At 28.6% G+C, this 200145-nt stretch carries 185 protein-coding genes, 1 tRNA gene and 1 pseudogene; 31 read left to right on the forward strand and 156 right to left on the reverse strand.

All coding sequences use genetic code 11. The annotated features are described in order from the left end of the window. Positions 1-412: 412 nt before the first annotated feature. Complete coding sequence (locus tag M4I33_RS04715) at positions 413-766, reverse strand: hypothetical protein (protein ID WP_257915731.1); 354 nt, start codon at positions 764-766, stop codon at positions 413-415. Positions 767-872: 106 nt separating this feature from the next. Here M4I33_RS04715 and M4I33_RS04720 point away from each other — a divergent pair, with 106 nt between their 5' ends. After that, positions 873-1520, forward strand: a complete 648-nt coding sequence (locus M4I33_RS04720) for an MFS transporter (protein WP_257915733.1) — start codon at positions 873-875, stop codon at positions 1518-1520. Positions 1521-1574: 54 nt separating this feature from the next. Next, a complete protein-coding gene (locus M4I33_RS04725; RefSeq protein ID WP_374707693.1) occupies positions 1575-2285 on the forward strand; it encodes an MFS transporter in 711 nt (236 codons plus the stop codon). 2 nt (positions 2286-2287) lie between these two features. Here the strand turns inward: M4I33_RS04725 and murJ are convergent, their stop codons facing one another. The 28 genes from murJ to M4I33_RS04865 form a co-directional block, all read right to left on the reverse strand. Further along, complete coding sequence (gene murJ, locus M4I33_RS04730) at positions 2288-3865, reverse strand: murein biosynthesis integral membrane protein MurJ (protein WP_257915734.1); 1578 nt, start codon at positions 3863-3865, stop codon at positions 2288-2290. A gap of 92 nt (positions 3866-3957) precedes the next feature. After that, the gene (locus tag M4I33_RS04735) at positions 3958-4956 is read right to left on the reverse strand and encodes a hypothetical protein (protein WP_257915735.1); all 999 of its coding nucleotides are present in this window, start codon (positions 4954-4956) and stop codon (positions 3958-3960) included. 82 nt (positions 4957-5038) lie between these two features. Continuing rightward, the gene (locus tag M4I33_RS04740; protein WP_257915736.1) at positions 5039-5953 is read right to left on the reverse strand and encodes an RluA family pseudouridine synthase; all 915 of its coding nucleotides are present in this window, start codon (positions 5951-5953) and stop codon (positions 5039-5041) included. A gap of 31 nt (positions 5954-5984) precedes the next feature. Next, positions 5985-7526, reverse strand: a complete 1542-nt coding sequence (locus M4I33_RS04745) for an LCP family protein (RefSeq protein ID WP_257915737.1) — start codon at positions 7524-7526, stop codon at positions 5985-5987. Between the two features lie 33 nt (positions 7527-7559). Then, a complete protein-coding gene (gene yqeK / locus M4I33_RS04750) occupies positions 7560-8126 on the reverse strand; it encodes a bis(5'-nucleosyl)-tetraphosphatase (symmetrical) YqeK (RefSeq protein WP_257915897.1) in 567 nt (188 codons plus the stop codon). Continuing rightward, complete coding sequence (gene nadD, locus M4I33_RS04755) at positions 8127-8738, reverse strand: nicotinate-nucleotide adenylyltransferase (protein ID WP_257915739.1); 612 nt, start codon at positions 8736-8738, stop codon at positions 8127-8129. A gap of 4 nt (positions 8739-8742) precedes the next feature. Continuing rightward, a complete protein-coding gene (yhbY, locus tag M4I33_RS04760) occupies positions 8743-9039 on the reverse strand; it encodes a ribosome assembly RNA-binding protein YhbY (RefSeq protein ID WP_257915740.1) in 297 nt (98 codons plus the stop codon). Between the two features lie 45 nt (positions 9040-9084). Continuing rightward, the gene (obgE, locus tag M4I33_RS04765) at positions 9085-10371 is read right to left on the reverse strand and encodes a GTPase ObgE (protein ID WP_257915741.1); all 1287 of its coding nucleotides are present in this window, start codon (positions 10369-10371) and stop codon (positions 9085-9087) included. A 199-nt stretch (positions 10372-10570) separates the two neighbouring features. After that, positions 10571-10870 carry a 50S ribosomal protein L27 gene (gene rpmA / locus M4I33_RS04770; protein WP_194190949.1) on the reverse strand — a complete coding sequence of 100 codons (300 nt, stop codon included), beginning with the start codon at positions 10868-10870 and terminating at the stop codon, positions 10571-10573. A gap of 5 nt (positions 10871-10875) precedes the next feature. After that, positions 10876-11262 (reverse strand): ribosomal-processing cysteine protease Prp, encoded by a 387-nt coding sequence (locus M4I33_RS04775; RefSeq protein ID WP_257915742.1) that lies wholly within the window; start codon positions 11260-11262, stop codon positions 10876-10878. Positions 11263-11265: 3 nt separating this feature from the next. Then, positions 11266-11577 (reverse strand): 50S ribosomal protein L21, encoded by a 312-nt coding sequence (rplU, locus tag M4I33_RS04780; RefSeq protein ID WP_257915743.1) that lies wholly within the window; start codon positions 11575-11577, stop codon positions 11266-11268. A gap of 135 nt (positions 11578-11712) precedes the next feature. Beyond that, the gene (locus M4I33_RS04785; RefSeq protein ID WP_257915744.1) at positions 11713-13161 is read right to left on the reverse strand and encodes a ribonuclease E/G; all 1449 of its coding nucleotides are present in this window, start codon (positions 13159-13161) and stop codon (positions 11713-11715) included. A gap of 12 nt (positions 13162-13173) precedes the next feature. Next, a complete protein-coding gene (locus tag M4I33_RS04790) occupies positions 13174-13878 on the reverse strand; it encodes a TIGR03936 family radical SAM-associated protein (protein WP_257915898.1) in 705 nt (234 codons plus the stop codon). Next, positions 13862-15718, reverse strand: a complete 1857-nt coding sequence (locus M4I33_RS04795; RefSeq protein WP_257915745.1) for a TIGR03960 family B12-binding radical SAM protein — start codon at positions 15716-15718, stop codon at positions 13862-13864. The genes M4I33_RS04790 and M4I33_RS04795 overlap by 17 nt, the downstream gene beginning before the upstream one ends. Positions 15719-15838: 120 nt before the next feature. Next, positions 15839-16690, reverse strand: a complete 852-nt coding sequence (locus tag M4I33_RS04800; RefSeq protein ID WP_257915746.1) for a site-2 protease family protein — start codon at positions 16688-16690, stop codon at positions 15839-15841. Positions 16691-16717: 27 nt separating this feature from the next. Then, entirely contained in the window at positions 16718-17107 is a 390-nt protein-coding gene (locus M4I33_RS04805) for a hypothetical protein (RefSeq protein ID WP_257915747.1), read from the reverse strand. Positions 17108-17229: 122 nt separating this feature from the next. Continuing rightward, on the reverse strand, positions 17230-18399 hold the full coding sequence (gene rodA, locus M4I33_RS04810; RefSeq protein ID WP_257915748.1) for a rod shape-determining protein RodA: 1170 nt from the start codon (positions 18397-18399) through the stop codon (positions 17230-17232). 205 nt (positions 18400-18604) lie between these two features. Then, positions 18605-18877, reverse strand: coding sequence for a cell division topological specificity factor MinE (gene minE / locus M4I33_RS04815; protein WP_257915749.1), 273 nt, complete (start codon positions 18875-18877; stop codon positions 18605-18607). Positions 18878-18889: 12 nt separating this feature from the next. Next, the gene (gene minD, locus M4I33_RS04820; RefSeq protein WP_257915750.1) at positions 18890-19687 is read right to left on the reverse strand and encodes a septum site-determining protein MinD; all 798 of its coding nucleotides are present in this window, start codon (positions 19685-19687) and stop codon (positions 18890-18892) included. 17 nt (positions 19688-19704) lie between these two features. Beyond that, positions 19705-20343, reverse strand: coding sequence for a septum site-determining protein MinC (minC, locus tag M4I33_RS04825; protein ID WP_257915751.1), 639 nt, complete (start codon positions 20341-20343; stop codon positions 19705-19707). Between the two features lie 300 nt (positions 20344-20643). Continuing rightward, positions 20644-23697, reverse strand: coding sequence for a penicillin-binding protein 2 (locus M4I33_RS04830; RefSeq protein ID WP_257915752.1), 3054 nt, complete (start codon positions 23695-23697; stop codon positions 20644-20646). Next, a complete protein-coding gene (gene mreD / locus M4I33_RS04835) occupies positions 23694-24185 on the reverse strand; it encodes a rod shape-determining protein MreD (protein ID WP_257915753.1) in 492 nt (163 codons plus the stop codon). The genes M4I33_RS04830 and mreD overlap by 4 nt, the downstream gene beginning before the upstream one ends. 13 nt (positions 24186-24198) lie before the next feature. Beyond that, positions 24199-25047 carry a rod shape-determining protein MreC gene (gene mreC, locus M4I33_RS04840; protein ID WP_257915754.1) on the reverse strand — a complete coding sequence of 283 codons (849 nt, stop codon included), beginning with the start codon at positions 25045-25047 and terminating at the stop codon, positions 24199-24201. 1 nt (position 25048) lies between these two features. Next, a complete protein-coding gene (locus tag M4I33_RS04845) occupies positions 25049-26065 on the reverse strand; it encodes a rod shape-determining protein (protein WP_194189596.1) in 1017 nt (338 codons plus the stop codon). An 18-nt stretch (positions 26066-26083) separates the two neighbouring features. Beyond that, on the reverse strand, positions 26084-26770 hold the full coding sequence (gene radC / locus M4I33_RS04850) for a DNA repair protein RadC (RefSeq protein WP_257915755.1): 687 nt from the start codon (positions 26768-26770) through the stop codon (positions 26084-26086). 34 nt (positions 26771-26804) lie between these two features. Then, positions 26805-27374, reverse strand: a complete 570-nt coding sequence (locus M4I33_RS04855) for a Maf-like protein (RefSeq protein WP_257915756.1) — start codon at positions 27372-27374, stop codon at positions 26805-26807. Between the two features lie 217 nt (positions 27375-27591). After that, positions 27592-28341, reverse strand: coding sequence for an SPOR domain-containing protein (locus M4I33_RS04860; RefSeq protein ID WP_257915757.1), 750 nt, complete (start codon positions 28339-28341; stop codon positions 27592-27594). A 198-nt stretch (positions 28342-28539) separates the two neighbouring features. Further along, positions 28540-29991 (reverse strand): aminoacyl-histidine dipeptidase, encoded by a 1452-nt coding sequence (locus M4I33_RS04865; RefSeq protein WP_257915758.1) that lies wholly within the window; start codon positions 29989-29991, stop codon positions 28540-28542. A gap of 172 nt (positions 29992-30163) precedes the next feature. On the opposite strand from M4I33_RS04865, the gene pyk reads away from it, so the two are divergent. After that, positions 30164-31582, forward strand: coding sequence for a pyruvate kinase (pyk, locus tag M4I33_RS04870; protein WP_257915759.1), 1419 nt, complete (start codon positions 30164-30166; stop codon positions 31580-31582). Positions 31583-31629: 47 nt separating this feature from the next. On the opposite strand, the gene M4I33_RS04875 is transcribed toward pyk, so the two are convergent. The 3 genes from M4I33_RS04875 to rpsA form a co-directional block, all read right to left on the reverse strand. Next, positions 31630-31989, reverse strand: a complete 360-nt coding sequence (locus M4I33_RS04875) for a hypothetical protein (RefSeq protein ID WP_257915760.1) — start codon at positions 31987-31989, stop codon at positions 31630-31632. 93 nt (positions 31990-32082) lie between these two features. After that, a complete protein-coding gene (locus tag M4I33_RS04880) occupies positions 32083-32691 on the reverse strand; it encodes a class I SAM-dependent methyltransferase (protein ID WP_257915761.1) in 609 nt (202 codons plus the stop codon). Between the two features lie 69 nt (positions 32692-32760). Beyond that, positions 32761-33939 (reverse strand): 30S ribosomal protein S1, encoded by a 1179-nt coding sequence (rpsA, locus tag M4I33_RS04885; protein ID WP_257915762.1) that lies wholly within the window; start codon positions 33937-33939, stop codon positions 32761-32763. Between the two features lie 170 nt (positions 33940-34109). Here rpsA and M4I33_RS04890 point away from each other — a divergent pair, with 170 nt between their 5' ends. Further along, positions 34110-34661 (forward strand): hypothetical protein, encoded by a 552-nt coding sequence (locus M4I33_RS04890; RefSeq protein ID WP_257915765.1) that lies wholly within the window; start codon positions 34110-34112, stop codon positions 34659-34661. 222 nt (positions 34662-34883) lie between these two features. Here the strand turns inward: M4I33_RS04890 and M4I33_RS04895 are convergent, their stop codons facing one another. The 9 genes from M4I33_RS04895 to M4I33_RS04935 all read right to left on the reverse strand — a co-directional run bounded on the left by M4I33_RS04895 (position 34884) and on the right by M4I33_RS04935 (position 46581). After that, positions 34884-35090: a heavy-metal-associated domain-containing protein gene (locus M4I33_RS04895; protein WP_257915766.1), complete on the reverse strand. Its 207-nt coding sequence runs from the start codon at positions 35088-35090 to the stop codon at positions 34884-34886. 32 nt (positions 35091-35122) lie between these two features. After that, on the reverse strand, positions 35123-37810 hold the full coding sequence (locus tag M4I33_RS04900; RefSeq protein ID WP_257915767.1) for a heavy metal translocating P-type ATPase: 2688 nt from the start codon (positions 37808-37810) through the stop codon (positions 35123-35125). A 29-nt stretch (positions 37811-37839) separates the two neighbouring features. Continuing rightward, a complete protein-coding gene (locus M4I33_RS04905) occupies positions 37840-38106 on the reverse strand; it encodes a metal-sensing transcriptional repressor (protein ID WP_257915768.1) in 267 nt (88 codons plus the stop codon). 240 nt (positions 38107-38346) lie between these two features. Further along, entirely contained in the window at positions 38347-38763 is a 417-nt protein-coding gene (locus M4I33_RS04910; protein WP_194189583.1) for a CBS domain-containing protein, read from the reverse strand. A 29-nt stretch (positions 38764-38792) separates the two neighbouring features. Continuing rightward, a complete protein-coding gene (locus tag M4I33_RS04915; RefSeq protein ID WP_257915769.1) occupies positions 38793-39704 on the reverse strand; it encodes a 3'-5' exonuclease in 912 nt (303 codons plus the stop codon). A gap of 24 nt (positions 39705-39728) precedes the next feature. Next, a complete protein-coding gene (locus tag M4I33_RS04920) occupies positions 39729-41540 on the reverse strand; it encodes a DNA mismatch repair protein MutS (protein ID WP_308367239.1) in 1812 nt (603 codons plus the stop codon). Between the two features lie 200 nt (positions 41541-41740). Next, a complete protein-coding gene (locus M4I33_RS04925) occupies positions 41741-42640 on the reverse strand; it encodes a metal ABC transporter solute-binding protein, Zn/Mn family (RefSeq protein WP_257915770.1) in 900 nt (299 codons plus the stop codon). A 76-nt stretch (positions 42641-42716) separates the two neighbouring features. Beyond that, entirely contained in the window at positions 42717-45461 is a 2745-nt protein-coding gene (locus M4I33_RS04930) for an AAA family ATPase (protein WP_257915771.1), read from the reverse strand. Further along, positions 45451-46581 carry a DNA repair exonuclease gene (locus M4I33_RS04935; protein ID WP_257915772.1) on the reverse strand — a complete coding sequence of 377 codons (1131 nt, stop codon included), beginning with the start codon at positions 46579-46581 and terminating at the stop codon, positions 45451-45453. The genes M4I33_RS04930 and M4I33_RS04935 overlap by 11 nt, the downstream gene beginning before the upstream one ends. Positions 46582-46913: 332 nt before the next feature. Between M4I33_RS04935 and M4I33_RS04940 the strand changes: the two genes are divergently transcribed. After that, the gene (locus M4I33_RS04940) at positions 46914-47690 is read left to right on the forward strand and encodes a hypothetical protein (protein WP_257915773.1); all 777 of its coding nucleotides are present in this window, start codon (positions 46914-46916) and stop codon (positions 47688-47690) included. Between the two features lie 399 nt (positions 47691-48089). On the opposite strand, the gene M4I33_RS04945 is transcribed toward M4I33_RS04940, so the two are convergent. From M4I33_RS04945 to M4I33_RS04955, 3 genes are all read right to left on the reverse strand, one after another. Beyond that, positions 48090-48254, reverse strand: coding sequence for an alpha/beta-type small acid-soluble spore protein (locus tag M4I33_RS04945; protein WP_194189577.1), 165 nt, complete (start codon positions 48252-48254; stop codon positions 48090-48092). Positions 48255-48380: 126 nt separating this feature from the next. Further along, positions 48381-48956 carry a hypothetical protein gene (locus M4I33_RS04950; RefSeq protein WP_257915774.1) on the reverse strand — a complete coding sequence of 192 codons (576 nt, stop codon included), beginning with the start codon at positions 48954-48956 and terminating at the stop codon, positions 48381-48383. Positions 48957-49239: 283 nt separating this feature from the next. Continuing rightward, a tRNA-Trp gene (locus M4I33_RS04955) sits at positions 49240-49315 on the reverse strand. Between the two features lie 141 nt (positions 49316-49456). Here M4I33_RS04955 and M4I33_RS04960 point away from each other — a divergent pair. Beyond that, complete coding sequence (locus M4I33_RS04960) at positions 49457-50524, forward strand: nitronate monooxygenase family protein (protein ID WP_257915775.1); 1068 nt, start codon at positions 49457-49459, stop codon at positions 50522-50524. A 33-nt stretch (positions 50525-50557) separates the two neighbouring features. Here the strand turns inward: M4I33_RS04960 and M4I33_RS04965 are convergent, their stop codons facing one another. Continuing rightward, positions 50558-51811, reverse strand: coding sequence for an alkaline phosphatase family protein (locus M4I33_RS04965; protein ID WP_257915776.1), 1254 nt, complete (start codon positions 51809-51811; stop codon positions 50558-50560). A gap of 96 nt (positions 51812-51907) precedes the next feature. Here M4I33_RS04965 and M4I33_RS04970 point away from each other — a divergent pair, with 96 nt between their 5' ends. After that, positions 51908-52462, forward strand: a complete 555-nt coding sequence (locus M4I33_RS04970) for a restriction endonuclease (RefSeq protein ID WP_194189573.1) — start codon at positions 51908-51910, stop codon at positions 52460-52462. A 51-nt stretch (positions 52463-52513) separates the two neighbouring features. Here the strand turns inward: M4I33_RS04970 and M4I33_RS04975 are convergent, their stop codons facing one another. The 5 genes from M4I33_RS04975 to M4I33_RS04995 form a co-directional block, all read right to left on the reverse strand. Continuing rightward, complete coding sequence (locus M4I33_RS04975) at positions 52514-52681, reverse strand: hypothetical protein (protein ID WP_194189572.1); 168 nt, start codon at positions 52679-52681, stop codon at positions 52514-52516. Between the two features lie 105 nt (positions 52682-52786). Next, a complete protein-coding gene (locus M4I33_RS04980) occupies positions 52787-53326 on the reverse strand; it encodes a 2'-5' RNA ligase family protein (protein ID WP_194189571.1) in 540 nt (179 codons plus the stop codon). 62 nt (positions 53327-53388) lie between these two features. Further along, positions 53389-53928, reverse strand: coding sequence for a lysozyme inhibitor LprI family protein (locus tag M4I33_RS04985; protein WP_257915777.1), 540 nt, complete (start codon positions 53926-53928; stop codon positions 53389-53391). Positions 53929-53950: 22 nt separating this feature from the next. Beyond that, positions 53951-54634, reverse strand: coding sequence for a hypothetical protein (locus M4I33_RS04990; protein ID WP_257915778.1), 684 nt, complete (start codon positions 54632-54634; stop codon positions 53951-53953). Between the two features lie 163 nt (positions 54635-54797). Next, positions 54798-55856, reverse strand: a complete 1059-nt coding sequence (locus tag M4I33_RS04995) for an endonuclease/exonuclease/phosphatase family protein (RefSeq protein WP_257915779.1) — start codon at positions 55854-55856, stop codon at positions 54798-54800. Positions 55857-56010: 154 nt separating this feature from the next. Between M4I33_RS04995 and M4I33_RS05000 the strand changes: the two genes are divergently transcribed. Further along, positions 56011-56463, forward strand: coding sequence for a C-GCAxxG-C-C family protein (locus M4I33_RS05000; RefSeq protein ID WP_257915780.1), 453 nt, complete (start codon positions 56011-56013; stop codon positions 56461-56463). A gap of 70 nt (positions 56464-56533) precedes the next feature. Here the strand turns inward: M4I33_RS05000 and gltA are convergent, their stop codons facing one another. The 3 genes from gltA to M4I33_RS05015 all read right to left on the reverse strand — a co-directional run bounded on the left by gltA (position 56534) and on the right by M4I33_RS05015 (position 60096). Beyond that, entirely contained in the window at positions 56534-57928 is a 1395-nt protein-coding gene (gltA, locus tag M4I33_RS05005; protein WP_257915782.1) for an NADPH-dependent glutamate synthase, read from the reverse strand. Next, positions 57928-58818, reverse strand: a complete 891-nt coding sequence (locus M4I33_RS05010) for a sulfide/dihydroorotate dehydrogenase-like FAD/NAD-binding protein (protein WP_257915783.1) — start codon at positions 58816-58818, stop codon at positions 57928-57930. The genes gltA and M4I33_RS05010 overlap by 1 nt, the downstream gene beginning before the upstream one ends. Positions 58819-58929: 111 nt before the next feature. Then, on the reverse strand, positions 58930-60096 hold the full coding sequence (locus M4I33_RS05015) for an iron-containing alcohol dehydrogenase (protein ID WP_257915784.1): 1167 nt from the start codon (positions 60094-60096) through the stop codon (positions 58930-58932). A gap of 329 nt (positions 60097-60425) precedes the next feature. On the opposite strand from M4I33_RS05015, the gene M4I33_RS05020 reads away from it, so the two are divergent. Then, positions 60426-60779, forward strand: coding sequence for a hypothetical protein (locus tag M4I33_RS05020; RefSeq protein ID WP_257915785.1), 354 nt, complete (start codon positions 60426-60428; stop codon positions 60777-60779). Positions 60780-60821: 42 nt separating this feature from the next. Here the strand turns inward: M4I33_RS05020 and M4I33_RS05025 are convergent, their stop codons facing one another. The 6 genes from M4I33_RS05025 to M4I33_RS05050 form a co-directional block, all read right to left on the reverse strand. Beyond that, positions 60822-63371, reverse strand: a complete 2550-nt coding sequence (locus M4I33_RS05025; protein WP_257915786.1) for an SH3 domain-containing protein — start codon at positions 63369-63371, stop codon at positions 60822-60824. 510 nt (positions 63372-63881) lie between these two features. Further along, positions 63882-65771 carry a sigma-54-dependent Fis family transcriptional regulator gene (locus M4I33_RS05030; RefSeq protein WP_257915787.1) on the reverse strand — a complete coding sequence of 630 codons (1890 nt, stop codon included), beginning with the start codon at positions 65769-65771 and terminating at the stop codon, positions 63882-63884. A 213-nt stretch (positions 65772-65984) separates the two neighbouring features. Then, the gene (locus M4I33_RS05035; protein ID WP_257915788.1) at positions 65985-66284 is read right to left on the reverse strand and encodes a hypothetical protein; all 300 of its coding nucleotides are present in this window, start codon (positions 66282-66284) and stop codon (positions 65985-65987) included. 292 nt (positions 66285-66576) lie between these two features. After that, the gene (locus M4I33_RS05040; protein WP_257915789.1) at positions 66577-69492 is read right to left on the reverse strand and encodes a cellulose binding domain-containing protein; all 2916 of its coding nucleotides are present in this window, start codon (positions 69490-69492) and stop codon (positions 66577-66579) included. A 97-nt stretch (positions 69493-69589) separates the two neighbouring features. Beyond that, positions 69590-69742 carry a hypothetical protein gene (locus tag M4I33_RS05045; protein WP_257915790.1) on the reverse strand — a complete coding sequence of 51 codons (153 nt, stop codon included), beginning with the start codon at positions 69740-69742 and terminating at the stop codon, positions 69590-69592. A 601-nt stretch (positions 69743-70343) separates the two neighbouring features. Then, positions 70344-72644: a T9SS type A sorting domain-containing protein gene (locus M4I33_RS05050; protein WP_257915791.1), complete on the reverse strand. Its 2301-nt coding sequence runs from the start codon at positions 72642-72644 to the stop codon at positions 70344-70346. A 155-nt stretch (positions 72645-72799) separates the two neighbouring features. On the opposite strand from M4I33_RS05050, the gene M4I33_RS05055 reads away from it, so the two are divergent. From M4I33_RS05055 to M4I33_RS05065, 3 genes are all read left to right on the forward strand, one after another. Continuing rightward, complete coding sequence (locus M4I33_RS05055) at positions 72800-73360, forward strand: hypothetical protein (protein WP_257915792.1); 561 nt, start codon at positions 72800-72802, stop codon at positions 73358-73360. A gap of 242 nt (positions 73361-73602) precedes the next feature. Then, positions 73603-75132 carry a glutamate/gamma-aminobutyrate family transporter YjeM gene (yjeM, locus tag M4I33_RS05060; protein ID WP_257915793.1) on the forward strand — a complete coding sequence of 510 codons (1530 nt, stop codon included), beginning with the start codon at positions 73603-73605 and terminating at the stop codon, positions 75130-75132. Between the two features lie 195 nt (positions 75133-75327). Then, positions 75328-76143, forward strand: a complete 816-nt coding sequence (locus tag M4I33_RS05065; protein ID WP_257915794.1) for a hypothetical protein — start codon at positions 75328-75330, stop codon at positions 76141-76143. A gap of 398 nt (positions 76144-76541) precedes the next feature. On the opposite strand, the gene M4I33_RS05070 is transcribed toward M4I33_RS05065, so the two are convergent. The 10 genes from M4I33_RS05070 to M4I33_RS05115 form a co-directional block, all read right to left on the reverse strand. Beyond that, positions 76542-77366: a Cof-type HAD-IIB family hydrolase gene (locus tag M4I33_RS05070; protein WP_257915795.1), complete on the reverse strand. Its 825-nt coding sequence runs from the start codon at positions 77364-77366 to the stop codon at positions 76542-76544. Between the two features lie 116 nt (positions 77367-77482). Beyond that, positions 77483-77818, reverse strand: a complete 336-nt coding sequence (locus M4I33_RS05075) for a hypothetical protein (protein WP_257915796.1) — start codon at positions 77816-77818, stop codon at positions 77483-77485. A 12-nt stretch (positions 77819-77830) separates the two neighbouring features. Further along, entirely contained in the window at positions 77831-78385 is a 555-nt protein-coding gene (locus tag M4I33_RS05080) for an EndoU domain-containing protein (RefSeq protein WP_257915797.1), read from the reverse strand. A gap of 91 nt (positions 78386-78476) precedes the next feature. Next, positions 78477-79760: a M48 family metallopeptidase gene (locus tag M4I33_RS05085; protein WP_257915798.1), complete on the reverse strand. Its 1284-nt coding sequence runs from the start codon at positions 79758-79760 to the stop codon at positions 78477-78479. 58 nt (positions 79761-79818) lie between these two features. Further along, positions 79819-80586 carry an EFR1 family ferrodoxin gene (locus tag M4I33_RS05090; protein WP_257915799.1) on the reverse strand — a complete coding sequence of 256 codons (768 nt, stop codon included), beginning with the start codon at positions 80584-80586 and terminating at the stop codon, positions 79819-79821. 165 nt (positions 80587-80751) lie between these two features. Continuing rightward, positions 80752-81963: an ABC transporter permease gene (locus M4I33_RS05095; protein WP_257915800.1), complete on the reverse strand. Its 1212-nt coding sequence runs from the start codon at positions 81961-81963 to the stop codon at positions 80752-80754. A 2-nt stretch (positions 81964-81965) separates the two neighbouring features. Further along, positions 81966-82853 carry an ABC transporter ATP-binding protein gene (locus M4I33_RS05100; protein ID WP_257915801.1) on the reverse strand — a complete coding sequence of 296 codons (888 nt, stop codon included), beginning with the start codon at positions 82851-82853 and terminating at the stop codon, positions 81966-81968. Between the two features lie 191 nt (positions 82854-83044). Beyond that, a complete protein-coding gene (locus M4I33_RS05105; protein ID WP_257915802.1) occupies positions 83045-83965 on the reverse strand; it encodes a S8 family peptidase in 921 nt (306 codons plus the stop codon). 210 nt (positions 83966-84175) lie between these two features. Then, positions 84176-85564: a glycoside hydrolase family 1 protein gene (locus tag M4I33_RS05110; protein WP_257915803.1), complete on the reverse strand. Its 1389-nt coding sequence runs from the start codon at positions 85562-85564 to the stop codon at positions 84176-84178. Positions 85565-85795: 231 nt separating this feature from the next. Beyond that, positions 85796-86506, reverse strand: a complete 711-nt coding sequence (locus M4I33_RS05115; protein WP_257915804.1) for a GntR family transcriptional regulator — start codon at positions 86504-86506, stop codon at positions 85796-85798. Between the two features lie 165 nt (positions 86507-86671). On the opposite strand from M4I33_RS05115, the gene M4I33_RS05120 reads away from it, so the two are divergent. From M4I33_RS05120 to M4I33_RS05130, 3 genes are all read left to right on the forward strand, one after another. After that, positions 86672-88036 carry a rhodanese-like domain-containing protein gene (locus M4I33_RS05120; RefSeq protein ID WP_257915805.1) on the forward strand — a complete coding sequence of 455 codons (1365 nt, stop codon included), beginning with the start codon at positions 86672-86674 and terminating at the stop codon, positions 88034-88036. A gap of 21 nt (positions 88037-88057) precedes the next feature. Next, positions 88058-88486, forward strand: coding sequence for a hypothetical protein (locus M4I33_RS05125; RefSeq protein ID WP_257915806.1), 429 nt, complete (start codon positions 88058-88060; stop codon positions 88484-88486). 127 nt (positions 88487-88613) lie between these two features. Beyond that, entirely contained in the window at positions 88614-89168 is a 555-nt protein-coding gene (locus M4I33_RS05130) for a hypothetical protein (RefSeq protein WP_257915807.1), read from the forward strand. Positions 89169-89184: 16 nt separating this feature from the next. Here M4I33_RS05130 and M4I33_RS05135 read toward each other — a convergent pair whose 3' ends face one another. The 5 genes from M4I33_RS05135 to M4I33_RS05155 form a co-directional block, all read right to left on the reverse strand. Continuing rightward, complete coding sequence (locus M4I33_RS05135) at positions 89185-89634, reverse strand: hypothetical protein (RefSeq protein WP_257915808.1); 450 nt, start codon at positions 89632-89634, stop codon at positions 89185-89187. A 223-nt stretch (positions 89635-89857) separates the two neighbouring features. Then, positions 89858-90109: a hypothetical protein gene (locus tag M4I33_RS05140; protein WP_257915809.1), complete on the reverse strand. Its 252-nt coding sequence runs from the start codon at positions 90107-90109 to the stop codon at positions 89858-89860. A gap of 88 nt (positions 90110-90197) precedes the next feature. After that, positions 90198-92069 (reverse strand): molecular chaperone HtpG, encoded by a 1872-nt coding sequence (htpG, locus tag M4I33_RS05145; RefSeq protein ID WP_257915810.1) that lies wholly within the window; start codon positions 92067-92069, stop codon positions 90198-90200. Positions 92070-92212: 143 nt separating this feature from the next. After that, positions 92213-94498, reverse strand: coding sequence for an EAL domain-containing protein (locus M4I33_RS05150; RefSeq protein ID WP_257915811.1), 2286 nt, complete (start codon positions 94496-94498; stop codon positions 92213-92215). 261 nt (positions 94499-94759) lie between these two features. Further along, positions 94760-95431: an Ltp family lipoprotein gene (locus M4I33_RS05155; protein ID WP_257915812.1), complete on the reverse strand. Its 672-nt coding sequence runs from the start codon at positions 95429-95431 to the stop codon at positions 94760-94762. A gap of 671 nt (positions 95432-96102) precedes the next feature. On the opposite strand from M4I33_RS05155, the gene dndB reads away from it, so the two are divergent. Genes dndB through M4I33_RS05180 form a run of 5 tightly spaced genes read left to right on the forward strand, consistent with a single transcriptional unit; the run spans position 96103 to position 102551 of the window. Beyond that, complete coding sequence (gene dndB / locus M4I33_RS05160) at positions 96103-97194, forward strand: DNA sulfur modification protein DndB (protein ID WP_257915813.1); 1092 nt, start codon at positions 96103-96105, stop codon at positions 97192-97194. Continuing rightward, the gene (dndC, locus tag M4I33_RS05165) at positions 97195-98823 is read left to right on the forward strand and encodes a DNA phosphorothioation system sulfurtransferase DndC (protein ID WP_257915814.1); all 1629 of its coding nucleotides are present in this window, start codon (positions 97195-97197) and stop codon (positions 98821-98823) included. Then, positions 98813-100969, forward strand: a complete 2157-nt coding sequence (gene dndD, locus M4I33_RS05170) for a DNA sulfur modification protein DndD (RefSeq protein ID WP_257915815.1) — start codon at positions 98813-98815, stop codon at positions 100967-100969. Before dndC ends, dndD begins: the two co-directional genes overlap by 11 nt. Before the next feature lie 2 nt (positions 100970-100971). Further along, complete coding sequence (locus tag M4I33_RS05175) at positions 100972-101361, forward strand: DndE family protein (protein ID WP_257915816.1); 390 nt, start codon at positions 100972-100974, stop codon at positions 101359-101361. Next, the gene (locus M4I33_RS05180; RefSeq protein ID WP_257915817.1) at positions 101358-102551 is read left to right on the forward strand and encodes a cysteine desulfurase family protein; all 1194 of its coding nucleotides are present in this window, start codon (positions 101358-101360) and stop codon (positions 102549-102551) included. Before M4I33_RS05175 ends, M4I33_RS05180 begins: the two co-directional genes overlap by 4 nt. A 31-nt stretch (positions 102552-102582) precedes the next feature. Here the strand turns inward: M4I33_RS05180 and M4I33_RS05185 are convergent, their stop codons facing one another. The 7 genes from M4I33_RS05185 to dptF form a co-directional block, all read right to left on the reverse strand. Next, positions 102583-105231, reverse strand: coding sequence for a hypothetical protein (locus M4I33_RS05185; protein ID WP_257915818.1), 2649 nt, complete (start codon positions 105229-105231; stop codon positions 102583-102585). A gap of 32 nt (positions 105232-105263) precedes the next feature. Beyond that, a complete protein-coding gene (locus tag M4I33_RS05190; protein ID WP_257915819.1) occupies positions 105264-107891 on the reverse strand; it encodes a hypothetical protein in 2628 nt (875 codons plus the stop codon). Between the two features lie 167 nt (positions 107892-108058). Continuing rightward, positions 108059-109684 (reverse strand): DUF262 domain-containing protein, encoded by a 1626-nt coding sequence (locus tag M4I33_RS05195; RefSeq protein WP_257915820.1) that lies wholly within the window; start codon positions 109682-109684, stop codon positions 108059-108061. Then, on the reverse strand, positions 109665-111464 hold the full coding sequence (locus M4I33_RS05200) for a KAP family NTPase (RefSeq protein ID WP_257915821.1): 1800 nt from the start codon (positions 111462-111464) through the stop codon (positions 109665-109667). The genes M4I33_RS05195 and M4I33_RS05200 overlap by 20 nt, the downstream gene beginning before the upstream one ends. A 140-nt stretch (positions 111465-111604) precedes the next feature. Further along, positions 111605-116860 carry a DNA phosphorothioation-dependent restriction protein DptH gene (gene dptH, locus M4I33_RS05205; protein WP_257915822.1) on the reverse strand — a complete coding sequence of 1752 codons (5256 nt, stop codon included), beginning with the start codon at positions 116858-116860 and terminating at the stop codon, positions 111605-111607. After that, positions 116841-118223, reverse strand: a complete 1383-nt coding sequence (gene dptG, locus M4I33_RS05210; RefSeq protein WP_257915823.1) for a DNA phosphorothioation-dependent restriction protein DptG — start codon at positions 118221-118223, stop codon at positions 116841-116843. The genes dptH and dptG overlap by 20 nt, the downstream gene beginning before the upstream one ends. Positions 118224-118225: 2 nt before the next feature. Further along, entirely contained in the window at positions 118226-120604 is a 2379-nt protein-coding gene (dptF, locus tag M4I33_RS05215) for a DNA phosphorothioation-dependent restriction protein DptF (RefSeq protein WP_257915824.1), read from the reverse strand. Between the two features lie 474 nt (positions 120605-121078). On the opposite strand from dptF, the gene M4I33_RS05220 reads away from it, so the two are divergent. From M4I33_RS05220 to M4I33_RS05235, 4 genes are all read left to right on the forward strand, one after another. Then, positions 121079-121453: a hypothetical protein gene (locus tag M4I33_RS05220; protein ID WP_257915825.1), complete on the forward strand. Its 375-nt coding sequence runs from the start codon at positions 121079-121081 to the stop codon at positions 121451-121453. A 478-nt stretch (positions 121454-121931) separates the two neighbouring features. Next, positions 121932-122648: an ABC transporter ATP-binding protein gene (locus tag M4I33_RS05225; RefSeq protein ID WP_257915826.1), complete on the forward strand. Its 717-nt coding sequence runs from the start codon at positions 121932-121934 to the stop codon at positions 122646-122648. Next, positions 122648-123784, forward strand: coding sequence for an ABC transporter permease (locus M4I33_RS05230; protein WP_257915827.1), 1137 nt, complete (start codon positions 122648-122650; stop codon positions 123782-123784). The genes M4I33_RS05225 and M4I33_RS05230 overlap by 1 nt, the downstream gene beginning before the upstream one ends. A gap of 20 nt (positions 123785-123804) precedes the next feature. Then, entirely contained in the window at positions 123805-124455 is a 651-nt protein-coding gene (locus M4I33_RS05235) for a helix-turn-helix domain-containing protein (protein ID WP_257915828.1), read from the forward strand. Positions 124456-124830: 375 nt separating this feature from the next. On the opposite strand, the gene M4I33_RS05240 is transcribed toward M4I33_RS05235, so the two are convergent. From M4I33_RS05240 to ulaG, 11 genes are all read right to left on the reverse strand, one after another. Further along, entirely contained in the window at positions 124831-125616 is a 786-nt protein-coding gene (locus M4I33_RS05240; RefSeq protein WP_257915829.1) for a YwqG family protein, read from the reverse strand. 41 nt (positions 125617-125657) lie between these two features. Further along, positions 125658-125876, reverse strand: a complete 219-nt coding sequence (locus M4I33_RS05245) for a hypothetical protein (protein WP_257915830.1) — start codon at positions 125874-125876, stop codon at positions 125658-125660. Positions 125877-125987: 111 nt separating this feature from the next. After that, positions 125988-126290, reverse strand: coding sequence for a hypothetical protein (locus M4I33_RS05250; protein ID WP_257915831.1), 303 nt, complete (start codon positions 126288-126290; stop codon positions 125988-125990). A 104-nt stretch (positions 126291-126394) separates the two neighbouring features. Then, a complete protein-coding gene (hydG, locus tag M4I33_RS05255) occupies positions 126395-127777 on the reverse strand; it encodes a [FeFe] hydrogenase H-cluster radical SAM maturase HydG (RefSeq protein ID WP_257915832.1) in 1383 nt (460 codons plus the stop codon). Between the two features lie 457 nt (positions 127778-128234). Next, positions 128235-129086, reverse strand: coding sequence for an L-ribulose-5-phosphate 3-epimerase (locus tag M4I33_RS05260; protein WP_257915833.1), 852 nt, complete (start codon positions 129084-129086; stop codon positions 128235-128237). Positions 129087-129113: 27 nt separating this feature from the next. Then, positions 129114-129812, reverse strand: coding sequence for an L-ribulose-5-phosphate 4-epimerase (gene araD / locus M4I33_RS05265; RefSeq protein ID WP_257915834.1), 699 nt, complete (start codon positions 129810-129812; stop codon positions 129114-129116). 15 nt (positions 129813-129827) lie between these two features. Beyond that, entirely contained in the window at positions 129828-130862 is a 1035-nt protein-coding gene (locus M4I33_RS05270) for a hypothetical protein (RefSeq protein WP_257915835.1), read from the reverse strand. Positions 130863-130941: 79 nt separating this feature from the next. Further along, positions 130942-131232 carry a PTS sugar transporter subunit IIB gene (locus tag M4I33_RS05275; protein WP_257915836.1) on the reverse strand — a complete coding sequence of 97 codons (291 nt, stop codon included), beginning with the start codon at positions 131230-131232 and terminating at the stop codon, positions 130942-130944. Positions 131233-131312: 80 nt separating this feature from the next. Beyond that, a complete protein-coding gene (locus tag M4I33_RS05280; RefSeq protein ID WP_194189515.1) occupies positions 131313-132782 on the reverse strand; it encodes a PTS ascorbate transporter subunit IIC in 1470 nt (489 codons plus the stop codon). Positions 132783-132845: 63 nt separating this feature from the next. Next, positions 132846-133280 (reverse strand): PTS sugar transporter subunit IIA, encoded by a 435-nt coding sequence (locus M4I33_RS05285; protein WP_194189514.1) that lies wholly within the window; start codon positions 133278-133280, stop codon positions 132846-132848. A gap of 25 nt (positions 133281-133305) precedes the next feature. Next, complete coding sequence (gene ulaG / locus M4I33_RS05290) at positions 133306-134370, reverse strand: L-ascorbate 6-phosphate lactonase (RefSeq protein WP_257915837.1); 1065 nt, start codon at positions 134368-134370, stop codon at positions 133306-133308. 391 nt (positions 134371-134761) lie between these two features. Here ulaG and M4I33_RS05295 point away from each other — a divergent pair, with 391 nt between their 5' ends. Then, on the forward strand, positions 134762-135541 hold the full coding sequence (locus tag M4I33_RS05295) for a DeoR/GlpR family DNA-binding transcription regulator (protein WP_257915838.1): 780 nt from the start codon (positions 134762-134764) through the stop codon (positions 135539-135541). 24 nt (positions 135542-135565) lie between these two features. Here M4I33_RS05295 and M4I33_RS05300 read toward each other — a convergent pair whose 3' ends face one another. The 5 genes from M4I33_RS05300 to M4I33_RS05320 form a co-directional block, all read right to left on the reverse strand. Then, a complete protein-coding gene (locus M4I33_RS05300) occupies positions 135566-135964 on the reverse strand; it encodes a DUF956 family protein (RefSeq protein WP_257915839.1) in 399 nt (132 codons plus the stop codon). A 105-nt stretch (positions 135965-136069) separates the two neighbouring features. Beyond that, positions 136070-136987 (reverse strand): PTS system mannose/fructose/sorbose family transporter subunit IID, encoded by a 918-nt coding sequence (locus M4I33_RS05305; RefSeq protein ID WP_194189510.1) that lies wholly within the window; start codon positions 136985-136987, stop codon positions 136070-136072. Between the two features lie 17 nt (positions 136988-137004). Next, positions 137005-137805 (reverse strand): PTS mannose/fructose/sorbose transporter subunit IIC, encoded by an 801-nt coding sequence (locus M4I33_RS05310; protein ID WP_257915840.1) that lies wholly within the window; start codon positions 137803-137805, stop codon positions 137005-137007. Between the two features lie 32 nt (positions 137806-137837). Beyond that, positions 137838-138809, reverse strand: coding sequence for a mannose/fructose/sorbose PTS transporter subunit IIA (locus M4I33_RS05315; RefSeq protein ID WP_257915900.1), 972 nt, complete (start codon positions 138807-138809; stop codon positions 137838-137840). Positions 138810-139279: 470 nt separating this feature from the next. Further along, on the reverse strand, positions 139280-139831 hold the full coding sequence (locus M4I33_RS05320) for a DUF5105 domain-containing protein (RefSeq protein WP_257915841.1): 552 nt from the start codon (positions 139829-139831) through the stop codon (positions 139280-139282). A 201-nt stretch (positions 139832-140032) separates the two neighbouring features. On the opposite strand from M4I33_RS05320, the gene M4I33_RS05325 reads away from it, so the two are divergent. Both M4I33_RS05325 and M4I33_RS05330 read left to right on the forward strand, forming a co-directional pair. Further along, on the forward strand, positions 140033-140206 hold the full coding sequence (locus tag M4I33_RS05325) for a hypothetical protein (protein ID WP_257915842.1): 174 nt from the start codon (positions 140033-140035) through the stop codon (positions 140204-140206). 155 nt (positions 140207-140361) lie between these two features. Beyond that, a complete protein-coding gene (locus M4I33_RS05330; protein WP_257915843.1) occupies positions 140362-140880 on the forward strand; it encodes an NAD(P)H-dependent oxidoreductase in 519 nt (172 codons plus the stop codon). A gap of 104 nt (positions 140881-140984) precedes the next feature. Here M4I33_RS05330 and M4I33_RS05335 read toward each other — a convergent pair whose 3' ends face one another. The 5 genes from M4I33_RS05335 to M4I33_RS05355 form a co-directional block, all read right to left on the reverse strand. Then, positions 140985-141407 carry a MarR family winged helix-turn-helix transcriptional regulator gene (locus tag M4I33_RS05335; RefSeq protein ID WP_257915844.1) on the reverse strand — a complete coding sequence of 141 codons (423 nt, stop codon included), beginning with the start codon at positions 141405-141407 and terminating at the stop codon, positions 140985-140987. 93 nt (positions 141408-141500) lie between these two features. Further along, positions 141501-141659 carry a hypothetical protein gene (locus M4I33_RS05340; protein ID WP_257915845.1) on the reverse strand — a complete coding sequence of 53 codons (159 nt, stop codon included), beginning with the start codon at positions 141657-141659 and terminating at the stop codon, positions 141501-141503. A gap of 177 nt (positions 141660-141836) precedes the next feature. After that, positions 141837-142058, reverse strand: coding sequence for a DUF2922 domain-containing protein (locus M4I33_RS05345; RefSeq protein ID WP_194189503.1), 222 nt, complete (start codon positions 142056-142058; stop codon positions 141837-141839). Positions 142059-142106: 48 nt separating this feature from the next. Then, on the reverse strand, positions 142107-142334 hold the full coding sequence (locus tag M4I33_RS05350) for a DUF1659 domain-containing protein (RefSeq protein ID WP_257915846.1): 228 nt from the start codon (positions 142332-142334) through the stop codon (positions 142107-142109). 256 nt (positions 142335-142590) lie between these two features. Next, positions 142591-143163, reverse strand: coding sequence for a hypothetical protein (locus M4I33_RS05355; RefSeq protein ID WP_257915847.1), 573 nt, complete (start codon positions 143161-143163; stop codon positions 142591-142593). Positions 143164-143467: 304 nt separating this feature from the next. Between M4I33_RS05355 and M4I33_RS05360 the strand changes: the two genes are divergently transcribed. Further along, positions 143468-144586: an HRDC domain-containing protein gene (locus M4I33_RS05360; protein ID WP_257915848.1), complete on the forward strand. Its 1119-nt coding sequence runs from the start codon at positions 143468-143470 to the stop codon at positions 144584-144586. A 47-nt stretch (positions 144587-144633) separates the two neighbouring features. On the opposite strand, the gene M4I33_RS05365 is transcribed toward M4I33_RS05360, so the two are convergent. Then, positions 144634-144996 carry a hypothetical protein gene (locus M4I33_RS05365; RefSeq protein ID WP_257915849.1) on the reverse strand — a complete coding sequence of 121 codons (363 nt, stop codon included), beginning with the start codon at positions 144994-144996 and terminating at the stop codon, positions 144634-144636. Between the two features lie 133 nt (positions 144997-145129). Between M4I33_RS05365 and M4I33_RS05370 the strand changes: the two genes are divergently transcribed. Then, positions 145130-145696: a hypothetical protein gene (locus M4I33_RS05370; protein ID WP_257915850.1), complete on the forward strand. Its 567-nt coding sequence runs from the start codon at positions 145130-145132 to the stop codon at positions 145694-145696. A gap of 70 nt (positions 145697-145766) precedes the next feature. Here M4I33_RS05370 and tdc read toward each other — a convergent pair whose 3' ends face one another. From tdc to brnQ, 5 genes are all read right to left on the reverse strand, one after another. Further along, positions 145767-147629, reverse strand: coding sequence for a tyrosine decarboxylase (gene tdc, locus M4I33_RS05375; protein WP_257915851.1), 1863 nt, complete (start codon positions 147627-147629; stop codon positions 145767-145769). Between the two features lie 13 nt (positions 147630-147642). Beyond that, on the reverse strand, positions 147643-149046 hold the full coding sequence (gene tyrP / locus M4I33_RS05380; protein WP_257915852.1) for a tyrosine-tyramine antiporter: 1404 nt from the start codon (positions 149044-149046) through the stop codon (positions 147643-147645). Positions 149047-149535: 489 nt separating this feature from the next. Then, positions 149536-150498, reverse strand: coding sequence for a YafY family protein (locus M4I33_RS05385; RefSeq protein WP_257915853.1), 963 nt, complete (start codon positions 150496-150498; stop codon positions 149536-149538). Positions 150499-150601: 103 nt separating this feature from the next. After that, positions 150602-151018 carry a hypothetical protein gene (locus tag M4I33_RS05390; protein WP_257915854.1) on the reverse strand — a complete coding sequence of 139 codons (417 nt, stop codon included), beginning with the start codon at positions 151016-151018 and terminating at the stop codon, positions 150602-150604. A 124-nt stretch (positions 151019-151142) separates the two neighbouring features. Continuing rightward, positions 151143-152429, reverse strand: a complete 1287-nt coding sequence (gene brnQ / locus M4I33_RS05395) for a branched-chain amino acid transport system II carrier protein (RefSeq protein ID WP_257915855.1) — start codon at positions 152427-152429, stop codon at positions 151143-151145. 433 nt (positions 152430-152862) lie between these two features. On the opposite strand from brnQ, the gene M4I33_RS05400 reads away from it, so the two are divergent. Then, a complete protein-coding gene (locus tag M4I33_RS05400; protein ID WP_257915856.1) occupies positions 152863-153678 on the forward strand; it encodes a hypothetical protein in 816 nt (271 codons plus the stop codon). A gap of 283 nt (positions 153679-153961) precedes the next feature. Here M4I33_RS05400 and M4I33_RS05405 read toward each other — a convergent pair whose 3' ends face one another. From M4I33_RS05405 to M4I33_RS05430, 6 genes are all read right to left on the reverse strand, one after another. Further along, a complete protein-coding gene (locus tag M4I33_RS05405; protein ID WP_257915857.1) occupies positions 153962-155965 on the reverse strand; it encodes an FtsX-like permease family protein in 2004 nt (667 codons plus the stop codon). Continuing rightward, entirely contained in the window at positions 155965-156723 is a 759-nt protein-coding gene (locus M4I33_RS05410; protein WP_257915858.1) for an ABC transporter ATP-binding protein, read from the reverse strand. Before M4I33_RS05410 ends, M4I33_RS05405 begins: the two co-directional genes overlap by 1 nt. 167 nt (positions 156724-156890) lie before the next feature. After that, positions 156891-158918 carry an FtsX-like permease family protein gene (locus M4I33_RS05415; protein WP_257915859.1) on the reverse strand — a complete coding sequence of 676 codons (2028 nt, stop codon included), beginning with the start codon at positions 158916-158918 and terminating at the stop codon, positions 156891-156893. Between the two features lie 2 nt (positions 158919-158920). Then, positions 158921-159676: an ABC transporter ATP-binding protein gene (locus M4I33_RS05420; protein ID WP_257915860.1), complete on the reverse strand. Its 756-nt coding sequence runs from the start codon at positions 159674-159676 to the stop codon at positions 158921-158923. 334 nt (positions 159677-160010) lie between these two features. Beyond that, positions 160011-161246, reverse strand: coding sequence for a hypothetical protein (locus tag M4I33_RS05425; RefSeq protein WP_257915861.1), 1236 nt, complete (start codon positions 161244-161246; stop codon positions 160011-160013). Between the two features lie 144 nt (positions 161247-161390). Further along, complete coding sequence (locus tag M4I33_RS05430; RefSeq protein ID WP_257915862.1) at positions 161391-162038, reverse strand: GerMN domain-containing protein; 648 nt, start codon at positions 162036-162038, stop codon at positions 161391-161393. 334 nt (positions 162039-162372) lie between these two features. Here M4I33_RS05430 and M4I33_RS05435 point away from each other — a divergent pair, with 334 nt between their 5' ends. After that, positions 162373-164433 carry a methyl-accepting chemotaxis protein gene (locus M4I33_RS05435; protein WP_257915863.1) on the forward strand — a complete coding sequence of 687 codons (2061 nt, stop codon included), beginning with the start codon at positions 162373-162375 and terminating at the stop codon, positions 164431-164433. A gap of 101 nt (positions 164434-164534) precedes the next feature. On the opposite strand, the gene eutM is transcribed toward M4I33_RS05435, so the two are convergent. From eutM to M4I33_RS05645, 42 genes and pseudogenes are all read right to left on the reverse strand, one after another. Next, positions 164535-164822 (reverse strand): ethanolamine utilization microcompartment protein EutM, encoded by a 288-nt coding sequence (gene eutM / locus M4I33_RS05440; protein ID WP_194189475.1) that lies wholly within the window; start codon positions 164820-164822, stop codon positions 164535-164537. 85 nt (positions 164823-164907) lie between these two features. Beyond that, entirely contained in the window at positions 164908-165561 is a 654-nt protein-coding gene (locus M4I33_RS05445; RefSeq protein WP_257915864.1) for a phosphate propanoyltransferase, read from the reverse strand. A 25-nt stretch (positions 165562-165586) separates the two neighbouring features. Further along, on the reverse strand, positions 165587-167182 hold the full coding sequence (locus M4I33_RS05450; protein WP_257915865.1) for an acetaldehyde dehydrogenase (acetylating): 1596 nt from the start codon (positions 167180-167182) through the stop codon (positions 165587-165589). Between the two features lie 25 nt (positions 167183-167207). After that, entirely contained in the window at positions 167208-167861 is a 654-nt protein-coding gene (locus M4I33_RS16865) for a BMC domain-containing protein (RefSeq protein ID WP_308367272.1), read from the reverse strand. 23 nt (positions 167862-167884) lie between these two features. After that, positions 167885-168559, reverse strand: a complete 675-nt coding sequence (locus M4I33_RS05460) for a cupin domain-containing protein (RefSeq protein WP_257915866.1) — start codon at positions 168557-168559, stop codon at positions 167885-167887. A gap of 33 nt (positions 168560-168592) precedes the next feature. Further along, positions 168593-168859 (reverse strand): EutN/CcmL family microcompartment protein, encoded by a 267-nt coding sequence (locus M4I33_RS05465; protein WP_194189470.1) that lies wholly within the window; start codon positions 168857-168859, stop codon positions 168593-168595. Further along, a complete protein-coding gene (locus M4I33_RS05470) occupies positions 168856-169158 on the reverse strand; it encodes a BMC domain-containing protein (RefSeq protein ID WP_257915867.1) in 303 nt (100 codons plus the stop codon). The genes M4I33_RS05465 and M4I33_RS05470 overlap by 4 nt, the downstream gene beginning before the upstream one ends. A 15-nt stretch (positions 169159-169173) precedes the next feature. After that, positions 169174-170019: an ethanolamine utilization protein EutJ gene (eutJ, locus tag M4I33_RS05475; RefSeq protein WP_194189468.1), complete on the reverse strand. Its 846-nt coding sequence runs from the start codon at positions 170017-170019 to the stop codon at positions 169174-169176. Positions 170020-170023: 4 nt separating this feature from the next. Then, the gene (locus M4I33_RS05480) at positions 170024-170638 is read right to left on the reverse strand and encodes a hypothetical protein (RefSeq protein ID WP_257915868.1); all 615 of its coding nucleotides are present in this window, start codon (positions 170636-170638) and stop codon (positions 170024-170026) included. Between the two features lie 16 nt (positions 170639-170654). After that, complete coding sequence (locus M4I33_RS05485) at positions 170655-171089, reverse strand: EutP/PduV family microcompartment system protein (RefSeq protein ID WP_374707692.1); 435 nt, start codon at positions 171087-171089, stop codon at positions 170655-170657. Beyond that, positions 171086-171442, reverse strand: coding sequence for a BMC domain-containing protein (locus M4I33_RS05490; protein WP_257915870.1), 357 nt, complete (start codon positions 171440-171442; stop codon positions 171086-171088). The genes M4I33_RS05485 and M4I33_RS05490 overlap by 4 nt, the downstream gene beginning before the upstream one ends. A gap of 1 nt (position 171443) precedes the next feature. Further along, entirely contained in the window at positions 171444-172397 is a 954-nt protein-coding gene (gene cutD, locus M4I33_RS05495; protein WP_257915871.1) for a choline TMA-lyase-activating enzyme, read from the reverse strand. 86 nt (positions 172398-172483) lie between these two features. Next, a complete protein-coding gene (gene cutC, locus M4I33_RS05500; RefSeq protein ID WP_257915872.1) occupies positions 172484-175030 on the reverse strand; it encodes a choline trimethylamine-lyase in 2547 nt (848 codons plus the stop codon). A 20-nt stretch (positions 175031-175050) separates the two neighbouring features. After that, positions 175051-176538 carry an aldehyde dehydrogenase family protein gene (locus tag M4I33_RS05505; RefSeq protein ID WP_257915873.1) on the reverse strand — a complete coding sequence of 496 codons (1488 nt, stop codon included), beginning with the start codon at positions 176536-176538 and terminating at the stop codon, positions 175051-175053. Between the two features lie 24 nt (positions 176539-176562). Then, on the reverse strand, positions 176563-176862 hold the full coding sequence (locus M4I33_RS05510; RefSeq protein WP_194190944.1) for a BMC domain-containing protein: 300 nt from the start codon (positions 176860-176862) through the stop codon (positions 176563-176565). Positions 176863-176878: 16 nt separating this feature from the next. Then, complete coding sequence (locus tag M4I33_RS05515; RefSeq protein ID WP_194189461.1) at positions 176879-177175, reverse strand: BMC domain-containing protein; 297 nt, start codon at positions 177173-177175, stop codon at positions 176879-176881. A gap of 22 nt (positions 177176-177197) precedes the next feature. Continuing rightward, entirely contained in the window at positions 177198-177464 is a 267-nt protein-coding gene (locus M4I33_RS05520; RefSeq protein WP_257915874.1) for a hypothetical protein, read from the reverse strand. Between the two features lie 4 nt (positions 177465-177468). Further along, the gene (locus M4I33_RS05525; protein WP_374707694.1) at positions 177469-178521 is read right to left on the reverse strand and encodes a hypothetical protein; all 1053 of its coding nucleotides are present in this window, start codon (positions 178519-178521) and stop codon (positions 177469-177471) included. 472 nt (positions 178522-178993) lie between these two features. After that, positions 178994-179818, reverse strand: a complete 825-nt coding sequence (locus tag M4I33_RS05530; protein ID WP_257915876.1) for a MerR family transcriptional regulator — start codon at positions 179816-179818, stop codon at positions 178994-178996. 172 nt (positions 179819-179990) lie between these two features. Then, a complete protein-coding gene (locus tag M4I33_RS05535; RefSeq protein WP_257915877.1) occupies positions 179991-181136 on the reverse strand; it encodes a 1-propanol dehydrogenase PduQ in 1146 nt (381 codons plus the stop codon). A 158-nt stretch (positions 181137-181294) separates the two neighbouring features. Next, positions 181295-182128 (reverse strand): hypothetical protein, encoded by an 834-nt coding sequence (locus M4I33_RS05540; protein WP_257915878.1) that lies wholly within the window; start codon positions 182126-182128, stop codon positions 181295-181297. Positions 182129-182313: 185 nt separating this feature from the next. After that, positions 182314-182754, reverse strand: coding sequence for a hypothetical protein (locus M4I33_RS05545; RefSeq protein ID WP_257915879.1), 441 nt, complete (start codon positions 182752-182754; stop codon positions 182314-182316). A 183-nt stretch (positions 182755-182937) separates the two neighbouring features. Further along, positions 182938-183321: a hypothetical protein gene (locus M4I33_RS05550; protein ID WP_257915880.1), complete on the reverse strand. Its 384-nt coding sequence runs from the start codon at positions 183319-183321 to the stop codon at positions 182938-182940. A gap of 146 nt (positions 183322-183467) precedes the next feature. Then, entirely contained in the window at positions 183468-184232 is a 765-nt protein-coding gene (locus M4I33_RS05555) for a DUF2807 domain-containing protein (RefSeq protein ID WP_257915881.1), read from the reverse strand. A gap of 99 nt (positions 184233-184331) precedes the next feature. Then, positions 184332-184763: a hypothetical protein gene (locus M4I33_RS05560; RefSeq protein ID WP_257915882.1), complete on the reverse strand. Its 432-nt coding sequence runs from the start codon at positions 184761-184763 to the stop codon at positions 184332-184334. Further along, the gene (locus M4I33_RS05565; RefSeq protein ID WP_257915883.1) at positions 184747-185433 is read right to left on the reverse strand and encodes an ABC transporter ATP-binding protein; all 687 of its coding nucleotides are present in this window, start codon (positions 185431-185433) and stop codon (positions 184747-184749) included. The genes M4I33_RS05560 and M4I33_RS05565 overlap by 17 nt, the downstream gene beginning before the upstream one ends. Then, complete coding sequence (locus M4I33_RS05570) at positions 185433-186383, reverse strand: ABC transporter permease (RefSeq protein ID WP_257915884.1); 951 nt, start codon at positions 186381-186383, stop codon at positions 185433-185435. The genes M4I33_RS05565 and M4I33_RS05570 overlap by 1 nt, the downstream gene beginning before the upstream one ends. A gap of 3 nt (positions 186384-186386) precedes the next feature. Continuing rightward, positions 186387-186704 carry a hypothetical protein gene (locus tag M4I33_RS05575; protein WP_257915885.1) on the reverse strand — a complete coding sequence of 106 codons (318 nt, stop codon included), beginning with the start codon at positions 186702-186704 and terminating at the stop codon, positions 186387-186389. Next, on the reverse strand, positions 186705-187733 hold the full coding sequence (locus M4I33_RS05580) for an ABC transporter permease (protein ID WP_257915886.1): 1029 nt from the start codon (positions 187731-187733) through the stop codon (positions 186705-186707). A gap of 138 nt (positions 187734-187871) precedes the next feature. Beyond that, positions 187872-188906, reverse strand: a complete 1035-nt coding sequence (locus tag M4I33_RS05585) for a M42 family metallopeptidase (RefSeq protein ID WP_257915887.1) — start codon at positions 188904-188906, stop codon at positions 187872-187874. Between the two features lie 45 nt (positions 188907-188951). Beyond that, complete coding sequence (locus M4I33_RS05590) at positions 188952-189953, reverse strand: LacI family DNA-binding transcriptional regulator (protein WP_257915888.1); 1002 nt, start codon at positions 189951-189953, stop codon at positions 188952-188954. 138 nt (positions 189954-190091) lie between these two features. Beyond that, a complete protein-coding gene (gene rbsB, locus M4I33_RS05595; RefSeq protein ID WP_257915889.1) occupies positions 190092-191000 on the reverse strand; it encodes a ribose ABC transporter substrate-binding protein RbsB in 909 nt (302 codons plus the stop codon). Positions 191001-191019: 19 nt separating this feature from the next. Beyond that, positions 191020-191955 (reverse strand): ABC transporter permease, encoded by a 936-nt coding sequence (locus tag M4I33_RS05600; protein ID WP_194189449.1) that lies wholly within the window; start codon positions 191953-191955, stop codon positions 191020-191022. Between the two features lie 36 nt (positions 191956-191991). Continuing rightward, positions 191992-193472 (reverse strand): annotated as a pseudogene (locus M4I33_RS05605) (sugar ABC transporter ATP-binding protein). Positions 193473-193487: 15 nt separating this feature from the next. Continuing rightward, complete coding sequence (gene rbsD / locus M4I33_RS05610; RefSeq protein WP_257915890.1) at positions 193488-193883, reverse strand: D-ribose pyranase; 396 nt, start codon at positions 193881-193883, stop codon at positions 193488-193490. Positions 193884-193885: 2 nt separating this feature from the next. Beyond that, on the reverse strand, positions 193886-194815 hold the full coding sequence (gene rbsK, locus M4I33_RS05615) for a ribokinase (protein ID WP_194189446.1): 930 nt from the start codon (positions 194813-194815) through the stop codon (positions 193886-193888). A 154-nt stretch (positions 194816-194969) separates the two neighbouring features. Then, positions 194970-195401 (reverse strand): hypothetical protein, encoded by a 432-nt coding sequence (locus M4I33_RS05620; RefSeq protein WP_194189445.1) that lies wholly within the window; start codon positions 195399-195401, stop codon positions 194970-194972. Between the two features lie 178 nt (positions 195402-195579). Further along, the gene (locus tag M4I33_RS05625; RefSeq protein ID WP_257915891.1) at positions 195580-196440 is read right to left on the reverse strand and encodes a sugar ABC transporter permease; all 861 of its coding nucleotides are present in this window, start codon (positions 196438-196440) and stop codon (positions 195580-195582) included. Continuing rightward, complete coding sequence (locus M4I33_RS05630; RefSeq protein WP_257915892.1) at positions 196441-197373, reverse strand: carbohydrate ABC transporter permease; 933 nt, start codon at positions 197371-197373, stop codon at positions 196441-196443. A gap of 72 nt (positions 197374-197445) precedes the next feature. Continuing rightward, positions 197446-198660, reverse strand: coding sequence for a maltose ABC transporter substrate-binding protein (locus M4I33_RS05635; RefSeq protein WP_257915893.1), 1215 nt, complete (start codon positions 198658-198660; stop codon positions 197446-197448). Between the two features lie 17 nt (positions 198661-198677). Further along, on the reverse strand, positions 198678-199760 hold the full coding sequence (locus tag M4I33_RS05640; RefSeq protein WP_257915894.1) for an ABC transporter ATP-binding protein: 1083 nt from the start codon (positions 199758-199760) through the stop codon (positions 198678-198680). A 125-nt stretch (positions 199761-199885) separates the two neighbouring features. Then, positions 199886-200145 (reverse strand): universal stress protein (locus M4I33_RS05645; RefSeq protein ID WP_257915895.1); only part of this gene is annotated, 260 nt, incomplete at its 5' end.

Consider the following 200145-nt stretch of genomic DNA (forward strand, 5'->3'; position numbering starts at 1 on the left):
ACAAACTGTACATACAAATTTTTTCATAATAATCTCTCCTCTTCTTATAACACATTTATATTTAATATTTATTAATTACTTTATTATCTTGTAGAAGTTTTGTTCCTCTCTACATTTGTTATTATATAATAATTATTATTAGTTGTAAATACTTTTTTATAAAAAAAATTTCATTCATCTAAAAAATGTAATATATTGAAAGCTCCTTAAAGTAATACAATTTAAAACGAGGTAATTATAATTTATAATAGCGTACCACTAAAAAGAGTTTTCAATATATCTAGTCTAATTAAAGACTTACAAATTACAGAAAATGAAATTAAAAAGATAAAAATCTATTCCTATTTTAATAGGTTTTTCCCTTAATGGTTCTTTATTGATATTTTTATGCATATTTTTGTAATATCTTGTCCTACTGTATACTTTTTAAAAGATCCGCTCTCTTTTTCTTTTCTATGTAGTTTGTAACTCTCATCTTAAACCTAGCCCATTCCCCTAAATTATAAAAATTAATTAAATCTAAAGTAAAAAACAGTCCATCTACTATCAAGTATCTTAAATCTCTAATATTTTCTTCATTTTCTGGATTTTCTGATAAATCATCTGATTTTATTTTTACTAAACCGAATCTTTCATTAAAGAATAATAGTTTATTTTTTATATCATCATTAAAATCATTTAAATCACTATTTAGTATTTCTTCACCATATTTTATAAGTTCATTATTTATGTTGTTATACTCAGTATAAACTTTAATTAAATCCATTTTAACAGCTCCTATTTTTTATTCTTAATTAACAATATATACATTTAGACTCTATATTTCAATACTATACTTATCATAAAACTAAATAAAAGGAAGGTGATTCCATATGGAAACAACCACAAAAAAATATAATGTCTTTTTAATAGCTAGTGTATTTTTACTTGGGTCTATAGTTTGCTATCTAAATAGCACATTATTAACTACAGCCCTGCCTACTATTATGAGAGACCTTAAAATAACTCCAACAACAGGTCAGTGGCTTACTACAGCTTATATGCTTGTAAACGGAATTATGATTCCAGCATGTGCTATGCTTATAGAAAAATTTTCAACAAGAAAGCTTTTCTTTATAGCTATGGGACTTTTTACAATCGGAACTTTGCTAGGTTCAATCTCTAATTCATTTGATACATTATTAATTGCAAGAATACTTCAAGCTTCCGGTGCAGGTATAATGCTTCCTTTATCACAAACAGTATTTTTAATTATATTCCCTAAAGACAAACGTGGTGTTGCTATGGGAGTAATTGGAATTATAATTGCATTTGCACCTGCTATAGGCCCTACTTTAGCTGGTCTAATAGTAGATAAATTGCCTTGGAGATATTTATTCCACCTTGTAATACCAATAGCAGTGCTTGATTTAATTTTAGCTTACTTTCTATTAAAAAATGTAACAGAAACTAAAGAAGTAAAAATAGATATAACTTCAATTATAACTTCAAGCCTTGGATTTGGTGGCTTATTATACTGATTTAGTGAAGCTGGTAATAGGGGATTTTTATCTCCATTTGTTTATATTCCAATAATTATAGGTATAATTTCTTTAGTATTATTTACAAGAAAACAGCTTAGAGCAAAAGAACCTATGCTTAATTTAAAAGTATTTAAAAGTAAAACTTTCACTTACTCTACTTTAGTTGTAATGATAGTATTTACCGGGTTTGTTTCAGCTGAACTTATTTTACCTATGTACCTTCAAATGGCTAGAGGTTTTTCAGCCCTTGATTCAGGCCTTACTCTTATGCCTGGTGCAATAATTATGGGTGTTATGAGCCCTATAACAGGTAAAATATACGATAAGATAGGTGCAAGAGGTTTATCCCTTCTTGGTATATCTCTTTTAACTATAGGTAGCTTTATGTTATCAAGGCTAACAGCTACTACACCTGTTCATGAAATAACTGCTATATATTCACTTAGACTATTTGGACTATCTATGTTTATGATGCCAATTACAACAGATGGCCTTAATTCATTAGATAACTCATTAATACCTCACGGTACAGCAATTAATAATACTTTAAGACAAGTTGCAGGTTCTATAGGAAGTGCAATTTTAGTTACTATAATGACAACAGTGTCATCAAATTCAGGAATTAAAAATCCTATTCTTAGTGAAATTCACGGAATGAATGAATCATTTTTAGTAGCTTCTATATTCTGCTTTATAGCATTGATAATTGCATTTTTCGTAATTAAAAAAAGACCTAAAAATGAATTAAAAGGTAATAGCTAAATTTAGCTATTACCTCTTTCTTTTAATAAAATAATAATTTCTCTAATTTCTTTAACTTTTAAAATATAACATAAAGCTATATAAACTATAACGCAACACATAAAAAGCATTCCCATATACAAGAAATTAAAAGTAAATCCTAAATTCATGCCCCTTAAAGATGCACTTTTAAATCCTAGTATATTGCTAAATAAAAGTTTTAAACCTATAGCAAATATTCCCATAACTAATGATATTATTAAAAGTTTACTCATATTTTTAGCTATATCTATTATTTTAAAGTTATTAAATATATTTTTTAAGTTATATATAAGTATAAGCGTTGTAATAATTAAAGATATAGATGAAGCTAATGCTAGTCCATTATGCCCCATAAACCTAACTAATATTAAGTTTAATACTATATTAATAACTGTCGCAATTATGCTATTATACATAGGCGTTTTAGTATTCCCTGTAGAATAAAATATTTTATTTAAAACATCCCTATATCCCATAAAAATCATACCTACAGAATAACAAAGAAGGGCTGATGTAGTCATATTTATAGCAGAGTCACCAAAATTTTTATATCCAAATAAACAAACTACTATATCTTCTGCAAAAAACATAACAAAAACTAAAATAGGTATAGTTATAACACCAATTAAATTAAAAGAATTAAATGACAATTCTTCAAACTTTTTAGTCTCGTTACTTGCAGATAACTTTGATAGCTTTGGAAATATAACAGTTGTTATAGCTACAGATACCACGCTAAAAACAAAAAGATTTAATTTATTTGAATAATTTAAAGCAGATACACTTCCAACCTTTAATCCAGATGCTAAGGTTCTATCTATTAAAGTATTAATTTGAACTACAGCAGTTCCTATAAGGACTGGTAATACGAGCCTCATCATATACCTAAACCTTTTATCTTTTAAATTAAATATAAATTTATATCTATATTTTAATTTTTTCATAGAAGGATATTGAATTAAAGCTTGAGTTGAAGCACCAACAGTTGCAACTATCGCTACACCTTTTATTCCAATTACATTACTAAACATAAATCCGCCCATAACTAAAAGGTTTGAAATTATATTATTTGCTGCTGTAATTGCATACTTCTCATTTGATTGAAGATATGATGCATATATTAAAGATAATGATATAAACACAGTCATAAATGACATTATCCTAACTAAGTCTATAGAAAGTTCTAACACTTCTCCTGTAAACCCACTTGCAATTATTCTTACAAGAGGTTTTGTAAATACAAGAATAAATATAGTACTTAAAATAGAGAATATAGTAAGAACTGTTATTACGTTATTTGTAAACTTTAAAGCTTCCTCTTCCCCTTCTTCAAGCTTCACCTTATTATAAACAGGGATAAAGCAAGTAGTAACAGCTATTATCAAACACGTAAATATTACAAGTGGTATAGTCGTTGCAACAACATACGCATCAGCCTTATAACTTGTCCCAAACTTTAGTGCTAAAAGTTGTTCTCTAAAAAATCCAGTTGCTTTACTTAAAAGGGTAAAAAACATCAGAAAAAATCCGACTCTAAAAAATCCTTTATTATTATTCATTAGTTTTCCTCCAAAAATTTATCACAAAACCATTATACCTTAATATGTAAAATAAGAAAAAGACTACGTATATTTTACGTAATCTTTTATTTTTATTTAAATTTTTCAAATTTTAATTTTATTAAATTAAGATCCTTATCATTTTCTTCTAAAACTAAACCTTTATCAATTACATTTCTCACCCTATATTTTGAATCTAGTTTAGTTACTTTTAAATCATCTAAATTTATATAAATATCATTTGTTTCTTCTCCCTTTTCAGAACTAAGTGAGTAAATTACTAAGAAATTATCTTTTAAAGTTATTCCTAAACTATCACTTAAATTATACTCTTTTAAATTAAGTACTATTTTTATCTCACTATTTTCTATATTATACCTAACTAAAGCATTATCTTTTATTCCATATATATTACCTTTATAAATCTTTGGCTCTTTTAAGTTATGTTTAACTTCTATTTTATTCTTATCTTTAATATCTTTTAAAATAAATGTTTTAAATTTTTCATCCTTTTTAAGATCATTTTCAAAAACTAAAGTGCTACCTTCTAAACTTAAATTTGTAATACTATTATCTAAATTTAATATTTCTTTTAAATCCTTATCTTTGTAATAATAAATCTTAGACTTTTCCTCTTCACTAATACCAAATACTAAATCATTTTTAAAGTATGTAAGATAGACATAAGAATCATTATCTTTTGAAGTTACTTTAGGTTTTGAATCCTTTATTTCCCCTATAGTATCTATATATACTGCATTTCTATCTTCATCTTCGTTATTTTCTTTTCTATCCCATTTTAAAGATTCAACTACTGCAATATTATCTCCAAAGATATCAGCATTTCCTATAATATAATCATCATTTTTGACTTCTTTTAAAAGAGAAATTTGCTTTTTTGATTCTTCATATAAGTATAAATTATTATCCTTATAATCTACATATGCATATTTATCACCTTCACTATCAAATAAAAAATACTTATCTTTTTCTAATAACGAATCTATCCCCTTAATTTCTTTAGAATTTACACACCCTACAAAAATTATGCTACTTAAAATTAAAACTCCTAAAATTCCCTTTCTTTTCATAAATCCACCCCCATCTTTATTTTACCATATTTTACTATATTAGATAAATAAAAACACCTAAGATTTCTCTTAGGTGCTTTTATTATCTATTTATTAACTTTTCTTTTAAATCTAACATATCCTTTGGAATTTCTGCATTTAACTCTATAAATTCCTTAGTTTTTGGGTTTTTGAATTTTAAAGAATAAGCATGAAGAGCTTGCCTTTCTATAAGATCTACTTCATTATCTCCTTCTCCATATAAGAAGTCACCGTATATAGGGTGCCCGATACTACTTAAATGAACTCTTATTTGATGAGTTCTTCCAGTTTCTAAAATACATTCTACTATATCAAAACCTTCATAGCTCTCTAAGACCTTGTAATGAGTTACACTTCTTTGACCTCTTTCATCTACTACTCTTCTTAGCTTTGGAATTCCAAGTTCATCAAAAGGTCTATATATAGGTCTATCGATAGTTCCTGATTTTTCTTTAAGATTTCCGTGAACTATAGCTATATATTTTTTATATATAGCGTTTTTCTCCATCTCTTTTGAAAGATACATATGGGCATATTGATTTTTACCTATAATTATTAACCCTGAAGTGTTCATATCTAATCTGTTTACAAGCCTTACTATACAATTTTGATTTGTATTTTTAAAGTATCCTGTAACTCCATTTGATAAAGTTCCTATTTGGTGGTTTCTAGTTGGGTGAACAACCATAAAAGGTTTTTTGTTTAAAACTAAAATATCACTATTTTCAAAGACTATATCTAAATCCATATTTTCAGGAATTATATCTTGGCTTTCTTCTCTTTCTAAGATAACTTTAACCCTATCTCCAGAGTGTACTTTAGCTCTCATTCTTACTGCTTCATCATTAATTAAAATTCTCTTTTCTATAGCTGCCTTTTTTATAAGTCTAGAGGATAACTCTAATTCTTCTTTTAAATAATCTCTTATAACAAAACCGTCATACTTATCTAAAACTTTTTCTTCTAAAGCACTCATTTTCACCTTTTCCTCCTATGATTTTTACACTTTAAGATGTTTTTGCATCACTACCTAATACTATAATAACATTTGCACCTGGATACTTACTTTCATCTAACTTTTTAAAGTTTGAGAATTTAGGTAAATCCTTTTTAATCATATCTTTTATATTAGGGTCATTTACCATAATATAAGTATCGTTTGTAAGTTCTCCGTTACCTGTAGTTATAGTTTCATATCCCTTTTGATTAAGTTCTAATTGATAACTAGCAGCAAGTCCTCCTATTTTAGTTCCATTTAATATTCTAATTTTAACATCCTCACGTGATACTTTATCTAAGGATGTATCTGAAGAGTTTAGAGCTTTTATTAAATCAGAATTAGCACTCTTATCTGCTACTACATATGATTGACCTTCTATCATTTGCGGAGTTCCTTTTAATGTTGTCATTATTATATCTCCTGATTTTAAACCTATAAATTTAAAACCATATTTTAATAATGCATCACCTGAGATATTTGTTTCTATATTATTTCCAACAACATCTAATACCTTTGGAATTTTAAATAGCATAGTTGGACTAATACATTTCTTTACAACTTCTTCTATAAACTTGTGCTGATTTTTAATTCTATCTAAATCACCGTTTGGAAGTCCTGTTCCATCGTCATTTTTTCTCCATCTAAAGAACTTTTCTGCATCTTCACCATTTAAATGAGGCGTAGTTCCTTTATCAAAGTCTATTTTTAACTTTTGAGATTTATCTGTATAATGCATATCGTGTTCTATATACATATCAACACCACCGATAGCATCTATAAACTCCCTAAAGCCTTTATAATTTACTTTCGCTAAATAGTTTATTTTGATATCTAAAAGATCTTCGACTTCCTCTATAACTCTTGCATCTCCCCCTATAGGGTATGCTGCATTTATCTTCCAACGCTTCCCGTTTATATCTATCATTGTATCTCTTGGGATAGATACAACGTGCATCTTTTTAGTTGTAGGGTTATAGTTTATTACCATAATTGTATCCGTTCTTTTATTAGCTTCTATTTCAGGGTGGTCAACGTCCCCTACATCTAATCCTAAAAGAAGGATATTTACAGTTTTATTCATAGGAACTGGATTTGGTTTTATCATGTTGTTATCAGTTACTTTAGATACAAGACCTGCAACGCTATAGATTGTATATCCTATAAATAAACCTAAAACTAAAACCAACCCAAGGATAACTCTTTTAATTATCTTTTTTCTTTTTTGCTTATTTTTAGTTTTCTTGTTTTTTTCTATTGCTCTTCTATCTACTGGCTTTCTGCCTTCTTTATTACTTTGAGTTTCGTAAGCTACCCTTCTTCTTCTATCGTCGTTTGGTACCTTACTATCACTAGAACTCCTCTTTTGCTTTTCTTTATTTATTCTTCTTTGGCGCTCGCTATCTACACTTCTTCTGCTTCTGCCTTCTTTTTCGATCTCTTCTCTTCTTTTTTCTATTCTTCTTTGTCTTTTTCTATATTCTTCTTTTTCTTTTTCAGTCATCCGCCTACCAGAACTAACTACAGGTCTTCGTCTTCTATCGTCCGCCATAATTTAACACCCCATATCACTACTTACTAATAATTATAGATTTAAAATAAGACCATTTCTAAAGGCAATTGTATTTTCATCTATAAGATTTCCTCTATCTAAAAGGTATCTTATAGTATGATTCACTCCAATTAAAACTCCAGAGTCTAAATCTTTTAAAACAGCTTCTCTTATTTCTTCTACTCCATCAAATCTTCTAGATGGTTCTATCATATCAGCTATATAAATAATTTTTTCAAGTTTTGTCATACTAAGTTTTCCTGTAGTATGCCATCTCATAGCCCCTAATATTTCTTCGTCATTTATATTAAACTTTTCTTTAGCTACTATAGGCGCTGCTATACTATGCCAAAGTGTTTGTGTATTTTTCTCACTTATTGATAACTCTATATTATTATTTTTAAATATCTCTAATAATTCTTCATTACTTAAATTTTTGCAAATATCATGGCATAACGCAGCTATCTCTGCACGTTTTTCATCCACACCAAAAAGATTTGCTAACTTCTTAGCTGTTGATACTACACCCATTGTGTGTATAAACCTCTTATCTTCTAAGTTTTCTTTAAGATAATTATATATTATTTCATAGTTCATAATTTAAATTTCCTTTTTGTAGAGTTTATTTTTTTCTATTATGGAGTTTACTTCTTCTGGTAAAAAGAAATCTACTCTCTTACCTTCTTTTATTCTTTCTCTTATATCTGTTGAAGATATATCTAGATCTTTTAAATTTAAAAATGTTATTTTTTTATCATATTTATTTTCTACTAACTTTTTTTCTTCTATTAAATCTTTTTCCCTAAACCCCGGCCTATCAAAAACAACAAGATTTGCTGAATTTAAAATTCTATCAACCCTTACCCATTTATCAAGGTTTATTAAACAATCTGCACCTGTTATAAAAAATAATTCTGCGTCTATATATTTTTTCTTTAAGTATTCTAATGTTTGATAAGTATAACTTAGACCCTCTTTAAGTATTTCAAAATCAGACACTTCAAATCCTTCATAACCTTTAGTAGCTTCTAAAACCATCTTATACCTTAATGAAGCCTCCGTAACACGTTTATTACGCTTATGCGGAGGACTTCCATTTGGCATAAATATAATCTTATCTAACGATAATTTTTCTTTAGCTTCATATGCTATATAAAGATGTGCAAAATGAATAGGATCAAAAGTTCCACCTATAATCCCATATCTTTTCATTTTTTTACTTCTTTGGAACTTCTATTTTTGGATTCTTTTTAGATTGCTTATATAAAACCATCTTGCTTCCAATAGCTTGTATTCCGTCACATTTAACCGCTTTGCAGATAAAGTCTGAAGCTTCTCTAGCTTCTAAACCGCTATTTTCAAGAACTTTTATTTTTATAAGCTCTCTCTTTTCTAAAGCTTCTTCAACTTGCTTTAAAAAGTTTTCTTCTATTCCATTTTTACCTATTTGGAAAATTGGGTCTATGTTATGTGATAATTTTCTTAAGTAAGCTCTTTGTTTTCCTGTTAACATTAAAATGTTTCCTCCTAAAATAACTTATTTATCTTAAAGTCTTTATTAAAGAATATATTCAAATTCGAAATTATCAAGTCTTACCATATCTCCATCTCTAATACCAAGTTCTCTTAAATCATCTAACACACCTTTATTCTTAAGAACTTTGTGGAAGTATCTTAATGAATCTGCATCGTGGATGTTTACAGCACTTAATAATCTGTCTACGAAGCTTCCTGAAACAACATAAGTGTCACATTCTTCTCCTCTTTCGATTTCTATATCGTAAGTGAATTTCTTCTCTTCTGGTATATATCTTTCTTCGTCTAAAATTTCAAGTCCAGTTATTGGAATTTCTTTAAGTTCTTTAGCTGCCTCTTTTATAACTGCATCAACATTTTCTCTAGTTGCAGCTGACATTTTATAAACTTTATCGTATCCAAGTTCTTTAACTTTTCTTTCAAATTCTACGAACACTTCTTCATCAAATAAAAGATCTGCTTTATTAGCTACTACTATTTGAGGTCTATCCCAAAGTTTTACTGAGTAGTTTTTAAGCTCTTCGTTTATTTTTACGAAGTCTTCAAAAGGATCTCTTCCTTCTATTCCTGATATATCTACTACGTGAATTAAAAGTCTAGTTCTTTCGATGTGTCTTAAGAACTCAAGTCCAAGTCCAACCCCTTCACTAGCACCTTCTATAATTCCTGGGATATCTGCCATTACAAATGGTTCAATTCCATCTACAGCAACAACTCCTAAGTTAGGTTTTATAGTTGTGAAGTGATAGTTAGCTATCTTTGGTTTAGCTTTAGTTGTCATTGAAAGGAATGTTGATTTACCTACATTTGGGAAACCAAGTAATCCAACGTCAGCTAATAATTTAAGTTCTAAAACTATATTCATTTCCTCTCCAGGCATTCCTGGTTCAGCGAAATGAGGCGCTTGTCTAGTAGGTGTAGTAAATTTGCAGTTACCTTTTCCACCTTTTCCACCTCTTAATAGTACGAACTCTGAATCTTTTTCTGAAAGGTCACAAACAATTTTGTTACTTTCAGCTTCTCTTATAATAGTTCCAAGCGGTACTCTTATAAGTAAATCTTCTCCGTCTCTTCCGTAACATTTTGAAGTTCCCCCATTTTCACCTGGGTCTGCTACGAATTTTCTTCTATATTTAAAATCCATTAATGTCGTAATTCCTGTGTCTACTCTAAAGATGATGCTTCCGCCTCTTCCACCATCTCCACCATCTGGTCCACCAAGTGGTACATACTTTTCTCTTCTAAAAGAAACGCATCCGTCTCCACCTTTACCAGACTTTACAAATACCTTGGCCTTATCTATAAACATATGACAATCCTCCTTCTGTAAATGTCTTATTTCTTATCTTAAGTATTCCCTTTTAAGCCCCATTAAATCAAGCTTAAAGTAAAATATTCAATTTATTATATCATAATAATATAACAAAAATTTATTTCTTTAGGGATTTTTAAGAAAATTTATCTCTATATTTAAAAAGCACCCAAAAACTTGGGTGCTTTTATAATAACTATTCAGCTATTTCTTCTACTTGAACTGGGTAAACAGAAGCTTTCTTCTTGTCTCTTCCCATTCTTTCAAATTTAACTACTCCATCGATTTTAGCGAATAAAGTATCATCCTTACCCTTACCTACGTTTGTACCTGGGTGGATTTTAGTTCCTCTTTGTCTTACGATGATGTTTCCAGCTAGAACGAATTCTCCGTCTGCTGATTTAACACCTAGTCTCTTTGACTCAGAATCTCTACCGTTCTTTGAGCTACCTACCCCTTTTTTGTGGGCAAATAATTGAAGGTTCATTATTAGCATTTTCACTACACCTCCTCTTTCACTAATTTTATATATTCTATGCGTTTAGTTTTTCCAAACATTTGATCCAAACTAGAAATTACACTTTCTAAGCTTTTCTCGAAGGTTTTAAGTAAAACCTGAGCTTCATCTAATTCTTCTTTAGAAAAATCAGATAAATCTAGCTTTAGGTATCCGTCTGCCATCTCATAAGAACAATTAAGTTTTAAAACTTCATCTAATCCTATAAGAACACTTTGTGATAAGACTGAAACTGAGTTACATATCATATCAAAAGCTTCGCCAACTAGGGATATATCACTTTGAAAGTCTCTATCGCCTGGCATTGCGTGACTGTCTATAGCGAATCCTAATAAATTATCATCTTTTTTTAAAATCTCAACTTTAATCATAGATTATGCTTCGATCTTTTCGATAACTAATTTAGTGTATGGTTGTCTGTGACCATTCTTTCTTCTGTAGTCTTTCTTAGCTTTATACTTGAAAACTACAACTTTCTTAGCTTTACCTTGAGCTACAACCTTAGCTGTAACTTTAGCTCCTTCAACCATTGGCTTACCAACTGTTAAAGTTTCTCCGTTTGATACTGCTAATACTTCTGTTAATTCAACTGTTGAATCTACAGCTGCATCTAACTTCTCTACGAATAATACATCGCCCTCTTGAACTCTGTATTGCTTTCCTCCTGTTGCTACTACTGCGTACATTAAAACACCTCCTCATAACGGTCTCGCCACTACGGGTACAAAGTTTCTCTCTTTGTTTTTCGAAAAATAAACCCTATCGTGAGCGGTTTACTAAAATAGTTTAACATATGACATTTTTTTTGTAAAGGAACTTTTTTAATATTTTTGAATTGAACTTATTTTAAAATCTTTAATATTTTCTTTTTGACTATTGAAAATTAAAGGTTCAATTTTATATCCATCAATTCCTTCTGAATATTTTAAGTATATTTCTTTATCTAATCCATCTATATTTTTTAAGAAAGAAAATTTATCTCCGTTAACTCTCTCTCTATATATAGGGTCAAGTTCTATAAAGAAACTTGTTATAGTATTATCATCTACAGACCTTAAAATATCATTTTTTATTAATTCTTCAAGATAAGATAATTTCATAACCATACCTGTTCCTTCGCATCTTGTGCATCCTTCTTCGATATAGTCATAAATTGATTTTCCTCTTCTTCTTCTAGAAATTTGAATTAAGTCTAGTTCTGTAAATGGGAAAATTTTACTTGCACTCTTATCTTCTTTTAAGCCATCTTTAAGGGCATGCATAACTTTTTGCCTTGCACCTTTATCTCTCATATCGATAAAATCTATAACGATTATCCCAGAAAGGTTTCTTAGCATAATTTGCCTTGAAGCTTCTTTTGCCGCTTCTAAATTAGTTTCTAATATAGTTTTATCAAAGTTTCTCTCTTTAATATTTTTTCCACTATTTACATCAATTACGTACATAGCTTCTGTTTTTTCTATAACTATATTTCCACCGCATTTAAGTCTAACTTTGTTGTGTCTAAGTTTTAGAATTTCTTTTTCTATATTATAAAAATCAAATAGATGTCTGTTTCCTTCGTAGGCTTGAACCTTTACGTTTTGTTCTCCATCTATATAACTTTTAACTAAATATTCATCAAACTTATTATCTACGTGAATTATTAAGTTTCCTTTAGTTATGTTATCTCTTAAAACTTTACTTAAAGTTATATCTTCTCCAAAAACCTTCCCTAAAGATTTACTAAATTTAAGTTTTCTCTCTAGTTCACTATTAATTTCTATAAGCTTACTTTCTTCTTTTAATAGAAGTTCTAAAGGTACGTTTGCTCCTTCTGTTCTTACAGTAACGTTCATCCCTGAAACATTTTTAAGTTCTGCTAAAATAAGTTTCTTTTTCACATCGTCTGTGATTCTTCTAGAGAAGGTTATCCCCTCTTTATCCTTATTTAAAACTATATATTTCCCAGGAATACTGTATTTAGGGCTAACTTTAGCTCCCTTTTCATTTAAAGGTTCTTTAGAAATTTCAACTAAAAGCTCATCGCCTTTTTTAATTTCGGCTTTTCTAAGTTCTTCACTATAATACATATAACCTTCTTTTTCTAACCCCATATCTAAGAATATAGAATTTATTCCATGTATTATATTTTTAACTCTAGCTTTATAGATTTCTCCTGATTTTGGCTCCTTTGAATTTTCTTCTATTAAAAACTCTTCAATTTCACTGTTATTTTTAATAGCTATCCTTAATAATTCTTCTCTTCTTTCAATAAAAATCTCTCTCATTAATTACACTTCCTATATACATTTATAAAGCGGTATTAAGCTTCCATTTTTATCAATATACATTTCTTCTCTTCTGATTTCTATAAATTGATCTTCTAAGACTCCTGTTGTATGTTTCTTTATTAAATCACTAAACAAATCAGCAGAAAGGTGTGCTCTACTTCCTGAACTTATAATAACATTAAAAACTCCATAAGAATCTTTAGTCCAATATTTAACATCGTGAACCATAGGTCTTATATCAACATCTTTTTCACTTCTTTTAGTTTTTTTAGTCATTATCCACTCTCTTGCACTTAAAAGATTTTTCATTTCTTCTTCAAATCTATCTAAATTATCATATTCTATTTTGATAGTATACTTAGCTGCATCTATTAATGCCATAGCTTGAGGAAATTTCTTTTCGTTTTGTTTAGGTGGATATATCTTACTTGCTTCTAAGAACTTAACTCCTCTTGCTGTAACTTTATTTAATTTTTCTATAACTTCTTCAGTATCTACTTCTTTAGTTAAAACTAAATCCATATACTCTCCGCTTGAATAAACTCCAACTGAAAGAGGCTGCGCCATTGAAAGTGACATATGAGGGTTAAAGCCCTTTGAATATTCAACTGGTATTTCTGATCTTCTAATTATTCTTTGAATAGTTCTCATTAGGTCTAAGTGACCTATAAATTTTATTTCTGGTTCTTTAGTAAATTTAATTAAGTAACGCACCTTCAAAACACTCTCCTTCTTTAAAGTTTACATTTACCCCGCAACCTGTACATCCTTTTCTACAGTTTTGAGTTAAAATAGCATCTTTAGCTTTTTCGTTTTCTCTTTCTAGATATGATCTATTAACTCCTATATCTATAAAGTCCCAAGGAAGTATTTCATCGTATGATCTTTCTCTATAAGCATAGAAGTCAGGTGAAACATTACATTCTTCCATAGCTTCAAGCCATGAATCAAATTTAAAGTATTCTGACCAACCGTCAAACTTACATCCTTTTTCGAAAGCTTTTATAAGTACATCACAAAGTTTTCTATCTCCTCTTGCAAAAACAGCTTCCATAAGTGAAGTCTTTTGCTCGTGGTAGTTATAAACTATAGCACTAGATTTTAGTGACATTTTAACAGCTTTGATTTTTTCACCTACAACATCCATTCTTTCCATAGGTGCCCATTGGAATGGAGTAAATGGTTTTGGAACTAAGATTGAAGTACTTACTGTAACTCTAAGTCCTTTTTGTCTTACTCCTTTTGGTACTTTAAAGTACTCTTCTACCATCTTACCTGCTAAATCTCCTATAGCTTCGCAATCTTCAATTTTCTCGTAAGGAAGACCTATTATAAAGTAAAGTTTTATAGTGCTCCAACCTGACTCAAACGCAGACCTTGTAGCTTCTAATATTCTTTCTTCTGTTAATCCTTTATTTATTACGTCTCTCATTCTTTGAGAACCAGCTTCTGGTGCAAATGTTAATCCAGTTTTTCTAACCTTTTGGATTTCTTTAATTAAATCTACTGAGAATGCATCTACTCTAATTGAAGGAAGTGCTACCCCTACTTTGTTATCGCTGTGTTCTTTTACTAAATCTAATATAAGATTTTGAATATCTGAATAATCGCAAATACTTAATGAAGCTAATGAAATTTCTTGGTATCCTGTTGATTTTACAAGATCTCTAGCTTGCTTTAAAAGTGTTTCACGGCTCTTTTCTCTAACCGGTCTATATATCATACCAGCTTGACAGAATCTACAACCATTAGTACATCCTCTAGTTGTTTCAAGTACGATTCTATCGTGAACTACGTCAGTATAAGGGACTATCATATCTTCTATAGGGAATTCAACTTTATCAAAGTTTGTTATAATTCTCTTTTGAACTACAGAAGGTACATCTTCGAATTTAGGTTTAAATTCTTTAATTGTTCCGTCTTCATTATAAGTAACATCATAAAGTGAAGGTACATAAATACCTTTTATTTTTGAAATTTCTCTTAAGAATTCTTTTTTAGATTTTTTACCTTTAAATTTAGAGTAAACATCTAAAACGTCGTTCATCATTTCTTCTCCCTCACCTAGTTCAAAGAAATCTACTATATCATAAAGTGGCTCTGGGTTGTAAGCGCAAGGTCCACCTGCCATAATTATAGGCTCATCTTCTCCTCTTTCTGAAGCCCTAAGTGTTATGCCTGACATATTTAACATATTTAAAATATTTGTATAACTCATCTCATATTGAAGAGTAAATCCAAGCATATCAAATTCTTCTAACGAATCTTTTGATTCTAATGCATATAGAGGAATATTATTTTTTCTCATTTCCTCTTCCATATCTGGCCATGGTGCAAAAACTCTTTCGCAATAAGTATCTTTTCTTTCATTTATAGTGTGATAAAGTATTCTTGTTCCTAAATGAGACATTCCTACTTCATATACATCTGGAAAACAAAAAGCAAATCTAATATCTACTTCCTTTGGATTTTTAATAACTTGGTTAAGTTCTCCACCAACATATCTAGCTGGCTTTTCAACCTTACTTAAGATGTTATCTGAAATTTTATTCATTAAAATTACATCCTCCTAAAATTAAACTATCATTTTTTCATTCCTCTATTCTAGCACAAATTACATTTTTCTTCTATCCTTATCGAATTTAGACCTAAAAAGACAAAGAGGATGCATAGTCTATACATCCTCTTTCTTAATATACTCTTCTAAAGAAATATCACCATATTCTTTTAAACCCTTTATCACTTCATCTTCATGAATTATTTTTAATAATTTTATCTCCTCATCTAATATATAAAAGGTATTGAATTTATCTTTTTCAAAAAGCATCAAAACTTTTAAAAGACTCATTTTATAATAAACAGATAATGTCCTATTTTGTATATAGCCTTCGTTTTCTATCCTTTTTCTTTTCTTAATTAAATCACTCATCATTATATAAGAAGTTGCTTTTCTTTCAGTTATAGATGAATAAATAAAAAGTCCTCCAACTAATAACAGTGTGATATTAATTTTATGTAATATAAGAAGAATAAAAAAGCTAATTATAAAAATTCCAGAAATTACTAAACTAACAATACTCACAACCTTTTTCCCTTTTCTAAAGGTCATAAATCTCATAATTATAATTTCAAGCATTCTAGAACCATCTAAAGGATAACAAGGTAAAATATTAAAAAAGAATAACCCAAAATTTAGGCTATAACATATGTTTAAAAAGGACCAGTTTACTTTAAGCGAAATTATATAAAATATTAATCCTAAAATTAAATTAAAAAAAGGTCCACTAAAATATATAATAAATCTTTTAAAAGAGTCTAAGTCTTCTATCTCTTCTATCTCAGCCTTAGTACCAATAAGTAAAAAGTCTATCTTATAAAGGTTTAACCCATATAATTTACTTACAAATACATGCGTGAATTCGTGCAAGAAGATAAATAAAAAACCTAATAAATACAGATTATTAAAATTAATTACTATAGCAAGAATCACTATATCTAATAGTAAAAACTTAATAGATTTTTTCATAAACACCCCAAAACTAAATCGCTAAACCTATTTTATTTTTATTTCTTTTATCTTTTCAAGTACCCAATCTAAATTCACAAATTCTTTTAGTTCATCTACAGTATAATTTTTTTCAATCATTCCTTTTGCTTCTTTATAAAGCCCTTCTTTTCCATAACCTTTAAGTCCAATAAAGCTTAAAAAAATCAAAAAAATTATCATAGCACCTAAAATATCATAATATATTACTTTTACTATGCTATTTTCTTCTTTTGCTTTAGTTCCCTTATAATAATTAACTCCTCTACTTATAGCTAAATCATTTCTATGCTTAATAAATTTAGGGTTAACTTTAACATTATCATTATCTCCTCCTAAATCTCTCCCACTTTTTAAGCCGCTATAATAGTCCTCATATTCTCTTCTATAACTACCCATTTTAATCATCTCCCTTTTAAGTAACACTATTAAAATTATATTTAGAAGAAGCTTATATTATGCTTAGATAATAAAAAATAAAGACATACAAAACTTAAATAGTTTTGTATGTCTTTTATAAATTAAAATCTTATTTTCTTTCTTCTCATTCCGATATTAAGTACAAGTCCAATTGACATTATTGTAGTTAAAAGTGAACTACCACCATAACTTACAAGAGGAAGTGTTATACCTGTAATTGGCATAAGCCCTATAGTCATACCGATATTTTGGAAAATCGCAAAAAGTAAGTATGATACAAGACCAACTGAAATAATAGAACCAAAAATATCTTTTGAAGTTCTAGCTATTGCAATCATCCGACTAATTAACACTCCATATAAAAATAATACAAAAAGCGAACCTATAAGTCCCCAATGCTCTGACGTAGCTGCAAAGATAAAGTCCGTTTGAACTTCTGGAACGTGTTGAGACGCATACCCTGTGCTTCCGTCTGTTTTAAGTGAAGGTCTACTTCCTAAGATTCCCCCAGAACCAATACTTATAAGTGATTGATTTAAATGATACCCCGTTCCTTGGGAATTTGCTTCTGGGTGTAAAAATGAAGTTATTCTTCCCTTTTGATAATCTTGAATTATCCCTGAATTCCAAACTACAACTATTCCTATAAGTAAAGCTGCAAACCCTCCAAGTATAACTCTCTTATCAAGCCCTGCTATAAAAAATACTCCAAGCACCATAAAGAAACATACCATAGTCATTCCCATATCAGGTTGAGTTACGATTAAAAGAACTGGAACTGCTGCATAAAAAACTAGCATAAAGAAGTTTTTAGGTTCGTTTATATCTGAATCTATTTCTTCTAATTTTTTTGCAAGCATCATAATCATAGCTATCTTTGCAACCTCTGCCGGTTGGAGTGAAATCGGTCCAAACTTTAACCAACCTCTAGCACCATTAACTACAACTCCAAAGAATTTAGTTATAAAAAGAAGTAGTACTGAACCCCAATAAAATATAGGAACATAATTGTAAAGCACTCTATAATCTATTGCCATAAATATGTATAAAGCTACTAAAGATATTATAAGCCAAATAAACTGTCTCTTTGCGGTAGCAAATGGGTCTGTGTTGCCTTTAGTTGCTAAGTATATATTAAGTATCCCAAAAAGAGCAAGTGCTATTGTTGAGAATAATAAAGGTTTATCTATATCTCTGATCTTTTTAAAATCAAGTTTAAATTTATCACTATATGAATCTCTTCTATCAAATAGTAAATCTCCTCTAAGCAAATTCTCACCTCCTGAAATTTTCTCATAATTTGTCTAATTTTATTATATCAAACACTACTTATTATATATTATTATAGTTCCAATCTCTACATAAATTATTAAAGGAAATCAAAAATAAGAAATATTTAATAAATGCATTAAAAAGTATCGCAAAAGATAAAAAAGCTAAAAAATAAGGTTACCCTTAAATTTTTAGCTTTTTTAACTATTGACCTCTTATATTTCTAATTGGAATGTTTGCAACTAAAGAAGAGCTATTAGCACCTTCTTCTATCCCCTCTTTGCAAACTGATATCTCAACATCATCTTTTTGTATCTCTATGTATTTAGATAAAACCTCTAAAATTTCAACCCTTATTTTTTCTAAAGTTTCTTCAGGAATATCTCCTCTATCATGAATAAGTATAAACTTCAATCTGTCCTTTGCAACATCTTTCGGCTTTTGCTTTCCTCCACCAAAACTACTAAAGAATCCCATTACCACTGCCTCCTATTTACGCTTGAAAAGCTTCATTATAGATCCAAACAGACCTGTTTGCTCATCTTCTAAACTCATAAAAGGAACTTCTTCCCCTTCGATTCTCTTAGCTATATTTTTAAATGCTAATCCGGCTTTTGCACCTTCTTCTAAAACTATAGGTTCACCCTTATTAGTTGAAACTGTGATAGCTTTATCATCTGGAACTATACCAATTAACTTAACTGATAAAGTTTCTACTATATCAGTTGCACTTAGCATGTCTCCTCTTTCAACCATAGCATGATTTAATCTATTGATTATTAACTTATGATCTTCTAACCCTTTAGCATCTAATTTTCCGATAACTCTATCTGCATCTCTAACTGATGTTATCTCTGGATTTACAACAACTATTGCTCTATCAGCCCCAATTACTGAATTTTCAAATCCTTGCTCTATTCCAGCTGGTGAGTCTATTAAAACATAATCAAAATCTTCTTTTAAATCGTTAACTAATTTTAACATTTGATTTGCTTTTATATCATCTTTATCTTTAGTTTGCGCTGTAGGTAATAGACAAAGATTTGGGAATCTCTTATCTTTTATTAAAGCTTGCTTAAGTCTACATCTTCCTTCAATCGCATCTACTATTGTATAAACTATTCTATTTTCAAGGCCCATTAAAACATCTAAGTTTCTAAGACCTGTATCTCCATCTACAACAACTACTCTCTTACCTAAAGCTGCAAGTGCTGTTCCTATATTTGCTGTAGTTGTAGTTTTTCCTACTCCGCCTTTTCCTGATGTAATTACAATCGCTTCTCCCATTACTTTAAATCCCTCCACTAATAAATATATTTATTCGGTAAATACGGTTCTACAATTATCATACCATTTTTTATTTTCGCAACTTCTGGATACATAGGCTTCTCTGAATCTGGAGATAAAGCCATTTTATCACCTATCTTTAAGACTTCTGGCTGAAGGGAGAAAGCTGCAATTATTGCTTTGCTGTTTCCAGATATACCAGCGCTTACACTTCCTTTAACTGAACCTAAAACAATTATATTACCTGCTGCTGTAACTTCTGAGCCACTATTTATATCTCCGATTATAACAATGTTTCCATCGTAAGATATACATTGTCCACCTCTTACAGTTTTTCTTATAAATTTAGTTCTACCTTCATACACTCCAGAGAAGATTTTCATTTCCTTTTCTTCTTTAGCTTCATTTTCAGGTAATTCAACTGCACCAAATTCTAAATATTTAAGTAATACTTCTTGTAGTTCTTTTAAGCTTCTTTGACTTATACTAGTTATATCAAATATAAGCTTAATAGTTGATCCTTTATAAAAGGATTTACCTTTACTAAGTTTTTCTATTAACTCTGAAAGCATCTCATCGTATCCTGAGAATTTATTCATATTAATTTCAACATTTAGTCCATTTTTAGTTCCTTTTACTATAATCTTTTTGTCCATATATTGGTCCCTCCACCAATTCTATTAATCGTCTATCACAATTTATTTAAGATAAGTTAATATCCATCATCTTTTATTATTCTACAAAACCTATTAAAATCCTCTAAATTTAATTTTTTTACCACAATATTATACCATTAAAACCTTATGTTTAGTATGTTTCTATTAATTTTAATCAATTATTAAATCTTTTTCTTCCTAACCTTACATAATTTCTTATAATATTACAAAAATCAACTTTATATTTTTGTTTTATTTAATAAATAAAAAAATATAGCGAGATAAATCTCGCTATATTTTTTAGTCTTCTCCACCAGTATTAGTACCATTTATAAGATCTTTAACTGGATTAAAGTCATCTTTTTTGTCTTCTTTTTTCTTTTTATCTTTTTTATCCTTCGCTTCATCTTCTTGCTCTTTTTTAATACTAGCCTCTGAGTTATCTTTAGGTGCATCTTTTACGTACTTTTTAAATGAACCTGAAGATTCAGTGTAAGCTTTATGATTTTTAAGAAGCTCATCTTTAAAGTAAGCTTCAAAGGTTGCTTTAGCAACTGGTGCTGTAAAGCTCCCGTGACCTCCGTCATAGATAACTCCAACGAAAGCTATTTGAGGCTTATCAGCTGGTGCAAATGAAACATAAGTTGCAAAAGGTGCTCTCCCGTAACTTTTTTGAGTATTCGAGAAATCGGCTGTACCTGTTTTACCTGCTGTAGGTATAGGGAAATTACCAAATGTAGAGAACGCTGTACCTTGGTCCTGTTGGTTAGCTCTTTCCATACCTTTTTTTACAGTTTCTACATTTTGAGGGTCTAAGTTTAACTTTTCTAAAACTTCTGGGTCAAACTTTTTAACAACGTTACCTTCAGGGTCTGTCACACTGTCAACTAAATGAAGCTTATATCTAGTTCCACCGTTTGCAAGTGTTGCTATATAAGTTCCAAGTTGAAGCGGTGTAAATTGGTTTATACCTTGCCCGATTGCAGCATATACTAATTGAGCTGGACTTGTCATATCTGCTTTTTTAGAAAGAGTAAATTGAGCTATAACGTCTGAAACTAATTTCACTTGCTCATCAAAATCTACTTTTTTATTGTTATCTTTTTCGTATTTTTTTACGTTTTCTTTATAAACATCAGAGTTTTCCATAATATTTTTAACGAATGGAGTTATTTCTGCTCTAAATTCATCTTTAGAAGATTCTTTTTGCCCTGTACCTATAACTTGTAATCTATTTTTAATCTTTTCTTTTAATTGATTTTTTTGATTTTCTATATTTTCTGTATCATTTACGTTATAAGCGTAATCAAAAGGAACAAAATAAATAGGTGCTCCTTCTCCGTATTTACCTGAAGATAAAATATCGTTAAGTTCATAAGTAAATGAATTTATTATAGTTTGTTTCATAGTATCGAAGTTATAAGTTTGACCTAAAGTATTTTCTTCTATTTCAATACCGGTTGAAGGATTACCTTTACTGTTTGGGTCGTGCCCTAATCCGAACTTCCAAGCATATTTAGCTATAGTGTTTAAGGCGTTGATATCTGAACCTTCTTTTTTGTAAAGTCTATAAGCAGTTTCATACATATAGAAGTTACAAGAAACTTCTAGTGCCCTTTCTGCATCTATAGGTCCGTGAGAACCATGCCCATTTTCATAAATCCAACAGATAGGTGCAAACCCTTTACCAAAGGTTTCAGGGTGAATATTAAATATTCCTGTAGCATTTATCGTTTCACCAGGCTTAACTACGCCTTCTTGTAAACCTGCTATAGTAGTAAGAGGTTTAAATATAGAACCTGGAGGAACTAAACCTAAGGTTGCATAGTTATAAAAAGGCTTTGGATAAAGGTCGTATTTATCTTGTCTAAATCCTGTATTTGGATCTTTCGGGAATAAATCATCTACTGTTTTCTTTCCTTCTAAGCCTGTTCTTTTAATTAAATCTTTTCCAAACTTTTCTAAATCAGGTGCGAAATACTGTTCTGTTTCTTGTTTTGTAAGCTGCCCTGGAATTGCAAAAAGGTTTGGATCGAAATCTGGATAACTTGCCATCCCTAAAATAGCCCCAGTATTTACGTCTATAGCTAAAGCTCCACCTCTAGTAGAGTTTGGATACCTTTGACCTTTATTATCTGTACCAGATTCTCTTATGGTATTTATAGTATCTTTTAAAGATTCTTGCATAGCGTATTGAACGTCTTTATTAATAGTTAAATGAACATCATTCCCAGGATAAGATTGAAGTTTAAATAACTCTTCTGTAACCTTACCTTTAGAGTTAACTTTAACTGTTTTACCACCTTTAACTCCTCTAAGTTCATCTTCAAAAGAAGCTTCGATACCTGATTTACCTATAAGGTCAGTAGAAGCATCATATCCTCTTAATTCGTAACTATCTTTTAAAGAACTATCAATCGGTGATACGTAACCTAGTACTGCTGACCCTAACTTTTCGTAAGGGTAGTATCTTACAGGCTGCATAGCTACGTCTATACCTGGAAGTTCGTTAAGTTTTTGATACACAATAAATGAAGTGTCTTTGTCTATATTGTTTGCTATAGTTACTGATTTACTTCCTTTTATACTTTGTATCTTTATAGCGTCTTTAATAACCATATATGATCTTAATTCTTCTAAAGAATATTTTTGTAAAATCAAGTTAGTTATATCTTTTCCTGACATATCTTTGTATTTTGCCTTAGCTTCTTTTCCTTTTTCACCTTCTGCATTATAATCTTTATCTACAAGTGCAATAAGGTCGTAATTTTTAACTAATTGGTAAAATACATCTTCTGGAGTCATTTTTAAAAGTTCAGCGTTTACTTTAGCAGTTTCGTCTTCTGTAAAGTCACCGCTACTTTTTTTAGGATACATTTCTCTTTCAATAGGCTCATTTAATCCCCTATCTCTTAAGAATCTAATCTTTTCAAATTGCTGATTGTCTTGAGATGAGTTTTGGTAAGCAAAATAAAACTTCCCCTTATCATCTAACTTTAAAATACAATCATCTTGAAGCTCATCTTTGCTATCTTTAAGTATATTTATAACTTTAGTCATAGTATCATAAAACACAGCTTCTGATTCTTTTGTTTGAGTATATGTTAATGTGTAAATTTCTCTATTTGTAGCAAGTACGTTTCCTTTTGAATCTAGTATTTCACCTCTTGGTGCCTTTTCTGCCATAAATTTAGTTGCAGTTTCGTTTGCTCTATCTGTATAATAATCATTTTTATAAACTTGCAAATAAACAAGTCTAAATGCGATAGCTGAAAAGATTAAAATCATTACACCATAAAGGATAGAATATCTAGACATAGGTTTTCTTTTCTTTTTAGGCTTATTTACTATCATCTTATCCTCCACTTATCACTAACATTTTCACTATCTGCAAATTTAAATATAAATTTGTAAGTAATTGCAGCAATTACTGCATTATATATAGCAACGTATATTACGTTATATAGATACCCTGTGTGATCTAATAACATTAAACCGCTATAAATAGCTAAATGTTTTACTATTGTAGTAACAAAAACTACTGATACAGGTACTATAAGTCTTCTTTTAAAGATACCTCTACCAAAGTGTGCTACTATTAGGCATATTAACATGTTAGTTAAAGCATTTAATCCAAACCCATAAGAAAAATAAATGTCTTGTAATAGTCCACTAATAACTCCGACAAATACAGCCTCTTCTCTAGAACTTACTAAAGAAAAACATATTGCAAAAGTAAATAGTAAACTTGGGAATGCTGAATGAATCGCTAAAAACGGCATAACTGAATTATCAAGTATTAAAAGAAGGATTGAAATTAAAACTATAATTAATTTTTTCAAAATTCATCACCTCTTAATCATACTTTAAGTTACGTGTGTCTTTAGGAACTACTATATATAAATCTTCTAATTTATTAAAATCAACAGCTGGTTCTACTACTGCTGTTTTCATAACATTTACTTTGTCATCTTGAACTGATTTTACTTTACCTACCATAATGTTTTTAGGGTAAATTAATCCAAGCCCTGATGTCATTATAGTATCCCCTTCTTTAACAGCTGATGTTAAAGGTAAGTTTTCAACTTTTGCTTCAGCTTCGTTTGTTCCTTTTCTATAGCCTTTTAAGATACCAGTGTTTTCTTTAGTATCATTTACTTTAACAGCAACAGCTATATTTTCGTTAAGTATTGTTTTTATGATTGACCAGTTACTTACAACAGATGTTACTTGCCCTACTAATCCATCTGCAGCTATTACTACCATTCCAGTTTTTATTCCTGAATCTGATCCCTTATCTACTACATATCCGTCTAGCATATTGCCTCCGCTATAACCTATTATGTTAGTAGCTATATAGTTGTAGTTATTATTTTCTTGTTGGAACTTTAATGATTTTCTAAGATTATCGTTTTCTTCTTTTAAATTTGAGTATTTTAAAAGATCGTTTTTAAGCTTAGCATTTTCCGCAGTAAGATTCTTATTTTCTTCTTTTACAGTTCCAAAATTTAAACAAAGATCTACGAAATTCTTTAAATTTGAATTTATTGTATATGCAACTTTTTGAACTGGATTAAGTGCTGTTCCTGCAGCACTATCTACTACACCTTTATCAGGACTTTTAAATGAATAAACAATTATCCCTAAAAATGCAACTGACAGTACTATTACAGTAACTGCCAGTTTATTCTTACGAAGCTTCATATTATAATCTATCGTCCTTGCTTATCTTGTCAAAATCTTCTAAAGCCTTACCAGCTCCAAGAACAACACAATCAAGTGGTGATTCTGCTATGTGAACAGGCATATTAGTTTCTTTGTTTATTAAAATGTCAAGCCCTTTAAGCATTGCACCGCCACCTGCAAGCATAATTCCTTTTTCCATGATATCTGCTGCAAGTTCTGGTGGAGTTTTTTCTAATGTAGTTTTAATTGATTCAATTATTGCATATACAGGTTCTTTTAAAGCTTCTCTTATTTGCTCTTCAGTTATTTCTACTATCTTTGGAAGTCCTGTTATAAGATCTCTTCCTTTGATTTCCATAACTTTATTTTCTCCATCAACATCGTATGCTGATCCTATTTCAACTTTGATTTGTTCTGAAGTTCTTTCACCTATCATTAAGTTGAATTCTTTTTTAACGTAAGCTATTATTGATTGATCTAATTCATCTCCAGCTACTCTTAATGATTTTGAAGTAACTATTCCTCCAAGAGAAATAATAGCAACTTCTGTAGTACCTCCACCGATATCTACTATCATACTTCCTGTTGGTTCACTAACTGGAAGTCCTGCACCTATAGCTGCTGCCATTGGTTCTTCCATAAGAACAACCTCTCTAGCTCCAGCAAGCTTAGTAGCTTCCTCTATTGCTCTCTTTTCTACTTCTGTTACTCCTGATGGATAACATACTATTATTCTAGGTGCTTTAAATGCGCTCTTACTTGCACCTTTTTCGATTAATGATTTTATCATTGTGTGTGCTATATCAAAATCTGCTATAACTCCATCTCTTAGTGGTCTGATTGCAACTATGTTTCCAGGAGTTCTTCCTATCATCATTTTTGCCTCAGTTCCAACCGCTAACGGTTTTCTAGTTGTATTATTTATTGCAACAACTGATGGTTCTCTAAGAACTACACCTTTACCTTTTACAAATACTAAAGTATTTGCAGTTCCTAAATCTATTCCCATGTCTTTGCTAGTTCCGAAAAATCCCATTTTTCATTCCCCTTTCAGTTATAATATTCCTTGTTCTTTAAGACTAGTATAATTTGTTTTACTAATTATTATGTGGTCGATTAATCCGATTCCAAGTATGTCTCCACACTTTTTAATTCGGATAGTTGTTTTTTTGTCTTCATCGCTAGGAGTGGGATCCCCTGAAGGATGGTTGTGACAAATAATTATTGAAGCTGAATTATTTTTTATAGCTTCATTAAAGATTTCTCTAGGATATACTAATGAAGAATTTAATCCTCCTTTAAAAATATCTTTAATCTTTATAATTTCATTTTTAGTATTTAGACAAACAAGTCTAAGTACTTCTTGATTTAAAGTTCCCATTTCATCCTTAAATACATTAAATATATCTTTTGGACTGTTAACTCTTGAAACTTTATTTTTAGCTTTAGAGTAGCTAAATCTTTTAAAAAGTTCTCCAAGTGCTAAAATTTGAGATCCTTTAGCGCTTTTAACACCTTTAATTTTCATAACATCGTAAATTGAGGTATTTAAAATACCATCAATCCCATCAAGCTCTGATATTATTCTGTTACTTAAACTTAAGACATTTTCTCCTTTAACTCCCGTTCTTAAAATTATAGCTAAAAGTTCAGGGTTTGTAAGAGTCTCTGCCCCATATAAAAGCAATTTTTCTACAGGTCTTTCGTTTTTAGGCATATCATTAATTCTAAGATTATTCATCTAAACTCTCCTTAAGAATTATTATGCCCATCCCCTATTTTAATATCTCTTTTAACATTTTGCTAAGTCCATTTAAAGGTAAGCCTACTACGTTATAGTAACAACCGCTTATTCCTTCAACAAATACTGCTGCATTTCCTTGAATTCCGTAAGCTCCGGCTTTATCTAAGGGATCCTTAGATTCTATGTACTTTATAATGTCACTTTCATCGAGCTTTGAAAATTTTACTTCAGTAATAAAACTTTTAGTGATACTTTTTAAAGTGCGATTATTTAAAACTGTTACTCCTGTGTAAACTTTGTGAGTTTTACCACTAAGCATTTTCAGCATTTTAAATGCGTCTTCAGAATCTTTAGGTTTTAATAGTATTTCTTTTTCGTAAACGACTATTGTGTCTGCTGAAATTATAATACTATCAGGACTGACTTCTTTAGATACAGCTTCTCCCTTACCTTTTGAAAGTTCCTCTACATATTCTTTAGGGTCACCTTTATAGATAATAGAAGCTTCATCAAAGTCGCTAACCTTTATAATAAAATCTTCAACTATTCTTTTAAGTAATTCTTGTCGTCTTTCTGATCCAGATGCAAGTACTATCTTCACTTAATTTACCTCTTCTCTGATTAACACTTTTATCATATTATTACCAAAATTCGATTAATTTATGTCTTTTTTTTAGTAATTTATTGCACAATTTAAGGTGTAGTATAACATATTTAAACAATGCTAACTACACCTTCTACATTTTATCACTTTATCACAGCTATAACAAGTATCTTTAAGCCTTCACACAATATTTAATTTTTTTTTAAGAAATAAGCTATACTCTATGTTTTATTAATATTTTATATATATAATCTAATGATTTAGACGCTTCCTTTTTATCCAAATCCTTTGGTAATTTATTAATATATTCTTTTATTTCTAAAATATCCTTATTGTCGTTTTCTCCCTCTATTTCTTTTGTGAATTTTTTAAATTCTTCTATATTTATACTTTTTACATCTTTTTCTTCTAATTTATTTAAAATATCAGAGAATCCTTTAACAATTGTAAAAATTGCCACTTCATTTTTATCACTTTCTTTAAACTCACTTTTTATCCTAACATTTTCTATATCCTTATTTTTTAATTCTTCACATTTAGATTTTGAAGTTTCTTCATCATATATACCTGCAATTACTCTAAACTTATCGTTTTCTTTAGTTATAAATTTATTAAAGCTCTCAGGTATTTTATTTAATACAGATTCAGCTCCTTCTTTTTTACTATATAAACCGCATTGAATCATATATAAAGTTTTAGATTTATCTGCTTCATTATCTTTTCCATCACTTATAGTTCCATTTGTATCTTTCTTATCATCCTTTTTATCCCCATTTTCAGTTATTCCAGTGTTTTGTCCTTTATCACTATTTGTATACGCATCTCCAAAAATTAATGGTCTAAGAAGTGTACCAACTACTACTGCAAGGATTATACAAAGTGCACCTAAAAATAAGAAGCCAAAACTCCCTTTATTATTATTTCTATTTTTATTTCTTCTATAGTTATATCTTGTGTATCTCATTTTATAGACCCCCTTAAAATTAACATATTATAATTTATATATATTAGCTTTCTAAGTTAATTATTCTTAAGAAGGTTAAATTAAAATGAAAAAGAGCCTTCAAAAAGGTGGCTAATTCCCTTTAAGAAAGCTCTTTAAACTTCTAAATATTATATATCTAAAAGTTTAGATTATATATATAATTTTTTTACAAGCAAATTATTTAATGTTTTTTAATACTTCTAATAAGTATTCCCAAACATTTTGAACTGATTTTATACTCATATGTTCGTTTGGAGTGTGAACATCGTAAAGATTTGGTCCAAAACTTATCATATCTAAGTTTCCAAGTCTTTCGTTGAATAATCCACATTCTACTCCTGCATGAATTGCTACGATTTCTGGTTTTTTACCATTCATCTTTTCGTAAACATCTACGCAAAGCCCTCTGATTTTTGAATCACTATCGTACTCCCACTCTGGGTAGCTTGAAGTAACTATAAACTCTCCAGAAACTAACTCAGTAAGTGCTCTAGCTCTGTTTGTTATTTCATCTTTTAAGCTTTTAACTGAACTTCTAACAGCACTATCAAATACTACACTATCTTCTGTAGTTGTAACTACTCCAAGGTTAGTTGAACTTTCAACTAATCCATCCATTGACATACTCATACTATTTATTCCGTTAGGATATAAGTATAACACATCTATAACTTCAGATGTAGCTTTTAATGTAAAGTTTTCTGTAACATTTTTAGCTTCAGTAACTTCTAAAGTAACAGAAGGATCTGAAACTTTAAGTTCGTGCTTAAATATTCCTTCGAATTCTTTAATTAAAGCTTTTACATTTTCTAAATCTTCTTTTTTAACTGTAAATATTACATCAGCTTCTCTAGGGATAGCGTTATTTTTAGACCCACCCTCTAAATGAACTAATTTAATTTCGAATTTATCTTTTAATGCTTTTAATAGTCTACCCATTAATTTGTTTGAATTTCCACGACCTTTGTGGATTTCCATACCTGAGTGACCACCTTTAAGTCCTCTTATTTTTACTTCTAATGAAGCGTCTGAATCTTTTTTAGCTTCTTTTTCTACGTTAATAGTAGTTTGGATTCTTTCCCCTCCAGCACAGCTTACTAAAAGTTCTCCTTCAACTTCTGAGTCAAGATTTAAAAGAACTTCTCCATTAACGTGTTCACGAGTTAATGTCATAGCGCCTTTCATTCCTGTTTCTTCATCAGTTGTTAATAATAACTCTAGTGCAGGATGCATTATATTATCATCAGCTAAAATTGCCATTCCATAAGCCATAGCAATTCCATTATCTGCTCCTAAAGTAGTTCCTGTTGCGTAAACAAAGTCTCCATCGATTCTAAGCTTTAAAGGATCTTTTGTAAAATCGTGTTCTGTTCCTTTATTCTTTTCACAAACCATATCCATATGACCTTGGATTATAACTGTAGGTGCATTTTCATACCCCTTACTTGCTGGCTTTTTAATAATTACGTTTAAAGCCTCATCTTGGTAAGTTTCTAATCCTAATGATTTACCAAAAGAAACTAAGTAATCACTAATTCTTTTTTCGTCTCCTGATCCTCTTGGAATTTTGCTAATCTCTTCAAAGTATTTAAATACTAAAGAAGGTTGTAATTCTGTTAAAATTTCCATTTTATATCATCCTTCCCTCTAAGTTGTGTTAAAATTATAATGTAATTATTTTTAGTATATCACATTCTTATAACTTATATGAAATTGTTATTAAATTTTAACTTTAGTTTAAGAATAATTTGCACATAATAAACAAGAGTGATATATTAAAAAATTTTAGAGAGGTGATATTATGCAAAAAACAAAAATGATATTTACCATTGGACCTGCGAGTGACAATGCTGATGTCTTAAGAGAATTTATTAAAATTGGGATGAGTGCTGCAAGACTAAACTTTTCACACGGTACACACGAATCTCACAAAGAAAAAATTGACCTTATAAAAAAATTAAGAGAAGAAGAAAAAACTTCAACTGCAATAGTTCTTGATATAAAAGGACCTAAAATCAGAACTCACAACTTCATAAATGATGGAGTTGACTTAACTGAAGGACAAAACTTTGCTTTTGTGTGCGGTGAAGAGATTTTAGGAGATAATAATAGATGTTCAATAACTTATAACGATTTATATAAAGACGTTAAACCAAAAGGAACTATATTAGTTGATGATGGTTTATTATCTTTTGAAATTTTAAACGTTAGCGGAAAAACTATAAACTGCAAAGCTTTAGTTTCAGGTACTATTAAAAACCACAAGGGAGTTAACGTTCCAAACGTTTCTATAAACCTTCCTTCAATAACTGAAAAAGATAAAGAAGATATAATCTTCGGGTGCCAAAACGGCGTAGATTTTATAGCTGCATCATTTATAAGAAAAGCATCAGACATATTAGATGTAAGAAATATTCTTAAAGATAATGGTGGAGAACATATTAAAATAATAGCTAAAATCGAAAACCACGAAGGTGTAAATAATATAGATGAAATAATAGATGTAACTGATGGAGTTATGGTAGCTAGAGGAGATATGGGAGTTGAAATTCCTATAGAGCAAGTTCCTATAATTCAAAAAAATATAATAAGAAAATGTAATGCAAAAGGTAAAATAGTAATAACAGCAACTCAAATGTTAGATTCTATGATAAGAAACCCACTTCCAACTCGTGCAGAAGCTTGTGATATCTGTAATGCAATTTTTGATGGAACTGATGGAATAATGTTATCTGGAGAAAGTGCATCAGGTAACTTCCCTATAGAAGCTGCAAAAACTATGGCAAAGATAGCTAAAGAAACAGAAGCTAACTTAGATTACACTCATTTAAAAAATAGCCACATAGAACCAGGTTCTATGGCTTATGCAGATGCAATTAGCTACTCAACTTGCAGAACTTCTGCAATAGTAGGTGCTGAAGCTATAGTAGCTGCAACTAAAAGTGGTGCAACAGCAAGACTTATTTCAAAATACAGACCTAAAGCACCAATAATTGCAATAACTCCATACGAGGAAGTTATGAGAGGTCTTGCTTTAAACTTTGGAGTATTCCCTGCAAAATGTGATATGTTTAATTCGACTGATGAAATTTTATCAGAAGCTAAAAAAATAGCCAGCAAATTCCCATTTGTAAATAAAGGTGATGAAATAATAGTAGCAGCTGGTATGCCAACTACACACGTAGGCGGAACTAACATGCTTAAAATAGAAAGAATTTAATAAAAAACAAAGGCTATAGCAAAAGCTATAGCCTTATTTTTATGTTTTTAGTAAACTCTTAATCTTTCTCCTACTATTCCTTTAAAGTCTGAAGCTACAGCTTCACCTTCATAGCTTAAATTAGCTCCACCTTGATAATAAGCTACAGAGTAATTTTTACCAGTATTGCATGCTGCACAAGAATCAAAAGGATATGTAATAAGAACTCTTGCAGATTCATTTTGAACTTTAGGGTCTTGTGTATCTACTATAGTACAAGCTGAAGTATAAGAACCGCAGCCGCTAACATATACCCCACTATGTGATACAGCACCTGTTTTTGATTTTAATTCTTTTGCATTTGAAACTACAGGAATACTTATAACTAATGCTAATAAACTTATGCTAATAATCTTACTAAATTTCATAAGGTCATCTCCTTTAAATTTATTAATAATTTATTTTCATAACCTTATTATTAGTTTAATTTAAGCTTTTATACATTATTAGTAAGTAGATAATTAAATTTCAAATGATATAATAAATAAAGTGTATTTAACTTTTCCTAGACTGTTTGTTTTTATTCCATTATAAAAATCATAACTTTCTATATTTTTAAATCCTGAGTCTTTAATTATTTCTTTTAAAGACTTAACATTAAATCCATCGTGTCCTTTAAACTCTTTTTCATCTGCGTGAAATTCCCCATTATCATTTACAAAATCGACTATACAAACCTTGCCATTTATATTTAAAAGATTTTTTATCTTCAAAAACATTAATTTAATATCATCTATATGATGCAAAACTAATGATGAAAATATAAAATCATATTTTTTAAAATCTTTTAAATCTTCTATGCTACAATTTATAGGATTTATGTTTTTTATTCCTTTTGAGTTTATCTTTTCTCTTAAAACCTCTATCATTTCTTTTGAATTATCAATCAAATCTAATTCTTTAAAACTATCACTTAAGTTTAATGAAACAAGTCCAGTTCCGCACCCTATCTCTAATGCGACTTTATCCTTTTTAGAATCTAAAAACTTAGATATCTCAGACGCTACTATACTTCCTCTTTTTTCTCTATAATCTGTATCCCAAACTTTAGCTACTTTATCAAAATCCATAATTTTGCCCCCTCTATATTTAAAAAGGATGCTTTACTACTTATAGTAAAACATCCTTTTTTGTTTTTATTACTTAAACATATCTTTTAGATTTCCAAATACTTCTCCTAAAGTAACATCATCTTCGTTATTTAAGAACTCTTGGTATTCTTTGCTCTTTTCTGTAGCTTCTTTTATGCTAAGTGATAATTTTCTATCTTCTTTATTTATATCTAAAACTTTAACTTTAACTTTTTGTCCTACATTTAAAACCTCTTCTGGTTTTGCAATGTTTTCATCAGTTATTTCTGATAAGTGAACTAATCCTTGAATTCCAGGGAAAACTTCAACAAAAGCTCCAAACGCTTTAAGTTTTACAACTTTACCATCTAAAACATCACCTGATTTAATTGAATCACCGTGTAATGTCCAAGGCTCATTTGATTTTTCTTTTAAAACTAATGAAATTCTGTTTGCATCTCTATCAACTGAAGCTACTAAAACTTCAACTTCATCTCCAGTCTTAACGATATCTTCAACTCTCTTAACTCTTTCCCAAGCTAAATCGTTTATGTGAACTAACCCTTGAACTCCACCGATATCTACGAAAGCTCCAAATTTAGTAGTGTTTTTAACTACACCTTTTCTTTTTTCACCTTCTACTAATGAATTCCAGATTTCTTCTTGTTCTTTTTGGAATATTTCTTCTTCTATAGCTTTTCTTGAACCTACGATTTTATTATTTTTGAAATCTAATTCAGTTATTCTAACTTCTAAGTCTTTTCCTACAAAGTCTTTAAACTTAACTTTTTCTCTACTTAGTAAAGAACCTGGGATAAATACTCTTACTTTTCCAAAGTAAGCAGCAACTCCACCTTTAATTTCATCTTTAACTTCTACAGTTAAGTTAGTTCCATTTTTGAAAGCTTCAGATACTTTTTCTTTATCCTTTTTTAATTCTTCATTAAATTTAGCTCTCTCTTCTTTTTCAACAACTCTTCTTCTTGAAAGTAATACATAACCTTCTCCGTCGTTAGGTGATAAAACTAATACATTTATCTTATCTCCTTCTTTAACTACATCTAGAGGGTTTACTTCATCTTTAGTTAATTCTCCTCTAGTTATAACTCCATCAAAAGCATAATTTATATTAACTTTAACTTCTTTTTCATTGACATCTATTACAGTACCTTCTATAACATCGCCCCTGCTTATTGTTTTCACATCATAAGCATCTAATAATTGACTCATTGAGTTTTCATTTGTCATTTAATATCACTCCTTAAATCGTTTTAATCACAATATTAATTTTAATCTAATATGTTTATTTATACAAGGCATTATATAGATTATTACAATAATCCTTTTATTTGTATAAACCTTTACTGTCTTTATTCATATATTATAAATATAAAATCAAGACGTGGAGGTTATAACATTTGAAGATATTAGACTCCTTACTTAAAAGTGGATCTAAGAAATATTTTTTAGAATTATCTAATCTAAGTGATGAATTAGATGAAATCTCATTAAAAGCTTCTTTTATTTTTTCAAAAATAGATAAAATAGATACGAATATAGTAGAGACTATTGAAAAATATAAAAATTCAAGAATTAAGATTGATTTAGCCTTTAATAAAAATAATACACTTTTAGCTAAAAAAGCTTTTAAAAATTGGCTGATTATAGATAGACAAATAGACTTTTATAGAGATTTAAGTTCAGTTTCAAAGACCCACAAAAAATTTATAACAGAAAAACTTCACCTTCTTCAAGAACTATTAGATAAGTCCTATAATTCATACCATAAAAATGAAATAACCGAGGTTAAATCAAATATTAAAGAATTTAATAAACTTCAAAATGAATTGTTTAAATATATAAAAACTGTTGAGGATTCATTAAAATCCTCACCTCCAAATTCAATAGATACTTCCCTAGATTTAGAAATCGCATTTTATGATTATATAAAAGACTTAGAAAAGGAATAAACTTTATTTAAAATGCAAAAGCTTTATCTGTAGACTTGTATTACAGAGGTGATTTTATGGCTAAAAAAGATCAAAGAAGCTCTTGGGAAAGTAACCGTTTTGTACCTCCTAAGAAAAATAAGGAAATTCCAGTTCCTGAAATTCAAGGAAAAGATAAAAACTAAATATTTAGCTAAAGTTATTTTTAAAAAAGATGCTGCAACAATTGCAGCATCTTTTTTTCTATTCCTCTATTATATTTAAAACATCGAAGCCAATATCTTCAATTGCATCTTTTACTTCTTCTTTTGATGCATCTCCTGTAACTTCTGCCTTGCCAACTTCTACGCTATAACTTTTAACGCCTTTTAAATTTTCTAAAGCATTCTCTACACCTTTTACGCAGTGCATACAACTCATACCTTCAATATTTACTATCATTTTTGACATAAAAATCCACTCCTTTTTTTAAAGTATTTTATTTAAAATTTTGGTTTAAATCTTTTTAATCTAAGTGCATTTAATAAAACTGAAACTGAACTTAAACTCATAGCAAAAGCACCAATCATAGGATTTAATAAAGGACCTCCAAAGATATATAATATTCCCATAGCAACTGGAATTCCTAAAACATTATATCCAAATGCCCATCCTAAATTTTCTTTTATATTTCTAATAGTAGCTCTACTTAGTTGAATTGCAGAAACAACATCTAAAATATCACTTCTCATTAAAACTATATCAGCAGATTCTATAGCAACATCAGTTCCTGAACCTATAGCTATACCGATTTCTGCTGTTGCAAGTGCCGGTGCATCGTTTATTCCATCACCAACCATAGCTACTTTTTTCCCTTCGTTTTGGATTTCTTTTATAACATTTGCCTTACCTTCTGGTAATACATCTGATACAACTCTATCTATACCTACAGTTTTAGCTATAGCCTTTGCTGTTTTTTCGTTATCACCTGTAAGCATAACCACTTCTATCCCCATATCATGAAGAGCTTTTATAGCCTTTTTACTATTTTTCTTAACTGGATCTGATACAGCTATAATCCCAGCTAATTTATTATCTACAGCTGCATACATAGGAGTTTTTCCAAGTATAGCTAAACTATGCGCCGAATCTTCTAAATCTTTTATAGATACTTTGTATCTTTCCATTATTTTTTTATTTCCAACAATAACACTTTTACCTTCGATTATTGTTACTATTCCTTCTCCAGGTATTGAATCAAACTTTTCAATGTTTGGTAAGATAATTTTTCTTATTTCTGTTGCTTCTTTTACTATAGCTTCACCTAATGGGTGTTCAGATCCCTTTTCAGAAGCTCCTACAAGCCTTAATATTTCATCTTCTGTAATTCCATTTGTTATTATATCTGTAACTTTTGGTTTACCTTCTGTTATAGTTCCTGTTTTATCAAATACTACAGTATTAATTTTATGTGCCTCTTCAAGTGAAGCACCACTTTTTATTAATACTCCATTTTCAGCTCCCTTACCTGTACTTACCATTATAGCTGTAGGAGTTGCAAGACCTAAAGCGCAAGGACATGCTATTACTAAAACTGATATTAGTATATTTAAAGAGAACTCTAAATCTTTATGTCCTATAAAGTACCAAGAAAGTGCTGATATAATTGCTATACCAATTACTACAGGTACAAAATATCCTGAGATAACATCTGCAAGTTTTGCTATAGGTGCTTTAGTTCCTTGTGCATCTTCAACTAAATGTATTATTTGAGAAAGAACTGTATCTTTTCCAACCTTAGTTGCTTTGTATTTAAACATTCCATGTTTATTTATACTTGCCCCAACTACAGTGTTTCCTACTGTTTTTGTTACTGGCATACTTTCACCTGTAAGCATAGATTCATCAACTGTAGTGTTACCTTCTACAATAACCCCATCTACAGGTAGCTTTTCACCAGGTTTAACTAAAATTATATCTGATACTCTAACATCATCTACATTAATAACTTTTTCTTTTCCATCTATAATAACTGTCGCAGTCTTTGGCGCAAGGTTCATAAGTTTACCCATAGCATCTGAAGTTTTACCTTTAGTTATAGCTTCAAGATATTTACCAAGACTTATAAACGCAACAATCATACCTGCTGCTTCAAAGTATAAATGGTGTGCAAAATGAACTTCGCCTTCACCGATCTTTATAAGTGCATATATACCATAAATCCAAGCTGCTGTACTTCCAAGTGCAACTAAACTATCCATATTAGGACTTAAATTAAATAAATTCTTAAATCCGTGTATAAAAAACTCTCTTCCAACTATTATTACGGCTGTTGCTAATATAAGTTGTATAAATGCATAATTAAAAGGATTCGTATCTGGACTTATAATATTTGGTACATTTATCCCTATCATAGGTCCCATAGAAATGCAGATTAAAGGAATTGCAAATATAAATGACCAGATCATTCTAGTTTTTGTAGATTTAACTTTCTCTTTAACTCTGTTTGCATCTTCATTTTTGTCTTTATACTTAATTTCTTCTGCTGAAAATCCTATTCCTTTTACTTTATCTTCTATATCTTTAATTGATACATCTCTAGAATTATATTTTAAAGACATTTCCTCTGTAGCTAAATTTACTACTACATCTTTTACGCCTTGCATCTTACTTACTACTTTTTCTATTCTTGCCTGACAAGAAGCACAAGTCATTCCTTTTATTTTAAAGTTTATTTTAACGAAACCATCATTCTCTTCTCTTATTTCTTTAAGACCAAATCCTATACCTTTAACTTTATCTTCTAACTCTTTAGCTTTTACTAGATTTTCATCATAAGTTATAGTTGCTTTTTCTGTAGCTAAATTTACTACTGCACTGTCTACACCTTGTATTTTATTCAAAACTTTTTCTACTCTAGCTTGACAAGACGCACAAGTCATTCCAGTAACTTCAAAGCTTTCAGTCTTAATATCTTTATCATCTATAAGACTTGCACCATAACCGATTTGTTTTACTTTTGCTATTATATCTTTAGGTGAAATAGCATTTTCATTAAATTCAACTACCATTTTTTCTGTAGCTAAATTTACGATAGCTCTTTCTACACCATCCATATTAGATACAACTTTTTCTATCCTACTTGCACAAGAAGCACAAGTCATATTTTCTATATTAAATTTTCTCTTCATCTTTACCTCCTCCTTTAGTATTTGAAGTTCTACTTTTCTATAAGTTTATTTAAAATTGTAATAACTTCTTCTACCTTAGCATCCTTCTCTCCTGAGTCTAAAGCCTCTCTTACGCAGCTATGCATATGCTGAGTTAAGACGTGTTTGTTAGCTTTTTTAAGCAATCCTTGTGCTGCTATTATTTGATTTGATACATCAACACAATATCTTCCTTCCTCAAGCATTTTAATAATTCCATCTATTTGTCCTCTGCAAGTTTTTAAAGCTTGCACTGCTTTCTTTTTATCTTCGTTCATCTTACATCCTCCTTACCCCCCTCCCCTGGGGGGTGTGTTATGTTTTTATAATACTTTGAATGATATTTATTGTCAACTACTTTTTTATTTATTAACTTAAAATATTTAATATTTACAAATAATTTTATCTACTCTTTTAATCTATAGTCCTTTATTTAAAGCCGATTTAAAGCTTTATAGTTATTTTTTTATTTCCTGCAAAAAAAGATGCCTAAATTTGAATTTAGACATCTTTTAGAATTAAACTATTTTTTCATTTTTCATTTCTTTATAACAATAATTTATAATATCACTTCTTTTTATTATCCCTATAAATATACCTTCATCATCGACTACAGGTACAAAATTCTGATTAACTGCAAGTGATATTAAACTTTCTATGTTTGCATTAATAGATACACTTTTATGTGCTCTTCTTGTTTTTATATCTTTTACTTTAACACTTTCAGTGTTTTTAAAATTTAACTCTGGAGTGTTTTTAAGTTTCCAAAGTAAGTCCCCTTCTGTTAAAGTGCCTACATATCTTCCATGCTTGTCTAATAAAGGAATGGCCGTATAGCCATGGTGCTCCATTCTCTCCATAACTTGTCTCATTGTAGATTCTAAATTCTCACACACCACTTCATTTTTTGGTGTAAGAAAAAATGCAATATTCATATTTATCCCTATCCTTTATATAAATTTTTCTATACTTTTAATTTATAGAAATATTTTTCTAACCTATAACTGTAGTCAGAATATTCCCACTCATTTATACTACTACCTATTTCTCTATATATTATATCGCCAATTAGTGTCTTTTTGATGACAATTTCATTTAAAATTCTAGAATTACACTTAGAACATTTTCCAACTGAAATATATCTCCACCTTAAAGGCATATAATCACTTTCTAAAACTAGATTTCCTTTACACTTAGGACAAATTGACTTAACTTTTTTTCTATCTAGATTAACATTTCTAAGATCTTTAATTATTATAGCTGGCATATTGTATATATCATTTACTATATAATTTTTTAAAATCCTAAAGTTATATATACTTTTAAAAACTGAAACAGTATAAAAAGCATCATTTAAAGCATCATGAAGTTTATCTTCATCAATTTTTATTTTAAGCATAGATAAAGCTGATCTTAAACTTAAAGATTTTTTAGAACCTAAAACATTTGTTGCGTATTCTTGAAGGTCTATATATCTGTCTATCCATTTTAAATCACTATACTTATGATAATGAGAGTTTGTTATAATCTCGATAATATCATCTTTAGCCCAAGAGCAGATTATATATCCTTTTGAAAACTCTTTTAATTTTTCCATTCCTTCTATAAAGCTAACTCCACTTTCTAAATCCTTTTCTTTGATATTTGTCATATCTTCTATCTCTGGATTTAAAATTGGAAAGATTGATGGCTTTATATAAAGCTTAAATTTATCTTCAATCTTCATATATTTATCAACCTTTATAGCTCCAATTTCAATTATTTCGTTGTCAACTTCAGGATTTTTTAATTCTTTATATTTATCATAAAAATTATTGTAATGCTTACTTATATTTTGAAGATTATTAAACTCCAAATCTATTATCACATATCCCATTTTCCCCACTCATTCCCCTTTAGTTTAAAATTTAATTCCAGCTAGCTTCATAAGGTGAATAGCGTTTTGAGTAGTGCTTCTTCCCTTTCTAAGCTTATAATCAAATTTTATTTTATTATCTTCATAATATTCTCTAAAGTTATAATTCTCAATTCTTTTATCTTCTTTTTCTAAATCACAAAGTTCAAAATCATGAGTTGATACTATCCCTCTAGCATCGCCTTTCATAAGCTGTGCTATAAGTTCTTTAGCACCTGTATGTCTATCCTCTGAATTTGTTCCTTTAAATATTTCATCTAATAAGAAAAATACATCTTCTCCCTTTTCAGTCTTTTCTATTAGAAGTTTTATTCTAAGAATTTCTGCGTAGAAAGATGAAATACTTTCTTCTAAGTTGTCTTTAGTTCTCATACAAGTACTAACATTAAATCTTCCGCATTTAAATTCTTTTGCAAAAACTGGTGCTCCAATATAAGATAATACAAGATTTAAACCTATAGTTCTTAAAAAAGTACTTTTCCCAGACATATTAGAACCAGTAATTAAAGTTACCATTTTACCATTCTCTAATGAGTAATCATTTCTAACTGCTCTGTTTCCTATTAAAGGATGCCCTACTTCTTTAGCTACAACTACCTTCTCTTTTACAATCTCTGGGAAAACCCAAGTTTCGTTATCAAAATGCAAATTAGATATACTTGAAAGTGCATCTATTTCACTAACTGCTGATAGCCACTCTTCAAGGTGTTTACCATTTTTTTCTTTCCAAGCTTCTAAGTTTTCTATAATAAAAACATCTAGGAAAAATAATATATTTAAAACCAAGTAAAAAGCATTACTAGTACTGTCTCCAACCCATTCTGAAAGACTAGCTAATGATTTCATCTCATATCTTGCAGATATTTTAGAATTAGTTTTTAATTTATCTTTTATATTTCTTATATAAGAAGATTCAAAATCTTCCTCTTCTATTAAACTAACGGCATCTGCATATATTTTTATAGTATTTTTTAAATCTTTAAAAACAACAAGTTCTTCTTTTTTCTTTTTAGTTAAAGCTGTAACTACTCCATAGTCGATTATTAAAACTAAAATCAAATAAGTTAAAGGAATTATCGAAGTAATTGATGCTATAATGCTTAAAGCATTAAATGCAATCATTAAATATGCTATAATTTTACTTAGCTTATTTCTTTTAACTTCACTTTTGGAAAAATCTTTAAGTGCCTCTATTTCATTTATTTCTTTTTTTGTGTTTTTGAAATTATAAATACCGTTTACTCTAAGGTTTTGTCTCCAAGTAGCCTTTTCGCTAAGTTCTTTTATCCCTTTGCTCTTTTCTTTTAACTCTTCTATCTCTTTGAAATTTTCTAAAGTTAATTCTTTTGAAAGTCTGTCTCTACCACCTTTTGTAGTAGTATCATTTATTAATGCAAATAATGAATTTTTCCCAAAGATATCTAAATCAGATGAAAAGGCATGAGTGTCATCTATATAATCACTTCCATTATCTACGACGTTTTTAAACTCACCGTTAACTCTATCTATTCCTCTTTTATTTATATCTATAAATATATTATGTTTTCTTTTTTTATTCATAAGCTTTGTATGATATAAAACTACTGAAGCTAAAATACCTATTATAATAACTTCACTAATTACTAAAAGCGTTACATTGTTAGAATTAAAAAATTTATAGCCAAAGTATAACATCCCTATAACTATTAAAAGTCTAACCCAACCTATTAAACTAATTTTTTTATCTAATTCTTTTATATCGTTCTTTGCTTTTTCTATGTTTTTTGTGTAAAATTCTAAAGCCTTAATAAAAAGCACCTCCTAACCATATTATGTAATTATTATATCATAAAACCCTTATTTTCATTATGGTTTTAATGTAATATAACTCAAAATTAATCCTTTTTATGATTTCTTAAGTATTGTATTAAGATTTTAGTTTATATATTTTTTTAATGTATAAACTAAATAAAAACTCAGAAACGGATTAACCTATCCTTTTCTGAGTCTTAGTTTTTTTACTTATTTTCTTCTAATAAACTACTATAAATAGTTTCTAAATTATACTTCATAGCTTCAAGATAACTTTTAGAATCTTGCTCACTTTCTAGAGTATAAATTTTTTCAACCTTTGCACCTACTTCTTTTGCTAAAGTCTCAGAAGTTTTTTGCTCTGCTGTAGATTCTGAAAAAATAACTTTAATGTTATTTTTCTTGCAGTAGTTTACAAGTTCTTGTAACTTTTGAGGAGTAGGCTCTCCTTCTTGGAAGATACCACTTACAGATTTTTGAGTTAATCCAAATTCTCTACAAAGGTAACCAAAAGCTTCGTGGTTAGTTATAAAATCTTTATTTTTAAGTTTCTCAAACTTAGGTTTGTACTCATTATAAAGATTATCAAACTCTTTAACTAATTCTTTATAGTTAGCTTCGTAGTAATCTTTATTTGAAGGATCTTTTTCTACTAAAGCATTTAAAATATTCTTAGCTTCGATTTCAGATTCTTTTAAACTTAACCAAACGTGAGGGTCAACAGTGTCGCCTTCTTTTCTAGTATTAACTCCTTCACTTGCTAAAACAACTTTAACGTCAGTAGATTTTAAAGAATTTAAAACATCGTCTGCCCAATGCTCCATATCTAGTCCGTTATATACAAATATATTACTTTCCATAAGTTCTTTAGTATCTTGTGGCTTAAGGTCAAAATCATGAGGCTCTAACCCAGGCCCAACTAAAGTTTTGACTTCTACTTTATCTTTACCTATCATCTTAGTAAATTGTTCTAAAGGATAAATAGATGCAACTACTTTTATTTTTTTGTCAGTCTTATCAGAATTTGCATCTTTTCCATTTGAAGAACAGCCTACAGCTGATAAGGCTAATATTCCTACAAATAAAACGCTTAAAAACTTTTTCACTCTTACACTTCCTTTTTGCATATGATTTGCATTTGCTATAGTGTAATATTATTATAATTTAGAAACTTTGTCAATTTTATATACTAATATAATTAAACTCAAGCTCTAGTTCTTTTGCTATTTTAAGGTCTATCTTTTGACAAGTAAATAATATTATTTGCTCAAAGCCTTTTTGCATTATATGATGCATTGCATTTTTTCTTCTAATATCATCATATTGTATAAAGGTATCATCTAAAATTACAGGAACTTTAGCATTTTTAAAGATAAGTTCTATAAACGCAATTCTAAGGGCTAAATAAAGCTGATCGTTTGCACCACAGCTTAAAAAATCAGAATTAAACATATCCTTTGAATCTCTAACTAACATTCCATAATCATCATTTAATTTAACTTCTTTATACTTATCAGAAGTTAGTTTTTTGAAGTTTTCACAGATCTTTTTGTTAAGAGTTGGTCCAAAGTTGTTTTTAATTTCTCTACCTGAAACTAAAAGAGTTTCTATAGCTAAATCTATAGCTTTAAGCCTTATTTCTAAAGAAGAAATCTCTTCTGTTATATTATTTAAGTCTTCTTCTATTCTACTTATATCTCTTCTACCTAAAAAACTACTCTTTATTTCGTTTTCTAAATCTTTAATTCTTTTTTCTGTTTCAATAAGCTCATTAGATTTAGACCTTATTTCTAATTCTATATCCTCTTCATTTTTATAAGAATACTCTCCATCAATATTAAGAATATCTTTAAGTTCTTCTTTTATAGAATCTATATCCCTATCTTTTAATAAAACCTTATAAGTTTCTTCTACACCTTTTAAAGCATTTTCCAAATCACTTTTTTTATTTAGTTTTTCCCTAACATCTTTTAAATATACGTCTAGATTAACTAAATTTATTCCTTCAATATTCATATATATAAGTTTTTCTTTTATATTCTTTTCTTTGCTTTGAAGTTCATAATTAATTCTATCTAGCTCTTCGCTCTTAGTTTTAATTTGTATCTCTAAATTTATAGTATTATCTTTTACCTTTTTATAAGCATCTAATTTTTCATAAACTTCTTCTATGCTATTAGCACCTGAAACTTTTATTATAGAAGTTATCACTTTTGAATTTTGAAGATACTTTTCTCTAAGGGCTACTACATCAAAATCATTTAAATTTTTTCTTCTCTCTTCTAATACTATAAAAGTTTTCTCTTCTAAGGCTAAATAATTATTTAAAGAATTTATAGCCCTTAAAAGATTTTCATAACTATTGCAATTTATAGTATCCATATATCCATTTAATTTATCTTCAATATTTTTTATATCTTTATTTAAATAATCTACTTCGTCTAATAACTTTCCCTTACTATTTATATTGTTTAATTCTTTATTAGATTTAATAAATAGTGCTGCCCCTAAAGCTAAACATATAAAAGAAATAATATAAAATAAAGCTCCTCCCCCTAAAATAGAAAGATTTAAAATAGAGATTAAAATAGAAGCTATTATTATTCCCCCGGAAATATTCTTCTCTTTTCGAACCTTTTCCTTATTATTTTTAATCTTTTCACTGTTTGGTGCTTTAGTTATAGCACCCTTTAGCATATTTAATCTTTCTTCATAAAGGTTAAATAAATCTTTTATTTCATCTTTATTATCTTTTAATTTAATGATATCCCCTAAGAATTTCTTTTTTTGACTTAATCTAATCTCTTCATCGTCTATAGACTTCTTTAAAGCATCACCCTTTAAAATCTTATCTTTTAAAGTTTCTTGTTCTAAATTTAGCTTAATTAATTTTTCTTTTATTCCATCATCCATAGAATCAAAAACTTCAAAGCTTTTATCTTCTAAAACATTTTTTTCATATTCTTCTTTTAAAGATCTTAGATCTAGCTCCTTCTCACACTTAGTATCTAAAAGCGCTAGGTATCTATTATTATCACTAGCTAGTTCATCAATAAAAGAAATAGTAATAGAACCATTTCCTTTAACTAAATCTCTATTAAGCTCTTCTTCTTCTCTTTTTAAATTTTCGCTTCTTTTAAGATAAGTGCTTATCTCTTTATACTCTTTTTGAAGCTGCATCTTTTTGTTATGCTTTTTATAAAGGTCTAATTTTTTTATATCTTCTTTTAATAATTCTTTCTTTTCTTTTTCTTTTTGAAGCATTTCTTCATTTTCTAAATTTTCTTCTGCTATATTGTAGCTTTCATATCTCTCTTCTATTACATAGTTATATCTATTTTTAAGTATATCAAGCCTACCTGACTTTCTTGTAGTTGTTATACTTTTTCTATTTTCTTTAAGTTTATCTATAGCTTTATCTACAGATACTTCCCCTTCGCCGCACCCGAAAAGCTCTATAATCTTTTCTATTATTTGCTCGTCCTTATCTTTTGAAACTTGCACTCCAAGCTGCGGTATAAAAAGTGTTTTTGAAAAGGTATTTCCGTTTATCTCTAAAAAATACTCTCCAGGTGCATCTTTATTTATCTCTTTTATTTCTTCCCCAGTTAAACTATCGAGTATTATTGATTCATCATCTTTTTTGGTGTTTCCAAAGCTTCTTTTTATGATATACTCTCTTCCTTCAAAAGAAACTATAAGTTCACCTCTCATTTTTTCTCCCGTAAAAGGCATATATTTTTTTCTTAGATTATTTTTATTTCCACGTACATTTGAAAATCCGAAAAGCCAAGCTTTTATAAAGTTTTCTATAGTACTTTTTCCCTTCTCATTTTCACCATAAATTATATTAAGCCCATCTTTTAAATCTATTTCTTTATCTTTTATTTTTCCAAAATTATTTATTATGGCTTTTTTAATAATCATCTAAATTCACCTCTTCTTCTGTAAGACTTGAAAGTCCAAGTTTTAAAGCTAAATTTATAACCTCTAATTCATTCTCATCTGCTTCTTCCATTGATTCTTTAAGTTTTTTTACAAAAATACCTTTTATAGAATTTTCACTTCCTAAAGAGTCTAAATTTAATGAGACTTTTGTTTTATCCTTTATTTTAAGAAAATAAAATTTATCTTTTAATCTTTCTTTTAATATGTTTTCATCTATATTAAAATCAGAATCTATTTCTCCAACTAAATTTATCTTAAATATATCTATCTTTGTGTTAAACCCTTCAAGTTCTTCTTTAATCCTATTTTTAAGTTGGATGTAATTTTTAACTCCAGTTATATCTATATCAACTGATTTATATTCTCTTATACATGTTTTAATAAACTCATGTTCTACGAAGTTTTTCCTTATATTTAATAAGAGTACTCCTTTTTCATCAAGTTCATCAAAACCTCTTCCCTGAGGACACCCACTATAAGCATAGCTAGTCTTCCCCTCTTTTAAAACCCCAACATATTTATGCCTATGTCCTAATGCTAAATAATCTAAATTACTTTTTTCTATATCATCTAAAGAAATAGGATTATATTCATTTGTAGTGTTTCCTTTAGTAATTTCACTATGAATAACACCAATATTAATGTAATTTTCATCTACATTTAAATCTTTTAGCATAGATTCATGCACATAATTCTCATTAAAGGCCTCACCAAATACACATACCTTCAAATCTTCTAATACTACCTTTTCAAGCTTTTCTTTAAATATGTATGTGTTTTTAGGCCAGTCTACTAATTTATAAAAAGATTTAAAGTTATATGGATCGTGATTACCAGGACTTATAAAAACTCTTGCTCGCTTTAATCTTTCTATTTCTTCTTTTATAAATGTTAATGTATCTTTTTTTACAGTATAATTATCAAATATATCCCCACTTAAAAGTAATATATCAACATCTCTTTCATTAGCTATGTTAATAATTCTTGTAAATACTTCTTTTAACTCTCTTTTATTATTTTCTGCACTCTTTAAATCAAAATCTTTAAAAGGAGTATCAAAATGTATATCTGCTGAATGTAATATTTTAATTTTTTTCATATCAAACTCCTCCTTAACGAACTCCCGTTCTCAGTTTACCATATTTTTTTATGTAAATCTCCTATTACTTACTAATTGATAATTTTTGGCCTTTCATGATCCTCTATATGTATTTTTTAACCTCTTTTAAAATACTCAACTGTGTGTTCCATAATATTGTGTATACATGCTTTTATACTATTTATATCATCTTTAATAAATCCAATTTAATCATAAACTTATTAACTATTTAAAACATTGTGTTTTACAAAATTGTGTAGACAATCTTTATTTTATAATTTTTTGAATAATTAATTTTATAAGGTCAATAATCCTAATATGGAGGTGATGTTATGAATGAAATTACCCATTGTCCTCATTGCAATTCAAATAATTTTAGAAAACATGGATTCTATAAAAATAAAAGAAGATTTTTTTGTAAAGATTGCCTTAAAACCTTTTCTAAAAGATATGAATCCGTTAGCTATTATTCTAAGAAATCAGATGAAATTTGGTCTTCTTATATAGAATTATTTAATAAAGGCTATTCTATCAGATTATGTTCAAACCTTCTTAAAATAAATATAAAGACTGCCTTTTATTGGAGACATAAGATACTTAGAAAAATCAATAAAGAAAATAAAATAGATAATTCAGGTATAAATATTGGAATAAAAACTTATTGGATAAAAGAAAATAGAAAGGGAACTAAAATTTATAGCCCCACTAGAAAAAAACATTTAATATGTTGTACGAAATCATTAACTCATAATATTTTTGGAAAGATTCTATTAGATAATAAATTTAATATTCATTTAGCTAGAAATAATTTCAAAGAAAAATTTCCGTTTCATTTAGAAGATAGTCTAATTGGAACTGATGTTTATTCTAAAACTATCGCTACTAATATTAATAAAAAAACAAAATTTGAAATTACTTCTGAGTTAAAAAGACAAGTTTATAGTGAGTTAAATCATGTCTATCTATCGCATAAGGCTTGGCTTAAAGCATTTAAAGGGATTGCCACAAAATATTATGATAGATATTTTAGTTGGTTTAGTTGCGTATTCCAAAATATTCATCGCGAAAATTTCACCTTTTCTAGTATTTTAAAATGCTTAATCATTTAAGTTTTCTATTATTTTTATATTTAGGTACAAGCTTTAATACATTACTTAATAATAGTTTTCTTATACTTTATATATTTAAAGAATGTAAATTTCATTTTAGTAGTATATTTTTATCTTGTACACACAATTAAATACAACACATACCCTACTAAAAATAAAAATAAAAAATATTTTACATACTCCTTATACCTAAAAAACTAAAATTCTTATTAAACTAACTTTAATGCAAAAGAAAAGTGCTAAGATGAAATATACATTTCTTCTTAGCACCTCCCTTGAATTTGTAGGTAGTAAAAATATCGGGTTAATTGCTTAGATAAAAGCTAATTTCCCTTTATTTCTCCCCTAAAACTCTTTCGAGTCAGCTTACAAACATATCTAACGATATATGCTTACAAACTACTTTAGAGAATCCTCATATTTTTCTACCATTCTTTTAACCATTTCGCCACCTACAGATCCACATTGTTTAGAACTTAAATCTCCGTTGTACTCTTTGAATGGTACTCCTAGTTCAGATGCTACTTCGTTTTTGAAGTTTGCTAAAACTTTGTTCTTTGACATAATGTCCATCTCCTTTGCGATTGGTTTTGTTAAAGTAAATCTTTTGATTTACTTTACACTCTTATTATCTCTCATAAGATAAATTGAATACGTAGTAATTTATGGAATATAAAGAATCTATTTCTATTAAACAAAAGCTTTAAAATGATATCCTTTGCCTTCTAAATTTTTTACTTCATCTGATAATTGCTTTACAAAATCTGTTTTGATATTATCGCTATTAATTATAAATGCAGCATCTTCTTTATCAATACTTTCAATATCATTTTTATTTCTTATTATTTTAACGTTATTTTGATTTAAAATATCTTCAATTTCTATATATTGTGGTAATACAGTATGTCCATCTTTTTCCACTAACTCGAAAAAAGATGTTCCTTCATTAAAAACACCATCATTATTTAAAAAAGTTATTTTGATTTTTAAATTTTTTGCAGTTTCAAGTATTCTGTGAAGGTTGCATGTTATAGTATCTTTATCTGCATCTATTACAAGATAACCTTTTTCAGTGTTTTCTTTTACCATAGATGTTAAAGGCTGATAATTCATTTCTACTATCGTCTTTACTACATCATTAACATCATCCGTTTTACTTTGTGAACTTTCATTAGAAACGTTCCCCTCTGCTTCTGTTTTTGTTGATCCGAAATATAATGTCGTAAACCCTATAGAAACAGCTATAACTAAAATTGTGATTAACACAATTTTTTTATATTTTTTCTATACATATTATTCCTCCTACCGCTCTCTATATTTCAGATTATAACATATTTTTTAATATAATTTTAACTTTTTATATTATTTTTTTACTTTTTAGACTTTTAAAAGCTATTTATATATAATTCGTACTTATTTTATACATATTTTTTTAATTTTTTAATCAATGTTAATAAAAAAAATTTAAACAAATTATTAACACATTCAAATTTCTACTTTTTTCGTCATTTAACGATAAAAAAAGCACTTAACAAACGTTAAGTGCTTTTGGCAGGGGCAGTAGGACTTGAACCCACAACCAATGGTTTTGGAGACCACTACTCTACCAATTGAGCCATACCCCTAAGACTCTGTTAGTTTAACATAATATTTTTAGCCTGTCAATAATAACTTTTTGTTGTTTAATTTCTCTTTTTAGATTATAATTAAAAATATATTTTGATAATCAAAATATTTAAATTTCAAAATAAATGAGGTGTTTTAAAATGGAATTCAAACCTTTAAAAATTGGAAACCTAATCGCAAAACTTCCTATAATACAAGGAGGTATGGGCGTTGGAGTTTCTTTATCATCACTTGCCTCTGCTGTTACTAATGCAGGCGGGATAGGAATAATTTCTTCAGCACAAATTGGTTATAAAGAAAATGACTTTGAAATAAATCCTTTAGAAGCTAACTTAAGAGCTTTAAAAGAACATATAAAAATAGCAAAAGAAAAATGTAACAACGGCATAATCGGTGCAAATATAATGGTTGCTACTAAAAACTACGCAGAATACGTAAAAACAGCAATCGATGCAAAAGTTGATTTAATAATATCTGGTGCAGGTATGCCAACTCAATTACCTAAGCTTTGTAAAGGAAGCGACGTAAAAATCGCTCCTATAGTATCTTCATTAAAAGCTTGCAAGGTTATATTAAAACTTTGGGATAAACACGATGATGTTGCACCTGATTTAGTAGTAGTAGAAGGGCCTAAAGCCGGCGGACACTTAGGTTTTAAAAAGGATGACTTAATTAATCATATTGAAAACTTTGATCAAACTGTAGTTGATATAGTTAATCACGTAAAAGAATATGAAGCAAAATACAACAAAGAGATACCTGTTGTTGTAGCTGGTGGAGTTTACAGCGGATACGATATATCTAAATACCTATCTTTAGGGGCTAGCGGAGTTCAAATGGCTACAAGATTTGTAGCTACCCACGAATGTGATGCTTCTATAGAATTTAAAAATGCTTACGTAGAGTCTAAAAAGAATGATATTGGCTTAGTGAAAAGTCCTGTCGGAATGCCAGGCCGTGCAATTTTAAATAAATTCGTAGATAAAACTAACCTTGGAAATATCAAAGTTCAAAAGTGTTATAACTGCTTAACACCTTGTAACCCAGCTGATACTCCTTATTGCATAACTCAAGCTTTAATTAATTCAGTTAAAGGTGATTTAGATAATGGACTTATCTTCTGTGGTGAAAATGCATACAAAATAAAAGAAATAGTTTCTGTTAAAGATTTAATGCTTGAACTTGAATCAGAATTAAAAAAAGCTTAGAAAAAATCAGTAGGAAGCCTCCTACTGATTTTTTTATTTACTATAATATAAAAATGGTATTTCCATTTCACTTTTACTTAAACCACCATGAACTCCTTTTTGATTAAAGCTTTCATACATCCAAACCGTGTTATTATCTAGAGGAATAATAATTAAATTTCCTACTCTATCATAAAACCTATCGCTTATATACGGAAATACACCTAGCCCTGATAATTCATCTATAGTAAAAACTAATGCTCTATCTTTTAGCTTTTTACTAAGTATATCTTTAAGGTCTTCTAATTTATCCTCTTTTACATGTAAAAATAAATCTCTTACGTACCCACAAGGCGAATAGATATCTCCTTTTTTATTTTTCTTTAAAAATCTTTCTATATTTTTAACTTCTTTATCTAAATAAATCATTTTTGATAAATCAGCTTCTATTTGTCCGTGGTCTGCTGAAATTATTATATCTATTAGATTTAAATCTTTTATATTTATAAAGAATTTATCAAACTCTTTAAATAATTTATTTATTTCCGATTTAAACTCTAAGGATTTAGGTCCGTATTTGTGCCCTATTGAATCTATGTTTGGAATATAAACATAATAATATTCCTTTTCATCATCTTTTCTTAAATCCGTTTCTAACATTTTAAATAATTCATCATAATTTTTATAACTATTTAGCTTAGCGTATCTAAACATATACTTACTATAAGTACTATCGTTTATATAGTTTGGTTGATATGCATTTGATTTAACATTTAAACTTAAAAGTTCTTTAAAGAAACTTTCTTTTGGTAAAAAATCTTCTGGTTTTATTCCCTTATTAGCTAAATTTTCATAAATATCGCTTTCTGTTTCTTTAAATAAAAATGCACTTATATTATTATCACAAAACTTTTCATAATAATACCACTCATAAATACCATGCTCATGCACCGGCATGTTTGTAAGGGCAGTTGTAATTTCTCCTGTAGTAGATGACGGGAATTGTGCTAAAATTTTAGATACTACTCCTTCTTTTTCTATAGTTTTAAAGCTTTTAAAATCCTCTTTATATAAATCGTAAAATTCATAAGAGAAGGCATCAACTAAAAAGAATAGAACTTTGTTTGGCTTTGATTTGTAATTATTTATTGTATCTAAAGGAAGATTTTTTAATGTATTTTCACTTTCACCAAATAATCTTTTTATAGAATTAAATATATTAGAAAATAAATACTCCTCTTCACTTTTTAATACTAAAGAATCTTTGTATCTTTCGCTTACTTTAGAAAAAGACCTTTTATTTATCATAAATATCACCCCACTAAAATACTTCTTATTATTATATCTAAGTAAATGATTAAATTCCAATTTTTTGTCAATAATCTTTTATAAGGGAGGTGTTTTATGTTTAGTTCACTTAAATTTATTTTATTATTTATAGCATTTATGATGCTATTAAAAGCTATATACCCTATTTTAAATAGGCTTACTAAATATAAAGAGCAAAATTATAATTTTTCTTTGAAAGTTAAAAAAGAAAATATAAACAAACTATCTAGATTTGAATTCGAAGGGTTTTGTAAATGGTTATTTGACGGGAATTCTAATATATTAAGTATAGAAGATCCTTACTCTGATCTTTCTAGCGGTGCAGATTTTATATTAAATACTTTAGATTCTGAAAAGATCTATGTAAAATGTAAAAGAAATATAAAAGAAGATACTTTAACTATAGGGTTAGACCCTTGTCAAAGCCTAATTGGCGCTATGGTTTCAGATAATGTTAAAGAAGGCATTATAATAACTATAGGATCCGTTAGTGAAGCTGCAAAAGATTATATAAAATCAATTAATTCAAATACTGATTTTACTTTAACTATAATAGATATGGAAGGGATTTCTAGACTTTTAGAAGCTAAAGAAAACTCTGAAGATTACGAAATAAATGTAACAATATAATAAAGGCAATGGAAAAATAAATTAAATTTATTTTTTCATTGCCTAATTATTTTAACTTCCCATTATCTTTGAGAAAATTTGTCCTGATGTATTATATAAAAAGAATCCTAAAACTATAAGGGCTACGACCATAACTATCAATGCAATCCTCATTTTTTTCTTAGTTCTTTTTATATCTTCTTCTATTTTAAGTTCATCTTCTTTATTTAAATCTTCCACCAATCTTCACCCCTAACAAACAAACTACTCTTACTAATAATTATATACTATTATACTAGATTTATTTCACATAATTCTTAAATTAGTCTTAATTGATTGATAGATTTAAAATAACCTTTTACTTTTTATAACTTTTCCAAGCTTATCAGTTTTTAAATCATATAAACCTATACCATAAAATGCCCCTTCAAAAGGAACAAACACATTTAAAGCGTAGTCTAATACCTTTTTTAGTTCTTCTAAGCTAAGACCACTAGCTAAGCTGCAATGAGGATTCCATCTTTCTGGTTTATAAAATTCACGTGCACTATAATCATAATCTTTCATAACTTTATAAAAATCCCTATGCATGCTTAAAATCTCTTCTGTTATCATAGGCGAAATCAAACAAGTTCCTGTAGTTGGAAATGATCCTAAAATGTCAAACCTACTTTTCATACTCTTTAAACCTTTAGAAAAATCACGTAATCTATTTATAAAATCATCTAAATTATTAATTTCATCATAAATTGCAAGGGTTATATGAGGCTCTAAAAGCTTCACGTTATCAAGCCCTGATCCAATTTTATTTTTTGATAGTTCTCTCCATATACTCTTTATGTATTCCGACGATTTCTCATCTAAAAACAAATCTACAGCATACATACTTATCCCTCCTTTAATTCTACAAACCCTAAGATGCTTCTTAACAATATTTTACCACAAATTTAATTCATATATTTATTTACTATTTCATAACATCTTTTTCTTGTGCTATCTATAAGAGATTTAGTATATACCACTTGCTCATTTTTTTGAGATTTTAGTTTATTCGCCGCATTATGAGCATTAATTTTGCGGTTTACAACCCATTTCTTTTCTTCTTCTTTAAGTTTTACGTAATCCTTCTTATTTAAGTTTTTTCCTAAGTAATCGCCGATCTCATTAAGTTTATCGTCCCACATTGTAAAGTCTTTATCTTCAGATTCAAAAATTTCACCTAAAGTTTTTTTATTATAATATAAGTTTTCACTTTTATTTTTCATTCTTTCGAACTGCTTTAGTAAACATTTCTTTTCTTCTTTTATAGGTAAATCATATCTAGGTTCTACAGAAAAACTACAATTTTCTAAACTTAAATTTGATTTATTTATATTTTTATTATTTTCCTTATAAGTTATAGTTTTATCTTTTGCATTTTCACAAGAAATAAAGGCTAAAGCTAATAATAAAAATATTAAAAGACTACTAAAGAGCTTCTTTTTCATATATAATCACCTAAACACTTTATTAAAAGAATAATTCACTTGAAAAAGCTATTATATCCCCTTTATTTAATTTTTTTCTAGAGTCTCCTGATGTACTATATTTTTTAGGAACTCTATCTATCCCTTCTTCTAAAACAAAATTATAAACTTTATCATCTTTAAAATTATCTAATTTTTCTTTTAATTTTTTTACTTCATCTTTGCTTAAATAATATTTTGCAATTTTTGTGTAGTAAAAATAAAGCATTAAAGCTAAATCATCATTATTAACTATTTTATAAACATCTAGATTTTCTTCTATACTTTTAATTATTCTACCTATAACATCTCTATTTACTTCGTAATGATAATTTTCTTCCTCTCCTTTTATAACTTCATAATCTCTTAGATTATCTATTAATTTATCTATAATAAAGCTATATTCTGTCTTTTGGTCTAACCCTTCAATAACTTCTTCTACTTCAAAAATATCTTCACTTATTATAGTACTAACATATTCTTCGTATCTATTAAGTGGTACATTTCCATCATAAACTTCTAAGAATCCATCACTTACATATAAAGCGTTTTTATTTATCATCTCTGTTATAATGCACCCTAAGATATTTCTTCTAACTCTTCTATCTTCTAAAATATTTAAATCGTATTTATCTCTATCCATTATTAATAATGCTAATTTTTCTGCTAATGTTAATTTGTTTTTCATAAAAAATCATCTCCTCCTTTTTATATTAAAATAAATATTTTACCTTTCTATTAACCTTTTTAAAAATTTACATTTCTTCCATACAATTTTAAATAACTATTTCTATATAACATATTTTTATAAAGAAAAACCTAACTACAAAAATATAGTTAGGTTTAAAAAATTATTTTAATTCAAATGTTAATGTTGTAGGGTTGTGATCGCTATATTCGAAATTATAGTCTTTTCCTTTTATACTTTTAACCTTTATATTATCAGAAACTAAGAATCCATCTATTACTGATTTTAAATTTTCTCCGTCAACATACGGTTTTTCTACTGTTCTGTTACTTGGAGTAAATTTATCTGAATAGATACTAAATCCTTTAGGCGTGAAATCTTCTGGTAGTTTTTGAATCCAATCTGGAAGACCTTCTGTAGTTTTAAAATTAAAAGCATCAGTTCCTGGGAGCTGGTTATTAAAGTCTCCACCTAAAATAACATAATTTCCTTTATTATATTCTTCTAAAACGAACTTTTTAATAAATGCAAGTTGTACCTTTCTAACTTTTCCACCCTTATCAAAAGCTGAAAGATGCACATTAATTAAAACAAATTCTTTTCCATTTTCTAATTTTTCTCTATTTACAAGCATACATCTATCTAAATCACCAAGTTGTCTAAAGTAAGATTCTTTACCTGGTAAATCGTATCTATCTGCACTATTAAAAGAGTATTTAGATAATGTCATTATTCCACTTAAAACTCTTCCGTGAGGATGAGTTATAGGAAGGGGAACCCATTTAACATCAAAATTCTTTGCAAAAGAAGTGCTATAATCTTTAAAATTATTATTAACACTTTCTACTTCATTTACGTTAAAACTTCTACTTGCCTTTTTATCTATTTCTTGCAGAAAATAAAAATCTGAGTTTTTTTCTTTCATTATATTTTCTATCCCATTTAAATTAGCTTTAACAGCTTCTTCACTTATAGCCCTAGACATCTTTCCGCCATCCATAAAGAAATCAACGTTTTTATCCATTCCTGCATAACCTATATTAAATGTAGTTAGTGTATATTCTTTATTTAATTTAACCGTTTTTTCTCTATTATTCTCTATATTAACTTTTTCTATAGGTTCTGGTTTATAATCTGTTACTATCATAAAGCAAACATAACCTAATACTAAAACTAATAATACAATAATTGCACAAATTAATACTTTAATCATTTTCTTCATCTATTACCTCCATTTCTACAACATAAGTTTAATTATAATTATTATATTTTAAATAGGGAAGATAATATTCATCCTTTTACAATTTAGTAACATAGATTTAGTGTATAATGAATTTGTAATTTAACTTATTTTACTTAGAAGGGAAAGATAACTTATGTCAAATAAAGAAAGAGTAGAAGAAATCAGAAAAATTGCTGAAGGTTATTTTGAAAGAGGAGAATTCTTCTGTTCAGAAGCTGTTGTTAAAACTATTAACGATGCTTTAGGGAAACCTTTTTCAGATGATGTAACTAAACTAGCTTCTGGATTTCCTGTAGGAATAGGTAAATCTGGCTGCCTTTGTGGTGCAGTTAGTGGTGGAGTAATGGCACTTGGAATGGTTTATGGAAGAAATCATTTAGAACCTATGAACGATAAAATGTTTGAAGAATCAAAAGCTCTACACGATTATATCCGTGAGATGTATAAAAGTACATGCTGTAGAGTTATGACAAAAGACTTTAAAGAATTCAATTCACCTGAAAGAAAAGCTCACTGCATAAAAATAACAGGTGAAGTTGCAGCTTACGTAGCTAATAGATTAATAGAAGATGGAAAATTAAAATAATCAGATATCTATATAATTAAAGGAACTCTAAAAAGAGTTCCTTTAATTTTTAAAAAGATTTTATTTTAAACTATAAGTTACTTAAATACTCATCTATAGCAGCAGCTGCATCTTTACCTGCACCCATAGCTAATATTACAGTTGCGGCTCCAGTTACAGCATCTCCCCCTGCATAAACTCCTTTTCTTGAAGTTTTACCTGTTTCATCTTCTGCAACTATACATTTTCTCTTATTTATTTCAAGCCCTTCTGTAGTTGAAGAAATAAGAGGGTTTGGTGAAGTTCCAAGAGACATTATAACTGTATCTACATCCATAACAAACTCAGACCCTTTAATAACTTCTGGTTTTCTTCTTCCAGATTCATCAGGTTCACCAAGTTGCATTTTTACGCATTTCATTCCAGATACCCATCCGTTTTCATCTGTTAATATCTCTGTAGGATTAGTTAAAATATCAAAAATAATCCCTTCTTCTTTAGCGTGGTGAACTTCTTCTATTCTAGCTGGAAGTTCAGCTTCACTTCTTCTATATACAATATGAGTTTCAGCGCCAAGTCTAAGTGCAGTTCTAGCTGCATCCATAGCAACATTTCCGCCTCCTACTACAGCTACTTTACTTCCAGTTCTAACAGGAGTTTCATAATCATCTTTAAAAGCTTTCATAAGATTTACTCTAGTTAAATATTCGTTAGCTGAAAATACTCCGTTAGCATTTTCGCCTTCTATTCCCATAAATCTAGGAAGTCCAGCACCAGAACCTATAAATACAGCATCAAAACCTTCTTCATTTAAAAGCTCATCTATAGTTATAGTTCTTCCTATGATAACGTTAGTCTCAATCTTTACACCAAGCTTTTTGATATTATCAATCTCACCTTTTACTACAGTTTCCTTTGGAAGTCTAAATTCTGGAATACCATAAACTAAAACTCCGCCTGGTTCATGAAGCGCTTCAAAAATAGTTACATCGTATCCAAGTTTTGCTAAGTCTCCAGCACAAGTAAGACCAGCTGGTCCGCTCCCTATAACTGCAACTTTTTTACCCTTTGATTCTTCCTTAGTTGAAAGATCTATGTTGTGTTCTCTACCCCAGTCTGCTACGAATCTTTCTAGCTTTCCTATAGAAACAGAGTCACCCTTTACTCCTAAAACACATTTTCCCTCACATTGAGATTCTTGAGGACAAACTCTTCCACAAACAGCTGGAAGTGCACTATATTTTGCAATAATTTTAGCTGCTTCTTCAAAGTTTCCTTCTGCAACTTCTTTAACAAAGCCTGGTATATCAATTGATACAGGGCAGCCTTGTCTACACATTGGCTTTTTACACTTAAGACATCTTTTAGCATCTTTCATTGCCTCTTCTTCGTTATACCCTAAGCACACTTCTTTAAAATTAGTAGCACGAACCTTTGGGTCTTGCTCCCTAACTGCTACTCTAACCATTCTCTCATTCATATCCATTACTTTTCACCTCCGCAATGTCCACAACCACCGTGATGAGTGTCTCCTTCTTTTTCTTTAAGGATTTTTCTTCCCTCTTCTGTTTTATACATAGTTTGTCTTCTCATAGCTTCATCAAAATCTATCTTGTGACCATCAAACTCAGGTCCATCAACACAAGCAAATTTAATTTCCTCTCCAACCGTAACTCTACAAGCACCGCACATACCAGTGCCATCAACCATAATTGGATTTAAACTTACTATAGTAGGTATATTTAATTCTTTAGTTAACATACACATAAACTTCATCATTATCATAGGACCTATTACTATAGCTTCATCGTAGTGTTTACCTTTATTTTCTACTAAGTCCTTTAAAAGGTCAGTAACTCTTCCGTCAAATCCGTAAGAACCATCATCAGTAGATATATAAAGATTTCCTGCTACTTCTTTCATTTCTGATTCTAAAATTAATATATCTTTGCTTCTTGCACCTATTATTACATCAACATCAATTCCGTGTTCTTTCATCCATTTAACCTGAGGATATACAGGAGCTGCCCCAACTCCTCCAGCTATAAATACGAATTTTTTCTTTTTTAAATCTTCAATATTTTCAGATACAAATTCAGAAGGTCTTCCTAGTGGTCCAACAAAATCAGATACACTATCTCCTACTTCAAAATTCGCTAAATCCTTAGTTCCTTTACCTACAACTTGAAAAACTATAGATACAGTTCCTTTTTCTTTATCAAAATCTGCTATAGTTAAAGGAATTCTCTCTCCCTTTTCATCATTTTTTATAATAATGAATTGACCTGGCTTTGCGCTTTTACTAACTCTCTTTGCTTCTATATCCATAAGAAACGTATTATCGTTTAATTTTTCTTTCTTTAAAATCTTATACATAATAAACTCCCCTTTTTATCATAACTTTTATGTACTTAAATAAAAGCTCCCGTATATAAATGCGAGAGCCTTTACTAATTTAGAAGTATCTTAAATTATGAATATAAATTATTAAAAATCAACTTCTTCTCCAACAAATGTGCAATTATATAATCTTTCCATAGTTTCATCATCGATTTTTCTTGGGTTTGTAGCTGTACATGCATCTAGGACTGCATTTTTAGCCATATATTTAACATTTTCAGCGAACTCTTTTTCATCTACTCCATATTCTTTAAATGATGCTGGAATATTTAATTCATTATTTAAATCTCTTATTAATTTAACTAATGAATTTACAAGTTCTTCTGTAGTTTCCCCTTGAAGATTTAATCTCTTCGCTATTTTTGCATATCTTTCACCGCACTCTTTAGCGTTATATTGAATAACTGATGGAAGTAATATAGCGTTAGCACAACCGTGTGGTACGTGGAATACTCCCCCTATTTTGTGAGCCATAGAATGTACTATTCCAAGAGATACGTTACTAAATGCCATACCTGCTAAACATTGAGCATCATGCATTTCATCTCTTGCAGCCATGTCTCCTTCAAATGAAGGTTTTATATAATCTCTAACCATTTCAATTGCATGTAATGCTAGTGGATCTGTATAGTTATCTGCTATAGTTGAAACATATGCTTCTATCGCATGTGTAATAGCATCCATTCCAGTATGTGCAACTAATTTAGGTGGCATAGTTTCAGCAAGTTCTGGATCTACTATTGCAATATCTGGTGTTATTTCAAAATCAGCTAAAGGATATTTAATCTTAGCATTGTAATCAGTTATAACTGAGAATGCAGTAACTTCTGTAGCAGTTCCACTAGTTGAAGCTATAGCTATAAATCTAGCTTTATTTCTTAATTTTGGTAATCCAAATGGTACTATTGCTTCCTCAAAAGTAAATTCTGGATGTTCGTAGAAAATCCACATAGCTTTAGCTGCATCTATTGGTGAACCCCCACCAAGTCCAACTATCCAATCTGGATTGAATTTTTTCATAGCTTCTGCGCCTCTCATAACAGTTTCAACAGAAGGGTCTGATTCTACTCCATCAAAAACTTCAACTTCCATTCCAGCTTCTTTTAAATAATCTTCTATTCTTTGTAAGAAACCAAATCTTCTCATAGAGCCACCGCCCATAACGATCATTGCTTTCTTTCCTTCTAATCCTTTTAATACTTCTAAAGATCCTTTTCCATGATAGATATCTCTAGGTAATGTAAATCTTCCCATAATTCTCTCCTCCTAATACCTTTATATAATCAAAAATTTTTCCCTCGCCTATAATATTTAGCAAATAGTATGCCAAAATGACACATTCTTATGAAAACGTCTAAAATAGTCATTTTTTTAACAAAGTATTTTATAGCTTTTTCTTGTATGTACTATTTTAGTACACTAATTAACATAAGCTGTACTAATTTAGTACAATGTACTAATTTAGTACATATCTTAGTTTCTGTTCATTTAATTTATCTTGATAATATTTATACTAAACTATTTGGAAATTATTTACAATTAGTTTATAATAATATTGAACTAATTTTTTTGGAGGTATTATTATGAAACATAAAAATCTATATTTATTTTTAATAATATTTTCTTCTTTTTTATTTTTAAGTTGTGAAAAAGATGAAAGATCAAACTGCATAGAAACTTTAGATTTAGTTGTACTTGAAAATAATATTGAAACTATGGATATAGTTGCTAAAGGATATACGAGTTCTGCTCACGAACTAATAGGAAATAAGACTTTAATAAATACAGAAGGAATTGATTTATTCGCATCATCTGGAGAAAAAATTAAAATAAAGAAAATAGAACCTGGAATGAAATTTACTGTTATGTTTGATGGTACTATAAATGAAACCTCACCAAGCAGACTAAATAACGTAGCTTGGATTCAATTAAAATAAGGTAGCTTAAAATAATTTTAAGCTACCTTAACATAAGATTTACTATATTAATTTTATAAAGTCACTACTTACAAAACCGTACCCGCCATTATACTTAATCTTATACCATCCGTCTTTAGAGTCAACTACTTTAACTGTAGCATTTGGACTTAAGTATCCTTTAACTAAATATCTAGTTGAAGCCCCATCTCTAACTCTTAAATTGCTAGTTACATTAACTACTCTTCCAACCTTATTATTAGATTCAATCTTATCATTTCTATCTTCTGATTTAGAAAAATTTTCAGTTATAGTTCTAACACTTACGTAATCTTTATGGATATATCCAGTCTTTCCACCAAACTTAATTTCATAGAAAGAACCATGTTTTTTAATTATATCTACTTTATCATTATTTTTTAATCTTCCAATTACTCTACTATTTGTAGATGCATCATTTCTTACATTTAGATAAGTATGAACTCTTATAGTACCAACTAACGAAGTTTTTACTTCTTGCTTCTTAGTTTCTTCTTTTTTATCATCATTCTTTTTGTTTTCGTCTTTAGAGTCTATATGAACAACCTTTATAACCTTATCTTCAGTCCAAGTCTTAACGCTTAAATATTTTTCATAAACATAAGCATCTCTTCCATTAAAGTCAATTTTATAAAAATCTCCATCTTTCCCTTTTACAGAAACCTTACTTCCATTTCTAAGAGAACCAACTATTCTACTATTAGTTGAATTATCACTTCTTACATTTAAGTATGAAGATATATTAACTACTCTACCTTCAGAATGTTCAATTTTTATATGTTTAGTTTCTTCTTTTTCATCTGGCTTAGCTTCAGGTTTAACATCTGGTTTTGCGATTTCTTTACTATCACTTGGTTTAGTTTCTTTATCTACTGGCTTTTCTATAGGCTTAACGACTACTACAGGCTTAGCCTCTTCTTTATGAGTTACTTTTTCTATATCTTTAATATATGTTCCAAAAACATATCCATCGTCACCATTAAAATCTATTTTATACCACTCGCCATCTTTTCCTAATATGTTGACAGAGTCTCCTCCGTATACTTTCCCTAAAACTCTAGCTGATGTTGAAGCATCACTTCTTACGTTTAAATAAGAACTAACAGAAACCTTTCCTTTTGCTACTGTTTTTAGGTTATCTTCTTTTTCAAAAGCACCTTGAACATATTTGTAGTAGTGAGTTGTAGGCGTTACATCGTATCCAGTATAAAGTCCTCTGTTATGGTAATGATCCCCGAATCTATAAACTTGGTTATCTGCAACTTCTGCAATATGTTTAGCTCTATCTGCCCACCCCATAAACACATAAGTATGAGCTTCTCCAGCAAAACAAATATCCCCAGGTTCTAATGAATCTAGATCACTAGTTTTAACCCAGCTTCTTTTAACTAATTGTTCTTCTAATTTAGTTGTGTAAGCTATATATTTAGGAATATCAACACCGATTCTACGAAGAGCTTCTGATGCAAAGTAAACACAAGTATTACTAGCATTACCATCATGTAATCTTACAGCTTCTTTAAAAATTGATTTTCTATTATCGCTATTTAATAAATAATGATAAAGCTTTTCTTGAATCGCTGAATGAAATTTATTTTCTAGTTTTACTGGCTTCTCTTCTGGCTTCTCTTCTGGCTTAGTCTCTGGTTTTGTTTCAGGCTTAGTTTCTGGTTTTGTTTCAGGCTTAGTTTCTGGCTTAGTTTCTGGCTTAGCTTCTGGTTTATTCTCTGGTTTGTTTTCTGGTTTTGTTTCAGTTTTCGACTCTGTCTTATCTGAAGTCTTACCCTCTTCTTTAGCTTCACCTTTATCATTTGGTTGTCCCTTTGGCTTATCTATTTCCTTATCTGTAGGTTTAGCTTCTGGCTTTACTTCCTTGTCCCCTTGATGCTTGTCCTGTTTGCCACCTTGCTTTTCCCCAGTATTATCTTGTTGTTTATCCTTATTCTTATCCTGTTGCTTGTCCTTAGTTTTATCAGTAGTATCTTCTGACTTATCTGAAGATTTATTATCTAATTTTGCTTCTTCCTTAGAATCGGCTTTTAATTCTGTTTTATCTGAAGTTTTATTTTCCTCTTTTGAAACATCTTTTACTGAAAGATTTTTCACTTTAGTCTCTAAATTATCTTTTACGGTGTCTTTAACTGTAAAGTATTTAGTCATTTCATCTTTAAAATAACTTATAACTTCTTTTTGCTCATCTTTTGGTAATTTTGAAATTAAATCTGTTAATGAATTAAACTGATATTCATTTATCTTTTGGAATTTTTGAAGTTCTACTAACTCTTTTGAGATTTTAACTTTAACAAATTCATCAATAGCATTTTTTACCGATTCTTTATCTGTATTTGTTTTTGCTAAATCTATAGTATTTTCCGTTTTGAACATTTGGTTTTTAGTTTCTTTTACTAAATTTTCTTGTTTAGTTTTTTCTGTAATTTTAGCACTATCTTTTGAAGTGTTTGCAGGTTCATTTGTATTTAATGTATCTGCATTCGCTGTAGTTATTGGTGTAATCGCTATAGTGCTTGCAATAGCACCAATTGCAATTAAGACTTTTATCTTTTTGCTCTTCATTTTTACCCCTCGAATCTTTAGTATTTTCTTTCTCTTTTTAATCTATATATTAAATTCTAACAATCTAGGATTTTTTATTCAATGAAACAAGCCCTGTAATTGAACCTTTTAACCTTTTGTTTATTTTTTTAAAATAAAATTCATTTTTGTTCATTTAAGGTTAAGTGAATATACTTTAAATTTATTTCTATTAACTTATCAATTGTTATGATTAATTGTTGGTATTTTTTATTTAAATCAATCTATATTAATTTTATCTAGTTAAAGGCTTGTATTTTTAATTAAAATCATGTGATTATTTGAAAATAATTAGAAACCCTTTATTTTACCTTTTTAACTATTCTAAATTATTTTATTATAAAAAAAACCTTTGTTTAATATATTAAAATTATAGGCTCGTACCTTATAAAAGTACGAGCCTATATAAAATAATATATTTACCAACAATACATCATAACATTAAACTAGGTTTTTCTTTTTTTAATAAAAACATCATTCATACTCTTCAAATCATTTTGATTTATAGTACAAAGTATTTCTACTCATACCAAGTTCTTTAGCTGTTTTGCTTATATTATTATTGTTATAATCTATAGCTTTAATAATAATATCTCTTTCTATTTCTTTCATAGACTTATATTTTTCTAAATCTATTTTAATTATCTTCTCTCCATCATTTGTTTTATTTTTAACAATATCATCATAAATAAAATCCTTCTTATTAAGGATATCGTAACTCATACAGCCATCTAAATTAACTATATTTTCAATGCAATTTTCTAATTCTCTAATATTACCTGGCCATTTATATTTTAATAATTTTTCTTTTATAGATTCATCTAAAATCAAGTTAGGTTTATTTAACTTTAATGATTTCATCAAAAAGAAATGATCTATAAGACGGCTTATATCACCAAGTCTTTCCCTAAGCGGTGGAAGCGTTATTGGAATTACGCTTAACCTGTAATATAAATCTTCCCTAAACCTCTTATTTCTTACCTCTTCTTTTAAGTTTTTATTAGTTGCAGCAATTATCCTAACATCTACTGGTATTTCTCTATCGCTACCAACTCTAGTTACTCTACCTTCTTGAATAACTCTAAGTAAATGAACTTGCATCTCTATTGGCATCTCACCTATTTCATCTAAAAATATAGTTCCTCCATCAGCTTGTTCAAACTTTCCTTGCTTGCCACCTTTTTTAGCTCCAGTAAAGGCCCCTTCTTCATATCCAAAGAGTTCGCTTTCTATAAGGCTTTTCGGAATAGCTCCACAGTTTACAGGAACAAACTTTTTATCACGCCTGTAGCTATAATTGTGAATAGCTTGGGCAAAAACTTCTTTTCCTGTACCGCTCTCCCCTTGAATTAATATAGTTGAAGGGCTGTTTGCTATAACTTTGCAGTTTGTAATAACATTACAAATAGCATCACTTTCGCCTATAATATCATCAAAAGATTTATATGCCCCAGTGTTATTATTTTTATACTCATCTTCTTCTTTACTCAAAGTTACTATTGCACCTATAAGTTTTTCTTTAAGAATTATAGGTTTAACTACTATTAATGTTTTATGAGAATTATCAAAATTTAATTTTATATCTTTAGTGTATACATTATATAAATTTGTTCTAAATCCATTTATTATGTTTTCCCAATTTGGAATTATATTAGCTATTCTTTTACCGATTAACTTTTTTTCATCACCACAAAGAATTTCTAAAGCTAACTTATTTACCTTTTTTATTTTCCCAAAATCATTTATAAGTATAAGCCCCTTATCTGTATTATCCATAATACTTCCCATATAATTATAGGTTTTATCTAAAATTTCCTTAGAATGAATTTTATCTAATTCATTTTCTATAGCTTTAACTCCAAATATAACTAACCCTAAAGAATGTGGATGCTTCTCTGTCCACTGAGCAGTTAGATTTAAACTTCCTATAATCTCCCCATCTTTTCCGTGGATAGGTGCTGCAGAACAAGTTAATGTTTGAAATATATTTATGTAATGCTCCTCTGCTGTAACTTGAACCGCTCTATCTTCTTCTATAGCGATCCCCATAGCATTAGTTCCAATACTCTTTTCATCCATATACATTCCAACTTTAATATTTAACCTTTCAAATGCTTGTATAGCACCTGTTGCACCTGCTATATTCAGTATGCATCCATCTTTATCAGTTAATATAATTATAAAATTTTCATCCTTTAACACATCATTAAACATATCCATATAGACCTTAGCTTTTTTAACTAAGTCTTGATTTTCTTTAAGTACTAGATTAATTTTACTTACATCTAATACTTTTTTAGAGCTTACCCATTCTCTATTTACACCATATTTCTCACTTCGCTTATGCGACTTCTCAATTATGTTATTAGACTCACTATCCATATAATAACTCTTCTCCCCTTAAATTGAATTTCTTCACATATTTATAGTAAAACAATTTTTTTATTATGTATAGTTATAGTAAGCAATTTTTATTTTCTTAATTTTATAATTACGAACACGTAAAAGAAGATGCAATTTTTATAGTTGCATCTTTTATAAATTATAATTCCTAGTTTTCTTTTAAGATTCATTTCGATTCGCTTAACTGTCATTTTAAGAATATACTTTAAAAATCTTAGCAATTCTTAATTCATTTAATATGTCTATAGTTGAATCTACGTCATCAATGTTAAATAGTTTAGTATTACTTTCCTCATCTAAGTCTAAAGATTTTTCTGAATTTAATGCTAATATTAATTTAATATATCCTAAGAATATATCCTTCTTTTCATCAAAAGTTAGCATTTCATCTATTTCTATAAATACGTCTATTAAACTCTCATAATCTTTAGCTACAATTTTGTTTCCTTCATATACTACTAAATACTTAAGCGAGTTGCAGTTTTCTTCCATATTTCACCTCATAAGTGCCTTTATTAAATTTTTAACTAATTAGTTACCGAATCCTTTCGATAAGAAATACTATCATAAAAAAGTAATATTTAAAACACCTTGTTTTACTTGTTAAAAGATAATTAATATTAATTGATATTTTTTCGTATTTTTATTATTTATATTAAATTTCAAATTAAAGTTATGTAATAGTTATTATTTATTAAGTCAAAATATTCCCAAATAAGAAAAAACAAGCCCTGATTATCTATATCCTTAAAATATTCCATAATCATGGCTTGCTTATTTCAAATTATTTGTAAGTTACATTAATATCTTTTAAGTTAATTGTTTTTTCTCCCCCTTCACAGGCTCCACCTAAAGATATTTTTTCACCATTTTTAAGTGAACTGTTCCATGCTTTCGGAGTTATTTTGTATACTCCATTTTCATACTTTAAATCAGCATTCCAATTAGAAATTATTTTTTTATCACTTTTAAATGTTAATTCCCATTTAGATATATCTTTTCCTGTATCATTTTTTATTGTTAAGTCGTAATTTGCATTACCACCCCAATCTGATACTATTTTTAAATCAACGTTAACACCTTTTTTTACATTTTTATTATCACAAGTTACCTTTATTTCGTTACTAACACTTTGTCCATCTTTATTTTTTATGATTAATTTGTATATATATTCTCCAGAATCCTTGTTTGTAAAATCAAACTTTATATTTTGTGAAGCCTTATTAACTTCTCCACTTTTATCTATACGTCCATTTTCTAAAAGCTCATAAGTTAATCCGTTTGATTCTTTTGGAATATTTATATTTATACTGTAGTTACCATCATTTTTAAGGCTAGATGCTGTTATTTCACCAGCCTTTGGCACTACTACTTCTGGAACTATATTATTTTTAACATTAATAGTTACTATACTACTTGAAGTAGTTCCGTTATCATTAATTAAATCTGCACTATACATATAAGTGCCTGTCTCTTTATTTGAAACCTTATATTCTATACTACTTGAATCTTTAACATCACCACTTTTTACTGTTTTTCCGTTTTCATATAGCTTATAAGTCTTTCCTTTAGAGTCTTTTGGTATCTCTATATTTATACTATAGTTTCCATCACTTTCTAAATTAGATCCTTTAACTACTGGTTTTAACGGTAAATCTTTTGATTCCCTACTACTCCCTGAAGAAGAATTTGAAACATCAAAAGCATTACTACTTAGCATTAAAGGATTCTTATAATATTCTTGAGCCTTTGTAATCCAGAAGTAATCATCTGTTGGAGGAGAACCTACTGCATCAGTTGACGCACCAACTCCAGCTCCAAATAAAACTGAAACTATACCTGAGTCTTTAGCTAAATCCATATGACGTCCCCAAGTTACAGTATCTCCACTTACTTTTAAACTTGGATCCTTAGCTTCGTTTTGACTAAAGTACTTTAACCTATCAGCATTTCCACTTTTAAATGTATCTCCAAAGAAATAACTTGTAGCAGAATCTTCATAGTAGCCTGCTTTATTTTCTAATTCTTTAAAGTTTCCACCTGTATATGGACTCTTCGTAGTTGAATTATTTATATGTCCAACAGGTATTTGCCATAAAATAGCTGGCATACTCATTTGCTCATGCAATGTTTTTGTATATAAAAGATAGTTGTCCCAAATATCTGCATTCCAAAACCACTTAGCTTTTTGTGGATTACTTGCTGCCCCATCTTCATAAGCTCCATCTAACCCGTATTTATCTATAGATATAAAGTCTGTTCCGTAGCTATTTATCCCTGCACTTTTATAATAATTTGCAGTTTGAGTTGCAACATCTTTAATAAATTTTCTTCCTGAATCCCATCCTAAAAACTCAGTTTTGTGAAGTATTCCTTGTCCTGGAACTTCTGGGCTTGAGTAAGACCAAATATTAAATTGCCATCCGTTATAGGCCTCTTTATAATACTTATCTACTGTATAGTTTATAGCTTGAACTAAACCCTTAACATTATTAGAAAAGTCTGGGTCTTTGCCTTTTTCTAATACTCCTGAAGAATAAGCAGCTTCAACAAGTGCTGGTATTTCCTCTGGTGATTTATTAGATTGTTGCATCATATATCCTAGAAAGTCTGGTTCAAAAATCATTCCTATAGTTTCATCTTTACCATATTCTTTACATATATCTAAGAAATATTTTAAATCTTTAAAATATCCTTCAATATAAGATTTATCATTAATATGTTTTAAATCTACTTCATACCCTTCATCATTATCTGGAATATTATAATAAACAAAGAACGGAATCATACCCATCTTTAAACTTTCGTTTATAAAAGTTTTAGCTCTAGCTCCATCTTCGCTTGTCCAACTTCTCCAACCTTTAAATGGACCACCGTTTATGTATATATATCTTATGTCTGTCCTTTTATTAGTTAAATCATTTGATGTATCTCTCCAAAAATTTAAATCTTCTTCTTTATCTTCAGAAACTTGTCCTACTGATAAGTACTTAGGCATCTTAGGTAAATTACCTGATTTATCTTTTACCCTCACTCCAATTTGTCTCTCATCAGAAGTTTTATTATCAATAATTCTAAGACCACTTCTTCCTTCACTAATTCCTGTTACTTTCAAAATGTTACCATCAACAACCTCTGCTTTTGCTACAGAAGTATTGTTTGATATTACTTTAAAAGTACTATCTGTGCTTTTAGGATTAGCTAGTTTATAACTAACAGTCTCTTGATTTATTGTAAATTGTGAACTTACTCCATTATCATCAACCTTATCTATTACTATCTTTGCATTACCATTGCTCCCTACTACTACAGAAATTGTATCTGTCTTAGTAGTTCCAAAACTGTTTGTAAACTCTCCATAATAGTAATAAGTACCTGAATTTTGTCTTCCACGAACTTCAGTTACTATAGATTGTGCACTCGGAGTTTTATCTTCAAGCTTTCCTTCTTTTATGACCTTAAAATCACTGTTTGGTCCAAATCTTTCGTAAATTTTATAACTTGTAGCATTATTTCCATACCACATACTACAAGTGATGTCGTAATTACCATCAACATCAGTACCCCATTGATTATGAGTTATCTGAGGCTTGTTTGGCGATGCTTCAGCTAATGCAAAAACACTTTTAATAGGCATTAAAAGCATAACAAATGCAAATGCTGTAAAAGCAGCTAATAATTTTTTAGTGTTCTTCTTCAAATCCATCTCCCCCTACATTAAGATACAATTTAAGTTTTAAATTACATAAATTGTATTTAGATTATCTCAATAAATTTAGAATAGGAAATGGATAATATTATAATAAATTGTTAACCTTTACATTTTTCATTTTAAAGGATTCGGTGCTTGTCCTTGCTTGTCCTTGCTTGTCCTTGCTTGTCCTTGCTTGTCCTTGCTTGTCCTTGCTTCTCCCTCTTTCCCCTCTTATCCTTCTAGTCCTCTTAGCCATCTTGCCCTAATTGTCCCTCTTGTCCTTCCTGTACCTCTTCTCCCTTTTGTCCTCTCGTCCCCTTTGACCTTCTTTACTACTCTCTTTCTTTTTTAACCCAATTCACCTAATATTATTAATCTTCTTATACCTCTTTTCCCGATCCCCCTCCTTACCCGTATTTTTAGCTTCCTCCTACAAAGTTCCTCTAGTTACCTATCTATAAATCTTGTCATGCTTGTCTGCTTGTCCATCCTTCCTTCTTACATGCTTATAAAGCCCAATTTTACCAATCATATTAACCTCTTGCCCTTCCCATTTTTTACTTCCTGAACTCTTTTTAATCTAATACTCCTAATACTCCTAACAACCCTAGTACTCCTAATACTATTAATCTTCTTATCCTTATTTTCCTATTGATTTTAATACCCTTACATACAAATTATCCTTATACATATCCACAAACTATCCTCCTAAAAATAACTACTCCAAAACTTATCCACCCTAAAGTTACTTATACTTAAAAAATTTACTCTAAATTTTATTCTGAAAATAAAAAACACCATTTAGCTTTTAAACTAAATGGTGCTTTTTTGCAGGTGCTTGACATTTATATTAAAACTTAACTTGGCAAAGTAGTATTATTAACTTTAACAGTTACTATCTTGCTCCAAGCTGAAGCCTTGTCCCCAAAGATTTCTGCCTTATACATATAATCTCCAGTAGGCTTGTTTTTAATATCTATAACTATATTTTCTCCACTACTATTAACTACTCCTTCTTTGATTGTCTTCCCATTTTCAAATATTTTATAGCTAGTTCCTTTAGAATTAGCTGGGATTTTAACGTTAACAGTATAATTTCCATTACTACTTAATGTACTAGTTGTAAGTTCAGGTGCTAAAGGTTTTATTACAGTTTCCCCTGAACCTCCACCAAGATTAACTACATTATCATAATAATGCTGAGCCTTTGTTATCCAAAAATAATCATCTGTTGGAGGAGACCCTACCGCATCTGTTGATGCTCCAACTCCAGCTCCAAATAAGACTGAAACTATTCCAGCGTCTTTAGTTTCTTTCATATGATCTCCCCAAGTTATAGTGTCACCATTAACTTTTAATTTTGGATCATTTGCTTGGTTTTTACTAAAATACTCTAATCTTTTAGCTCCTGATGCCTTAAATGTATCACCAAAGAAATAAGTTGTTGCTGAATCCTCATAACTTCCTGCTGTATTTTTAAGCTCTTCAAAGCTTTTATTTGTGTACGGACTTATTTCTGTTGAACCGTTTATATGCCCTACAGGAATTTGCCATAATACAGCTGGTAAGTTTGTTTCTTGATGCAATCTATTTACATATAATAAATAGTTGTCCCAAATATCTGAGTTCCAAAACCATTTAGATTTTTCTGGGTCAGTAGCTGCTCCATCTTCAAAAGCTCCATCTAATCCATATTTATCTATAGATATAAAATCTGCTCCGTATGAAGTTATTCCTGAACTCATATAATAATCTGCAGTTTCTTTTGCAACTTGGTTTATAAATTCACGACCAGCTTCCCATCCTATTTGCTCAGTTTTATGAAGTAATCCTTGGTTTGGAATTTCGTGACTTGAATACGACCAAATATTAAACTGCCATCCATAATAGGCTTCCTTATAGAACTTGTCCACCATATAATTAATGGCTTCAACTAATCCTTTAACATCATTAGAAAAGTTTGGATCTTTACCTTTTTCCAATACTCCAGATGAATACACTGTATCTACTATAGCAGGTATTTTATCTGGCGCTTTATTTGCTTGTTGCATCATATATCCTAAAAAGTCTGGTTCAAAAATTATACCGATAGTATCATCTTCACCATACTCTTTACAAATATCTAAGAAGAATTTTAAATCTTTAAAATATGCTTCCATATATTTAGGATCATTGATATGAGCTAAATCTAGTTCATAACTTTCCCCATCATCTGGAATGTTATAATACACGAAAAATGGAATCATCCCCATCTTTCTACTTTCTTTTATAAATGTTTTAGCTCTAGCACCATCTTCAGTTGTCCAAGTTCTCCAACCTGTTAATGGGCCTCCATTTATATAGATGTATCTTACATCTGTTCTCTTATTTTTATAATCATTAGAAGAGTCTCTCCAAAAGGCTAGATCTCCTTCTCTATCTTCTGAAACTTGTCCTACTGATAAATAATCAGGCATTCCAGGTAAGTCACCATTATCTTTTCTAACCCTAACACCTACATATCTTTCATCACCAGTCTTTTTATCTACAATTTTTAGTCCGCTTCTTCCGTCTTTTAAAGCGCTAACTTTTAATGTATTGCCATTAACGATCTCAGCTTTTGCTACATCTTTATTGTTAGATATTACTGAGTACTCAGGTGAATTACTACTTGCACTAGTTAATTTATATTCTGTAATCCCCTTGTTAACTGTGAACTGAGTTTTAACACCATCATCATCTATAGAATCTATATATATTTTTGCCTTTTCAACACTTCCTACTCTAACTTCTATAGTATCGCTTTTAGTAGTTCCAAAAGAATTTATAAATTCTACATAATAATAGTATACTCCAGTTTTGTTTCTTCCTCTTATTTCTGTCACCACTGATTGTGGACTCGGAGTGCTGTCTGTAAGTTTACCTTCATTAACTATTGTAAACTCACCCTTTGGACCAAATCGTTCATAAAGTTTAAAGCTAGTTGCATTATTACCATACCAAATACTACATGTGATATCGTAATTTCCATCAACATCTGTTCCCCATTGATTATGGGAAATTGAAGGTTTTGCAGGCACCCCAGTTGTAGCTGCATAAGCTTGTTTTACTGGAATCAATGTGATTATAAAAAATAATCCCATTAGAAGCGCCAGGTTTTTTATACTTTTTTTACCCATTTAAGCCCCTCCTTAAATTAACATATTTTGTATACAATTACATTATCTCACATGATGTCGATTACTTACAATGGTTTTTGTTAAATTATATAATTATTTTTTAATTTAAGTAGTATAATAGAAAGAAAAGTTCAAATGAGAAAGAAGGAATCAATATGAAAACTTTAGAAAAATTTATTATTAATTTATGTGGTACCTTTAACAACAAAGAACAAATTGAAAATGAACTTAGAAATGGTAAAGTAGTTCACCCTAAAGCAAAACATATAAATGCAATTGCAAACGAAAAAATTACTAATTTACCAAGTTACTTTAAAGGTTATTTTATACTAGAAGAAAGCTATTACGATGTTAACGGTAAAACTAATGTAATGCCTCACTTATTTTTATTTACTTTAAATGATGATAAAAAGGTAACCCTTACTTCATATGAGATACCAGAAGGAATTTCAAAAGAAGATTTTAGAAACGATAATAAAGATTTAATAATGGATTTTAAAAAATTAAAAGTATCTGAAAAATTCACACCTCTTATTTATACCGAAATTGAGGATAATAAGTTTGTTGGCGAAAGCACTAGTGAGTTTTCTCCAGTTACAACTTTTATATTAAAAGAAACTGTTTCTTCTGATTCATTAGAAGTAAGTGAATGTTTTTATAATAACGGAAAATTAACTTTTGGATTTGTTGATCCTATAATTTATAAAAGACTTTAAAGAATGTGATTTTATCACATTCTTTTTTTATACCTATCTATTTAAAATCAAACTTACTTTAATTTAATATAGCCATTTTTACAGTTAAAATGAACCTTTTTACTCTTAGTTTATAAAACTTATACACTATGTTCTATTTTTATTCATTTAATTGATGTATTATATGTATTATTAATTACTTTTTGTATATTTATGCAATCACTTTTGCATATTAAAGGGTTTTCACAATTGGAGGAATTTAAATGAACAAAGAAAAAGAGAATGGTTATAGTATTTCCTTTTGGGGATTTATAACAATAATATTTTTGACTGTCTATGCTATAGCAAATAGCGAGCAAGTCTACTATCAAATGGGTTACGCATCAATTACATACATACTTATTGCAGCTGCACTATTTTTTGTTCCCTATTCATTTATAGTAGCAGAAATGAGCTCTGCTTTTAAAGATAGAAAAGGTGGTATTTACTCTTGGATGGCCGAATCAGTTAGTGAAAAATTTGGCCTTGTAGGTACATTAATATGGTACGGTGCATTTGTTGTAATGTGGTTTTCCGCTTCAACTATCTGTGTTTCACTTTCTGTAGCTTTATTTGGTAAAGATACAACATCAACTTGGCATATCTTTGGTCTAAGCTCTGCTCAAACCTTAGCTATAATTGGTGTTATTTATATAGTTATAGCTTCCTTTTTAACAACTAGAGGTCTTAAAAGTATTTCATTTTTATCAAACATATCAATGCTTACAATAATAATTATACATATAATAATCATAGGTGGCGGAATTATCTTATTTGTAAAATCAGGATTTAAATTCGCTGAAAGTTTTGATTACACGAAAGTAAGTTCATATTTTTATGGTCCTAATAAAGACTACGCTTCTTTTTTACCTGCTTTGTCTTTTATGGTTTTTTCAATATTCACCTTTGCAGGAATGGAAACAAGCTGTGGTTTAGTAGACCAAGTAAAGGATGCTAAAAAAAATGTTCCAAAAGCAATAATAGTTTCAACTGTTATAATTACAGCTTTATATATTTTAGTTATTTTAATTTTAGGTGTTGTATGCAATTGGAGTGATACTTTTGGGAAATCTGGAGTTAATTTAGCAAATTATTCTGTCTATATTTATCAGCAAGAATTTTATAGACTAGGAACAGTTTTAGGGTTAAGTCAAGCTTCTTCTATAGCCCTTGGAGAATGGGTAAACAGAATAATAAGAATTCTTACTTTAATCGGATTAACATCTGTCCCAATTAGAATTTATACTCCAATAAAGCATATGTTTGAAGGATTACCAGAGGGTATGATTCCTAAATCTCTTCAAAAATTAAATAAAAATAATATGCCAGCAAATGCTATACTTTTTCAAACCTGTATAATCGTATTTTTTATAATGCTTTTAGGGTTTGGTGGAGACAGTGTCTCTGCATTATTTGATAAAATGACTCTTATGACATTTGTATCTGGAACCGTACCAATTTCATTTATAATTTATGCTTATATTAAGTTTAAACTTAATGATAATATAAAAAAAGATTATGAGTTTTTTAGCAAAAAAGGCGGTATTATATGGGGATCTATCTGTTTTGCAGTAGTTACTTTTACTAATATTTTCTCAATAATAGAACCTGCACTAAATGGTAATCTAGATGATACATTTTGGGTAGCTTTAGGACCTGTTCTTTTCGGTGTTTTAGCATTGATTTTATATAAAAAATATGAAAAATCACATGAAAATATAGGTGATTTAAAGCATAGTACAGTTAATTCTTAATATATAAATCCTAAGAAATATATTTTTCTTAGGATTTTTTTAATTTTAAGGTATGCACTTATAGTACTCGTTACTCCTCTACAAAATTGTTTTGCTTCTTTGTTGGTATTTTACTAAAATAACCTGAATAAAGTCACTTTTTTATGTCCATAATCAAAATAACTGAAATTTTCAAGAATTTTCCGAGGTGAGATTATGGTACATACATCTACTTGTCCCCATTGCGATTCAAAACATTTTATTAAATACGGTAAATATAGGAATGTCCAAAGGTATCAATGCAAGGCTTGTCTTAAAACATTTAATGAAGGAACTGGGCTTGTCTGGCATAATACTAGAAAGAGTGTAGTCCTTTGGGATAAATACACTCGTCTTATGCTGTCAGGTTCTACTATAAGAGATTGCGCTGATAGGTTAGGTATCTGCATAGAGACATCTTTTAGGTGGAGACATAAAATCCTAAAACATATCGGAACTTATACTGATTCCAGAAGAACTCATATAGTTACAGCTATGAGACACACTAAGTTTTTAGAAAACTTTAAAGGGCAAAAGACTCCTCCCGTTTGCACTATTTCTAGAAGAAAAAATATTTTTGTAGCTACTACTATTAATAAAAATAATTACTCTCTAGCTAAGATATCCTTTTATTCTATGAGCCCTACAAAGGAATCTATAGAGAATTTATTAAATGAATTTAACCCTGTCTTTAATACTTATTTCTTGCCAGGAAAAGATAGGTTTTCTTATCTTGTATCAAAGAAATTAAACTACGCTCTTCATAAAAAGAAAGAATTAAAAATTTCTAAAGAAGAAAGTCAAATTTTACTTAGTCACTGCTCTGATTTTATATTAAATTTAAGAAGATGGCTTAGAAAATTTAGAAGTGTTGCTACAAAGTATCTACAAGTTTATTTAAATTGGTTCTTATATATTTACGAAGGATCCTATGAAAAACATACTATTTTATCAAATTTAATAAGTTCTATTTTTTGTGTAAAAGTTATTTAATTATTCTCAGACTAACCCTTAATATAGGTCTACCTAAGAGCTTGTCCATCTAACTTCCACTTGTCTACTACAATCAAATTTTTATAGTTTGTCTAAATAATTTTTACTTGTCCAAAATATCAAAAATTTACCCTAATATAGCGAAAATCCCTTGTACCAATAATATTTCGTAACATTTGTGTAGGTTTTTTTGTTTTTTTATAATTGTTTATTTACTACATATCCCCTATGCCTGTTTAGTTTTAATTAATTTAGGTGTACAATATCCATGAGGTGATCTATATATGATTTTTCTAGATATATTAATCGCTTTAGCGCCTATTTTTGCTTCAATTTCCATAGCAAAAATGTATGCAAAAAAGAGCTACACTAAAAATTAGTGTAGCTCAAATTACTCTTTATATAAATTTTTCTATAGCTTTAGCAACACCAAACTTAGTATTTGTATCAGTAACAAAAGTTGCTTTTTCTTTTAAAATATCTAGACCGTTTCCCATTGCTACTGAAACTCCAGCATATTCTATCATAGAAAGGTCATTTTCACTGTCTCCAATGCACATAACCTCTTCTCTTTTTACGCCTAACATTTCAGCAAGTCTTTTAACAGCTTCTCCTTTTGAAGTCCCTTTTTTCATCACTTCAAAATTATTAGACCAAGAACTTACAACTTCATACTTTCCTAAAGCTTTAAACTCCTCTTTTGCTTTTTCCATCTCTTTTAAATACTTATTTTCTTTATCTATCGCTATAACTTTTAAGATATTTCCCTCATTTTCTTTTAGCACTTCAGTTAAATTTTCATTTACTATAAATTCAACTCTATCACAAGCTTTTACTAGCTTATTCATATCTTTATAAGAATGATCTTCCTCATCTTTTAAACTGATTACTGAGTTATATGTATTAAAATTAAATCTAAAATCATATTTTTTTAAGATATCATAAATCTCTAAAGTTTCCTCTAAAGATAACGGATTTTCGTATATTACATCATTAGAATCCCCAGATCTTATGTAAGCTCCATTTGATGAAATAATTGGTGCATCCACCCCAGTCATTCTTGCATAATACTTAGCTGATGTAAATAATCTCCCTGTAGTTATCGCTACGTGAATTCCTTTATCTACAGCCTTTTTTAAAGCCTCTCTGTTTTCTTCTGGTACGTTATGATCATCTGCTAATAAAGTCCCATCCATATCAGTACATATAAGTTTTATCGCCATAATCTCTTCTCCTTTGTCCCTTAGTTTGTATATTTTTATTATAACCTAAATAAAAATAAGTAAAATAACAATTGTTATTTTTAACATAAAAAAAGGTAGAAATTAATTCTACCTCTTTAAACTTTATCCCTATTTTCTACCCAAAGCTCTACAAACTTTCTAAGTTCTGTAGTTTCTATTCTACATTCTTCTGCGTCATCATCTAAATTGTCATAGATAGTTGTGAAGTCTTTTCTTATTTCGACTCCGCAAACATTTCCATCAATTTCTTCAAAATTACTTTTCCCGCTTAATACTTTGTCTATTGCATCAAATACATAAGTTGGGTCTGAACCTTGAATATCTGACATCAAAAAATCTGCTACTAACCTTATTCTAGGGGATACAATAATTATTTTTTTCTTTCTTCCGCTTTTAAATGTTATTTCATCAAATTTATAATCATATTTCATAAAATATTACCTCTAATACATTGGGAATGCTGAAATTATTTTTCCTGTTTTTTGATCTAAATACATACTAATTTGCATGCCTTCTTTTGTTTCTCCCATATAAGTATCTTTGCTACCTTTAACGTATTGTCTGTCGTTATAAGCTTCATTTATAGCATCTACAACTTGTTGTGGTGTCCAATCTTTAGGATATAAAGTTGATCTACCCTTGTTTGAAGTTTTCTTAACTCCATCTACTTCAACCTCAGCTGTATAAACACCATATTTATTAGGTTTAGAACTTGTGCCTTCTATTACTTTTCCCTTGCTTCCTGGGAATCCTTCATAATGGAAGCCTACAGCTTTTCCTCTTTTATTTATCTCACCCTCTAAGATATGCTTTAGGGCGCCGTGCCTAAAGTTTTCAGTGTTTTGTAAATCAGCTATAGAATTTACTGTGTTAGTAACACTTTGCTTATTATTGTTTTGAGCGCCAACATTTGCACTACTGCATCCTGATAAAACACCTACAACTAAAAAAAGACAAGCTAAAAGTTTTGCAAAATTACTAGTTATTGTTTTTTTCATAAAGTACCTCTCCTTCTTTTGATTATTTACCCCTAAAAAAAGTTACATTAAAAAACTTTAATGTAACTTCTATTATACTAGACTTTTCTATTTAATTCATTTTAACAGATTTTAAATAATTTTTTAAATCCTTGTCATCTTTATTATATTTAAGTCCTTCTTCTAATACTTTTATTCCTTTAGCCTTTTCTCCCTTTGATATATAGTGAGTTGCTAAAAACTCATAGGCTCTTGGACTTTTCTTATTTTCTTTTATATATTTTTTAATTGTTTCTACCTTTTCATAGAAAAGCTCTAGATATTCTTTATTTCTATGAACTTCTGTGCAATTACTCTTTGATTCTAATACAGACTCTCTAAGTTCTCTTTCAAAACTACTAAAAGTTTTCCCTGTTACTTTTTCAAAAGCTATTGAAAATTCTTCACTTGAATTTTTCATTTCTTTTAATATATTAAAGATTATATTTTCTCCATATTTATCTATTAAGGTTTTAACACCTAAACTACTTTGCTTATATTGATCTATATTATATTCAGCATTAAATCCTTCTCCGTTATTTAAATGCTCAAAAGGAATTATTTCTTCTCCCCCTAAGTCCTTTTTACAAATTATACGTCCTGCTGTATATTCTGCAAGCCCTTCATCTACCCACCTTGGTATATCTGTATGTAATATATCTGTTTCTTCAGCCATTTTATATAAATAATAATGCGATATTTCATGTTTTAAAATTTCTTGTAATGGAATTATTCCACTTAAAATAATATTTAACGGATCACCTGCATTAAGGTATATAGTATTATTTGCAGCTATATAATACCCCTTTACAAAGTGGTTTCCATTAGATCTCTTAAAAAACACATCTTCATCATAATCTAATTTAATTTTGAAAGTAGGGTCTTTATCACCATATACTTTTTTACATTCTTTTATAGCAAAATCCAGTTTCTTTTTTAATATATCTAATGCTACTTTTGAATTTTCATTATAAAAAATTTCTATTCCCTTATAGTCTTCTTTAATAAATTTTTCGTTATAACCTAAAGGCTCTTCGCTTTCTATAATTAATCTTGCAATTGCATTCCCTGTCTTTTGAATATTATTAACCATATAATTAGTTCCAACAACTAAAATTAACAGTACTATATTTACAAAAACTAAAATTCCCCTTCTTATCCTCTTATCTTTTCTTTTAACTATCCTCTTTATAAGGATAAATATCATAAACCCAATAAATATTAAAGTTCCTGCTGTAACTATATAAGATAAATGATATTCTTCTACAGGTATAAAGATTAAGTAAACAAATAACACTAGTGAATATAACCCTATATATAAAACTGACTTACCTAAACTTTTAAATAATTTTTTCAATCCCCCACCCCTTTTATACAAATTATAACATATTTGTATAAAAAACCTTAAGCGAAATTTATTTTATATAGTCAGCTATCTTATATTGTTCGTACTTTTCTCCTTTATAATTTATAGCGTTTTTAGGGCAATTATGTATGCATCTTGTACAAAGCATACATTTATTTAAAAATTTGATATTCTTATTATCATCAAAAACTATATTATTTTCTGGGCAATTTTTAACGCATAATCCACACTTTATGCAATTATCATCAACTGAAAAGTTTTTTCCCATAAATCTTGCCATCACACTAAAGGTTTCTGCTAATAAGTCTTTTCCTAAAACTCCTTTAGTATACTTTTCTAATGGAGTTAATGATTTTTCATTTATTTTATCTATTAGAGCATCCATCTTTTTATTAACTTCTTCTACCATATCTTTTATTTCTTTATCTGTGTTTTTTTCATATCTTCCAAAATAAAAGTTTCTTGGCATAACGTATGTATCTTTTGATAAAATATTATACCCCTTCTTTTCTAGTTTCTTAGCTAATGAAATTACGCCATTTGCATTTTTAAGCCCTGCTGACGTTGAATAAACTATACAATCTATATTTTTATTAGGTACATTTCTTAAAACCCATCTAATCATCTTTTCTGGAACGTTTCCCGCATATATAGGACCCCCTAAAATTAAAAGCTCCGTATCTTCATCTATTTTAGGATTTTTATCAATGCTGCTTATTTTTACTTCATTATCCCCATTAGATAATTTCTTTCCTAAATAGTCCCCTACGTATTTTGTATTTCCTGTTCCTGAAAAATATATTATATTAATTTTCATAAACCTTCCTCCCCAAATCTTAGTTGCCTACACAACACTTTTTATTTATTATAACCCCATTTAGTTGTCCACGCAACTTGTTTTATTTTAAAATAATAGGGAAATTAAACAACTTTAAGTTTAATTTCCCTTATATTTAATATCTGTTATATTCTTTACTCAATATTATTTTTTGATTTCTTTTATAACTTTAAATACTGAAAGCTTTGTTCCGTAATGTAAGCTTCCTCTTTTGTAGATTTTTGCACTTACAAAACCTATTATAAATATATATAAAAGATTTAAGCCTATACTTAAAATAATTTCTAAAATTCCAACATTTGATAATATAATTCTCTCAAACATAACTAATGGTGAAGCAAATGGAATATAACTTAAAATTATAGCAGGAGTTGAATCAACATGATTTAAACACTGCATAGCAATAATAAATACAGCTATAATTATATAAGTAATTCCCCCTAAAGCACCGTTTGCATCTTGCATATTACTAGCAAGAGACCCAAGCGCACCGTAAAGAAGTGAGAAAGTTAAATATCCTATTAAGAAGAAAATGCAGAAAGTTATTATAACTTTGTAATCCACATTTGCACTTTCTAGAATCGAACTTGCCATACCTGAATTTTTAAGCATTAAAGATCCAGCCCCTATTAAAACTCCAAACTGAACTACTCCTACTGCACAAATTCCAAGGACTTTACCAAAGAATAATTCTAAAGGTTTTGCCATAGTTATAAGAGATTCCATAATTCTGTTTGATTTTTCTTCTAAAACTGACATAGCTACCATACTTCCAAGTCCTATCATACCACCGTATAACATAAATATTAAGAAGTACACTATCATCATTCTTCCACTTGAAGCATTTCCTTTTTGAATTACTTCAACGTTTGCAGGAGTCATTAACTTTTTATATTCATCAGGTTTTAAATTAAATTTTTTTATATCTTCTGAAACTTTAAAGTTATTTGTAATTTCATGCACTTTATCTTGAAGGCTTGAACTTGGTTCTTTATTTACATAAAGCTTACCTTCAATATTTTTTTCTGTTTCTACAACTAAAATTCCAACGTAGTCTGATTTATCTTCAGTTAATTTTTTTCTTTCACTATCTAATTCCTTTAGATTATTCCCTAAAATAAAATCATAATCTTCTGAATTAAATCTTTTTAAACTTTCTTCATTTAGCTTTTTAGTTTTAGAATCTTCTAAAACTAAAACTTTATCAGCCTTACCGCTATCAAAAACTTTAACTATTTTATCTAAATTTGAAAATCCAAATAAAAAAACAAGTGTTATTAAAGTAGATATTATAAACCCTTTATTTCTTACAGCCTCTTTAAATGTAAAAGAAAATATAGTAAAAAATCTCTTCATTATTAATCACCTAGCCTTTCTATAAATATGTCATTTAGGCTTGGCTTTTCAAAATAGAAACTATCTATTTCAATTCCTTTTTCTATCATTTCTTTTAAAAGATTTCTTCCTTTTTCTAAATCTTTTAAATCAACAACATATCTATTTTTTTGCTCTACGTATGATAATTCTTTATTATCTAAGATTTCTTTAATATCAAAGCTAGTTTCTATAACTAAATCTTTCATTCCGTATTCTTCTTTTATTTTTTCTAAGTTTCCTTGAAGTATAGACTCCCCGTCTTTAAGCATAACTATTTCATCACAGAATTCTTCAACATCCGCCATTCTGTGAGAACTAAATATTAAAGTCTTTCCTTTTTCTAATAGCTCCCTTATAACATTTTTAAATAACTCAACATTTACAGGATCTAGTCCACTAAATGGCTCGTCTAAAATTATAACGCTCGGATCATGCATTAAAGCAACTATTAATTGAATTTTTTGCTTATTACCCTTTGATAGAGTTTCTACCTTTTTATTTAAATAATCTTTAATCTCAAATTTCTCAAGCCAAAAATCTATAGTCTTTAACCCCTCGCTTTTGCTTACACCTCTAAGGCTTAAAAAATATAAAAGTTGGTTTTTTACAGTGTACTTTAAGTAAAGACCTCTCTCTTCTGGAAGGTAGCCAAAGTCAGCTTGATTTAACACCTTTTCGCTGCCATCAAAAAGTACTTCCCCTGAATCACTTTCAATAATATCTAAAAGGATTCTAATCGTAGTAGTTTTTCCAGCTCCATTTCTTCCAAGAAGTCCCAAAGCTTCTCCTTCTTCTACCGCAAAGCTTAAATTATTTAAAGCTTTTACGTCTTTGAAGGATTTACTAATATTTTTTACTTCAATTCTCATTTTTATCCCCCTTTTGTTTTATTTTCCATTTGATTGTAACATACATTTATTTTTTTATCATAATTAGCTCATATTTTTAATCATTTATTAAAAAAATTCAAACCTTTTTGATATATATTTATTAAAAGAGTATAATAATAAAAACAAATTGACAAAATAAAAAGATGCGAAATTCTTCGCATCTTTATTTTCTATCTTAAACTACAATATACTAGCCCTTTTCCTTGAAAAGTTCTAGGTGCCTCTAAAGACACAGTGTTTTTTATAAGCTCGCTATAGATTTCATCTTCTGTAAATCTTCTTCCAAACTCTACTTTTGACCACTCTATAATAAGAGCAATTACACCAGTTACAAAGGGAGCACTCATACTAGTTCCCGTTAAAAATGCAAATCTGTTTTCTGGAAATGTAGATAAAATATTTACACCCGGTGCAACAACATCTACTTCTTTATTAGAATTTGTAAAATTAGCTATGCTTTTGTTATTATCAACAGCACCAACACTTATAACTTCGTTGTATGCACTAGGATATAATAGTTCATCTGTATCACTATTTCCGTCTCCTAAATTTCCAGCTGCACAAACTACAGAAATCCCTAAGCTATTCGCTATCTTTATAGAATCGTGAATTTCCTCTACTTCATTAGGTGACCCTAAAGAAATGGATATAATATCTACCTTTTCCTCTATAGCAAATCTAAAAGCTTTTAGAAAGCTATCTATGCTTCCTGTTCCGTTACCTTGTACAACCTTTAATATAATTAATTCACATTTAGGAGCTACACCTAAGGCGCTACTTCCTATAATCCCTGCAACGTGAGTTCCGTGGCCATTATAATCTTTAAAGATATTTTCATCAGAGTTATCATCTTTAGTAAAATTTTTCCCTAAAATTATTCTATCTCTTAAATAAATATTATCAAAGTCACATCCACTATCTAAAACGGCAATTTTGACTCCTTCTCCAAAGTAACCTATTTTCCAAAATTCATTTACATTTAGCATTTCTAAACCGTAAGCTGACTTTTTTATAGTTTCTTTTGGAAGGCTTGTACTAGGCTTTACTATAGCTTGCATGCTTGTATCTACAATCTTCATTACATCTTCCATAATATAAAACTCCACACAGCATAAGCTCTTTTAATATATTATATGTATTAAACTTAAAATAGGTTACATAATTTTAGTTATAATAAAAAATAAAAGGTGCTTTTCATAAAAAATTCTATGAAAGGCACCTCTTTGCAATATAAACCTTCTAGTAACTATAAATCTAGAAAGAATTTATCAAATTTAAAATAATATTTACTGATATTATATCTAAAAACCATTATTTAAAGAAACTTCTTTTATCCATCTTCCTGATTTTTTGATAGTTTTAATTTGATTTTTTAAATTTACTGATATAAACCCATATCTGTTTTTGTAAGCATTACACCAAGACCAACAATCTATAGGAGTCCAAGTGTGATATCCGAAGCAATTTGAACCTTCTTCTATCCCTTTGTGAAGAAATTCTAAATGTTCTTTATAGAAATCTATTCTATAATCGTCTTCTATAACTCCTTCGTTATTTATATATCTTTCTTCGCCTTCAACTCCCATACCATTTTCTGATATAAACCAAGGTATGTTGTTGTAGTTTTCTTTTATATTTATAGCTATATCATACATAGCTTCAGGGTAGATTTCCCAACCTCTATAAGGATTCATCCTTCTGTTTGGCATCTCGTAATTTTCAAAGTATTTATCTGGCATCCAGTTTCCTTTTAAATCTAAGTCTTTTTCACGTGCTTTAACTCTTCTAGGCTGATAATAGTTTACTCCTAAAAAGTCTACAGTGTTTTCTTTTATTATTTTTAGTTCTTCTTCTGTGCTTTCAAAAAGAACTTTATCTTTCTTTAAAACATCTAATAGTAATTTAGGGAACTCTCCTTTTACAGCTGGGTCTAAGAATGAGTTATTAAAAAAGTCATCTGCAATTTTACTTGCTAAAAGATCTTCTTTACTATCACTTCTAGGATAAGCTGGAGTTAGATTTAAAATTATTCCAATCTCCCCATCTAAATTATCTTTTTTAAATTCTTCTATTACTTTAGCTGAAGCTAAATTTAAGTTATATAAAACTTGAACTGCCTTTTTACCGTCTACTAGTTTTGGATAATGGAACTGATATAAATACTCTCCTTCTACAACAACTATAGGCTCGTTAAAAGTAGTCCAGTATTTAACTCTATCTCTAAAAAGTTCAAAAGCAGTTTTTGCAAATTTACAAAATAAATCTACTACGTGTTTAGACTCCCACCCTCCGTACTTTTCGTAAAGTTCTATAGGAAGGTCAAAATGATGTAAATTCATAATTGGAATCATATTATTTTTAATACATTCATCTATTACATCATTATAAAATCTAACTCCATCCTCGTCTGCTTCTCCTGTCTCAAAATCTTTAATAAGTCTAGTCCATTGAATAGATGTTCTAAGTGAATTTAAACCTATTTCATTTAACATCTTTAAATCAGATTTATAACTATTATAAAAGTTAGATGCTACGTTTGGTCCTACTCCATCAAAGAATAGTTCTGGTTCTGTATCAAACCAATAATCAAAAACGCTATCATGCTTTTTATTAAATCTTCCTTCACTTTGAGGTCCTGATGTTGCTGACCCCCATAAAAATCCTTTTGGAAATTCTAATTTTTTATTCATAAACTTAATCCTCCTAAATTTAAACCTATCTATTTATATAATTTAAACTTCATAACTTCGTGATATTTTATTAATACCTTTAATGTAATCCGTTACACTAACTATATATTAAATTATATTCTTTGTCAACAAAAGATATGTCTTTTAATTTATTAAAATATATTATATATCTTTTTTTAATGTTTTACAAATTAGAAAAAGTGCAGAACTAAAATCAGTTCTACACTTTTATTAATTAACACTTATACTTTTAAATTCGAATTTATCTCCCCTATGTCTTGATTTAGAATATTCGAAAGGCTGTCCTGTATCTAAATAAGCTACTTGTTCTACTTCTAAGATAGGAAGTGGCTCATTAATTTTAAGCTTTTCTTTTTCTAAATCTGTAGGAAGAGATGCCCTTATTGTTCTGTGGGCACTTTTTATTTTTAAGTTTAAACTTTCTTCAATATATTCGTAAAGAGATCCTTTAATAGTATCAATCTTTAAGCCTGGGATTGTATCTATTGGCATATAAGTATATTCAACTACATAAGGCTCACCGTCTGCATACCTTGCTCTAACTATATAATAAACAAAGTCATCTTTATTTATCCTAAGCTTTTTAGATATTTTTTCATCTGGAGTTATTACTTTAAATTCTACTATTTCAGAAGTTATTTTTGCGTTTTTGAAAGTTCTTGAAAACCCTAAAAACTGATTAGATTCACTTATACTTGTAAATTCTTTTTCTGTTATATCTTTTACAAAGCTTCCAGATCCTCTACGTTTAACAACTAATCCCCTAAAAACTAAGGTATCCATAGCTTTTTTTATAGTAATACGGCTTACACCATAATGCTCACACATCTCTTTTTCTAAAGGTAATTGATCGTTAGGTCCATATTTTCCTTCTTCAATCTTTTTAATTATATCTTCTGCTATTTCTTCATATTTAAGCATTTTTACTTCCTCCACATAAACTATAAATTAATTATAACATTTAATTATGTAAAGTTATATCCTTTATGGGGAATGCTAATATTTAAATTAAAATATTTTGATTTATTATCTTAAATCTATAAAGTATAATGTAAATATTGGTTTACAAACCAAAGGAGGATTAAAATGCTAAAGAAAACAAAATACTTAACATTAATTTTAACTATTTCTATTTTAGGAATATTTTTAGTTTCTTGCACTTCAAAAGATGATTCAAAATCTCCTGAAGCTCAAACTAAAACTATAACTACTTCTGAAGTAAAAGAAAACTTAGGGAAAGATAATTGGGTCGTAGTTGATACTAGATCAAACGATGCTTTTAACGGTTGGAAGTTAGATTCTGTATCTCGCTCAGGTCACATAAAAGGTGCTACTGATTTTTCAGCGCTTTGGCTTGATGTTTCAGATAAGGACAAAGACGAAAAACTTGATAAAACTCTAAAAGATAAAGGTATAACACCTGATAAAAATATAGTTTTATATGATGCTAACTCTAAAGACTCTAAAAAGATCGCAGATTACCTTTCTAAAAAAGGTTATAAAAATATCTATACTTATGACGTTAAAGAGTGGGCAAAGGATAAAAGTTTACCGATGGAATCATTTGAAAATTACCAGTTATTAGTTCCACCAAGCTTTGTAAATGACCTTATAGAAGGTAAAAAGCCAGAAACTTTTAATAATGATAACTTTAAAATATTTGAAGTATCTTGGGGAGATTTAGACCACGCTAAAGATTACAAAGATGGCCACATAAAAGGTGCAGTTCACATCAATACAGACGAGATAGAATCAGCCCCTCTTTGGAGCTTAAACTCTGATAAAGATTTAATTAAGTTTGCTAAAAATAACGGCATAACTAAAAATGATACAGTAGTTTTATATGGCGCTGACCCTATGGCTTCATACAGATTAGCTGCAATTTTAACTTATCTTGGAGTTAAAGATGTTAGAGTCTTAAATGGAGGAACAGCCGCTTGGACTAATGCAGGTTTACCTATGGAAACTACAGTAAACCCTAAAAAACCTGTAGATTCATTTGGTTCTGATAAGCCTTTAAAGAAAGACTATATAATAGATATAAATAAAGCTAAAGAAATCTTAAACGGAAAAGACTCTAAGCTTGTAGATATAAGATCATACGACGAATATATCGGAAAAACTTCAGGTTACCCTGACCTTTCAGAAAAAGGAAGACCAAAAGGTTCAACTTGGGGTAAAGCTGGTTCTGATGCTCACCACCTAGAAGACTATAGAAATATAGATAACACTATGAGAAATGGTGATGAAATACTTGCTATGTGGAAATCACTTGGAATAGATCCAAATGAAAAACTTGCCTTCTTCTGTGGTTCAGGTTGGAGAGCAGCTGAAGTTACAACTTACGCAAATGTACTTGGGCTTAAAGATATAGCTTTATATTCAAACGGTTGGTACGAATGGTCTTCAGATAAATCAAACCCTACTGAAACAGGAGAACCTACTAAATAATTATTAGAAAAGAGTGCTTAAATGAAAAACAAAACTAAAAGTATTTTATATTCAATATTAACCTTTTTAAATATGGCAGTTTTAATAAGCTTACTTATTTTAAATAATTTATCACAAAGTAAGATGGGTGTTATGAGATACTTAGTTTATACTAGGTATAATTACCCAAAAACCTATTTTACTAAAAGCTTAACTGCATTTTATCAAGGTGTATTAGTTTTAATAATAGCTTTTATTATTTTCTTAATAGTAAAAAAAGTTAAAACTAAAAATTATAATAAACCTTTTATAATAAATTCAATAATAGGAATAATCTTTTGCCTTTTAGGGATTTTAATTTATCATATCCCTAGTCTTAAAGAGATTTTAATTTATTATTTCTTATGTATCGGTTTATTTCTAATTTCAATATTTGAATTTTTAAAATTGCTTATAATTTCAAAAAGATAAACTTTGCGCAAGGCTCGTACCCTTGCGCTTTTTTATTAATTAAATAGAAGTTTTATATTAATTATATTTCCAAAATATGTTATAATTTATTCATTAAGTTTAGGGGGATAGCAAAGGGGGCTCTGCTATGAAAAAAATAATAATTGCACTTTTAATAATCTTATCAACTATTTTACTATTTAATTATGTAAAAAAAACTGATAAAACTATCTATGGAAATAACGATAAAGAGATTTTAGAAGCTTTAAACTCTGATGAAATGCTAGGGGGTATTTCTAAATCTAATATTACACTTTTAGATACATTAAGTATTGAAGATACTAAAGTTACTGGGTTCTATTCAGATAAATCTAGCGGTTATATTTCTTTTGAAAAAAACAAATTAAATGATTATGTTTTTAAAGAAGCATCTGCTTACGATCATAAAGTAGACGGGTTACAAACTTATCATTACTGCATTAGGTTTAATCGTAATGGTAAAAATAATTTAGGACTTGTTTTCATTAAAAATGTTAATGATAATATCAGCTATGCAGAAGTTTCAGTAAATAATGAAAAACCTATAAAAATAGATTTTAAAGATAAGTCTATGGCTTTAGTAGATTTAAATAAAGAAACAAAAGAGTCTAATATAACTGTAAAGTATTTTGATAAAGATTCTAAATTAGTAAGAGAAGGCTAAAAAAAAGAAGCATGTATTATGCTTCTTTTTCTTTTAATTCTTCTTTTCCTTCTTTGTCTGATTTTACTACTTTTACGTATTTTATTAAAAATAATATTCCAGATAAAAGTAATGCAAGACCTAGTCCTGTATAGAAAAATGCTATAAATGTGTCAGGAACTAATCCAGAATATCTTAAATAAATTCCTCCACCCATCATAACTGCCATGATTATATATGATTTTAAATCAAAGAATTTATAAAAGTATTGTTTTTCTTTATAATCTAAAATCCTAACAACGTGTTTTTGTACCATTTTATAAAATATCATTCCTAAGAATATTGAAAATACTACTACTGATAAAATAATATTTAAAATTGTAACGTGATCTTTATATGCTATAACGCCAAGTCTTACTATATTAAAACCTGCGATACTCCAAACTATTCCTGCTATTAATATAAGATAATTTTTATGCACTTTCATTTTTATCATCTCCAAATTTTTATTCAATTTAAATATATTATTATTTAATATCAATTATTATTAAATAACCTTCTATTCTATTTTAATTTATTCTTTTATAAATTTATAGTCCTTTTTTAATTAATTTTCAAATAATTAATATTTATATAACTCTATTTTTAACAAACAGGCAAAAAAATAATAGACCAAAATAAATATTTTAGTCTATTGTCTAATTTACTCTTTATTCTGTGCAATTTTCATTAGCATAACTACTTGCAAACACAGTTTCTACTAAAACTAATCCTTTAATGATTTCTGAATTTTGAAATTCTAACCCTTCTGCAAGAAGTAATAAAAATAATCCTATTAAAATTATAAATAGCTTCTTTTGTCTTCTTCCATCCCCAACTAAAATTTTCTTATAAAGTGGCTCTAGTATTTTATCTAATAGTAAAGCTAATACGATTAATACTATAAATTTTATTATAAACATACTACACCCCTATTTAATTGTATAATTTTTACATATAATTGTAAATAAAAACCCTGTAGTCTAATTAAAAACTACAGGGCAAGATTTACTATTTCATTAACTTACAGATATCATTTGTAAATTCAACTGGGTCTTCTATATTTAAACCTTCTACTAATAACGCTTGGTTGTATAAAAGATTTGTGTAAAGGCTGAATTTTTCTTTATCACTTTCCATAGATGATTTTAATGAGTTAAATACTTCGTGGTTTGTATTTACTTCTAATATTCTTTTTGCTTTAAGCTTTTCGTTGTTTGGCATAGCATTTAAGATTTTTTCCATCTCTATTGAAAGTTCTCCTTCTGATGAAAGGCAAACTGGATAATTTTTAAGTCTATTAGACGCTCTAACTTCTGTTACTTTATCTCCTAAAGCTTCTTTCATCATAGAGAATAAATCTTTGTTTTCTTCGTTTTCTTTTTCATTTTCTTCTTTAGATTCAATTCCTAAATCTCCGCTTGAAACTGATTTAAACTCTTTTTCTTTGTAGTTCATAAGAACTTTTATTGAGAATTCATCTATATCTTCTGTGAAGTATAAAATTTCGTATCCTTTGTCTAAAAGCATCTCAGTTTGAGGCATTTTTTCTATTCTTTCGTTTGATTCTCCAACTGCGTAGTAGATATATTTTTGATCTTCTGCCATTCTTTCTACGTACTCATTTAAAGTAACCATTTTCTTTTCTTTTGAAGAATAGAACATAATTAAATCTTTTAAGTCGTCTTTATTCATTCCAAAGTCATCATAAATTCCGTATTTAAGTTGTCTTCCAAATGATTTATAGAATTTTTCGTATGCTTCTCTATCGTTTTTAAGCATAGATTCTAATTCGTTTTTGATTTTGTTTTTAATGTTTTTAGCTATACGGCTAAGTTGTCTGTCGTGTTGAAGCATCTCTCTTGAAATATTAAGTGAAAGGTCAGCTGAATCTACTATACCTTTTACAAATCCAAAGTAATCTGGTAAAAGCTCTGAGCATTTTTCCATTATTAATACTCCATTTGAGTAAAGTTCTAAGCCTTTTTCGTATTCCTTAGTGTAATAATCGTACGGAGTATTTTCTGGAATATATAAAATTGAGTTGTAGCTTATCATTCCATCAACACTTATATGCATATGTCTTAAAGGTTTATCAAACCCAAATCTTTTCTCAATGTAGAAGTTATTATAATCTTCATCTGTTAATTCTTTTTTGTTTCTTCTCCAAAGTGGAACCATACTGTTTACAGTTTCTTCTGAAACTTTTTCTTCGTATTCATCTTCAGTTCCTTCTTTTAATTCTGACTTAACTATATCTAATTTGATTGGATATCTTATAAAGTCTGAGTATTTTTTAATTAAACTTCTTAATTTATATTCTTCTAAGAATTCATCATAATTTTCGTCTTCAGTATTTTCTTTTAAGTGTAAGATTACAGAAGTTCCTATATTTTCTTTCTCAGCGTCTTCTATAGTATATCCGTCTACCCCGTCAGATTCCCACTTATAAGCTTTGTCTGAACCTAAGGCTTTAGATATAACAGTCATCTTATCTGATACTAAAAATCCTGAATAAAAACCTACTCCGAATTGACCTATTATATCAAACCCGTCTTTTAATTCATTTTCCTTTTTAAATGCTAAAGATCCACTTTTTGCTATAACACCTAAGTTATCATCAAGTTCTTCTTTAGTCATCCCTATCCCTCTATCTTGGATAGTTAAAGTTCTCTCTTCTTTGTTTGGGACGATTTTAATAAAGTAATCATCTTTATTAAAAGTAAGGTTACTGTCCTCTAAAGTTTTGTAATAAACCTTATCTGTTGCATCGCTGGCATTTGAAATTAACTCTCTTAAAAATATCTCTCTGTTTGTATAGATTGAGTTAATTACAATGTCTAATAATCTTTTTGATTCTGCTTTAAATTCTCTCTTTGACATCTTGAATTACTCCCCTTCAATTAAAATATTCTATGTGTTAGCACTCTCACCCTTAGAGTGCTAATCCCTAATAAAATATATAACACTATTCCTAATTAATGTCAACTCTATAGAAAAAAAGCTATACTAAAAATAGCATAGCTTTAACTCTTATTTATAAAATCTTTTAATTCATTAATCATTATTGGTTTTGAAAAATAAAACCCTTGGAAGTAGTTACAGCCTATCTTACTTAAAGCTTCAAACTGCTCTTTTCTCTCTACTCCCTCAATAACAACATTAAAGTCTAATTCTTCCCCGATTTCTTTTATACTGTTTATAATTCTATACTCATTATCTACAGCATCATCTAAAATAGTCTTATCTATCTTTAAAGATTCTCCTTTAAATTTCTTTAAATAAGCAAAGGATGTATAGCCTGTTCCAAAGTCATCTAAAGATAACTTAAATCCGTAAAGCTTTAATAAATCTAAATTCTTTAAAGATACTTCCTCTTCTTCAATCATAACTGATTCAGTTATCTCTATACAGATATCCCTGCATTTAAGATTATTTTTTTCAACTATCTTCTTAGCTTTAAATGCAAAGCTTGGCTCTAAAAGCTGAATTGCAGAAACATTAACGTTAAACACAACATCATTTATTCCTGATTCTTTAATTATTTTAATATCTTTGCAAAGCCTATCTATAACAAAATAACCTATTTTAATTATTTCTCTAGTTTCTTCAGCTATTTTTATAAACTTATCTGGTGGAACAAACCCTAGTTTTTTGTTTTCCCACCTAATTAAAGCTTCTGCTTTAACTACTTTTAAATCCCTATTTACTATAGGTTGATATTTTAAAAACAATTCATTATTTTTTATAGCTTCTTCTAACTCTATAGATATAGTTTCCCCTTCCTCTGATTCCTTATATCCCTTATCATCAAAAAATGCTAATTCATCACTAGAACCTTTCTTTTTGTTTGTATACATCATAAAGTCACTTTTCTTTATAAGATCGCTTAAAGTATTACCGTCAGCTGGGTAAATTGCTGCACCTGCTGAAAAAGTAACCAAAAGCTTTTTATCTAAAAGTCTATTTTCTTTAAAAACTTTAAAAACATTATTTTTAAAGAAACTTTTAAGTTCCATCTTTGAGGTATAATTTTTATATAAAATTACAAACTCATCTCCTGAAACCCTAGCTAAAACTCCTCTATTTTTAAGTGCTTTAGATAGCATTTTAGAGAACCCTTTAAGGTAATCATCTCCTGCTAAATGGCCGTAAACATCATTTATATTTTTAAATTTATTTAAATCTATAAATATAATTGCAAATTCCCTGCCCTTTTTAGACTCTCTATTAAATTCTTCTAATAAGCCTTTTCTATTTAAAACCTTAGTTAAAGAATCATATAAAATATACTCCCTAGCTTTTTCATCTATAGCTTCATCAAAGGCATTAACTATAAAATCTAACTGCTCAAAACCTTTTTTACTTTCAAACTTTTCTTCATCATATTTATTTAAATAAACTAAAATATTTTTAAGCTTATTTATATTTAAAAGAAGAGAACCTAAAATTTTCTTTTTAACTACGATAAATGAAACTAATGTCAATAAAATAAATACTACAAACATAACTAAATTAATGGTGTTTACATTACTTATAACCCTGTGAATAGTAGAAGCATTACTATTAAAAGCAAAAAGCATGTTACCATTATCTACTATATGAACACCTTTTTGACTTTTAATCTCATCTAAGGTTTTAATTCCGCTATAGTAATCGTAGTATTTGCCATCAAGCAATTTTATAAACATCTTTACATTACCATCGTCTCCGTAAAGATCTCCCATATACCTTGTGAAGGTATCCATATATGTATTTAAAATTACACATCCTAGAACCTTATGATTTTTATCCTTAATGAAAGATACAATGGAGATAGTATATCTATCATTAAAGTAATCTCTATGCATAGGTGTAATTATAACTTTTTTACCTTCCATATTTTCTTTAAAAGCTTCTTCAAACCAAGGTCTACTTACCATATCATAATCTTTGTGGTATCCGTTTGAGCTATATAGTTCTTTTTCTTTATCATCAACTACATAAAGAGATTCTGCAAAGCTTATAGTTGTAAGTAAAGCTTTAGCATACTTTACATTACTCATAATACTCTTTTCTTTTTGTTCGTGAGACCCTTTTTTATTAAGTAATTTAATAAGCTCTTCATCAGATGCAAAATCCGAAACAAGCTCCTCTAAACCATTAAAAGTACCATCAGCTAATTTAGAAATCTGTTTGCTGTAGTTTACGTAGGACTTTTCGTTTATATTATTCGTTATTATCCTCGATGCTAAAAAGTCACCAATTAATAAGAAAGATACTAATATTAGATTTATTGTAAAAAAAGTCTTTAAATCTTTTAATATTTTCAAGCTTAACTCCTCTCGCTTTCTTATTATAATATCGTTATTTAAAATAATAATTTATTCACCATACAATATGATACCAAATTTAATCATATTTTTTATAATTTATCAAAATTACTAACAAAAATTTAATGGTAATTCCAAATTTATCATTATTAAGTCCTATTTTTTATTAATTAAACTAAAAGATTAGGATAATACTACTAAAAGTATTATCCTAATCTTCTTCTAAAATATATTTTTTAATATTTTGCTTCTCTAAACATCTTACTTTAATTTATCTACAGCATATTTTGCTTGGTCTTTTGTGAACTTTTCACCATGCTGCGATATTAATTGATCATAAATTGCGTTTGGAGACATATTCATACTGTCTTGATAAGTCTTTGCTTTTTTAAGAGCATTTTCTTTCCAGTCAGCTTCTACGTTATCTACAGCGTACTTTGCTTGGTCTTTTGTGAACTTTTCTCCGTGCTTTGAAATTAATTGATCGTAAATTCCATCTTTAGACATATTCATAGTATCGCTATAAGTTTCTGCCTTTTTAAGTGCGTTTTCTTTCCAATTAGCTTCTACATTATCTACAGCGTATTTTGCTGCTTCTTTAGAGAATTTTTCTCCGTACTCTGAAGTTAATTGATCATAAACTCCGTCTTTAGACATATTCATAGAATTACTATATACTTTTGCTTTTGCTAAAGCTGATTTATATTCAGTAGGAACTTTTTTATCTTCCTCTTTTTCTTTTTTCTCTTCTTTAGGCTTTGAAGTATCTTCTTTTTTAGTATCACTTGCAGGCTTGTCCCCTGTAGCTACTTCTTGTTTCTTTGAAGTGTCTGGTTTTGGATCTTCAGACATAGCGCTACCTACTCCCCCTAAAAGAATAACAACAACTACCCAGAACCAAACTCTCTTGTAAAGTGGTTTACCATTTTTCATTATTAATTCCCCCTATATAATTAAAGTTTAATCACCTAAATAATAGCAACATTTAACATAAAGTTCAATAATTTAGCATATTTTGTTCATCTTTTTTAGCCTTATTTTTAAAGTTTTTCATATAAAAAAGTTCAACTAAATTTTTAGCTGAACTTTTATTATTTTTGACATATTATTTAACTTCTTTAAGAACTATTCCTTCCTTAAATCCGCCTCTTTCTTCTTTCTTTTCTAATTATACACCTTACCTTATTTTAATATTTTGTTATTTCCCGTGATATAACTTCTCAACTTTCTATATGTTCTTTCTTGGATCCAATTCTATATTTCTATAGTTTTTCTTAACTTAGTTATTAATCCCATTCAAATCTATCCTTTAATTCTATTATAGTCTTATTTTAATATCTTGTTATTTCCCGCTAATAGAAGTTCCTACCTTTTTATATGTTCTATATTAAATCCATTTAAATTATTATATGAACTTCCCCTAACCCTCATTATATCTAGTCTTTTCCTTAACTTATCTATTATAAATTTTTATTACCCTACAAATTTACCTTTTAATTCTCCTCTAGTCTTATTTTAATATTTTGTTGATTTTTTGTTTAAAACATTTTATATCTTTGTTATAATTTAATTTGATTATTACGTACGTAAGGAGGTTATTTAATATGAAAAATAATTTTTTCTACTCGTTCCCTGCTTTAAGAGGGAATCAAGCTAACAGAAATTTCTTTGTTATAATGTGTCCTTTATCGATACTTTCAAAGTTATTTATTTTTAATGATAGTGAACTTCCTCCTGAATACAGAGCGCAGAGAATTTTAAATAAAAATAGAATTCCTGATATTGCAAATTATATCGTTAATAATAGTAGCGATTATGTGTTTTCATCCCTTACTGCTTCAATTGATGGTGAGTTTGAATTTTTGCCATTAGATAAATCTTTTGATGAAAACATAGGAAATTTAAAAGTTTCAATGGATAGTCGATTACTTATAAATGACGGACAACATAGAAGAGCTGCTATTGAAGAAGCTTTAAAAGCTAGTCCCGAGCTTGGTGATGAGACAATCTCGGTTGTATTATTTATAGATGAAGACCTTAAAAGAAGCCAACAAATTTTTGCAGACCTTAATAAGCATGCTGTAAATGTTTCTAAATCAATAGGAATACTCTATGATTCTAGAGATCCAATTGCTTTAATTTCAAAGGCTCTTTTAGATGAAAATAAAGAAATAAATTATTTTACTGATAGAGAAAATCCATCTTTATCTAAGTTTTCTAATAAACTTTTCACTTTAAGTAGTATAAACGAAACTAATAAAAAGCTACTTAATAAACTTAACTTGCCAGATGAAGATGCTAAAAAATTAGTCTTTGATTTTTGGGATGTTTTGTGTAAAAACATGAAAGAATGGAGCTTTGTGTTCAAACACGAAATGAGTGCTCACTCTTTTAGAAATGAGTATATTAGTTCAAATGGAGTTGTATTAGAAGCTCTTGGTTTAGTTTGCAATTATCTTTATAAAAATTCTAAATCAGATTGGAAAAAAATCTTATCTAACATAAGTGAAATAGACTGGAATAGAGCTAATCTTAACGATTGGCAACATAGAGTTATAGGTTCAACTGGAAGAATAGTTAAAAGTGCAACCTACGTTAAATTAACTCATAACTTAATTAAACAAAAATTAGGCATTTCACTAAATGATGAAGATTTAAAAATAGAAACCGCATATAGAAAGAAGAGGGAAAAATAAATGCCTAATAATAATTTGCTCGATATAGAAAAACCAATAATAGAAGAAATGACCCGTGTCTATAAAAATGACTCTAGACCTTGGGTAATTGGATATAGTGGCGGTAAAGATAGTACTACAGTTGTTTTACTTGCATTTAAAATGCTTCAATCTTTATCTCCAAAAGATAGACATAAGGCAATCTATGTTATTTCTTCTGACACATTAATAGAAAATCCTGTAGTATTGAATTTTTTAGTTGATAATTCAAAACTTATACATGAAGGTGCTGAAAAACTTGGACTTCCTTTATATACTGATATGATTCACCCTGATTATAATAATACTTTTTGGGCTAATGTTATCGGAAGAGGATTACCTACTCCTACATCTATAAGATTTAGATGGTGTACTGAAAGATTAAAAATAAAACCTTCTAATAAATTTATTGAAGATAGAGTTAAAGAAAATGGTGAAGTTGTAGTTCTTTTAGGAGTTAGAAAATCTGAAAGTATTGCTAGAGGAATAAGAATTAAAAATAGAGAAATAGATGGTTATCTTTTAACACCACACGTTACTCTTCAAAATACTTATGTTTATAATCCAATAGTAGATTTAACTACAAATGATGTTTGGGATATACTTCTTCAATCAAATAAAGGAATAACACCTTGGGGAACTAACAATAAAGATTTATTCGACCTTTATATGGGCGGTGACGGTGGAGAATGTCCTTTTACTGTTACTAATGATTCAGAAACTCCATCTTGTGGTAATTCTAGGTTTGGATGTTGGATCTGTACTGTTGTAAAGGAAGATAAATCATTAACTGGATTTATTAAAGGTGGAGAAACAGAGTTACAACCTTTACTTGATTTTAGGGAATGGCTATTAAGTATTCGTGATAAACATGAGTATAGACAACAATACAGAAGAGATGGAAATCATTATTACAAAAAAATTTATATAGATAAATTACCTTTATTAGAAAATTACATAATAGATAAGAATCATTTGTTCTTTGATGAAGAAAATAACGAAGGTTATATTGACTTAGTTAGATCTAAAAAATCTGAAGAACTACTTGCTAAAACTTCAACTAATAAAGATAAGGTATTCCTTGAACTAATTCCAACTATAGAGTTAGGTGAAGACATAAAATTAGATGAAACTAAAATAAAAACTGATTCTACTGGTGACTTTATAAATGTTGTAGGTTATGGACCTTTCAACTTCAAGGGAAGACAACTTATTTTAGAAAAATTACTTGAAACTCAAGCAAAAATCCATGAAGCTTATGACTTTAATTTAATTTCTATTGAAGAATTAGAAGCTATAGATAAAATCTGGGATGACGAAGAAGATTTAACTAGAAGAACTCTTGTTGATATTTATTATAAGAAAACAGGTACTAGACTTCCTTGGGATGACTATAAAAAACCTATTTTTGATAATGATACCCTAACTCAAATATCTAATCTTTGCGTAGATACAGATATTCCAGAAGATTTAATAAAGAGATTGCTTATAGAAACTAACAAGTATAAACATTTTACAAATAAAACTATACTTGATAAATCGATAACCAAGCTATTAAATCAAAAGCGCTTACACAAAAGTTTAATTGAGGAGATAGACCATGATAATTAATAATATAACACTTAAAAATTTTAGATCATATGAAGATGAAACTACCTTCTCATTTACACCAAACGGTGAAAAAAATATAGTTTTAATCGGTGGCGAAAATGGTGCTGGTAAATCAACTCTTTTCGAAGCTATAAAATTATGTATATACGGGCCTACTACCTACGGTTATTTAGGTCACAACTATAATTATCAAACAAAAATTAAAAATAATATTAATGATAATGCATTTAAAAATGAGGATATTGAATCTTTCATAGGATTAAGTATTTCATTTAAAGAAGGTACTAGAATAAAAAATTATTACTTAAAGCGTAGTTGGAAATATCAAAAACATAAACTTCTTGAAAAATTTGATGTTTTTTTAGAAGACACAGAACTTTCAGATGATGATAAACTTTATTTTGATAAATATCTTAAATCAGTTTTACCACCTTCACTTTTTGATTTCTTCTTTTTTGATGGAGAGGAATTAAGTGATTTCTTTGTTGGAAAGTCATCAAGTTCTAACTTAAAAGAAGCTGTATTAGAATTATTTAATTATGATACTTTTGATGTCTTAAAGAAACAATTACTTTCATATCAAAGAAGCAAATCAAAATCAAATCAAAAGATTGAAGAAATTAGAGATAGATACGAAGCTATCTTATCAGAAGTTTCTGAAATTAAAAATGATATTGAAGCTTTAAATGAAACTATAAAAAATAACGAAACAGTTTTAGATGATTTATATATAAAACGTGAAAAAATTGAAAATGACTTTAGAAATAGCGGTGGTATTTTTGAAGATGAAAAAGCTAAACTTAATTCTGAAATAAATAAACTAGAATTAGAACGTTCAGACATTAATCAATACATTAAAAATTTCTGTAACGATTTATTACCATTTTTATTAATATCTAAATTACTAAAGAAAACTAAAGACCAAATTCAAGAAGAAGATGCTCTACTTTCATTTAATAGCATTAGTCAAAAATTATCTGGTGATGTAGTTAAAAACACTTTAACTAAACATTTAAGCTCACCTTCTAAAATGGATTATGAGGAAATAGCATTGACTCTATTAGATGAAATGTTTAAATTTGATAAAATTGACTCAGTAGAAAATATTCTTGAATTATCTATTGAAGATAAAAATAGTATAAATCATTTGATAAATAGTATTTTAACTAAAGATAAAGAATTTAAATCATCTATAAAAGATAAGTTTAATAGGCTAAAAGTAATTAAAGGAAAACTAAAAAAATTACGTGATCTTTTAAATTCTTCAGTATCTGATGAGTTATTAGATAATTACTTAGAATCTTCTACTATTGTTAATACTGAGATTACAGAAACAGAAAATATAATTGCTGCCTCTAAAGCAACTTTAGAAGAAAAAACTAATCAATTATCACAAAAAGATTACCATTTAACTAGAGCTAAAAATGAATATACCTCTCTTGTTCAAAATAATAATGTTTTAGAAATGTCTTCAAGTATCATAGAATACTTAGATAATTTACTTAAAAATATTACAAGAGATAAGATAGATACTATTGAATCAGAATTTATAAATATTTTCAGTAAAATTATTAGAAAAGATAATTATGTAAATAGTATTGTTATAGATGATTCATTTAACTCTACTCTTTATATTAATAAAGAATATGATACAAATGAAATTTTAAATATATTAACCCACTTAGGCTTTGAGGGTACTATTAAAAAATATGGTTCGAAGTTTATAGATGATCTATTTAATAATTATAGTGTATCTAATAATAATGAATTAAAAGAAAAACTATCATCTATTCCACTTGCTCAATTTATATCTGTTAGCACTAAGGTTAATATAAATGATTTCTCAAAAGGAGAAAAGCAAATCTATATACTTTGCTTAATATGGGCAATAATTAAAAGCTCTGGAGTTGAAATTCCGTTTATAATAGATACTCCATATGCTCGTATAGATGAGACTCACAGAAATGCTTTAACTACTACTTACTTACCTAATATAAGTAAGCAAGTTATTATCCTTTCAACTAACAAAGAGATTGATAAAGATCTTTATAAAGTTGTAAAACCTTACGTAAGTAACGAATATTTACTTCTTTATAATTCTAACTTAAGAAAAACTGAAGTTAAAGATGGATATTTTGAGGTGTAATTATGGGATTTAGATTAAAAACGTCAAAGAGAACAAAAGAAATATTCGAAGAATTAGGTGGAAGTTCAAACCTTAAACCTTTTGCTTTAAGTAAAATAGCAGTTTCAATGTCTTTAAATCATGAAGAACCTATTACTGAGTTTAAAAGTAATGATGTTAATGGTTTAGAGCTTCAAAGAGCCACTGTAACCGGTGAATTTGATGCTATATTTAAAGCACTTATAGAAATGGATTTAGGGAGACACATCTCAGATGATGAATACTACCCTACTTTTATGAAATTGCATATGGATAGAGGTGCTGAGCTTCTATACAATAAATACAAATACTCAGGTGGTAACTTAGAAAAGTTTATAACTAAGGTACTTGATGAAGGAGATGCTAGTATATGATATATCTAGATAATAGTGCTACTACTCCAGTTGACCCTGAAGTTCTAGAAGCTATGTTACCGTATTTAAAAGAAGAATACGGTAACCCTTCTAGTAGACATTACACTTTAGCTGTTAATGCAGAAAAAGCAGTAGAGAAAGCTAGAGCCCAAGTAGCCGCATTAATTAATGCAGACCCAAGAGAAATAATTTTCACAAGTGGCGCTTCTGAAAGCAATAATACGGTTATTAAAGGAGTTTCAGATTACCTTAAATTCTATGAAGATAAAGGTAACCACATTATAACTTCAACTGTGGAACATAAATCTGTTTTACAAACTTGTAAATTTTTAAACGGTGATGTTTTCTGGAATAATCCTGATAAAACTATTGCTAGTAAGTTTTTAAAAAAGAAAAAGACTTCTAAAAAAATAGATAGAGGTTTTGATGTAACTTTCCTACCGGTAAATGAATATGGGCAAGTTTCAGAAGAAAACTTTAAAGATTCAATAACTGTAAACACAATTTTAGCTTCATTTATTTGGGGTAATAATGAAATTGGTTCTTTAAATGATATCGAATTACTTTCTAATATTGCAAAGGAAAATAATATTTTACTTCACTCTGATGCAACTCAAGTCTTAGGTAAAATAAATATTGATGTTAAGAAAGTTCCAGTAGACTTTTTATCTTTCTCAGCCCATAAGATTTATGGTCCAAAAGGTGTAGGTGCTACTTTCATAAGACAATCTAATCTAAATGATTATAAGATGACTTCTCTTATACACGGAGGTCAACAAGAATCAGGATATAGAGCTGGAACTCATGCCGTACACAATATAGTTGGCTTTGGAAAGGCTTGTGAAATAGCTAAAAGAGATATGGATAATTATATTTCTAAAATATTAGAACTTGAAGAAGAAACTAAAAAGGTTTTAAAAGAAAAATATCCAGGCATTGAATTTTTAGGTGACCCTAAAAACAAAATACCTGGTGTTATAGGAATGCTTATTCCAAATATACTAAATGAAATGCTAATAAAAGATTTAGCAGATAGCGTTGCTATTTCATCTGGCTCTGCCTGTGGAATAGGCGAACCTTCTTATGTAATAACTGAAATTGGTAAAGCTGATTGTACTAATAATTTTATTAGAATTAGTTTAAATAAAGATAACTCTATTTCTAATTTACAAGAGTTAATTCTAAAGTAAAAAGATGTAGCGAAAATCGCTACATCTTTTATTATTTTAATCTTTCAATAATTCTTTCTAAATATTTATAATATTCTTCATTAGATATATCATCGCTAATAAATGAAGTACTCATGCCCATCTCTCTTATTTTATCTATCCATTTTAAGGCTTCTTCTCTACCTACGCCTCTTTCAAGCATTCCATAATACATATAACAATATTCATTGCTTATATTATTATTTAAAACAAGTGGATCGTCAGTATTTATATTAACCATTACATTTTTCATATTATTTATAGAGTTAATAGCATAAATTTGATTATCCAGCAATCCATCTATCTCACATATAAATGAATTTGAAGTCGGATTTATCTCAACAACAATACCTTTCATTGCTAATTCATTAATAATAATATCTCTTAAATCTTTTATAATACTTTTATATTTATCATTATTTTGAACATAAATAGGTTCTTTAAATTTTTTCAAATAACAAATACAATTATACGAATGAACTATTTTCTCAGCATTCCAAATTTGAGCAATATCACTACTCTTTCTACACAACACTTTTTCATCCACAAAACTACTATTCTCAAATTCATCACATTCACAAAACTTAGTACGCATATCCTCATTTTTCTCAAACTTTTCAAATCTTTTTAAATATGCTTCGTAAAGGATATTTATATTCATTCCATTCATATTATTAAATATTTGCTTTGCTAGATTGTATATTTCTTGTTCTACATACATTATTAAATGACTATTATTATTAATATGTTTTGTATACATTCCCCATATCCATAATAAATTATCTAAATGCTCTTCTCTTGGCAAAATTACAATAGGATTTTCTTTAATCCATTTGTCTGGATCTATTCCTAAAACAGTGCCATGCCCTATTCTATCCCCTACTTTAAATTTACAATGCTCTAATAGTTCTTCTATTCTTCTCATTCCTGAAAGCATATGTCTAAAATCTTCTCCTGCATGGAATGTAAATTTCAAGCTTTTATTTTTTATATAATCTCCATTTTGATAATTAGTCAAAACATCTATACTACTATCCCTAGCTGCATTGTAAATTGGAGCAAATATTTGCACAGGTGTATTATTTTCAAGGCTAGCTGCATCAATTCCTAAAATGAAATAAGATAACTCCGGTATATCTTTCCTAACTTGAAGAAGTGCTTCTAACTGTTGTTTATAGTCATCTTGTATTTTTTTGAACCTTACAAACTCATCTTTCTCATTTAACCAACATTTCTCATCGCTACAATCTTCTTTTTTTATAAAGTGATATACTATCCCTAACTTTGGGAATTCTTTTTTATTATATTTTAAGTATAAATCATCAATTACATTTTTATATTGCTTTAATATATTTTTGAGTGTTTTTTCGAATTTATCTGTGCTATCTAATATACCTAATCTCAGCTCAAATTTTTTCAAATTTCTATCTTGAAAATTTGTCCTAAATAGAGTTTCATAATAAATATTATTTTCCAAAAAGCTTTGATTGATTTTTTTTGATCTTCCAAAATAAAAAGAAAAGTTATCCAATCCCTTTATAGTTAGGTTTTGTACTATTTTTTTATAAAAAATATTTTTTATTCTTAAATACATTAAAAAGCTTTTAAATAATACAAGATCTTTTTTTTCTCTCTCATTATATATTTTCAATAATTCAAATAAGAATATATTCTCACCATGTGTTCTTATATACTTCTTATTATTAAGTAATTTAAAAACTAAATTTTCTTCTTTTTCTTCCTCTAAAATGATATATATTTTTCTTATCTCATCTATAGAGTCTTTAATGCATTCTCTTGATAAGTCATTAAAATCACAATGTAATGTTGAAATTATTTTATCAACTAAACTTCTATTAGATACACCCATTTCTTCATTATAAAAATCACATATATTTATATCTCTGTTAGAATACTTTAAATACACTAATATAAGAATTCTATAAAAAATTGTCCACAAAATATATTTTTCCATTTTATTATCTACACTATTATTTGAATCTATATATTTATTCTTCTCAAAAAAATCTAGTTGATTTTTACTAATATTCTTATTAACTAATGTTTCCCATAAAAAATCAAACTTAAATGCTGCATTTGCATGAATATGATTTTCTGCTATTCCGCTTTTTAAAATTTTATCCAATTGATCATCTGCTAAATATATTCTAGAGTAATAATTATCTAATTGCTCACTATTCTCCACACCATTTTCTATCAAATAAATAATTGTAAAAACATCTATTGTTACCAAAGAATTCATTATCCTAAATACATCTATTTTTTTAAAGCCTTCGTATGGTCCAATAAATTCATCATCTATATTATTTTTCCAATATTTGTAGACTATTTCACCATCCCTATGCGATATTAAACATTTTCCATAGTTAATCAGTATATTATAAATACACTCCATTGCTTCTTTTTTAGTATAACTTTCATCAAATAAAAAAGGATAATATTTTTTTAATAGTAATTTTACTTCATCTATATTTTTATAATAATTTGTTTTCATTAATCTATATATAATGCTTTTAATATACTTGCCCTTTTCATTTTTATCAAATATTTTTTTACTTAACAAGTTATATTCTTCAATAAACAAATCACTATTTATACATATTAAACTTATATCTAAGATTTCTTTTATTTTACGATTCATCTGATTACATCCTTAAAAATCTAAGTCTAAATCTAAAAATATTCATTTTCAAATTCTTCCTCTTCAAATTCTTCCAATTCATAATTTGCCTGTTTATAAAAATATTCCTGTTCTCGTATTATTTCATAATACGTTTCCTTCATTTTTGACATTACTATATTTCTACAGTTTTCTACCTCTAAATATTTTTCTTCTTTTGATGAGATTTGTGCTATTTTATTAACAAGAGCTACAACTTGATATTTATTATACTTATTACTTTCAACATCATAGTCTAAATCAAGAACTACATTTTTATTTAAAATATTTAATAACTCTATTGATTCATATACACCATACCATGCTCTTGAATTATTTGATAATCTACTTACCTCTTCATATATACCTATATATTCTTCAATCTCCATATGCTCTGAATTTAACAATAATTCTACTTTCTTACCCACTCCGTAATATAAAGTTCCTTCACTTTTTTCTTTTGCTGAATCTACATAACTTACTATTGACTGGTTATTTCTATCATATAATTTCACTTTATTTATATCTTTTAATCTTTCATCAAAGTAATCAAATATATTTTCAGTTAATTTCTCCTTTATTATATGTATTTTATTTTTAAATTTATCTTTAGTTCTCAAAATATTAAATTGATCTATTCTTGCAAACAATATGTCATTTGAAACATGTTCATATTCATATTTATCTAATTTATTGTTTATTATATAGTTATAAAATGCTATATTTTTTAAATGATTTTTAAAAATACTTTCACCATATTCTTTGAAAGTATTTATAAAATTATATTCATAATCAAATAGTAATTTCTTTATTCTTTTATGTCCATCTATTTCTATTACTTTTTTATTTAAGAATCCATTAATAATTCTATATTTACTTCTATCTGAAATCCATTCTTTCAAATAATTGTTTGGGCTAAAACAACTTATCAATTTGCTAATTATAACAAATAAATCATCCTCATCTATAATGCTTTTAGAGTTTTCAAATAGCATTAATGAAAATTTAAAATCAGCATATTTTAATATCTCATATGTGTATTCTTTTTCTTTTATCTCATTATTATTATCGTTATTTGAAAACTCTATAGTATTATTACTTATATTCTCTCCATAAACATCAAAAAAAGCTATTTTATCATTTCCCTCTTCATCTTTTATAACCTCTGCCTCAGTCAGTACCTCACTTGCAACTACTAATAAGATATACGTCCTTAGATATTTCTTTTTTGTCTTTTTCCTTACCTTATCTTTTGACTGATTATCCTTATTGCATAGTTTTAAATAGTTATTATATAATGCTAAGAAGCTAATTATAGTTTTATCTTCTGAATCTGACCACACTATATAATTATCATAAATTTCATTTTTATCTTGTGATAGTTCATTAGACGATGATATAATTGTATCAATAAATGCCTTTTTTATTGCAAAATTCTTTTCTTTTATACCATTATATTTGTTTAAATAATAAAAGATATTTATTAATCCTCTAGGAGTTTTATCAAAAATATAATATGGTATAAATGTATATTCACTTAATTTATTATCATATTTAAATAATACATTTTTAAAAATACTTATATCTCCTTCGCAAAAATTTTCATGCAATTTTTCTCCCAAAAAATCTTCTTCTAATTTTTTTGCAAATGAAAATTTAGGTATATTAGTTAAATTCCAATTAACTACATTATGTCTAAATGCTGGTGGTAATGCTTTTTTTAAATAATCTTTAGTTAATTCTTTTTTTCTATCTAATAAAGTCATATCAAAAATTTCTTTTACAAAAAAATATGTATTTTTATTAGCCATATTTTCATTATCTAATAATGACAATGTAATAGCTTCATTTAATATATCTTCATCTCCTGATAAAAAACAAACAATATTTTTATTGCATATGCACGATAGAACCACGTCTACCAATTCTTTACATTTTGTAGTTTTTAAATCAATATCATCTATAATTATAAAAACTAATGGTTCTTCATATTTACATTTTCTTTTATTTATATCTTTCTTCGCCTTTACTAATCTTCGAATGAACTTATTAAACTTCAAATTAAATTCATGATCTGGTGCTAAAATATATGAATATTTTTCACTATAACTTCTAATATTACTATAATCTTTTATTAATATTTCTCTATATTCCTCATTCATATAGCAATAATATTCTAATAATTCATTATAAGCAATTGTAAGACTATTATTTAAATTAAACTTACAATGTTTAAAAAAACCTTCAAGTTCTTTGCAATCACCTATACTAGATATTTCATCATTTATTTTATCTAATTCTGATTTTAAAAGTCTAAGTATCGCACCTAATATTTTTGTAGTATTACTATATGAATCTGGTTCTATTTTAGGTAATATTATATTTTTATGATTTTCTTCATTAAGCTTTTCTATTATCGTAAATAATATAGAAGTTTTCCCCGTTCCTCTTTTACCAAAAATGCTTATAGTGTTGTTATATTGTCTATACTCATTTTTTTCATTTAGCTTTGCAGACTTTCTTATCTCTTCTATTTGAGTTTGCACATTATCATACGTAGGTAGTATTAACTTTACTTGGTTTTCATCCAGTGATCTAGCACCTATAAAAACTTCACTTTCTATAATTTCTTTTTCTGACATAATTCATCCCCCTGTCATAAATTTCTACATATTAATTATACAATCTATTCCCTTTTTATCCAAATATTAATTTGATCAAATTTAACGTTTCTTTAAATTTGATTAATAAAAATAAAAAACTATAGTAAAATATAATATTTCACTATAGTTTCAACAATTAATATACGTTAATTAATATATTCAATTTCTATCTTATTACTTTTTAAGACCTCTTTTATAAATTCTATATACTCTTCTTCTCTAGATTCTATACTTATCTTCTCCTCATTCCCCTTAAGGACAAAATTTCCTATATTATATTTAAATTTCTCTTCTTTACTCATTTTTTTTACTTTTATATTACCTTTAATAAAATTATCCTTATCAAAACTAATTTTATTATATTTCATTAAAATATAACGTAATAATTTTTCATTTTTCCATTTTCTCTCTTTAACTACTTGTTCAATATTTTCAATTTTATCTACTTCTTTATTTATATAAACTATTAATTTCTCTTTACTATATTCTTCCGATTTCTTAATGAAATTTTTAAACAACTCATCTATTCCTTTTACACTTTGTCTTCTTAACATTCTACTAAAAATAACTTTTTCAGTTAATTCAAATATACTCTTACAAAACTCCTCATCCTTATTTTCATATATATATATAACATGCATTAAAAATGAGTAACATGCCTCTTGCCCTAAATATTTTAAATAATAATGTTCATTGTCATAACCTTCATATAGTCCTTCATTATATAAATAATAATATATCCTTGAATACACTTCCATCTTATCTATTAATGCTTTTATTTCAATTATCTGTTCTTCAAATAATTTTTCATATAGTTCCGGTATATCACTATGCTTAATTACTTCTTTCTTTTCGCACATATAAAAATATTTTAGAAACCTTACTGGATCATATTCATCTGTATTATCTATTATATTATCCCAAATATCTGAAATATTTTCTATAAATTCTTTTTCTTTACCTTTTGTTACAAGAACTTTTATTAATTTATTTCTAACTAAATCTATTTGAGAAAGTTTTAGGCCTTTTGTATTTAATGATTCAAAATAATCAAATAAATTGCTCTCATTTTTGCTCGTAAGTTCAAAGATTTTAACTTCTCCCATAGCATCTCGCCAATCTTTCAGATTTTTAATAACTGCTTCATCATACCCTTCAACTGCTTCAAGCTGTTTTTTTATTTCACCATAAAATTTATTATAAGCAATTACAATATTTTGATTAAAATACATACACTCTTCTTTTTCTACATTTAACTTATTTCTCACGTAATTTACATCATCAATGTACTCATCTTTTAAGGTTGCTGAATAATTTTCTTTATTACTTAATACATCTACAATATCTAACAATAAATCTCTATCATATTTACATGGTGCTATTTTTATTAACCACACATCATTACTTCTTAATGATAAATATTCCATTTGAAGCTCGATAGAAAACTGTATAAATTTTTCATTACTGAATTTTTTATAATAATAAATGCTTAAATCTCTTAACGCACATAAAAATATTATTGAAGTTATTATTCTCTGTTGACCATCTACTACCTTGTAATTAGTTTTCTTTCCCTCTTTTGTCTCTATCATAGTTATTACACCCATATAATGCTCTTTTTGGTTGTCAACTATTCTCTTTAAATCTTCATAATAATCATCTAATTGTTCCATCTCCCATGAATATTTTCTTTGATTCAAAGGTATACTAAATTCAGCCCCTTTTTCTCCTAATAATTTTAATAAACTTTCTCTAGTTTCCTCTATGTTCATATGTAATTCCCCTATTCACAATTTCAATTATTTTGCTATTATTTTTTTTATTTATTACAATACTTTCTTCTTCGCCATCCACACAACAAACTGATTTGAAATTTCTATACCTCAATTTTAAATAACTATTTTCTTGTTGCATACCACCAATAAAAGCATATAAAAATCTTTCTCCATAACTTCTCTCTTCCTTTGTATATATCATTAAATTACTTGATATCCCAATATCATGCTTGTCTGATTTATAAATATTCTCAAAAAAATACCTTACAAGTGCCATTAGCTGTTTGTTATGTCTATTTTGTTCACAAAAATCTCCAACTTTTTTATTAGTTCTAGTGTTGCTTTTTATTTTAAAATAACTTGGCTCAACATCTCTAAAGTTTATGGTGTTGGTAATATCTAAATAATTTTTTAATTCATTATCTTCTATTTCAATTGTTTTTAAACTTCTTTTCTGTACTAATCCTTTCAAAAAATTTAATATATCTTTGGGTGTTTCAGTTTCGTCTATAAAACTTTCTTGTATTTCACTGTTCCATACTTCTATTGTACTTTTTGCTATATCAGAACTCCAAAATCTATCATTATAGTATTTACTATCAATATTTTTCAATACCACTAGTAGGGTTAATATAGTTAAATCCGTATTAAATTTATTCTCTAATTCATTGTTTTTCACTCTATTAAAGTGAATAAAAATATTATGCATTAAAACTTGATTTATAATTCTTTTAACTTTTCTTGCACTTATTCTTAATTTCATGAAAAATTCAGATATTATTTCTAGTTCTTGACCAAACCTCATTCTATCTGTTTCTATTAATTCTTCTATTTTATTATAAAAATCATGATATCTTATATTCTTGTTATTCTTACTATCTATTATTAAATTTTCTAGAAATTTTTGCATATCATTTATATCTATATTTGGTATATTAAATGGTATTTGTACAATCTTTTCTAAATATTCATTGCAAAAATTAATTATCTCATCCTCTATTTCATCATCATTTCCTTTAATTTTTGATTTATACTCAATAATATCTCTATACTTTACAGCAACTGCACTTTTTAGATAGTCTAAATCGCTTCCTAAAATAAAAATACATCTAAGTGAATTTAAAGTTAGCTTTATTTCTTCCAATATATTCAGTATATTCTCATGCTTACATCTATCTAAATCATCTATAAAAATTATAAATTTATTATCTTTAAAATATTGATCTTCTATTATTTCCTCTATCAAATCTTTTTGTAAAAATATCTTGTCTCTTTCAAACAGACCTTCTCTATTACAATCTTTTTTTATCGAAGCTCCAACTTCAGAAAATCCCCCTTTTAATTTTAAAGTTACATCACCTCCAAGACTTTTAAAAAAATCCCTAAATTTTATTCTTAATTCCTTTCTATCGCTAAATAAGCTATCATCCCTAATTGATTTAAAAAATTCTAAAAATAGTATGTTAATAAAATCCATTTTCCCATCAAATTGCCATGAGTTAATTTTTATAATCTTATACTTATTTTTTTGATTTTGTTTCTCAACATCTTTTTTTTCTTCCTTTTTTTTATCACCAAAAAAATAGGGATCAATCTCCCTAACCAATAAATTCATAAATGTAGATTTACCACTCCCCCATTTACCATGTATTCCTATTACTAATGGAGTATCAAAATACTCATCACCTTTATTTATTATGTACTTAAATGCTTGTATATAGGATTCGTATCCCAGAAAATCCTCTTTACTTTCTATATCATTAAATAATAAACTCATATTTTCCCCCTTTATAATTAGAGTTTTTATTTTTAGTTATTATTGATCGTATATTAATCTCTACTTATAATATACGATCAATATTTACTTTTCTATCACAACTTAATACTTTGCTAGACTATTTCACTTTAATTTCTAATCTATAACTCCCAGAATGCTAAGTCCTTCATAAATTCTGGTCTATCATTATTTCCTATCTTAACTAAGCTGTGATGTTTCTCAAGTCCCTTAATTATAGAAACTAGTTTGTCCTCTTCTTGCTTATTCTGAGCATTAAATAACTTTTTCACATCTTTATTATTTAAATCATCAACTCTGTGTACAACCCAGTTTAAAATATAGTTTGCGTAGTCATTCTTATCTGTTGAAAAGTGTGTTAGTAATTGAGTTGAAAGTATTGTACCAACTCCGAACTCTCTACCTTCTTTTAATATTTTCTTTAAAGCTGTAAAATCTTTACTTAAGAAATTATCCGCCTCATCAACTAATATTATCTTATTAATCTGTCTTAAATGACCTTCTATTTTACTATGACCATTTGCCTGCATCTGAGCGTAAAATAAATCTAAAGTTATAGCTACAACAAGGTTTTGTATCCCCTCATCATACCCTGATAAATCTATTACAGTTACTCCATTTATTAAATCGAATAAACTTTTAGTTTCAAATGGATTTGGTTCAAATATCTCAAAATCTATAAGATTACTTAAAGCTGCATATAAGCTATCATCTTTTTTTAGATCTTCTCTAGACTCATAAATATCATAAACATCTTTTAAGGTAGGGGCTGGGTTATCCCAAGTATCTGCCTTGTGTTTTACAATTCCTCTTTTTTCGTAAGCTTCCATTATTAACTCTCTTAATAAGTTTTCTTGCTTATTTCCAAGTCTAAATGCTTTTGCTATAGTTTCTTTTAAACTATTAGCTGTATGAAGTGGTAACATTGGTTTTGAGTTTGGACCCTTTACAACTGATAAAGGATTGAATGGTAAATGGTATAATTCAAATACATTAGCACCTGTTGCTTCTATGAAATCTTCTTTTGATTTATTGTAATCCCCTTTGTAATCAAAAATAAGAATTCCAACTTCTTTTTCATCTATATTATTCTTTGATTCCCTATGCAATTGAGTTATAACAGACTTAGTAAACTGAGTCTTACCAGTTCCCATAGTCCCTATAATCCCTGTATTTGTATGAAGAATTTTATTAGTATCGTTTGGATACAAAATAATTTTCTTATTATTTTTCTCATTAGTACCAAATATAATTTCCATATTTCTCTTTTCTTCTATAGTTTCTATATTTACACTAATATTTTCTTCAACCTCTGATTCATTAAATTCAGTTTCAAGAGCCTCATTTTGAATAATTAGAGTCTCTTCTTTTAATTTTAGAGCACTACCTTTACTTTCTAGAGCCTTAATATCTAAATTTAGATCTCTATTTTTATTTTCTAGATCACTGTCTTCAAAACTTAGATCATCAATTTCTTCTATTTCAACTTCTCTAAACTCTGTATTATTATCAAAATCAACAGTATAATCTTCTATATCATCATAATTAATACTTGAAAAATCAGTTTGTGAAACTATTTCCTCTATTTCACTAACTGTTTTAGTTATAAATTCAATACCATCCCTTTCAGACATTTCTAAAATCATAACTTCTTCTTTTATTTCAGAGATATTTTTAGAACATCCATTTTTAAATGATACTACCGCTGCCTTACCTAAAACTTCTTCTATTGAATCTACAATTTCATACTCCTCATTTAAAAGTTTTCTTCTTAAATCAGAGTCTATAACTCTTGTCCAATTTTGATTTTGACATACTCCATATAAGTTTAATTTCTCAGCACTTGCAACAACTAATTGCATTAAGAAATTTCTATAAACTTTTTTTGCATTTGAAACTTCTTCATTTTCGCTTGGAAGTAACGTTTCTTTAAGAATCTTCTTAGTTTTTTTAGCTTGTTTTATTCCTTTTTCTATATAACTATCATCATTTATTCCTATTTTAACTTCTATTGGATAGTAGTGAATTTGTACAGCATCTTCTTTCTCTTCTATCCCTACTAGTAACAAGTCATCGCTTGTAGCACCGTTATTTTCAAAACCTAAATTTTTAGCAGAAAAGAATCCCTCTGATTGCTTTAATCCTGCACCACCTGAAACTCTAAGAATTTCTTCAAGTGATATTGGAACCCAAATAATACTTTCATTTTTGAACTTAGCTAGAGCTAACTTAACAGCTGAAAGTATACTTATTTTTTCTTTAGGAAAATGTGACTTACTTGATAATAATCTTAAAAGCCAATCCCCATTAATCGCATTAAACATATTAATTACCATTGGAGAAAATCTTTCGGCATTATCAATACCTCTTTTAGATAAGAACTCTTCTATAACTCTTTGGTATGGTATTGATTTTCTCGTAACTGTTATTGCATCATATCCACCTGCTGTAGTGTATTGATCGCTATAATGTATAATTAATAAATCCTTCGAATCTGGATCATTCTTAAAGAAATTAAGATCTACTTTAGGATCAATAAAAGTTACCCAATGGCTAGCATTATATATCTCTTCTAGAGAATTTTTGCTTTTATTTGGAACTGAAATAGCCTTACATTGATTACTATTAAATGGTTCACCTGTTGATGCTGTATTTAGTGCATTTAATTTTATAGCGACTTGCATTAAATCTGTATTTGAATTAGCATACTTTGTTCCGAATCCTGTTCTGTATGAATCTCCTAAAAATACAGATGGCACCCCCGAAATTTCTCCATTTAAAATAATACCTGAAGGGATATCGCTCATTTTTGAAGTTATAGTCCTAACATCATTATTCATTTCTAAGAAAGTTATATGAGCGTATTCAATTCCCTCTTCTACTTTTTTCGTATAAAAATGTACCTTTTCTCTATATAAATTTAATATATCTTCTTCTGACATAGTATCTACCTTTAAATCTAATCCATATATACTTTTAAGGCTTTCTATATTCTCATTGAAAGATAATTCTTCAAAAGCATTTGTTATATTTTGATCTGAATATATAAATAAATCTATAGGTAATATTTTATTTCTAGCTTTAAGACTTTTTGTGTAATACTTAAATATGCCTTGTAATATTTCTTTACTATCACCAGTATTTATTAAATTTATTCTGATTGCAGCATTTTCAGACATACTAAACATATATTTAAAATGCCCTACAAACTCTTCAATTTTCTCAGTCACAAGCTTTGATACAAACTCTCTTGAACCCTTATATCTTGGTAGATTTTCATCAACGTAATATTTCCACTCCGGTGAGTGTAATTGTTCCATAGGTATAAATAGCTCGTTTTCTTCCCCTATAATGTAAGGTAAAAGATAAGTTGATGTAAATTTCTTAATTACTTCATCTGAAAGTTCTTCTTCCTTTAATTCACTATTTATTTTTAATTGGTAAGCTATATTTAATGGGTGTAATGGAGTAAATATTAATTCTCTATCTTCAACATATCTTTTAATCACTCCTATTTTAAATAAACTCTTTTGTTCTTTATTTAAATAGTCTCCTTCTTTAATTGAATTTAAAGCTTCTAAATAAACTTTAATAAACTTTTGATATTTTACTTTTAGCTCATCATTTAAATAAGTTAAACTAGGTAATCTTTTAACTGCTTTATAGTACTCTAATATCTCTAAATAAGCTTCTCTTACTTCAGGATATGTTTCTATCTGATAAGCTTCCAATCCATCTGTAGTTTCAATAAAATAAAGATCTAGTTTTTCTACTATTTCTTTTTCAAGTGAAAGATTTTTTCTAAATTCATCTCTAGTTAAATATTCACGAGTTCCAAAACTTAGTTTATTTTCACCTATAAATTTAAAATCTGCTTTTTTTTCTCTTTTTAATCTCCATACTTTTAGACCAGTAGCATATTCTGGCGCTTGACTTGTCCCAATCACTCCAAAAGGAACTATTTCTGTACCTATTTTTGCATTGAATCTTATTAGTTCATCATCATTTTCATAATTAAAATCATCCGTTATTTTAACTTTAACTAGTTCATTTGAAGGAATATCTACTTGTTCGTTATTAGAAGTTAACTTATATTCCACTTTGCTTTCTTCGAATTCATTAAATACGATAGTTGATTCATTTGTATTTATAGAAATATAGCTTCCATTTTTCTTAACTACTAAAGAATATTTAGATTTTATGTTTTCTAAATATCTAGCATTAAAGTTTAAAACCACTATCTTAAATTCAAATTTTAACTTATCTGGATTATAAACTATTTTATAAAAGTTAGATTTTAACGCATCTATTTTTAGCTTAACTTTTAATTTTTTTCCTGAAGTTGTAGCCTCTAAATCTCCAACTATGCTTTTTTCTTTTATATACTCTTTTTTAACCTTATCATCAAAATTAAATTCTAATTCGATTTCCTCAGCATTATCTTCGTTAAAAACTATAATATTTCTAGTTCTTGATTTAGCTTTAGATGTTCCTTCTGGCTTATCCCATTCCACAGAAGAATTAACATATTCTAAGGGTTTTATTTGTCTTTTTTCTTCTACTGATTTAATTACATGCCTATACTCTACTTCTTTCCAGTTTGATTGTTTTAACTTATCTATACCTGTGTCATCAAAGTATTTTTCAAGTTGAGTTTCTGGATTACCATAGTTATGAATCTCATCAACCCTTCCATAATATAATGCATTTTCATTTATTCTAGTTTCTAATTCCTTTTTGCTTAGTCCATCTAATTTATTGTCATAAAATAACCCAAAATTTCTGTATTCGCTTTTATCTATATATCCTTTATTTATTATGTCTAAAATTTCTTTATATTCAAAAATCGAATTATTATCTTGGAATAAGTAATTATTTTTTCTTTCTAAGTCTTTTTCAACTATAACTTTATCTACATCTGAAAAATTATTTTTATTAATATTTTCTTTGATGTTATTTTGAATAAATTCTACATGAAAAGGCATTCCCTCTTTTGAAAAAGATTCTGTTCCACCTACAATACTATCTAAAGTTGTGTTGTGAATGAAAAGTATCCCTTTATTCTCATATCCTGCTTCTTGTCCGACCATATTTCTAAGCCTAGTTAAAAAGTCTGGTTGTACATTATCAATAGTAGCTGCAACTATTAACTCTTTTCCATTAAGTCTTAATTCATAAGATTTATATTTAACTTCCCCATTCTCATCTTTATATTCAAAGTCTTGACTTAAAGTATTTTGTGAAAGTACATCATATAAAGTTCTAACCTGCTCTTCTGTCTCAAATTGTATTTGATATTTTGCTCCTGAATTTAAGGGATTATCCTTAAAAAAATTGATTATTATTTCTGATAAATAACTATAAAACTGATCTAACATACTGTGCATCTCCACTATCTGATTTCTTTTCTAATAAGTTTAATTTTTCATAAAGCTGAATTATTTTCTTACTCGAATCCCTATCAAAGAATAATCCACGTTTCTCAAATTCTTCAAATAGGGTATTTAACTTTAACTTTTTGTTGTTGTTTATACAAATTTTAGTCATTAAGATTATGTCATCTTCTGTCATATTTAAATTGTATCCTAATGCACCTCTTCTTTTCCCAAAATTCTTTTGTACAAACCATACAAACCAATTTTTATACGCATCATATGCTCTTTTTCTACTACCTCTATTAAATTGATATTCTAAAGAATCATATAATCTATATACTTGATTAAATCCATTTACTTCACTAGTTTTAGCACCTTCTACAAAATCATCCCAAACTATATCTTTCACTTGATTCTGATACCTATCAACCACTTCTCTTATATTATCTTCTATTTCCTCTTTATCCATAGTGCTATAGGCTTCTGCAAGTTCCTTATAACCTAATTCACCTTCATCTCCGTTTGTATTTAATATTTCTAGTGTAATTGCATGAGAGAATAATGAATCTACTTTGTTTCTTAGTAACTCCCAGCCTAATCTGTAGGCTGTTCTATTTTTTGAAGTGCTTTCCCATGATAGTGTATAATATATTTTCTCAACTTCATTTAGATCTGCTTTTTCAAATTTATCTAATTTTATTGTTAGCTGAGAAACATAAAAAATATAATAATACTCTAATAGCCTTTTTAAAGAGTCTTTATAAAGTTCTTCGTGTTCTATTAAAAATTTAAAGTCTTTTATAAATAAATCTTTTATAAAAGGTATATAGCATTTATAATCATCCAGCGAATACTCTTTATTTTTTAAAGTAGGAAGTGCTTTTAACACAAGTTTATATAAAACATTTGAAACATTTCGATCATAATGGCTTATCGCTTCTTCTTTTACCTTTTTATCTAAAAGTACAGAGTAAAGAAATTTAGCAACTTTTTCATCAGCATTTGTTGAAGAAATATAGTTTAATGTTTTTATATCAAAATCAACTAATTTGTTATCATCTAAAAACATACTTCTAACTATATCTTTAAAAGCTTCTTTACTTAAATCACCATCATACTCACCAACTTGTTCTGCCACCTCTTGAACAAACTCTTCAGGATTAAAATCACCTTTTATTTCTTTATTAGAAACAAGTCTTGAAAACCCTCCCACAACTCCTGAAAAATCAGATACTAACGTTTTTTCATTTGCTGCGTATGGAAGTAATTTATATCTTCCACCTTGCCTATGAGTTATTCCATTATTAAATTTAAAACTAGTTTCAAACTCTTCTATATTTATTTTAAAATCCTTAACTTCACTCATACTTATATCTCCACAAATCTATACATTTCGAATTCATTGTCATATTCTAATCTGTACTTTTTATTTTCATCTCTATTTTTTTCAGTAAATGTTATACTTTGATCTTGAGAACCTGCTAACTCTAATTTATTTATAAATTCAATAAACTTAATAAATTGATTCCTATCTTTTTTATTAGGTCTATATCCATTAGTTATTTTTTTTAATAAATCATATAGAGAATAGTCTATGTCTACCCCTTCTGAATGTTCTAATCTATCACTTTTAAATCTTATTTCCATTGTATTTAAAAATTTTATTAGTTCAACATCTTTATCATTAGGTAAATTACTTACATCAGGTTTAAATTCTATTTCTTCGCTTACTTTATATTTAATCTGATTTTTACCTATAAAAATATTTATATTATTTTTATCTGCTTCACCATTCCATTTAATGACGCCTTCTTTTATAAAGCTATATAAATCTTTTAGTTTGCTCTTTTCTCCTTTGTTCCAAAAGTATAAATTTCTAATAAACTCATCATATACTTCATCATTTAGAGAAAAAATTTCACCTTTACCACAAAGCTTATAACTTCTAATAAACAGCTTTAACAACTCCATTTTTAATTTATTTATTCCCTGGCTTCCCTCAAAATCTGAACCTTCTATTTTTCCTAAATATCCTTTAGGAAAATCTATATTTTCCACAAAAAATTGTAGTATATCAACTGTATTATTAAACTTGATTATAAAATCATCAACTTGTTCATTTCTTATATTTAATGGGTCTAATTTATTTATAGATTCAAATATAGATGACAATTCCTTATGACTAAATAATATATTAGGCATTAGAGCTTTAATATAATCCTCTGCTCTTAATCTATTGATCTTTTGCTTAAAAGTTGGTGAATTAATATCTATATAAGCTCTAGAAATTAAAATATCATGCAAGAAATTTAATAATGCTCTTGTAGATATTATTGTTTTATTCTTTATTATTATTTGAACTAGTAATTCAATAATACTATCTTGAACATCTTCTAATGCTAATAATTCATAGTTTGCTTTAATTGGACACTTATCTTTATTTATACATTTACTACAATTGTCTTTATAAGATTTGTAGAAACTATTTAGTTCTGATTTATTTGTTAATCTTCCAAGTAATTCCTTAATGTATTCTGATTTTACTTTACCGTCTTTTAAGGTATAAAGATGGTAATCACAGAAATTTACAAACTGAATACTACTTTCCTCATTAAATTCACTTGAAGTTATTGTAGACTCAAGGATTTTGTTATCTTCAACAAACTTTTTTAACTTTGTAAATCTTTCTCCATACTTAGAATCTATAAAGTTATTTAAAGTTCCTAAATTAATCGCAAGTATAAATTTTTCTGTACTTGTATCAATTTTTTCATCACTAAACTGATCTAAAACCTTATTAAGTGTATCCATAGATGTTTCATTTGGTTCTAAACTTTCAGTTGCATCATTATGTAATTTAAATTTCCCTATAATATTAGGATATTTATCTTTAAAGTAAGAAATAATGTGAGATTTACCATCCCCTACACTACCACAAACTAATATTAATTGTGCAGATTCACTCTTTTCAGATTTCATAATTAAATCTTCTAAATTCCTTTGAACGTCTCTTTCTATATGCATATATTTTTTGAAATCACTAAATTTATTTAATCCTTCTACCGCCTCTTTAGAAGATTCCTTTAACCTAGATAATTCATCAATCAAACACTCTCTAGTTGATTCATTTAAAGTAACTTCTTTAATTAAGCTTTCTGACACTTTAACATCTTCTGTTTTTACTTCCGTTATTTCTTTTGCTTCTATAACTTCTATTTTATCTTCTGGTATTATGTTGTCTTCTTTTGATTTTAAGCTCATATTATCAAGAGCTTTATTGAATTTATTAAACAAATTTTTCAACATACCATTCTCTACTCCATCATTATTCTGTTTTGGCTCTTTATAAGGAGGTAAATTAAACTCTGGGTCTAAATATACCTCGATAAACCATCCTATAAGCTTGTACACACATCTATGTACTCTTAACGCTTCTGAAAGTTCTCCTTCTACATTATCGTGAGCCGCTAGATTTCCAGTTTTACGAACCACATGAAAAATATCTTCTATATCTCTATCTAAATCAGCTTCATATTTTAATATCCTCAACCTATCAGCTTGACTTTTTTCTTCGATGCCGTTTATTCCTTCAAATTTACCAATCTCTATAGCAAGTTTCTCTGAAAAGATTCTCCCCTTTACTATCACACTATAAGGTTCATTAAAAACATTTGTATCTATATATTCTATATATTGTTTTAATTCACTATAATTTTTATCTAAATAGTTTAAAATATTACTCTCCAAATTTAATAATTCCTCTCTCTTCATTCTTTATAATGCTTTTTACACTTTCTTATACTATATTTTAACACATGACCATAAATATTTTAAATATTTTAACTTTTATGTATCCTTATTGGATATTTTTTTACTGTTTTTTATTTCTTATTAAATTTTATAATATAGTTGATTTTTATTATTATTATTCCATTTTTAAATATCATAATTATTAATTTAATAATATTTTATACAGCACCTTAGTAATATTCTTTAAAACGTATATATTTTTGTTTATAAACTTTTTATAAATTTGATTTTTCTATATAATAATTTCTTATTCAAATAATAAATTATACATATATTAAAACCTTATAAAACTACTAAAATTCTATGTTATACTTACCTGGGAATGTAAAGTTAATTAAACTAAGGGGCTATCTACTAAATTAATAATGAATGAATACTAATTCATCCATTTAAAAAGGTAGGAGAATCACAATGAGAAACAACGAAGAATACAGAAAGAAAATAGAACATATAAAGGCAACACCCTCTGACAAATTCGAGTTAGAATTTGTGCATGATGAAAAAAAAGAAGCGATGACTTCAGAAGAATTTTCAAACTACAAACCCGAAATAACTGGAATCTTTGATGAGTATATACTTCTTAGCAAAAGAGATTACAGTGACGATTTAGCTTTAATTAATACCGGGTTAGACCTTCAAAAAATGTATTATTTATTTGAAAGAGAAAAGGAATATAAGAATGTCAAACTTTATAGGGGCGAAGTTAGATATTGTGAAATATTCGGGTGTCCTATAATCTACGATTATTCTTTAAATGAACTTATAAAAGAATATCCATCGGAGTAACTTATGCCGACACTTTTATATGCAATTGGGTTTTTAATATTTTTGTTCTTAATTACTTTAGCTTACGCTATATATGATGAATATTTTAGAAAATAATTTGTGAGTAACTAAAGGAGATTAAAATGAATGATAAGATTTTAGTTGATAGAAAATTTTATTTATTGCTTTTAATTGGAGCAGTTTTAAACGTTTTAGATTTAATAGTAAGGATAATAACTTGGTTAATCTAAAATTACATATATTTACATTAAAGAGATTAGAAATACGCTTCTAGTCTCTTTTTGCTATATATTTAAATAAGTTTTTTCATAAAAAATAATTTGTGATACTAGTACACATTTTAAATTTCTTTAAAATACTTTATATAAAGGCTTTATTAAAAGTTCTCATATTATTATTTGCTTTTATAAAAATAAAGTATTATAATCTCAGATGTAAGTGAGTGATTACTCACCTTATTATGAAGGGAGATGTTTTTATGAATTTATTATCAGTATCAAATGTTACAAAGAGCTTTAAAAATTCAAAAGTTCTAGATTCTATTAATGTTAATGTTTCTGACTCTGAGATAGTTGGGATTTTAGGTCCTTCTGGAGCTGGTAAAACTACTCTTATAAAATGTATTATGGGGATGGAAAAAGTTGATTCTGGAGATATAACTTTATTAGATTCAAAAATTCCAAACAGAGAGGTTTTAAATAAAGTTGGTTATATGGCTCAATCCGATGCTTTATATACTGAACTTACAGCAAAAGATAACCTTTATTTCTTTGGTGAAATTTTTAAGATCCCTAAAAAAGAGTTAAAAGAAAAAATAGACTTTTTAGTAGATTTAGTAGACCTAAAACCTTTTTTAAATAGAAAGGTTAATAAGTTTTCAGGCGGAATGAAAAGACGTTTATCTTTAATTATCGCTTTAATCCAAGACCCTGAGATTATAATATTAGACGAGCCTACTGTAGGGATTTACCCTGAACTTCGTTTAAATATTTGGAAAGAAATAAATAATCTTAAATCTAAAGGTAAGTCTATTATAGTAACTACTCACGATATGACTGAAGCTATAAAGTGCGATAGGCTTCTTTTACTTAAAGATGGTAATATCACAGCTAGTGGTACTCCAGAAGAACTTATGAAAAAATTCAACGTAGATTCTATAGAAGAAGTTTTCTTAATTGCAGGGAGGAAAAAATAATGAGAATAAAAAGTATGGTAAGTAGGATTATAAAGCAAATAATAAACGATAAAAGAACTCTTGCTCTTATGTTGTTTGCTCCATTAATTTTACTTGCTCTTATGAACTTTCTTTTTAATTCAACTTCTACTAAAAATCCTACTTTAGGTGTGCAAAATATAGATAAGAATTTAGTAGATACTTTAAAAGATAATGATATAGATATAAAAGAATATAAGAATCATAATGATATTAAAGATAAAATCAAAACTGATGACCTTGATGCTTTTGTTTATATGAATGATGATACTTTAAAAGTAACCTTTGAAAATTCTGACCCTCTAACTTCAACAGAGATTTCTGCAAAAATTAAAGGTGCAGTTTCTAAAATCAAGGTAGAAGATATAGTTAGTATTTCAAAAAAGCAAGGTGAAATAATCAAAAAACAAGCTAAAGCCCTAGCTCTTTTAGGAAATGTTAATCCTGAAAAACCAAACTTAACTAAACCTTCTGATATTACTATAGATTCAAGTTATATTTATGGAAATGAAAACACAACTATTTTTGATACTATGATCCCTGTACTTATCGGTTTCTTTGTTTTCTTTTTTGTATTTTTAATCTCTGGAATATCACTTGTAAAGGAGAGAACTTCTGGAACTTTAGATAAGCTATTATCTACCCCTATTAGAAGATCTGAAATTGTGTTTGGGTATTTGATAGGTTACGGGTTATTTGCAATTTTACAAACTATAATTATAGTTTTATTTACTGTTTATGTTTTAAAAATAAATATTATAGGAAATTTAGGCTTAGTTTTCTTAACTAATATAATAACCGCTTTTGTTGCACTTTCACTTGGAACTCTTTTATCAACCTTTGCAAATTCTGAGTTTCAAATGATGCAATTTATCCCTATAATAATAATTCCTCAAATATTCTTTTCTGGTATAATACCAGTAGATACTATGCATAGCGGACTTCAAGCCTTTGCAAAGATTATGCCTATCTACTATGCTGGAGATGCTTTAACTAATGTCGTTATTAAAGGAAGCTCTTTAAATATAATAGGAAAAGATTTAATTATCCTATTATTATTTGCAATAGTATTTACAATTTTAAATATAGTAGGCTTAAAAAGATATCGTAAAGTTTAACTAAACTAGGAGGAATTAAATTGATTGATTCAATTTCTAATGTATTTATAGATAAAATAAATTCAGATACAGAAATGACTGAAAAAAAGAAAAACATACTAAAAGTAAGCGTAGAACTCTTCGCTAAAAACGGGTATTTAAATACATCTACTCGTGAAATAGCTTCTCTTGCAAAAGTTGCAGAAGGCACAATCTTTAAGCATTTTGGCTCTAAGGAAAATTTATTATTAAATAATATTATGCCATTTATGATAAATAATTTAGTTCCTGAATTTGCATTAGATTTCGCAAAAGATAAACTTAAAAATAATAACTTAAGTTTTGATTCTTTTATCTACTCTGTAGTTAAAGATAGAATAAATTTTATAAATAATAATCTTCAAATGTTTGAGATATTAGTAAAAGAAGTATCTTATAACAGCGTGATTTTTAATAAATTTTTAGATGCAGCTAAAGCTAATATTTACCCTCCCTTTAACGCTATCTTAAATAAATATAGGGAAGAAGATATTTTAGTAGATTTAAGTAATGGAGATATTATAAGGTTTATTTTAACTAATATCGCAGGGTACTCTGTATCTAAGATTCTTTTAAAAGACTTAAAAGAATTTAATGATGAAGAGGAGATTAAAAAAATCTGCCTTGTCTTAACTAAAGGATTAAAAAAATAATACTTTATAATAAAAGCCCCAATAGAAGGATACTTTCTATTGGGGCTCTGCTTTTATAAAATAATACGCTATGTTTAAGAATAGTGTTGAAAAATAAATATTTAAAATTATTCATCTTTTTTGTTTTTATGTCTATTACTAGTTGCAATAGCAAGTGTTGTTGCAATACAAAAGATCAATGTGAAAACTTGCCATGAGGACCACCCTCCGAATTCCATAAACATTCCTCCCTAAATAATGAATTGCCTCTTAGTATAATACAAACCTTCATTATTTTCTTATTTAATTATACACAAACAAAAGTAAATATTAAACATTATTTACAATTAATTATCAATTGCTTTTCTTTTAATATTAGTGTATTTAATCTTAATCCTAGCAGCAATCCCAGTTGTATAACACCCTGCTAAAATCACAATTCTTTAAATCTTCGCTATTTATAAAAAAATTACATATACCGCTATCTCCCCAGATAATTTCTACGCCTGTCCCAAACTCGGAATCAATTTGAAGAAGTATAGTATCAAAGTATGGATACCCTCCAATTTTATGTCCATCATTTGCATATTCCTCTGCAAACTTATTATATATTTCTTCATCTAAATCATATATATTATCAATCTTATTTTCAGTAAAAACCTTGTTATACTCTTCTAAAAACAGCTTTTCAAAATCATAATCATCTATTGAAATACCTTCTTCTACTGGCTCTTTAAAGTTTATTTTATATGCCCCTTCAATCGGAAACATTTCTTCTTCATCCTCTAAACTTCTAATTTCTTTTTTTATATTTTCTTCATTTACAGTAAAATCAATGTCCTCATAATAAATAACTCTAAAATCATCTTGCATTGTTGGGTCATTAAAATCAGCTCCATATAAATCATCTGCTCTTAAAAATATTTGAAGCATACCCTTTTTAGGCAATAAATTATTATTAAAGCTGTCCTCTAAATTTAATTGTGCTAAAAGTCTTAATTGATCACCATTTTTATTTTCAGGTATTTTTTTACCTTTTGGAACATAAGGTGTTCCCCCAAATTTACTTTCAAAAAGACTTGGTTTCTTATTTTCTACTGAAATCGCTATTACTTCTTTTTTATTTTTAACCTGAATCTTATCAGCTATTTTCTTTATATCTTCAAATACTACACTTTTCATAACTTCTCATCACTTCTCATAAATAATTTATTTATTATACATTAATAATACCAAACTTTAGTATATGTTTTACTTCTTTCTTCTCTTATCTTTTTAACTTCATCTATAGATATTTCAAACTTTTCTGATATAGTTTTATCGTCTAAAACATCAATTATTTTACTTATTGCTTCTTTAAAGCCTTCAATCTTCCCTTTTTCAATTCCTTTTTCAATTCCTTTTCCTTCGTAATATAGTCTTCTTACTTCTTCTACTGTCATCTTATATACACCACCTTTTGATTTTTTGTAATCCTCGAATTTCTCTTCTAGGAATTTATCTTTTATTAAAAATAAATACTCTAAGAAGTCTACTAGTGCTTTTATTAATTTTTAGATTTTATTAAAGTCTTTAATTCTTTTAAATATCTTAGAAAGTTTATGCATTATAACTGCGTGAAAAACTAGCAAACAATTTACTAATACAACGCTGATACTTGCACTAACCATAATTACTATACAAAGTATAAACCCTAAAAGACATAGTATTTTAGCTTTTTTTAAAATTTTATCATCTAAATCTTCAGCTACATAAAATAAAAATATATCTACTGGAAACTTCCCCCTTTGAAGTTTTATAAATGCTATTAAGTAGTTTAAAGCTATAAAAATAAGTACACTATAAATTAAAATCATAATTTAACTCCCCCTATGATTTTATTATATCATTTGTAAATATTTGTGATAATAAAAAGAAACCCTAAAATTAGAGTTTCTTTTAAAATTAATTTATTTTTAGATTAAAGATATAAATCTCTTTTACCTTTAAGTAAGTTATCTATATTATTTTCTGTTATTTTTCTTGTTTGTTCGTTTTTAATTTCGCTAGCTATTTTTCTTGCAAAGTTTATAGCTTTTTCTTTGAATCTATCATCACCGTAATCTATAGCGTATTCAACTAAAGTTGTGATTGCGTTTGGCTCGCAAACCTTTTGAATCTCTCCTGATTTTGCAAGGCTCATAAATCTATCTCCAACTCTTCCTTTTCTGTAGCAAGCTGTACAGAAACTTGGGATATAACCGCTATCTATTAAGTTTTCTATAGCAACTAAGCTGTTTTCTTCAACGTCGTATAGCTTAAATTGCTCGTCACTTTCTTCGTTTAAAGCTCTCTTTTTGTAGCCTCCTATAACTGTAGTAGATCCTATAGAAATTTGTGAAATACCGTATGTCATTATTTCTTTTCTAAGTTCTGGTGTTTCTCTTTCTGTTATCATAAGACCTGTAAAAGGTACTGCTATTCTTATAACTGCAACTACTCTTTTAAATGTTTCATCATCTACTAAGAATGGTAATTCTTCTAAATCCACTCCAGCCGCTTCTCTTATTCTTGGAACTGATATAGTATGGAATCCTACTCCGTATTTTTCTTCTAAATGTGCGTTATGCATCATTAAGCCTAAAACTTCGAATCTTGGGTCTGAAAGTCCAAATAAAACTCCAGCTCCAACGTCTTCAATTCCAGCTTCCATAGCTCTATCAAAAGCTGTTAAGTGGTACTCGTAGTTACTTTTTAATGAGTTTGGATGAACTTTTTCATACATAGGTTTGTTATATGTTTCTTGGAATAATACGTAAGTTCCTATTCCTTTTTCATATAATTTTCTATAGTTTTCAACTGATGTTGCTGCTATATTTACGTTTGTTCTTCTTATTTCCCCATTACCGTTTTGAGTTTTATACATTGTATCTATACACTCTAAAACATACTCTATAGGAGCGTTTACTGGGTCTTCACCTAATTCTAAAACTAATCTTTTATGTCCCATAGCTTCAAGGTATTTAACCTCTTCTGCTACTTCTTCTTGAGTTAATTTTTTTCTTTTAAATTTATTACTGCACTTATATCCACAATAAACACATTTATTTACACAATAATCACTTACATATAGTGGAGCAAATATAACTATTCTCTTACCGTATATCTCTTCTTTTATCTCTCCAGCTATTTTAAATATTTCTTTTTCTACATCCTTTTCTTTTGTAGCTAAAAGGATTGCTATGTCTTTGTAATCAAGCTTTTCTCTTTTTCTTGCTTTTTCTATAACCTCTAAAGATTCCTCTCTAGTTGGATTTTTAGTTTCTTCTAATATCTTGTTTATGTACTCGTGATTAATAAACATTTTATTTCCTCCTCTAATCCTATGAGTTATTAAATTTTTGCTTGAATTACTTTAAAATATTCTTTCTTTAGTATTTTATAAAATCCAATTAAATCAAAAAAACTGACTTTCTAAAATTTAAAGAAAATCAGTTTACCACAATAAAGACTATTAAAAATAGCCAATTAATCAAAATTATAATTGTATTATATAAACGTCTCTTCCAAATTAGATTTAATCTCTCTCTGCCTTGTTAGAATGAATAGTTTAAAGCCCAAAATTTTAAAGAATTCTCTCTAAAATATGGATATCTTTAATCATTATATACCTATTTTAGCTTTATTTCCAATAATTAATTATTATAAAAAATCCCATTTTAGATAAAAAAACAGGTTTAAACTCCCCTTGTTTAAGTTTAAACCCGTTTTATCTATAAATCTAATTATGCTTTTGCAATTATTTTTACCTTTAGTAATATTTATTTATCTTTTAATGCTTCTTCAAACTTTCTATCTATAAAATCTTTTGAGAATTTAATTCCTTCTTTGTAATCTCCTTCTCCTGTATACCAAAACTCTGTAACAAATCTTCTAACACCCATCTCGTAAGAAGTTTTTATTATCTCGTTAAAGTCTACATGACCTGTTCCAAAAGGAATTTCTCTAAACTTCCCTCTAACTGTTTCTTTTAAGTGTAGTGCAAAAATCTTTCCGTGACCTTTTTTTAGATCGAAAATAACATCCTCCCCTAAACTTTTAGAGGCATTAGTTATATTTCCGCAGTCTGGATACACTCCAAGATAAGGTGAATCTATCTTTTTAACATACTCCATAGCTTTTCCTACTGTATTCATAAAATTAGTTTCCATAGTTTCAAAAGCTAAAATTATTCCCTTTTTTGAAGCTAAATCTACAGACTTTTTTAAGTTTTCTAAGAAAAGTTCTCTTGTTTTTTCGTTTCCGTTTTCGTAGTATACGTCATACCCTGCAAGTTGGATGATCCTTATCCCTAAATCGCAAGCAAGGTCTATAGCTTTTTCCATTATTTTAAGAGATCTTTCTCTAGTAGTTTTATCCTCGCTTCCTAAAGGAAACTTTCTGTGTCCGCTTAAACACATAGTTCTAATTGGAACTCCAACTTCAAACATAAGGTCTACTAAAGCTTTTCTTTCTTCTTTAGTCATATCTAATCTTTTTAATTTCTCGTCTGTTTCATCTATGCTCATCTCTAAAAAATCATATTTAAAAAATCTTGCACACTCTAATTTTTCTCTCCAAGTTAAAGTGTTTGGCATAGCTTTTTCATATAATCCTATAACGTAATCTTTCATAATATCCATCTCCTATAGTTAAAGTTATTAAGCCCCTGTTTGACCGTAATATGCGTTTGGTCCATGCTTTCTTTGGAAATGCTTATTAAGTAGATCATCTGACATACTATTTATTTCTTGGTTTGCTAAAAGCTCTGTATTATAAGCCATCATAGCTACTTCTTCAAGAACTACAGCATTATGAACAGCTTCTTTTGCATCTTTTCCCCAAGTAAAAGGACCATGATTTTTAACTAATACAGCAGGTATAAAGTCTGGGTTTATATCTTTAAAAGTCTCAACTATAACTGCCCCTGTGTTGTATTCGTACTTTCCTTCTATCTCTTCTCTTGTCATATCTCTAGTACAAGGTATCTCGTCTGCAAAATAATCAGCTTGAGTTGTTCCGTAAGGTTTTATCCCTCTTCCAGCTTGTGCAAAGATAGTTGCCCACCTTGAGTGAGTGTGTACGACTCCACCTATATTTTTAAATTCTTTATATAATTTGATGTGAGTATCTGTATCTGATGAAGGTTTATATTTACCTTCAACTACATTTCCCTCTAAATCAACAACAACCATATCTTCTGCTTTCATAGTGCTATATTCTACACCTGATGGCTTAATTACTATTAGATTCTTTTCTCTATCTATAGCTGAAACATTCCCCCAAGTAAAGGTTACTAAATTATGCTTTGGTAGAAGCATATTAGCTTCATAAACTTCTTTTTTTAAATCTTCTAACATATCTTTAAACCTCCTTTAGTCTGTAACTATATATAGAGCAGCTTGTCCTAGTTCTCTATTTGCAGAAATTATAATATCCCTATCTTCTTCGTTTATAACTGCAACGTTACTTGGACCTACTCCTGATTCTATAACGTTAGTTTCGAATTTTAAGTTTTCTTTATCTATGCATCTTACATAAAATAAATCTTTATCGCATCTTCTGTAGCCCCCGATTATAGTCGGAACACCTCTAAGTTTTCCGCCCCAAACTACGTGACCAAAATCCATCTCTTTAGGGTATTCGTAGACTATTTTATAATCATCCCCTACTTTTTTATTTATTCTAAAATGTTTTCCGTGGAAAGACTCTATAGTAACTAATTCGTCTTCTCCATCTTCGTCTATATCAACTACTGCCACGTCGCTTGTAGGTCTGTCCATAATTTTTTCAACAGTCCAATCTTCATTATCATTTTGAGGAGGAGTAACTTTAAATACCCCTTCTTCTGAAGTTACAAGTCCTACTGTAACCCCCTCTAAGTTTGCTCTGCAGTAGCCGTGATTTTTAGTTAAACCTTCTTTTATAACTTTAAGTTCTATTTTTTCGTTTAAATCTTCTTTTATTTCCCCTACGTATATTTTTCCAGGGTCACTCCAGTCCTCTTTAGATTCTTTACTATTACAAAGAACTGCACCTAAAAAGTATAATTTTCCGTTAGCTTCTAAAATATCAAAACGGTGAAGGTAAGGTAATTTAAATAAAGTTTTTATCTCCCATTTTCCGTCTACATATCTTCCCCAAACTATCTCTGCATCTTCTGATTGGAATGTTGGAAAGAATCTTTGAACTGCAAGAAAATCTCCGTTTTTACCTGGAATAGGGATTATAGACATAGTTCCTCCTGGCCCCTCCCAAACAGTAGATCTTTTAAAATCTTCGCCTTCATACATATAGCAAGGTCCTTCTCCTTCTGTAGCTATAAGTATCTTTCTATCTCCATCTATAACAGTGCTACTAGTTGCGTAGCATCTATGTAAATCATTTAAAAACTTCTTTTCTATCTTCATCTAAACTTCCTCCTCTTTTTCATCTTTAAAGTTAAAGAGGATGTTACTCTAAATACTTTAGGGTAACTCCTCTTAAAATTTATTTATTAACTATATTTTCAGTTATCTTTTCTTCTATTTCTTTTTCTGATAAAAGGTTTTTAAGTCCTATAACAGTAGTTCCTGAATTTTTTGCTTTATCAAAATTTCCTTTTAATGCTTCTGAACAAAATACAACATCGTAAGAAGAAGCTTCTGTTTTTGCTGCCCCTATACTAGTGTGGTGGATTTGTACTGGTATATTTAATTTTTTAAATACCTTTTCTATTTTCATTTTTATAATTTGGCTAGATCCCATTCCATTTCCGCATGCTGCTATAACTTTTAACATAATAATCTCCTCCTAAGTTTTATAAATTCTATCCCTTTTAGTAAATGTTTACATAGTCTTTAAAATTTTTAAATGCGTTTCTAACTTGCACTCTTTTCTTCATTTTCTTTATCTTCTAGATATCCTTCGTAATCTTCTACTATTTTAAAGTATCCTTTTTTATTTTTGTAGTATTGGATTTGAGGTATTATAAGCATTCCTATAACTGCAATTCCAACACCAACATAAGCTAGTTTATCCATAAGGAATCCGATTACTGGCCATAAAGTATCCCAGTCAAAGTTTCCGTGCCATCCTCCAAACTCAGCTAGTCCGAAGTAGTAAGCTGCAAAAGCTCCTCCTAAAACTTGAATAACTCCTGATAAGAAAGGAATAATCATAGCTGCTTTTAAGCCACCTTTTTTGTTTGCAAAAACTGCAAATGTTGCATTATCGAAAAATAGTGGTACGAAACCTGCAATTATAAGTACTGGGCTCTTAAATACTACTAGACCTATTATTGCTATAAATTGACCTATAGCTCCAAATAAGAATCCTATAGTAACAGCGTTTGGATGACCGAATCCATAAGTTGCAGCGCAATCTACAGCTGGAACTGAACCTGGTAATAATTTATTTGAGATACCTTGGAATGATTCTGTAAGTTCAGCTACGAACATTCTAACTCCAAGTTGTAAGATACTTAAGTAAACTGCAAAGTTAAGTGATTTTTCTAATATATAAAATATAAAGTTTGTGTTTTGATCAAAACCTTTATCAATACTATGCATAAGGTCTGGTCCTAGTATACCCATTATTATTCCAAAGAAAACAGTCATTAGTATACCAGTTGCAACAACGTTGTCACTAAATATTGATAAAAATCCTGGAAGTTCTAAATCTTCTATACTCTTTTTGTTGTTACCAACTTTTCCTGCTATTTTATCTGTAATCCAAACTCCAAGCATTTGTTGGTGCCCTATAGCAAAACCTCCACCTTCAGTTAAGTCTTGGCAAGGTTCTACAGTCAGATTTGAAAATACAGCCCAATATGTTCCAAGTAAGAATCCTAGCATAACTACTACACCTAAGTTATTTAAATCTGGGAAACAGAAGAATACAAGCCATAGCGCTGTAGCTGATTGTTGTACCATTACGTGACCTGTAATAAATACTGTACGAACTTTAGTGAATTTTCTAAGTAGTACAAGTATTAGGTTAAATAAGAATGCTATAAGTAAAACTACCATCATCATAGAGAAAGATTTTCCGGCTTTTCCTATTGCTTCTTGAGCTGCCGTCTGACCGAAATACGGGTCTATAACTGCAGCTTGCAAGTTAAACCTGTCTTTAAGTCCTGCTAAGATAGGACGGAAGTTACTAACAAGACCACCTGCTGCAACGTTTAAGATAAGATATCCAACTGTTGCTTTTATAAATCCTGCTAAAGACTCGTAAAATGGTCTTTGAAGTAACATATAACCTATAAGAACTATAAAACCGATAAAGAATGCAGGCTTAGTCAGAATGTTGTTTTGGAAAAATTCCCAAATTGAAATTATTATATCCATATGATTTATCCTCCCTTTTTTCCTTTATATTTTATCTATTTGTTTATTAAAATTTATGTAAAATTAAATAAGTTCTTTTAAATCTTCAACTGATTTTGCTTTTAGAAGTTTTTCTACTATTTCTTCGTCAGAAATAAGTTCTACCATATTTGAAAGGTTTTGAAGGTGGATATTATTATCTACTGATGCTAAAACAAAGAATAATCTAGCTTCATAGTCAGCATCCTCTCCAAAGTTTACTGGCTTTTCACTTTTCATAAAGCAGATTGAAGTTTCATTAACCCCTTTTCCTTCTTGAGCGTGAGGGATTGCAATATCAGGTGCTATAACTATATAAGGTCCGTATTTTTTTATGCTTTCTATAATTAAATCTGAATATTCTTTTTCTATAGCTTTTTCTTTTTCTAAGGGAGCGCATGCAGCTTTCACTGCATCCTCCCAAGAATCAAAGCCCTCGTGAAAAGAATATCTACCTTTTTCTATTAATTCTTTTAACATAGCTTTTTCCTCCTAAGTCTTAAATTTATAAGAATGAGTTGTATGGTAAGTTTATATCAACTTCGAAACAATCATCAAACCCTCTAGGATAATGGTATTCTCTCTTATCTTTATCTTCTGGGAATGTGAATTTTCCTCCAACTTGCCAGATAAATGGTTTGAATTTGTATTGTAATCTGTGTTTTTTCATATCATATAAAGCTAAAATTTCGTCTGTATCAGCTTGGAAGTTTGACCAAATATCGTGGTGGAAAGGAATAACTACTCTAGTATTTAAAGATTCCGCCATTCTTAAAATATCTACTGAAGTCATCTTATCTGTTATACCTCTAGGGTTTTCTCCGTATGACCCTAAAGCTACGTCTATTTTGTATTCATTTCCGTGTTTTGCATAGTAGTTTGAGTAGTGTGAATCTCCACTGTGATAAAGGTTTCCCCCTGGAGTTTTTATAAGGTAGTTTACAGCTTTATAATCCATATCAACTGGCATCTTACCTCTTAAATCTCCTTCTGGTGGTGCTGTAATTAAAGCTGTTCTATCAAAAGACTCTAAAGCGTGAAGTTCTATATCTTTTATTTTTACAACATCTCCAGGTTTAACTACTATACATCTTTCTACTGGAACTCCCCAGCCTACCCATTTATCAACACAAGCTTGTGGTCCTATAAAAGGAATATCGTTTGAGCAGTTTTTAAGAACTGCAGCAGCAACATTTACGTCTATATGATCGTTGTGATCGTGAGTTGAAATTACTGCATCTATTTCTTTTATTGCAAATGGATCTAGTACAAAAGGTGCAACCCTAAGGTTTGGTTGAAGTTTCTTCCCTCCACACATTCTAGCCATTTGGTGTTCTGGGTTTATATAAGGATTCTTTTTAGTTTTTTTACCACTTCCACACCAGAAGTCTATGCATATATTAGCGTTCCCTTCAGACTTAAGCCATATTCCTGTACAACCTAGCCACCACATTTTAAATGTTCCTTGTTCTACTACTTCATTTTCGATCTCTTCGTTTAACCAAGTTCCCCACTCTGGGAATGTATTTAAAATCCACTGTTCTCTTGTTAATTCATTTACTATACTCATTATTTGTACCTCCTAAACTTGTCCTTTTTGATTGTTTTGAACTTTTCTAAGTTCGTTTAATCACTTCTTGACTTAATTATAATCTGTAAATGTTTTCTTTGCAAGTATTTTTGTTTATTTTGTTTGATATTTTTATCTTTTTGTTCTTTATGTAGCTATTTACCTATGTTTTATTGTTCATTTTGTTCGTTTTGTCTTTTTATTTACTCTAAACTTATTGATTTATCTCTAGGTTTTTTGTACAATTTATATATAGAGATGATTTATGATTATTTTGAACGTTTTTATCATTAATTTATCATCTTTTAATATTAAGTTCATTACAGATACAAAAAAATTTACTATTATAAATGGACATCTTATATTTATTAATTATTAAGGAGGTGCAAAAATGAAAAATGCAAAAGGTTTCGTTTTTAAAAGGCAGCAAGCTATCTTAAAATATTTAAAAGAACATAAATTTGCAAAAACAGAAGATTTAGCAGAACTTTTAAAAACATCTAGTATTACTATTAGGCGTGATTTTCAAAACCTTGAAAACGAAGGTGTTGTAAAAAGAAAATACGGTGGCGCTGAACTTATCGAGGGTGCTTTAAATGATGACCCTTACTTTAGTGAAAATAATAACGAAAGAGAAATAATAAAAACAGCTATAGCAAAAAAGGCAGCTGAATTTATAGAAGAAGGAGATAGCATCTTTATAAATTCAAGTTCTACAGCTATTAAGGTGTTAGAGTATGTAAAAGATAAGAGAGTTGTAGTTATTACTAATAACGGTAAAGTTTTAGGAATGGATTTAGACCCTAAGATAGAAGTTATCTTAACTGGTGGAGAAGTTTACGGAAGAAAACAATCTATGGTTGGAGATATAGCAACTCAAATAGTTTCAAAAATAACTGCAACTAAATGTTTTATGGGGGTTAGCGGAATAACAGCCCACACAGGTATAAGCACCTCAGTGCTTCAAGAAACTACAGTAAATAAGAAAATGCTTGAAAACTCAATAGGTCCAACCTTTATACTAGCTGATAGTTCTAAAATAGGGATCCACCACAACTTTTCAAGCGGTGAAATAGGCTTTGTTAACTATATAATCACAGATAATAAAGCAGATAAAAATGAAATTTTAAAACTTGAAGAAGCTTCTGTTGAAGTGATATTTACGGAATAAAATAAAAAACTGCCAGAATAATCTTTATCTGGCAGTTTCTTTGCATTCTTTATCTTTTTTGAATATATTTTTCATTGCTCTTTTTAAAACTTCAAAAAAGCTAAGTGATCTAACTATATTATCAGGATTAATATATTCTCTTATTGCACGAAGCACTTTCTTAGAATCTTTTGATGAAAAAGTATACGTACCATTTTTCTTTGTTTTAAGAGCAAAACGTGGAATCCATTTTCCTTTAAACATAACAGATACTATAACACACTCTACTTCTTCCCAAGGAATTTGAATGAATTTTCTTATATCACGATCATTATAAAATTCAAAACCTTTATCACCTATCATTATTTTACCGTAGTCTGATATTCCTGTGAAAGCTGTTCCTTCAATAACCAAATCAACCTTTGTATTAAGTGATTTTACCATAATTAATCCCTCTCTTCTAATTAATTTATATGTACTCTTTTAAGTATATTATATCTAATAAAGACCTAGGTTAAAGAATTTTTTAACCTAGGCCATATAAACATCTTACATTAATCCAATTACGTGTAATAGTATACCTATTATAAATAGAGCTATAATCATAACGATTGGAGATACTTTTTTCTTTAATAACCACATGCAAAGAAGTGTTAATAATAACCCTGCAAGTCCTGGGATTAAAGAGTTTAAGTTATCTTGTAAAGTTGTAACTTTTTCTGGAGTTAATGATAACCCTTGGCCTTGTTGAATTAAAGCAGTTTTAATTCCTTCAGCGCCAGCTGGTAAGTTAGCCCAGTCTATAAAAGCACCTTTACTTAGTTGAACAGAAGATACTACTGGTGTAAATGATATAGATACCCATCTGTTAACTAAAGAACCTAAGATAAACATACCAAGGATTGAAGCACCTTTAGTAACATCTTGAAGTAAGTTACCTGATAAATCGTCTGTAATACGAGAACCAGCTTTGTAACCAAACTCTTGAGTGTACCAAGTAAATGCCATTCTAATAATATTCCAACCTAAGAAGAATATGATTGGTCCTAAAATATTACCAGCCATAGCAAGAGATGCTGCTAAACCACCTAAAATAGGTCTTAAAGTAAACCAGAATACTGGATCTCCTATACCTGCTAAAGGTCCCATCATACCAACTTTAACACCTTGAATAGTTACATCATCAACAGGTGCACCATTTGCACGATCTTCTTCTAGTGCTAGTGTTACTCCGATAATAGGAGAAGCTACGTATGGGTGAGTATTGAAGAATTCTAAGTGACGAACAAGTGCCGCTGATCTTTCTTCTTTTGTTTTATATAATTTCTTTATAGCTGGAACTAATGAGAAAGCCCAACCACCATTTTGCATTCTTTCATAGTTCCAAGAACCTTGAATAAAGAATGAACGAAACCAAATCGCAAGACGATCTTTTTTTGATAATTTTAATTTCTTTTCGTTTTCCATTATAAATCCCCTCCTCTTTAGTAGTTATCGATAATATCACCTACTGGATCCCCAGTATTTGTATTACCGCCTGAACCACCTTTTTTACTAAGTGCTAAGTAGATAAGTGCTAAAGATACACCGATTGCACCAAGTCCAATAAGAGTGATTTCTGTAACAGTTGCTAAAACGAAACCAATTGCAAAGAATGGCCAAACTTCTTTTGTTGCCATCATGTTTATTACCATTGCATAACCAACAGCAACAACCATTCCACCACCAACAGCTAAACCTGCTGTTAACCAAGCTGGCATAGAGTTAAGTAATGCTTTGATTGGTTCTGCACCGATTAAGATAATAAGTCCAGCTGGGATTGCTATACGAAGCCCTTGAAGACAGATAGCAATTATGTGCCACATTTCTACTTTTCTTATGTTACCTTCTTTAGCAGCTGCGTCCATTAAATGAACAAATGCAGTAGCTATAGTACGAACTATGATAGTTAATAATAAACCTGCAACAGCTAATGGAATAGCTATAGCTATAGCTGAATCAACACCTGCTGTGCCTTGACCACCTAAAACTAAAATAATTGCAGATGCAACAGATGCAAGTGCTGCATCAGGTGCAACAGCTGCACCAATGTTTGCCCAACCTAAGGCTATCATTTGAAGTGTACCACCTAAGATTAAACAAGGAACTAAGTTTCCTGTAACTAATCCGATTAAAGTACACGCTATTACTGGTTGATGGAATTGGAATTCATCTAATATCCCTTCAACACCTGCTATAAACGCTATAATAATAACTAATGTAATTTGAAAAAAATTTAAATCCACGACCTTAATCCTCCTTTTAAATTAAAATATGATTACTTTAATTTATTTAATTCTTCTTGTGCTTTTTTTAGGATATCGTCCATCTTTCCTTTATCATCATTTGGGACTTTACGAACATCAAATGTAAGTCCTGCTTCTTTAAGCTTAGAAAAAGTATCAATATCTTTTTGACTAAATGCAAGTACTTTGTTTGGTTGAACTTTTCCAGGTGAGTGTGCCATAGATCCAACATTTACGACCTTTATAGGAACTCCCCCTTCTACTGCTCTTAGTAAATCTTGTGGATTTTCAAAAAGAAGTAGTGCTTTTTGCCCTCCAAAGTGCTTATCGTCTTTTGCAAGCTTAATCATTTGTTCCACAGGAACAACGTGAGCTTTAACCCCTGGTGGAGCTGCTTGTTGTATTAACTTTTTACGAAGCGCATCTCTAGAAACATCATCAGAAACAACAATAATTCTTGTTGGATGTGTTGCCTTTGTCCAAGCTGTAGCAACTTGACCATGAAGTAAACGAGAATCTATACGTGCTAAAACGTATTCGAAAGATCCAGGAGCTCCTGAATTAGATTTTTCACTAGCACTTTCTTGTGCTTTTTCTACTACTTCTAACTCTTCTGGTTTGATCTTAATTCCTTCTCTAGAAGGATTTAGGATATTTTTTGCAATTTCGTGTGCTGAGTCCATTGAAAAACGAGATCCAAAAGCTTCAATTACCATAGGTAAGTTCATACCAGCTACGATTGCCCATTTGTCTTTGTGTTCTTCAAATAAGCTGTTTGCTTGGTTAAATGGAGTCCCTCCCCAAAGGTCTACTAAAAATAAAACCTCTTCTGAATTTTCAAATGATGCAATTGCATCTTCCATCTTTTTCCTGATATCATCAGGTCCTTCACTTGGCATTAAAGTAACCGCTTTAACGTTTTCTTGTTCACCGAAAATCATTGAAGACGATTGCAGAATACCTTTGGCGAATTCTCCGTGACTTGCAAGAATAATTCCTACCATCATATCTCCCTCCTATTACTCACTTAAACTTTATTTAAAATTAAAATTGCAATTTTAAACAAAATTTACATATTTGAATTTTATCACTTTTTTTATGCATAAGTACATTTTTCTACAATATGTTACAAATTGTTAATCTTTTACTAAACCATTATTTTAAGTAAATTTTATCTGAAAGTACATATAATCTACTTTATGCCTTTTTGATGTTTAGTAAACGTTTAGTAAACGTTTTTTAACAATTTGTTAATAAAATAACTTGCAAAAAAATACAATTTTAGGATTTATTTTTATGCACAAATTTTGAAATTACTTTCATAACACCTTGTGAAAAACTCCTTTTTCAGAAAAAATTTTCAATATTTTGCTTTAAGTTTTCCTCAATATAAAAATTTCTCTCTAAAAGGAAATTTTAAAAGACTATAGTGTATTTAATCTATAGTCTTTCCTAATTATTTATTTATTATTTTTTATTTTTTATTTGGCATTTGAGCCTTTCCTAATACAACATTCATTAATCCATCATCTGTTTGGATTTTCCATTCATTGTCTTTTTTAGTTAAATGAATTTCTCCACTTCTCTCGTCTGTAGGTGGATTTTTAAATTCTTCTTGTAACATCTTTTCCATTTCTGCATCTGTTACTTGTTTTCCACTAAATGCAGCTTGCATAGCTTGAGAGATAAATTTTAACATCATTTGAGAAATATTAGGTCCTTTTACAGTAACATTAACTGTTGCATTATCTCCATCTATTTTCTCTGAAGTAGCTTTACCGTCTATTTGTTTAATTACGTTTGTCATAGCTTTTTCAGTATCTTTAGATACCTCTTTACCGTCTTTAGTTTCTCCAGTTTTAACCTTATCTTCTATAAGATCGTTTAATTCTGAGTTATCACCTTTTTTAATTTCGCTGAAATACTCATTTACAACATCAGTTGGCGTTTTAGTTCCACAAGCAACAAGCCCTAAAGCTAATATACCAATAAGAACTACAGCCGTTAACTTTTTAAGATTTTTCATTTGCTCTTACCCCTTATCATTTATTTATAAAGTATCTAAATAATTTTACACTAAAGCTTTATATAAATTTGTCATACTTTGTCTAAATCTAGTTTAATTATCAATTTGTTAATAATTTTTTCATTCTTCTACCGAACATATGTTCTATATTTTAACTTTCTAGGTTATAATATAATTAATAAATTATTTTGAGGTGTTTAAATGATTGATTTAAATTTAGTATTTTCTAATGATGATTTATTTTTAAAACATATATATTTCGAAGAAATAGATCTACAAAGATTATTAGATAAAATAGAGAAATCTAACTTCAAAGATAAAGATTTATCTTTAAAACTTTTAGGTAAATTAATAGATAATTATAGTCTTCTTTAATGTTTATAAAAAAATTTTAAAATAATACTTGCATAAACAAGTATATTGTCTTATAATAAATTTAAAATTACTTGCATGAACAAGTATTGCTTTTTAAAAATCGGCCGAATCTAAAAAGTAAAAAAACAAAATTAAAGAAAAGAGGATTTTAACAAATGAAAACATTAGTAATATTAACACACCCAAATATAGAAAAATCAAGAATAAACAAGGCATGGATGACTCGTTTAGAAAGTGAAGAAAACATAACAATCCATAATATTTATAAAGAATACCCTGATATGAAAATCGATGTAAAGAAAGAACAAGAATTAGTAGAAGCACACGACAGAATAGTATTCGAATTCCCATTCTACTGGTATAATGCTCCTGCATTATTAAAGATGTGGCAAGACGAAGTATTTGCTTTTGGCTTCTCACACGGACCAAACGGAGATAAATTAAAAGGAAAAGAATTTATGTTAGCAATATCAGCTGGAGGTCAAGAAGAGTCTTATAGAGCTGGTGGAATGCAAAGATTTACTATAAGTGAATTAACTAAAACTTTTGAAAATATGGCAAGCTTCACAAAAATGAATTACAGACCTGCGTTTGTAGCATATGATGCACACAACTTAACAGATGAAAAAGTTAAAGAAAGTGCAGAAGCTTTAGCTAATTTATTAACTAAATAATATATTTTAAATTTTGTCCAAAAAAAATAAAATTTCTCATAATTAACTTCTAATTAACTAATATAAAAATAGGATGCTTTTAATCTTTAAAAGCATCCTATTTTTTATTTATTTAAATTTTCTTTTATCGTATTTAATAATTCTACGCCTTGCATTATTTGCTCTTCGTTAAGGCCATTAGTCGTTTGAACTAAACATTCATTAATTAACTTTAAAACTGGTTCCTTTAAAGAAGCTCCTCTTTCTGTTAGTTCAATCCTATTTATCCTTTTATCTTTAAGACAAACTCTTTTTACTATAAGCTCATTTTTTATAAGAGTATTAATAATTCTAGAAGTACTAGCCTGATCCCTGTTAGTTAACATAGCTAAATGGCATTGAGACAAGCTATTTGTATTCCATAAATTATTTAAGATAGTGTATTGTTCAAAAGTGATTTCTATCCCGTTTTCTTTAAATTTACGAGTTATGCTATTTGATATAAGTTTTTCTGTTTCGTTTATAAGTAGTGCCAAGTTTTCAATCATTTTATCACCTTTTTTTATTTTTTATCTTTATATGATTATACCACAAACTAGCTTAAATATTAAAAAACTTGCAGAATTGTTTCTGCAAGTTTTTTACCAGAAGATTCCCCTCTTAGTCATCTCTTTTTGAGCTAACTCTATAGCTTTTGGTTCCTCTTTTTCTACTGCTTTTTTATGATAATCTTTAAGTTCTTCATCTTTTAACTCTTTAAGTTTATTTTTGATTTTTTCCTCTTCACTTTTAAAACTCATAAAAATCATCTCCCATCCTTTTATAAGTAAAATTATATCAAATATCTTTTCATATAATTTAGAAGTTAACAATTGTTATTTGAATGTTTTATCTTGTAGATTTTTATTAATATACTCTTTGTAAGAAGTTATATAAAAAAAATAGCCTGCAAAAATTTTGCAAGCTATTTTTAAAATTTAAATTATCTCTACTTTTGTAGTTTCTTCTGTGATGATTTCTGCCCCAAGCTTTTTAGTAACTTTACCGCCAGTAGTTACAAAAACATCATTAGACACTATAGCATCCATAGCTCTATTTATCTGCTCTTTTGTTAAGTCTGTTTTGATCTCCCTGATTCTTAAATTAAACTTTTTCCCAGACTCATTTTCAAACCCCATTACTAAAGACTTTTCTAACATATAAAACTTCCCCCTTTTTATTAATTTATTTTGCCTATCTTTTGATACTTAAGCTTCTTCTTCTAAAAGTACACTGTCTTCTTCGACTGTAAGTTCTGATAACGGAAATGCTATTAAACTAGCTATCTCTGAAGCTACAGCGTAAAGCTCTTCTTTAGTAGCTGAAAGGTTAAGATTACTAAATCTTTGAGATTTAATTATATCCTTCCCATTTTCGTTTTGCCCCTTTAAATAAGCGACTTTTAAGCTTGCCCCATTCACTATTTTTGATACCATATCTATCAACTCCTTTCATCTACTAAATATGCAAAAGGAGTTCTTAAATAGAAAAAATATATAAAAAAATCAGAAAAAAGGTAACGGTGTGTCCGAAGCACCATTACCCTTTTCTGCGATATAAGTTATCCTAGTTACTATCAGTAAATATTTTAACCATATTTTATTCTTTTATACATAATTTATATAAGCTTATCTTAAATAGAATATTGCAATAAAAAAGACAATGGCAATTTGCCATTGTCTTATATTCTAATTAAAAACATTTTTTGCAAGGTTCATACCCTTGTGCTTTAGCTTTTTCTGAATCTGTACTCCAACTAGTTTTAGTGTTTCCGCATTTTGGAATCCTATGATATTTCTTACCTGTTGCAGTTAAATAAACTGTTTGTCCTTTTTTAGCAGGAGCTTCTACAGTAGTATTTTTCTTTGGTTTGCTAGATTCATTTTTAGAAGAATTACTATTATTTGTAGATGATTTTTTATTGCTTGAACTTGAAGAGTTTGAATTGCTCTTAGTCTCACTTTGGCTCTTCTTAGGAGTAGAAGTTTCTTTTTTAGGTTCCGCCTTTTTAGGCTCCTCTTTTTTTAATTCTTCTTTCTTACTTTCTTCAGAAGATGCGCTATCATCTTTTTTATCATCTTTAACTTCCTGCTTATCTTTTGATTGATCTTCTTGTTTGTCTTTTAAATCAATCTTTTCAGTATTTTCTGTTTGCTGAGTGCTAGGTGCCTCAGTCATTACAGTTTTATCAGAACCACATCCTATTAACGTCCCCGAGAATGCAATTATGATTCCTAAAGTAATTTTTTGTAGCATTTTATTCATTATTCCTCACCTCAGAGGGTATTTTATCATCTTTTTGTATAAATTGTAATATAAACCTTATTTTGTATTATTTTTTTTATTCTTTTATTTATTTTTTTGAACTTGTATTATTAATTTCATAAAATCTCAATAATTATTTTTAATAATATCAATATGTAGTAACTTTATAAATTTTGAATTATTTGTTCTATGTCTTCAATTTTGAAGATATTTATTGGATTTTAATTACAAATAATCTATATATTTGTTATATTTAAAACTTTTTACTATAATATTTATATAAACTTTTATAAGGGAGATAAATATGCTAAAACAATTTCTATTTGGTTCATCAATTAAAGAACCAATATTTTTAAAAGACTTTAAAGATGATAACACTCAACTAAAAGACTTAGAGAATTTGATAAATCAAGTTAAAACAAGTAAGGTTAATCAAATTAAAACTGATTATTACCTTTTGAAATATGGGATTGAAGGTGAAAAAAATATTAGATATGAACTTAACAACTCATTTTTACCTATCCTTGTGTTACATGATATAAGGATAGAAGATGGCGAACACTCAGCTCAAATGGATTATATAATCCTAAACCCATATTTTATTATGATTCTTGAAACTAAAAGATTAACAGGGGATATCTATATTAATGAGTCAGGCGACTTTATAAGAAACTTTAAAACTAAAAATGGTAAGATATATAAGAAGGAAGGAATTTTTAGCCCGATTTCACAAAATGAAAGACATGTTAGAATTCTAAGTAAGATCTTAAAAAAACATAATCTAGTAAATACTTTCCCTATACTTTCTTGTGTTACAATAGCTAATCCTAAAAGTATAGTTACAAAAACAAAAGCCCCAAAACAAATAAAAAGCGGGATAATAAAATATGATCAGCTTACAAATCACCTAAAGAAAACAATAGATACATATAAAAAGAAAAGTGCATTTGATATGCCTGATAAAAAGCTATATTTTATAGCAGACTTTTTAAAGGAAAATAATAAACCTGTTAAAATAGACTATAATTCAAAATATTCTTTAACTAAAGAAGACTTTGAAGAAAATTTACCTACTAATACTTCTTTAAACCCTTTTCCATTTAATAACGATTTAAATTTTAAATCTGCAATTATAGAAATTAATGAATCTGAGGCAAAAACTGAAATAGAAGGTATTTCTAGCCCTAATGAAATAAAAACTAAAAAAAATGATATAAATTTTCTTAGAAATAAACTAAAAGATTATAGACTTCAAAAATCAAAAGAAGAAAAGGTAGCAGCCTTTTATATTTTCAATAATAAAACTTTAGAAGCACTCCTTAATACTTTGCCAAAAACTAAAGAAGATCTTCTAAAAATCCAAGGTCTTGGACCAGTTAAAGTAGAAAAATACGGTCAAGCTATCTTAGATATCCTTAAATAAAATAAAGCCAAAGAGAAATAATATATCTATTCTCTCTGGCTTTTAACTTATAATATATATTCATCTATTATTTTATCTATAGTGCTTCCTCCGCCCTTGCTTCCCCTAAACTCTTTAATAAAACCTTCACTAAAATATGCCCTTAGATTATAGCTATTCCCGTCACAAATTCTAAATATATCATCATCACTTATACCACTTTCGATATAATCATTAACCTTATTAAATAGTTCTATTATTTCTCCCTTTTCTTTAAAGTAAGTTCTTTCTTCAATTATCTCTTTTGTTTGAGATTTAGAGTATTTGTAATTTATATTCCCATCTAAATCAATATCGTATTGATTAGTTTTAAAATTTTCTACCTTACCTGTGCCCTTATCTATTATCTTTATTCTTAGCTTTTCTATCATTATTTTTCCTCACCTTTAAAAATCTAAAATTATATTTTTTAGTTTATTTAACTATAATTTTACCTCTTCTACTCTTAAATATCTAACTTTAATCATACAATTAAAAGTGGTAACAATAATTAGGAGCATAAAAATGAAAAAAACTATTTCCACTTTACTTATCTTTCTTCTTTGTATAAGTTTAATTTCTTGTACTAACGAATCTACTGTTTCTTATAAATACGATTCTAAAGATGATGAAATTATTCTTAAAGAAAAAGACAAACCTAAAGTTACTAAAGATAAATCATCTAAAAAAGATGAGAAAAAGACTTCTAACGAAGAAAAAACTATAGATACTAAATTAGAAAAAGCTTGGAAAAATCAAAAGTTTTTAGATACAGATAGTAAAGGCCGTAATCTTTACGAATCTGAACCTAATTTTTGTGACGAAGCAGAAGCTCTTTCTTTTCCTATTAAATATCAATTTTATTATAGTGATGATATTGCACTTGGTGCTAGTATAAAGATTTGTTTTAAAACTATAGGAAAAGATACTATATTAGATTCTCAAAAAGAAGAAGTTTGGAATTTAATTTTAGATTTCAATAAGAGAAATCCAAAAAATATACTAAAGAGCGTGTATTTCTATAATTTAGATAATACTGCAAATGAAAGGTATCATTTTAATTATACTAATAATTGTTATATTCAAAGTTAAAAAAGGAATCTCTAATTAGCAAATTCTTTTATTGCTAAATTGAGATTCCTTTTATTTATAACCCTAAAACCTATCTTACGTCATAAATTTTGTTTAATTTTTCTAAAATAGCTGAATCTATTTTTTCCATATATTCATTGAATGTGTCCATATTTCCTAAGAATGGTGAAAGCACGCAAGCTCTTAGTAATGTAACTTTACCTTCTTTATCCCACTCTTCCCTGCTCATACCACAGCTGTGAACAAAGTGGAATGGAGAGTCACCGTAATCTGGTTTAGCAAAATCAGTGTGTGATGTTATAAAATCATTTGCATAAAGTCCGCCACTTACAAATGAAGCTTCATCATACATATCGTGATTTAACTTATTCATTATTTTTAAGTCTTTATTTCCTTCTTCATTAAATACGAAGTCAACCATATTAAAGTCTGGTCTGATTAAAGTATGCATAATAACCTTTTTGTCTCCAACTCTAAATGATTTTCCATTAAAGTGATTATAAAGATTAAATGCCCCTTCTATACTAGCTCCCATAAGTTTACCGTATCCAGTTATATTAAGTGGTAAAACTTTATGTGCTGTCCAAACTGCTGCAGCTGTTGCACCTGCTTTTGAACCTTCAAGCATAAATGCTCCTAGTAATGCTGGTATATTCATTCCTTTTTCAAATACGTAAGTTGCAAAGTAAGATATTGAATCTCTCATTCTCTTATCTTTTATTACTATACCACCTGCTGAATAAGGAATATATCCCATTTTGTGAGGGTCTATTGTAATACTATCAGCCTTACTCATAGCTTTATAAGCTTCGTAAGTTTCGTTTGTTGGCCAAGCGTCTGCTGTAGCTTCATTTTCGAATACACCATATTCTAAATATTTTGCTTTTAATTCATCTTTTTCTATAAATTTATCATTTTCATCTAAGAATATAGCTCTTGAGTATCCGCCATAAGCTGCATCTACGTGAACATAGAATTTGATTCCTTCTTTTGCTAATCTATCTTTAACTTCTATTATTTTGTGGATATCATCGACAGCACCTTCTTCTGTTGAACCTACAACCCCTACAACTCCTAGAGTAGGTATACCTTGTGCTGCAAAATCTCTAATTTTCTTTTCAAGTTCTTCTGTATCCATTCTATATTTTTCATTTACTTTTACAGCTTCGATATTTTCAGTTCCGATACCTATAATATCTGCTGCTTTAAGCCAAGAATAATGCTTAGTTTGTGGAACAAACCATTTACCTAGCTTTCTTATTTTATCTCCACATCCTCTAGCTGAATGTTCTTTTAAATCGTCTAATTTATCAGGTGCTTTAGCTAATAAATCTAAAACTTCTTCTGTAGACATATTTAAAAGTTCCCATTCACTTTTACCTTCTACTAAATTTGGAGTAACTTCTTTCATAGCTAATGGTAATGATTTAATATTTCTTGCATACCATAGTCCTTCTAGGTTTGCAATTGAACCATCTGCACAGATGTGTCCCCAACCTATACCGTCTTCATATCCCATAAGTTTTGCAAACTCTAAACCTACTTCCTCTTCCATTTCTGAAGTTCCTGGTGAAGATTCATACGCAACGTTATTTCCGTTATAAAGCATTGCTGCAAAATATCCAAGTAATGCTGGCATTAAAGTTTCTGAATTCATGTGTCCTAAAAATCTAGGTGAATGCCAAGGTAATGATTTTGATCTTAATTTTACTGAAAGTTCTGTTAAGACTTCCTCCATTTTATCTGAAGTTTCTAAATAATCCTTTTGTCTTTTATCAGTATTTTTTATAATTGGCATATCCTCTGGATGATAGTTTTTTCTCCATTCACTATGGTCCTCAAAAAGTTCTACTAAATGTTTTTCAAAGAACTCTGTATTCTCTGATTTTGGTCCTAAAAATAATGCTTTTAAGTTTAAATCTTTTCCACTCATTTTAATCTCTCCTTTAATTTTCTTTTTTCCAACTTGGTTTTCTACAAGCAAAAATTATTAAAGCTATACCTACTGATACTATTGTTCCTATTACTTGGAATGCTACATAAAAAGTTGGGTCTGGTGTTCCACTTGGTGGAATTAATCCAACTATTATTGTTAATAAAATTCCAATTAACGCCAAACTAGCTGTAAACCACATTAAACCATTTCCTTTTGAACCTAGTCTAAATGTTCTCTTAACATCAGCTCTTGTATATCTTAATTTAATAGCAGATAAAGCAATTAAAATGTAAACTATACAATAAAGGATTGTTGTAGTTACAGTAATCATATAAAATGCACTGTTAACATCCTTTGTAAATAAATAAGCTAATGATATTACTGAAATTACTGTAGCTTGGATCAATACTATAGTTAGTGGCGCTCCATTTTTACTTCTCTTTTGAAATACTTTTGGTAAATTACCTTCTTCAGCGACTTTTATCATAGCTTTTGATGGACCTAATACCCAAGCACTAAGTTGTGCTAGTACACCAATAGCTATCATAGCTGAAATGATATTATTAAATATCTTTGGTATTCCTAAACTCTCACAGTATATAACAAACGGTTGAGTTATATTAGATAACTCCATTTGTCCTTTTGGCACTGCGTTTGCAACAGTTAACCCTGCAATTAAGTTGAAAATTACAAGTAAAATTACTGATCCTATAACGGCTATTGGATAATTCTTTTTAGGATTTTCAATATTATTTGCATGAACTGATGATATTTCAACTCCTGCAAAGATAAATATAATTCCTGTAAAATAAGATAAGCTTCCTAGCTTACTAAAGTCTGGGAAGACCTTACTCATAGAAAATGCTCCTAAATAACCGTTAGGATTAATACCATTTTTAAATAAATAAGCTAGTCCTAGAATAACTAAAGCTAAAAACGGTACGTATACTCCAATAACTGCTCCTAAATTACCTACTACTTTAACCATATCAAATTTTAAATTTAATAAAGTTACTAACCAATATGAAATAACTATAACAAAAAATATAAATATATTATTTTGAGATAAAACTGGATCGTTTATAACGTATCCAATTAAAACACCAACTGTAGATGCAACCATAACCATTCCAAAGAACATTTGAACCCATAAAAGCCATGAAGTTACAAAACCCCATTTGTCTCCAAATGCCTCTCTCACCCAAACTTGAGGACCACCTTCTTCTGGCCACCCAGTTGCAAGTTCTGCTGCAATTAAAGAAATTGGAATAGCAAATAATATAACAGCACCAATTAAATATGAAATTTGCGTCCACCCGTTAATTGCTAAGGTTGGTACACTTCTAACTGTGCCGAAAAATGCCATTGTTATACCAATCAGTTGAAAAAGTGTTAGTTTTTTCACACTACTCATATAAACTACTTCCCTTCATATTAAGTTTTATTTATTTTAAATAATCAGTATTTTACTCTCCTTTCTTTAAATCGTTTACATTTCTATTTTTTGAAATATTGATTATTTAAATTCCACCCATTTAATTTTGTCCCTACCTCTTTACACCTCCATAATATACCCATTAAATTCTATGTCAAATAACATCCTTTATTTTATAAATTTATTTATTAACTTTATGATTAATTTTTAAATACATTTTTTTCTACTTAATCAAATTAAAGCTAAATTTAGAATTTTCAAAATAAATTCCCTAACCTTTACGAATTATTTTTTTAGGTAATTTTATATAATTAAGTACGTATCGATTTTTTTATTCGATTCTATATATTTTTATTTGTATTTTAAAAGTAAAATTTTTAAACTTAAAATGAACTTTATTAAACTACTTAATTCCAATTCAATATAAAAAAGTGCGATGTTTTTAAACACCGCATTATTTTTATATTATTAATATAATTTATTCATTTTTAAAACTTCTTCTTTCATCTTATCAACCATCTTTGACGGTGATAAAACTTTTACGTTTTTACCTTGACTTAAGAACCATTTTTTTATTCCATCACCTAAAACTTCTACTTTAATAACTTTCTTGTCTAAGTCTTCTAATATTACTTCTGCTGTAGGGAGCTTATCTAGAACCGATTCCACTGATTCTCCATAATATTCAAAAACAATTCTTTGCACTTTTCCACCTAGAGTGTATTGAGCCTTCTTTCTTAGTTCACCGTCATCTATCTTTTTGTTATCTTCTAATATAAACGGCTTGTCTAACTCTTTATAGTCTATTATTTTATCTATCCTATAAACATTAGCACTTACGTAATCATTAAAATCGGCAAGGAGATAAAAATAGTATTCCGAAAAAATTATAGATATCGGCTTTACCTTTTTATCAATTATACTTCCATCATCTTTTTTATATATAATATTTGTCACTTTTCTATGTTTGATGCATTCACTTAAATCCCAAATTTTATCTATAAGTGGTTCCTTATGTGATAATTCAACATAATTGATCTTCTCATTCCCTATAATCTCAATTATGTGCTTCTTTTGAGCATCACTTGCAATATTTAATAATCCCTTAGATAGCAACTCCATTTCTTCTTTGCAAAAGGCTCTACTCTCTAAAAGAACCTTTATCAAAGCTAATATACTCTTAGTATTTAGCCCGTCATAGCAGCTTTCTAGTATGTATCCTTTTTTAGATTTATCATAGTTAATATTGTTTTCACCAAGCTTTGTTATATTCTCAGTAAAATAACACCTGATATCTTCTATATCTCTTTGGATTGTTTTTTCATTTACATTATATATGTCTGCTAGCTCTTTCTTATTTAGGATTTCATTTTTTAAAAATCTATTGTAAATATCTAAAACTCTTTTAACTTTCTTATCTTTAGGTTCCAAATATCTCCCCCCGTTTCAATATATATTATATATATTTACATGGACATATCTTGTCTATTTTAATATATTTGGCAACTTATTAAAAATCCTAGTCTAGTTATATTTAAATGTCTTCTTTTAATAAAAGTTCCTTATTAACTACCACTATCTCAGGTATCAGAATTGTTTTTTCTTTATCATCTAGTAAAAGTAATTTCTCTTTAATTAAAATCTTTAAGCTCTTCTTTATATTTGATATATTCCTTAAATCTTTTTCATTTAATTCTATTCCATCTTTATAGTTAAGCTTCATAAAATTAATATACCCTAATATTTCTTTTTCTTTTCCATCTATTAATTTTATTAAGTTATAGAGCAAGTTTTTTTCTAGCTCGTTTAAAGCATTAATCGAATTAAATAATCTAATGTATATATCGACTCCTAAAGGATGTTTCTTTATTTCATTTTGCATCTTTTCTAATTCTATCTTATAATTTGAAACACCATTTAAATCATTCTTTTTTATCTTTAGTCTATTCATCTAATCCCTCCTCTCACTCCCTATTTAATTATATTTATTGTTTTGGACAAATTTTGTCCATTTGCAAATGTTTTTTCAAGAAATAAAAAAAATCTGGGCTAAAAGCCCAGATTTAACTACCAATTTAATTATTAAAGTTAATTTTAGTGTTTGGAACTTTGCTTCTAAATACTATTGTAGCAAATAATCCACCTAAAATTGCAGGTACAACCCAATTTAATCCTAGTCCTGATAAAGGAAGTTTGTTTACAAACTCAAAGTTTAATCCATAATTATTTAAAACTGTTAAAAGACTAATTATAAGAGTTGCATAAGCTGCACCTTTATAGGTTACATCTTTAGTAAATACACCTTTAAATAAGTTCATAACAACTAATACTATTGATACTGGATAAATTAAACTTAATATAGGTACTGCAATTTGAATTATAGTATCTACACCTAAGTTTGACATAACTGCACTGAATAAACAAATAATAATAACTATAACCTGGTACTTTAATTTTCCTTTAGTTACATCTTCAAAATATTTAGCTGTAACTGAAGTTAACCCTACGGCTGTAGTTAAACAAGCAAATCCTACTACTATAGCAAGTATCATAGTACCTGTTGTACCTAATAATTTATGTGTGATGTTTACTAATAAAGCTGTTTGAGAAACACTTGTATCATATAATCCTGAAGCTGTCGCTCCTAAATAAGTAAGCCCCCCATAAACTAAAGCAAGTCCAACACAAGCTATAAGGGCTGCTTTAGTTGTAAGTCCTAGTAATTCGTTATTTCCGTATCCCTTATTTCTAAAAGCAGTAATAACAAGTGCAACTATTCCCCCTATCCCTAATGCGTCCATCGTTTGATATCCTTGAGTTAATCCTGTAACAAATAACTCATTAGAACCTACATTTTCTAATGTACCTATAGGTGAAACTATTCCTTTTATAATTAAAAATGCTAATGCTATAAGTAATATCGGTGTTAAAAACTTTCCTATTATGTCCATAACTTTATTTGGCTTAATGCTTAAAATTAGTACTAAAATAAAGAAGATTATTGAAAATACCATAGGATTAAATCCACCAAATAAAGGTTTTATACTCATTTCAAATGTTGTTGCTGCTGTTCTTGGAACTACAAGCATAGGTCCAAGGCATAACATCATTAATATTTCTAAAGTTATTCCAAATTTCTTTCCGGCTCTTCCTACAACGCCTTGAAGTGATCCGCTCTTTGCAACAGCTAAAATTGATAAAAATATTATACCAACATCTGCTACTATAAATCCTAAGAAGCTAGTTCCCCAACTGCTCCCTGATGTAAGACCTATAAATGGTGGGAAAATTAAGTTTCCTGCACCAAAAAATATAGAGAAGAGTGCAAATCCAACTATTAATATATCTTTGTTCTTTTTCATAATATAACCCCATCTCTCTGTTTTGAATTAATTTCATTTTTTCCTTTGCTTATTAATAATTCCTTAATAATTATCCACTATTATACTCATTCTTTAAATTTTTTTCAACAATTTTCGATTGATTTGTAAATAAAAAGGCTAAAATTATAAATTTTATAATTTTAACCCTTACCAAATGTTAATCTATTATATTTATTTTTAGATATATTTACTAGAAACTCTGTGCAAAAACAGTATCTCGATTATTTTCATCTTTACTTTTGATATTAAATAATCCTCTGATTTTTAATACTATGTTATATATAGTCTATACTCCCCTACAACATTGTTTCGCTTCTTTGTTGGTATTTTACTAAAATAGCCTGAATAAAGGCACTTTTTTATGTCCATAATCAAAATAACTAAAAAAATCAAAATTTTTCGAGGTGAGATTATGGTACATACATCTACTTGTCCCCATTGCGATTCAAAACACTTTATTAAATACGGTAAATATAGATGCGTCCAAAGATATCAATGCAAGGATTGTCTTAAAACCTTTAACGAAGGAACTGGGCTTGTCTGGCATAATACTAGAAAGAGTGTAGACCTTTGGGATAAATATACTCGTCTTATGCTATCTGGTGCTACTATTAGAGATTGCGCTGATAGATTAAATATTTGTATAGAAACTTCTTTTAGATGGAGACACAAGATACTAAAGCATATAGAAACTTATACTGATTCAAGAAGAACCCATATAGTTACAGCTATGAGACACACTAAATTTTTAGAAAACTTTAAAGGGCAAAAGACTCCTCCCGTTTGCACTATTTCTAGAAGAAAAAACATCTTTGTAGCTACTACTATTAATAAAAATAATTACTCTCTAGCTAAGATATCCTTTGATTCTATGAGCCCTACAAAGGAATCTATAGAGAATTTATTAAATGAATTTAACCCTGTCTTTAATACTTATTTCTTGCCAGGAAAAGATAGGTTTTCTTATCTTGTATCAAAGAAATTAAACTACGCTCTTCATAAAAAGAAAGAATTAAAAATTTCTAAAGAAGAAAGTCATATTTTACTTAGTCACTGCTCTGATTTTATATTAAATTTAAGAAGATGGCTTAGAAAATTTAGAAGTGTTGCTACAAAGTATCTACAAGTTTATTTAAATTGGTTCTTGTATATTTACGAAGGATCTTATGAAAAACATACTGTTTTATCTAATTTAATAAGTTCTATTTTTTGTGTAAAAGTTATTTAATTATTCTCAGACTAACCCTTAATATAGGTCTAGCTAAGAGCTTGTCCATCTAACTTCTACTTGTCTACTACGATCAAATTTTTATAGTTTGTCTAAATATTTTTTACTTGTCCAAAATATCAAAAATTTACCCTAATATAGCGAAAATCCCTTGTACCAATAATATTTCGTAACATTGGTGTAGTTTTTTTCATTTTTAATTATTTTTTATTACTACTCCCTCTCTTCTATTTATTACCAACAAAAAAAAGACCACCCTTTTAAGAGTAGTCTTTTCTTAAATTTATTTTATTCCATTTTTAACAGTGCTTCTATATCCTACATAAGTAGCAACGAAATATCCTCCGTATACTACAATCATTATTACAACAGTTAATAATGATGACATACCTATATCTGGTTTGTTAAATAATGAAAGGAAGTCATTAACAACTTTAATTGCAACAACTGAGTGCATTAAAGCAACTATAAGTGGTAATCCAAAGTATATACTTACTTGCTTAAATATAGCTTTATTTATCATACTTTCTGATACACCTATTCTTCTTAATGATTTATATCTTTCTAAACTATCACTTGCTTCTGATAATTGTTGAAGCGCAAGTACTGCTGTACTAGTTATTAAGAATATTATTCCAAGATATATTCCTATAAATAATACTGTACTAGTCATACCATTGTTTTGATCATATATTTCAGTTCTAGTCATTCCGTTTACGAAGTCAACATTTTTAATTTTACCATCCCTAATTGCTGTGAATATTTTTTGTGCTTTTGCTTCATCAGCCTTATCTCCAAAGTTTATATTCATAATCTCAGTACTTGGCTTAATATTTTTAACAACATCATCTGGAACTATTAAAGTTAATATGTTAGATTCCATTCCTGAACTTTCAAAGTTTTCATTTATAACATCTTTATTTTGAATTGAATAATCTTTTCCATTAATTTTTATCTTTTCATTTGATGCCTTTTCTAAAGCATCGATTATTTCTTTTTTCTCTGAAGAAACTAAAACTTTTCCATTTTCAAGTTTTATAGCTTCTTTTCCTTGTAAATTTCTTAATTGATTATATGAAGTTTCTGTTATAGCCATTGCTGGTATTTTATTTTCTTCTAATGATTTTTTAACTGTACCATCTTGTATATACTTTCCAACTATATCTATACTTGGAGTACCATCTAAGTAATACTCATTAAAAGTAACTTGTTTATCGTTTGAACCTAAATTTAATCCTGCCTTTTTTAAATTTTTAGATATGCTTGGTATTGATCCGTCTCTATCTGTAAAAGATGTTACAGTTGCACCATATGGTGTAGTCTTTTCTAAACCTTTTTCTAAAGCATTTTTAAAACTTAATCCTGTAGATAAAGTACCAATTGTTAAAAATAGCATAAGTGATATTACTGTCATTGATATAAAGTTAGTATTTATTTTGCTGTTTATTTGTCTTAAAGTGAAAATATTTAAGCCTTTTAAGTAAACATTTTTGTTCTTTTGAACTAAATTCAAAACAAATCCTGCTAAACTAAAGAATATACCTAGTGTTGCAACTACTCCAAACACTATAGATAACTTAAATTTTAAATCTGATGGATTTAATCCTGCTTTAATTACAAATCTATATGCTATAACTAATAGAACAGCTGAAATTATAAAGATAATCCCGTTTAATATTGGACTCTTAACTTTAATATTTTCACTTTTTCTTGATGCTGTTAACATATCTATTAGTTTATATTTTGAAATAACAACTGAGTTAAATATCATAACTAAAACGAATATTATACCAAAGTATACAACAGTTTTAATTATTGCTTCAGTAGATAATAAAAATTTGTATTGGCTAAGTGATACTGTAAATAACTTAGCTGCAAATAATGATATTATCTGTGAAAGTCCTATACCAACTACAAGCCCTACTGCTAATGATAAAATACCAACTACAGCTGTTTCGTAAGTTAATATTTTTGCAATATTACTTTTTTTCATACCTAAAGTCATATAAACTCCAAGCTCTTTTTTACGCTTTTTAACTAAAAAGTTATTTGCATAAAGTATTAATCCACCCAAAATGAATGAAATAAATATTGAAACACCTGATATAAGTTGTTGTAATAACTCTATATATTGTGCTTTGCTTGATGCCATCTCAGAGAATGCTTTCTGATCTCCTATTGAGTTAAAGGCATAGAATATACAAACACCTAAAGTAAGTGTTAAAAAGTATATTGAATAGTCTTTAAAACTCTTTCTTACGTTTCCTATCGCTAATTTTAAGTACATTAGATTTCTCCCTCCCCTAGAAGAGTTACTGTATCCATAATTTCATCAAAGAATTCTTTTCTAGTTTTATTAGCTTTTACTAATTCTTTAAATAGCTTACCATCTTTTATAAATAAAATTCTGTTTGCGTAACTTGCTGTGAATCCATCATGAGTAACCATAAGTATTGTAGCATTTAATTCTTCATTTATGCTCTCAAAACTTTCAAGTAATTTTCTTGCTGATTTTGAATCAAGTGCTCCTGTAGGTTCGTCTGCTAAGACTACGTTTGGTTCTGTAACTATAGCTCTAGCACAAGCAACCCTTTGCTTTTGTCCTCCAGATACTTGGTATGGAAATTTATTTAGCATTGCATCAATTCCAAGTCTCTTTGCGATATCTCTAACTTTTCTATCTATTTCTCTTGGCTTTTTGCCTTGAATTGTAAGCGCTAATGCTATATTTTCGTATATTGTTAAAGTGTCTAAAAGGTTATAGTCTTGGAATATAAATCCTAACTTATCACGTCTAAACTCTTCAAGCTTTCTTCCCTTTAATTTAGTTTCGTCTTCACCATCTAATAGTATTTGACCTCTAGTTACTGTGTCAATAGTTGATATACAGTTAAGAAGTGTTGTTTTACCACTCCCTGAAGGTCCCATTATTCCAACGAACTCACCTTCTCTTACATCAAAGCTTACTCCCTTTAATGCTCTTGTTATGTTATCTTTGTTTCCGTAAAATTTTTCTATATCTTTAACTTCTAAAATGTTTTTCATAATTTAACTCCCCTTACGTTTCGTTCTCTATGTATATTATAATACTCCCTTTTATACTTTAATCATATCTAACTTCCTTACAGTTACCTTTCAATTTTGTAAGGTAAAATAAAAAAATAAAGCCATTAGAAATCTAATGACTTTATTTATATATATTTATTTTAAGTTTATTTTTTGAAACTATTTCTAACTGTTCCTTTATACCCTATATAAGTTGCTATAAAGTATACTCCGTAAATAGCTACCATTATAGCTGTTGTAACTAAAGACGATGCTCCTATATCAGCTTGAGAACTAGAAGTTATATAGTCATTTACAACATTAATTCCAACTACAGAGTGGATTAATGCCATTAAAAGAGGTAATCCAAAGTAAATACTAACTTGAGTAAATATTGATTTATCAATCATATTTCCATCTACACCTATTCTTCTTAACGATTTGTATCTACTAATACTATCATTTGCTTCTGAAAGTTGTTGAAGTGCAAGTACCGCTGTACTAGTTATTAAGAATATAATCCCTAAGTATATAGCTATAAATAAGATTGTACTTGTTGATGCAACTGATGAATTATATATTTCTACTTTTGTATATCCTGAAATATACTGCCTACTATCAGTTTTATCAGCTTCTTTTTTAAACTTATTAAAAAGATTTCTGTATCTTCCTGACTCTTTTTCATCATATTTCTTTTGTAAATTTACAGCCATCCTGTTACTGTCTATCTTTAAACCTTTTATTGCATTATCTGGAACTATTATAGTTAAATTGTTTTCTGCAAATCCCATACCTAAGAATTCTTCATTTATTATTTCTTTATTTTGAATTCCATATTCTTTTCCTGAAACCTTTATTTTCTTTTTGTTCTCTATAAGACTGTTTATTGAATCTTTAAATTCTGAAATATTTGAAGTTACTAATATTTTGTCATCATCTAAAGATATCGGGTCCTTGTCTTCAATCTTTCTTATATTATTATAATCAGTAATTCCAATTGCTCTACCTTTAAGTTTCATTTCTTTATATTGTTTTTCAGCTACGCTATCCTTTTTATTTGAATATATATAATCTGTCATTACTAAATCTGGTACAGTATAAATGTTATAAAAAGCAGCCTTATCTTCAGGATTTATCTTAAATCCTTCTTTATCTAAAGATTCTTTTATCGAAATACTTTTGTTATCACCTCTAAGGTACACTGATGCTGATATATCAAAGGGTGTAGCGTTCTCAAAATCACTTTCAACTGATTTTTTAAAACTTAATCCTGTTGATAAAGTTACTATAGTTAAAAATAACATAAGTGAAATAACAGTCATTGAAATAAAATTAGTGTTAATCTTACTGTTTATTTGTCTTAAGGTAAATATATTTAATTTCTTTAAATATATATTTTTATTCTTTTGAATTAAATTTAAAAAGAATCCTGATAAACTAAAGAATATACCTAATGTAGATATTATTCCAAGTATTATAGATAATTTAAATTCTATTTTTTGAGTGTTAAGTCCAGCTTTTATAACAAGGTTATATGCTAAGGCTAAAATACAAGCTGAAACTATAAAAATAATAGCATTTTTAATAGGACTTTTTATTTTTATAGATTCATTCTTTTTAGATGCATTTAATATATCTATAAGCTTGTACTTTGAAATAGAATATGAATTAAATATCATAACTATAATAAATACTGCACTAAATGCAATTGTAGTCTTAATTATTGCACTTACAGATATAAAGAAACTATACTTACTAACTGTAAATGTAAATAGTTTTGATGCAAAAATAGATATTATTTGTGATAAACCAAATCCTACTAACAACCCAATAATCAATGAAATTATCCCAACTAAAACTGTTTCATAAGTTAAAATTTTAGATATCTTACCTTTGCTCATACCAAGAGTCATATAAACCCCTAGCTCTTTTTTACGTTTTTTAACTAAGAAATTATTCGCATAAATTATTAAACCACCTAAAATTATCGTAATAAATACAGATATTCCTCCTATTAATGCTTGAAGAAGCCTTGCATACTGAGCTTTATTACCAGCCATCTCTGTAAATGCCTTTTGATCTCCTATAGAGTTAAAAGCATAGAATATACAAACTCCTAAAGTAAGTGTTAAAAAGTATATTGAATAATCTTTAAAGCTCTTTTTTATATTTCCAAGTGCTAATTTAAAATACATTTTTAAGCCTCCTCGCCTAGAAGAGTAACTGTATCCATAATCTCATCAAAGAATTCTTTTCTAGTTTTATTTCCTTTTACTAATTCTTTAAAAAGACTTCCATCTTTTATAAATAAAATCCTGTTTGCGTAACTTGCTGTAAATCCATCATGAGTAACCATAAGTATTGTAGCTTGTAACTCTTTATTTATGCTTTCAAAACTTTCAAGTAATTTCCTTGCTGATTTTGAATCAAGTGCTCCTGTAGGTTCGTCTGCTAAGACTACGTTTGGTTCTGTAACTATAGCTCTAGCGCAAGCAACCCTTTGCTTTTGTCCTCCAGATACTTGGTATGGAAATTTATTTAGCATCGCATCAATTCCAAGTCTCTTTGCTATATCTCTAACTTTTCTATCTATCTCTCTTGGCTTTTTTCCTTGAATTGTAAGTGCTAATGCTATATTTTCGTATATTGTTAAGGTGTCTAAAAGATTATAATCTTGGAATATAAATCCTAACTTATCACGTCTAAACTCTTCAAGCTTTCTTCCCTTTAATTTAGTTTCGTCTTCACCATCTAATAGTATTTGACCTGTTGTAACTGTATCAATAGTTGATATACAGTTAAGAAGTGTTGTTTTTCCGCTTCCTGAAGGTCCCATTATTCCAACGAACTCACCTTCTCTTACATCAAAGCTTACTCCCTTTAAAGCAGTTGTTCTATTTTCTTTATTTCCATAAATTTTTTCTATATTTTTAACTTGTAATATATTATTCATTTTAATTCTCCTTTTTTGTTAATTACTTTCTATTTTTCAAAAGTATATTTACAGTATTTTTATATCCGATATATGTTATATAAAAGTATCCAATATAAATAACTAAAACTACTGAAGCTATACGTATTGTTGTTAAACTTAATATTAATCTCTTAAGTTATCCCTCCCCTTAGTGATTTCCCAATCGTCATATACATAATATAATTTTTTTATAACAATCCATATTTATCTTTATTACATTTATCTTTCATTTTTGTAAGAAACAAAAAAAGATAGCTAAATGACACAATCCAATTTAAATTGGATCGTATCATTTAGCTATCTTTTTTAATATTTAACTTGCAATTAAACAGCCTGATAATTCTACACGCTGTGGTTTTCCAACCATTTCTATTGCTTTATTTATTTCTTCTTGTAATTTTTCTTTACTTTCATTACATTTAACTAAATCTATATCTATTATTATTGATTTACCTTTAATTTTAACAGCTGTTTTAGTGCCCTCTGTTATTTTACCTGTTTCAAAATTATAACCATTTAAAGATTTACCTTCACTAATCGAAATATCGTAACCTAAAAACGCTAAACTTGCCGGTCTTCTTCCGTACTTACCGCCTTGGATACTTATCTTTCCAAATTTTTTTACAAACTCCGGAACATCCTCTTCTTTTAGAGCACCTTCTTTAATAAATTCATCTAATGGTTTAAAATTTCCTCTCAATTTCAATCTTTGATCTATCTTTATATTTTTTAAAGCTTTATTTATGGCATTTTCTATTAATTCTCTATCAGATCCGTCATATAAATCTACATTTAAAATTATTTTGTCACCAGTTATGCATGCGCTTGTACGTGTTCCTTTATCGTACTCACCTATTTCAATAGTATATCCATTTAGTTCTTCGCCAGCATCAAATCCAAATATTAACCCTAAACATTCATAAAGGTTTGGAGCTCTCTCCTCCTCCCCTCCAAACACTTCTGCTGACATATATTTTTTATTTATATTATTTAGCTTATCTTTTTCAGATACCTCATTTAATATATCACCTTCAGGATTTGTTTTAGATATTTCAGTAATCTCTTTTTGATTATTTTTATTTGAAGTTTTACTTAAACCTCCATTATCAATTTTACTTTCATTTTTCACTTCAATTTTATTATCATTATTTTTATTTTCATCTTTAGTTGTTAATTTATTTACTACCTCTTTAGTTTTTAATTCTGCATTTTCTTTAATTGTAGAAACACTTTTCTTTACCGTAATATCATTTAAATCATTTTTATAGCTTCTATTAGAATTATTTTTAACTTCTACTATCGCTTCTTTATAAATTTTAGTTTTCTCATTGTTTTCCGATCTTTCTGGTAATACATTAACTTCGTTATTTTTTATTTCCGTATCTTTCTTAGTTTCATCTTGTTTTTGATCTAAATTAACTTCATTCTGAACTTCTGCACTTTTTCCATTATTTGAGTCTGAAGTTTCTTTATCCTTTCCACACCCTGTAATAACAGATGCAATCATAACTGAAGATAATATTATACTAATTATTTTTTTACTTTTCATTTGTTCCCCTTATTTCCTTTGTTTTTATTTTAAAGCATTTTTTTCCACTTATATTATCGCCCTTATACCAATGATTTTGAATACATTAATTTATAATTCATAAAAAATTAAAAGTCAGCAATTAATTTGCTGACTTTTAATATCTTAAACCCCCATAGGCTTTAATACTCTAGTGTTATCTATAGGTCCTATAGTTTCTGATTTTTTTCCATCTATTAAAAACATAACGCCGTCTATTCCTAAATTCTTGTTTAAACATAAAGTATTTACTATAGAGTATACTTTAGCTGTTGCCCCTGCTGATGAGTTTGTTTGAGGGTCTAAAAATTCACGGCCTAAATCTACTGTTGCTATTTTATCTTTTATAGTTACGCTATAAACTTTAGTTTTTTTAGGAATACCGCTCTTTTTGTTATTTCTTACTTCTATCACTAAGTCTTTAATTCTATCTGATTTAACCTTAGTTTTTTCTTTTACCCATTTATCATTTATAACGTCGTAAAAATACATATTTACATTTAAAGTTTTTACTTTAACTTTTTCAGGGTCTTTTTTATCAGTTACTTCAGTTTCAGTACCATTACTATCTTCCTTTTCTTTTTCGATATCGTTATTAGTTTTGTCTTTATTTTCATTTTCTTTTATTTCTTCTTTAGGCTTTTCTTTTTCATCATTACTAGTTTGTTCTGTAGTTTGAGATCCTTCTTCTTTAGGAGTCGCATCCTTTTTTTCACCGCAGCCTACTAAAATAAACATAGACATAATCAAAATTAAAGATAATATTTTTTTCATAATTAATCTCCTCCCATTTTAAATAATTTGAAAAACTATTTTTTAAATAACAGATTTATTTTTTGAAAAAAGAGAATTTATGATTAGTTTTCTATATCTATATTATACCAAATTTATCCTGTTTTTTTAACTACTTACTAAAATTATACTCTTCTTTCCTATATTTAATCTATATCCATTAAATAACATCCATATTCTAACTTATTTAAATTTAATAAGCTATTTACTTTAAACTCCTTTCATTAATAATAAATTTCTCTAAGGTTTTAAATATCATATAAAGTTTATTCTCTTTTAACTCGATAAGATTATTTGGGAAGCAAAGGAGGAAGCTATGAAAAAAATATCTACTAAAGTGATGTTTTCAATACTTTTTTGTTGTATTGTTACATCTATAATAATCACAACTACAAGTACTATTAAAAGTAAGTCTTTATTTAAAGAACAAGCGACTAGTAATATGGAATTACTATCTAAAACTAATGCTGATTCTATAGATGAAGTCTTAAATAAAACTATGAACTATGCAAATAGCATTGATCTTTTAGTATCTAATGTTTTCGATGAATCAAAGCTAGATAAAAATGATAAGTACATAACTGATTTCACTAACATGCTAGATCCATACATAAAAAACATTGCAAAAGATTATAACGATGCACTCGGGGTAGCTCTTATAATTAACCCTGAACTTACTGATAAAGCTCATCAAATAATCTACGAAAGAGATACTTTAGGCGGACCTTTAGTTAAAAAGAATAAGTTTACTAAAGATCAATTTAAACCTGATGCTCAAGACATGCAGTGGTATTATAACCCTGTAAATTCTAAATCTCCTATTTGGAGCGATGCTCACACTGATGCTCACTCTTCTAATATGAGAATGTCATATACTATGCCTATATATTCAAATAATAAATTAATTGGTGTTATTGCTATAGACTTATTTTTTGATAAGTTTAAAGAAATGATAGACAATGTAAAAGTATTTGATGATGGTTATGCTTTTTTAACTAATAAGGATTTAAACTTTATAGTAAATAAAAATGCAAAACCAGGTGAATCTTTAAAAAATACTTTAGGTGTTGATTTAAAGATAGGTGATAAAACTACAGGAACAGAAGAAGTTAAAGCTAATGGTAAAAAAGCTATCTTAAGTTACACTAAACTTACTAATGGAAATATTATGGCTATAATAGCAAATGAAAGTGATATATTCAGTAGTATTAATAAAGGTATTATAGTTAACGTGCTTATTACTATTTTTATTTGCATAATAGTTGCAATAATAGCTTTATATATTTCTAGAAAAATAACTGACCCTATAAATTTCCTTTCTACTTTAGTTAATACTACAGCTAATTTAGATTTAGAAGATAGAGATGAATATAACAATTATAAATTCCCAGAAGATGAAACTGGAGTTATGGGAAAAGCTGTTCTTCATTTAAGAAGTGTTCTTAAAGAAAGTATGGCTAATATAAAAGAATGCTCTGATAGTACATTCTCTCAAGCTGAAAGCCTAAATTCTATAACTCAAGACTTAAAAGAATCTTCTGTAAGCATTAATCAAACTGTTATGGAACTTGCAAACGGAGCTCAAGAACAAGCAAGTGAGGCTCAAAAAGGTTCTGAAATGCTAGCTGAACTTGCAAGTAGAGTTGATAGTGCAGTTAATTCAGTTGAAACTATAAAAAATGATTTAAATAAAGTAATTGAATTTAATAATAATGGTGGAGAAGCTATGAAGGATCTAGTAAGTAAGTTAGATTTAACTACTTCTATGGGAATAGCCACAACTGAGAATGTTAAAATTTTAGCAGAGAAGTCTAAATCTATTGGAAATATAGTAGTTGCTATAAATTCTATTTCAGAGCAAACTAACCTTTTATCATTAAATGCAGCAATAGAGGCTGCAAGAGCTGGAGAAGCTGGTAAAGGCTTTGGTGTTGTTGCTGAAGAGATTAGAAAACTTTCAGAAGAAACTTCTCACTCTACTAACGAGATCGAAGTTATTATAAATGATATTTGCAAAAATATTGATAATATTGAAAAAGTAATAGGCGATTCAAATGACACTATTAAAGAAGCTAATATCTCTATGGATGTATCTTCAAAGGTATTTGATGATTTAAGTAACTCATTTAAATCTATGGCAAGTAAAATAATAACCCTTGCAAAAGATATGGATAATATAGAAAGTTCAAAAGCTGATGTCCTTAATTCTATTGAGGGAATCACAGCTATTTGCGAAGAATCAGCTGCTGCAACTGAAGAAATTTCAGCAACTATTCACTCTCAAGCTGAATCAGTTGATACTGTTTCAAACGCTTCAGAAATTCTTATAACCATAACTGAGAATCTTGAGGATAATGTTAATAAATTCAACTTGTAGAAATAAAATTATTTTGAATTTAAAAGGTCTTTGCAATTAGTATTTGCAAAGACCTTTTTTCTTTATTAGTTAAAAGTTATTTAAGTATAAGCTTTTTTGGATTATTTTTCTTCTTTTGAAGTTGGTAATATAACTTCAACTTCTGAATGTGGTCTTGGGATAACGTGTACTGAAACTAGCTCCCCAACTCTTTGCGCTGCAGCTGCTCCTGCATCTGTTGCAGCTTTAACTGCTCCTACGTCACCTCTAACCATTACAGTTACAAGTCCGCCTCCAACATATTCTTTTCCTATTAAGTAAACATTAGCAGCTTTAACCATTGCGTCAGCAGCCTCTATTGATCCTATTAATCCTTTTGTTTCAATCATTCCTAAAGCATCGTATTTCATATTAAAATCCTCCTAAAAATCCTTTTATTTTTTATTTTAATTTTTTTATAAACTTATTAATGTTTTCTATTTTAAGCGATATTTTTTAAGCGCTTAAAATCTTTATTTTTGATTTTGGTGTTATTCCAAAAGAGTTTGCCTCTTCTACATCTAAGTGGCACTCAAGGCTAAATGAATCGTTAGTTCTAATACTTACGTTATTTAAAACTCCCCCTCTTAAACCTTTTATTTCTATACTAACTATATCCCCATCAGAAACTTTAAAATGCTCTGCATGTTCGTTATTCATGTGGATATGTCTTTGTGCTACTATTACACCTTCTTCTAACTGGACACTTCCTTTAGGTCCAATTAAAGTTATTCCTGATGTATTTTTTAAATCTCCTGAAAGTCTAACGCTTGGTGAAACTCCAGTAGCTCTACAATCACCTATAGATAATTCTACTTGTGTCTTACTTCTAACTGGGCCAAGCACCCTTATCTTTTCTAAAGATCCTCTAGGACCACATACAGTTACAGTTTCTTTGCAAGCATACTGTCCTTTTTGTGATAAATCCTTAAGTTTTGTTAATTCATATCCTTCTCCAAAAAGCATTTCAACATGTTTTTTTGAAAGATGTATATGTCTATTTGAAATCCCAACTGGAATCTCAAAAGAATCTTTAACTTCTTTTTTCTTTTCTTCACTTTCCTTAACTGCTGTAAGTAAAAGTTTTAATACTTCATCTAAATTTTCCATGTTTAAATCTACCTCTTCATAGTTTCTACTTTTTCATAGTAGCTATGATTTTATTTACTAAGTCCATCACTTCTTCGTTATCTAAGTTATTAACTTTTTCTACGATTGTCTCGTCTATAGTTACAGGTTTTTCTGATTTTCTTTGAATCTCAGCTGGACTTAAGTTCATTTCCCCGTATGTTTTATTTGAATTATTACAGCAATTATCAGTGTAATTAGTTTCACAGCAAGTTTTATTATTGCTAGTTTCTCTTCCTTTACCGATGGTATCACAATCGATTAAGCCATAAGCAACTCTCTTTATATTTATAAGATGCATTGGAGTTACGTTTTCTGAAACTGAACTTCCTCCCCATGTTCCACATCCTAAAGTGAATGATGGCATAAGTCCTGTTGAAGCTCCTGTTCCTCCAAATGATCCACCTGTATTTACTAAAATCCTTGATGCTGGTTTTTTAGCAAACTTTTTAACTATTTCTATATCTTCTGTGTGAATACTCATAGTATGACCTATTCCATTTTGAAGAAGTTCTATACTTAATTCACAAGCTTCCATCCAGTCATTTACTACATAGAATCCAAGAACTGTTGTAAGTTTCTCATAAGATAGAGGGTATTTAGGTCCTACTCCCCCTTGTCTTCCTATTAAAACTTTAGTTCCTTCTGGCACGTAAATATCTGCAGCTTTTGCAATATATTCTGCGCTTCTTCCAACGAATGCTGCGTTCATAGCGTTCCCTTGCTTAAATAAAAGACTGCAAACTTTATTTGTTTCTTCCTCTGTCATAAAGTATCCGCCAGACTTTTTAAGTTCTTCTACAACCTTCTCTTCGTTACAGTATTCGCAGATTATTGATTGCTCTGATGCACATATTGTTCCGTTATCGAAAGTTTTACTAGCTATTATATTTCTTATAGCTTTTTCAATATTTGCAGTTCTCTCAATATATGCAGGTGAGTTTCCAGCTCCTACTCCAAGTGCTGGTTTTCCTGATGAATAAGCTGCTTTTACCATTCCAGGACCACCTGTTGCTATTATTAAACTTACTTCTTTTGCTTTCATAAGTTCATTTGTAGCTCCTATTGAAGTTAATGTAACACAAGTTATAATATCTTCTGGTGCTCCAGCTTCTACAGCTGCATCGTGCATAAGTTTTGCTGCTGTGCTTGTACATTTAACAGCTGATGGGTGAGGTGAAAATACTATAGCATTTCTTGATTTTATTGCTATTATTGATTTAAATATTGCAGTTGATGTTGGGTTTGTTGAAGGAACTATCCCCATAACTAATCCTACAGGCTCTGCTATATCAATTAATTTATTTTCTTTATCCTCTTTTATAACACCTATAGTTTTCATATCTTTTATTGAGTCATATAAAACCTCTGATGCTAAGTTGTTTTTTGTAGCTTTATCTAAAACCTTACCAAATCCAGTTTCTTCTACAGCCATCTCCGCTAGACATAATTCATTTTCCTTTGCAGCTTTAACCATATTTCTAACTATTTTATCTATTTCTTCTTCGCTAAAATCAGCAATTTTGTTTGCTGCAATCTTTCCTCTTCTTGCTAAGTTTCTAGCTTCTTGTATTGATCTTAAATCTTTATCGAAATTTTCCAAACCAATATTCCTCCTTCTTTAAAGACTATTTTTTGTAATGATTTTTAAGTCTATTTAGAAGTGACACCTTATCTGCCTTTGAAATAGCCTTACTTGTAATGTCTAAATCCTTATATTCTTTACAAAGTTTTCTAACTTTAGATACCTTTAAGCTATCTAAATCTTTAAAAGCTTCTTCTAAACCTTTTTCTTTTACAAGCTTGTCTAATTCTTCTTTAGTAATTTCTAAATCTATAATTTTATCTAGAACTTCTAAATCTTCTAAAACTTCTTCTTTAGAGGCCTTATCTATAGCTTTAGTTACCTCTTCTTCTACAGTTTCCTCTATAGCTTCTTCTACTACTTCTTCAAGTAATTCTTCAAAAACTTCTTCTTCTATAGATTCTTCTAATCTTTCTATAGCAGGTTTAGTTTCTATTATGCTTTCTATATCTCTATGTGGTCTTGCAATCACATGGTTTGAAACTAAAGCATTACTATCTAATCTATTTACTGCTGAAACTCCAGCATCTACAGCTGATTTAACGGCTCCAACATCACCAGTTACAGTAACTGAAACATACCCTCCGCCTATATATACTTTTTCAAGGATATTAACATTTGCTGATTTAACCATAGCATCAGCCGCTTCAATAGTTGCTAACAACCCTTTAGTTTCTATCATTCCTATTGCTTGCATGATTATCTATCCTCCTTAAGTAATTAAAGTAAATCTGCCCAGTTAGCTGGATATGTTGCGTAGAATAATTTAGCTTTATTAGGCGATCCCCAAACTACTTTAGAGTTTTTAGGAACAAATAACACATCACCAGCATTTGCTTCATATGTTTTACCATTTATAGAAACAGTTACTATTCCTTCTATTACGTAATCTATTTCTTCGTAAGTTAGTTCCCATTCAAACTCTGAATCTTCAATTATTAAAAATCCAGCGCTCATTTTAGATTCGTCTTTACTAACTAGCTCTTGGAAAAAGACTTTATTATCTGGATTTCCAGTATCAAAGACATCCATCTTTACTGAATTTCCTCTTACTACTTTTAATCCACTTTCATCTACTGAAGATATAAAGTTTGAACTTTCTCCTGTAGCTAATATTTTTAACATCTCTTGAAGTAAACCTTCATTAACTAACTCTTTAAACATATCTAAAAGCTTCATGGCATCACCATTTTTTGAAACTATATTTTCTAAGCATTTAGATTCAGCACTAAAAATTTCTTTCTCACTAATTTTTTCTGTAGTAAATGAAATGTTATTATTTTTAGCTATATCTTTAGCTGATGGAGTCAAGATTATGTCTTTGTCTATATAGAAAACCTTTTCCCCTGTAGCTAAAAATTCTTCCATATCTTTTGCACAAATTAATCTTTTCACCTTCTCACATCCTTTCAAAGATTATAATTTATTTTATTCGCTGAATTTGCAGTCTTCGTCTATAATTCCTATAACTGCAGCATCAACTGGAATCTCATCATCTTTTAGCATCTTTCTTGCAGATGATCCTGTGCTTACGATAACTCTATCTCCTATCCCAGCCCCAATATTATCTACAACTATGAATCTTCTTCCACTAAAGCTTCCGCCTATTTCCTCAGCTAACATAAACTTAAGTCCATAAAGATTATCCGCTTTTCTAGTTGCCCAGATATTATCTATTAATTTTGCTGTTATCATAAGCCCTTTCCTTCTTTCATCTTTATTTTTATCTCTTCTATTGCAGATTCAACTGATGCTGTATCTCCAAGAATCGCAATTGAAGTCATATGTTGTGGGCAAATTCCTTTTATATCTTCAACTATTACCCCTGCTGCTTTTTCAGCAACATCTATCGCATAAATCATCTCTATTAATTTGCCTTGCATAAGGCCTATAGCATCCACATTTTCTATCGCTTCTTTGCCTTCTATTCCCATCCTCTTTATAAGAGCACGTTTTGTCCCTTCTGTAGGTGATTTTATAAGTTTAAAATCCATAGCTTAAAGCTCCCTTTAATCTAAAATCTCACTTGTGCAACTTAGTGCTATCCCAAGCGGTGTAACAAACATAGGATTCTTTGGTTTATGTGTATATACCTTAATCTTATTTTCTATTACCCCTTCAATTCCTGTAAGGCAAGCTGTTCCTCCAACTAATGATATCTCTCTAACGTCTTGCCCGTTTATATGATCATTAATTATTGAACCAACCTTTTCAATTACAGGTTTTAAAACTGGTAATAATTCTTCATGTTTACTATTATCTCTTTTAAATTCATCAGCTTCATCAAAAGTCATTCCGTATGCACCTGAGATAACTAAGGAGAAGTGAGTTCCCCCTGTTGCCTCGTCTGCAACATAAACTACTTTTCCATCTTTTATAATGGAAGTACCAGTAGTTCCCCCACCTATATCAACTACAGCTCCGTTTTGAATTTTCAAAACTTCGTTTGCAGCTGTAGGTTCATCTAATAGGTTTGTAAGTTCGAATCCCGCAGCTTGTACAACATTTTTTATAGCCCCACCGTCTAAGGAATCTGTTCCAGGTGGAATAGCGGCTGCTGCATAAATTAGTTCAGAGTTTAACTTTTCTTCTATCTCTTTTTTTAGTTCTCTAACTATTTTTACTGCACCAATATAATCAACTACCATACCGTCTCGTACAACATCAGCATATCTATACGCCCCTGCAACCGGCCTGTAATTTTCATCTAGGACTGCTAAAACTACACACGCAGTTCCAAGGTCCACTCCTGTATAATAAACTGATGATTTTTCTAAGATTGGGTCTTCTATAACCTTCTCGAATTTACTTACTAAATCATCACAGTACTCGAAAGTTTTACTTTTATCACTCAATATTTTATCCTCCTATTTCCATAGATATAGTCATAGATAATTCTTTTATAATATCTTCTAAATTGTTTTTTATAACTAAAACTATCTCATCTTCTTCTATTTCTAGAAGGTAATATTTAAATTCGTTAAGTTTACAAAGGAGGATGTAAAGATTTAATATTTTTTTGCATTCTTTTAGGTGTATATAAACGTCTGTAATTTCTATTTCTGTACTTTCAAAATCACAAACTTTAGGATTAATGGATTCTAATTTTGTTTTTCCTTCTGTAAACTCTCTTAAATTTTTTATTTTTCTCTCTAAATCTATAAGCTTTTGAGATAGTTTTAAGTCCTCATTAATAATCTTGCTTGCTGCTTCTAAAAATGATGCTTCAATAGACTTTAATTTGTATGTAACGATTTTGTGACTGTCTCTTTTATCTAAATCTATTAAAACCTCTTCTTTAACTTCTTCTTTTTTGCTATCTGTAGGTAAATTACTATTTATTTTTATCCCTTTATCTAGTAAGTATTGTCTCCCTCCAGGAGTAAGCCTTTGATCTTCTCTTAGCTTAAATTCTTTAAAGGGCTCTTTTCTATATAAGTCTTTTAAATAATCTTCAGTAATAAATCTAAGCATTTATCTATTCACCTACCTATTTAAGTAGATACTCTTTAAGATGTTTCATATCTACTTCACTATTTTCTCTAATTAAAAAATATGGCTCTTTTATCCCTATCCTCTTTAAAGTTTCCTTGCATGTTTTAATATTTTTTTCATCATCTCTAGCCTTATTTATAACTCCAACAACTTCTAAATTAAAAAGTTTTGTAAAGCCATCACTTATTGTTTCTTTAGGATTTTTAGAATCTAATACATATACTATTTTTTTAGCATCTTGTGCTAAGGCTATAATGTGCTTATACATCCAAGGGCTTTCTAAATAAGAACTTGGAATATCCATAGTTTTTTCACCATAAATAACATCTGCTGTCCGCTTTAGAGGACCCTTATAATCATTTAAAAAATTTACTATAGTTGTTTTTCCAGAAGCTCTTCTCCCAACAACCATAATTCTCTTTTTCTTCATGTTCTAGTTATAGGGCAAACAGTAAAACCTAACATCTCTTTTAAGGTTTGATTTACTGATATTAAAGCTTCATTTACACTATCTACATCACCACTTATTAAGACTGACCCTGTAAATCTATCTAAAAAACCAATCTCAACATCTGATGATTTAGTTGCAATATCTGCTGCTATAATTGCAGTTTCATAAGGTGATAATGTAAGTATCCCTATAGCTCCTCTTTCATCTACTCCTAATCTGTCATAAATATCTTTCATAGGAGATGCAATAATATGTGATAAAGTTATTTGCTTTCCTGGTACTGATTCTTGAATTACCCTTTGTATATTTCTATCATTTAAATTACTACTCATTTTAGTGACGAACTACCTTTGCATTCATTTCATATCTTTTGATATAATTTTCAATTCTGTTTAAGTCTTCTTCGCTTAAACTAGGGTCGCCATATACTGGGTATTCAATTCCAAGTTGGTTATATTTATTAACTCCCATCTTGTGATACGGTAATAAATCTATACCTTTAAAATTTTTATAATCTTTATATGGTAGTAAAAATTCCATAGCTTTAGTTATTGCTTCTTCGCTATCATTTACACCTTTTAAAAGAGGCATACGTATTTGGACATTAAATTTATTTTGAAGAAGATTTTTTAAATTTTCTAAAATCTGCTCATTTCTAACTCCTGTCCATTTAAAATGCTCATCAGAGTTTATGTGCTTAATATCAAATAGGAATAAATCAGTAAATTCTGCAATTTTTAAAATATTTTCCTTTTTTGTATATCCAGATGTTTCTATAGCTGTATTGATTCCAACATTTTTACAAGCCATAAGAAGACTTAATGCAGCTTCAGGTTGCATTAAAACTTCCCCTCCTCCAAGGGTAACTCCACCACCTGACATTTCATAAAAGGTTCTATCCTCTTCTATGATCTCTAATAATTCTGATATAGTCTTGTTTTCACCGACTATATTTATTGCTGATTTTACGCAAGATTCTTCACATTTTCTACAGCCTATGCAATCAACTTCTCTATCTATTTCATGAAGCCCTGTAACGCTATTTACTTTGTGCACCTTAACTGGGCAAACATCTACACATTCTAAGCAGTTTTCACAAAGATCTTTCTTAAACATGACTCTATTTTTTACCATCATCCCTTCAGGATTTGCACACCATTTACAGCGCAAAGGACAACCTCTAAAAAATACTATAGTTCTAACACCTGGGCCGTCATACATATTGTATTTTTGTATATTGAAAATTCTTGCCTTTCTTTCGATAATTCCATTTGTGTTATTATTCATATCTAAACTCCTAAGCTTTTTTAAACCTTTTCTTTGGGGGAAGTTTAAATTAATTTTTATCCCCCAAAGAAAGATTTATAATTTTATTAAAAATGTGTTAGCATAGTTCTACTTATAATCTCGTCTTGAACATCTTTACATAACTCTACAAAGTAAGCACTATATCCAGCTACCCTAACTATTAAATCTCTATAAGCTTCTGGATTTTTTTGAGCTTCTATTAATGTGTTGTTATCTAGATAGTTAAATTGAATTTCTCCAAGTTGAAGAGCACAAGCACTTCTTAAAAGTGTTATTATTCCTTGTTCTCCTTCTGGTGTATCTAAAAGTCCTGACATTAACTTAAAGTTATGAACCATTCCTATATTCATGTTGTCACAAGCCATTTTTGAAACAGATTTAATGATAGCTGTTGGCCCTTTAAAGTCTGCTCCTTGAGTTGGACTTATACCATCTGAAAGAGGAGTCCAAGCTCTACGTCCATTTGCAGTAGCACCTGTTAACTGACCAAATGGAGTGTTGTTTGAAATTGATAAAGTTCCGTGACTTAAAACTGAATATAATGTTTTATATTTTCTATGTTCCATTTCAGTAAAGTTAATTAAATCTGCACCGATGTAATCAACGTAGTCATCATCATTACCGTACTTTGGAGCTTCTAAACAGTCTTTTCTTAATTTTTCATATCCAACGAAATCTGCTTTTAAAGCTTCTTTAAACTCTCTTAAAGTGTATTTCTTTTCTTCAAATACTAACTTTTTAATTGCAGCCATTGAATCTATATAAGTTGCAAGTCCGCTCCATACAACTCCAGGTCCGAAGTTATACATAGCACCACCAGCTTCTACACCTCTACCTTTTTCCATACATCCTTCATACATCATTGACATAAGAGGTTTTGGCGCAAGTTCTTTGTGAACTCTTTGAGATATAACTGTTGCAACGCTTGTCCATTTAGTTATAAATTTGATTTGCTCTTTAACAGCATTTTCAAACTGCTCGTAAGTTTTAAAGCTATCGACATCTCCAAAGTCTGGACAAACTTGTTTTCCATACCATAATGGAACACCGTTATTTAAAACTAATTCTATACAGATTGGCCATTGAGTATATCCAGTTGAAGTCCATTGATATAATCTACCTGATTTTTGTGGCTCTACACATCCCATTAAGCAGTAATCTCTAGCATCTTCAATTGATACTCCTTTTGCAAGCATCATCTTTATGTGAACATCATCAAAGTGACAAGCTGGGAATCCCATTCCTGCACGGATAACTTCAACTATCTTTTTAAGATATTTTTGAGGTGATGATTTGTGAATACGACAAGCTAGAGATGGTTGATAAATCTTAACGTGTCTTACTGCATCCATTAAAAGATAAGTTAGTTCGTTAGTTGCATCTCTTCCTTCTCTCGTAACTCCACCAACACACATATTTACAAATGGTTGATACCCTGCGAAGAATTTAGATCCTCCTTCACTTGTAATCCACATCATCTCTGACATTTTAATTAACATACATCCTGCAAGTTCAAAGGCTTCAAACTCAGTCATTCTTCCTGACTCTAAATCGTTTTTAAAGTATTCATACATGTATTGGTCAACACGTCCTATTGACATACCAGTTTGGTTTTCTTCAACTACAAGTAGTGATTCTATAGTCCAAACAGCTTGAATAGCTTCATAGAAAGTTTCTGGTTTGTGAGCTGGAACTTTAGCATTTACTTCTGAAATTTTTAAAAGTTCAGCTTTTCTTTTTGGATTTGTTTCTTTATCTGCTAATTCTTTAGCGTAGTTTGACATACGTTTTGCATATATCATTACACCTTCTGCTGTATCTATAAGTGATTTAGAAAAGTATATTTTTTCTATATCATCAGGGTTTGCATAGTTAAGTTCTAAAAGCTTTTCTTTAGCTTCATTAACTATATCTATCATTCCCTTTTTCATTAAGATAACATCGTATCCTGGGTTTGAATCTCCTCCACCATTAACTGCATGGTAAGAGCAATCTGATACAAATGATTCTCCTGAAAGTTCCCAAACTCCAGCTTCTCTATATTGGTCTTCGCAGTATTCATCTACTGATTTACCTTGCCAAAATGGGAATAATTCTTCTCTCATAAACTTTTTATCTTCTTCTGAGATGTAGAAAGGGTCTTGTGCTCTTTCCCCTATAGTATCTATTTCATCTACCATCCATCTCCAAGCTATATCAGGAGAGAATGCTCCAGCTCTTGGAGCACCGTTTGGAGCTCCTACTATAAGCTCGTTATCTTGGATTACAAGTGGTGCTGTTTCGCAGCAATGTTTAAAACATTTTCCTCTTAATATTGATTTTGGTGTTCCTGGATTTTGCTTTGCTATTTCAGTTATAGCTCTAGCTCTATGAGTTGTTATTGTTGGAACATGTTTTAAATAATTATCTTTAAGTTTCTTTAAACGCTCTGTTATTCCCTCTGGAATACCACCATCATTTGAAGTAACTATACATTCTGTAACTTTAGGTTCATCATCTTTTTTAATATCATCTGACACGCTTTCAAACATTTTTAATAGTGCTTGACGCTCATTTTCAGACATATTTTTTGTGGCTTCCATAAATTTATTTGAAAATTCACGAATATCCATTTTATCTACTCCTTTACTCTTTAATTAGTTTCTTTTAATATTCTAGTTAAAACATTTTTAAGAAGCTTCATATTATCTAAAGAATTATCTAAACCTTCATCTATAACATTATTAACCTCTCTATTCATGCCTATAGAATTTAAAAACTCATCTTTATCTCGAACTTCGTATCCAACTTTTCTTATATATAATAAGTTCATTGGAGATACGTTGTCTGATGTCATTCCTTTTAATGCAGAACCACTTCCTAAAGTCATAGATGGGAATAGGTTTGTAGTTCCTCCCATACTTCCAAATACTCCAGAAGTATTTACTAAGATTCTTCCAACTGGCTTTTTAAGTGCAAATTGTTTTATAACCTCTTCATCATTTGAGTGAATAATAAGCGTATGTCCTTGTCTCTCGCTTAAAAGTAACTCTATGCATTTTTCGCAAGCGTGCATCCAGTCGTCTTCCACGTAGAAGGAAAGTACTGGGCAAAGCTTTTCTTTAGAATATAAATTATCTAAAGAAACGAATTTTTGATTAGATATTAAAACCTTTACATCTTGAGGAATATTAAAACCTGCTCTCTTACTTAAATCCTTTGCTGACTTTCCGATAAATTCTTTTTCAAAGTTACCATACTTATCAAAAAGGATTTTTATTAAAGACTCAGATTCTTCTTCACTCATAAAATAAGCTCCGTTTTTTATAAGTTCTTCTTTTACTTCATTTGCAATTGGACTATCTACAACTATAGATTGCTCTGCACCTGAAACTATTCCGTAATCAAAACTTTTGCTATCAATAATATCTTTAACTGCTTTTTTAATGTTTGCAGTTCTTTCTATAAAAGCAGGTCCGTTACCTGTTCCGCCATAAATCACAGGTTTTCCACATTTGTCTGAAATTTTAAGTAATTCTTTAACACTTGTGTTCATAACTAGTGAAGTATCACGGTGATTCATTAACTCTTTAAAACCGCTTTCTGAAACTATGCTTAAATACGATATAGCTCCCTCTGGAAGTCCATACCCGTTTGCAGCTCTAATTAAAATATCTAAAGTTCTCTTCATTACATTTTTAGCTTTTGGGTGAAGTGCAAAAACTATTGCATTTCCTGACTTTACAGCTATTACTGCATTATAAATAATTGTTGAAACTGGGCTTGTCATAGGACAAAATGCTGTTATTACTCCTATAGGAACTCCGATATCAACTGTTTTGTTTTTATCATCTTTTCCTATAATCCCAACGCATTTCATTCCATCTAACTTTTTCTTTAAGTAAGAAACAACAAACTTATCTTTTATTAATTTATCTTCTACCTTTCCGGAATCTGTCTCTTCAAAAGCTAATCTAGAAAGTTCACCGTGATAATCTTTTATAACTTCTAACATACGGTTTACTATTTCATCTAACTTTTCTTGAGGGAAAGTTGATAAACTTTTTTGAGCTTCCCTTGCATTTTCAACAAGTATTCTAGCTTCTTGCATGGAGAGTAAATCATTATCTATAATATTCATTCTCTTCTCCCCTTTTATTAATTTCTATAGTGATTCTATAGCGTATTTATCTATAATTTTTTGAAGATCATTATGAGGTCTTGCTATAACTACTGAACTATAAAGATTTCCATCTTCCATTTCTTCTACAGCTCTCACACCTGCATCTACAGCAGCTTTGCAAGCTCCAACATCTCCTGTTACTATTACTGAAATATAACCAGATGCCACGTTTTCGTATCCTACTAATTCAACATCAGCTGCTTTACACATAGCATCAGCTGCTTCTAGAGCAAAAACTAGTCCAAACGTTTCAATTAATCCTATTGCTTCACGTCTAATCATATTAACCATTTCCTTTCTATTCATCTATATCATGAACTGATACTATTTTTCCAACTTCTTTAATAGGTCTTGGCATAACATTTTTAGCTGTTAATTTTCCTATAGCATTTGCAGCTTCCGCTCCAACTTCTACAGCAGCTTTTACAGCAGCAACATCACCTTTAACCATTATAGTAACAAGAGTTGAACCAATATTTTCGTATGAAACTAATTCAACATTTGCAGCTTTAAGCATTTTATCTGCAGCCTCAAGTGCTGGAACTAGACCTATTGTTTCTACAAGCCCTAAAGCTTCATCTCCATAATATTTCATATGTTAATACCTCCAATTTAAATTAATCTCTTATATACCCATTAATAGTAGCTTTACTTTCTTCGTTTGCGTGATAGAAGATTAAAAGCTCCTCATTTTGGTCTAAATCAACTCTAGTCTCTTCGATTAACCCGTTTGCTTCTGCTGTTAATAAAGCATCTATTATTGATTCTTTATTAAAAGTTTTAAAGCTTTGATAATCATCTTTTAAAGCTTCCATAACATCCATAACTGAAGCTTCGTGAACTTTAGTAAAATGTTTTAATATAGCATAATTTAAAGGTTTCATAAATTTATGCCTCCTTCTTTTTGAAAAAGTCTAAAGGATTTGTAGCTATAGTTAAGATACCAATCATCATAATAATTGCTCCAACCCAAGCTACTATAGGTAATGACCAACCGTCTATTCCTGAAATCACACCTAATATTAAGTAACAGAAGAATGGTCCAAAGAATGAATATGTACCGTTACAAGCTGTTCCAAGCCCAGCTCCGCACATACTGTTTCCTTTATACCAAGCCATAAATGTTAGGAATGTAAGTAATCCACTTAATACAAACCAAATCATTGCAGGGCCACTAGTAAATGCATCAATAACTAGGTTTTTAGAGATGTTTATATCTCCAGCTAAAAGTCCCATTATAGGTACTACTATAAATAGGTTAGCTATACCTGATGTTAATTGACGAATACAAATACCGATTTGAGGGTCTACCATAGTTGATGCATATCCTGCAACGCAACCTTCAAATCCCCAGCCAAGTGCTGCTATAATTGCAATAAAAATACCTAAAAATACTGTTCCTGAAACTCCTCCTTGGAATCCTGTACGTCCTATTAAGAAACTTGCACAAACGCAAATTGCAATTCCTATTGCCATACGTTTTGTGATCTCTTGCTTGTAAAGTATTTTTCCAAGAATCGCTGCTATTGCAGGACAAAGTGCTGAGATAGGAACTATTATAGGACCTGCCATTTGAAGTGCTATAACATAAGCTGTTCCAGCTATAGGTCCTCCAAGTAATGCTGCTCCTACTATAATTCTTCCTGGTTTAGAATTTAAACATCTTATAAAATCTTTGAATTTACCTTGCACTAGGGAATTTCCAATCGCCCAAAATGCACTACATGTATCATTGATTGCGTTTCCAAGTGCTGCTAGTAAGTAAACTACTATAAATGCTGAAAGCCCAGCTGTGTTTGCACCATACCAATCAGCCCAAACCCCTTTACTCATTCCCATAGTTAAAAATGCTGTGTAAAGTCCGTAAGCTATACCTGAAAAAAGCGCAATTCCAACTCCTTTTTTAAAGAAATTGCTTTTCATTTTCTCTTTTAGTTCCATAGCTTTACTAATTCTTCCGTTATTAGTTTTGCTTTTAGAATCAACTCCTACTGATATCTCCGCCATAAATAAGAACTCCTCCCGTTTAATCTTTTATTAATAAACTGATTGTGTGTTTAAATTTTAACAATCACCCTATTTTTAAACGTTTACTTTTGTGATGTAAATGTACCTTAAAAATTTTCTTGCATTGGAATGTGTATACTTCTTATTTTTATCTTTTCTCTCTACAATTTGATTATAATCCCTCCCCCTAAGTTAAAGGTCAATATTAAATTTCGTCATTTTGTAAACGTTATTTTAGAGGTATTTTTTAAATTTAATTTAAATAATTAATAGAAATTGAATGTTTTTTAAACTTTTTGAATGAATTATATCCTTCTTCTTTAAAGAAATTTATAGAATATAAAAAAAGGTCATATAAAAACTTTACCCCTAGGTGCAAGGTTTTTATATGACCATATTAGTAATATTAATTTTTAATTTTAATCATAACTTCTGTGACAAAATTTCTACTATCTTTGCTTGTCCAGTAATCAACTACGTATCTTTCGTAGCATTCTTCTTCACACTCATAATTGTGTAATTCAATCCAATCCATAACTTTTTTATAAGTGTCATCTATATTATCGTGAGTACCTATATGGTAGCAAGATGCAAAAAGCCCTCCACCAAATTCAGTAGTTTTTTCTTTTTCAGTTTTTAATAGCCCTTGTTGTATTATTCTCATAGTTTTAGAGTTTCCTAAAAGCTTTTCTTTAAAAGATGGGAATTTTATTATAACTGGTCCTGTAATTGCATTTTCTATATTTTCAATATAATTAGTAAAATCAATATTAATTATTGAATCCATATAATCATAATTAAATTCTTGATCTAGATATAACATATCAGTTTTATTTATAAATTTTGCTGAAACCTCATTTAAATTGTTATCAATAACCATCTTAGCTTCTTTAACTAAAGAATGCCAATCTCTTATAGACTGTTTTTTTAAATTTAAAAGTCTTTCAGCTTCTTCAAGTTCTTTAATCTTACCTCTAAAATTTTCCTCTATTTCAGTACATTCTGACTCATAAATTAAGCCTTTAATCTCTTCTAGCTTAAACCCACTTTGCTTATAATACTTAATAACAGGAATAGATAGCATATTGTCTTTACTGTAATACCTGTATCCGTTTTCATCACAAATCTCGTCAGGCGACAAAACCCCAAGCTTATCGTAATATCTTAAGGTTTTTTTGCTTATCTTACAAATCTTTTCCACTTTACCGATATAGTACATTTCATCTTTCATATGTTTTCCCCCTAACCTTTTGTAAACCTATAGTAAATTTTGTTAACTATACTTAATATATCACAAACAGATTATATTTAAATACTAATAAAAATTCTAAAATTTGATTTTTACTTTAAAATATGTAAAAAAAATTGAGGTAAAGCAATCATTATGCCTTACCTCAAATATATTAAATACCAATTATCTTATCTAACAATGAATCTAAGTCTTTTCTAGAAACTTCTCTAGGATTTGAACTAGTGCAGACGTCTTTAAGTGCTGCGTTTATTATGTCTTCTCTAAAATCATTCACTAATTTTATATCCACTCCAAGTTCTATTAAATTCTTAGGGATAGTAAGGTTAGCTTTTAGATTTATTATATTCCTTATTAAATTATTAACTCCAATAATTGTGCTAGATGCATTTATATCTAAAAGCTTTGCAAGCCTTTGATATTTAATTGCAACTAAATCATACTCTTGCATATAAGAGTTATTATCTATATTTGCATTAAATTCCATAACATATGGAAGTATTATAGCATTAGCTTTTCCGTGAGGAATATGAAGCTTTCCTCCTAAAGCGTGGGCTAAACTGTGAGTTATCCCAAGTCCTGAAGAATTAAATGCCATCCCTGCAAGGCAAGATGCGTTATGAAGTTTTTCCCTAGAAATCATATTATTAGGTTCATTATATGCTGTTACAAGGTTATTTACGGCTAAGCATAATGCTTTTTCTGCTAAAGCATCTGAGAAATCATTAGAATTTTTTGAAACATAAGCTTCAATAGCATGAGTTATTACATCCATCCCAGTATCCGCTGTTATTGATTTTGGAACTGTTTTAGTTAATTCCGCATCTAAAATAGCAACATCAGGAAGAAGTGATTTATCAGTTAATGCGTATTTTAAGTTTTCTTCTTTGTTTGTTATTACCGCATATTCTGTAACTTCAGAGCCAGTCCCACTTGTTGTAGGAATAGCGTAAAACTCAATCTCTTTTGAATCTTCTTTAAATAGATTATTGTAATATTCACGTATAGCTTTAGCACCATCTATAGAAGAACCTCCACCTAAAGCTATAATTATATCTGCGTTTAGTTCTTTAAGTTTTTGAACTCCAAGTGCTACGATTTGAACACTAGGGTCTGGTACTATATCACTGAAAATAAAAGTATTACAAAGAGTTAATTTATCTGCGATTTTTAAAGCAGTTTTACTCTCTTCCATAAATTTATCGCAAATAATTAGAACATTTTTATTTTTAATATCGCTTAATTTATTTAAAGCACCTTCTCCAAAATATATTTTAGTTTTTAAACTAAATTCATTCATTTTTATCTCTCCTTAAATATTAATCGAAAGATAAAAATAAGTTTTAAGTATACGTTTCCAATATCGTTATTTACATTGTATCATTTTTTTTTAAGATGTAAAACATAATAATACAAAAATCGCCTAAACTTTTATTTTTTAAGCGATTTTAATAGAATTTATTTAACCTTTTCGTATTTATTTTTAATTATATCTAGCTCATATACTTCGTAATTCTTATCCACAAAATAATGCATCTTGCTAGTACTTTTTCCATTTGAATCTTCTAAAACTTCTATTTTAAAGCCTTCTTTGTTATTTTCTTTAGCTTCTTCTGGTATATAAATTACACGATTTCCTGAATTCACTAATTCCTTAACCTTTTTAAGAGTTGATATTTTTTCTATAGCCTTGTTTGCTGTAAGTTCTTTTTCTTTATTTTTTCTTTCTTCTTCTTTTTTCTTTTTAGCTTCTAAATCTTTTTTATCTTTAAGTTTATCATCATTTATTTTAAATTTTAGATATTTTATCTTTTCTTTTTGCCTGTCTGTTATATTACTGTTTTCTAATGACTTTATTTCTTCTAAGGCTTTCTTATAATCTTTTGATTCTATAATGTCCTCTATTTTATAGAATTTTTCGTTAAAAACATCTTCTAATTTTAATTTTTCTTTTAATTCATTTTTTAGAGAATCGATATCACTTTTTAAGTTGTCGTTTTTAACATCTGAAGTTTTATCGATTAAAAGATTAGAATTTATAAAATCGCCTTTATCAAATTCTTCTTTAGAACTTAAATATAATGTAATATTATCTTTTAATTCCTTATTTTGCTCCTTATTAGGTAGTTCATTTATTTTTGAAACAGCATTATCATAATCCTTTTTATCTAAGAGTGTTTCTACCTCTTTCTTTTTATTATCTATACTTTTATTTTCATAAATTATATAAGCTATCGAACCTAATATAATAACTATTAATATAGAAATTATTATTTTTATAAGTTTTTTCATATTTTTATCCCCTTGCTTTTTGTATCTTAAGCCTTATTATATCATTTATGAATTTTAAGATAAAAATTTAAAAGGAGATGCAAAAAGCACCTCCTCTTAAAACATTATGAAAATTATAGTAGAAACCCACTCTTAGAATTTAACCCCTAAGAAATGAGTTTCTACACTAATTCTTATACTAAAAATTAAAGATCTTCAAGTTCATCTTTCATATCTCTAATTAATTCTTTTTCATCAGCTCTAGTTAATCCCATATCTTTTGAAAATTCTTTTATGCCTTTATCAAATATTTCATTGAATTCATCAATCATATCTGCGCTAGCTTTTCCTTTTTCTTTTTCAAGTTCAATAACTAGTTTTTCTAAATCTTTTATAAATTTTAATTTCTTTTTAGCTTCTAATTTAGCTTCTTTTTTAAGCCCTTTTATATTATCTAAATCAATTTTTAAGTTTAATTTATCTAATTTAGAATTACCTTTTTCAGTTTGTTTTAATTCATCTGCTTCATCATTTAAATCAGCAATATCAGATATTTTATCTAATTTTATATCTTCTTTAACTTCTTCAAAGTAATCTTTAGTTTCTTTTAATTCTTCTTTTTGAGTCTTTTTAATTTCATTACTCATCTTAAAATCACCTCTTAAACTTTTTTCTATAATTTAATTATAGCAACCTTTATCTAAGATTTATCATTTGTGAATTAAGATTTATTCCTTCTAACTAGAATATTAATTTTTAACTTAATTACTTAATTTTATTAATCCTTTCTTAATAGAAAAAGCATTATCAAGTTTTGATAATGCTTTACTTTACTGACAATCAACTATCCATTTGCTGTTTGGTAAAAATTTTATTTTATATTCTTTTCCGGCTTCTGGGTAAACTGTCCATTGTTCTAAATTAGTATCTTCACCTTTAAAAGTTACTTCTTTTTCTTTACTGAATTTTTTTAGTCTATCGCAAGTTCCTTTTGCCTCTTTGTAGTTACCACTAATAAAGTAAGGTATATCACGCACCTTTGGAACTATTCTGATTGGAATGTAGTATATAAGAGATATAAAAGCTAATGCCAAAAATATATAATAAACCTTTGATAACTCTTTTTTCCTTATTTTTTTATGAATTGCTACCATTCCAACAACTACGAAAATAGTTAAAACAATCTCTATTAGTAGAATGAATAAAAACTTCATAATGCCCCCCATTTTCTTTTGTATTATAAAAACATTCTACTATACTTACGAAAAAAATTTATAATTTCGTAAAAAATTTAAGTAAGTTTTAACTTTTAAATGAACTTATTCTATATTTGTTATAAATAAAATAAAATATATTATATTTACTCTTTACCTATCTTCCCAATACCATTTACGGATTTTTGCACAGACTTTGGATCGCCCTTATACTTAATGCTACCAACCCCATTTATAGTTCCATCAAAGCTTTCATTAGCGTTTACTATACAGTTACCCGCTCCGTTTAATTTTACATTTGCATTTTTAACGTAAAATTTTTCCGCATCAATATTTCCTGCACCATCACATTCAATATTAAAATCTTTTGCTTTTCCTATTAAATCTAAATCACCAGCTCCTGCAAAATTCAAATCTACTTTATCTGCATTCTTAATATCTATCTTTCCATTTATTGCACACCTAAATTTAGAATAAAAGTTCTTTTCACTTTGCATTTTTATATCTAAACTAAATGCTCCCCCAAATATCTGAATATAAGATATAGGCACGTTTATATTAATATTTAAATTCCCTTTGCTGTCTATATATTTTTCTTTAGGAGATATTATTATCTCTTTTTTATCTTTATTTATATCTAAATTTACTTTATCACTACCATCTCCAGTTAAATAGCAAATTTCATTATTTCCTTTTTCTTCTTTGATTGTTATTTTCCCGATTTTTTCATCATTACTATTTCTTAAATTTTGTATACTTACTTTAAACCCTTCTATATCAGGCATCTTAATATCCTTAAAACTAATATTTTCTTCGTTGAAATTACTTTCGATTCTAGTCTCGCACCCTACAAAAAATAAAGCTAAGAAAAAAATTATTCCAAAGCTCATTAATTTCTTATATTTTCTCATATATCCACCCCTTAATTGTATTTTTTTACCTTTTATTTAATATTATACTACACCATAAAATATTCACTTTAAAGGTAAAACACATTCACGGATAAATGTTTATTCAAATTTCATATTATTTTCTTTAGATGAAGATACTGCATAGCCAAAATTAATCATAGCACTCTCATTATCCTTTAAATTTAATTTAACTTTCCATTCTCCACTTTTAGCTTTTAAATTTTCCTTTAATACTTCTTTTTCATTTAAAACTCCCGCCTTAACAATTTCACCTTTAGGATTTATTATTTCAAATGAAATATCATCTTTAATATTTTTACTATCTTCATACCCTAATGCAATATTTACATAATCATGGATAAAAGGTTTCGTATTAAATGTAATTATATTATTATTTTCATTTCTAACTTCACACGCGATCATTTTCTCTGTAAAAACATCAAAGTGTTTGCAGTAAAATATAAATGCTACCCCTAAAGATAAGATAACAGTAAACATAATCAAAGTTACTCTTTTAGTCCTTTTTTTCATTTATCTTCTCCCCTTTAATAATTCCGTCTTCAATTTTTATTATCCTATCACACCTGTTTGCAACATTATCATCATGAGTTACAATTATGACAGTTTTCCCCTCTTCGTTTAGTCCTTTGAGTAAATCCATTACTTGATTTGAAGTTTTTTTATCAAGCGCACCAGTTGGTTCGTCTGCTAAAATAATTTCTGGATCATTTATTAAAGCTCGTCCTATTGCAACCCTTTGATTTTGTCCACCTGATAATTCACTTGGTAACTTTTCTTTTTTATCTGATATCTTTAACTTTTCTAAAATATTATTTATTTTTTCTTTTTTATTTTTTGCCTTTGAATAAATTAAAGGAAGTTCTATATTTTCGTATACCGTATAAGATGAAACTAACCCAAAGTATTGCAAAACAAATCCTATCTTAGTATTTCTAATTTTAGAGAGTTTCCTTTCACTAGATTTATTTATATCTTCTCCTAGTAAAAAGTATTCTCCAACTGAAGGTTTATCTATACACCCTATAATGTTTAAAAGAGTTGATTTACCCGAACCTGACGCTCCTATAATAGCAACTAACTCTCCCTTATTTATCTTTAATGAAACTCCTTTTAAAGCCTCTACCTTTGAATCATTAACACCATATGATTTATAAATATTTTTTATATTTATAAGTTCCATCATTCTTTCCTCCTCATCAAAGTATCTATAGAAATTTTATTTAAATTATAAATTAATATAAGAGATACTAATGCTATTAGAAAAATCATACAAAGCGAAGCTAATAAAAAGTCAAAAATATTAAACTTTAGTTCCGGTATTGTATTTAAGATTACTCCACTTACAATCAAACTTAATGATAATAAAACATACAATTCACCAATAACCCTAAATTTTATATCCTTTAAAGTTGCACCAACCATAATATTTATTCCATATTCTCTTTTGTCTTTAGATATTGAGTTTATCATAACTATAATAACCGAAATAAGTGAAAATAATATAACTATTATAGATGTCACTATCACAGGACTTAAACTGTCTTTTATTTCGTTTTTATATTCCTTAATTGAATCATTTAGATCTACCAGTTTAAACTTATACTTATACTCTAATAATTCATTACTAATTTCATTTATATACTCTCTATTTTGTGTTACCAGATATCCTGCACTTATATGATTTACTAAACTACTTTTTACAATTCCCTCTATTCTTTCATCTTTTCTTTCTTTTTTAAGAACCCCATCGTTAAATGGATAAATTATAGTATTATCAAGTAATTTTCCCTCAGCCATTATTCCATTTTCATATACATAATTACCACTATCTAATATTCCGACAACTTTCATCTTTATCTCTTGAATATTAGAATCTGCAATTAAATCTATACTATATATTGTATCCAAAACTTTATATTTTTCTCTATAAGAACTTCCTAAAATAATAGGAAACTCATTACTTTTCCTTTGAAAATCCCCTACCCCTCCAGATATAAATTTGTAATTCATATCTTTAAGAAACTCTTCATTTACACATAATCCTTGAACCCTAAGATAGTCGTGATCTTTATATTTTATAGGTTCATATGTTACAATAGTATTATTAATTGTTTCATCCTTTTTTATCATTACTTAATTAGATTCTGCTGATAAAAACCGTATTTCTTTGTCTTCATTTAATTTATTCTTTATCTTTATAAGTTCGCTTATATCCTTATCTATAGTATCTTTATTAAATGCATTTAACTCATTTTGAGATATTCTATTATCGATTTTATAATATACACCATTACTAAAGCTATCCTTAACATTATCTGTTGATTTATTTATATCATTAATAGTTTGAAATGCTATAAATATACAAATAATAGCTACAACAAACTGAACAACTGTAAGTATTGAAAACCCTATCTTTTTGCTAATCCCTTCCCATATAAACTTAAGATTCATCTATATATTCTCCTTAATAATTGAATTTATATTTAATCTACATAACTTAAATAAAGGAGTTATAAAAGCTATTGTACTTACAAGAATATTTAAAATAATCAAAGTACCTATAATCCATATATCTTTAATCGGTTCTCTAAAAACAAAAGTCCAAGTAATTAAAGAAATAACTATAGTAATTAGAATAACCAAAATATATTCTATATAGAATCTTACTATTAAATCTAACTTTGTCCCTCCAACTAAACTTTTTATTCCTATAATAGCTTTTTCTTTATCTATCCAATAGGTACTTATGTTTATAACTGTTGATATTAAACATATACTAGACAAAACGCCAAGTATAATATGGATTTTATTTTCTCCTAATGCTTCTTCTAATGGATCATTTAAACCATAGGGATCAGAAATTAAAACTTCCACATTACTTTTATTAGCCTCATTTTTTATATCTTCTATTAATTTAGAAATATCACCATCTTTAAAATCTAAGGTAATTGCCCTAGATATTAAATCAACCTCTTTTGAGTCTAGATTTATGTAAATTGTGTTTTTTATTTTATCATCTTTATCAAAAACCCCTAAAACTTTATATTTTTCTCCTTGAACGTTTATCTTTCCGTCCGTAATATTATTCTTTATATCATTGCTTACTATTGCAACTTTTTCTTTATTTAAAATTTCATTTACGCTAAACATTCTACCTTCTTTTAAAGGATAATTTTTATCTATATCATAATTATAATAAACGCCTTTTATCTCTGGAGTTTCTTTTGAGTCTGAGTAACTTAAGATACTCTCTAATATAATTTTTTTATCATTAAATAATTTTAAAATGTTATTCTTATCTAAAGAATCGAATCCTTGAAAATAAATAGTTTTTGCATTCTCACTTAATAGTGAATTCTTAGCTTTTAAATTTTTTTCTAAAGATAAAATATTTGATAAGATCCAAATAAAGAAAATGTTTATTATAAAAAATGTTATAAAAAGCACAGAATATTTTTTAATAAATCTTCTAAATTTCATCTTCCCTTCCCCTTGCTCTTTTTCTTAATTTTATCATATTTTAACATTTTATATAATATTTGTATTTATATTACCCTAAAATAAAAATAGCTGCAACTTAAAGATACATCTTTAAATTACAGCTATTTTTTATAATAATTATTTAGTTAAGTACACGTATAAAAGTTTTACAACACCTTCAAGTGCATTATAATGTGTTCTTTCTACTCCGTGACTTGCGTGAACTCCAGGACCTATAAGTGCCCCTCTTATATTATTTCCGCCTCTAAGTGCAGCACCTACGTCTGAACCGTATCTTGGATAAATATCAACTACGTGAGGTATGTTATTTATTTTTGCTAGATTAAGTAATTCTGTAGTCATGTTGTAATCATAAGGTCCACCAGAATCTTTAGCGCAAATTGATACATCATACTCTGTACAATTTAAATCGTCTCCTATACAGCCCATATCAACTGCAATCATCTCAGTTATATCGTTTGGAATATAAGATGATCCGTGTCCTACTTCTTCGTATGTTGATATAAATATCTTTGTTTTGTAGCTTGGAACTATCCCTTCCCTATCAAAAGCTTCTAATAGGTTTAAAAGACAAGCTACGCTTCCTTTATCATCAATAAATCTTGATTTTAAAAATCCACTTTTAGTTATAGTAGTCTTTGGATCGAAGAATATATAATCTCCAGAATTTATTCCTAAAGCTAAAACATCTTCTTTATTTTTAACTACTTCGTCTATCCTAATTTCCATATTTTCTGGGTCACGTTTTTTTGAAGATGCATCTTCATAAACATGAATTGCAGCACTAGTACTTAAAAAAGTTCCTGTATATTCATTTCCTTCTCTAGTTCTTATAGTGCAGTACTCTCCATCTAAAGTTGGAACTATAGGTCCTCCAACTAAAGTGAATTTTAAAGTTCCATTTGAAGTTACAGACCTAACCATAGCCCCTAAAGTATCTACGTGTGCTGAAAGTCCTATAACTTTTTCTTCTGATTTTCCGTCGATTGTAATTATTCCACAACCTTTGTTTGTCATTTCAAACTTATACCCAAGCTTATTAACTTTTTCTTTAATTAAATCCATTATCTCAAAACAAAACCCACTAGGACTATTAAATTCTAAAAGCTCCTTTGCTACACCTAATAAATGTTCTTTATTTACTTTAATCATTTATACCCTCCTTATAAATCTCACTTTTTAATAAATTATACCATATTATTTTACTGTCCATCTTTCTATTAAATAAGGTTCAAGTTTTACTATATTTTCTAAAACCGTTTCTTTATTTATAAGTTTTAATAATAATCTAATAGCTTCTTTTCCTATATGGTAAATAGGCTGTGCAACAGTTGAAAGCTCTGGCTCTATAAATTCACAAATATCTATATTATCAAAGCCTAATATACTTATATCTTCTGGGATTTTAAAGCCTTTTCTAATTAAATATTTCATTCCACCTATAGCTAAAACGTCACTACTATAAAATATAGAATCTATCTTTTCTTCTTTTTCTATAAGTTTTTTCGTTCCAATAAAACCACCTTCTAAGGTTATTTCTTCTTGGACGTTTAGATTTTCATTATAGATTCCTAATTCTTTTGCTTTATTTATATAAGCTTTATGTCTTATTATAGAAACTTTATCTAAAAGTTTTCCACTAACAAAAGCAATATTTCTCTTACCCTTACTATATAAATAATCTATTCCTTCCTCGATACCTTTTTCACTATCACAAAATACACAATTTAAATTTTCAAAATCATCTATAATTCTATCTACAATAACAAAAGGTATCCCTTGGGTTTCTAAAAGATTCAGTCCCTCACACTCATTACCTATAGGAATTATGATTACTCCATCTACAGATTTACTCATAAGTAGTCTTATGTGATTTAGTTCTCTTTTTTTGTTATTTAAAGTGTTGCATAAAATTATACTGTAGCCGTTTTCTTCAGCTACCTTTTCTATTCCCTTTGCCATCTTACTAAAGAAAGGGTTTTGTATATCTGGAACTATTACACCTATAGTAAAAGTTTTTTTAGAACTTAAACTTTTTGCAAGAAAGTTTGGTACATAGTTTAATTCCTTTGCCGTTTTTAATATTTTTTCCCTAGTTTCTTTTGAAGTATTTATATCTTTATTATTTATAACCATAGAAACTGTTGTTTTTGAAACATTTACAGCTTTCGCTATATCTGCTAAAGTTGTCTTTTTCATCTTCCACCTCTACATATTTATCTATACTTAAATTATATCATACAAACTATTTCTATAGCCCCCTATAAATATAAAGAGGATGTTAACTATAAATAGTTTTGCATCCTCTTTTTCTAATCTTAATTTAATTTTACAAAACTAATTTTTGTCATAAACTTTTAAATCAGCTGCTATGTTTTCTTTTACTTCTTTACCGTTATAAATATCGTTTGCAAGACCTACTCCTAATGCTCCTATTTCTTCAGGTTGCTGAGCTATTGTCGCTGTCATATCTCCTGAATCTATTGCATTTTTAGCATCATCATTTCCGTCAAAACCGATAACCATAGCATCTACCCCTGCTGCTTTTAAAGCTTTAGTTGCACCAAGTGCCATTTCGTCGTTGTGTGCAAATACCACTTGAATATTTTTATCTCTTTGGATTATATTTTCCATAACTTGAAGACCTTTTTGTCTATCAAAGTCAGCAGCTTGAACTGAGATAAATTTTGCTTTATTTTCTTTATCTAAAATATTGTGGAAACCTTGACCTCTATCCCTTGTAGCTGAAGCCCCTGGAATTCCTTGAAGTTCTACTATGTTTATAGAATCCTTATCTTTTAGTTTATCTAAAACATATTTCCCTGCCATCTCACCACCTACAATATTATCAGATGCGATATGGCTTGTTACTTTACCACCGTTTGCTTGTCTGTCTAGAGTGATTACAGGTACGTTTGCTTTGTTTGCAACTTCTACTGTTTTTACTACTGCATCACTATCTGTTGGGTTTATTAAGATTGCTGTTACTCCTAATTGTATTAAGTCTTCAACGTTTGATCTTTCTTTTGCTGGGTCATTAGTTGAATCTAAAACAATTAAATCGTATCCAAGCTTTTTAGCCTCTTTTTCTGCCCCATCTTTCATTGATATGAAAAATGGATTGTTTAAAGTTGATACTACCATTCCTATTTTCTTTGGGTTATCACTTCTAGCACAGCCGGCTAAGGAGCTTATAAAGAAGATACTAATTATTAAACTTACAAGTAGTCTCTTTTTCTTTTTCATTTTTATACCTCCTTAAAGCCTATTTATTTCTGCTTTTTTTATCTAATAATACTGCTATTAATATTACTAAACCTTTTACTATTGATTGATAGAAAGGTGATACGTTCATAAGGTTTAATCCATTATTTAATACTCCAATTATTAAAGCACCTATAATAGTTCCTGTAATCTTACCTTCTCCACCAGCTAGTGAAGTTCCTCCGATTACTACAGCTGCGATTGCATCTAATTCAAATCCTGTACCGGCGTTTGGAGATGCAGAACCTATTCTGCTTGTTATAATTACACCTGCAATTGCTGACACAAAGCCTGAAATTACATATGTCATCATTTTTATTTTATCTGTATTTATTCCTGATAATTTAGCTGATTCTTCATTTCCACCTAAAGCGTAAAGATATCTACCAAATTTAGTTTGTGATAATATAAATATTCCAATTATAGCTATAATTATTGTTATGATAACAGGTACTGGTATAAATCCTAATTTTGCATTACCTATTTTTAAGAATGCTTCTGGTAATTTTGATATTGGAGTACCATCAGTATAAACTAAAGTTGCTCCCCTAAATATTGTCATAGTTGCAAGAGTTGCTATAAATGCTTGTAATCTTCCTTTTGCTATAAGAATACCATTTACTAAACCTATTGCTATACCGCAAACTGATGCTCCAAGTATAGCTAAAGTGATACTTCCAGTTGATTTAACTATTGAAGCTGAAAGTGCACCACTAATTGCAAGTGTTGAACCTACTGATAAATCTATTCCTCCAGTTAATATTACAAATGTCATACCAACAGCTATGATTGCATTAACTGAAACTTGAGTAAATACGTTAGTAATATTTGCTACACTTAAGAATTTTGGAGTTACAAAAGTTATTATTACACATAGTAAAACTAAACCTATTAGTGACTTATACTTATCTAAATAAACTTTATAATTTTCTTTCATTTTAATATCTCCTCTCAAAACCTTTATAATTTAGGTTTATTGTAATGCTAATTTCATTATTTTTTCTTGAGTTGCCTCTTCTCTATTTAATTCCCCTGTGATTTTTCCTTCACTCATTACCATAATTCTGTCTGAAATACCTAAAACTTCTGGCATATCTGAAGAAATCATTATTATTGCTTTTCCTTTGTTTTTTAGTTCATTTAATAATTCATATATTTCTTTTTTAGCTCCTACATCTATACCTCTAGTTGGCTCATCAATTATTAAAACTTCAGGGTTTGTTAAAAGCCATTTTGCTAAGATAACCTTTTGCTGATTACCACCACTTAAGTTTTTAATATATTGATTTGGACTTGGAGTTTTAATTCTTATCTTTTTTATATAATCGTTTACATCAGATGCCTCATTTTTTCTGTCTATAACGAACATACGATTTTCATAGCTATCTAAATTAGCTAAAGTCATATTATCTCCTACAGACATTCCAAGTACTAATCCTTCTTTTTTTCTATCTTCTGAAAGATAGCATATGCCGTGCTTAATAGCTTCTCTTATGCTATTTCCTTTTAACTCTTCCCCGTTTATAATTACTTTACCTTCTGTCTTTTTGTATGCACCAAAAACAGTTTTTAAAAGCTCAGTTCTTCCAGAACCCATAAGTCCAGCTACTCCTAGTATTTCACCTTCTCGAACTTTAAAAGATGCATTATAAACTCCAGCTTTTGAAGATAAATTATCTACTTACCTTTTTCTACTTCTTTGTAAGGGAATTGATCTTCTATCTTTCTTCCTACCATCATGCTTATTAAATCATCATTATCTATATCTTTAATGTTTGCACACCCTGCATACTTACCATCTCTTAAAACTTCAACCTTATCACATATTGCAAAAATCTCTTCCATTCTGTGAGAAATATAAATTATTGCAATACCCTTACTTTTAAGGTTATCTATAACTTTAAAAAGATTTTTAGTTTCAACTTCTGTAAGTGCTGTTGTAGGTTCATCCATTATAATTATTCCAGCATTTTTAGTTAAAGCTTTTGCTATTTCAACCATCTGCTTTTCACCTACATTTAAGTTACCTGCAAGCATATTTGGATCAAAGTCACAACCTATCTGATCTAAAAACATCTTACTTCTTTCGTTTAGAAGCTTTTTATTTATCTTACCAAACTTACTTACTTTTTCATTTCCTAAAAAAATATTTTCTGAAACTGTTAAGTTATTTATTATACTTAATTCTTGATGTATTATCGTTACTCCTAGTTCTTCAGCTGACTTTATGCCGTGAATATTAGCTTCCTCACCTTGAATAAAAATTTTACCTTCATCTTTTGTGTATACACCACTTAAAATTTTCATTAAGGTAGACTTTCCAGCCCCGTTTTCACCCATTAAAGCTGTTACTTCTCCGCCATAAGCAGTGATATTAACTTTATCTAAGGCTTTAACTCCAGGGAAAGATTTACTAACACCTTCCATTTTAAGCATAGGTTTTTTAGTTATCATATTAGACTCCTCCTCTTAAAATACAACTCCTGACTTTAGTATTATATTTGCATATGGAGTTTGCTCTCCTGTTCTAATTACAGCTTTGCACACTCTTAAGTCCTCTTTTAATTCTTCATGAGTTACAAATGTTACTTTTACATTACCTATGCAGTTTAATATTTCTTCGTATAACTCCTTGCTTACTTCCTCTGTCTCTTTTGCAATAATTACTTCTTCAATTTGTAATTCTAATAAAACTGCTTTTAATGTATCTAAGAAACTTGGTAAATTTTTAATTAATGCTAAATCTATTCTTTTAACATCCTTTGGTATAGGTAATCCACAGTCCCCTATCCCTAGAGAATCTGTGTGTCCCATTTCTGAAATTACTGTACTAATTTGACTATTTAATAACTGTGTCTTTCTCATAATTACTCATCTCCATAAACTTCTACTATTTCTTCTAAAGTAGGTATTGAAGGCATAGCACCTTCTCTTTGAACTGCTATAGAAGAAACTTTATTTCCAAACCTTACAGCTTTAATTAAGTTATCAAAGCTTAAATCTTTAGTATCTAGCTTTGAACTTAATCCTCCGATAAAACTATCTCCAGCTGCTGTTGTATCTTTAGCATTTACTTTAAACGCTTGTACTATTTCACATCTTTCTTTATTTATAACTGCAGCTCCCTTTTCTCCTAAAGTTACAATCACATATTTAGGACCTTTTTCTAGTAACTTTTCTGATGCAGCTTTAGCTGAATCTATATCAAAAACTTTAACTCCTGTTATAACCTCAGCTTCTGTTTCGTTTGGAATTATTATATCTGTATATTTTAATAATTCATCACTCATTTCTTTTGCAGGTGCTGGATTTAAAATTGTTAATTTGTTATTTTCTTTTGCTATTTTAAAAGCTTCTAAAATACACTCTTCTGATGTTTCAAATTGTGCAATTAAAATATCGCTTTCTGTTATCTTTTTCTTAGCTTTAATTATTTCATCATTTGTTATAGTCATATTGGACCCTGAGATAACTACGATAGAGTTGTTACTATCTTTATCAACTGTTATCATAGCCATCCCAGTTGGATTAATATTATCTATATAAATTGAACTTGTATCTATATTATCTTTTTCTAATAACTCTTTTAATATTTGTCCGTTTTCATCTTTTCCGATTTTTCCAATCATCGAAACTTCATTTCCAACTCTCTTTGCAGCAACTGCTTGGTTTGCTCCTTTGCCTCCAGCAATTTTCACAAAAGAATTTGATAAAATTGTTTCTCCAACTCTTGGCATATCTTTTACTTTTATAACTAAATCCATATTAATGCTTCCTAAAACGCAAACCTTATTCATACAAAACATCCTTTCTTAATGATTAACCGTTTTAGTGAAACGGTTAACTAAGTTGTTAATTAGATTATATAACTTTTGTAAACGTTTATCAAGAGTTTTTAAAAATTTATTTATAAAATTAAAAAACTGTTGCACTTAAATTAGTGCAACAGTTTTAGTTTTTCACTGTATTTGATTTATTTTGAATAATTTTATTTATATATTCAACGTATTTTCTAGATCCTCTTAAAACAGTTTTATCATTACTTAATTTTACTTCCATAAATTTAGTAATAAGTTTATCTGTAAAAGGAACTCCTAAAATATATTTTCCGCCCTCTTTATTCTTTATAGGAAGTGCCCCAGACTCTAATAACTTTTCTAATTTGTGTTTGTTTATAGGATCTAATTCAACAGTAACATCCATATATGACTTAGCTGATATAGCTGCATATATTAAAGCATACCCTGCCATAAACCATATACTAAGTTCCATATGGAAAATCCACTCTAAAAGGACATACGCTATAGTTAACATGAAGAAAACACACCCAAATACATTTATAAATGACATAAACCATTCTTTATAATCAAATTTTTCTTTCATTAGCCAATCCTCCCTTGATGATTTAATTCTATATAAAAATTATACCATACACTATACTTATTTAAAATATACCCAATTTACTATTAAAAAAATACATTAAATTTACATATTTACTCGACAAATTAAAACAAAAAGTTGCACTCTAAACACTATAGAATACAACTTTATATAAAAAACACTATTCCTTTACTGAACCTGCGACTAATCCTGTTTGTACAAACTTTTGAACACACATAAATAAAATAACTATAGGTGCTGAAGCCATAATAGCTGCTGCTGAATATTGACTCCAGTTAGCTGAGAAGTTATTAGTTATAAATTGCTTTAACCCAGTTGCTATAGTTTGATTTCCAGCATCTTTTAAAAGAGATGACGTAAAGATAAATTCACTATATGCTGCTATGAATGCAAATAAGAAGATTACTATCATCATATTTCTAGTTAAAGGTATTATAATCTTTCTAAATACTTGAAAGTTTGTTGCACCATCCATCTTAGCTGCCTCTACTAAATCATTTGGAATTCCATCAATATACCCTTTAAGTAGCCATATGTTATAAGCGCTTCCCCCTCCTATTATAAGAATTAAAACAAAAGGCTTATCCATAAGCCCCATATTATAAACTACTCCAAGTATAGCTGGAAGTGCCATAACTGTCGGAAACATCTGAAGGATTAAAAGGCTCATAAGCCCTTTTTTTCTTCCTCTAAACTTAAGCTTAGAAAATGCATATGCAGCTGGAACTGATAAAGTTAGCTGCAAAAGTGCAACTGATAAGCATATCTTAAGTGAGTTTTTAACCCAAATTAAAAAGTCTGTTTCTTCTATAACAGCTTTATAATTTTCTAAGCTCCAAGTTTCTGGGAAAAAAGTTGATTGTATAAAAGTTTCTCCACTAGACATAGATGAAGATAGTACTGCAACTATTGGAACTAGCGTTATTATTATCATAAACCAAACAAATAACCTACTAAAAAATAAAATTCTCCTTTCTCCTGATTTTAACTTTTTCTTGTATTTTAATTTTGAATCGCTCATCTACTCTACCTCCTCAAATTGTTTTGAGGCTTTCATTTGGAAATAAGAAATAGTTGCAATTATAATAAATATTATTATGCTTAGAGCTGATGCTATATCATATCTTCCAAACTGTGTTGATAATTTATAGTTAGTTGAAGCTAGAATATCTGTATATCCTGCAAATTGGGAACCTACCCTAGCTGGACCCCCTTGAGTAATAAGATATGCAGTATTGAAATTATTAAAATTAAAAGCAAAACTTGATATTACTAACGGAAAAGCTGTAACTGCAATAGAAGGTACAGTAATTTTTATAAATTGCTTCCACCTCGAAGCTCCATCTATTTTAGCTGCTTCAAAGTAGGTCTCAGGAATAGACGCTATAGCTCCCATACAAACATTCATCATATATGGAAAACCAAGCCAGACATTAACTAAAATAATTGAAAGCCTTGCCATATTAGGATCTGTAAGCCATCCTATAGGCTCTTTAATTAAATTAAGGTTTAATAACAAAGTATTTATAGCACCATAACTACCGTTTAATAATCCTTGCCAAGAAAGAATTGCAACTGTAACTGGAAGTGCCCAAGGTATAATTAATATTCCTTTATAAATAACGGATTCTTTCATATTTTTATTACTTAAAATAACAGCTAAAAGGAGTCCAAGTAAAAAACACCCTGCTGTAGATAATATTGCAAAAATTAAAGTCCAAATAAATACTGGTAAAAATACATCTTTAAATGGACCCATAAATATATCTTTAAAATTAGAAAGACCTACAAAGTTCGTATTTTCCCCGCTATACATAGTGTAATCTGTAAAAGCTATATAGAGAGTGTATAGTATAGGAAGTATTGTAAAAATACCTATAGAAACTAAAGCTGGCATCAAATAAGGAATAGAAAATCTCCCCTTATGTTTATTAGAAAATTTAAGTCTAAACATAAATCCACCCCCAATTTATTAAATTATAGGCCCATAATATATTTTTATAGCATTATGAGCCTAAAATTCATATTACTTTTGTTGTGCTATTCCTTCTTTGATTTGTTTTACTATTTGCTCTGCACATTCTTTTGGAGTAATTTTGTTTGCAACTAGAAGTTTTAAATTATCTGCAGCTGGAGTCCACATAGCTTGAACTTCTGGTATATTAGGCATAGGAACAGCTTTCTCTGCTTGTTTTATAAACCCTTGAAGATTCTCATCTTTTTTAATATTTTCAGATTCTAGCCCAGCCTTTGTTACTGGTATTCTATTACCTTTTTCATAAACTATTTTTCCAGATTCCTCTGAAAGGTAAGCTAATAAGTCAAAAGCTAAATCTTTGTTGCTAGATTTTTCGTTAACAAATCCAGATTGAACTCCCATAAAAGAAGGCGTTACATTTCCCCCTAATGTAGGCATAGGAGCAATACCTAAATCGATTCCATTTTCTTTGCAAGTTCCAACATCCCAAGGACCTGAAATATAATATCCTGTCTTTTTAGAAACGAATTCTCCTTTTGCTAAATCTCCATTTATATCTTTTGGTATTAATTTATCCTTTACTACTAAATCTTGAATGAATGTATAGCCTTTAATAGCGCCTTCATTTCCCATTCCTATATCTTTTGGGTCTAAAGTTCCATTATTATTTTTATAAACGTATCCTCCATTTGCAGCTATCATTCCAAATGCTTTATAAAAATCTGTTACATCGTATTTAAAACCAACTTTTTTTGCATCCTCAACTAATTCTTCCATAGATTTTGGAACCTCTTTTACTAATTCCTTATTATAAAATAATGCTGTAGTTTCCTGCGCTAAAGGATATGCATATTTTTTACCGTCTATAGTTATTGCATCTATTATGTTTTTAGACGCATATTTTGATTCGTCTAATTTCCCTTCTGGAATTTCTGAAACGATTCCAGCCTTTTTAAAAGTTCCTAAATTATCATGAGGATAACCTAACATTATATCTGGTCCATCAGGGCTTTGCGCTGCTTGAATTAATGCTTGGAATTCACCTTTATCCTCTAATACTTTTACATTAACATTATTCTTGTCTTCAAACTCCTTTGCTACCTTTTGGAACTCATCAATTTCAGGCTTAGTTAAATGAGACCAAACAGTTAAAGTCTTCTTCTCCCCACTTTTTCCATCATCTTTTGAACTACCACATCCTACAAATAAACCTGTAATTAATGTACCTGCTATTATAGCTGCTATTAATTTTCTACTTTTCATTATTATTAACCCTCCATTTATATAGAATTTTCAGTTTCAACATCAAAAAAGTGTAATTTATCAAATTTCAATTTTAATTTTATTTCACTCCCTATCATATATTTTTCACTTCCCATTGCTCTAACTACTAAAACTTCTGATGTCTCTAATCTAAAATATATATATGTTTCAGAGCCCATAAGTTCAAAGTGTTCTACAGTTCCCTTAAAGTGAAAATCTAAAGTATCTGAAACTATCAAATGTTCTGGTCTAATTCCAAGTGTTACATTCTCAACTGAATATAGTTTCTTAGCATTTTTAGTATCTAATTCTATATCATTACCTGAAATAGTAAATTTAAATTTATCACCTTCCTTTTTTATAACTGTATTAATAAAATTCATTTGTGGACTTCCTATAAATCCTGCAACGAATTTATTAGATGGCATATCATATAAATCTTTTGGCTTAGCTACTTGCTGAATAACCCCATCTTTCATAACAACTATTCTACTTCCCATAGTCATAGCTTCAACTTGATCGTGAGTTACATATATAAAAGTTGTTTGTAATTTTTGATGTAATAATGATATTTCTCTTCTCATCTGAACCCTAAGTTTAGTATCTAAGTTAGATAAAGGTTCATCCATAAGGAATATCTTAGGGTTTCTAACTATAGCTCTCCCAAGTGCTACCCTCTGCCTTTGTCCTCCTGATAATTCTTTTGGCTTTCTTTTAAGATACTCTGTAATCTCTAATGCTTTTGCTGCTTCATTAACCTTTTTATCAATCTCATCTTTTGGCATTTTACGAAGTTTTAAAGCAAATGCCATATTATCATAGACGCTCATATGAGGATAGAGTGCATAACTTTGAAACACCATAGCTATATCACGGTCTTTAGGCTCTGTATCATTTACAAGATTTCCATCAATATACAGCTCACCTTTTGAAATATCTTCAAGCCCTGCAATCATCCTTAGTGTAGTTGATTTACCGCAACCTGATGGCCCTACAAAAACGATAAACTCATTGTTTTCTATTTTTAAATTGAAATCCTTTACAGAAACGACGTCACCTGGGTAAACCTTGTAAATATTTTTTAGCTCAAGTTCTGCCACCTGTTAAATCCCCCCTATTTCCTTTTTATGATATATTCTTATTCTTCCTCTATTAATTTAATTCCAAAAAAATAAAAAACGTAGCAAAGCTACGTTTTAATCAAATTTTATATTATTTTTTATGTTTAAAATTCTTCTGGAATCATTATAACTATACATTTAACTCTCTTAACAACATAAGCTGTAACTGACCCTACTAAAAAAGAAAACTTTTTGTTAGTGTTTTTACCCATAACGATTATGTCAGTTCCGTCTTCTTGAGTATAGTTTACTATTTCATCTCCTGGAGAGCCGAAAGTAAATTCAGTTTTTACGTTAAACCCAGGTAATTTCTTCTTAGCTTCTTCTAAAACCCTTTTACCTAACATTTCTCCGTCTCTTACTT

The organism is Clostridium sp. LY3-2 (genome assembly GCF_024705715.1).
In the GTDB taxonomy this organism is placed as follows: domain Bacteria; phylum Bacillota; class Clostridia; order Clostridiales; family Clostridiaceae; genus Clostridium.

Bases quoted from the DNA above. Each gene is read 5' to 3' on its own strand.
- M4I33_RS04715 (WP_257915731.1), bottom strand. From the start codon at position 766: ATGGATTTAATTAAAGTTTATACTGAGTATAACAACATAAATAATGAA.
- M4I33_RS04720 (WP_257915733.1), top strand. From the start codon at position 873: ATGGAAACAACCACAAAAAAATATAATGTCTTTTTAATAGCTAGTGTA.
- murJ (WP_257915734.1), bottom strand. From the start codon at position 3,865: ATGAATAATAATAAAGGATTTTTTAGAGTCGGATTTTTTCTGATGTTT.
- M4I33_RS04735 (WP_257915735.1), bottom strand. From the start codon at position 4,956: ATGAAAAGAAAGGGAATTTTAGGAGTTTTAATTTTAAGTAGCATAATT.
- M4I33_RS04740 (WP_257915736.1), bottom strand. From the start codon at position 5,953: ATGAGTGCTTTAGAAGAAAAAGTTTTAGATAAGTATGACGGTTTTGTT.
- M4I33_RS04745 (WP_257915737.1), bottom strand. From the start codon at position 7,526: ATGGCGGACGATAGAAGACGAAGACCTGTAGTTAGTTCTGGTAGGCGG.
- nadD (WP_257915739.1), bottom strand. From the start codon at position 8,738: ATGAAAAGATATGGGATTATAGGTGGAACTTTTGATCCTATTCATTTT.
- yhbY (WP_257915740.1), bottom strand. From the start codon at position 9,039: ATGTTAACAGGAAAACAAAGAGCTTACTTAAGAAAATTATCACATAAC.
- obgE (WP_257915741.1), bottom strand. From the start codon at position 10,371: ATGTTTATAGATAAGGCCAAGGTATTTGTAAAGTCTGGTAAAGGTGGA.
- rpmA (WP_194190949.1), bottom strand. From the start codon at position 10,870: ATGCTAATAATGAACCTTCAATTATTTGCCCACAAAAAAGGGGTAGGT.
- M4I33_RS04775 (WP_257915742.1), bottom strand. From the start codon at position 11,262: ATGATTAAAGTTGAGATTTTAAAAAAAGATGATAATTTATTAGGATTC.
- rplU (WP_257915743.1), bottom strand. From the start codon at position 11,577: ATGTACGCAGTAGTAGCAACAGGAGGAAAGCAATACAGAGTTCAAGAG.
- M4I33_RS04785 (WP_257915744.1), bottom strand. From the start codon at position 13,161: ATGAGAGAGATTTTTATTGAAAGAAGAGAAGAATTATTAAGGATAGCT.
- M4I33_RS04795 (WP_257915745.1), bottom strand. From the start codon at position 15,718: ATGAATAAAATTTCAGATAACATCTTAAGTAAGGTTGAAAAGCCAGCT.
- M4I33_RS04800 (WP_257915746.1), bottom strand. From the start codon at position 16,690: ATGAAAAAATCTATTAAGTTTTTACTATTAGATATAGTGATTCTTGCT.
- M4I33_RS04805 (WP_257915747.1), bottom strand. From the start codon at position 17,107: ATGGGTAGTTATAGAAGAGAATATGAGGACTATTATAGCGGCTTAAAA.
- minE (WP_257915749.1), bottom strand. From the start codon at position 18,877: ATGGGATTCTTTAGTAGTTTTGGTGGAGGAAAGCAAAAGCCGAAAGAT.
- minD (WP_257915750.1), bottom strand. From the start codon at position 19,687: ATGGGAGAAGCGATTGTAATTACATCAGGAAAAGGCGGAGTAGGAAAA.
- minC (WP_257915751.1), bottom strand. From the start codon at position 20,343: ATGGACAAAAAGATTATAGTAAAAGGAACTAAAAATGGACTAAATGTT.
- M4I33_RS04830 (WP_257915752.1), bottom strand. From the start codon at position 23,697: ATGATAGTAAATAAGCCTAAAAAGAAAAGAAAACCTATGTCTAGATAT.
- mreC (WP_257915754.1), bottom strand. From the start codon at position 25,047: ATGAAGCTTCGTAAGAATAAACTGGCAGTTACTGTAATAGTACTGTCA.
- M4I33_RS04845 (WP_194189596.1), bottom strand. From the start codon at position 26,065: ATGGGATTTTTCGGAACTAGCAAAGACATGGGAATAGATTTAGGAACT.
- radC (WP_257915755.1), bottom strand. From the start codon at position 26,770: ATGAATAATCTTAGAATTAATGATATGCCTAAAAACGAAAGACCTGTA.
- M4I33_RS04860 (WP_257915757.1), bottom strand. From the start codon at position 28,341: ATGAGATACACAAGATATAACTATAGAAGAAATAAAAATAGAAATAAT.
- M4I33_RS04865 (WP_257915758.1), bottom strand. From the start codon at position 29,991: ATGGAAATTTTAACAGAATTACAACCTTCTTTAGTATTTAAATACTTT.
- pyk (WP_257915759.1), top strand. From the start codon at position 30,164: ATGCAAAAAACAAAAATGATATTTACCATTGGACCTGCGAGTGACAAT.
- M4I33_RS04875 (WP_257915760.1), bottom strand. From the start codon at position 31,989: ATGAAATTTAGTAAGATTATTAGCATAAGTTTATTAGCATTAGTTATA.
- M4I33_RS04880 (WP_257915761.1), bottom strand. From the start codon at position 32,691: ATGGATTTTGATAAAGTAGCTAAAGTTTGGGATACAGATTATAGAGAA.
- rpsA (WP_257915762.1), bottom strand. From the start codon at position 33,939: ATGACAAATGAAAACTCAATGAGTCAATTATTAGATGCTTATGATGTG.
- M4I33_RS04895 (WP_257915766.1), bottom strand. From the start codon at position 35,090: ATGTCAAAAATGATAGTAAATATTGAAGGTATGAGTTGTATGCACTGC.
- M4I33_RS04900 (WP_257915767.1), bottom strand. From the start codon at position 37,810: ATGAAGAGAAAATTTAATATAGAAAATATGACTTGTGCTTCTTGTGCA.
- M4I33_RS04905 (WP_257915768.1), bottom strand. From the start codon at position 38,106: ATGAACGAAGATAAAAAGAAAGCAGTGCAAGCTTTAAAAACTTGCAGA.
- M4I33_RS04910 (WP_194189583.1), bottom strand. From the start codon at position 38,763: ATGAATATTGCATTTTTTCTTACACCAAAAAATGAAGTGGTGTGTGAG.
- M4I33_RS04915 (WP_257915769.1), bottom strand. From the start codon at position 39,704: ATGGGATATGTGATAATAGATTTGGAGTTTAATAATCTTCAAAATATA.
- M4I33_RS04930 (WP_257915771.1), bottom strand. From the start codon at position 45,461: ATGATTATTAAAAAAGCCATAATAAATAATTTTGGAAAAATAAAAGAT.
- M4I33_RS04935 (WP_257915772.1), bottom strand. From the start codon at position 46,581: ATGAAAAAAATTAAAATATTACATTCAGCAGATATACATTTTGATACT.
- M4I33_RS04940 (WP_257915773.1), top strand. From the start codon at position 46,914: ATGAATGAAATTACCCATTGTCCTCATTGCAATTCAAATAATTTTAGA.
- M4I33_RS04945 (WP_194189577.1), bottom strand. From the start codon at position 48,254: ATGTCAAAGAACAAAGTTTTAGCAAACTTCAAAAACGAAGTAGCATCT.
- M4I33_RS04960 (WP_257915775.1), top strand. From the start codon at position 49,457: ATGGAATTCAAACCTTTAAAAATTGGAAACCTAATCGCAAAACTTCCT.
- M4I33_RS04965 (WP_257915776.1), bottom strand. From the start codon at position 51,811: ATGATAAATAAAAGGTCTTTTTCTAAAGTAAGCGAAAGATACAAAGAT.
- M4I33_RS04970 (WP_194189573.1), top strand. From the start codon at position 51,908: ATGTTTAGTTCACTTAAATTTATTTTATTATTTATAGCATTTATGATG.
- M4I33_RS04980 (WP_194189571.1), bottom strand. From the start codon at position 53,326: ATGTATGCTGTAGATTTGTTTTTAGATGAGAAATCGTCGGAATACATA.
- M4I33_RS04985 (WP_257915777.1), bottom strand. From the start codon at position 53,928: ATGAAAAAGAAGCTCTTTAGTAGTCTTTTAATATTTTTATTATTAGCT.
- M4I33_RS04990 (WP_257915778.1), bottom strand. From the start codon at position 54,634: ATGAAAAACAAATTAACATTAGCAGAAAAATTAGCATTATTAATAATG.
- M4I33_RS04995 (WP_257915779.1), bottom strand. From the start codon at position 55,856: ATGAAGAAAATGATTAAAGTATTAATTTGTGCAATTATTGTATTATTA.
- M4I33_RS05000 (WP_257915780.1), top strand. From the start codon at position 56,011: ATGTCAAATAAAGAAAGAGTAGAAGAAATCAGAAAAATTGCTGAAGGT.
- gltA (WP_257915782.1), bottom strand. From the start codon at position 57,928: ATGGATATGAATGAGAGAATGGTTAGAGTAGCAGTTAGGGAGCAAGAC.
- M4I33_RS05010 (WP_257915783.1), bottom strand. From the start codon at position 58,818: ATGTATAAGATTTTAAAGAAAGAAAAATTAAACGATAATACGTTTCTT.
- M4I33_RS05015 (WP_257915784.1), bottom strand. From the start codon at position 60,096: ATGGGAAGATTTACATTACCTAGAGATATCTATCATGGAAAAGGATCT.
- M4I33_RS05020 (WP_257915785.1), top strand. From the start codon at position 60,426: ATGAAACATAAAAATCTATATTTATTTTTAATAATATTTTCTTCTTTT.
- M4I33_RS05025 (WP_257915786.1), bottom strand. From the start codon at position 63,371: ATGAAGAGCAAAAAGATAAAAGTCTTAATTGCAATTGGTGCTATTGCA.
- M4I33_RS05030 (WP_257915787.1), bottom strand. From the start codon at position 65,771: ATGGATAGTGAGTCTAATAACATAATTGAGAAGTCGCATAAGCGAAGT.
- M4I33_RS05035 (WP_257915788.1), bottom strand. From the start codon at position 66,284: ATGGAAGAAAACTGCAACTCGCTTAAGTATTTAGTAGTATATGAAGGA.
- M4I33_RS05045 (WP_257915790.1), bottom strand. From the start codon at position 69,742: ATGGCTAAGAGGACTAGAAGGATAAGAGGGGAAAGAGGGAGAAGCAAG.
- M4I33_RS05050 (WP_257915791.1), bottom strand. From the start codon at position 72,644: ATGGGTAAAAAAAGTATAAAAAACCTGGCGCTTCTAATGGGATTATTT.
- M4I33_RS05055 (WP_257915792.1), top strand. From the start codon at position 72,800: ATGAAAACTTTAGAAAAATTTATTATTAATTTATGTGGTACCTTTAAC.
- yjeM (WP_257915793.1), top strand. From the start codon at position 73,603: ATGAACAAAGAAAAAGAGAATGGTTATAGTATTTCCTTTTGGGGATTT.
- M4I33_RS05065 (WP_257915794.1), top strand. From the start codon at position 75,328: ATGGTACATACATCTACTTGTCCCCATTGCGATTCAAAACATTTTATT.
- M4I33_RS05070 (WP_257915795.1), bottom strand. From the start codon at position 77,366: ATGGCGATAAAACTTATATGTACTGATATGGATGGGACTTTATTAGCA.
- M4I33_RS05075 (WP_257915796.1), bottom strand. From the start codon at position 77,818: ATGAAATATGATTATAAATTTGATGAAATAACATTTAAAAGCGGAAGA.
- M4I33_RS05080 (WP_257915797.1), bottom strand. From the start codon at position 78,385: ATGAAAAAAACAATAACTAGTAATTTTGCAAAACTTTTAGCTTGTCTT.
- M4I33_RS05090 (WP_257915799.1), bottom strand. From the start codon at position 80,586: ATGAAAATTAATATAATATATTTTTCAGGAACAGGAAATACAAAATAC.
- M4I33_RS05095 (WP_257915800.1), bottom strand. From the start codon at position 81,963: ATGAAGAGATTTTTTACTATATTTTCTTTTACATTTAAAGAGGCTGTA.
- M4I33_RS05100 (WP_257915801.1), bottom strand. From the start codon at position 82,853: ATGAGAATTGAAGTAAAAAATATTAGTAAATCCTTCAAAGACGTAAAA.
- M4I33_RS05105 (WP_257915802.1), bottom strand. From the start codon at position 83,965: ATGGAAGATGTAATGAAGATTGTAGATACAAGCATGCAAGCTATAGTA.
- M4I33_RS05110 (WP_257915803.1), bottom strand. From the start codon at position 85,564: ATGAATAAAAAATTAGAATTTCCAAAAGGATTTTTATGGGGGTCAGCA.
- M4I33_RS05115 (WP_257915804.1), bottom strand. From the start codon at position 86,506: ATGCTTAAATATGAAGAAATAGCAGAAGATATAATTAAAAAGATTGAA.
- M4I33_RS05120 (WP_257915805.1), top strand. From the start codon at position 86,672: ATGCTAAAGAAAACAAAATACTTAACATTAATTTTAACTATTTCTATT.
- M4I33_RS05125 (WP_257915806.1), top strand. From the start codon at position 88,058: ATGAAAAACAAAACTAAAAGTATTTTATATTCAATATTAACCTTTTTA.
- M4I33_RS05130 (WP_257915807.1), top strand. From the start codon at position 88,614: ATGAAAAAAATAATAATTGCACTTTTAATAATCTTATCAACTATTTTA.
- M4I33_RS05135 (WP_257915808.1), bottom strand. From the start codon at position 89,634: ATGAAAGTGCATAAAAATTATCTTATATTAATAGCAGGAATAGTTTGG.
- M4I33_RS05140 (WP_257915809.1), bottom strand. From the start codon at position 90,109: ATGTTTATAATAAAATTTATAGTATTAATCGTATTAGCTTTACTATTA.
- htpG (WP_257915810.1), bottom strand. From the start codon at position 92,069: ATGTCAAAGAGAGAATTTAAAGCAGAATCAAAAAGATTATTAGACATT.
- M4I33_RS05155 (WP_257915812.1), bottom strand. From the start codon at position 95,431: ATGAAAAATGGTAAACCACTTTACAAGAGAGTTTGGTTCTGGGTAGTT.
- dndB (WP_257915813.1), top strand. From the start codon at position 96,103: ATGAAAAATAATTTTTTCTACTCGTTCCCTGCTTTAAGAGGGAATCAA.
- dndC (WP_257915814.1), top strand. From the start codon at position 97,195: ATGCCTAATAATAATTTGCTCGATATAGAAAAACCAATAATAGAAGAA.
- dndD (WP_257915815.1), top strand. From the start codon at position 98,813: ATGATAATTAATAATATAACACTTAAAAATTTTAGATCATATGAAGAT.
- M4I33_RS05175 (WP_257915816.1), top strand. From the start codon at position 100,972: ATGGGATTTAGATTAAAAACGTCAAAGAGAACAAAAGAAATATTCGAA.
- M4I33_RS05180 (WP_257915817.1), top strand. From the start codon at position 101,358: ATGATATATCTAGATAATAGTGCTACTACTCCAGTTGACCCTGAAGTT.
- M4I33_RS05185 (WP_257915818.1), bottom strand. From the start codon at position 105,231: ATGAATCGTAAAATAAAAGAAATCTTAGATATAAGTTTAATATGTATA.
- M4I33_RS05190 (WP_257915819.1), bottom strand. From the start codon at position 107,891: ATGTCAGAAAAAGAAATTATAGAAAGTGAAGTTTTTATAGGTGCTAGA.
- M4I33_RS05195 (WP_257915820.1), bottom strand. From the start codon at position 109,684: ATGAACATAGAGGAAACTAGAGAAAGTTTATTAAAATTATTAGGAGAA.
- M4I33_RS05200 (WP_257915821.1), bottom strand. From the start codon at position 111,464: ATGAGTTTATTATTTAATGATATAGAAAGTAAAGAGGATTTTCTGGGA.
- dptH (WP_257915822.1), bottom strand. From the start codon at position 116,860: ATGTTAGATCAGTTTTATAGTTATTTATCAGAAATAATAATCAATTTT.
- dptG (WP_257915823.1), bottom strand. From the start codon at position 118,223: ATGAGTGAAGTTAAGGATTTTAAAATAAATATAGAAGAGTTTGAAACT.
- M4I33_RS05220 (WP_257915825.1), top strand. From the start codon at position 121,079: ATGAGAAACAACGAAGAATACAGAAAGAAAATAGAACATATAAAGGCA.
- M4I33_RS05225 (WP_257915826.1), top strand. From the start codon at position 121,932: ATGAATTTATTATCAGTATCAAATGTTACAAAGAGCTTTAAAAATTCA.
- M4I33_RS05230 (WP_257915827.1), top strand. From the start codon at position 122,648: ATGAGAATAAAAAGTATGGTAAGTAGGATTATAAAGCAAATAATAAAC.
- M4I33_RS05240 (WP_257915829.1), bottom strand. From the start codon at position 125,616: ATGAAAAGTGTAGTATTTGAAGATATAAAGAAAATAGCTGATAAGATT.
- M4I33_RS05245 (WP_257915830.1), bottom strand. From the start codon at position 125,876: ATGACAGTAGAAGAAGTAAGAAGACTATATTACGAAGGAAAAGGAATT.
- M4I33_RS05250 (WP_257915831.1), bottom strand. From the start codon at position 126,290: ATGATTTTAATTTATAGTGTACTTATTTTTATAGCTTTAAACTACTTA.
- hydG (WP_257915832.1), bottom strand. From the start codon at position 127,777: ATGTTTATTAATCACGAGTACATAAACAAGATATTAGAAGAAACTAAA.
- M4I33_RS05260 (WP_257915833.1), bottom strand. From the start codon at position 129,086: ATGAAAGATTACGTTATAGGATTATATGAAAAAGCTATGCCAAACACT.
- araD (WP_257915834.1), bottom strand. From the start codon at position 129,812: ATGTTAGAAGATTTAAAAAAAGAAGTTTATGAAGCTAATATGCTTCTA.
- M4I33_RS05270 (WP_257915835.1), bottom strand. From the start codon at position 130,862: ATGAAGATAGAAAAGAAGTTTTTAAATGATTTACATAGATGCTACGCA.
- M4I33_RS05275 (WP_257915836.1), bottom strand. From the start codon at position 131,232: ATGTTAAAAGTTATAGCAGCATGCGGAAATGGAATGGGATCTAGCCAA.
- M4I33_RS05280 (WP_194189515.1), bottom strand. From the start codon at position 132,782: ATGGATATAATAATTTCAATTTGGGAATTTTTCCAAAACAACATTCTG.
- M4I33_RS05285 (WP_194189514.1), bottom strand. From the start codon at position 133,280: ATGTTAAAAGAATTAATAGAAAAAGGTAGATATTCTTTTCACGAGGGC.
- ulaG (WP_257915837.1), bottom strand. From the start codon at position 134,370: ATGAGTATAGTAAATGAATTAACAAGAGAACAGTGGATTTTAAATACA.
- M4I33_RS05295 (WP_257915838.1), top strand. From the start codon at position 134,762: ATGAAAAATGCAAAAGGTTTCGTTTTTAAAAGGCAGCAAGCTATCTTA.
- M4I33_RS05300 (WP_257915839.1), bottom strand. From the start codon at position 135,964: ATGGTAAAATCACTTAATACAAAGGTTGATTTGGTTATTGAAGGAACA.
- M4I33_RS05305 (WP_194189510.1), bottom strand. From the start codon at position 136,987: ATGGAAAACGAAAAGAAATTAAAATTATCAAAAAAAGATCGTCTTGCG.
- M4I33_RS05315 (WP_257915900.1), bottom strand. From the start codon at position 138,809: ATGGTAGGAATTATTCTTGCAAGTCACGGAGAATTCGCCAAAGGTATT.
- M4I33_RS05320 (WP_257915841.1), bottom strand. From the start codon at position 139,831: ATGAAAAATCTTAAAAAGTTAACGGCTGTAGTTCTTATTGGTATATTA.
- M4I33_RS05325 (WP_257915842.1), top strand. From the start codon at position 140,033: ATGATTGATTTAAATTTAGTATTTTCTAATGATGATTTATTTTTAAAA.
- M4I33_RS05330 (WP_257915843.1), top strand. From the start codon at position 140,362: ATGAAAACATTAGTAATATTAACACACCCAAATATAGAAAAATCAAGA.
- M4I33_RS05335 (WP_257915844.1), bottom strand. From the start codon at position 141,407: ATGATTGAAAACTTGGCACTACTTATAAACGAAACAGAAAAACTTATA.
- M4I33_RS05340 (WP_257915845.1), bottom strand. From the start codon at position 141,659: ATGAGTTTTAAAAGTGAAGAGGAAAAAATCAAAAATAAACTTAAAGAG.
- M4I33_RS05345 (WP_194189503.1), bottom strand. From the start codon at position 142,058: ATGTTAGAAAAGTCTTTAGTAATGGGGTTTGAAAATGAGTCTGGGAAA.
- M4I33_RS05350 (WP_257915846.1), bottom strand. From the start codon at position 142,334: ATGGTATCAAAAATAGTGAATGGGGCAAGCTTAAAAGTCGCTTATTTA.
- M4I33_RS05355 (WP_257915847.1), bottom strand. From the start codon at position 143,163: ATGAATAAAATGCTACAAAAAATTACTTTAGGAATCATAATTGCATTC.
- M4I33_RS05360 (WP_257915848.1), top strand. From the start codon at position 143,468: ATGCTAAAACAATTTCTATTTGGTTCATCAATTAAAGAACCAATATTT.
- M4I33_RS05365 (WP_257915849.1), bottom strand. From the start codon at position 144,996: ATGATAGAAAAGCTAAGAATAAAGATAATAGATAAGGGCACAGGTAAG.
- M4I33_RS05370 (WP_257915850.1), top strand. From the start codon at position 145,130: ATGAAAAAAACTATTTCCACTTTACTTATCTTTCTTCTTTGTATAAGT.
- tdc (WP_257915851.1), bottom strand. From the start codon at position 147,629: ATGAGTGGAAAAGATTTAAACTTAAAAGCATTATTTTTAGGACCAAAA.
- tyrP (WP_257915852.1), bottom strand. From the start codon at position 149,046: ATGAGTAGTGTGAAAAAACTAACACTTTTTCAACTGATTGGTATAACA.
- M4I33_RS05390 (WP_257915854.1), bottom strand. From the start codon at position 151,018: ATGAATAGACTAAAGATAAAAAAGAATGATTTAAATGGTGTTTCAAAT.
- brnQ (WP_257915855.1), bottom strand. From the start codon at position 152,429: ATGAAAAAGAACAAAGATATATTAATAGTTGGATTTGCACTCTTCTCT.
- M4I33_RS05400 (WP_257915856.1), top strand. From the start codon at position 152,863: ATGGTACATACATCTACTTGTCCCCATTGCGATTCAAAACACTTTATT.
- M4I33_RS05405 (WP_257915857.1), bottom strand. From the start codon at position 155,965: ATGTACTTAAAATTAGCGATAGGAAACGTAAGAAAGAGTTTTAAAGAC.
- M4I33_RS05410 (WP_257915858.1), bottom strand. From the start codon at position 156,723: ATGAAAAACATTTTAGAAGTTAAAGATATAGAAAAATTTTACGGAAAC.
- M4I33_RS05415 (WP_257915859.1), bottom strand. From the start codon at position 158,918: ATGTATTTTAAATTAGCACTTGGAAATATAAAAAAGAGCTTTAAAGAT.
- M4I33_RS05420 (WP_257915860.1), bottom strand. From the start codon at position 159,676: ATGAATAATATATTACAAGTTAAAAATATAGAAAAAATTTATGGAAAT.
- M4I33_RS05425 (WP_257915861.1), bottom strand. From the start codon at position 161,246: ATGAAAAGTAAAAAAATAATTAGTATAATATTATCTTCAGTTATGATT.
- M4I33_RS05430 (WP_257915862.1), bottom strand. From the start codon at position 162,038: ATGAAAAAAATATTATCTTTAATTTTGATTATGTCTATGTTTATTTTA.
- M4I33_RS05435 (WP_257915863.1), top strand. From the start codon at position 162,373: ATGAAAAAAATATCTACTAAAGTGATGTTTTCAATACTTTTTTGTTGT.
- eutM (WP_194189475.1), bottom strand. From the start codon at position 164,822: ATGAAATACGATGCTTTAGGAATGATTGAAACAAAAGGATTAATAGGA.
- M4I33_RS05445 (WP_257915864.1), bottom strand. From the start codon at position 165,561: ATGGAAAATTTAGATGAAGTATTAAAACTTTTACTTACAGCAGTTAAG.
- M4I33_RS16865 (WP_308367272.1), bottom strand. From the start codon at position 167,861: ATGCAAGCAATAGGAATGATAGAAACTAAAGGGTTGTTAGCAACTATT.
- M4I33_RS05465 (WP_194189470.1), bottom strand. From the start codon at position 168,859: ATGATAACAGCAAAATTAATAGATAATATCTGGGCAACTAGAAAAGCG.
- M4I33_RS05470 (WP_257915867.1), bottom strand. From the start codon at position 169,158: ATGGATTTTAAACTTATAAAATCACCTACAGAAGGGACAAAACGTGCT.
- M4I33_RS05480 (WP_257915868.1), bottom strand. From the start codon at position 170,638: ATGCTTAGATTTATTACTGAAGATTATTTAAAAGACTTATATAGAAAA.
- M4I33_RS05485 (WP_374707692.1), bottom strand. From the start codon at position 171,089: ATGAAGAAAAAGAGAATTATGGTTGTTGGGAGAAGAGCTTCTGGAAAA.
- M4I33_RS05490 (WP_257915870.1), bottom strand. From the start codon at position 171,442: ATGAGTAGTAATTTAAATGATAGAAATATACAAAGGGTAATTCAAGAA.
- cutD (WP_257915871.1), bottom strand. From the start codon at position 172,397: ATGAATAATAACACAAATGGAATTATCGAAAGAAAGGCAAGAATTTTC.
- cutC (WP_257915872.1), bottom strand. From the start codon at position 175,030: ATGGATATTCGTGAATTTTCAAATAAATTTATGGAAGCCACAAAAAAT.
- M4I33_RS05505 (WP_257915873.1), bottom strand. From the start codon at position 176,538: ATGAATATTATAGATAATGATTTACTCTCCATGCAAGAAGCTAGAATA.
- M4I33_RS05510 (WP_194190944.1), bottom strand. From the start codon at position 176,862: ATGATTAGACGTGAAGCAATAGGATTAATTGAAACGTTTGGACTAGTT.
- M4I33_RS05515 (WP_194189461.1), bottom strand. From the start codon at position 177,175: ATGAAATATTATGGAGATGAAGCTTTAGGGCTTGTAGAAACAATAGGT.
- M4I33_RS05520 (WP_257915874.1), bottom strand. From the start codon at position 177,464: ATGAAACCTTTAAATTATGCTATATTAAAACATTTTACTAAAGTTCAC.
- M4I33_RS05525 (WP_374707694.1), bottom strand. From the start codon at position 178,521: ATGGAACTAAAAGAGAAAATGAAAAGCAATTTCTTTAAAAAAGGAGTT.
- M4I33_RS05530 (WP_257915876.1), bottom strand. From the start codon at position 179,818: ATGAAAGATGAAATGTACTATATCGGTAAAGTGGAAAAGATTTGTAAG.
- M4I33_RS05535 (WP_257915877.1), bottom strand. From the start codon at position 181,136: ATGAATGAATTTAGTTTAAAAACTAAAATATATTTTGGAGAAGGTGCT.
- M4I33_RS05540 (WP_257915878.1), bottom strand. From the start codon at position 182,128: ATGAAAAAACTTATAAAAATAATAATTTCTATATTAATAGTTATTATA.
- M4I33_RS05545 (WP_257915879.1), bottom strand. From the start codon at position 182,754: ATGAGTAATGAAATTAAAAAGACTCAAAAAGAAGAATTAAAAGAAACT.
- M4I33_RS05550 (WP_257915880.1), bottom strand. From the start codon at position 183,321: ATGAAGTTTTTATTCATTCTACTAATAGAGATTGTTTTAACTATTTTC.
- M4I33_RS05555 (WP_257915881.1), bottom strand. From the start codon at position 184,232: ATGAGAAAATATAAGAAATTAATGAGCTTTGGAATAATTTTTTTCTTA.
- M4I33_RS05560 (WP_257915882.1), bottom strand. From the start codon at position 184,763: ATGAAAAAAAGGACTAAAAGAGTAACTTTGATTATGTTTACTGTTATC.
- M4I33_RS05565 (WP_257915883.1), bottom strand. From the start codon at position 185,433: ATGGAACTTATAAATATAAAAAATATTTATAAATCATATGGTGTTAAT.
- M4I33_RS05570 (WP_257915884.1), bottom strand. From the start codon at position 186,383: ATGATAAAAAAGGATGAAACAATTAATAATACTATTGTAACATATGAA.
- M4I33_RS05575 (WP_257915885.1), bottom strand. From the start codon at position 186,704: ATGAATCTTAAGTTTATATGGGAAGGGATTAGCAAAAAGATAGGGTTT.
- M4I33_RS05580 (WP_257915886.1), bottom strand. From the start codon at position 187,733: ATGAAATTTAGAAGATTTATTAAAAAATATTCTGTGCTTTTTATAACA.
- M4I33_RS05585 (WP_257915887.1), bottom strand. From the start codon at position 188,906: ATGATTAAAGTAAATAAAGAACATTTATTAGGTGTAGCAAAGGAGCTT.
- M4I33_RS05590 (WP_257915888.1), bottom strand. From the start codon at position 189,953: ATGAAAAAGACAACTTTAGCAGATATAGCGAAAGCTGTAAATGTTTCA.
- rbsB (WP_257915889.1), bottom strand. From the start codon at position 191,000: ATGAAAAAGAAAAAGAGACTACTTGTAAGTTTAATAATTAGTATCTTC.
- M4I33_RS05600 (WP_194189449.1), bottom strand. From the start codon at position 191,955: ATGAAAGAAAATTATAAAGTTTATTTAGATAAGTATAAGTCACTAATA.
- rbsD (WP_257915890.1), bottom strand. From the start codon at position 193,883: ATGAGAAAGACACAGTTATTAAATAGTCAAATTAGTACAGTAATTTCA.
- rbsK (WP_194189446.1), bottom strand. From the start codon at position 194,815: ATGAATAAGGTTTGCGTTTTAGGAAGCATTAATATGGATTTAGTTATA.
- M4I33_RS05620 (WP_194189445.1), bottom strand. From the start codon at position 195,401: ATGAAAGAAAAATTTGATTATAAAGAATGGTTTATGTCATTTATAAAT.
- M4I33_RS05625 (WP_257915891.1), bottom strand. From the start codon at position 196,440: ATGAGCGATTCAAAATTAAAATACAAGAAAAAGTTAAAATCAGGAGAA.
- M4I33_RS05630 (WP_257915892.1), bottom strand. From the start codon at position 197,373: ATGTTTAGACTTAAATTTTCTAATAAACATAAGGGGAGATTTTCTATT.
- M4I33_RS05635 (WP_257915893.1), bottom strand. From the start codon at position 198,660: ATGAAAAGTAGAAAATTAATAGCAGCTATAATAGCAGGTACATTAATT.